We start from the raw sequence: 197,235 nt of genomic DNA on the forward strand, positions 1-197,235 counted from the left end.
TCATCCCCGCTAATATCCCTAGAGAACCAACCGCCAATAGACTATGCTTTAGGAATGACCTGCGACTTAAGGGGGTATCGTCCATGCTGCGTCCGCCTCCTAACTAGGTCTAAAGACTTGTATCACATACAAAATAATACATAATCCCCTCCTCGATTCATGATACAGTTTGTATAATTTTAATGTGAACGGGATTGATTTCGGAGAAAAAACATGCGATAATACATATAACGATACAAAGCGTATCTTACACAGAAAGTTTTGGAGGGGTCGGTTGTGAATATGCTAAAGCAAATGGAAATAGAAGAGTATGACGCAGAGTGGATCAATCTTATTATGAGCGCTCGTAAGATGGGACTTACCATGGAAGATATCCGCGCATTCTTAAGAAGCCCCTTCCAACCCAAGAAACTAACACAAATCACAAATGAAAATGATCCTTGCATGTCCCCATAAGTTTACATAGCAATGCTAGCTATTCATCGTTAGGCCGTTTCATTCTCCATTTATTGAAATCCAAAAACTCCCGAAATTGCTGCTTATCTACACCAGAAGTCATTGCTTCTTTAATAATTTCATACCATTCCTCATCTAACTCTCGCTCACCTACAGCTATCTCTTCTTGATCATCAATAAGTCGGTCGACAGGCACTTTCAGTACAGCTGCAATCTTCTCTAGAAACTGGATAGAAGGATTCTTTTGGATGTCTCGCTCTAGGCTGCTAATATACGATTTGGCCACACCTGCCCGCTCAGCTAATTCTGTGAGGGACAGGCCCTTTTCTTTCCTTAATTGTTGTACGCGTTTACCAATCATATTAGATCTTCCCTTTAAAATGTAATAGTTGCTCCTATTAGTATAACAGAATTCCTATTAAAGAACAAATGTTGTTCCCAATAAAGAACAACACTAGCCCCCTAAGGGGCTAGTGTTTACTTCCCTTCATGAATAAGTTCAAATGATCTCATCAGACACTCGTTATTTTGTCATTATGCCACTTCATAAACTCTATCAATATTTTCAACTCATGGATCCGTTCCTTTTTAATGCCTGATTTTTTCAAGTCTGCAATAAAATCCATCCATTCTTGATCAAGTTGCTGATTGGTTTCCACTTCTACAGCAATTTTCAAAAGTATTTTCAGATCAACCTTGAGAACCAAAGCAATTTTCTCGATAACATGAATGGAAGGATTCTGTTTCAAATTCCTCTCAATGTTGCTTAAATACGACTTGGAAATACCTGTCCGTTCCGAGAGCTCGGACAATGTATACCCCCTTTGCTTACGAATACTCGATATATTGTGACCAATCATCGTTATCATCACTCCACAGTGACACTTTTGGCAAGATTTCTGGGCTTATCAATATCACAGCCCCGATATTTAGCTGCATAATAAGAAATTAATTGTAATGGAATCACCGACACCAAAGGGGTTAGCAACTCATGTACCGCAGGCAGCACAATTTGATCGCCTCTCTCCTCTGATCCTTCCATGGTAATCATACACACATTGGCACCTCGTGCCATGATTTCTTGCACATTGCTCCGAACATTCGCACGAATATGTGACTGTGTAATGAGAGCAATGGCAGGTGTCCCCTCCTCAACTAGGGCAATTGTGCCATGTTTGAGTTCCCCGCCTGCGAACCCTTCAGCTTGGATGTAGGAGATCTCCTTCAGCTTTAAGGCACCTTCTAATGCAATATAATAATCTACACCTCGGCCAATGAAGAAGCAATTTCGTGAGGAAGTGAGATATTGCCAAACGACCTCTTCCATCATCTCTTTCTTATTAATCATAATTTCCATAGCGTTCGCGGCGATACTCAGCTCATGAAAAGGGTTAATACCATACAACTGCTCCATACCTTTCTCTCTTATACTATCGAAGGCAAGCAACGCTAATACAGCAATTTGTGCCGTGTAGGCTTTTGTTGAAGCTACGGCAATTTCAGGTCCTGCATACGTCAATAACGTATAATCCGCTTCACGAGATAGTGTCGATCCTGGTACGTTAGTAATCGTAACGGTAGGATACCCCATCTGTTTAATCGCAACCAATACGCCCCGGCTATCTGCCGTCTCCCCGCTTTGTGAAATAAAGATAAACAGCGGATTCGCGGACAAGATAGACCTGTTATACAGAAACTCGCTAGCGATATGTGCTTCAACTGGGATGTTAGCGATCTTCTCGATCAGTTGCTTACCAACTAAACCAGCGTGATAACTGGTTCCACAAGCAATGATATAGATGCGATCCGCCATAGTCATACGTTCGCGCAACTGCGGGTCAATTAAGATCCCCCCTTGGCCATCCTGATATTTGGAGATTACTTTGCGAATAACCACTGGCTGCTCGTCAATCTCTTTGAGCATATAGTGCGGGTATAAACCTTTCTCTATATCGCTGGCATCCAGTTTTACTTGAAAAGGTCTTCTTTGAATCGTTTCACCATCTAAGTTTTTAATTGTTTTGGCATGCTGGCGAAGAATAACCATCTCTTCATCCAATAATTCGACGAATTGATTCGTAAGCTGCAGCATCGCCATCGCATCGCTCGCAATAACATGGAAATCGGATCCAAGCCCGATGAGTAAAGGACTTTTATTTTTGCCAACATAAATGGTTTCTGTGTCCTGACTATCCAATACAGCAACAGCATATGAACCTTTAATTGCTAGAAGCAATTGCCGAAAAGCCTCCTCGACAGATAATCCACTTTCCACAAGTTGCTCCAACTTTTGTACAATGACTTCCGTGTCCGTATCACTGGAGAATGGAATATGAGCAAGGGAATTCTCCTTCAGCTCTTGATAATTCTCAATCACACCATTATGTACGACCGTGAATCTACCATTGTGACTTTGATGAGGATGTGCATTGCGCTTACTTGGTTTGCCATGCGTTGCCCATCTTGTATGACCAATTCCCATCCGCGCCCCTTGCTCCGAATCAATAACTTCGCGAAGCGCCGCAATTCGACCTTTTTCTTTATACAGATGTAAGCCGCTCTCGTTTAGAATAGCAATACCCGAAGAATCATACCCTCGATATTCAAGCTTTTCTAGTCCCTTGACCAGTATTTCCTTCGCATCCTGACTACCAATATATCCTACAATTCCGCACATTCGCATTACCTCCCTAATCTCAATTCTCAATAAAGAACAATAAGGCAGTATTTAGGAATAACTGAATAGATTTGTCTATTTATTCATACGTTTGTACAGAAGGGAGGAATCATGCCATGACTTCATTTTGGATAAACGTATGGAGAAAGGTGATACGTAGGTACCATAAATTCATGCATGACTACAACTATATCCTCTATCGGGATTGCCTGGACGCACAAATGAAAATAACACTATTTCAGAAAATGATTCATCATCGTATGAAAATAGACGAAAATTCGTAGGCAAACTATTCGTTAAGCACTGATACTCTTGGCTTTAAGGATGGATTTCTGAATACAGGTAATGACCCGATCTTGGTCTTCTTCCGTCATACTAGAGCCCGAAGGCAGGCATAAGCCTGATTGGAATAATCGCTCTGACACATTGTCGCTGTCACTATGTGGATAATAAGCAATCCCTTCAAATAGAGGCTGCATATGCAGCGGCTTCCAAACGAGACGAGCCTCAATATTCTCTACCGCCAGGAGTTCTATTAATGTCTCCACGGATACGCCGGCTTCTTTCGCATCGACTGTCAATGCTGTCAACCAACGATTCGACCTTGTATTCGGTAACTCCGGCATAAATTGAATGCCTGGCAAATGGGCTAATGCGTGATAATAGCGTTCAAATACAACTCGTCTAGCGATCACTCTTTCTTCCAAAACCGCAAGCTGAGCACGGCCAACTCCTGCCAATATATTGCTCATCCGATAGTTGTAACCTATCTGACTATGCTGATAATGCAGGGCATAATCTCGTGCTTGTGTAGCTAGAAATCGTGCTTTATTCAACCCATCCACATCGTTCGACACCAACATGCCGCCGCCTGATGTGGAAATAATCTTATTCCCGTTGAAGGAATAGACGCCAAACTTTCCAAATGAACCGCTTGCTCTTCCCTTATAGGTCGATCCTAAGGATTCTGCCGCGTCTTCAATAATGGGGACATGAAATAATTTACACAAGGCCACGATTTCGTCCATTTTGGCACTTTGACCATATAGATTCACAACAATGATCGCTTTGGGCAATTTCCCATTAAACGCAGCTTCATATAAGGCACGTTCTAATGCTTGGGGAGACATGTTCCAGGTCTCGGGCTCTGAATCAATAAATACAGGTGTTGCTCCCAAGTAAACAATCGGATTCGCACTAGCAACAAACGTTAGACTTGAACAAAAGACGGTATCCCCTTCTGCAACATCCAATAGTCGCAATGCTAAGTGTATGGCCGCTGTACCCGAACTAACTGCTGCCGCATCAACAAGGCCGACATGGCTTGCTATCTCTTTCTCGAAGGCATCGACATGCGGACCTAGCGGAGCGATCCAATTTGTATCAAAAGCCTCCTGGATAAACGCCATTTCATTACCACTCATATGTGGGGGAGAAAGATAGATTCTTTTTTTGTTGGTAAACATAAATTTAACCACACCTTTCATTCACTCTTTTTTTGAATAAGTATTGCTGGGGTCCCAATTGCTGTTCGATATGAGGGAATATCATGGATAACCGTAGCTCCAGCTCCAACTGTGGCCCATTCGCCAATCTGTTTCCCAGGGATAATTGTCGCTCCTGCCCCTACCATGCTTCCTTCTTTGATCACAACAGCTCCTGTCAACGTTGCCTTAGGTGCAAGATGAACATAGTCCGCAATCCGACAGTCATGCTCAACGATGGATCCCGTATTAATAATGGTATGGTGTCCAATATGGGCATCTGCATTAATAACCGCATTAGCCATAATGACAGAGCCATGACCTAGAGAAGCACTTGGACTAATGACGGCTGTCTCATGGATCAGGGTTGCGTAGTCCTCATGAGGTAGACCTAATTTCGTAAAAATGGACTTCCTTCGTTCGTTATTGCCAATAGCAACCACCCATTTCAACTCATAACCAAGTTCAATCAATTGATGGGCTGAGGAGACTGGCCCCTGATACAAGCCATCTATGGATATGAGTTCCGTATACTTATCATCTAGAATTGCTACGATTTGATTTTCTTGCTTTGATCGAATAATTTCCCTAATAACCTTGCTATGACCACCCTCGCCAATCACAACAATATTCACACAAGTCCACATCGCTTCATGACAAATTTGATCCTGAGAATTTCTCCATCGTTACATGATTCCCATGACTGACGCCTTCTGATTTCACGACTTTGCCAACCGTTAACACCAATATTTTGAGATCCAACATAAAGCTTCTATTCTCTACGTACCAAATATCGAGTTTAAATTTCTCTTCCCACGAAATTGCATTTCTTCCGTGCACCTGCGCCCACCCCGTAATCCCAGGTCGGACAAGATGCCGCTTCGCTTGTTCTTCGGAATACAGGGATAAATAATCCATTAATAGTGGTCTTGGCCCAACTAGACTCAAATCACCTTTGATCACATTGACCAATTGTAACAATTCATCCAGGCTGAATTTTCTAAGAAAACTGCCAAAAGCAGTCAATCTCATTGAATCCGGCAATAGATTACCCTCACTATCTCTAGCATCTGTCATGGATCGCAGCTTTAATATGTTGATTGGCTTTTCATGTAAGCCTGGTCTTTGCTGCTTAAAGATGACCGGTGATCCAAGCTTCAGCTTAATTAGAAGGGCAACGATACCAATAATCGGTAGAAATAGCAGTAATAATGAGATAGCTACACAGAGATCAAACACTCTTTTCATAATGGATCTACTCCTATTAAACTTGACTAAAAAGCTTTGATTTCATTCGGTCCAGCTTCCAAAGGATATAATTCATATTTTTAAACGTATGACCATCTACGGCAATTAGCCATTTATTATCCTTTAGTAAAAGTTGGTCGATATGATGCATGCCATCCTTGCGCCAATCTTTCTCTTCCTTGGATCCACTCAAAATAAGGGAAACCTCTTCTTCTACATATTCCTGCTCAGTTAGCTTATTCACTTTAAATACTCGGACTGACTCACCATAATGTGGATAATCTGCTTGCGTATATCTATGCACACATCCATCCGAAATAATGAGTCTTCCTCCCGGTCTACTAATCTTATCGTTATTTGAAATGATTGGACTTTGAGGATGCTCCGTCCAGGGTCCTTCTAAATGATCCGAGTAGAACACATGAAAATTGTCTTCTTCCGTCCCTGTAAACATCCACCACTTGCCATTATATTGCACAAGGGATGGATCCAAGTAATTGCCCTTCAACAGATCGCAATGTACCTCCCATTCAAATGGGAAATTCTTGGCTTTATATAAAATTACCCGATTCGATTCGGCAGTTTCAGGCAGCATAAAGAATTCGTTATTATGTTTAAATACTTGTGGATACGATAAATGGAATTTCTCACGCAGCACGACACGACCATATTTCCATGTCATTCCATCTGTACTTGTAGCAACGCCAATTTCCCCTTGACCAGATGCCTTATTCAAAATTTCAAAGAAAAGAAAGTAGTCAGATTCATGCTGGATGATGAATGGATCAGCAACAAATTCTGCGGGCACATCCGTTACATCAGAAGCTTGTAAACTAGGAATGGTTAATTGTTGATAATGTGGCTCTGTTGAAATAAAATGGTCAGATCGAAATACCTTTATCGACCAAGTAGACACAACCATTCCTTGGCGCAACAGAGCCATCCAACTTTGAAATCTCTTTAGATTCCATGCACTAGCGATTGACAAAACTGTTCCTCCTTAAGATCATCCCCATGTAGCGGATTTGACAGAATTGATGGGTAGTTTGGTTCGTAATCTGCTTATTCATAGATTTGCTGCCACTTCATTCGCCGCTAGATAGCCCTGTGGATTGTAGGTTTGCCAACGCCACGAATCCAGACACATCTCATCAATACCCTTGTATGCAATCCATCCTAACTCTCGTTCCGCTTTGGTTGGGTCTGAATAACATACACCGATGTCGCCAGTCCTGCGTGAAGTTATCTTATAAGGAACGTTCCTTCCAGTTACGCGTTCGAAAGCTTTGACCATTTCCAATACACTATATCCTTGTCCCGTTCCCAGATTGTACGCCTCAACCCCTGTGGTTGCGATGACCTTCTCTAGTGCTTTCAAATGTCCGCGAGCTAGATCTACCACATGGAGATAATCTCTTACACCTGTACCGTCTGATGTTGCGTAATCATTGCCATATACCTGAAGTTCCTTCAGCGCACCTACGGCTACTTGCGTGATATAGGGCATCAGATTATTAGGGATTCCATTGGGATCTTCACCTAAACGTCCGCTGCTGTGTGCGCCAATTGGGTTAAAATATCGCAGAAGTGCGATACTCCAAGTTGGATCTGATACATGAAGATCTCTCATCATCTCTTCGATCATCAGCTTTGTTCGCCCATAGGCATTAGTTGCGCCTAATGGAGAGTCTTCTGTAATTGGAACACTTCCAGACGTCCCATACACAGTAGCCGAAGAACTAAATACGATGTTCTTCACTCCATGCTCCTGCATAAGCTCGTAAAGTACAATTGAACCAGAGATATTATTATGGTAGTAGCGTAATGGCAAAGAAACCGACTCGCCGACTGCCTTCAGTCCAGCTAAATGAATCACAGCTTCTATGGAATGCCGCTTAAACACGCTCTCCAAGTCCTGTCGATGCAACAAATTAATTGGATAGAACTCAAAGTCCTTTCCCGTTAGCTCTTTTACTCGACTTAATGATTCCGAACTGCTATTGCTAAGATTATCAACAACTACGATTTCGTACCCCGCATTCAATAACTCCACACACGTGTGACTCCCAATATAGCCAGCTCCACCTGTTACAAGAATCGACATTCAGATACCCTCCTACTAATAGTTAGAATTTTAGAAAATCGCTTTTGTAAATAATGTCCAAGGTAACAACATTTTCATAATAGAAGTAGACGAAGTAAAAACCGATGACCAAGTAATAGACTAATTTCTGCTGTTTCTTAGCAAATAAACTAATTACCCATGACATTAAGATCACATTGTATAAGCCAAAATAGATCGTAAAACGCGCAAAGATCCAATTTTGTGTCGCGATAGCCATAACAACGAAATTTAATAGCGACATGTTAACAACGTAATCACCATATGGAAATATCTCTCTAAGTTTGTGTCTTCCCAAAAAGGCAAATACCAGAGGCACCGCACTTATGGCTACCCGAATGATGTTGGCGCCGCCTTCTTGAAAATTCTGATACTCACTATAATGGGTATCTGCAATAGCCGAGAAAATAGCATTCGAAATCACACTGTACCCAACTATCAAAATGACTGAACCTGCGAGAAGCACGATGGTTGAGGAGGTCCAAGCTTTTCTTCTGACAATGTAATAAATGGGAATCAGGATGAGGGCACTTCCATGAAAAAAAGAGGCAAACACTACAACTAGGAAATACTTTTTCCAGTTTCCTTCGAATAAATATTTTGTTGCTGCGAATACAATAGCCGAAGCCAAAAATTGCCGAATTCCATTCATCGATACGATATAGAGACCTGATGTTATGTAGATATACACACTTAATTCAAAAAGTTTAGAATACTTGTACAAGACATAGACAATAAGTACGTTAGTTACTAATGCCGTAATAAAAATGAGCGGTTGGGGATTATCCGTTATTGATTTCAAGATCATTTGTAAAATGCCGAAGCCAATATCCTTCTCAGCCATGACTTCTGCCCAAGTAAAATTACTAATCCTATAAGAGTGAATATAAAAAACCGTATCGCCGATGTTATTACGAAGTCCCGCTATCAATGCGAAAGTTACCATCACAATAGCCGTCAGCCATTGATTAGGCTTCATCCATAGCTGACCATACCCAGTAGGAACAGGCTTGGCTATGTGTCTGGAAAAGTAAGATGCGATATAGACAACGACTAAGTTAAGCCAAATAATTGCCATGAGAGGTTCCTTTCGAATCTTATGAGATCCTAGTTTTCCTGCTTACATACCAATAAAGTAGAATACCAAAAGGGATAGCCAGCAATGTGAGGAGTTTAGCGGGTGATTCCATCATGAATCTGCGATTACCTGCCATTATGCTGCTGGATACAAAGTGTATGGATTGTTTAAATTTAAACATTACACTTGCTAGGGGGAGTTTCATAAGCTCTTTACGATAAAAAGCGAAGCCTTTTGGATTTTTCAAATACTGCCTCAACATGTTCATGGAAGAGCCATCAGGTAAATATTCCACACAGCAGAGTACTTCGTTCAAAAGAAGCATTTCATACTGTTGATCCAACTTATAATACTTGTAAGCTAGACCCACATATTTCTCATTTTCGAAAATGGGGTACGGATAAGCTCGTGTTAACTCGCTTCGATACACCAGCTTCTTATCACCTGTCACGCCGTGCTTACTATACAACTCAAAAAGCGTCGATCGCTTGAGTGATACTGGCAGATTAGTGCCAATAATTCGCCCATCCGTAAAGGAATCAAGCCCGATAATACCGCTAACCTGATCGCTGCCATGTTCATTCCAGAAAGTGAGAATGTGTTCTACCGCATTCGGTGGCATATAGTCATCCGAATCAATACATACATTCAGTTCTGTATCAATCAATTGATAGGCTGTATTGTGCGCACCATGCATTCCTTGATTATTCTGCCGGTGGTATCGGATCTGAATTGCATTTTCTGCGATCCAGGCAGCTACTACCTGCTCTGTGTCATCTGTAGAGCCATCGTCAATGATGAGCCATACGAAATCTTTCGAGGTTTGCTTTTTCAAATTCTCATAACAGATCGGAAGACAATACGCACGATTATATGTTGGTGTAAAAACAGTAAGCTTGGTCATCTCATCACCTCGAAATACCTAGATAAAAACCTTCGGTCCAAGCCGCCGTATTGCGGATATCATACCCCTGGTTTGATAAAGATGAAGCAGGTATGCGTCTTGATTTGTTTCTGGCCATCACAACCTTCATTTGATGAACCCAAATCTCTTTATCAGCTAGCGGCAATCGCTCTACCAATCGAATACCCATATCCACTTCCTGCGTAATCTCATCCGAGATCATGCAAGGTAGTCCTGCACCTTGTGCCTCAATGAGTGTCACCGGCAAGCCTTCATGTAAAGAGGGAAATACAAACATATCTAGTCCCTGAAGTAAATGTGCAATATCACTACGCACACCAAGAAATTTGACTTTATGCTGCAAAGCAAGAGACTTCACTTTTCTCTCCATCTCTTCTCGGAGTGGTCCATCCCCTGCTAGTACAAGCATCGTATTGGGTTTCTCTCGATTCAATTGGGCAAATACGTCGATGAGAAAAGCGTGGTTCTTCTGATGGTTGAACCTGCCAACATGTCCGAGCACGAATGCCTCAGGAGGAAGCTGCAGTTCTCGTCTTATTTCCTCTCTTACCAAGGGCGAATAAGCAAATTGCTCACTCTCAATCCCATTCTTCATCAACATCACTTTGCTTCGCTGATTAGCGAATAGCCACTGTGCTGCCATATTCGAGCAAGCCAGGAAATGAGTGGCACAGGAAGCGATGAATGTACCTGCAAACCATTTATAAGCTTTAGCCGCTACGCCGCCTTCACTGCTTGTATTGTGACTATGGGCAATGCGAATGGGAATATCCGCCTTCTTGGCCGAACGTAATACAAAACCACTCATTTTATCCATATGAGCATGAACAATCCTGTAGTTTGCATTAACGAAGAATTGATCTAAGGCTTGGATATATTTCGCGTGTCCACTATCCGACACGTAGGGGATTCTATGAATAATCCCTCCCATCTCGGTAATCTCCGAATCATAGGCTCCTGGTTTGCAAGTTAGAAAGTCGAATTGAATCTTCGTTCGATCTACATTTCGATATAAATTCATTAAAAGGGTCTCTGCTCCACCCCTATTCATATTGACAACGACATGCAGAATTCTTATTGCATCGCCCACATGACCTCCACCTTTTCGTCCATAAATCGAGAATATATTGCGCTTTTCTGATGTAACACTTGCTCAATGGCGTATTTGGTCTCAACCATTTGTCTCCCATTCGAGCCTAACTGGGTTCGCAATTCCCTATCGCCAGCTAAGAGCAGAAGCTTCTCTGCCATTCTTATATGATCATGGGGAGAAATCAGCCAACCATTATTACCGTCATGCACAAGTTCTCTGTGCCCCCTGTTGTCACTTGCAACGATTGGGAGTCCGCAGGCCATCGCTTCCATCATATTCACGGGCAGACCTTCACGCAGACTGGATGCAACAGCAATATCACACATAGGAAGCAAGTAATCTATATCTTTTCGATAACCAAGAAAATCCACTTGTTGAGCAACCTGAAGCTCTTTAGCAAGCTCTTGACATTGCACTTGTAGCGCTCCTTCTCCAGCAAGCAACAGTTTGACATGAGGCGCTTCATTGCGAATATGAGCTAATGCTCGTATGAGCTGCTGCTGATTCTTATTCTGATTAAATTCTGCCGCATAAAATAAAAGAATATCCGCTGGTTGATAACCCATGGATACTTTTCTTTCGGCTCTATGCAGTTCGTCGATCTGTTGAAAGCGTGTTGTATTAACGCCAACGCCATGCACATGTTCGATCTGATTCGCACGGAACCCATGTTTCCTAGCAAGCAAGTAATCTTCCTCATTAATTGTGATCAAACAATCTGTAAAATAAGATAAGAATTTCTCTAAAGGATAATAGGCTAGCCAATGGAACAAAGGCGCACCTTGGCAAAAATGAAAGCCATGCGCGGTATAAATAACCTTCGTCCCCTGCTTACGGGCTGATCGTGCGGCTAGACGAGCCAGCACACCTCCCATTGGGGTATGGCAATGGATGATATCATACTTGTTTGCAGCCAGGATGGACTTCAGTGATGCATAGGCATCTAGATTCGTACGGTGGAGCGGCGACCTCTGAATCGGAATATCAAACTTAGCATCAACATAAGGGAGCTCAATATTCCCACTCGCCGCAACATGAACCTCGAAGCCCTGATCCTTGAACCATTTCAAGTAAGGCAGGTGAAAAGCCCTAAAGTGATAATCAACCGTTGCGCAAAACAATACTTTTCTAGACATCGTGGCATCACCTATTTAATTAATTCTTTCTCCATAAGTTCGGAAAGATATTTCAATAGACCGTATCTTAACTCTTTACGCTGCAACGCATATTCGATCGTTGTTTGAATGAAGCCCATTTTCTCCCCAACATCATAACGGGTACCTTCAAATTCGTACGCATACACCGATTCGATCCGATTGAGTTGTGCGATCGCATCCGTTAACTGGATTTCGCCTCCAGCTCCTGGTTGCTGATTATTGAGAATCTCAAAAATTTTGGGTGTTAGAATATATCGCCCCATAATCGCTAAATTAGAGGGTGCTAATTCTTTGAGCGGTTTCTCAACAAGATGATTGACACTATGTAGTCGGTTCTCTAACTCAAAGCCATCCACAATCCCGTATCTGGACACCTCTTCGTCTGGTACGTGCTTCACGCCTATAATGGATGCGTCGTGGTACTCATATTGTTCCATCAATTGCTGCAAGCATGGCTTATCCGCTCGAACAATGTCATCCCCAAGCAATACCGCGAATGGCTCATTGCCAATAAATTTACGTGCACACCAGATCGCATGCCCTAAGCCCTTAGGCTCCTTCTGGCGAATATAATGAATATCTACATTCGAAGACTTTTTCACTTCCGATAGCAGCTCGAACTTCTGCTTTTCTAATAAATTTTGCTCAAGCTCGAAGGAGTTATCAAAGTGATCTTCGATCGCTCTTTTCCCTTTACCCGTGACAATAATAATATCTTCGATGCCTGATTCGATAGCTTCCTCAACAATATATTGAATGGTCGGTTTATCAACAATGGGCAGCATTTCCTTCGGCATTGCTTTCGTTGCTGGTAGGAATCTTGTCCCCAGACCAGCAGCTGGAATAATGGCTTTTCTAACTTTCATAAATGATTGCTCCTTTTCAGCCTACAGATGATAGTTTCTTGGATAAAAGAAGAACATTGCTGTTTCCAATATTAAGCAAATGCTCTCTTAAGCTATCCTTATCTAATGTGTTGTAAATGGAAATGGTTTCTTTGATTTCCTCCATAAATAGGTCCGCCGTTTTGCCGATATAAATCTTCGGATATACTTGTTGTTCTTCGATTTCATCTGCCTTCAAAAGCTCCTCATAAAGCTTTTCTCCGGGTCTCATTCCAGTAAATTCAATACCGATATCTTCCACCGAATTACCTGAAAGTTTGATTAGATTTTTGGCCAGATCGACTATTTTCACAGGTTCACCCATATCGAGGACAAAAATTTCTCCCCCTTTAGCTAATGCACCAGCTTGCATAACGAGTCGAGATGCTTCCGGAATCGTCATGAAGTAGCGAATCATATCCGGATGAGTGACCGATACGGGACCGCCTTTTTCAATTTGATGCTTGAACCTTGGAATGACACTGCCTCTGCTTCCCAACACATTGCCGAATCGGACGGCCACGAACTTCGTATTGCTGCTTCTATCCATGTCTTGAATAATCATCTCGGCCATTCGCTTCGTGGCTCCCATAACACTCGTTGGATTCACAGCTTTATCCGTGGAGATCATGACGAAGGTATTCACTTCATACTTGCTTGCTGCAATCGCGACGTTCATCGTACCAATCACGTTGTTCTTAACCGCTTCTTCGGGATTGCGTTCCATCAGCGGTACATGCTTATGAGCTGCCGCATGGTACACGACATCAGGGCGATGTCGATTCATAACGGCCATCATTTTGCGTGAGTCCTGAATATCAGCAATTTCGGTAATGAATTCCGTTTGGGCGTATTCACATATGTCCTTCAATTCCATTTCGATGGAATAAATACTGTTCTCTCCGTGCCCTAGTAAGATGAGCTTGCTAGGCTGGAACTTAGAAACCTGACGGCAGATTTCAGAGCCAATGGACCCTCCTGCACCGGTTACCAAGACCACTTTGTGGGTAACAAACTCAGAAATACTTGCGATATCGAGCTCGATGGGCTCCCTACCCAATAGATCCTCAACATGAACGTCCATGAATTGATTGACCGAAAGCTTACCTGTTACAAGATCCTCTAACATTGGCAATGTTTGCGTTTTGGCTGTCGTTTTGGCGCATTCCTGTACGATACTATTAAGATCCCGTTTTCCTAGAGAAGGAATTGCAATGATGATATTCTCAATTTGCATTTCTTTCACGGTTCGTTCAATCTGAGATATCCCGCCTACAACAGGTATGCCTAGAATATCCAGATTGTGAATGCGAGCATTATCATCAATAAAAGCAACCGGCTCTAACTCTGCATCGTTGTTCTTAATGAGTTGCCTGGCAACCATAAGTCCTGCGGAACCAGCCCCTACAACCAAAGTTCGCTTCTTCCCTGTTTTCTTAATATAGGTACTCCGAAATAGCCGCCAGCAGAAACGAGATCCGCCAATGAGCAAAATGTGAATCATCCAAGTTACAGCGAGCAAACGAAAAGAAATATCCTGAGCCATGATTTCCTGAATACACGCAACCACAACAATTGAAAAGCTAACTGCTTTTATGATAAATATTAATTCTGCAATACTCGCATGCTCCCAAGCTTTTTTATAAAGCTTGTATCGAAATGAAAACACATGATGACTTAGCAGCAGTGTAATTGAGCTGACAACCATAGGTAATGTTATGACATGAAGATCTGCGCTCAATAGAAATCGGCTTACAAAAATCGATGTTAAGACAATAAAAGAGTCAACAAAGACTAATAAGGATAATCGTTGGCGATATGACAAATAAATTCACCCTTTCACTAAAGTACTTAAGTATAAGGCCTTTGGAAAAAGACCATATAATTAAATCCTTTAATACGCTATAGGGCATCTAACCCTGCCTCGCACCACACTTTTGACGACTCGCGTCTAAGGTTTTGTCAAACCCACAGCATGATCGAGTGCATCCATTGATAACGGTAAGGAGGCATCACCGGAATGGGCGGAAAGAATGTTCTTTATAAAGAACGTTACTCTATTAATCCGCCTCGTTCCTATTATAGAGAACATTTCACATATAATTATTCTTTATAAAGAACGATTATATGAAAAAAAAGAGCCATAATATAGCTGTGTTGACTTATTTTCATTGTAGTTCTTTATAGAGAACATGTCAATAACAAAATAATGGCGACCTTTCTAGTCTTACACCCCGATCACATTTATCTAGTAAATCATACCTTAATATAAACAAAAAAAATAGAAAGAGGTGAACATGGATGATACGAGCAAACCTTAGTGACTTAGATGATGTTAATTTAACCACCAAGTTGCCTGCCAACAATGATGTATTAACTTATGATGCATCAACCATGCGTTGGATCCCGAAACAACCGGCGGTTTCCCCCATTCCATCTGCTTCAACTACTTCAGCATCTTATGTAATTGATCTAGGCAGATGGTCGATTAAGAATGATGGTACAAACTCGGCGGCTACGACCAAAGGTATTAATGACGCCCTGCTCTGGGCTAAATCGCAAGGGTTTACGCATTGTGTATTGCCTAAAGGGACATATGCCTTGAAAATGGATAGTACGACCTATGCCTGTATTATCATGCAAAGTAGTATGCATTTTGAAATGGTTGATGGCTGTATCTTACAATTGGAAGCGAATTCATCCCCTTGGTATAGCATTTTCTATATGAAGGGTGTTAGTGATGTCATCATTTCAGGCGGCACCGTCATTGGTGATAAGAAAACGCATATTTATCAATTAGGAATTAAATTCGTTAGAGGCGGCGTAAATACGGATGGATCTTTGAATTCGAACCCCAATTTTATTCGCAGCCAGGTTGTTGATCGCTATAGTAATCCAGGCATGCTTCAACTATTTCGATTATGGTCAATTAGCGGTATCAGCAATCCAGGATATAATTTCTACCAGTATAAAGATATAATTTCAAGCAGTACATTAGCTGGATATCGAAACAATGGGCTCTTCGCTCCCGCTGCACCAGCAGGCCGCGGTTGGGTTGCAGATATCGCCAATGCGAATAAAATGATCTTTACGGTTGACATCACTGCGTCACCATTAACTGATGCTCAAATCGCACAAATTAACGCTAAATTAGATGCACAGAACTACACGCACGAATGGGGACACGGCATTGAGCTCTTTGGAGCTAATAACGTTCAAATTGTCAATGTGGACATTAGTAATTGCACTGGAGACGCGATTACAACTACCTGGCTGGAATATAAGCTTAATCCGAGTGAATATACACAGGAGCAAATGGGTTCTTTCATTTCGGTCCATAATTGCAACTTGCACCACTGTAGACGGCAAGGAATTTCACTTATTGGATCAACGGACGTGACCATTAGTAACAACAAAATCCATCATATTGGTAAAGCGGATGATGGCGTAACAGAAGACGGTACATCCCCCATGTTCGGTATTGACATTGAATCCATGTGGTCAGAAACGAATATTCCTACTTTCCGTCCTGAGTTAAATCAACCTGGTTTAGAGCTTAATACACGCATCTATATTAAAGATAACTACATTGCTAACAATAGCCGCGGGCATTTCGTAAATGCCGATGGTTACAATATTGTTTTAGAGGATAACACTTTTGAAGGTTATAATGTCGGTGGCATTAGCTCCTATCCAATAAACATGTATGTGAAATACTTGAATAATACGCTAATTGGATGTGAACTTGTTGTAAAAGGAGACAACTTCCTTCATGGCGCAGTGTGTAATAATGCGAGTATTAAGATCGCGGATATTGCCGGGGCATTTATTACGAATTGTCAAATCAAGAATGGTGAATTCTCAGGCTCTAGCTTAACTGGATATTTTGGCATGCCAACTGTCAATGTTGCTAATTCGACATTCTCCTATAGCTCCCCTCACGGTATGGGCAATGGGGCAAAAGTTGTGTTTGAACAATGGCTTGGTAAAGTCCCTACCGGCATCAGTGTGGAAAAGATTTATTACACGGTTAGTGTGACGGCCAATAGCTTCAAAATATCGGAGTCTGCGAATGGGACGGCCATTACGTTAACAGATGCTGGAATAAGCGGATATAATATTAGTAGATACAATTATGGTCGAATCTATATTTCGGATGTTGTGGTTGAAAGAGATTGGAGAAATGATAACTCGTTATCCAAAAATTTCGCCTTGTTATTAAGCGGCGGTGTGATTCGGAATATCACTGTTAAAAACTACGAGCTTGAAATTATTTCACCTGCGAATTACGTAGGAAGACCAATCCTAGTAGATGGCGTTACTGTCATTGAAGGTGGAGCCAACTTTGAGAGCTGTGAAATCAGCAATTGCGTATTTCAACGTATTAGAACCAGCATCCTTGGTGGGGATATTAATCTGGGATCAACCGACACACAATTTACAAGGAAGATCATTGCAGATCAAATTCTATTTCAAAATGTTGGGGTTAACTACAATGGTAATGTAACCAATAATCGGAGCACTTTCCTTAACTCAAGTATTAACAAATCGGATAACACGAATCAAGCTGTCATTACCAACAGCTATATGGAAAACTCCAATATCAATATGCATTGGCTGACACGACCTAAATCTATGACAGTTGCAAGAAGTATTTTCAGCAACGTAGTCGTCGATGCCAACACAAACACACGGATGATCGAAAACCTTACTATTTAATTGAATAACGCAAAAAGGAAGTCAAGGGTATCCGTCCACGCCCTATGTACTTCCTTTTTTATGTTTACTTTTCCACGTTGTTTCTAGCTATATCATTCGCCCTTAACTTTAATTTTGCTTTGATTAAGCTGTTATTTTCAATAGTGAATGGCTCTGTTCCAACTCCCACATGGTAAGTAGAAATACCAACGGTATCTCTACTCGTTGTAATTGTATTACCGGTAATTACAACTTTCCGTATGTGATTTGTTCCTTCACCATGAGCATCATCGTTTAATAACACGGTTTCAGCAGGATATTCAGAAGAAAGCTGCATGGCGGCAATGTTATTATCCGAAATTTCAACTGCTGCCGCGGCATCAACGACAATGGCAGATTTATTGCCTGCGAGGTCAAATGTGGAATCATGAACGGTCAGATTTAGTCTGTCGTTGCCTGCCCGAAGTCCAATCCCCTTAAAGGAGCACTCGTTAAATTGATATGTGCCTGCAAATCCTATGCTCGGCCCAACCATTCCTTGATCCTGAGGGGCCTCGAAAACACATTGATTATAGGTACCTGGCGGCAATTCCAACCCATACTTTGAGTTATATCCGATAACCTTCAAATTATCAAAGATGTTTCCATCCAAGGCCTCACCTGTTACAGATCGAAGCGCTGGTGCCCCCTGTATAGTTACATTTGTAAGGTGCACAGGGTTTTTCCAGATGCTTAAGCCTGCTTCAGCTGTATTCTTCGTAATTTGAATTTGTATATCTGATGCAGTAACCCCATAGGGTACGGAACTGCTAATCGAGAAAATTGCATCCTTGAATGTCATACCTTTGATATCAATCCGAGGTCCCTCCAAATGTGTCATGGAATCATTCATAACATTCCCGATAAATGACACATCATGACCCGCATAAATGCTTGTTCCGTCAAAGTGATTATCCTTAATCACGGCACTTGTGAATGGATCCGATACAGCTAGGCCGATGGCTCCTTTGGATGCTAAATGATTGTTTTCTAAAGTACCATGATGTCCGTCATAGAAAATGACATCATAACGACTATTATTGTAAAACTCATTGTTTGTAATCGTAATATTCTCATTAATAAAGCCGTTATCTCCAGCTCCACCTTCAACATCAATTCCAGCCATTGGTGCGGTTCCTCCAGTTCCCCCTATATCATGAAAAGAGTTATGCTGGATAAGGATGTCTTTCCCCCCATTGATCGTTAATCCCTGTCTGCGATTGAAGGAAGATTCAGATTTTTGTACAACCACATTCGTGGACTGCACTCTATTCCAAATTTCCGCATACTGACCCGTTTCGGGCTTCCCGCTAAAAGCTAGGCGAATTGAATGTGCTCCGGTAGGGATTTGAACGTATTGACCTTGCTTTTGTTGTTTGATTAGAGAGAGGAAAGTTCCATTTTCTTTATAAAAATAAATATCGTACTCATAGGAGAGATGTTGACCATTATCAACAATGAAAGCATGTGTTAGGTCAAATGAAGCGTGCATTAGCTTATAGCTCATTTTGGTTCTAACCTTGGAGGAATCCGAAACCAGACTCCCATTGTCATCAATTCCTCCAGATTCAAAACCATCCGCATACACATCCTGCATAAATCCGCTGCCGCCACCTACACAAAGGCCATCCCCTGTAAAGTTTAATGCCTTTACCCCATCGATCTTGGAATTAATCGCTCCTTGAAATAGAACCCCATACCCGCTTTCATGGGTGCCACCACTTGAATAATCATGTGTGTCCCGATCACCTCGATAGGTACCACCAGTAATGATGACATTTTTCACCCCTACACCAACCAATAAGGTTGAATAGTCCTGAAAGCTATTCGTTTCCTTTTGAATGACGGCATTTGGATCAAGCATAAATGTCATATCACTGACCATATTTATTCGCCCACGCGGATCATCTGTCCCATTTTTGCCTTTGGCAATAAGATACATCCCTGCTGGTACTTTAAATACAGTGAAGCCCTGATCATGAGCCCATTGAAGAGCTTGATTAAGGCCATCTGTTGTTTCTACTGCATGTGAATTATCATTGTAAATCTGCCACCGAGCTAACTCAAGCTGGTAGACCCCTTCTTGTGGGGAAGTCGTTGTCTGCTCTTGTTGGGAAATGGAACTTTGCTCTTGAGTTGGAATCGTAGAGGTATCTGAGGAATTGGGTGAATGCGGGTTATCTGAAACAGATTGTTGCAGGAATAGGAAAGTTGCATACAACAGCAAAAGCATTCTTAGCATAGGTTCATTTCAAATCCTTCACTTTTATTTAAAGCACTGTAACTATGAGACTCTGATCTCATTATTAATGATAACTTCTACAATAGAAACAAAAGGGAACTCTTCTGTTTGGTTGATAGGTAAATAAATATTCCTTTGATCATGAAGCCCATAAAACCTGTAATTATTTGACTTGACTTATATGTCCATCGCCTCTTCGCTTTGCCATGTTTAATTGACATTTAATCACGCGGCTACCTTCTTTTTCCCCTGAAATCTACCGAAAATCCCTAAGCTAATTCCAAGTAAATATTTAAATTCTGCACTTTTATAGAATAGAGACATATAAATGATATTGGGAACTGTGAACGCAAGTGCCGCTTTTAAGACAAACACGCCAACGCTATGTCCATCAAGGAAACTAGTCATGTAAGAGGTAGCTAAACAAGTCGCTACTCCGATAACAGCATAGTAGCTGTAACTCATAAAGTAGTGATAGATGGATTTTTGAAATATTTTTTTATATACAAAATATGGTGTCGTCCAAAAAGGAACCAACATTGCGCTTATCAGGGTACCCAAAAATACGCCCGCTATCCCAATTTGTTGCACGAGTACAATAGAAAAGGCTAAGTTGACTGCAGCCTGACATAGCGGCACATATCGATCCTCATGAAAAATACCTGCTGTCGTTTTTACCGCACTAATGGAATTCCTCATTCCTCTTTCATAAAAAGTAATGACCAGAACAATCAACACGATTTTATCCATAAGAAACTGTGAACCAATCCATAACGTAATAAAAGGCTCTATCATCACAAACAAAAGAATGCCAAATAGTGAATATAACCAAAAATTGAGCAGCATTGTCACTTTATATACGTTGAATATGGTTTCTTTGCTTTCCTTCGCCACTAAATTACCAATACTATAATAAATATTATTGAAGACCTGATTTATAAACGTTCTACAAATTTCGATTAACATAAAATAGTTCGAATACAAACCCACCGCTGCCACATTGACATAATAGGAGATGATGAGATTATCCGTACTGTAAATCAAATAGGTCCCTATGTTTTGCAACACAATCGCCTTCACATTTTTCAAGATATTCCCTTTTGACTCTGGATCAAGTTTACTTAATACCTTCTTCTTAAGAAACGGGTACATTCTACCAACGACATAAAATAAGATCGCAGAGTTAATAATTGTGATCGTACTATCAATGACGAGATACATAATATAATTTTGCGTTTGATAGAGTATGCCTATTTTCAATGATGTGGATAGGATAGACGATACAGAAAAAATAGCTGTAGCTATGTACCCCTTCTGATAAACATTCAATAAGTTTGTTCTATATGTAAACAAGTAAGGGATGGCTGTATTTAGTAAAAACAATAAATAAATGACATAAAGATTAGTAACACTTGTATCTTTCGTGAAGAGATGAAGGAATGGCAATACCATGAGACCGAGGAGAAGAATAACACCGGCTATGATCCTATATGTTTTTTTATACAGCTTCATAAGCACATTAATTTTGTGCTCATCATTTTCTGCTACAGGTTTATAAAGACTATAGATAATACTCGAACCGATACCCGCTTCCGCTAGTGAAAGCATGGCTAACACATTCGTAAATAGCCCGTTAATCCCCAAATAGTCAAGACCTAGTGTATTGATAAAAACGGTTCTAGAAAAAAAGCTTAGCGCTGTAATTATCAACTGATTTCCTATACCAACCGAAATATTTATTATCGAATTTTTTACTCTCATCATGATCTCCGCATTTCTTTTTCGGATTACTTACACAATCATTCATCGTAACCAAAATCATATTGCAGTTCTTCTTGAATTAATTTAATTTGTTCCTGTGTCTTATTCGGCCAATACGTTTCAAACACAGGTTTAACTGCTAGATTGGCCTTATGCTTCTCGATGTATTCTGATGTTTTACCAATAACACGTGCTGGATTGCCTGCTACGATGCTATTGTCAGGAATAGATTTGGTAACGATCGATCCCGCTGCCACGATGACATCATTGCCGATGGTCACGTTGCATAACACAACACTATTGAAACCTATAAATACGCGGTCACCAATCTTAACTTTACCTATTTTGGATTTTCCAATATAAGCCTTCATACTGGCATCATGAGCTAAAATCGTACTGTTCGTAATTGTGACATCATCACCAATTTCTACCAACCAGCAGTGCCCTTGATCAATCAGACTATTATAAAACTCGAAGTTTTTCCCGTATTTCAGCCCCCTATCTCTTAATTGCTCCAACTCCGATTTCGGGGGGTGCAGCTTATTCTTAATGCGGACAGAAATGGCCCTAATCACTCTAATAATTAGCATATTCACACAACCTTGGAATCAACTTTGACATTCATCAGTCGGATACAAAAGCCTTGCGTGAAAGGCAACACATTAAACAACATCGAATAGACTCCAATATCCTTCGTATCTCCTTGGGAGAAGTCCACAGCCCCGTTCCTTCTTGTTGCTTTCATCAAATAGCGAATAGCTTGATTAGCACTCTGCCTGCAGATGTCCGATATTTCATCGATTTGTGAAGCATTCAACATAAACCAACCTAGTGTTGCTGTTGTTGATGAGTCTGGTATCGTTTCCTCACGGGTTACAGTCCAATTCCAATTGCCTTGCTTTTGTTGAAACACAATTGCGGATTTGGCAAATCGTATGATGCTCTTTTCCAACAAAGGTCTGCTTGCATGATCTTGAGGCAATTCATTCCAGGCATCGATAAGGCCAATTGCATACCAACCCAAGCCTCTTCCCCAGCCGTATAGCCCAAGGGGTAATTTACTATCAATCTGATAAGCATGGCTTGGAATATGATGCCCTTCCAACATTCCGTGCTCCTCGTAATGTTGAATTTGTCTTACGGCGAGTTCAACACATTCCTCTTTCCCATAGCGGATTCCATAGGCGACGAGGAAGGGGCAGATAAACCCTATCGTATCCACGTACCGATATTTGCCCATGAATTTGCGATATGCAACAGAGCCTTCATTTCCAATATGATCTTGAATGAGATGCCAAGTCTCGTCTAATGCATTTCTATATCGTTCTACTTCTAGAAAGTCCAACTTCATGATCGCATACGCGAGAATAGCAGCATCGACGTATTCTGGTTTGCGCGCCCAACTGCCTTGCCCATCCATTTTGGAATGAACATATTCACCGATTTTTTGCCTAATCTCTGCTGGATTGTCATTACTTTTCACATACTCACCTAGGCCAAGCAGCAACGCTGCTTCTTGCCAGTGCTGAATCGCATGCTTCGTATAATTCCCTTGCAGCATATCAATCGCAACTAACCGAGTTTGATCAGTCACTTTAATTTTCGGTGTACGTGACAACCATTTCACACCGATCGTCGTTATCGATTCATTCCATTTCTGCTTATCATCATATCTCCCAATATGAATCCTATTTATCCAGTCCAAACCCATTGGAATCAGATCAATTAGTGCGATCACAATAATAACACTCACAATAATCAGACTAATCCATTGCAACATCATTTCATCTCCCCTTTCCCCAGTCACACGAATAATTGGTATAACTTATAAATTTCCGCTTCTGTACCAAGCATTTCTTGACCTAGATTTACAATTAATTGTTTTCTTAGTGCCTCATTATCGATAATTTCTCTAATTCCCTCACATACAGCTGCAGGCGTCATCGCAACAATGAGTCCATTGATTTTGTTTCTGATTTGATCCTTGGCGGTACTGAAGTTCGTAACAACAATCGGCTTCTGAAGAATCTTCGCTTCATCGATGGCGATGGACTTCCCTTCAAATTTAGAGGGTTGAACGTAAATATCAGCTTCTCTTATGTATGGATACGGATTTTCTTTAATGCCCAGAAGAATAAAGTTATCTTTCAGATCATGCTTTTCGATCAGCCTTTCTAAGGATGCTCTCTCCTCACCTTCCCCAATGATATACCATTTGATTGGGTAGCCAGCTTGAATGAGACCTTTACATGATTCAACAGCAAGCTCGAAGCCCTTTTGATAATTCAATCGGCCTACGGATACAATGGTAATGTCTTTTTCTTTGAGGTTGACGGTTTCCATAGAAAGCTTATGAATTGCAGCTGGAGAAACGATGTTATGCATAACCTCAATATTTTGACTTAGGGTTGGAAATCGTTCTCTTAGAATATGACCACATTCTTCCGATACGGTTACGAGGTGATTAAGCTGATTGAAATAGACCTGGTCGAGATTTGGATCCATTCCCAGCTTGTCATAGTCATTATGAATAAAGCCTATTTTCTTGGAAGCCTTCACCTTATCGATGCAGAAGTAAATAGGATTCTTCTCTAAATATCCAATAGCTATGTCATAGTGGGTTTCGAGATTAGGTAGTGACTTCGCTAAATACTTCCAGACACGCTGTTCACATCTGATTCTGTTCTTCTCACTTACATAAATACTGCCCGCCAGTAGTCGAAGTAATGCAATCTTCAAATTGCCTTTTCTAAGGCATTGAAAGACAGCCTTTCTCATCGACATGTCGAAGTATTTATATTCAGCTGGTTCTTGCAGTAAATTCACTTCTGGGGGGAGTTTCGATAAGAATAACCCCGTATGTCTGAGGAGATAAACATCCACATCATACATCGAGTAATCTATGGTCTCTAATAAAGAAATGAGCGCCTTTTCAGCTCCACCGCAGTTTAAATTGTTCATAATAAACAGTATTTTTTTCTTCATTATTAGACCATCCTACTAGATAATATCGTAAAGTTTATATACTTCTTCCTCTGTACCCATTTGCTCTTCAGCAAGACTTTGTATGAATGATTCCCTTAATTCGAATTGATTGATAAGCACTTCAATGCCCTTGCTAATACCAACGTCTGACATCTCCACAAGCAGGCCATTTACACCGTCCGTAATTTGATCCTTAGCAGATTCATAATTTGTTACTACAATGGGCTTATTCAGAATCTTAGCCTCATCGATAGCAATCGATTTCCCTTCGTATCTAGATGGTTGGACATACATATCTGCATTTTTGATGAAGGGATAAGGATTCTCTTGGATACCTAGCAGAATAAAAGTATCTTGAAGCTGCAGTGCCACAATCTGGTTCTCCAGTGCTTCTCTCTCCGCACCGTCGCCCAAAATGTACCATTTCACCTTGTAGCCTTGATTTACCAGCAAGGAACAGGCATTAATGGCCATATCGATCCCTTTTTCATGACTTAATCTAGCGACAGTAATAATATTCGTGAATTCACCATCGAATTTCTGTAAGACAGATGGCTCACGATTCGATTCGCTTTTGATAATCCGAGGAGAAACAATATTTTGAATCACCGTGATGTTATCAGTTAACTCTGTGAAAGTTTCTTTCAGTGATCTTGCGCATTCTTCCGATACCGTAACTAGCTTGTCTAACTGCTTAAAGTAGGGCTCATCCATACTTGCAATCATCCCCGAGTCTGCATAATTCGTATGAATCCAGCCAATTTTCTTAGCAGCCTTCACACGATCAACGATATAATAAATGGATGACTTCTCTAAGTAACCGATAGCAACGTCATATTCTCGATCCAGCGTACCGAATGATCTTTTCAAATATTCCCAAGAATACTGTTCGGAACTTGCCGTATTTCTCACAAAACGGTTTAGTGCCGCAAACATGAGCCTAGCGTAAGCAAGCTTGAACTGGCGATGCGCTATCAACGTTGTTACTGATTTCGCAAGATGCTCGGCAAAAGCTGGGTGATGATAAGTAAGCGCCACAACCTGCACTTCTTTGGGTATTGCATTCATAAAGGCACCCGTCTTGCTAAATAACAGTAAATCTACCTCAAACCGTTGGTAATCGATTTGAGAGAGCAAATTGATTAGACTTTTCTGCCCGCCTCCAGCCAATAAGCTGGGTATAACAAATAATAACTTTTTCTTCATCGTATCCCTCATATAGGCCAGCATTATTGGAATAATTCATCTAAGTGCTCCACCGCTTTATAAGACATCTGCTTCATATGGGGGATGGCAACTTGCAATTTTCGCTTAATTTCATCTTCTTCAGCAACCATCTCTTTAAATCCGCTAATCAACTTTGTGCTGTTTGACAGTTCCTTAAGATTCAAAACCAGCTTTTCTTCTCCAAAAAGATCTTTGGCAATCCCTTTTGATTTAATACTGTAACCTAGAACAAGTGTAGGTACATAATTGGAGTAGGCCGCAATTGTTGCATGGGTTCTTGCTCCAATGAAGAACCTCATTCTGGCGATATACCCCTTGTATTGTGTAGCGTTGAGATCATTTGGTAAAAGGATGACTCGACCTGTATGTTTAAACTCTTCATAATACTTCTGCAAAATCTCGAAATCATTATTTCCCCCTTCAATAACATGGGGAGTCAACGCAATCGTCATATCTGTAGTCTCTATAATGTGCCGGATTAGGTCTCGTACCGCTTGTTGAGATTGTGGATTCTTGTCTGAAACCAATGGACTAAAATTAAGCCCTACTGTGTTCCCCGCCTGCCAACCGTCTGGTAAGTTTAATTCTTCTTTTTCCATGGTAAAAGCCGGGTCAGCGCACAATTTAACATTATTCAACCCCTTGCTCTTTAACATTTCATACGTTAATGTTTCTCTTGCCAGTATGAGATCAAATAACTTCAAGTCTGCCAATTTTCGCTCCGACATATCTTCTGCACCTATAGAGCATCCCCAAAGCACTAGCTTTTTCCCTTGTGCTTTTACTCTTCGATTAATTTCATACCAGCCTGGCTGTTCGCCATAACAATAGTTATCCCCACCTATGGATAGGCATATATCCATCGAAGGAATATGTTTCACGATATTATTATTCATTTTACCCAGGGCGTAGGACTCATCGTTGAACAACTTGACATGGAGAGAGGAGCGCAGCCATGTGAAGGAATACTTCTTGATTCTTTGGGAAGAACCATCATAAATCCCATCTAATTTCGTAATAAGCTGATCCGTCTCTGGTTTTGCTGAAGCTAGATACACCTGAGCACCGTTGATTTTCTCCTTGATTAAACTCGTCGAGGAACGGACGATAGCCTCGCAACCACGATTCAAGCTGCCATTGTGTGCAAACATCAGTATTCTCATTCTTAATGCTCCTCCATTATGTATTTCTCAACTTGCTATACGTTGTAGCACAATATAAGCCTAGTATGGATTTCCTCCGAATCATCTCCGCAATAAACCGCTCGTAGCGGCTTAATGTTCCGGAAGCCTCATGATAGTAGTAGGGCAAAGCTTCCCTCACATCAGAATTTTTAATCATTCTATTCACATAGCGTAACCTTTCAGCAAGACCTACGTCTTTGGATGCTCTTAAATACATATTTATCGTAGCTATTACATTCGTGATAAGCTTAAATGAGCGTAATTGTTTTAGCTTTAGCGGGTCGATCTCATTCGTGTAAACACCTGTTAAATCTAACCTATATACATCAAGTGCTCTCTGAAAGTAATCTTTCTCCTTCATATTCCGAGTTGCACTTCCGATTACTGCACGATAGTTATAACCGGAATAGTCGAGATAGGTTACCCGTTTTGCATGTTTAAAGAATTGCATATTAAACATGCCATCTTCGCCTAATGCAACATTCCTTGGAAACTCTACTCCGAAATCAATAATGGCACTGCGCTTGTATAGCTTATTCCAAACCGTATTCAGCTGATCTGACTTCAAGAAATAGGTCATAATTTCTCTCTCGATATAATCTCTCATGAGTACAATTCCTAGAGGAAAAGGAAACTTCGTTGTCACTTTACAACCTTCGAGCTCACACTCAAAGTTAGTGATCACCGCATCACAATCACCTTCAACGGCTGCACGATATAACGTGTCATACATGGATGCATCTATCGTATCATCCGCATCAACGAATCCGATGTAGTCACCAGATGCTGCTTGCAGCCCAATATTCCTAGCCATACTTACACCTTGATTAGCTTGATTAATTAGCATTATTCGAGGATTTGATCTCATGTAAGCTTCAATTAACTCTTTACTGCCATCCTTGGAACCATCATTTACACAGATAACCTCAATATCTGAGAAGCTCTGATTCATTACAGACTCTAAGCAAGAAATAATATAATTCTCCGCGTTATACACAGGAATTATGACACTTATCTTATGGTTTGCCATTCTTAAATCACCCCGTATAGCTTCTCCAGCTCATATGAATTACTGAAATTTTTCTCAAGCAAGTGATTCGCGAATCGCTCTCTGAGCTCCGAATTACGATACATCGTCTCAATACCAGCAGCGATTCCTTCTATACTCAGCTCACACATTAATCCCTCCGTACCATCCTCTATTTGACTGCTAGCTGTCGCATAGCTTGTTATCAATATCGGTTTACCGAGAATCTTGGCCTCTGTCACTGTGACCGCTTTTCCTTCATAACGTGACGGTTGCACATACACATCACACGCTTTGATATACGGATAAGGGTTTGTTTGCTTACCTAGTAGAAGAAAGCTTTCTTCCAACCTATTCTCGGATATCAGTTTCCGCAGCTCTGCCTCATATCCACCATATCCAACCACGAACCAGCGAATATTCGTAAGTCCTTTATCATGTAATTGGCGTAAAGCTTGAATCGCCATGTCGAATCCCTTCACATAGGATAGTCTTCCAACAGATACGAGGGTGAACGCCCCTTGGTCAGCTTCAAATGCTGGCAATGAAGCATCAGCCATTTTCTTGATGAAGTCAGGAGTAGTAATATTCTCGATCAAGGTAACCTTGTCATATAATGTAGGATAGGTTTTGAGGAATGCAGCTGTACAGGCATCTGAGATGGAGGCGATCGCATCAAACTTATTCCATACAGCAAGGTCGATGTGATTATCAATTTCAAGCTCGCTATAATCTGTATGGATCCAAGCCAACTTTTTCGCAGCAATGACTTTCGTGGCTACAATATCATGAGGCCAAGCATAGCTGATAGCTAGGTCATAGTGCTTTTGAATGGGGGGTAACACGAAAGTTGTATATTTCAAATCTAGCTGCATTTGGATGTACCCTGGTCCTTCCTTCAGCTTTCTCCTTCTCGCCTTTAGACCAGCCACTGTTTTGCTCAGCGCCCTAATCAGCAATGCGGAGAAATGACCTTCCTTCATGCATTGTTTAACGGATTTCCTAAACACTGTATAGGCCGGCACCTCTGGCAGTACATGAACTTCAGGTGGTATTAGATGTAACAAATCACCGGAATGGTGACAGATGAAGACATCAACCTCATATTTCTCATAATTAAAGCTTTCCAGCATATTGATTAAGCTGCGCTCAACACCACCAATTTCCATATCAAACAATGAAATAAAAATTTTAGTTCGCATAGGGAATGTAGCTCTTTTCTCTTTTATTTAAGAAAACGGTATTCGCGGGGACTCGCCCTTTCACAACGCTTCCTGCTGCAATAACCGCGTTATCACCAATATACGTATCTCTCAAAATCACAACATTCGAACCAATCCAAACGTTTTCTCCAATAATGACCTCCCCTTTCATGAGGTGCTCACCACCGAGATGCCTATAATTGTGATCATGATCATTGATACTTACGTTGGGGGCAATCTTGGATAATCGGCCAATCGTAATCCGGTTCGCACAGTTGATATGGCAGCTATCGTTAATAAACACCTTTTCACCAATGTGAAGCTCTCCATGATGGTCAACTCGTATACTCGTATGCTTTCGAATAAAGACGAATTTGCCGATATGGATCTTAGCATGCTTGCTGTACGCCTCAATTCGACTATTGGATTGCAAGGCGAAGATGGAGGCTTTCATATTATTCCAATACAAGAGTGTGTTCACAAAAGCTCTAAGGATACCCATGAGATGTGAAGCATACATGAGAAACGTATGATACACCCCTCGGCCGCGACACTCTGCTATAAGCGTATTCATTACTTTTTTCAATAGACTCATTTGAGATACCCTCTTATCCTGGCAATATTATGTCCGCCGATAAGTCTAGCCAGCAGCATTTTCAACTGACCTTTTCGTCTTTCCTTAGGAGGAAGCCAGCTTTTGTAGAAGTGATGCATAGCATAGGTATTCGGTGTTTTGAACGTTTGACAGTTAATATAATCGTAGGGGGAGAAGTACGTTTGGGGGTAAAATGTGCCTAAATTCGGTAGCTCCTGAAGCAGTCCATCAGGCTCTAATCCCCTCTCCGTTAATAGTCGCGTAATCACGGCTACGTTGGTCAGAGAATCGAAACTCCCATTCGCACGAATAAATGTTTTCTGTTCATATGATTCTAAGAACAGCTGGATAAGCTTATTTCCCTTCATCGCGCCAATCGTGCTTGTAGCAATAAAGTTCGCCTGTTCAAAACCCCAGAAGGATTCATGATGCAACAAATCATCGAAAGGTCGAAATACTTCCACATCTGTATCCAAATAAATCCCCCCCATATGATACAGAGCGTGCACGCGTGCATAATCACTTACGAACGCGAATTTGCCAGCAGCATACGCCTCTTTGGTATATGGATGCCGGTAAATGTCAAAATTTCGTTCATTCCACTCTATGATCTGATAGTCTGCAAGATGCAATTGCCAACTCGCTAAACATCGCTTTACGATTTCCGGTTTTTCCTTTCCGCCGAACCAACAATAATGAATAATTTTAGGAATGCCCATATCGCAAGCTCCTTAAGAATAATCACAAATTTTCTTTATAAAGAACAATAAAGGCGAAGTAATTCGAAATTATTCGCTCTTAATTCTAATAATAGTTCTTTATAGAGAACATGTCAACATAAGACTTTCTTCCTATTTACGTCGGTGCTGTTTGCTTCTTCGTTCTTCTCCAGGCCCATAGGAAGGGGCGCAAAGGGAAGTACAGGAACTGTGCATACTTAGGCAAAGGTAAGGTTTCTACGTCCTCTGGATAGGGATACATAAAGCTCAGAACGAACAATACTTTATTCCAATTCGACATAAGCGCGAATAAATGGCGTTTATGATACTTGGATACATCCTCAGGTACAGGATCGGTATGGAGATTGATCATCTGGCGGATGTAGAAGATAGCCCCTTGGGCTAAACGCCTTCCGCGATTTCCTTTGGTGAGCAATCCCAGTTCTTCAGTTAGCGGTGTTTGCAACAACTGCGCTGCTAACGTTAGTGCTTGGGTCCCAATTTGAAGGATACCATTGGTCTGGAGTTGCTTGAACAGGATGGCCGTATCTAGATCTTGCCTCAGCATACGATCTATATCAACTAACCATCGAAGTCTTGACCAGCCATGTCGTGCGCCGTGGGTGGCCAGAAACGAAAATAAATCCTCTCTCCCTAAATAATGGACAGGACTGCTCGTGATCGTGCTTATCCTTTTCCTTTCCCATAGTTCATTAAAGCTTGGCTCTTTCGCTGGGCCAGGACCTAGTCGCCAATGTACTTCTACCGTAGTGCGTTTCTCTGCATGGTAAAATGTGATGTGATGATGCCGCCACTTCCAATCATTAAGTACGGTTAGTGGGTATTCAATTTTCACATAATTAAGCTTACAGAGTAGTTCTTCTACTCGCTCTAAATCGTCCATAGGTACCATAATGTCAAGATCGCGCGAGGTTCGAAGGGACAGATCACCATACAGGTCCGCAGCAAGAACAGGCCCCTTCAGCACGAGTGAGCGAATCATTTGAGCTGCAAAAGACTTGCTCAACTGCTCCATCTCTGCACTTAAATGCAGCATTTGAAAGGCATTTATCTGATATTGCTTACGCAAAGCTTCTAAGACAAAGGCCGGAACCCCCATTTCCTTCTTATCCTGGAGTTTCCTGTACAGATCAGGATACACCCGATGATGCAAGGTTAGCTGAAGGAACAAGTCCCAGTCCAGCTCCTCCAACCAATCCTGTGGGATGGCCGTACATTCCTCTCCATTTTGACCACTAGTTATAAGCATGAGAAGTACCTTTAATTCTTTTGGAAACTGTGACACATCTAATCGAAAATCGGTATCCACCATATGACTCACCTTAGCCCCCTATTCCTCTCATACCCGCATGCGATCCCCTCACGCTAACCATGAGGCATAACGACAACTTGTTGTTCTAGCAAATGATTCAGCAAGCTCTTTTTTTCATTGGCCAGTTGATTAAACTTACCTTTCTGAACAACAGTTCCTTGATCCACGACAATGACTTGATCGGCATTACGGATCGTCGACAAGCGATGCGCGATGACTATGATCGTCATTTTACCCTTTAATTGATCTAACGCTGCTAGAATTTTCGCTTCATTCTCCGTATCGAGTGCACTCGAAGCTTCATCCAAAACTAGGATGGACGTTTTACGCAGGATGGCTCTCGCCAGAACAAGACGTTGCCGCTCTCCACCAGAAAGTCTAACACCGCGGTCTCCGATCAGCGTATCCAATCCTTGCGGGAGACGTTTCACAAATTCTGCAGAAATTGAAAATTCTAATGCCTCCCAGATTTCTTCTTCCGTTGCTTGTGGCTTAATCATCAATAAGTTCTCTCTAATACTGCCGTTAAACAGAAATGGATCCTGTGGAACATAACTAATGGCTTGCCGGAAGGAGAGTAAGTTTTCGCTGGTGAGTGGTACCCCGTCGATACAGATTTGACCTTTCTCTGGCTGAAGGAGCCCCATGACGATATCAATCAATGTGCTTTTCCCTGCACCAGAACGTCCCACAATGGCAGTTGTTTGGTTAGCCGGAATATGCACTTGGATATTTTCAAGCTGATAGATAGATTCTTGCTTATTGTAGCGGAAGTAGATTTGCTTACATTCTATGCCCTGATTAACCGACATGGGTACGATGTATTTTGCCGACTTCTCCGCATCTTCAAACTCCTTGGCATTCTTACTATCCTCTTGCAAGCGAAGAATCGATTGGAAAGCTGGGACGCAAGAAGCAATTTGCTCCAAACTAGATTGAATCCCTGTAAATCTCGGCCATAATCTCGAGAAAATCAAAACTATTAATAAGAGTTGACTGGGCTGTGCCTTAAATAATTGGATTGAAACATAAATAAGAGAAGCAATGAGCAAGGTTGATGTAATCTTGTAGAAGGTTTGTGAAGCATTTTTTAATTTGTTCATTTTGAGTTGTTCCGCCACAACGCGTTCGCACCAAGTCCGCAACCAAGCATAGCGGGATGCTTCTAAAGAATTGCTTTTAATATCTTTAATCCCGTTAAATTGGTCGGTAATTCCACCTAGATAACTTTGTGCAATTTCCATGGACTCGTTCCCAACCATTCTTGACTTCTTAATAAAACGCCTTGAGAACAAAGCTATAATAAAGCCAGCAGCTAAGACGAATACCGTAATCTTTGGTGAAAGCCAAAAGGCAATACCCAGTTGAATAGCTGTGAAAATAACAGATGTCAGCAGCTGAAGTAAGAGATTCGTCCCTCTCACAAGATGTGAAATTTCTTCCGTTAAGGAATTTATGAGATCTGATTTTCTCTTACTAACAAAAAAAGCCCAATTCGCCTGCAGTAAAGAGCGATAGGTTTCCATACGAATCTGGTTGGTGAAGCCCATAATAATACGCAAGTTTCGTTGATTTAAATTTTGCTGAATGAGTGTTTGTGAGATAATCATCCCCGCGTAAGCACCTAACAGCAGGAGTAAACTCCATTTCGCAGGCAAATCCTGCAAAAAGCCAAAAATATGCTGTAACGTACTGGAACCTGAACTTATGCTAAGTACACCACTTAGACTGATCAACGGGATTAAGAGTAAGACGCCTGCCCCTTCCAGCAAACTAACCAGAACCATGCCTATCACATTGATATATAAAATCTTTCCTGCAAATACGTGTAGCTTTCTTGAAAAATATAAGAGCTGCTTCACCGCAAATCCCCCTAAATAACCTGATCTTCCCTTGTGAGAATGTGTAGTAAAGCCCTTATACAGAGTATTGTATAAGGGCTCTAAATCCTTTATGTAGTAGTCAGATCCTAGCTAGGCCCCATTAAAATAGGAAGGCCGAAAAAAGATAGATCAACACGCTCGTCCGGCTCTCCAGCCATCGTCATGCTAAGATCAAGAGTTTCCAACTCTGGTTTTTGCCATTGTTTTTGCATAGAATCACCTCCCTTCATGCATCTCTGGTTTAGACCTTTTAGCAAACGTACCAACAACAGTAAACCTCTTCATTTCTTCCGCTCCAGAGACATAATAGGGACCGCTGCGCAGCCAAGCATGGGCAACCATGCTCCCTGTTTCGTCCTTCGCAGTTCCAAGATAAAGTGTACTATCGATCTTACGCCTTTCCAGCATTTTCATCGCCGCAAGTGCTCTCACCAGGCATTTACTATCCCATGGGGTATAGCGGCTCATGGTTTGAATAGCTCCAGCAACGCTTGAAACCTGCCTTCTATTAATATGTAGAGCGTTTGTGCTCGTCTCATCCATCTGAAGGTCAAACATCTTAATTACTTTTGTGAAACGTATTGATTTAAGTACACGGGCCCAGCCCAGATACGTATAAGCTTCCATAAATAAAAGCATTGTTTTCATATCCAAGGAACAAATGAGTTTGAAGATGCGAACGAGACGCATGGGGACTATCTTATTTTTTACGAACATGAATAAGTTCTTCTTTCAATAAATGTTCCAAAAAGCCAATAACGTGTTCTTCACATTGCTCTTTCTCTACCTGATACTCCGAGATTAAAGTAAGAATAATATCTGCAACGACAACTGGTGATGCAATAAGCTCCCAGATTCTGCCGCCTACTTCGCCTAGATTATAATATTTATTGTTCTGCACGTTGAGCATGACTTTATCTTCACCCATATTACTAACGATGTTGCCTTTACCCTGCTCAACAATATCACCGATTGCAATCGTAGCTTGTTCAATCATATGTGTACTCCTCCTAATGGATTGTATCTAAAACTAATGAGACAAGTTGATGAGCGGTAAAACCGTTAGTTGGGCGATTTAACTGATACATATTAATATTTTTCATCATGCGTGCCGATGTAGAGAAGTGCCAGTCCAGCAAGCCAAGCGGTGCTAGAAAGGTTTGCCGATACGTGTGATGGAACAGTCTAGATAAACCTGTCAGTCTCGGAATTTCTTGAATACTTACCTGCTCACCGTCATACTTCACAAGCTCGAATACGGCTGCTAATGGAAGTGTTTCCGCTGTAAAATTAGCAGAAACCGGGATCGTATATTTCGTTTCTCTCTGGTATATAGGATCGTACTTACTTGCTTCCATCCCAAAGTGAGAAAGACTTTCCTGCCAAAGCTTCTGCTGCGGATATGCTGGCTTCACCAACGGCTTATCTGAAGGATCAAACGAGATCGGAATAACATCATCACTTAGTAGGGAGTAACCATGTTTGATAAACGCTGAAGCGAGCGTTGATTTCCCAGCTCCTGAATGCCCAACAATCGCGTAAGCTTTACCCTCAATCGCGATCGCACTGCCATGTAAAGGCAATATGCGCCTCTGCATTAATATCGCACCCATACAAGTCCCAAGAAGATAGAGGCGAATTTTGGATTCCTCCGCATTCTTAACTGGTGAGATGGTAATCCTTTTTCCATCCTGGATTAAGAAAATGGCTGTATCGTAAATCCGAAATATGACTTTATCTTCATAGATGAGGATACTTTGATTAGCAGGTACTAGTTCTGACCATAATTCAGTTAAGTCAGCTATCGTAACTTCTACATCAGCATCTCCTTGTATTTCACTTAGTAGGCTCAGTTCGGGCAGATGAATGTCGCTGCGAATGCTTAAGCCAAATGCTTGAAAAATCACTCTCTCTTGCGTTTTTATCATCTCATTCACTCCAGATACGCTGCAAAATTTTTAGGGCAACCCTTATACGGCCTTGCGTATAAGGGTTATGATAGACGCCTCACAATACTAGGTTAAACACGATTAGCTATGGTGAAGTACACCTGTTTCATCCTCATCTTGATAGTTCTGATCCACAAACTGAAGACCAGGACCAGCCAATGTCATACTGATTTCAAGCGATTCCACCTCTGGTTTTATCCATACTTTTTGCATTTTTATCACCTCCTTCATGAGAGTTTCTTGAGAAACCTATAAACAATAAGACTTCTCATGAGTATCCTAAAATCAGGACTAAACGCAGCATTCGCTTGAGGGGCATTGCGAATATTTGAAATTGCTGACTGTAGCACAGGTACATTCAGCAGCTCAGAAGCCATAGGATCCTTGCTTAATTGCTGAACCTCATCCATAAAAGCGGACCACTTAGGAATCATACGATGAATGGCATCTGTCCCCTGAACCCCACGAACTAGCTGATTCAACCGAATGTCATCTGGCAAAAGATTCTGCATGGATCTTCGAATTAACGCTCGATCCATTCCTTTTTGAATGTACTGATCGACAGGTAGGGAAAGGCAGAATCGGACGACCCGTAAATCATTCGTAGGGTCACGTCCCTGGAGCTTATATCGAAGCGACAACTTCGATGTGCTTGTATTACTGGCGTTCCATAAATTTAACTGTTGAAAATGTAAAATTCTTTCTTCTTCCAATTTTTTTGTAACTTGAACTCCTGCTATTAATCCTCGAGATTCCAATTTTTGAATGATATTCGTCTTTCTGGCTAGCCCAGGATTTAACAACTGGGGAGAAGACTCTTTCTGGGCATCTTTTGAAAACAATTGATGGATGCCAGGAAATGCATTTTGTGCGGCTAACTTCAGAATACGAGCTCTTCCAACGCCCACATTCACACTTAATTTGCACACCTCATCATACAGATGAAACCAATTCAGTTTCTTCATGAGCGTTGCATAATAATGCATGGCTGGCCCCCAGGAAATGGTGAAATTTCCTCTGCCCCCATTTAGGAGAACACCAATATCCTGCTGATGCGCTCTTTCATATATCCCTTTAATCCAAACGGAATTTTCGAAAAACTTATAGGGCATTTCCATAATATCGAGCCATTCATCCACTTCTGACAAAGCACTTTTCCCAGCACAATCCAAATACTGGTCATGAATATTACCTACATAAGCAACTGTCGATTTGATAAGCGGTCTTTCATCTGCCATCTTATATTTTTTGGTCCAGTCCGTGAAATTCTCCTCAGGAATTGAGCTGTACGTGTATAATTGTTTTTTCTGCTTCTGGAGCGCTCTTGCCGCAAAGCTTACTACGGATCCCGAATCCAAACCTCCGCTTAACTGGGAACCGACGTTGCGATGCGTACGCAGCCTAGCTGTCACTGCGCTTTGGAAAACATCTCGAAATGCTTCTTCATAATCTTCATCCGATTTTAACTTCAGTTGTTTTCCAGTAGAGAACGTGCAGTACTTGGTAAGTGTTACTTTACCAGCCTTAACTAAGATACTATGCGAAGGAGGTATTTGCTGGATATGCTTGTACACCGTTGATTCCACATCAACTGTATCAATAACACTGGTAATGGCTAGAAATTCAGCCAACCACTCTTCATTCAGCTTCTTTTCAATATAGGGTAGGGCTAATAACGGCTCAATTGTCGTGCAGAACGTGAAACTTGTTTGGTTGTGGTGGTAATATAGCGTTCTACTTCCAGTGAAGTCTCTAGCACCGAATAGTTGATGCTTCTTCGCATCCCAGATCATAAAGGCGTAATCGCCTAATAAATATTTCGGAGCTTCTTCTCCCCACTTACGGTAAGCGAGTAGAATTAGCGCACTATCTGGAAATCCTTCTCTGCGGTTCGACTCCACCTGTAATTGCTCAAACAGTTCATTACGATTATCAATGATTGCATCTGCTGTAATGGCCAGCTGTCTCTCATCATCATAATAAGGAACCTGTTCGCCAACTGACTCTGGCGTGATCCACTGAGCATGGCAGCCAAGGAATACTCGCTCGTTACCCCAGGTTTGAATATCATCCGCAGGATATTTCTCCAAAGCATTCATTAGGAGTTCTCCATGCGCTAATGAAATGGGCTGTTGTTCATTCGATTGGAATATACCGGTTATCGCGCTCATATTTCCTCCAACACTCGTTCTGGCACAGCTGTCGTTCTTTTAAAGAAACGTTTTAGTTATTTCTGTTGCATTTGTGTTCTCTATAAAGAACATTTTTAGAATATCATCTTATTTTCTACCTGTCAACCATTTCTCTAAACTTTTCTATTTCTTCCAGTTTAGTAGTACTTGAATACTTTGTTTGCCATTGTCATAGTCAAACAACTGGTAATAAACCCAATTGATATACTGACGAATCGTGCGTTGATGAAGGTTCCGTATCGTACTATAATCCCACCAAAGCTTGGTTCGATTTGGCAGAGAGAGCTCCTTAATTTCTTTCAAATGAGGAAACTGATGATAAACAATCGCAAGTGTCCTTGTGATTCTTTTTAATGTTTTATGAACATGCGCATCCTTAAATAAGGTCTCATAACGGCAGCCATCTTGCACAACATGAATCAACTGAATAATATCAATAAAGTATTTCAACGAGCCTAAATTATGCCTCCAGCCATGCAAACAAATCATATAGAACGTATGGTAGTCGGATAATTCCTTTATATACCGATACGTCCCCATAGGTGTAGCCTGCTTCCAAAATTGCTCCATACTTAAATTGGAGGTATTCTCTTTTAACAAATCCCAATGGATCTCTATGGTCAGTGGAATAGGCGATCCTGGTATTACTTTGCTAAAGCTCCAATGAAAATGAGAGGGGATTCGCTCTTGCTCAAAGGAATATCCAAGTGCTTTGACACACGTAATTGCCCGTTGGAGGTCCGATGGCTGAACTAAAAGATCAATATCGGAAGTTGCACGTGCTCCTAAATGCCCAAAGTATTTCTCGGCAAACTTTGTACCTTTAAGCGGAATAGCAGCAATTTCAGCTGCATCGAACTGTTCCAACACAATGTTCATTTGATTACGAATAAACATATTTTGATACAGCGCATCACGATACTTTTCTTCAATTTTACTTCGAAAAAAATCAGGCATTTCCTCTAACTTCCCCGCCTGTTTCAATAACCAATACATTTGTGGTGATATATCAAAAAACTCAATATCGGCAAGAACTTGTTCATAATAGGATCGATCCTGGGGTATCGTCATTCGTCGATCATATAACGCTTGTATCAAAGAGATAATCAACGCGTTCCCCCCTTGTCTGAAATGATTGCCTAGATAAACTGCGATATTTGCCATTTACCTGCACGAGATCATGATGCTGTCCAATCTGGACAATGCTCCCTTTATCTAAAACATAGATGATATCTGCATGTTGAATCGTTGACAGTCTATGCGCTATGACGAGCGTAGTACGTCCTTCCATCAATCTGTGTAAAGCTTCTTGGACTTGTTGCTCCGTTTCATTGTCTAAAGCGGAAGTTGCTTCGTCTAACAATAGGATAGGTGCATTCTTCAGGACCGCTCGGGCAATTGCCAGACGTTGCTTCTGCCCGCCAGATAATCGAACGCCTCTCTCCCCAATTTCAGTATCGTATCCATTTGGAAGCGTCTCAATATAGGAATGAATGTTGGCTATTGTTGCTGCCTGCCTCATTTCCGTTTCCGTAATGCCTTCTCGAGCAAGCAAGAGATTCTCTCGAATTGTTCGATCAAATAAGAAAGTATCTTGGGATACATGAGCAAACAAACTCCGTAGCTCGGCGGGGAGCAGCTGTTTACTAGATCGACCATCAATGAGAATGTCACCTTTTTGGGGTTTATACAAGGCTTGAAGCAAATGAAATAACGTTGTTTTACCTGCTCCACTTAAACCAACTATTGCAACGACCTTGCCGGCCGGAATCTGCAAATTCAAATGTTCAAATATCGGGGTACCCCCATCGAAACTGAACGTAATGTCTTGAAATTGAATGGATGTTTGTAGCTTTTTAGGCAGCACAGCGTTCGGAAGCTCCTTGGCTTCAATAGGGAGTGTTAAGATATTGTGAATTCTTTCTACCGCGGCTGCTGATCGTTGAAAGCCCGCCCACTGACCTGCTAGCTCTGTCAATGGATACACCAAATGATTCACCAAATTCACGAAGGTCAGCAAGGAGCCTACCGTTAATAGGCCAATCGAAACATAATAGGAACCCATACTCAAACTCAATAGAAACGTTATCGTAGAAGCAGCTTGACCACCTAAGTAAAACCATCCGCGTAATTTAGCGTTACGCAGTTCTAACGAGTAGATTTCTTGATTTTTACGAGCATAGCTGCCATGCATGATTGTTTCCATGATAAAAGAACGGATGATAGATAGACCCTGGAATGTTTCGTTCAGGTGTGTGCTCATTTGACCCATTAGTTGATACACCATTCTACCGTTATTGCGAAGTATAACACCGAAAACAATACCAAACCCAAGCGCTAAAGGAGCTAACGCGACACAGAGAAGTGCTAATTTCCAATGAATCTGCAGCAGATAGACAAATACAGCTGTATAGATCAATGGGAGTTTAATGAGATTCATAAAGCTTCTGCCTATCACACCGTCAATACTATGAATATCATTCGTAAAGTACGACATTAATTCACCCGAGTGATGTTTAGAAATATCACTGTGTGGTACTAGCAAAATGTGCTTATAAAGCTGCAAGGAAAAATCCCTCTTCACACCGATCATCGCCTTTGTTTCATAAACCGTATTCAGATACGTCGAAATTAAACTTACAATTAGCAAGATGATGCCAACAGGAATTAATAGCTGCATACGTTTAAATTCACTTTGAATAGCAGCATCCGTTAAACTCCCAAAGAACCAAGAAAAAGCCAAGGTTAGCGAGATATCAGCGAATAATAAAATAATAAGAACAGCATATACCTGCCAGTATTTCAACATGTAGGGAGTTAACAAGGTGAGTGTTCTCCGAATATCTCTAAACGTCAAATACTCTCTAATCGTAGATAAGAAGCTTCTAACTATTTCGGTCATATCATCGACGCTCCATTGCAGAATCTATCCTTGTATACGCTTCCTGCGTGCTAAATAGTGATTTAGAACTAATGATATTGGAGGAACTCCTAACACGATGTATCCCCAGGCTTGAGCTGCCCAACCGTCTACATGAATAATTCGTTCATTCCGCTGTATCCAGTCCATTCTACCTATCAATAACTCCTGACCAATGCCTTCATCACATGCCAAATTCGTATCTCCCTTACAATGCAGGATGATTCCCTGTTCTAGCCATGCCTTCCGTAACAAACGATGAGCAACTAAACTTCCATATCGCGTAAAAAATAGAACGACATCGCCTTTCTTGATATGATCAGCTTGGGCAGGTACAAACCTGCATATATCCCCCATTTGAATAAAAGGATACATACTTGTACCTTGAGCCGGAAGCTCAATCCAACCGTTTTTATCCATAGTTTGTACAATTAGCTGCCTACATTCCTTAGGAAATTGCATGTTGTACCAGGCCTCGTCTAATCATATCCTGCAAAAAGGCTTCAACGTCAGCTTCAACTGGTTCATCCAGCAATTCATACTCCTTTCGCACAGCTTCACTGATCGAACTCACCGTTTGTGCTACCCCTAGCAATGACCAGCAAAATCCGCCCACGCCATTTAGTTTCGTTAAGGTGTATTCATCCGTGTTCAAAATAATCCATTCCATATCCAATTCAATGGACTCATAGTCATTCATCCGGAGGTACTGGGACATTAGGAAATCAGCTCCCAAAATGTATTATTTTTTTGAAACTGTAACTCACTGATCGAAATGGAACGAACCATTTGTCGTAACATTTGGAGGATACGAATTGTTTCATCTGGTCTATGCGTCCAATAAAAAACTTTGTCCATAAGATGTAGAAAAGCATCTGATTGACTAAGCGAAGCAACATGATTCGTACGTGCCTGCTTCAACAAGTAAATACCGGCAAGCGGGCTGATTTCTTTGGATCCAGTTCGGGAAAGTTCACTTCGAAACGGAGAATCAAACACAGTCACATGACTGGAAGTAATTTTGACAATTGTAGCTTCATCGGATAGAAGCTCGCGAGGATATGACAGCTTGGCAGCAGTTGATTTACCAGCGCCAGAGTACCCAGCGAACAAATAAGCTTTATCATGATCGACCACACAGGAAGAATGGATTAATAACCCCCATCCAACATGTACCAAATAAGAGCTATATAAGTTCATCCATGCATGCTTCAACGCCAGTTCGTTATAAACAGCAATTGTAGCACTACGATAGTCATGTTCGGCTTCAATGAAGTAGTCCGCCCTACGATAGCAAATCTTATTTGCTTCTGTTGATATCTTTACCTCATAGTCAACAAATGCTTCCCCATAGCCCTCACTTAATTGAAGCCTGATATGAGGCGTAACCTTTGGTGGTTGGGTGATCAAGAAATTGTTGCACATCCAATTTAGAATCATAGTTGATTGACATTGCACTTCAATCGTATGCTCACCAATTCTCGTATAAATGAGTTCCATGTTCATCACCTCGGACTTCTATATAAAGCAATCGTGGAGGTCAAGTATTCAGAATATTGACCTCCATCAACTTCTAATTAATGCTTCCCATTATGATGAGGTCCACTATATGGTGGGTTAGGATAATGAATGCCACCATTTCCATTCCCATTGTGATTGGTATTGCCCTGGCCTTTATTCCAGCTTTGAGCTGTTTCAAAGCGAACTGGCTGTTGGCTTAAAACGCGGGGACGCGAATATCTTCTTGGTTTCATTGCTGTTTCATTTTCCATCGTTCATCTCTCCTATCGGTTCCATGATTGTATGAGTCTTCTTACCTCACCAAATGGTGTATCAATAATTTCATACATGTTCAACTTTACCGTGGTTTCTTGTCTATCATAATCAAAGTTCAGTGTCTGCGGGCCGCTGACAATCTTATTCTCACCTGTGAATGAAAGCACCTTAGAGGTCATAATCTTATTCGATGAATCCACAAGCTCCAGTCTCAATTTAGACGATCCTTGATCCGCTACAACCTCATCTTGGAGTTTAATGTCAAAATCAACATTTAACTTGTAGGAATACGAGTTTCCTGGACCCATAACATAGTAGGCAGCTAACGACCAACTATTTAATGTCGTCTTAAAAGGATAGAAAGCTTTATCAGAGGAATCATCCGCCACTTTGGTCTGAAAAGCAGCCACAGGGAAATTATAGGGCTCCACTCTTTTCGTATCCAGAATTTCCATTGCTAATCGAGCACCTGTTTCTGTATTCGGAACAATATAGGAGTAGTAGATAACATAGCTGATATTAGGAATCAGAGTTTCGACTTTCGTATCTTGCCTATTACCCAAATACTTATTTCCACTACTGCTTGTCAAACTGGTTTGAAATTTCGGAACTTGAACAGGTCCCTCACTCTTATTAAGCAATTTAAACTTAGCAACAACAGCTTTAAACCCGCCACCCGTACTCTCATTCATTTGCAAGTCAATCATGGATACTTCAACCTCTGGGCGAATGAGACCACTTAATGGATCAAATTTGATAGGCTTGTTCAACTCATACATGGACAGTTGATTCATAAAACGCTGTGTGCTGGTAGCTCCAGAAAGATTGATCATCAATCTCCCGATTTGATAAGAGCTATGTGATTTATCCTCACCTACAAAATCTTCAGGCGTTAATATGACTAAACTCCTTAACTCTGCTTTGTTTTTTACGGGGATCGCATAGTACACATAATTCTTCTCACCTGGATCCAAGGTGATCGTGTCTATGTCTATACGTTTTCCGTTAACGGTCTTATTCAATGTTTTCCCGTTGACTCGAAAATCAGCTATCGTAGTTGCCTTGTCACCCACATTGGTAGCTAGAAAACCAACAACTGTAACGGGGCCATCTGGTGTAATCTGTTCATTCAAGCTCACAGGCTTGTATTCGACACTGCTTGATAACACAGGGATTTTAAACGTATTATCCCATTGCTTTATCAACGCTGGATCAGAGATAGCAGCCTTTTCCCCTTTCCACTCCATGTCAGAAATCGGAACCGAGATGATCCTTGTTTCATGCTTGGGATAGACGAATTCATCAACATCCAACCAAGACAGTTCAGTTAAAGCGAAGTCATCGTATCGATCTACAACATTCATATAGCTTAGTTCAACCGTCTCTTTCGGTTGTACATTTCTAGGATTTGCTTGACTCGGACGCATAATATATTCCAAACCCTCTTGTGTCTTCGCACGAACTTCATATTCTGGAACGCCGATTAAACGATCTCCAGCATTATAAAGGCGAACAACAGCACCTATTCTAGCGCCATTTGGGCTTGGTTCATTCAGAATACTTTTCACTTCCACGTTAATAGCATCTGTAAGTTGATAGGTCAATTCTGTTGAGGTTTGTGTGTATTTCGCATCCGCTGCTACATGAAAGGAGGCGGATGGAATGACTAAGGAGGCCGCTAAGATGAACATAATCGTCGTTTTTTTCCAATTTATTTTCAAGTCGAGTCACTCCATTTTTAATTATTGCTCTTCCACGGCCGTCATTTGAACTTTCGTTTTATCGACTAACGCACCAGGGTTCGTTTTAACAACAAGTTCCCCTTCTTTAAGGCCTGAGGTCACTTCTTGATTGGGTTCATTCAATCTTCCCAATGTAATGCCGCGTTTCTCAACGGAATCACCCACAAGTACAAAGACAAATGCTTTTTCGCCTTCTTTAACGATGCTATACGTCGGCACTGTTACAACAATCTGGTCTGCATCATCTGACATTTGAAGCTTGAGCTTCATCCCTGGCTTCAAGAGTATATCTTTATTCGGTACCTCTAAATTGATTTCATAGGATTTGCTCTCAGGGTCCATGACCTTTGCGAGATAACTGATCGGTCCCTTAAATTTTGTTTTATTTCCAGTCAGTAAATAACCCATTTCAGTCTTACCACTAACTAGTTTCGTTTCATCTTCAGTAAGCTGCGCTTTAATTTTGATAGGATCCAATCTTTGAATAATTCCAACCTGAGATCCTGAAAGCACAGGCATCCCAATTTCTAGTGACATCTCGGTTAGTAATCCGCTAACTGTAGCTTTCACTTCTAAGTTTTGCATAGATTGATTTAGCTGTTGCAAAGCAACTTGGGCTCCTTTGAGCTGTGACTCAAGTGCTGAGGTAGCGTCAATAGGCTCTAATTGGCTTTGCTTTTTCTTCAATTGATCCAAATCCATACGAGCATTCATCATTTGAGTTTCCATCTGATACAACTGTGCTTTGGTTGCTAGTCCTATATCATAGTCATTTTTCATTTTGTTATAGCTCCGTAGGAGTGTAGTCATATTTAACTCCATTTTTTGAATCGCATTGCTCATCTCTAGTCTCTGATTTTCCGTTTCTCGTTGAGCCTTTATTTTCGCTTTCTCAATGGATTCCTGAATAGCCGTTATTGCAGCCGCAGCCGAATCTCTTTGGACAAGAGCCTCACTCGATTTGAGTCGAAAGATAACGTCCCCTTCTTGAACCATATCTCCACGCTTTTTCAAAATTTGCTCAATATCGCCTGATGCCTTGGCGACTACAGTAAATTGAGCGGAGGATTGCACTTCGGCGGCCCGCTCTAACGGATCTCCAATTTTTTGCTTGATTACCTTAAATGCTTTCACAGATGGGATGGCTTGATCTTTATACACAGACTTTGCGTCATTACTAGTGACAGCTGTGTCTGAGCAGCCTGCCAAAATACCAATGCTTAGCGTCAATATGCACACGATTCTTCCGGTTCGTAGATTCGGCTTTCGTCTTTTTTGTCTCATTAGCTATAAACTCGCTCCCCTTACTTTGATTTTTCAACATAACGGATTAGAGGTAAGCATTGGCCTCATGATTTCGTACTTCGTTCAAAACGACCCCGATCAATTTTACATTTGCAAGCAATAGCTCTTCTTTCACTTTCTTAGCTACATCACGTTTGACCTTTCCATATTCAACGATGAGAAGTACTCCGTCACACTTCGTCGCTATAATCTTAGCATCCGTAATCGTTAGAAGAGATGGCGTGTCCACGATGACAATATCGTACATCTCCCTTAGTGTGGCTAAGAGGGCATCCATTTGCTTCGAAGCTAGTAAGCCAGAAGGATTCTGCGAGCTTGGTCCTGAAGTAATAATTGAAAGGTTCTCCACAATTGTCTCCCGAACGAGTTCGCTGACATGTGCCTGACCCTCCAAATAATTGGTAAGTCCCCGTCTATTCTCATCACTAAAAGCTTGATGAATGGATGGATTTCGTAGATCCGCATCCAGCAGCAACACTTTCTTTCCGATTTGCGCGTAGGCCACAGCCAAGTGAACTGCTGTTGTAGTTTTCCCTTCACCTCGGCTTGAGGACGTGATTGTAATCGATTTTGCCTCTCGACCAAAAGTAGAGCACTCGATATTAAACCTCAACGATCTATAAGCTTCTGAAGTTGAGGAGTTGGGATGAATGTGCATCATAACGGGGGAATTAGAATTAGTAGCTAGTTTTGGCATATGAGATGTCCTCTGCTTTTTTGCTAATTTTATTTTTCCGCTTTACGCGTTGCATGCTCTTTTTTACTTTAGGTATGTAAGCCAAGGTCGAGAGTTCAAAAACCTCACGAATGTCCTCTTCTGTTTTCAACGTATCGTCCAAAGCATCCCATAAAAGAATGATACCAACTGTAGCGGCCAAGGAGACAAGAAACCCTAGGATGATATACTGATTCGATTTCTGATTTATAGGCGTTGGATTATCTTGAACCTTAGCTCGATTCAGAATCGTAATATTATCAACCTTCATAATGTTAGGAATTTCTGACTGGAACACATCAGATACCGCGTTCGCAATGCGCACGGCTCGTTCGTGTGAGAGATGTCGTGCAACAATCGACATTACCTGCGTTTCATTGATATTGGTTACATTGATTATCGAGATTAATTGGTCTGTGGAGACGTGTAAATCGGGGTAGCGTTGAACAACTTTATCCATAATTGCTGGTGTTCTAATAATTTCCTTGTAAGTATTAATGAGAGACATATTGACTCCAATGGCTCCATAATCAATTTGTTCTTTGCCCAGTTGATCTTGCTCTGAAGTCTTATTCACAATTAATTTTGTAGAAGCTTGATAGATTGGGACATAGTTTGATGTCGAATACATAGCTGTCAAAATTGTACAAGTACCTACAACTAAAACTATGATCCACCAGCGTTTTAATATAACCATCAAATATTCCTTCAAATTAATTTCCATAATTCCCCTCCATAGAAGTCTATTTCGATTTACTATGATACTATTTGTATCTTAATTGTTACTCTTACTTTAAGATACTTTTCGTATCATGTCAACACAATATTATTGATTTTTAGTTCCAAATCGTATCGAAATTAAGCGAGCTATAGAATGCAAAAAGCAGCACTTTCCCCCTAGAGGATAGGCTGCTTTTACTAGGTAAAACTCCCTTATTTATCTCATTCCCATCGATGCTACGCGGACTGACTCGCCGGCACCTAATCTTGAAACTAGCAGAGCTTGCTGCAACAGTAACGCTAGTAGCTTCCGCATGGAGCCAATGCCGATTTTACCCATAATATTGGCAAGGTGAATTTTCACTGTTTTCTCACTGATACAGCAATTTTCGGCAATTTCTTTGTTGGTATATCCATATGTAGCAAGTAAAGAAAGGATTTCGGTTTCACGTTGAGTTAGACCATAGTTGGAATAAAATTGAAGTAAAACGTCTGACTTTTCTGGATTTATTGGCTTCATATGACAACTTCCTTTATATGAATGTGTCTTTCCCGACTAAGATCAAGAAAGGTATTTTCGATTTTTACGAGTGGATTCGTATCATCCGTTGGATTAATATAGACGACTTCGCCCCAGCGGCCATCCGTGAGAAGCACTTGCCGGCCCACTAGATTGTAGATGATATTCTGTAAAAAAACGGAAACAATATGCGGATCTAATTCGCCGAAGAATCCTTTCCTTAAGCGGCTGACGACCTCGTGAAAAGGCATCATTTCGTGATAGGGCCTCTTCGATGACATCGCATGGAATACATCTGCAACAGCTACGATACGGCTCATTTTATCGAGTTGACTATCTTGCAGCTGCAGGGGATATCCCGTGCCATCTGCTCGCTCATGATGCTGAAGGGCAACCAAAGCTACACGATAGTTAATGCCTACCGTTTCTCGCAGCATATTGTAGCCAAGAATGGTGTGTTTTTTAATTTCTTCATATTCTGCCGTCGTTAATTTGCCCGGCTTCATTAATATTTCTTGAGAAACTTTGATTTTACCCACATCATGCATGGTTGCTGCTAAAGATAAAAGCGCAACTTCTGTCTCTGCGAGCTCCATCCATTTGCCAATAAGTGTCGAAAGAATGCCCACGCCAATATTGTGTTGATGGGTGTATTCATCCTTGGCCTTAACGGCTTGGAATAATTGAAAGAGATCCGGATTGTCGGCTGCTTGCTGGACGATAGGAATTAATTCTGACTTAATCTCAAGCAGTGGTATTTTCTTTTTTGTCTGAATACGTTCGAATAAGTCTTTGGCATATTCCGTCGCTTTTTGAACAAGACGGTTCGCATCATGATCAGGTGCAGATTGCGTCTGGCCATCAGGCATAGTCGTGGTTACGATATCCATCGCGTCAATGCGATGCTGCTTAAATAAGTCCAAATGCTCTTGATTGAGAAAGGTATGGATAGGAACTAAGACTAGCCCATAACTTGTTGTCACATCATATCTTAATCTTTTACCCAGTAGGTCTCTCAAGATATCCCGCTCCATTATTTCAAAATCATACCAATTTCTATTATATACGACATGTCACTTCGCATATATGGGAGAAATAACCTATATTTCGACAAATTAATCTAGGTTAATTTTCCCAGTTCGCGTTATAATAGCATTCCATATAGGACTAGCGATCCTTTACTTTTGTTATTTGCTATCCGTGACATCCGTCTATCCCCCTGCATATAGTAAGTATCGACAATCCGCTTTTACCTAAGGAGGACTTCACGAATGGCATCGAACAAAAAACAAGAACTGCGCGACGTAGAGCTTGAAACGGAGATTTCAAAAAGCGCGGCCACGGAATCAGACTATCCAACTGCGTACTATCCACAAACACAAAATACGCCGTACCCTTACGGCTATCCCGTACCCCAATACTACGGCTGGGTACCAGCCTATGATCCACGCGGCCTAGGTGGCCTCGGCATCCCTGGCTTCCCAGGGACTGGCGGCATGATGCCGGGCTTCCCTGGCGGTCCAGGCGGTTTCCCGGGTGGACCTGGTGGATTCCCTGGTGGTCCAGGCGGTTTCCCGGGTGGACCTGGTGGATTCCCTGGTGGTCCGGGTGGTTTCCCGGGTGGACCTGGTGGATTCCCTGGCGGTCCGGGCGGTTTCCCGGGTGGACCTGGTGGATTCCCTGGCGGTCCGGGCGGTTTCCCTGGCGGACCTGGACCAGGGCAAGGCGGATATCACCCGCCAACCTCTGCGCCACCATCCCATGTACCGCAAAAGCCGCTTAAAGCACCTGGTGTTTACGCCGTAGATCCAGGCGGCATCTCCCGCTGCTTGTTCAGATTCACATATATCTGGCAAAGCAACGGACAACAATACTGGTATTTCCCAGTGTTCGTTGGACGGACATCGATTTCTGGATTCCGTTGGACCGGATTCTCTTGGATGTTCTTTGGGATTGATTTGCGCTTTATTGACTCCTTTACTTGTTAATTCATCACGACAAATTAAACCAGTTAACATCGAGTTTTCCGGATGTTAACTGGTTTTTGCAGGTGCATCCTGTAACTACATTTGTATGAACAGGAAAATATGCAGTTATTTGCGAGGAATTTCTTCGAAAATTCGATTTAACTGTAGAAAATCCATCTATTCGCCTCAAAGATCTAGATTCTTATATCTAAAAAAGCTTCCAACACCACGCCATCGTGGGGGTAGAAGCTTTTTTCCTTGAGCACCCTTCGTTAGCTCTCTTGCCAAGCAAACCGATACCCAATCCCCGGCTCCGTCAAAATGTACTGAGGTCTTGCCGGATCTGTTTCGATCTTCTTCCGCAAATGTCCTACATATACCCGTAAGTACTGGCTGTCAGATTCATACTGCTGACCGCCCCACACTTGCTTGAGCAGTTGCTTATGCGTCATGACACGGCCAGCATTAACGCCAAGCACCTTGAGCAAGTCATACTCGGTTGGCGTTAGCTTCAGCTTCTCCCCATGCAGCTCGACGCTGCGCTTGGCTAAATCAATAACAAGCTGGCCGAGCTTCAGCACAGGCTCATCGGGTGCTTTGGCTATATGCCGAAGAGCCACACGCATGCGGGCCATGAATTCGCCCATGCCGAATGGCTTCGTCACATAATCGTCTGCGCCGCGATCTAAGGCAGCGACCTTGTCATGCTCTTGATCCTGCGCCGTTAAAATAATGATGGGCACATTCGACCACTCTCGAATGCCATCCAGAACCTCCATACCGGTCATATCCGGCAGCCCTAAATCTAACACGATGAGATCCGGCCGGAACATTGCCGCCTGCAGCAAGCCTTCCTGCCCAGTTGCAGCTTCTGCCGTTTCAAATCCGTGGGCGGTTAAGGTGACACGCAATAATTTTCGTATTTGCGCCTCATCATCAATGACTAAAATTTTCGCGCCCATTGTTGTCATGTTTCTCTCCGTCCCTCTTAGCGAATTGCAGACATATAGTCAGAAACTTGCCTGCACTACTGTGATAAAGACAAGCTCAGTTCAATAACTGTACCCTGATGACCATCCTTCCTCGCGCTAGCGCGAATTGAACCGCCATGTGCTTCCACAATACTTCTACAGATCGCAAGCCCAAGGCCCGTGCCAGGAATATGCTTCGTACGATCACCTCGATAGAATTTCTCGAATACCCGTTCCCTATCAGCTGGAAGAATGCCCGCTCCTTCATCTGCAATCGTCAAACTCAGCATGTCGCCGTCCTTCTCCGCTTCAATTCGAATTTCGCTTCCTTCAGGTGAGTACTTAATGGCATTGCTGATCACATTCATGAGCACTTGTTCCATTAGAACTTCATCCAGCGGAACGGAAGGCAGATCCGGATCAATAGCTATGTTCACAACTCTATTGTGCAGAGCATCCTTCAACTGTGTTAAGGCGACACCGACTACATCTTCGATCCCACACCACATTTTATTTAAGCGCAGCATACCGCTTTCAATCCGAACCATGCCGAGCAAATTCCCCACAAGTCTATTCATGCGCGTAGCACCCTCACGCGTCGTCAGCAATAATTCTCGCCGGTCATCGGGGCTAAAGACGTCCTCTCCTTCGAGCAATCCTGTTACGGACCCAATAATTGTTGCCAATGGCGTACGCAATTCATGGGAGAGTGAATCCAACAAAGCTGTGCGTAGCTTCTCCGACTCAGCAGTCAATTGTGCCACTTTGGCCTCATCCGCCAGTTTGACTCTCGAGATCGCAACAGCCATTAGATCCGAGAGCGCCTCGATGATCCGAATAAGCTCTGGCATCTCGGATATTAATCGATCGCGAACTTGTACAGCGAGCACGCCATGTACCTGCTGATCTGTCGCTAAGGGGACATACAGATCCGATGATTCACTCAATGTTCGAGTCCCTCTCCCCGCAATCGTATTATTACGGTTCACCCAGCCAGCGATTGTTAGGTGGGCTTCATCGTTGGCCCAATCTCCACTATCCTTCGAAGAAGCTTCTACCTGTTGTTCGCCATGTTGATTTGGCAGAATGATAGCAGCCTTCGCATCAAGTGTATCGGCAACATGCTGTAGAATCTGCTTTAGCAAAATGTCTAGGTCTGAAATCGCAGTAATCTTGCGGCTTAATGCATACAGCGCAGCGGTATTCGCTTCTTTCTGCTGCGCCTGTTGGAATTGATTTCTAAGCTTTGAAGCAAGGCTTGACGTAAGGCCAGCCACACATAAGAACACAACAAAGGTTAGGATATAACGCAAATCAGCGACTGTAAGACTGAGTAGCGGTGGAACAAAGAAGAAATCAAAGGCTAAAACACCTATTGCCGCAGCAAAAAAAGAAGGTCCCCTCCCCCATCGAACAGCACTAAACAGAACTGGAAATAAGTAGAGAAGCGATATATTGACGAGATCAAAGAAAAAATCAAAACCTTTTAAAAATATCGTCAACAGGACGATAAAAAGTGCAGTTACAGCATACGATTGCCAGTTTGTATGTTCTTTTTTTGGAGTTTCCATAAGGTTTAGTTTACCTTATTTCTCGAAATTTGACACGAATCATAATCGGCAACAATGAGTACATCCATTGTGCTTGCATGTGGCAAAAGCTTTTGGACGATAGCATCTTTCCAAACGATGATTTGTGTAGCTCCAGCGTTACTTGCTTTCGCCGCAAAAACACGGGGAATTTGGTTACGATTCACTACCTCTTGATAGGAGAATTCGCCTCCCAAGCGAATGGTCAGCTTTTCTAACACTTCTTGCTTTGGCTTCCACTCGTCATAGGTAGGCCGATCCGCTATGAAGGTTACATGCCAAGCTGCTTTAAGCCGATGCGCAATGCGAAACCCCCGCCGAATTAAGCGATCCGCCTGAGAAATTTCCGTCACACACACGTAAATAACTTCTTTCCGCCGCCACGGACCACGCAGAGAGCTCTTACGCTCCATGGATTCCAATCGTTCATCAACATCATCCGCAATTTCACGCAGCGCTAATTCACGTAAGGCGATCAGATTTCCCGTCTTAAAAAAGTTATTTAACGCCTGATCTACTTTGACCATCGCATAAATCTTGCCGTCTTTCATCCGCAGCTGCAGTGCTTCTGGGGACACATCAATTAACTGAACTTCATCTGCAGTACGCAGCAGACTATCTGGTACGGTTTCCCGGACGCGAATACCCGTTATATGCTCAACGGCATCATTCAGGCTCTCCAAGTGCTGAACGTTGACAGTCGAGATAACCGAGATGCCAGCTTCCAGAATTTCCAGCACATCTTCATAGCGTTTCTTATTCTTACTTCCTGGTACGTTCGTATGTGCAAGCTCATCCACTAAGACTACTTCAGGTCGCAGACGAATAATGGCTTCTGTATCCATCTCCTCTAGTCTTACGCCTTGATATTGATTTACTGCTCGCGGCACAATGTCAAGATCACCCACTTGCTGGGTCGTCTCTTTTCTTCCATGGGTTTCAAGCAAACCTATCTTCACATCAATCCCCTTCTTAAGCAGATCATTGCCTTCCCGCAGCATCGTATATGTTTTACCGACACCAGGCGCAGCGCCAATGTACACCTTGAATCTGCCTCGTCTGATTTTTTCGATTTTCGCCTCCACTTCTTGTGTGCTCAGACGTCTATATTTGTAAGGCTCCTTGGGCGTGTGGATATGAGCAGGCAGAATACGCTCTCCCTCTTGAGAAGCACGATCGGCTATCAGAAACACATCGATATTTTTGCTTCTTTTTAATACACCATTGATAACGGAGCCTTGTAAAAGAGTTTGCCATCTCGTTTGTTTGGAATGCCCTAATACAATACGTGTAACATGATTGGCATTCGCATAGTCCACTAAAATCCGAGGAATGCAGCGGCGATAAGTAAGCGGCAGCTCTTCAAATTTACCTCCTACTTTTTCTACAAGCTTCATAATGGACCTTCGAAATGTTGCCGCTTCTTTGGTAAGCGTTTTACCTTGTTTACGCAGCGTGACTACATGTAGATCGCCATTCAATCGCTTCGCGATTTGTTGACCTCGGCGTACATAAATGGATCCATTCCAGTGATATTGCGTTGTAACCAGAATACGTTCTGTCGCTCCGGACGGCCCCTGAAACCCCATTTGTTCACGATGTGCTTCCAAAGAATCATTGACATCCTCAGCAACTAGACGGAGGGCTAATTCTCGCAGCACACCTAAGTTCCCCCTTTTGAATAGGGCTGCATCTTTGTTGCCCTTTAAATGCCCCTCTCCTAGCCGAGTTAAAATCGTTTCCGGCGTTGCATCGATGAGTCTCACCTCATCGGCCAGTTCTAATGTATCAGACGGAACGCAGTGACCCACTTCAATACCTGTCAGTTTATGAGCAACCTCCATCGTCCCTTCTAGCTCATAGACATTCACCGTGCTGATCACGCTAATATCATGCGAGAGTAAATATTTAATATCTTCGAGCCTAGTTGGGAATTGAGCACCCTCCCGGTTTTGATGAGCAAGCCCATCAACGAGAACAACTTCAGGGTTTCTTTCGAGTAAGGCATCCAAGTTCAGATCCTTTTGTTCCACGCCGTCTTTCATCCAATGAATGCTTGGTACTCTCTCCAAATCTCCTAATTGTTCCACGGTTTCCGGTCGTTGGAGCGTCGAAACCGCACAGATAACCACATCGATACCTTGTCCCTTGAGATTATGACCTTCACGCAGCATGTGATATGTTTTACCAGATCCGCTAACCGCCCCGATATAAATTTTCAAGCTGCCACGGTGCAGTTTGGAGATGGATAATAGAATCTCTTCTGGTGTTTTTCTTTTGAAACCATCCATCATAGTGACCTCCTTCCCTGTCTCTAAAAGTGCAGAAACCACTCTCATATCGAGAGTGGCACCCTGCTTAGTTTACAATTTCACTTGTTTAAGCAGTTCCCTATTTAGTTCAGTCACATTGACTCTTGGTTCCCCAAAAATACCCAGCTGCCGCTCTTTTGACATGCGGTCAATTAAATCATTAAGCTCGTTCGCGGTGATCCCGGTTTCCTTACTAATTCTTGGAACTTGGGCTTTCGCTCCTTCTGGTGACAAGTCCGGATCGAAGCCTGAGCCAGAAACAGTAACTAAATCTGCCGGAATTTCAGTTAGCGTAGGATTTTCAGTCTTTAACGCGGCAATTTTCTCTGCCATTGCCTCTGCATAATCGCTGGAAGCTACCACTGTATTGGAGCCAGCTGATGCTGTAGGGTCATACTTGGCTGCCGATGCTCTTGGATGAAACAGCTTTGGAGACTCGAAGTTTTGAGCCAGCAATTCCGATCCAATAACCGTACCGCCTGATTCTATGAGACTGCCATTTGCTTGTTTGGGAAATAAAACTTGAGCCACCCCTGTCGTAGCAAGTGGATAAATAAGTCCACAGACGATCATGAACAATAACGATACACGAATAGCTATCATAACCGATTTCATAAAATGATCTCCTCGTTTCTCTATCTCTTTACACGATGCTTAAGCCGTGAAGTACCATATCAATGATTTTAATCCCGATAAATGGTACAACCACACCACCGATACCGTAGAGCAAAATATTACGTGACAACAGCCTATCAGCCGACATCGCCCGGTACTTAACACCCTTCATCGCAATGGGAATCAACAGCGGGATGATGATAGCATTGAAAATTAAAGCAGATAGAATGGCCGATTCTGGTGATGCCAGATTCATAATATTCAAGGCCTGCAGCTGCGGCATAGCTAGAATGAACATCGCAGGAATGATCGCGAAGTATTTAGCAATGTCGTTGGCGATCGAGAACGTCGTCAAAGCCCCGCGAGTGATCAATAATTGTTTACCAATAGAGATCACCGATAGCAGCTTGGTCGGATCGGAATCCAGATCGATCATGTTCGCCGCCTCTTTGGCAGCCATCGTTCCTGAATTCATCGCGAGACCTACATCCGCTTGTGCAAGTGCAGGCGCATCATTCGTGCCGTCGCCTGTCATGGCAACGAGTTTGCCTTCCTGCTGCTCTTTCTTGATTGCGGCAATTTTATCTTCCGGCTTCGCTTCAGCAATAAACTCATCTACACCAGCCTCGAGTGCAATCGTTGCAGCCGTAAGTGGGTTATCCCCTGTACACATCACAGTTTTGATACCCATTGCGCGAAGTTCCGCAAAACGTTCCTTCAAGCCCGGTTTTACCGTATCCTTAAGGTAAATAACACCATAGATTCGCTCGTTAATCGCAACTGCGAGTGGCGTGCCTCCTGCTTTCGCGATTCGGTTCGTTATCGCTTCTAAATCAGCTGGAATTTTGCCACCATGCGCAGTAACATAGTTCTTGATCGCATCAACCGCACCTTTGCGGAATTTCACACCGTCTGCTAGATCAAGTCCCGACATCCTCGTTTCTGCGGTAAACTCCACCACTTCTGCATCCGAGTAATGATCAGCTTGCCAAGACTCCCCAAGCTTGTTCGCAAGCTCGACAATCGAGCGTCCTTCTGGTGTTTCATCCTTCACAGAGGCTTGTAGAGCTGCGAAAGTAATGTCTTTCACCGATCTGCCACCCACGGGCACAAACTCGGAAGCCATCCGATTACCGAACGTAATCGTCCCTGTTTTATCCAGAATCATCGTATCGATATCACCAGCAGCTTCAACAGCCTTACCCGACATCGCTAGCACGTTAAACTGCGTCACACGATCCATTCCAGCGATACCAATCGCTGATAAGAGACCGCCAATTGTCGTTGGAATGAGACATACCAGCAGCGCAATCAACGTGGAAATTTCTAATTTTACGTTTAAATACGAAGCTATCGGAACCATCGTCATCATGACAATTAAGAAGATCAATGTCAGTACAGCAAGCAGCGTTGTTAACGCAATTTCGTTCGGCGTTTTCTGCCGTTTGGCACCTTCGACAAGCGCAATCATACAATCCAAGAATGATTCGCCGGGATCCGTCAACACTTTGACAACGATATAGTCAGAAGCTACCCGTGTACCGCCTGTCACAGATGAGAAATCGCCGCCTGCTTCCTTAATTACCGGAGCAGATTCCCCAGTAATCGCTGATTCATCAATAGAGGCCAAACCCTCAATAATTTCACCATCGGAGGGGATAAGCTCTCCAATTTCAATGCGTACTACATCACCTTTGCGAAGCGAAGTCGAAGACACTTGCTTATAAGTGCCATCCTTTTGAACTAAGCGAGCCATCGTATCGGATTTCGTCTTCCTGAGGGATTCGGCCTGCGCCTTACCGCGACCTTCCGCCAAAGCTTCGGCAAAGTTAGCGAATAGTAAGGTGAATAGCAAAATCAAGAATACCGCGATGTTATAACCCCGCCCTACTTCCGAGCTGCCAAACAACTCAGGTGCAAGAGAAAGCAGAAGCGTAATCACCGTACCGATTTCCACCACGAACATAACCGGATTCTTCATCATGATCCAAGGATTTAATTTTTTGAACGAATCCACGATAGCTTGATTCACAATATCTTTAGTTAATGTTTTTTTACGTTCCACAGTCCCATCAATCCTCCATCTCTATTACGTCTATCCGTTTAACGCGCCGCCAAATGTTCAGCAATCGGCCCCAGTGCCAGCGCCGGGAAGAACGTTAGAGCACCAATAACTAGAATAATCATAATCATAATCCCCATAAATAAGGGCGTATTCGTCCGAAGTGTTCCCGTCGTAACAGGTACGACTCGCTTCGTAGCAAGTGACCCCGCAATGGCCAGCATCGCGATAATCGAAATGTAACGACCAAACAACATCACCATACCAATGCCCAAGTTGTAGAAGTTCGTGTTCGCGGTCAGGCCACCGAAGGCCGATCCATTATTAGCTGCACCCGATGTAAAGGCATACAGCACCTCAGAGAGACCATGTGTGCCCTGATTAGCTATGGAATGAATAGATTCAGGGCGAATCAGGGCCCAAGCTGTCGGTGCGAGAATGATCAGCGGATGGGTAAGAATCGCGATAGCCGCTAGTTTAATCTCTTTCCCTTCAATCTTTTTCCCTAGAAACTCTGGTGTACGCCCCACCATTAACCCGCAGATAAACACGGATAAGATCAAGTAAAGCAAGCCGTTTAACAAGCCTACTCCTTTACCGCCGAACACATTGTTCAACATCATTTCTGCAAAAGGAACAATGCTTCCGAGAGGTGTAAGCGACTCATGCATATTGTTTACACTGCCTGTTGTTGCAGCTGTGGTTACGGCTGTAAATAACGCAGATTCGGAGACTCCGAATCGTACTTCTTTGCCTTCCATATTCCCATGTACGCCTAACGCATCTACTGCAGGCACACCTTTGTATTCAGCATAGAAAACCGTAGCAACCATAACGACGAAAATAATCCCCATCGCTGCAAAGATCGTCCAGCCTTGCTTCTTGTTCTTGATCATGAGTCCAAATGCGTACACCAGTGAGGTAGGTAGAAGCATCATACAAATAATGTGGATCAAGTTGGCAACAGGCGTTGGATTTTCAAAAGGATGCGCGGCATTCGTGCCGAACCAACCACCACCGTTGGTGCCGATGTGTTTAATAGATTCAAAAGAAGCAACTAAACCACGAGTAATGGTTTGCCCAGCACCTTCAATGGTTGTAGCTTGTACGGCACCCAATAGAGTTTGTGGAACACCTTGAAAAACTAGGACCAAAGCAACAATGAAGCTAAGTGGCAGGAATACGCGTATAATCGCCCTAGTTATGTCCACATAAAAATTCCCTAGATTATCTTGACGGCCAACTAAACCGCGCGTGAAAGCAACCGCAATAGCAAATCCAGTTGCTGCCGAAGTAAACATCGGGAACGTAAGCCCCACCATTTGTGACAAATAGGACATGGCATTTTCACCACTGTAAGCTTGCCAGTTCGTATTGGTAATGAAAGAAACAGCTGTATTGAAAGCGAGTGCCGGAGGCATATTAGCTATACCATCAGGGTTAAGCGGTAAGTATTTCTGAAGCCGAAACACAACGTACATAAGAAGCATCATCACAAAGTTAATTAACAGGACAGCGCCTACATACTTTTTCCACCCCATGGCTTCGTCTTCTTTAACACCCATGATGCGATAAAATACACGCTCGAAAGGACCAAAAACACGATCAAGGCCACCCTTTTCATAACTGAATACATTAACCAAGTAACTTCCCACAGGCTTTACCAAAAGCATGATAATACCCAGTGTGATAACTACTTGTAACAATCCCATACCCATAGTAGGTTCTCCCCTTGCTTACGTAATCTCATATTCTATAATTAAAATTTCTCTGGCTTCACTAAAACAAAACCAAGATATACAATGATGGCACATGCAATTAATCCAATAACGATCATAAGGTTGCCTCCTAACGTTTTTCTTGAAAAACGACTTCGTAAGCTTACGCTTATGCTTTCTCACAATATTTCGCAAATCCCCAAAAACCTATAAAAGTTACTGCAAATAATAAGATCATTGTTACATCGTTGTACACGGACACACCTCCTTCAAATCAGACAGATCCTATGTTTTTATTTGTTTTTAGAGATGATAGAAGAAACTTAACTCGCCTGCCTTGGTGGGCGCAGCTATCAGCAAAAAATCACTTTGCATGACGATCACCGCCCCCTTTCCTGAAACATTGTAACGCCGATCCGTATAAAAAGGGGGTAAAGAAACTATGGCATCGGTATAAAAAAAGTATAAAAATATGGATTCTCTTACCCACCTATCCAAGTTAAATCAAAAAAGCACCTCCCCACTCAATGACTAGTGGTTGGAGGTGCTCTTTGAATTGTAGCTCTCTCTCTTAGAAAGAGATATACGCCCCAGAATGCTCAAATAAATAAGTGCGATTGGATAGATAACTTAGTTCTTGTTCACTTGCAGTGAGCTTCGTGGGTTCATGCAACGGGTAAGTGAGGAGCATCGGATAGTCCGATTTCTCCGAACTAATACGAGGATTCCTTCATAAAAACAGTAAATAGTCCGATTCTACCGAACTATTTACCTTTTTCCCTGTGCCAGGGTTATTTAGGGCAAATTAGTTCGGTAATTTCGGACAAATTGGTGCTGGGGGGCCGGCAGTGCCCCCCCACCCGAACTATCGAGCATTCACGCTACTTTTTCAAATGATACGGCACGGTCGTCACAACCAAATTCCGCTTATAAAGCAGGAATGCCCTTATCAGCAAGCTAGATTGATTGTGGAGGATGTTATGCCAATTCTTCTTGGGTATAAACTGCGGGATGATCACGGTTACCCGGAAATTCGATTCCGAGGCTTTATGTTCCACGGTATCGATGAATTTGGTCAACGGGTGGACAATGCTTCGATAATGGGAATGCAGCGTGACTAAGCGCACATCGGGCTGCCACTTCTGCCATTTCTCCTCGAACTTTTTCTCATCGTCCCGTTCAAAAGCCACATACACCGCAATAATTTGATCGGGTGACAGCGACTTGGCATAGTTCAACGAATTCTCCACCACATGTGTGAAGCCGGCTACAGGTACAATCATGACATTCCCTTCAATCGGGAGGGCAGGTTCACAAGAAGAGAGTCGCAATTGTTCAGCGATCGCATCGTAATGCTTTTTGATTTGATGAAAAATGAACACGATGAGCGGCAGGAAAACGAGCACACTCCACACTTGTCCAAACTTGGTGATAAAGAAGATCATCATGACGATGAAGCTCATGAATGCCCCCACTAAATTAACCGTTAATTTGAGCAGCCAACCTCTCGGTTTCTCCCGAAACCATTTCACCAGCATACCTGTCTGTGCGAGCGTAAAGGGGATGAACACCCCGACAGCATAGAGCGGGATTAACTGCTCGGTCTGCCCTTTGAACACGATAATTAATAGCATAGAGGTCACCGCTAGGAAGATAATCCCGTTCGAATAGCCCAATCTGTCACCGCGCATCGTAAACATCCTAGCGATAAATTTATCCTTGGCCAGATTAACCGCGAGCAGCGGAAATGCAGAATAACCCGTATTCGCGGCGAGAACAAGTATCATCGCGGTTGTACCTTGGACGATATAATACATCAGTCCTCGGCCAAATGTCACCGTCGCAATCTGAGAAACGACCGTTTCCTTCTCACGCGGGGCAATGCCGTAGTAGTAGGCCAAATAGATGATGCCAGCGAACAAAATCGCCAATAGCAAGCCCATGGCCATTAATGTTTTGGAAGCATTGTTCGGGGCAGGCGTCTTAAAGTTCGGAATGGCATTGGATATCGCCTCTACCCCTGTTAATGCCGAGCTGCCTGAGGAGAAGGCTCTTAGCAAGATGAATAAGGAAATGCCCGCAACTGGTGTCCCCAAGGGCGTATGCAAATCAGGAGAAATTTCACCTGTAAGGATCTTAAATAAACCAATACCGATCAGGACTAACAGTGCGATCACAAACAAATACACGGGATACGCCAAGATGGAGGCTGATTCCGTGATTCCGCGCAGATTGAGGATCGTGATAAACAATACGAGTGCCAGAGCAATCGGTACGGTATAGCTGTGTAAGCTTGGAAAAGCTGACGTGATCGCATCGGTACCCGCGGATATACTAACCGCAACAGTTAAGATGTAATCGACTAATAAGGATCCGCCCGCAAACAATCCGGCGTTCATCCCGAGGTTCACCTTCGAGACCACATAGGCGCCTCCCCCATGTGGGTAAGCGAAGATGATTTGTCGATAGGACAAAATAAGGGCTACTAAGAGAAACAGAACACCGCAAGCGATAGGGACTGTATACCAGAACGCCGCTGCGCTAATCGTGATTAAGACAATTAGAATCTGCTCTGGACCATAAGCTACCGAGGAGAGTGCATCTGAAGAAAGAATAGCCAACGCTTTCTTTTTATTTAACTTCTGCTCACCTAATTCATGGGACTTCAAGGGCTGGCCTATTAACAAACGCTTCAAATCAGTCAACAATGTGCGTACACCACCTTGATGTGATAAGTTCGTTTCAGTTTGCCCTATTTCTTGAAATCCATTATAAATATTGGAAACCAAAGTTATTACGCAGCTAGCTATTTGAAATGGAAGATGAACTTTCCTCCGGATGCTCACGGTATTCTGTCGGTGTGCTCCCCACCATCTGCTTAAACACCGACATGAAGTATTTCGCATTGGGATAGCCAGACAGGCGAGATATATCTTGGATCTTCAGCTGCGAATGCCTCAGCAGGCTCTTTGCTTTCTCCATCCGGCATTGCGTCACATAGTCGGATAGGTTGATCCCTGTCTCTGTTTTGAATAACACAGAGAGGTAACGATGATTGAGATTCACCTGATCAGCCAAATATTGCAACGAGATATCCTGCTCCAAACGCTGAGCAATCAACTCTTTAATACGTCGGATGATCTGGCGTTCCTCATTCTCCAAAGGTAAGCCGCCTCCTTGCATAGACGGGCTCATCTCCAGTTCTTTCGCGGTGTTCGCGACTCCTTTGAGCTTTTGCGTAAGCTTCTGAATCACAAGCGTTAGCTCTACACGATCCACTGGCTTCAGCAGGTAGGCCGATACTTCATAGCGAATCGCTTCCACGGCGATGGCGAAATCGCTGTAACCACTTATTATGACGACGGGCATAGCGGGATTCTGCTCTTTGATTCGCTTAGTCAGCTCGATACCATTCATAACATTCATCCGAATATCAGTAATAACGACATCAGCCGTATTCGTTCGCAACCATTCCAAAGCTTCAACACCATTGGAGGCTTCGCCCACCACCTTGCAGCCCCCAATCATATCCTCCAACAACTTGCGAAAACGCAATCGCAGATTCGCTTCATCTTCGACCAGTAGAATTTGAAGCATCGTTCAGGACTCCTCTCCGTAAAGCAAAGGGATTCTAACTAGGAATTGCGACCCTTTGGTCGTCGTTTTATTCATAAACAGTCCGTAGCCTTCTCCATAAAGCAAGAATAAACGGCGATGGACATTCCGCAGAGCAAATTCTTTCTTCTTCTCCCCAAAGCGTTGCTTACTCTCCTCAACATGCTCGGCATGCATGTGCTTCTCAACTTGAATTCGGCGTGCAGCGCTCATACCTGCGCCATCATCCTCCACAACAATGAGCAGGTCTTCCCCCTCAATGCGGGTTGATATTTTCACGGTTACTGGCTGATCGGTAAGCGCGTGTTCAATCACATTTTCAACCAATGGCTGTAAAATAAGCTTCGGAATGAGCAGATACTCATGACCGATTTCTACGTGGAACTCCGTAAGCAGCAGAATTCCCAAACGCGAGGATTGGATTTCCAAATATGACTCCACGAATGAAATTTCGTCCTGCAGGATGACGTATTTGGCGTTTTTATCTACCGTATAACGAAGCAATCGCCCGAGGTTAACCACCACATGCGATACCTTATACTGCTGGGCTTGCAGTGCCATCGTGTTGATGGATTCTAACGTATTATAGATAAAGTGCGGATTAATTTGACTCTGCAGCGCATAGAATTCAGCTTCTCGTTCTCGCAGCTTGCTCTCATAGACTTCCCTCACCAACCGCTCGATCTCGGCGACCATGACATTGAAGCCCTCCGTGAGCTGCCCGATTTCATCAAAAGTCGTGACGGTTGCTCGTTCCCCGAAGTCGCCTTTTTGTACCTTTTTCATCTTCATCTGAAGATGTCGTATAGGTCTAACGAGTCTGCCGGAGGCGATACCAGCAATGAAATAGGCGACGAGTACAGCCCCCACCGAGATGAAAATCGTGAAACGAATTAGTTGGCGCGCCCCTGTTTTCATATCTGCCTGTGGGATCAGCCCCGTCACGTACATCCCTGTGTAATCGGATTGCTTCGTAGCTGTGAGATACGTCTCGCCGGCCATGGCTATTTGATTGCTTGTTGTCGCCAAATCCACCTTGCCATGCAACGGATACAGCTGACGATCTTGTCGATCCGAGACATAGATATGGCTGTTCTTGCTGAAACTCGCTGACGCGAGAATCTTCTCGAAACTTTTCTCCGACAGATCGACTTTCACGATGCCCAAATGCTTATTCGTCGTTGCTTCTCGGATGACGCGTGCAATAGAAACAACTTCTTTGGGACCTCCTAAATAGTAGAAAACTTGATGGGGTGGAATGATCACAAGCCCACTATCTGCGGCAACAGCATCCTTCATCCAAGCGTTCGCGGACAACTCCCAATTCTGTGTAAGACTGTCCTGCAGATTACTAAAGATAATGCCATCGTTGGTAAAAATCATAATCCCCTGCAGCTCATTCCGATCAATCGCAAGGGAAGTAATCATGAAATTCATTTTGGCATTCTCATCGTTTTTTACATAATTTGTCGTTGGGATGTGGGATAAATGGGCATTTAGAATATCTATGACATTCTTGTCATAGTAGGGGGCTAGGGTTAGTCTGTCCATCTCCTTTAGGTAACGGTCCAGATTAATTGTGATTTGATCGATAATTTGCCGCGTATAGGCAATCGCTTCTGCTTGTACATTATTGGAATATTGCTTGTAGGTAATCAAACCGCTTAGAAAGAAGGGAATGGTGATCAATAAGAAAAACAGATAGATAAATTTGGCCCGCAGCGATAAAAAGATCATCTTATGCCTCATAGGTTGCCCCTCATTCTGGTTCAAAATAATCAACATCGCGCTTCAATTAGTGCCATCGTATCACGGAATAAGCGGATGTGCATCACACGGATTCATCGTCTACAGCAAAAAGAAGCCCTAAGGCTTCCTTTTATACATCGATCCTCTTATGGCGTCGGCTCAAACTTCACAGCATCAGCTGTGACGTAGCCATTCGCTCCGTCTGTCCGAATCTTGACATAGCCGGTCGTACCCGCCGCAAATTCGTATGAACCCACTAGGTTCCATTGACCGCCATCCGATGTCTGATCGATGGATACTGACGTTGTTCCGCTTGCATGCACAATATCTACTGGAATAATCGTTGCCCGATTCATATGAGCTGGCCACCAAATATAGACGTTATACATGCCTGATCCTGTTAAAGTTGGTGTAAAGGTAACACTTTTGGTCCCCTGACCTGTGTTGCTGTCATGAATATAATTGGTTAGGTATTTATCCGTTGCCGTCGAAGCTGTCGTCCATGAACCTACTTTCGTCATGCCTGTTCCTGCATTATCTACAATAACCGTTGTACCCGGCGTGGTTGGAGGTGGCGTTGTTGTACCTGTAAAATCGAACTTCACTTTAAACGCTTTGCCCTTCGCACCGTTCACATTTACGGTGAACTTAATTGTTGGTGTTAATTGTGTGACTGTGATGCCTGGATCTGCTGAAATCGTGCTCGTTGCTGCTTTATTAATCTCAATCGCGATACTTCCCGTGTTCACTTTGGTTGGATCCGATACTGAAACATCCAAATCTGTTGTCGTTTCCTTCGTCATAACGGATGCTTTCTTATTGGAGGTGATACCGCTCACTGTTTTGACAGCATCGTTCCAGAAGTTCACACCAACGATGCCCAGTGTATTCTCTTTCACCGCCTGCGCATCCCCTGAATTCTCTAGAATCGTTACATTCGGATTACTCGCATAGCTCGTTACTTGAGCGCTCGTTTTATTAGGCAAAATCACATATTGATACGATTGATTCGTTGGATTCGTACCCTGATTTAGCCACATCGTCAGGTAGTTTCTCGTAATCGCTGTTGAAGGGGTGGAAGCTCTCGGATTGATTTGCTTCCAATTTCCTGTGCGTGCTTCCCTCTTCGCTTGAAGTGACGTAGCCGTTGGGAAATAGTAACCAATATCAGAACCCGTCACATTGCCTGCCAAATGAACCGTTTGGACGCTTGCTAAAGCTTGCGACCAGCCCAGTGCTGTGGATTGCGCGGCGCCATTGACCGTCAATGCGTTGCTTCCGCTGCTGTTGATCTTGCGATTTTCGACGATGGATTCGATGGGCTGACCATCCGTACTCGTAATCCCTGCGCCCAGCGCAACAATTTCATCATCGAACATGAACCATGACTTCTTCGCCGTCAACGTATTCGAAGCAACGCCTTGCTCCATCCCTGTGATGCCGTACGTATTGAATAAATCCGTTCCTCCAACCCAAGTTTTCGTACTAAATTGACTTGGCATATACGTTTGGGAAATGACCGTTGTCCCTGGCAATCTGTAATTATCAACCGTCGGCCAGAAATCATCGCTGAATTGGTCTAGATCGTTGTTGTAGAGATAAGTTGTTCCCGCACCTGAGTACCAACCTTTGCTATTTTCACTATTGATGGATTCATAGCTATTGATTCTCGTAGAGAACATACCGATTCCAAATCCGAAACCAGGGCGCAGATGAACTGCGCGATCCATTGCAGAAAACTGTTGGTATTTCACCAACTCACTTGCCGGTGTAATCGCGGAATCGTTCAAGATCCCTTTACCCAAAACAATCATATTCACAGAAGCATCTGTGGCAAATTTGTTTATGGTCGCGCTAGCATTTTCTGCTTGAAGCCAATATTTGATCATTCGCTTATAAGCAAGCGCATCGGTCGCAGGGGCAAATTGCGAAACGCGAATGATGCCTTGCATCACTTCATGTCCTTCATCGCGATCCTGCGCATAGTACCTGGATATTTCTCTGCCACGAGTCATGTCCATAATGGCGCCTTTGTAGAGTAAAGGCTGGTACGCATTATAAATCCATTGATACAAATTCGTCTGGCTTGTTGTCGTGACTGCCCATGTTGAACCATTCAGAAGATACATCAGATTAGCTAAATCGACTAAAATACTGACACCATACCCACCTGTATAAGCAAATATCGTATGCTGAATGAAGGATCCATCCTCATAAAAACCATCGCCTGACGTCACATTAGGGAAGACAGAAGTTAAGCCATCTCTCGCTGCCGCCAATTTCACACTATCCTTGGCAATGACGGCACGCAAGCCGACAGCCGTTGCTTTCCATACACGGTTAGCACCGGTTTTGTCCACTGTCGGTGCGAAGCGATCCACTGCTGCCATGTAATTGCTAATTTGCGTTGGCGTTAACAGATCATACAATAGTACCACGCAGTCGTTCAAAGCCATCGGAACGCCGATTTGCCAATCCCACCAATTCTGATAGGATGTTTTCGTCGCATAGAATTTCCACGTATTCATCCACTCCAGAGCCATGATCGTATCCGCGATCAGCGCTGTGTTGCCATAAAGCGTTGAGCCTACCGTCTGTGTGGCCAAAGCCATTTCCTTAATACGAACATAGGCCGTAGTAAGCTGGCTCGAGTCTGATGAAGATCTTAAATCGATCCAAATATAATTCGCCGCTTCGGTCGGTGTTTTATTGAGACTGTTCCAGTTCGCTTGTGCCTTAGCTGTAATCGCCGTGACTGCCGCTGCAATATCCGTGTCGGAGGTCGAGTACGAGGTTCCGCCTGTGAGCATCGTTTTCCATTTGTCACGCAGCAAATCGTACTCATCAGATGCATGGGCCTTCGGAGGCGCGAAGCTGAACAACAATGATAAGATCATCATGGCGATTACGATGGACTGGAGACCTTGCTTTCTAACTAATTCCATAACATACCCTCTTTCGCTTAATTGTAAGCGCTTAATAGAAAGCGCTTTAATATACCTAATTATATAGAAAAAAGAACATTAGAATAATGCTCTAATGTTCAGAAAAGGTTCGAATTGTATTGATTGGTTAGACGATTTCCACATCAATTAGCTTAAATTGAGTCACATCCACCAACCCGCGATTCGAAATGCGAATTTCGGGAATCACAGGCAGAGCAGTGAGGGAAAACGTCATGAACGGCGCGTTCATAGAACAGCCGATGTGCTGCCATGCTTTGTCCATCTGTGTGACTTCCTTGACAACTTCAGGCAGTGTTTTCTCTGACATCAGGCCTGCAATGGTCATCTGGACCTGAGCCAGCACTTTGCCATTCTCCACAACAATCATCCCGCCGCCAAGCTTCACAAGTTCATTCGCAGCGAACGCCATATCCGCTTCATCCATCCCCATCACAAGCAGATTGTGACTGTCATGGGCCACCGTAGAGGCCACCGCGCCAGATTTCACACCAAAGCCATGGGCAAAAGCAAGTGAGATTTGACCTGTGCCATGATGCCGCTCGATACAGGCCAGGCGAATAATGTCTTGCTCCACATCCGGCAGGATGATACCTTGTTGAATGGCGAGCTCTGCCGTCATCTTCTCGGTTCTGGCACTATTTTCGATCACGCGGATCACATTGACGTTCGTCTTCTCCTGCTCGTTAGCCGCCCTAAGCTTAAAGTCCTTCGCCGTCAGCTCCCGCTTCACGTTCATCGAATTGCGAATATGAGCCGGGTACGTAAACACAGGGAATTCGACAGCCAGCTCGCCTTGCTCCGCAATAATTTGACCATCTGTTATAACCATGGAAGGCTCCATCTTCTGCAGATCATCCATTAGTAAAATGTCTGCACATTTCCCTGGTGTGATTGATCCCACATCATGCTCCAGCTTAAAATAACGTGCCACATTGATCGTAACCATTTGAATCGCGGTGACCGGATGAACACCTTCTTCCATCGCGCGTCGTGCTACATGATTGAGATGCCCTTTCTCCACAAGCGTTTGCGGGTTCACGTCATCTGTAACGAGTGAGATATTGGACGTATTGACGCCATCCTCGGTGACAATCTTGATGACCTCTTTGACATCATGCCACGCAGAGCCTTCCCGAATCATGAGATGCATCCCCATGCGAACTTTATGCAGCCCTTGCTCGCGGGTAACGGTCTCGTGATCCGACGTAACGCCAGATGCAAGATAAGCCTGCAACATACGATCATCGTCACTCGGGAAATGTCCCGTAACGGTCTTCCCACTTTGCAGTGTAGCTTCGATTTCTCCGAACATTTTGGGGTCCCCGAACACAACACCTGGGAAGTTCATCACTTCACCTAGTCCCACCACATTGTCCCATTGAAGTCCCTCTTGAATATCAGCTACCTCTAAGGTAGCGCCGCCATCTTCCAAATCATTTGTTGCTGGCACACAGGAAGGGAAAGTCGTGAATACTTTGAGCGGCAACTGCTGTCCCTCTTCATGCATAAGTCTGACCCCTTCTGAGCCGAAAACATTCGCTATCTCATGCGGGTCCATGAAAATCCCCGTCGTCCCTTTGACAATCGCCGCTTTGGCGAATTCCGTCACGGAAAGCATCGTGCTTTCCACATGCATGTGGCCGTCCAGCAGGCCTGGCACCATGTATTTCCCTTTCGCATCGATCACGACCGTCTTGTCGCCGATCGTATGATCAGCCTTTCCTATGAAAGCAATTCGTCCCGCAGCAATCGCGACATCCATATGGGCAATAAGCTCACCAGAATGCACATTGACCAAAGTACCATTTTGAATGAGTAGATCAGCAGCTTCTTCTCCTATTGCAACTTTAGCAAGAGTGCGGCTAACGTCCGTTAATTTATTTCGATTTGAAGTATACGTCATAGGTTTCGTTCTCCTTTACTCCTACATGAGCATCCATTTCAATACATAAATGTACTCCTTAATGTATGTCTGAGCAACTTGTAACTATTTCTTCTAACGGATACCCAATAAACTCATCGTTTATACTGATTGCTCAAATGCTCCGAAATGGACGTAAAAGAGAATGCCTCCAACATGTTTGCAAGCTTAGCCTTGGTACCTTTAATATTATAGTAATGAATAAAATGCTCCTTGCTGGGAAGCTCCAGCTTATGTTCTCTTGCATCAATTTCGCGCGGATGCAGATAAACAATGGAACTCTTCCCTCGGCGATTAGCAGATTGGATGGCTTTTCTAATAATGAACTCGGGGAAAAACCTAAAGTAAAAACCGCCGGAATAACCCACATTTCTCCCAGCAACTCGCATGACAGACATCGGAACCTCGAAGAGATTAAGTTCTTTACCGTTCACTATTGGCTTATGAATCTCCGTCTTTGCTGTAGGAATCCCGTAAAGAAAAGTTTTCACTGGAAAAATACTAGCGTCATACACGAGGCCAAACTCTTCTAATACTTCAAGGTAGTGGAGGTTGCTTTCAACGATCGACCATGACGGCGCCCGATACCCGAGTACCTTCGTTCCGGTTAGATTCTCAAGAATATCAACTGATTTCTGGACATCCGCACGAAACTCTTCTCTGGTTTGCTTGTAGGCTAATTCGTGGGCATACCCATGAGAGGCGACATCATGACCTTCACGCGCGATAGCCTTCACTATATCCGGGTAATCCTCTCCAATACAGCCAAGTGTGAAAAACGTCGCTTTACATTTCGCATCGCTGCACATCTGAAGCAGGGTATCCATATGGGCTCGGAAACTAGAACCCTTCGTACGATCCGGCGTCACCTGTTCGTAATTCGCATGAAACCATTCTTCAATATCAAATGTGAGTAGATTCGTGATCTGTTTAGAAGAATTAGACATGCTTCTTACTCCCCTTGATAGCGAATGATGTGCATAACCGATCGTGCACGTTCCACTCTGCATTTCCTTTCGAAACGTAAGAGAACGGATGATAGATCTTTAAGAACTCTATATGCTCGAATCCGTGCTCTATGAGCACTTTCTTTAATTCATCCATGGCGTACATGCGATCGAATTTTTTGGTTTTCTCGAACAATCGGAGCACTTTCCTCTGCCAAGACCTGCGGTGCAAAGTTTCAATAAGCAGAGTCCCTCCCGGCTTCGTCACCCTAGCCAATTCCTTAATAACCGCCCGATACTGTTCGATCAGCTGAATAACACCAATACACAGCACGAGGTCGAACTTACCCTCATCAAAATGAAGAGCCGTTAGATCATCCGACGATGTTCGAAGTCCTCTTTCCGCGGCAAAGGCAAGGCTTCTCTCCGAAAAATCCACCCCATACACCGTGTTTGACCCAACGAGAGGTTCACTAAAGGCACCTACACCACAGCCGGCATCCAGAATCTCTTTGTCATGAAGCTCTCCGAGCCAACCTAATGTATGATTTCGCTGCAGAAAGAAACTTTCCTCATTATAGTAGTCAGAGGATTGTACGGAAGCGCCATGAACCTCTGCCCTCTTGTCAAAATACTGCTTCCAGCTAAGATTAGCCATGCTCTATTTCCCCCGATTGTCATGTCACATATTGTTGGTTGGTTACGGCATTAGATACTTTATAAGCTGCTTACCTACTGGTTCTGTCACCATGTTAGGCATTCTCTTCCAGAGTTCAATGAAGAAACGCAGCTTTTCTTTATCTGGAGGACCCTCCTCTTTATTCGTGCTGCCCATCACGACATATGTGAGTTGCTCGGCAGCAGCACCCCATTGTTCTTTGTACTTATACGTGCCTGAACCGGTTTGTGAACGACCGAGATCAAGCTGCTTTAGCCCACTTCTTATCCCGAATTTCACGGCTTCCCAGTACATAAAGTTATTGAGATATTTGTGATTATACGCCGTCAAATTCGCACCATAGGGATAATAAAGAGTGGAGTCCCCCGGACTTATTAATAGCAGCATCCCACCAGCTACCTCACCAGTCTCTGCATCTAGGACGGTTTGCAGCACCGCATGATCAGGGAAATAGTCCAAGAATCTTTGGAAAAAGCGAATATCCTGTGCGGGTGAACCCAACTGCTTCATACGCCGAACATAGACTTTATGAAAGCGTGCCAGATTCCCTTTATCATAAGAAACCTGAAACCAGTTGTTCTTGTAGACCTTCCGGATATGGTTTCGATTATTGCGAGTGGAGAGGGATAGAACCTCATCTTCATTGGCTAATGGCAGCACAAAGGTGTGGTTGATGTCGTTTACTTGCCTATGGGCTGTATCCAATTGCTTAAGCACCGGGGACAACTGCTTGCCTTCGCTCAGCATCATACCATTCTTAAATCTCAACTCGATGTAACGGAGACGGTATTTCTCCTTCAGCTGCACGATGGCATCCATAGCAAATTGCGCGGCTTCCTCATTCAGGGCACACACATCCGTATAATTGACAAAGGGGAGCGAAACGCCTACCCGCTTGAGTCCTAAGTTGCGACCACTCGCTAATGGAATTAACGCGCAGATCTGGCCACTTTGGTCAACCACAGCATGATACAAGCATTGATAGCCAAACGTCTCGAGCAGAATCTGTCTAAATGACAATGTGTGAAAAATAGTCCCCTGAGACCATGCCAATCTGTCCCAGTCTTCCTTCATGTCTTCGGTATAGGGCACACAATGGTACATGCAGACTATCCTCTCAACCATAAAATGACACCAATCATAATAAACACGCATCCCGCCCACTTCATGGCGCTAATTTGTTCATGGAAAATCATAATCGATACGAGAATCATAAAAATATATTGAATACTCGACACGAAGGTCACATAACTGAGGTCAAATTGGGACAAGCAATAAATCCAGATGAAGGCCGCCAGTGCGTAAAAGGCAAAGCCGGTTATAATCAACGGTGTCGTCATGTAACCTATCGCGATAGCCATAATTCCGCCCTCGAAATTAATAGCTCGACCACCTATTTTAAGCAAGGTACTCGCCACAACGGTCATGAGTACACTGGCAACTAGCATGATATATTTGATGATTTTTCCTCCTCATTACTTTTCTTCTCAAGTTCTTCTAGCCTTAGCTTCGTTAATCCCAGTTCTTGGGTAAGCGCTTTATTATGTAGTTTTAAACCTGAGATACTTATACTCGTATTCAGCAGGAGCAGATAGGCAGAGGCGATCAGAATGGCAAAAAATGCAGATGGCGCATAATCGATGCCCAGTAGTTTAGAGAACCACTCCATCAAATTCGTGAACATGGACATGATTAACGTAAAGATACCTATTACAAACCATACAAGTGCATATTTCTCCCGAAGTCTTCTAGCCCTTACCATCATAAATACGGTACTCATGAGTATTAAACTAAAGACGACACCCATTAATTGCACACTATACAGATGATGTTCACTCGTTAGCATCCCTACCACCTCGTCCTTGTCCTTGTAAAAGAGAATAAGATCGACATAATCACTTTGGTCATATAATAGGGACTTTGGATCGGGGTTATGGAGGAGACACCGTGTTCACGCTCTCTCATTTCAACGCCGATTTCCCCGATGCGAAGTCCATGTTTGCTAATCAAAATAATGGCGTCTGGCTCTGGGTAATCGTCTGGATAAAATTGGCTTAACAACTCTATGCTCTTGCGATTATACATCCGAAACCCTGAAGTCCCGTCGGTAATCTTCGTCTGAATTAACAAGCGAAATAAGTAATAGAACACTTTAATACCAAGGCGCCTTGTCCACGTCGTTTGGAACGATTTAATATCTAGAAACCTCGAGCCGATGACCATATCGGACCCCGTTTGCGTCATATACGCAAATAGCTTGTTCACCTCGCTGGGAAGGTGCTGACCATCGCCGTCAATTTGCACCATATACGAATAACCATTCTTCTCGGCATATTTGAAGCCAGTTTGCACCGCGCCGCCAATCCCTAAATTATAGGAGAGGTCCACAACTTTGACGCCATCTCCTGCTTGCTTGGCTATCGCAGACGTGTTGTCCTTCGAGCAATCATTAACAACGAGAATATCGTAACTAGGAAGATTCTCACGAACATCCTTGATTACTTTTAGAATATTGTTCTGCTCATTATAGGCCGGGATCACAATGAGTGCTTGTTTCTGTTCCATTGAAGCAACTTCCCCCCAAATTTGTTAATGAAGAATAGCATTATGCGGATCAATCTCTCGACACCATACCCGCAGACGATACAAATAAAGGGTAAAGCAGGCAGCTTATAGCGATACATACTATCCATGAACAACACCATACAAAATAGGAATATCGACACAATAACTAACCAAACAATCGATGTTTTTCTGAATATGTTGTTCTTTATCGCAGCGTAAGTTCCGAATAGAAATAGAAGAGATGGGACGACATCCTTGCACAATTTAATAACCCCAGCCAGACTCCGTATATCCGTCTTCCATACCCACCAGCCGATAAACGCAAGAGCCCTTCTGCCATATAACAACAGTACATGATCCCAATTATGAATAAGAAAGCTCAGGATCAAACTGCCGAAAATATCAATGCGATAATCGGGACGATAGGCATAGTCATGACCTGAAGGATTATCATAAATCCAGCCTTTGGCATATATATTGTATAAAACCAACTTCGCATTATATTGTAGAGAGGTAAGAAGTGGATTCAATTTGTGAGTAAATACAAGAAAACCAACAGCTGCGAAAACGAATAGTAAAGCGCATACAAACTTATATCTATGCCTCTTGAGGAAAGCGATTAATGGATATCGGTTAATTTGCAAGGCGATGTAAATGAAAATAAAGGCTAGTGTCAGAACTCCCGTTGGGCGGAATACCAGCATGAGGAGCGAAGAAATAAGAAATAACGCACCCATACCTTTATTGTTATTCTCAAGCGTTTTAAGAAGAAGGAAGACATTCAGCAATACGAGATTCATAAATAAACTATCTGAAAGAATGTACATCGACCAAACTGTAATATGCCAAGATGTTGCATAGAAATACGAGGCTACTATTGCGGTAATTCGGTTGAATAATCGACGAGTGATGAGGTAAACCAAGATCACACACGATGCCGTTGTTACAGCCTGTATAAAAACAACGATATATTCTTCCTTAAACACACCTATCAATATGGCGAGAATGAGGTTATAGCCCAAGTAAAGAAGATCATTCATATGTAAGCCAAGCTTGAAATCTGTTAACAGGGAGTGGGCGTAATTCAGATACCACTGCGAATCTTCCGATTTCGGGAGTCCCTTCTCTGAGTGCAGGATAAAGAAAAAGTACTCTAATTTCCTCTTTAGTGAAAGCACGACAAGTGGGAGAATATAGATCCATTCGTAATTCTTGTATCGCTGATAGATTTGATTAATTCGCTCGATAAGATACACTCTGCTAACAACTCCAAATCTGTCATCATAATTGTGATGAAATTGTAAAAAAAGTGTGATGTAAATGTGAAAACAACTAGATTTTCGACATTCTCTGATGAAATCCTGCTTCTTATGGACTATTTCACAATAAATTAATTTGAGCTAATTCATTGATAATGTTCTTGTCCCAATATATTGCTTTTAGCCCTTTTCATAAGGATATCATTTAACCAACCTCCCGATGAATGGAAAAGGCCATCCCTTAGGATTTACCTTATAGGATGGCCTTTTTGTTGTTTTCTGTGAGCAGCAACACATCGTCAATCGAATAAACGCAACTTTAGAACTGTTGTCCAATGGTAACTTTTACCTTAAAATAAATAAGGAAACGAAAGGGAATTTGTTGAAAGTTAGGTAATTTACTTAGGGCGGTGAATTGTATTCATGAGTTATCAATCACATGTGAAAAATAACCAATCGTCAGAACAACACGATAAGCAGAAACCCACTAACAGCTCAGCCAAACAAACTGGAACAGCGGATCGCATGTCCCCTTTTTCCACTTCACATATCGCACAACTACAGAGAACCATCGGGAATCGCGCCGTCGCTCAATTATTTAGATCTCAAGCTCCAACACCAACCCGATCCGAGAAGCCTATTCAGACCAAAAAGAATAACACGGGCATGCCTGATGATTTGAAATCTGGTGTAGAAAACTTATCCGGTATGTCCATGGATTCCGTTAAGGTGCATTACAATTCCGATAAACCTGCTCAGTTGCAAGCCTTAGCTTATGCACAAGGGAATGACATCCATGTAGGACCTGGTCAAGAGCAGCATTTGCCGCATGAGGCTTGGCATGTCGTCCAACAGCGTCAAGGCAGAGTAGCACCCACGCAGCAAGCTGGTGGCGTCGCCATTAATGATGATCACGGATTAGAGTCCGAAGCCGATCGTATGGGAGCGAAAGCATCTGATTTGGGCGGCGAGCGTATGCAAATGAAGAGATCGGACAACGATAGTTTAGTAAGTGGAGAAGCTTCAACCTCTTCGGATACGATTCAAAAGGTGGCTGCCACTCTATACGACGGATTGGATGCCAATGATCCAAGTACATATGATGTCGGAGGTGGACATTCCTATGCCGATCACGGGGCGCATACTACGGAAGAACAGCAACGCGAACGATTGAAAAGCGGTACCGCGCCTTCAGGTCGGGTGAGTAAAGTGCCAACGGGCAAAGCCGCTTCGAAATTCGTCTCGGACGATAAGCATAAGGCGGCCTTCACCAGTGCTTACAGCACTTTGGTGTCCAAAAACGCACCGAAACAAAAACTCGTCGGCATGGGTACCGTGATCAGTGTACCAGGTGCAGGGGTCGGTTATCTCCGCGATGGTACAGAGGTCACTTGTGATCAGGTCCAATTAGATATTCAGCCAGACAATGGCAAATTGAAAATCAATACGATGTTTCCAGTAAGCTAGGAGGTGTAGGGAATGGGTTCATCCGAACGGAATACATTGCGTCAGCTCTTGGATGAGCTGACTATAGCATTAACTGCCGACGGTTCGCAGCAAGTTAATAGGCAAGCTTTGGCGGAGCACATTGCGGAGAACGAGCTTGATGAAGCAGGGGCTGCTCCTTCTTGGCTTATGGATCTCCTCACCGCGGTGAACGATCGCAAGGTCACAGGTCATTGGGTTGATTTCAAGCGGGGGTCAGGCGATGACACGAATGTTTTCGATTTCATCCGACACCTGCATGAGGTGCTCCCTATTAAGTATGAGAACAATGAGGAGAGCTGGTTGTTAACCTTTCCGCGACTACAACTGGAAGCTTGCATTTCGTTAGAAGGTTCTTGCTATAAGGTAAGCGGCATTGGCGATACGTGGGAATTAGAGGATGCGTTGAATGAGTAAAGGCAGTCCCCGAAGTAGAATTCTACTTCGGGGACTGCCTTTATTGGTTAGTGAGAGTCGGATTCGTCCCATTCTATATTGCTATAGTGATTTTTTTCATCACTAACAGCATGGATTATTCACCTGTTTCCTCTCCTAATCCTTATACGGATCGAACTCATCCGCCCCTGCCATACAAACACCGATTGGCTTCAACACGTGCAGAACCTCAATTGTCTCCTCGTGCGCGCCCAGCACATCTTCCAGCTTCCGATAGACAAAAGGACTTTCGTCCGTTCCAGCCCCACGAAGCTCCACACCATAATCCTTGACCGCATTCATCATGCGATCTGGCGAAATTTGACCGCCGCTTCGGGTGCGGTTTCTCCAGTTCATTTTGCCTGCCGCTTGCGTCCGACTCATCACCCTGCCGGCGCCATGCACCGTGCTATAATAAGCATCCCGATTCTCATCGGTATCTTTCCCTCTAACGATCACGGAGATATCGCACATGCTCCCCCCGATGAAGCCAAGTTGCCCCGGCGCAGAAGGCGTAGCCCCTTTACGGACCACTATCGTCTCTTGACCATCATGCTCCTCTTTCCACGCAAAATTATGATGATTATGCACCGCGAAATCTGCTTCTGCTCCTAAAATGGCCAACACTTGCTCCATCACATAGTCTCGCCCCGCATAAGCATACCGCCCTGCCAGCTTCATGGCTTTGTAATACATGTCTCCCAATTCGCTCGACAAATCCAAAAGAATCGGCGGTTGATCCATCTTTTCACCTGGTGCGTTGCCCAGAAAGTCGCGGCCAGCCGTCAGATTAATGAATCCGCTCGCTGTCTTATGACCGAACCCGCGGCTGCCAAAATGATTCGCTACCCACACTCGCCCCGTGCTCATTTCCTCAAACACATCCACAAAATGATTCCCGCTACCTACGGTTCCAAGCTGATCACGAGCAAGTGCCTTTAACTTGTCGTGCTCTTGTTTACCAATTGCTTTATATACATCCCAATCCGGGTCATCGAACAAATCATGATCAACCTTTTCATTATTCACACGCCCGATCCCGAAGGAAATTTTACGTGAGATTTGATCCATCATGCCTGCCATGCGAGACTTGATATCAGCAGCCATTAGATTCGTTCTTACGGCTTTATTCCCGCAAGCGATATCATAACCTACGCCTGATGGCGATAATTGACCATTGTATACAACAACCCCGCCGATCGGCTGGCTATACCCTTTATGATGATCAGCCATAAGAAGCGTCTGAACGACTCTTCCTGTTTCTGAACATGTTTTCGCTTGTGACAAAGCACCTTCATCGGGCTGCCCCCAGACGCGTACGCCGTTAATATTTTGATAAGCCATGTTGTTCAGCTCCTGTACCTTAAAATTGTAAACCTTATCCCCATGCTTCTTTCAATGCCTTACGAAATAACTCATCTAACTGCCAATCCTGACCACCCTCACCAACCTGCATCGTGGATGCGATTTGATCATAGTAGGCGATTCTCGTCTCTAAAAACTCATTGATCGGATTGATTCTTGGCTCATAATCCATCTCGTCGCCTGCTATTTTACGAGCGAACAGCTCTTGAATAGCCGCCTTCAGCTGACTCCCCGCTGGCACTAAGCTATCCACAAGTTCCTGAAACTCAATAGGCGGCATCGTGTTATTTCGTTCAATCCATTCACAGGCCAAGATCGGGCGTAGGACATAGAAATACTTTTTGATTTTGACATGATCACCCTGCAAGTATTCCCGATAATTCCCCTTGGCCATGTGTAGGTAGTGGTGCATACAAGATTTTGGCGAAAACGTGAGTGGCGAAATACGACGGATTTGATCAGCTATCGTGAAATTCTCCATATACAGTATGGGAGACTGTAACCACTCTAGTAAAGGCGGATTCGATTTACGAAACAAATTCAAAGCTTTCTTCAAGTCCCAGCCATTGATATCCAACATATCGCTGATCGGTCGCTCGATGACATCCCGTTTTTCATAAATCGAAAGATACCACTCCACTGGCCTGATATATATAAATCTTACGTCATAATCGCTATCCTTGGAGGGGAAGCCCCATGCTCGACTGCCTGATTCACAGGCATACAAGATGCGGACGCCCTCTTCCTTCTCGATCCGTTTCAATTCTTCTAGGATTTGTTGATGAACATCGGACATATGGTTCTTCCTCCTTTGGTACATGTATGTATTCAACCATTGAATGTTAATTCCTTCCAAATTTTAGAGATATCGTGTCGGCCTTATGTACCTATCTTCGCTCATTTTCATCCCGTCGAACATGGCGAAAGTATTACGATGACAGAGAAAGTTTACCATTTCGCCCAATTACATCCCCTGTTACAATGGAAATAAGATGTAGATTGAACGGAGGAGTATCGTGGCTAAGGAAAGCTTTGATAAAGAAATCCAGTTTCTGCGCATGCTCGTGCTGACGAGTGGTGCCTACAACAGACAGCAGTTCTCAGAGAGGCTGGGCATTTCTATCCATACTTTTGACAAGACGATCCGACGGTTAAAAGAAATCGTGAGCTCCACGTACCAGCACTTACCTCAGGAGGAGCGCAAGGAATTCGCTGAAACGATTCGCTTCAGCTATTACGAGTCCACCGATCCGATGCTGCTCTTCTTATTTCGGGCCAAATCCCTAAAGGAGTCTGAATCTCAGAGAATCACGTTGCTTTTAGCCGCGATGAACGAACAAGCTTTGACAGCCATGGAACTGTTAGACATCTGTTGCACCAGTCAATCTTCCGATCTATCCTTGCCCGATGAGAAGACGATTCGTTCTGATCTTAAGTATCTGGAAGAAGTTGGTGTCATTTCAAGGCAAGCAGGTGCTCGTCCCTATCGCTACCGCATCCAAAACGATTTGATCCACGGATTATCGAACGAGGAGCTTTATGATCTCTATGATTTCGTAGATGTCATGGCGAACACGCAGGTCCCTTCTGTTCAAGGCTATTTGCTGCGCGATGGATTGAAAAAACATATTACTCGCCAACAAGCAGAAAAGCAGGCCATTGAACCTTTTTTGTATAAGTATCACTATTATTCCCGAATCTTAGATGAAGCGCATTTGTTCACCATCCTGAGCGCAATCCGTAGCCGACGTAAGGTTCGTTTCTTATATTTTTCACCAAAGTCCGAAAAAAGCTACGCCTCCAAGAACACCAACCCTCTATTCGAGAGGGATACGAATGGAAAAGTGGAGAAAACGCTCCCCTTGAAGGTCGTCTACGATCATCAATACGGGCGTTGGTATCTACTCTCAAATAGCAGAGAAGGTGTTCGGAAATACCGTTTGGAAGGGATCACGCAAATCGAAGAAGATGAATCCGTTGACGAAGATGTCTTTGAAAACAGGATCAACGAGCTTCATGCGAAAATTCAGTATAGCTGGCTGATAGACACGGGGCAACCCGTGACGGTTCGTGCTCGATTTTACAATCCAGAAGGTTCTGCGCCTAACTTTGTTAGGGAGCGTGTAATGCTGCAAGGTCAATGGGGACAAATCGTGCAGGAGGATGAGCATTCTTTTATCTATGAGATCCTGATTAACGGGACGACAGAAATTAAGCCTTGGCTGCGCAGTTTCGGGTCTAGCTGTGAAATACTTGAGCCGGTTCAGCTCCGCAGGGAAATGATCGCCGAATGGAAGGAGATTCAGGCCTATTATGAATCTGTTTGAGAAGATTTTTAATTACCAAATTATTTCCCGGCTAGAAGACTCAGGTACGTTCATGGTCACTTCGCACGAAAGGGCGTGGCTCAAAACGATGCTCGGGCATCCTGCGGCAGATGAGGCTTTCACTCCTGATACGTTGAGTAAGCTGCGTGCTATCCTGGGGCAAGATCGGGTCATGGACACCTCAGACCATCTCATTGAAAAAGCCCGCAGTAGGGAGAAACAGGTCTACCACCCGCTCCTGCGAACTTTACGTAGGCTTATTACGGAGAGAAGCGGAATACGTATAACCTATGAGATCAAAAGAGGACGCATGCATGCAGACCAATCCGGGGTGCCCTATAAATTAGAATATTCCATGGTCAAAAGGGAATGGTACCTGCTTTGGTATGATTTTCGGCATCACACAATCATGCGTACTAAATTAGATAAGATAATAAGTGTCACTGCTGAGGCATTGAAAACAGAGGATGCAAATAGCATTCTGATGAAGAGTAAAAAAGCTCTAGACGCGCGGAAAGGCGAAGCCGTCCTTGAAGTCGTTCGTGATTACAATAGAGAGCTGTCGCGAATTCTATATGCCCTTTCCAGTTTTGAAAAAGATGTTGCATATGATACAGAGAAAGATATCTATAGAGTCAGGGTAACTATTCTTGGCGACGAAACGGAGTATCTTCTCTCCAAGATCCGTTTTCTCGGAAAGCGTGTTCGTGTTATTGAGGGGGATTTTTTGAAAAGACGTATGTTGGAGTCGGCGACGAAAGCTTTGGCCCGGTATGGCGTAAATTCGCTCGATGATAAAAAGGAGGGAGCTATATAAAACCTACGGATGAATGGGATAACGGTAATACAAACAAAATCGGAAGAAACAAGTCGCATATTTGGATTGCGATTGCGGGAGCCGTGTTTATTGTTTCAGGAGGGCTATTCCTGATGTGGCTCTCTATTGAACATTTTTTAACACAGATTTGTGAGATTACTCATTGTTAGTTCAAGCATTAGGAACATAAGAAAATATATAATTTAAAAACAAACACCAGTAAACACGAACATAAAGTGTTAGACTGGTGTTTGTTTTTTCACTATACACCTCAATTTGAGGATTTGTCCTATATCAAAATATGAAACTGCACATATATTATTGTACTGCAAAGGAGGTGCAAGTCAATGTCAGTAAATAATAAGAATGATATTTTAGTAAGGATTCAAAAACAACTGATTGCTATTAACAATGCTGTTCTTCTCAATAGAAAGAAAATAATTGAATTTAGAAAGACTTGCAAAAAAGATGAAAAAGTTATCTTATTACAGATTAGAAAACAACTGAGGGCCATCAATAGAATAGTTCTCATTAATCAGCACACGATTGGAACTAAACTAGTTCTCTCAGGCAAACAATTTGATAAAGATTCCTTGAAAAGAATACAAAAACAACTTAAAGCAATCAACCGAAATGTTCTTATTAATCAAAAGATGATTGAGCATCTCTTAGCGTGCAAAAAATACAATGATGAGATTAAAAAGAGTTTGAGAAAGATCAATAAACAACTTAAAACAATCAGCAAGAACGTTCTACTTAGTGAACGTATTGTTGATAATTTAATTCAGCCACCAATTACCTCATGCCCTCCGGGTCATACTTGTGTTTCTGTACGATTAATCGATGGGTTAGGTCTAGACTTAGATGTTGATCCCAGTGACCCAAGTATTAAAATCACTGTGAGAGTGTTCGGGGCACCTGTTCTATCTGGAACGATAAGTTTGAGGAATCCAACATTTAGCTTAGGCGGAGAATTTGGTCTTTTCGTTTTAGAATTGACTTTCAGAGGGGAATTTGGAGACCTTGCTCATGGTCATTTTAGACTTATCTTGGGTGGTAGAGCATGCATTGGACCACCAATTGACGTTTTACGTACCTGTACCAATTTCAACCAAATTATTTTTGATAGATAATCCACAATTTTTAGATCGAAACATTGCAAAAGCTTCCAAAGCCACAGTACGTGTGGTTTTGGAAGCTTCTTTTTTAATCTATGAAGTGTAACCAATTTTTGCAAGGGTCAGATCTCATATAATTCCACTAAACATTATTTATGAGCTGCTGGTTGATAATCTCCTGGTACCATGCCTGTTGAAATCGCAATTCGATTCCAACTGTTAATCGCATTAATCGCCATAATTAAGTTAACAAATTGGCCTTCATCGAAATGGTTGCGGACTTGCGCATATAATTCCTGCGGAACGCCAGCCTCCGAAATTTTGGTCACAGCCTCCGTTAATGCGATCGCGGCCCGCTCTGCTTCTGTATAGAAAGGAGCCTCACGCCATGCGTTGAGCATATACACTCGTTGCTCTGTCTCCCCCATCGCACGCGCATCTTTCGTATGCATATCCAGGCAGTAGGCACATCCATTAATTTGCGAAGCGCGGATTTTAATTAGCTCCAACAGTTTGTGGTCAATACCGCTCTTCCTTACATACCCTTCTAATTTTAAAAGTGTTTGAAAAGCTTCAGGTTGTGCTTTCGTATAATCGAATCTAATTTCCATGTGTGAGTACACTCCTTTATTTTTAATTGTTAAAATACAGCTTCGTCATATCGTCGATAATGTTAATCGTCGATTAACTATATCTATAATATAGCCATTTCGTTTATCACTGTCAACGAAAAAACATGGGTCTATTGGCTAAAAACACCAAAACACCCTATTTGACAAGGGGTTTAAATCAACCTAAGATGTTTAATAGCAACCTTTATATAGATCGGAAAGCAGGTGTTGGGATGCAGTATAGTATTGGCGTAGAATATGGACTGCATTGCTTGGTATATTTAATTGATATTCCTCCTGATTCAACTATTGGGATTAAAGAGCTTTCCGCTTTTCAAGGCGTTTCGGAAACCTATCTTTCGAAGATTTTTAGTAAATTAACCAAAGCTGGTATCGTAACCTCTGTCCCTGGTGTCAAAGGAGGCTATAAATTAGCCAAGTCGCCTGCGGATATTTCTTTTTGGGATGTCGTTGAAGCTGTTGAAGGTGCTGCTCCGATTTTTCAATGCAAGAACATCAAAAATAATAGCTATCTTTGTCGTGATGAAGACTATGCCGCATGCGCTAAAGCTTCTCCCTGTTTGATTAACTTAACCATGCGCGAAGCCGAAGATAGTATGCGCAATGTTCTTCGTAACAAGTCGCTTACTTGGTTAAACGAAGAACTTGATCGTATGTTAACTCCTCAATCCCGCAAAGATACACGTGAATATTTTGCGAATAGCAACCATGTTTAGTGGTGAAAATAAAACAGCGTTAGCCTAGGACGAAAATAAAGTCCAGACTACCGCTGTTTTTTCGAGCTATCCGTCGGTTATTTTGTTTCCGGCATCATTTCAAATTTGCACCGTATCATCCTTGGAATCTCTAACAGGGATTCCAAAAAGAGGTGCTCCATCATGAGACCATTTCAATACCTGTGCACGTGCATGACGATTCGGATCATAGAGAGGATCACCGTTAATTTCCTTATAATTACGCGCATGATAAATAAAAATATCTTCCGTTTCATCCTCCGAAACTGTAAAACAGTTATGTCCTGGACCATACTGACCTGTCTCGTCATTGGTTTGGAACACCGCATGCCCAGCTTTGGTCCATGATGCTGGATCCAATAAATCACTATTTTCGTCTGCGCTCAAAAGTCCCATGCAGTAATTATAATCCGTAGCACTAGCGGAATAACTGATAAAAATCCTACCATTTTTCCGAATTACCGCCGGTCCTTCGTTCACGAGGAAACCTATCGTTTCCCAAGCAAATTCAGGCTTCGACAGCATCACTTGCTCCCCTTGCAGGGTCCACGGATTGGCCATCGCAGACATATATAAATTTGAATTACCAGCGATGGCAGGATCCTTCTGCGCCCATACCAAATATCTGATATCTCGGTGTTCAAATGTTGTGGCATCGAGCGAAAAGCTATCCCACTTCGTCACGATTTGCCCTTTCTCTATCCATGTTCCTTCTAAAGGATTGCTAGAGTCATTTTCCAAAACAAACATACGGTGGTCGAACATGCCGTTATCCGTATCGCCCGAGCGTGCCGCCGCAAAATAGATATACCATTTGCCATGAATAAAATGGATCTCCGGCGCCCAAATATGCGAGCTCATCGGACCTTCCTTGTGCTTAGTCCAAGCCACTGCTACATCTGAGGCGTTTAACTCTTGTATGCGCCGAGCGCGTCTAAGTTCAATCCGATCAAATTCTGGCACAGAGGCAGTGAAATAATAATAACCATCTGTATGCTTGTACACCCAAGGATCCGCACGTTGTTCCACAAGCGGATTCATAAATACCTCTGAAATAGTCGATTTCTCCAAGTTATTATTCATATGTGTAAGCCCTTCTCTCCTAATCTCAATCCAGTGCCGAGGCTCCTACTGCCTACCCCTTTACCGCACCAGCTGTTACACCGCCAATAATATATTTCTGAGCAATCAAATAGAAAAGCATAATAGGAACCATCGACATAATAATCGCGGCAAAAGCCATATTGACTTCGGACGAATATTGACCAAAAAAGTTAAATTGAACGAGTGGTAAGGTCGAGACTGCTTTCTTTTGAACAATAACCATCGAAACAACAAAATCATTCCATGCCCCAAGGGCGCTTAATACGATAATGGTCATGTTAATCGGCTTTAATAACGGGAAAATAATACTAAAAAAAGTACGATACCGCGAAGCTCCATCGATCATAGCTGATTCTTCCATCTCACGTGGAACTGATTTGATAAACCCGACATAAAGAAAACAAAAATAACCTACCTGTACACCTACCAATGAGATTGTCAGTCCATGCAGCGTATTCAAAATACCTAAATCTACCCAAGTTTTATATAAAGGAAACATAATCACTTGGAAGGGAAGCATGATGGACGACATAAACAAATAATAGAAAAAATTGTAAAATTTATTATTACTTCTAGAGATGACATAAGCGGCCATGGAACAGACAAATACAGCAAGGAATACAGTTAACGAAGTAACAATTAAACTATTTTTTAACGCTAAGAAGAAATTGGAGGACTGTATCGCATTCGAATAATTTTCCCAGGCAATATGTTTAGGAAGAGCTAGTGGTGACTGTGCCGTCTCTACACGTGTTTTCAGCGAGTACACGATGGCAATATAGAACGGGAACAAAAATATAAGTGTGATGAGGTATAGTGCAATGATCCTGATAATTCTTGGCCATTTACGAAGGCGAGTATGTTCGTTGTTCAATATTCCACCTCCCTCCTTCTTAAAAACTGGGTAACAATAACCGTAATGATGAGGATCATCACAAACAGGACTAAGGCAGCCATTTGACCATAACCCGCTTTAAAATAAGGAAACTCATAATTATATACATACATGGCCATTGTTTCGGACGCTCGACCCGGGCCACCCTTTGTCGCAACTACGGAATAATCGAATTGCCTCAATCCAGTTCCTAGCCATAAGGGGATACAATAAGTGAAAGCAGGCATGAGCAAAGGTATCGTAATTTTGAAAAATTGTTGTGTACTACTGGCGCCATCAATGCGAGCGGATTCATACATATCTTTCGGAATTGTTTGAAGGCCTGCAAAATAAATGACCATGGCCAGCCCTGTTTCCTTCCAAATACAGATGATGGCTAGCCCCCACATGACAGTTGATGGACTACCCAACAGCCCGCCATTGGTATGAAATAAGATAGGGAAAATATCACTGTAAACGTACTGCCAGATGATAGCAGCAAGAACTAAACTAATGACCATCGGCATGAAAATAACCGTTTTCAGCACATTTACGCCTTTGAATTTGACATCCAACAATACGGCAAGCAGTAAGCCGAACACATTGACAAAGAATGTTGTGACAAGCGCGAAAAACAACGTATTCTTCAATGGGGGTAAAACGTCGTTATCCTTAAACAGCTGAACAAGATTGTGAAACCCCACGTATTTATAATGATCTGCAATGCCATCCCAGTTCGTAAAGGCGATATTAAGCCCTCTAAAAAATGGAATGAGAACAACCAGCGAGAAGAAAAGGAGCGCTGGAATCAGAAATGTAAACTTAACGAATTCATCTCTGTATTTTCTCTTCATCCAATCACCCCTCCCAAATTTATAATGGTTCTCCCGGCCCTCTACAAGCAGCCGGGAGTTGTCATACATGTATACGCTTTATTTATTAGCAATAATTTTCGCGAATGTCGTATCTAATTCTTGAACCAAAGCATCTACACTTCTTGTCTTTGGATCGGCATAGATGAATTTCAACATCGTTTTTTGCCATGAATCATCAAATTGTCCATACCAAAGTGGTTTCAGCTGATTGTTAACAACTTTGCCTGTCTTGTAAATGTCTAAGAAATCACTTGCCATGGAATCTTGCGTGCTTGGCTTCACGTTGTTTTTCAAAGCGCTGATCGTTTGTACGCCATCCGCCCAAATTTGCGCGCCTTCATCCGATGCCATGTAAGCAAAGAATTTTTTCGCTGCATCCACATTTTTCGATTTGCTGCCGATCATCCAAGTATTATCCGTGGACAATGTCATATAATTATCAGCTGCATTATCATAGGAAGGGAACATGAACACACCGAAATTACCTGCTGGATTGTAGCTGCGAATCGTTCCAATTGCAAAGCTACCCATAATATCCATTGCCGCTTTTCCTTGTGCAAACAATTGGGAGGCTCTGTCGTATGTAATATCCTTCGCATCAGCATTGGCGTATTGCGATAATTGACCTACGCGTGTAAGGAAACCTTTGTATTCCGGAAGATCAGCGAATTTCTTTTGACCAGACGTAATCGAGCCCGCGTAATCCGGCATCTTCACTAACGGTCCACCCCACATATCCGGCCACATGAAGCTCATATAAGAAGCGCCGTCTTTCCATGATGCTGCAAAAGCAGGAATCCCTTTCGCCTTCAAAGTCTCAGCCGCTTTTAGCAACTCCGAATATGTTTTTGGAATCGAAATGCCTGCATCCTTAAAGATATCCTTATTGTACATGACACCGTTCGTCATCAAGTCAATTGGTAAACCGTATACCTTGTTGTCGTAGGTGACATTCGGCTTAAATTTATCATCAATTTGCTGTGTAAATGGTTCATTCGTAAGATCGAGGAAGTTCCCCGCTTGTGTCATTTCAACCATGCCCGCTGGACGGCCAAAGATGATATCCGGCTGATCATTTGCTGCAATTTTCAATTTGATATTATCATTGAATTTATCTACAGGCATGACTTGAATATCGAATGTAATATTAGGATTCTTCTCTGTAAATTTGTCTGTCACTTTCTTGAATGTATCTACCTTCGGTTTTTCAACCATATAATGCACGACAGTTAATTTCACTTTCTTGCCGTCATCTTTTGGAGCCGGGGTAGCTGGTGCTGCAGTTGCAGCTACTGCTGCTGCCGTAGCAGCAGGACTAGTGGTCGATGAAGTCGTTTCATTTGACGAACAACCAGATAGTGCTGTAACAACAAGGGTAGAAGAGAAGCATAACGCCAGAATCTTTTTCATTTTTGTTAACCTCCACTTTTTTAAGTTTCTCTCAACAATCCAGTCTGCCTTCGATGCAATTTAATCTCCCTAAACGTTTTGTTATCCCATGATGTGAAGTCCAATATCTGATTGAAAGCGCTTCAATAACAGTATTATAATATATAGAAATAATATAATATATACTCAATTGGTTATAAAATATTATAAAACATATTTCTTTATATTTTTTATATCTAATTTTTCGTAAATTCTGCTATAATAGAGTTATACTGTAATCCTATTAAAAATCCAGTTCATTGGAGTGGACCAAATGAGCAAAATACCTCTTTATAAACAGATTCAACAAGACATTAGGGATAAAATTGTTTCTGGCATTCTTCGCCCCAAAGATTTGATTGCATCTGAACAAGAAATTTCAGAAACGTTTAAAGTGAGTAAAATTACGGCTAAAAATGCACTAATCGGCCTTGCGGATGAGGGACTCGTCACTCGTATTCAAGGGAAAGGTACTTTTGTAGCAGCGGGGCCCTTCCATTCTGACACGACCAAACCCGTCGTTACTCCACCTTTGCAATCGAATAATATAATAGGTCTGATTATACCTACCATGAAAACGAGAGTGATTCAAAAGCTCTTAGATTACTTGGAGTACTTTTCAAAAGAGGCCGGGTATCAACTTATTTTACATATCACGCGCGAGTCTTTAACAGAAGAGTCTCGATCTATTAAAGAGTTAATCCAAGCGGGCGTGAAAGGTATCATCGTTTTTCCAACAGAGGATGAAAAATATAACGAATCCTTGCTTCGCTTATCGCTAGACAAGTTCCCGTTCGTCTTCATTGACCGTTATTTAAGAAATATTGATACATATCGGATTACGTCCGATAATTTTAACGGGGCGTTTGAAGCGGCTTCCTACTTATTAAATAAAGGGCATCGGCAAATTGCTTTGATCTCACCAGAAAATGCGAATACAGCGATTGAAGATCGCACTTCTGGTTTTGAAAAAGCCTTTATTGATAATAATGTATTGATTGATAAAAATTTGTGGTGCCATGTTCCATTAGACATTCTGAGGACGGAACAGGTTATACAATATATCACAGATTTCTTGACGGCTCGTCCCCATATTGAAGTGGCGTTTACCTTAACCGCAGAGATGGCGAATCTCACTTTCCGTTCCAATCAAGACTTGGAATTAATCTCTTTTGATGATCCTGAGATTCCGAATGTGCCTTTCATCCAGCAAAATGAAATCCAAATGGCGAAAACCGCTGTTAAATTGTTGAAGTTACAAATAGACGGTGAGTATGCGCCTGAACAAGAAGTTATTCCAGTGAATCTAGTCACTTTCGAATAGGGACTTTAGTCCAACAAATAAAGATCGCCCAGCCTTCTTACGAAGGTAGGGCGATCTCTTTTTATGTTCGATTAGTGCTGAATCCAGGTCGCATCTTTTTTCTCCTGCGTCGTACTGATCGGATCAATTCTAAGAATACTACTTAATGTGCGAATGTAACGTGTTGGGTAATTATAGGATTGGAAGGATACCTTCGTAGCGTCACCCAATCCAGCCACTTTGGTAAATGTCGCATCACTCTTAAATGCTGCAGACCCGTCATTTCGGGCCACTTGAAGGACATAGTTGTAGTGTCTTAAATAATAGCCTGGGAAGTTAAGCGATTCGAATGAAACACCAGACGAATTCGCAAGTCCCGGTACCATCCGGAATTTGGAGTCATCCACATTACTAAGAGGAGTCGGATCTATACGCCCGGCAAAGTTATAATGCCTCATATAAGAACCGGGTACACTAAACGATTCCCATTGGTGCAACAAGGCAGCATCTCCCAAATCTATACTTCCATACGTGACGGAGTTATGGTTCGTGCTGCCAAGAGGACCACCATTAAGAATTAACACATTGTGATTATCCGCAAGAGGAACTAAGGCAGGGCTGTAGCCACCCGCAACAGCAGTACTTACTCTCGTCCAGGTGTTCGATGCGCCATTCTCAGTATTCAAATATAACTCTGAACTTGAATTTGCCCGAACGGCAATTGTCCCATTGGGACCTGTGCCCGAAAGCCATGTCACATACGGTGAACTTGAAGGTTTGACACCATCCTGAGTAATGAGTTGTGTTCCGGGATCCGTAGCTGCCCCAAAATTCTCGGGATTCGTAGAGATTTTGTAATAAACAGCAAACCCAGGACTCGCTCCGCCATATTCATATGTCATGATATAGCTGCCATTGCCCAATTTGGCCACGGTCGTCATGCCTGGTCGTTTGGTCGAATCAGCAAGAGCGATATCTTCGACAGCTGAGCTCCAGTTAATCCCATCTGTTGAAGTGATATGTACCAGCTTTTGATTATGAAGAGGATCTCTTTCATCGGAATAATAGTAAATGAGCTTATTGTTCGCTACAAGAAGGAACGGTTCCCAAACCGGATCATAAGCCCCAGATGGATCTGCTTTCCCACCGGTCGCTTGTGTGCTAACGAACGTCCATGTCACACCATGATCTGTACTTTTATACATATCTAACTTCGTTGTGGCCAAGTTGGATGGAATCGAGTTGCCTGCAATCAGGAGGGTTCCCGCTGGCATATTGCCAATGGCTTGAGGCAGTTCATATAAGAACGGCTGGTACCGTAATCCCCATCCATTTACTTGGTCCGTAACCTCTGACAGGTGTGACCAGGTCACCCCTCCATCTGTGCTTTGATAGATAGGGAATGAGGGCGTACCACTCACATAATGTTCAAAAGTTGCCAGCATCCTTCCATTATAGGAACCGCTGTACTTGAGTGTAAGTGCCCTTGGATATAGGGTTCCCGGGCTAGGATCTGTGCTTGGCGATGTATACAGGGTTGAGGGACCGAACGCACTTGCCGACGACATCATCATGAGAAAAATAACAATAGCAAATACCGTAATACTTGAAATTTTAATCCTTTTACTCATTAAAATAACTCCTCCGCTATTTATTATTGATGAACTCAATGCTTGTTTCATTGACTAGGAAGACGACGATTCGAATCTCCTTTCCTGTTTGTGTAAGCGCTTTACAAAGTAATTGTAAAACATTTCTAGTTACATTTATATATTAAATTGGTTATTAAAATGTATTTAATTATAAAAATAAGTTGAATTTAATACTTTATCACGAAAAATATGATAATCAAAAAAGGAGCTGCTCGAAGCACCCCCTTATTAAAGCACATCTTCTAATCAAGGATATAACGGAGCCAACGACACATCCAATTTATCAGCAATTAGCGTATAGAACTCTGGAAATCTTGGATCTGCCTTACTTGCAATCTCTTCAAATGTTCGTATACATAATCCTGCTGTTCCAATAGCAGTTATGATTTCTCCGACTGTCCAACTTCGAACTAACACTTTACTTAACTCAGAACGTTCTTCCTCGGGGAGCAACTTTGCAAAAGCCACTTGTCCTTCCTTAATGCTATCATCGAAGTAGTTACCAGTTGGCTGCGGCAAGTTGTATGTGTTCAGCCATGCTCGTGCGAATGGATGAAAGTCAGTCAATATAAACCGACCATTGCTCCCAAGTCTACGACGAACAACACTGAAAATAGCATTGAGGTCTGTAAAATAATGCAAAATACCAAACTCCATCAACACGATGTCAAATTGGCCTAATGCTTCCTCGTTTGGGATATCCAAAACATCAGAACAGATATAGTCAATTTTGACACCAGTAGCAGCAGCAACCTGCATCGCGTACAATCGATTTTCTTCCGATATGTCCACCACCGTCACTTCTGCACCTAACAATGCAAGAGAAATTGCCTTACGACCGTGTGAGCCGAGTAAATTAATAATTCGCTTGCCCGCTGGATCACCCATGTACTTTAGCCAGTAGCGCAAATGATGTTTGTATTCTAGTTTCAGTTTCTCTGCAAGTTCTTCTGGTGTTCCATAATTATGAACCCATGCCTGATACGCTTTTGTTTCCCATGCCATTTTGTTCGCAGTTGACAGTTGTTTTTGCAAATACATACCTCCCAAATTCATACAATTGACACTAGCTGGTATATAATACCACCCGCGTGCTAATTGTCAATATGGCAAAGAGAAATAAAAGAGCCGAATGGATCGTTCTCATCCACTCAGCTCTTGGGGTTATTTTACAACAATTTGTATAACATCACTTACCGTTGTGCCACTTCCATTTATAAACTCGCCACGATACTGATAATTGCCAGGAGCTTTCCCCGAAATTTGTGTAATTGCTGATTGCGCACTTGGTGTGTGTGAAGATAAAGCTTGCGTTTCAATAAGTTCGCCATTTTCGTATAATCGATACTCTACTGCGTTCGTCCCCCACCACATATTAGCAGTAATGTAATAGTTCCCATCTTGATCCCAGTTGTCACTGGACAACACAGGTTTGCCGGGATTCGCATCACTCACGATGACGGTATGTGGATCACATGAAGTCGTTCCATACAAATTCGATAACTCACAGGTATACACATAGGTTCCGTTTGGCTTCCCTTGAATTGGAATAATGGAAGTCTGGGCTGCTGGCGATGCATCGGCCAGTGGATTCGTTTGGATCAGCTGGCCATTCTCGTACAACTTATACAGTGAGCCATTATTCCCCCACCACATATTCATCGTAATCTCGTAATTACCGTCCCGCAAGCCTGTTGCAACAACATTGTTATCCGATAGTATCGGTTTATCAGGTACGTTGTTCGCTAACAATGCTGCTCTGAAGGATTGCCGTTCAAACTTGACTGCATCAGCCCTCGTATAAATCATATCAGCAGGAAGGGTCGGGGGATCTACCGTAGTCGGAGTCTCCCTAGTTAAACGAACATACTCGCTACCGTCTCCTGTAAAGTCGAACGTGCCAAGATTAACCCAACCCGACGAGCCTACTGTCGCATCGATATATGTGACCTCGGTAACCGACTGATGCTTCACTTCCACTTTGACATGGTTATCGTTTGCCGTTGTATGGACGAGCTTGTAGATAGAGACTGCGTATCTCCCCTCTGGAAATTGGGCCTTCCATGTCGCCGACGATCCTTGAACAGTCGAGTAACGGGACTTCACTCCAATTTTGTAGCCGGCTAAATTACTTTGGCTCCAAGACCCTTCCGTCGTGTATAACCCAGCCGTATTCGTGCTGTCGACGATAACCGTCAGATCCCTGATGGCTATGGTCAAATGCGGTGTTGATAAGGTCACTCCGTCCATCGTTACCGTGGCCCACACCTCGATATGATCTGTTACTCCATCCAAGCTTTGAAGGGTTAACACACCGTTGCTGTCCACTTCAGCTAGATCGGTTCTATCAACGAAATACTGCACATTAGCCTGGGTCAGATCACCGATCAGTCCGTTATCCAAATAACCGGTTACATTCAGTTGAGCAGCTTGAGTCATCTGCAATTCATCCTGATTCGACTGGATGACCACCGATTCCAATTGGAGCGCCCTATTCGGGTCCACCCACATCATGGCATCGGCAATTACCCGTGACTTGTTGGCTTTATTCGTTAATTCGACATACCCACTATCCCCTGCTGCAAAAGGATAGGCTCCTAGGAATACCCACGTCCCATTGGCTATGGATTCATCAACAGTAACCGTCTCGGAGCCCCCGTTATAATAAACGGTAAAAGTAGCATTTGTTGCCCAATTTTCGCTAGTGGCTGTTATTTGCGGGAGCTTGTAATACACGCTGTAAGTTACACTTTCCGGCAGCTCCGGACGCCAGCTAATCTTGCTTGTCGCTGTGCCGGTAGTCGATTTCGCATACACGTAGTTATCGTAGTAGTAGTCATTTGCCGTGGTATCTCGTATCCAGACACCTTCTGTATCCGCCTCCGTATTATCTACAATGATGGATGAGCCATCCTGCCATTCCGGTTGAACTGGCGTTACCGCTACATGATCAGGCAGATATAGCGTCCGCTTGCGGGTCTGTTTTCCGTCCGATTCCACATAATATGTGAAGGTCTGTGATAAATCATTTACCTTCATCGACCATTCCATCGGATAAATCGTATCTGGAACGGTCGTGTACGTGGCCCCGCCATCCAAGGAGTAATGGATTGTTGCTGGCTTTGTCGTTTTTGCCTGCACGTAAGCATCGTAGGACGTTTCGTCAGGCTTGACGATGAGCATGCCTTTCACAGCATCGATTGGACTGTGGACATCGAAGAAATAACTTGCATCCGATGTATCGGCCGTTCTAACTTGATGCAGAGGCACATCAATGTCGAGCCCCTCCACAATGATTGCTGTTATTCCCTTGCTTGAAACCGTGGCCTGAATGATTCCGCCACTCATAACCGCCTGCTCTGGTGTCCCGTTATCGCGGATGATGGTTACGTTATAATTTTGTGCTGGGTTGAACCCGATCATTTGCGCATTCAATTTGATCGGAGTCTGTACCTCAACCGTCGATTCGTTACTTAAACTGATGTAGAATTTATTTCCGCTCTCTCCCGTTATCCAATTCAATTGCGGATGATTGGTCTCGATAATCCCCTTGGGCATCCAAAGCCACACGTTGGAATTACCGTAAAATTGTCCTGGCTTATTCCCATACAAATGATATTTGAACCATAAAAAATTAGTTTCGAATACGGAAGGGAATGTAATACTCCCATTCGATTTCAGCGATTGTTCGGTGATCAAATAATCCATCGTTTGTCCGAGCTGTGCCGGCATATGGTGATAATAGATGGATGTAGCCCCACTTGGACCTTCCAGAGGAAAATCGGGTTGGAGTTGACTAACGGCGAAACCCTTATAGTAATACCCTGGATAGTTGGAATATCGTCCAATGACCGAATTATGAGCGATATCCTGCAATAATTTATCGCCAGTATACAGCGATAACCTCATCATGAATGGCGCCTCCTGCGCATTCATCCTATAATAACCGGTTGTACTTCCCGCTTCAAACGTCAACCCATTGGGTGAAACGAGCCAACTTTCCGCTTGTACGCCCCCAGCTACATCTTCAGGGAGCTTGTTCCTAGGATATGCGTATTTCCCACTTTCCGGCCAATGGAATGACTCCGCGTAATTATACGTCTCCGGCTGTGGAATCGTAACGGTGCCTTCAGAAACCGGACGAGCAACGAACATCGTGGCGTACTGTTTAGCTTCCTTGTACGCGGCATTCAAGTATTTAGGATCTTTCGTTTCCTCGTACAGCTCCAAGATCTCCATCCACAGCTTGCTATAATAATAAATAAACTCATTTTTACTCACATTCACGGATGCAGGCGTATCGATATTTTGAGCGATATAGCTGTCGGCTGCATCCTTGGCAGCCTGTAAATACTGCGCATCACCTGTCATACGATACATCATAAGGGGCTGAATGACAGGTCCCCGATCTTTCTGATCAGGATCTCGCACCAGATACTCTTCCTGCCCCAGCGCCCCAATGCCTGCCGAAGTGCCCAGCATTTGATTGACAGCGGCGACACTTGAAACGTCGAACGGCAAGGTTGCCATTTTCCATAACGAGGGTACGCTGTATACGGGCTTCTGTGTCGGCGACCAACCGATACCATTTCGCGATACCCCGTACTGAATTAACGGCAACGCCCTCGTATTGTAAAGCTGGTCGTCCCCTGTCAAATAATAAGCCCCCAGAAGAGCCGCATTCGATGTAGTTCGAACGCTATCCTCGTTCTCGATATCAATGAAGCCCTTGGCCCGGTTCCACCACCCGCTTGGTGATGGGACATAATTAACAGAGTCATCCCCCTGCGGTTCGATCTTGAGCAGATCGATCATATTAAACATCGCGTCAGTAAGTGACTGATCCGCGACATTTTCCCGGTATGCCGAATAGTCGTATTCACTGCGGAGAATATCCTCGTAGGCTTTATACAGGCTGCCTTTCTGAGCGATTAACCCTATATGGAACTGATACGTGCTTTCCGCAGTCATTTGCGAATACGTACCTAGTTGAGGCGCATAAAGAATCGGCTGTACACTGCCTTCATTATTGACAAGACTCATCCCAAGCCGCTGCTGGGAAACGCCTCCCGTCGGTTCAAACTCAACCGGAAGCTGCTCTGATGGTACAAATACACCATATGACAACGCATTCCCGGCTCCATCATTCTTCTCAACTAGACTCATCGGAGCGCTTAGCTCTCTCAAGCTAGTTGATTCAACTGATCCTACCATTTTCGCATGCGACCTGAAACCACTTAACACTTCATTGATGCCGGAGACCACTTCTGTTGTAAATGATTGATAGCCAATCACATAATTACCGTTCCTGCGAGGTGTAAAAGCAAAGGAAACATCAGGTTTGTCCCCTGCCAAGGACCAGTTTACTTGTAAATCGTAATCGCTTCCATGCAAAGAATCAGTTAATACGGCCGTATGGCTATCAGGGAAATGGATCCCGTCGAATGTAATCCAGCGTTTGTTCATCGTATCGTAGTAATTGGTTCGACTTCCCGCATTCCCATCCAATAAGACCCATTGTTCTTCAAGTCTTTCCGGCACAGTATTAATTGGCACCCAGTTCCCTGTCCCCGTGTCCTTGTAGAACAGATCACGAACGATGGATTTGCCTCCATCCCAAGCGGCTTCATAGAAAGTCGCCTTATAGTTTGCGTTTTCAATGCTGCCTTTTTCCGTGTAACTGAGATTCGCCAATGTGCGGCTGCGCAGCGGAGGTAACGGTGGTGCTTGCTGCCGGATGTTCCCTTCGAACTTTACCGCATCCGCACGCGTAATGATTGTTCCAGTTGTAGGTTGTGTTCGTGTCAACCTGACAAACTCCGTATCATCACCACTAAAATAATAGTTCCCCAAATCAACCCAACCGACGGATGGACCTGATGATGGCCTTAAATCCATAAACATGACATCCGTAATCCCATTGTGAACAATTTCGATTTTCACATTACTATCCGCTTTATCCGCCCAGTCCAGCTTGTAGAACGATATTTTCGCCGTTCCTGCTTCCAATCGCGGATTCCAGGTGATGGTTCTTCCCACAGCATCTGTAAAGTTGGAACTGGAATTATTGTAACCCTTTACCCCCGTGCTAGTGCTCCAATAAGGAGCTGAATATCCGTTATTCTTGTTATCCACATCAACGGTGACAACACCATCCGTCGTGATGCTTCCATTATCAATAATGATCGTCTTATGGGGCTCTTTTTGCTGAATATTCCCTTCGAACTTAACCGCGTCCGCACGCGTTAGTATCGTGCTGGTGCTGCTGGTAGACCGGGTCAATCTAACGAATTCTTCACCAATCCCCGAAAAATAGTATTCTCCCAAATCAACCCAACCCACAGCCGCCCCGAATGAAGGTCTCAAATCTATAAATTGAACATCCGTCGTGCCATTATGAACGATTTCGATTTTTACATTGCTATCTGCTTTATCCGCCCAATCCAGCTTGTAGAATGATATTCTCGCCGTCCCTGCGTCCAATCGTGGATTCCACGTTATGGTTCTGCCTACTGTACTTGTATATTTGGAACTGGAGTTATCATACCCCTTCACACCTGTACTTGTGGTCCAATTCGGAGCCGAGTATCCGTTATTCATGTTATCGGCATCCGAGGTCACAACACCATCAATCGTGATGCTCCCATCATCGATGATGATCGTCTTATTCGGTAAGGAATCCGCATTAGCGGGGCTTACTCCGAAAAAACTTAATGGCACTATCATCGTCATCATTAAAACGATTAAAAGCAGCTTCCTTTTTATCATATAACTCACATCCTCTCCATTTATTGACAACGCTTTCAACATAAACAATAATACCCCCCTTTGTTAGAATGATCGTTACGAAGCGATTAACCATATCCTTCTGGTAATCTCCTTCGTCTTTTGTAGCATAGCATGTAACCTAACCGTGAAATTTCTTCGATTTCTAGAATTTTTTATAAGATTTTAAGTGAAAAAACCTACATGGTAATAGACTGCTGGGCAGCAGTCAGGTACCATGCAGGTTTTCCAAGAAGCTAAGCCTCTCCATTATACGGGCGGCTGCACCAACAACAACTTCCCAAGCTGGATCACCGTTTGATCATACCAATCCGGATGCTCCTGGACATGCTGCCTGCTTCGCTCGTTACCGGATGCCTCAAACACAGCCGCTTTGTCTGTCTTCTCGTTATCGATTTCGAAGCGAACCGTATGTCTTCCATTCGGAAGCTCTGGCAAGAAAACAAACTGATTTCGATTGTGATCGTTGTAGGATGTGAATCGTTCGACTAGGAAGGGCTCTCCGCCATCCACCGTCACCTTCAATCTGCCGGAATCGGGTCCCCCGATATCGAACAGCCCGATGTGAGTGCCTTCGAACTGCACCGTGATAGCCTCTCCAGGATCGACTGCTCGCCATAAGCCGGGGAACAACCAATCGTATGTGCGAGCCAGTTCAAAATTATCAGGGGTCACGAATGACCATCCTGACGATAAATGAGCATGACCATCCAGCGGCAGCATAACGGCGTACTCCCAAGGATTGGACGGAACCAAAGGCTCCTGAGGCAAATTATGTTCAACACTTCCCGAACCAACTTGAAGTTCACGAATCCGCTCAAATGACCGGGTAATTGTATGCGTGTAAATCTGATGTCCTTCGGGAATTATCGGATGGATCGAATCATGCGTAAAAACAACAGCTCCGGTAACGGACTCCCCTGCCTTTGCAGTGAAAATAAGCTTTCCTTCCGTCACCAACTGACTGACCGCCACACCAAGATGAATCGAAGGAATACCGTAATAGTCGGCCACTTCCTCTTGCATGAGGGCTCCCTTCTGGTATTCCCCAGACTGAAATCCTGCCACATCTCGCTCTTTCAGCGTATAAACGAACAGGATATCGGTAAACCGGCTCCGCTTGCGGATTTGACGGACGATCCCTTCGATCCGCGCCTTGGACTCGGGCACTCCGCCATCATTACCGACAAACTCAACAAACACAAGATCAGGCTGATGACGAAGCACATCCGTCTCCAAACGGGCACAGCCCAAGTCCGATCCAGTTCCGTCAATGCCCGCATTCACGCAGCGGATATTCGCCTCGGGATATTGCTCACGAAGCCATTCCGCCGTCATGACCCGATATCCTGCAGAACGCGTATTACTGCCGCCAAAATAGACGATTGTCACCGTTTCCCCATTTTCCAACTTCTGAATCACATTAGGTAACCCTCTTCGAGGGAAGAATTCCTGCATCGCGATTTCACCTGACCTCACTAATCGTTTTAGGAGCAAACAATTTCACAGCAAACACTTCATGATAAGGCGAACCGTATGTCGCGCAGAAATGAATCCGGATTCGAGTTACACATTTCGCATCCACCTTATGTTTATTCAACGTGAGATAATTTCCACGGATACTGATTTCCCTCTCGGTTCCGTCTTCAAAGGTCAAGGTCACATCATAATCTTGCATGAGGGGCTCGATCGGATCGTCGAAGTGCTCCAAATCCAGCTGTGAATTGAAGACGAGATGAATTTCATCCAGACTTTTAGGGCTTGCAAAACAAAGCTCCAACCACTCCTGTCCTTCCGTACGTTCGGAAATCCATCCGTTCGGCAGACCATAAGGTCTGGAGTAACCGTTGACGACATTCTCAGGATTGTACATATTCTGATGTGGCAGCAGGTCCTTAAAGCAGATGCTCTTACCCAATTTCTTCAGCTTTGACGGCTCCTCCGGCCTATAATGGAAGCTGACCGCTCCTGTCAGTTTCTCTTCATTACCGTACACGGCAAGGTTCTCCGTTCCTTCCAATACGATGTAAATTTTATCGTCAGCCGGCTTCTCTAAGCCCAAGTCCAGCGTAATCCAGTCGTCATAACCAGCTGCAATAGACAAGCTATAATCTTTCAACTGGCTAGTGGGAATATAGTTTTCCTTCCGATCCCCGCCAAATAACTTCACATGCAGCGTTTCCGAATGCTCGGAGCTATTTTTAATTTGGACCCGTACGCTTTCCGCAACGGATGTCTCGATCGGCAAGACCAAGCAAAACCCTTTTTCCAAAGAAATTGCTTCAGTTGGATGAAGATTCTCATAGCTGCGCTGCGACGAGGCATGAATATGTAATCCGTCCGCGAAGTAAGGATCCAATTCCTCTTTCAGCCCTACAATCGTTTGCCCGTCCCGAAGCAGCAGCGACTGCAGCTCTTCCATATGCGCTTCGACGAGGTCTGCAGGGTCTACCTCATATTTCAGACATAGCGAAGCTGCCGTTCCGACCGCCTGCCCCATACAACCGCAGGTTGCCATGACCCTTGTTGATCCAAAAGCAACATGGGTAGCACTTATATTGCGACCAGCGAACATGAGATTGGGTATATTCTGGGAAAATAAACTGCGGAACGGAATATTGTACAAGCCAGGCACGAAATTCCATGCTGTAGCGGGTCCCTCATCGTAGATGCCCTTCGCAGCATGCAAGTCCATATACCATCCCCCGACGGATACAGCATCATCGAAATGCGGCTTTGCGGTAAGATCGTTCTGAGACAACATGTGATTCCCAATAAATCGCCTCGATTCCCGTTTTCCCGGAATGGGGCACACATAATCCAAGATGAGATTGTCCACATCATCGAATTCGCCGCTATTTTTGATATAATCCCAAATCCCGTAAACTAATTTCCGCAGTTCCAATGCGATGTCTTCATTGTTTGCGATAACATCCAAATGTCCGCCGTATTCCAGCCACCACAATCCGCCAAGTCCGTTGATTTTCCTAGGAAAAGCACGATGGTTCAAACCTTTTCTGATACTTTCAAAAAAGGGCAGCTTCGTAATATCATACGCAAAGCCCGGCCTCCTGTACGGAACGGCATATTCTACAGCGCGTGCTTGGAAAAGGATCGTGTCTCCCATGGTGTAATGGTCCGCCACTTCTGGGGCCAAGTCTTCGTTGTATTCATACTTCGCTTCTCTCCCCCATCGGAAGAGCGCTCCAGCCTGAAATCCGACAACCCCGTCTCCAGAGCAATCGATGTAGGTTCTACTTTCAAAACGGAATTTCTTTTCGGAAGCCAATTGAAGGCCCTCTACCCATTTGATTCTGCCGTTCTCCATCCCCGTCTCATGCACACATGTATTCAGAAATAGCGAAATGTTAGGCTCAGCGTAGACCATATCCAATAAGACCGTATCCGAAAGCGAAAGCATAAGCTTTTTGTTATATAACGGATTATAATGGAAAATCTTTAGCTTGAGCTCTTCCACCAACCCGCCCTCACGCGCATAATAGGATGGACTTTTGCCGAGATAGGCCGACCCATTGATATGAACCCTAACCTCGCTGCTGGCATTTCCCCCAAGAACTGGCCGATCATTAATAAGTGACACTTGCAGTCCTTGACGAGCGGCAGCAATGGCAGCACATAGCCCAGCAATCCCCCCGCCTACGACGGTTACATCTGCTTTAATAAGCTCCATATTGATTACCTCCATGATTAGATACATGTATCATGGTAAGCCTTTTGTTCGCCGTTTATTTACATGATTTCAAGAAAAAATCATATTTTATTTAGATTCATAGCGTGTCATTTTTATCCGATATTGCTTTGGTGTGTCACCCGTATATTCTTTGAATAGTTTGCAAAAATACCCTTCATTAACAATGCCTACTTCCTCGCATAATTCCAATAATGAATAATCCTGAACATTTAACAGTTCGAGCGCCAATTGGATTTTTTTACGGTTGATATAGCTAATGACACCTTCATTCATTGTTTTCTTAAATAGGCTGCTAAAATACGATGGCGCTAAGTTCACATCCTCAGCAATAGCCTCCAAGGTTAAACGCTGTTTTAGATTTTTCTCAATAAAGCGCATGGCTCTCATGATTTCTGCCCGATGTATAAGTTGGCCGGCGTGTACATATTCGTATGTGAAGTCGCTAATATAGGCAAGTTGCTCCCGAAATGCCATAAATTCGATGGGAAACTCGGCTATTTCTGACGTCGACGTGTTCCCCGATTTAAATTTCATAATAATGTCTCTGTACAAGTCTCGAAGCATAGGTGCCATGATGGACCTATGAATTTTATGATCAGAAGCATATTGGTTTAACTCAGCAAATTCTTTCTCCAACTCTTCCTTGGAAACTTGTCTTTGCACCCCAACAAGAAAATCAGCCAGTTTATGCTGGAATTCCTCTCTTTTGTCATTCCGGTAATGGAACCGATGCGCGGGTGTTTTGACTACTTTCTCAGCATGATAATAGAAATCCTCACTCACATTTTGAGCTTCCGTATAAGCTTGTTTGATGGACTCCCAGCCTCGATGCGGACCGCCAAAAGCTACGGATACCCTTTGATTCAGATACTGCTGCAAATGAGTGACGATCTGACTTCCTAATTCCTGGCAAGCAAATTCCGTATCCATTTCACTGCGATTATTTTCCCACGAAAGAAAGCCAATAAAACGATTATCGGATAGATCTGTGGCTACACCCCTGCCACTATTCATCACCGTTTCTTCGATAACATTCGTAATCGCATATTTTAAGATGTTTTGATCAACCGCTGAGTATTCATTTCGGAAACTTTCATACAGATTCATTTCAACAATAAAGCAGCAATAATTGGCTTGAAAGAACTGGGAATCCATGCGATTGGCGAAATTCGACGCCCGATGAGGAGGAATCTCACCTCTGATCAGTTCGTTAAAAAATTGCTTGCGAACCCTGTATTTATTTTCAAGAACGGATACGTTTAAAGATTGAAATTCCTCTTCTTTTTTCTTAACCTCATCCAAAATACCGGCTGCCTTACCCAATGCTCGATCCAAATCCGCTTCATTCAAGGGAACCTTAACAATGTACTCCATGACGTTGGCATGGATAGCTCGCTGTGCATATTCAAACGTCGAGTAGGCGGTCAGTAGAATGAATTGGGTATGAGGCAGCTCCAGCTTTAACTGCTCAATCATAGCAATCCCATCCATTCGCGGCATAACGATATCGGAGATGACGATGTCCGGTTTGAGCTTTAAAATCTCCTCGATCCCCTTCAGCCCATTATTGGCTTTCCCGACTAAATGGAATCGCGTTTCCTTATGGGAGAGCTCGCTAAAATATAATTCCAAGCGTTGAATGATTAGATCTTCATCGTCAACAATGAAGCAGGTGTAGTCTCTCACCGTCATACATCTCCTTTAAACGAACCTACAGGGAATACAGCGCGAACACATGTCATCTCCTGAGGCGTGCTTATAATTTGGAGCCCGAACTGCTCCCCATAGTGAAGTCTTATTCGACCATGAATATTGTTTAACCCGATTCTTTTCCTTTTTACTTCCTGAGCACTCGGGTCTGCGATTAAAATATGCTGTATGCGATCCGCTGGAATGCCTTCACCATGATCAATGACTTCGATCATGACGAAGCCGCCCTTCCTGTAGGCATGAATCGTAATCGAGCCTTCGATTCCACCTCCGTTATAGCCATGAAAGATACTATTCTCCACAATGGGCTGCAGCAGCATACGGAAAACCGGAAAATCCATTAACCCCTCTTCGATATGCTCAATCAAGTGGAAGTGCCTATTATAACGGATGTTCTGGATCGCGATATAGTCCGATACATTGCGCAACTCCTGACGTAGTGAAACCTTCTCCGAAGCGTCGGCGATCCCGTATTCCAATATGGCAATGAGAGACCCGATGACCACATCTACTTTCTCTATTTGTCCGAGACGTATGACATTGCTGATTGATCCAAGCGTATTATAGAGAAAATGAGGGTTGATTTGAGATTGCAGCACTTGGATTTCCAGTTTCCGCTCCAGTTCATTATGAAGCTCTGCTCGCCGAATCAGCTCCACAATTTGCTGCAGCATACGGTCGAAGGCTAGGGAAAGGTCACCAAATTCATCGTTTCGCTTAATGGTAACTGCCGTTGTCAAATCACCTTGCTCTACCCGCTTCATTTTTGTTTTGAGTGCATAGAGCGGATTCCTTATATATTTGGCAATAAAAAAGGAAATGAACAAACTTAAGAGCAGGCCAGCAACTAGAAGTCCGAGATAATAGTTTTCCAATCTCGACAACGCAGCTTCCAAGCGAGATTCATCATTCATCGAGATGAGGAACCAATTGAATTTCTCCGTTGGTTTCTTCAGAATGGAAACTGGTAAGCCATCTTTTGTATGGAGTTGTAAGCTTGTTCCCGTCGTATCAAGAATTTGTTCCGCAGACATTTCCCCGATTGAAAACGTATGATCTTGAATACTTAGGGGTCCTCTATTTTCCGAAAATCCAGCAATAATTTTACCCGATGTGGTAATCAGTGCTAGATTCATTTGTTCTTTTTTATTAATCTTAAACAAGGTTTCTTCAATGGCATTTAGATCCAAATCTACTGCAATAGCCATAGGAGTCGGAGCGCCGTTCAGATATCGCACCATCGTAACGGTCCAACCGGAATACTTCGATTTATAAGGATCACTGACAAATGTAGTCCGTTTGTTCTTGTCGGCCGCATCAAATAAAGGTTTTCTGTCCGATAAAGGTTCATCGAAAATTCGCGTAGTCGTACTTCCGCCTAGAATGGATAAATCACTATTGATCAAGTAAATGTTACTCACGTAATTACTGTTGAGTTCATAGAGCTCTCTTAATTGCTTTTTAATCACTTCCGTATTGGCAATGTTTGCTTTCACCGAAGTTTCAACCGAGAACAAAATCGTCTGAAAGGAGGAAAAATTAACCGTTAGATACTGGTCAACTTTGTCCAATATTTGGTTCGTGTAATAAATGTCGTTGGTTCTAATTTCCTTCTGGACATAGCGATAGGACAATTGGCTTATCAAAATGATGCAGCTTAATACAAACGCAAATACAATCATAAATAGTTTTATAGGCAAGCTGATTCTTCTTCGCATCGGTCATCTTCCTTTTAAATCTGGATTAAACTAAGCATAGCATAGGACAACAAAGAGAGGGGCAATTTATCGCCACTCTCTTCGTCTATTACTTGATTAGACCTGCTTCTTTAAATTGCTTAACGGCTGTATCTTTATATTTCTGCATGTCAAACTTGGTATCCAATGTTTTGAGGAAAGTGTCCCAGTTGGTAAGCGGGTCTTTGCCAGACATAAATTTGACTAAGCTTTCATTAATGAAACGTGTGCGGTCGGCTGCCAAGGTATCGCTCGGGTCTGCCGTCAACAAATTCCCAGGCAAAGTAAGACCTACATATTGCTGATTGTTCGAGAAAGCTTCTGCCGTCTTCGGATTCTGGAAGCTGAAGTACTCGGCATCATCACCACGACGCGGCATTCTATAATGATCAACCCATAGGTACTTTTCTTTCACTTCCTTGGATAATTCAGAGTTTTTATTTTTGATCTTGCCGTCCACGACATCCCAATGAATTCCTTTAATTCCGTATGCGAAATTCGGGTAGGCTTCTTTGTCCGTAAACATATATTCCAGCATAGACAGGATTCGAATAATTTTGTCCTTATCCGCTTTCTTGGAAATGGCCCATGAATTGCCTTGGAACGATTTTCTCTCTACGATTTGATCGCCGTATGGCCCTTTCATTGGAGGAATAACGATCCATTCCGGTACTTCTCCGCCGATTTCTTTCATTTTCTGCTGATAATCTGGTTCCAATCTGCGGGCATCTCTGATCATGAAGCCAACTTTACCTTTAAATAACTTTTGGTCCAACAAATCAGGCGTATTCATCGTCACCCAATCTGGATCCACTACTTTCGCTGTCATCATTTTATTGATGTAAGCGAGCGCTTCCTTCATTTTAGGATCAATAAATAAGTACACCGGTTTGTTATCTTTCACATCAATGGCGGAGGGAGGATTGACGCCAAACATCCACATCAAGCTATCGAAGCCGTAGGTTTGCAGATTGCCTTCTTTATTCATACCGCCAATGAATCCGTACGTATCATTCTTGCCGTTTCCATCAGGGTCTTTCTCCGTAAAGGCTTTCATCACTTCGAACAACTCGTCAGGGGTTGTCGGCACTTTCATACCTAGCTTTTTTAACCAATCGTTGCGGATAAAGTAGCTTCGACTGATACCGTTTACATTATCATAACCTGGCACTCCAATCGTTTTGCCCAGATAGGACGTCGCCTCCCAGGAGTCTTTAGCAAAACGCTTCTTCAATTCGGGAAATTGATCCAAGTATGGCGTCAGATCCGCAAGCACACCTTGATCATAATATTGTGCGAGATCGGATCGACTCTTCAAGAAGAGCAAATCGGGAATATCTCCTCCTGCAATCAACGTATTCAGTTTGGTTGTTGCCTGCCCAGCTTGAGGAATCGTCATATCCAAATCGATGTTCATCGCCTTTTCCAACATTTGGCGTTGAATATCTTCTTCACGTGGAGGTATCGGAGCAGCAGCATTGAAAGTCCCTTGGTTAAACATCGAGATTTTCATTTTGGTCGCAAACTTGTTAGCCTCGGTTTGAGGGCTGCTCGAAGCTGCAGGCTTAACTTCTTCTTGATTCCCACATGCTGACAATAGCGTTCCCAGCCCTACGACAGCAGCCAGAACAGTAAATGTAATCTTTTTACGTTCCATATTGACCTCTCCTTTTGCTTGTATATATATTATCACGGTGTCCCCGTAACAACCTAGGTAGGAATTGCCTTTTAACCTTTGATCGATCCCATAAGCACACCTTTTGTAAAATGCTTCTGCATAAATGGATACACGATTAAGATCGGAACCGTCGTCACGACGACAGCAGCCATTTGCACAGCGAATTTGCTAACCGTTCCGGAATTGGCCATCGATTCAGCGCTTTCTGATGCAATGTTAAGCAGAATGTTGCGCAAGACAACTTGCAGCGGCATTAAGTTCGCATCATTTAAGTAAACAATGGCATCGAAATAACTGTTCCAATGCCCCACGGCGTAAAATAAGGAAATCGTAGCAAGCACGGGCATAGAGAGTGGTAAAATGATCCTCCAAAGCGCTTGAAGTTCACTTGCGCCGTCGACCCTCGCCGATTCCTCGATTTCAGCAGGCAATTGCTCGAAAAAGCCTTTAATAATGACCAGATTAAATGCACTAATGAGATGCGGGATAATCAATACCCACGGACTGTTTAGCAATCCTAGAGAGCGGATTAACAAATATGTCGGAATTAAGCCTCCGCTGAACATCATGGTAAACACAATGAATATTAAAAATGTGCTGCGCCCCGGCAAATATTTTTTGGACAACGGATAAGCAGCAAGTACCGTAAAAAGCACATTTAGCGCCGTGCCTACGATCGTTCGAAACAACGTAATTTTATACGCCTGCCCTATACCATGAGAAATGAACACTTCTTTATAGGCTAGGAACGTAAAGGATTCTGGAATAATCACAATTCCTTTTCTTACTACTTCCGATTCTGGCGTCACGGATACAGCAACGACATATAAAAAGGGAAGTAAGCAAAGTAGGGCTAGTATAATAAGAATAAAATATACGACTACTTGCCATATTTTTTCCCCGACTGTCAAATTGATCATTTATAAAACCACCTCACCAAATTTGCCCATCGAATTTTTTGGCAATCTTGTTAGCAGCCAATACTAAAGCAAATCCGATGATAGCTTTAAACAATCCCACAGCAGTAGCCAAGCCAATCTTAAGACGCTCCAACCCTTCACGGTATACCCATGTATCGATAATGTCGATCTTCTCCTGGTTAAAGCTGTTGGCAAACATGAATATTTGGTCAAAGCCCGCGTCCAGAATATGACTTAATTTCAGGATCAGCATCAGAATAATGACGCCTCGAATGCCGGGTAATGTGACATGCCATAGCTGTCTCCACTTGGAAGCCCCATCAATTCGAGCTGCTTCATATAAACTTGGATCAATGCCTGCTAGTGCGGCAAGGTACAAGATCGCTCCCCAGCCAATATCCTTCCATATTTCAGATAGGATGATCAGCAGTCTACCCCAGGCAGGTTCCGTTAGAAAGGAGATAGGCTGAATCCCATTTTGCTTAAAAATCATGTTAAAAAGGCCATCCCCTGGTGCTAATAACGCCACCATCAGTCCATACACAATGACCCATGACAGAAAATGGGGCAAATACGTGATCGTTTGTACGATCTTTTTAAACCATTGGGTATACACTTCATTGAGAAGCAAAGCAAGTACTATGGGAGCAGAGAAACCGAACAATAGCTTATACAGCGATATGATAATCGTATTTCTCATAATGTCCCAGAAATAAACGCCATTGATAAAATCTTTGAAATTTTTCAATCCCACCCACGGGCTATCCCATAGTCCCAAGGCGAGGTTATAGTTTTTAAAAGCAATAATGATTCCTGCCATAGGAATATATTTGAATACGGCAAAGTACACTAATGCCGGAAATAAGAGCGCATACATTACTTTATATCTGCTTATCGTTCTTATCCATGAATCCCGCTTTTTGGGGGTGGGAATGGCGTCCGCTGCCAGTTTTGCTTGCATATCATCACCTCGTCTTTATTTATATTTGTATAATAGCATCCGCCTTTCGGATAAATTTCTGTGATTTCTAGAATTTCTTACAAGATATTAAGTAGTCGCCCTTGAATAATTACAATATAAAAGGCATGAAAAACGGACAGAGTGAGCGCTACCCTTTTCAGGTGCTTTCACTTTGTCCGTACGTTATTTTCGCAACTACTATAACCCATCCCTCACACCAACCAACCTCACCGCTAGCTCATCCAATTGCTCCCTAATCAGGATCGCCTCGGCATACTTTGTCGGAATCTGCTCATAGCCATAATAAATGCCTGCCAACCCACCAGCAATAGCGCCTATGGTATCCGAGTCTCCGCCTAAATTAGCCGCTCTTTGAACAACTTCGCTAAAGTTGGAAGCTTTCAGCAATATATGGAGCACCCAGCGAAACGTATGCACAACGAAGCCGGTAGCTTCGCAATTTGGTTCGGATGTGAGTATACGTTCATACTCTGTTCCGATCAACTCCTGCTGGATCACATCTTTCATCTCTTCTCCCTTCAGCAGACGATAAGCAATACGATTATAGAGGATGCAAGCTTCATTGCATCTTTCGTCATAATGGGTCATTTTCGATTGCATATGGGAAATTTTCTCGATATCTTTCCACTCCGTGTACGCCAAAGCAACTGGCAAACAACGCATCAGTGAACCATTGCCCGCACTTTGGCCCATCTCATTATGAGTGATGTAAGCAGCCTCGAACCAACTTTTCTCCACATTTTCAAATGTATGTCGGATGATATTCCCGATATCTTTCGGCCTCGTTTGATACCATTTCATAAACTCAACACCAATGGCTTCCAGGGGATCCTTTGGATTTTCCAAAATACCCTCTGCCACACACAACGTCATCATCGTATCATCCGTCACTTCACCAGGCTCCAATCGCCAGACGCCCCCGCCAATGATCTCCGTCAAATATCCATATCTTGCGTGGATTTCCCTGACACTCATGAATTCGGTCGTGCCGCCCAACGCATCACCGATCGCTACGCCGTAGATCCCACCTTTGATTTTATCCAACAAGTCGTGTTTGTTCATGCTTATTACTCCCTTCCCCCACTACCTGCTTGCATCATTAAACATTCACTCAAACTATGATATTTATGATATGTCTTCAAAATCTTACTTACTTGTTCCGCTCTCTTCTCAAGAGTTCCTTGTAATAGGAAATACGGGATCTGCCTCATTTTGAGATCAGCAATGATCTGCTTCTGGAACACAAACCGCTGAACCTCCCCCGAACGATCCCACGTATCTGCATAAGGAATATCGGTATCGCACACAAAAACAAGCTCATACCGCGACGCCGCATCCACGGCCAGTTGAGTCAAACGTGGTGTAGCCGTACCGTGATAATAATGAGAAAACATATATGTTGTAATCGCATTGGTATCCACGAAGAGGACATCTCGCGCTTCCCTCATCAGAAGCTCCTCTCTTTCCAAATGCCCTTCCGCGATCTCTTCTAGCTGCTCTAGCGATAATCTACGATCCACTTGATGCTTCTCCCAATATTCCCGTCCGTACTCCATCATCCAACCTGTATGCATCTGTTTCGCCATGTAAGCGGTAAGTGTGGATTTCCCCGTCGAAGGAGCGCCAAGAAATACGACTTTCGTAATCAGATCTTTATAAACAGCCGGACTCAAAAACTTTCTATTGTCAAAAGGATTCCCCCGTACTTGCGTGCCCGAGACCGGAAACGTGTTCCGATCCGGATCAATTTGGCGATTCACTGCACCCAAAGCCGCGCTCATGTGCTCACCATAAAACTCACTGGAATAGAAATGTGTGATCTTCCGCCCCTCCAGCTTCTGCAGAATATAGGCCTCATGCATCCTTTTAATCTCAGGCGTATCACCTATTTCATTAGAACCATCCCATGCTTCAATAACCTGCACCTGCGGATAGAGGGTACGTATCCAATTGGATCGCACACGCAAAGGGATATCCGTCGTTTCGGGACAATCGTAGATGACAACGATCACTTCATCCATCTCCTTAATCGCAGTCTCGATCATGTATTGATGACCCGCATGCAGAGGTGCAAACTTTCCTAGTGTTAAGCCTGTTCTGTGTTGTGACATAGGAACCCCCTCCGATCTTCCATGTGTAATGCTCGTTTCCATCCGACATAGCCTGCAATGGCGATGAACAAGAAAATAAGGTATAAGAAGGCAACAGCATACAAATCTTTGTAGGCATACATCGCTACCGACAGCACATCGACAGCAATCCAGATGAGCCAATTCTCTAGCACTTTGGACGAAAGTAGATACTGTGCTATGAGGCTTAAAGTAGCAATGAAAGCATCCGCATAGGGAATCGAGGCATCTGTGTATGTTTGTAGAACATAGCCCCAGAGCAGGGTCATCACCACCAAGAATATACTTAATAGGAACGTGAGTCGTAATGTTATTTTTCTAGTCGGACGCACCTTGGTACCCTCTCTTTTCGTCAGCCAAATGATCCAACCATACACGCTTAATATGAAAAAGAACACCTGTAGCATCGTATCCGCATATAATTTCGCTTCCCAAAACATCACGAAGAAACAACCCACATTGACCAGTCCAACTGGCCAAGACCATATATGTTCCTTCGCTGTTAACCATACGCACAACAAACCTGTCGTAGTCGCAATGATTTCGATTGCTGTTGATGAGGTGTAGATCGCAATGGCGACCATACAGACGAATAATGCCAAGAATGACCATGCTTTTCTCATACGTAACGCCTCCTTAAGTTTAACTCCAAGCCAACAATACTATCATTATGACATTATCAAAAGGTAAAAGAGAAGCGCCTAGCTATATATGGATAGCTGAGGCGTCAGATCCGTAAAGCGATAGAGCTGTGCGGCTCTTTGCGAGTAGCGATTGGAAAGCTTCGGCTCTCCATTACGATCCACCGCTTCTTCAATAATACCTTTGCGGCTTTGGGTAGATGTGATTTTGCGAATGAAGTTGCTTTCCTCAAAATGCGGCACGACCGTTTGAATCACTTGGTACAGCTCACCGATGGTGAACTCTTCGGGAAGAAATTCCTTGGCAATGGTTGTCGTTAGCATCTTTTTCTGAATCTGATGCAAAGCATCCGTCAATATCTCCCGATGATCAAAAGCCAACTCTAACTTTAGCGCTTCCTCAATCGTAAATAATTGCACATCCGAAGCGTCTGTGTCTGCGCGTCTTTCAGCCAACCATCTTTCATGAACTAAAGCATAGAAAGCGTGAGAGATAATCCATCCTCTCGGATCACGTCCCGGTTCACTATAGACGTTTAAATATTCCATATGAACATCCGCGACACCAGTCTCTTCTTGAAGCTCCCTCCGAGCACATGTATACATACTCTCTGACTCTTGGCAAAACCCACCAGGTAAAGCCCATTGGCCTTCGAATGGCCATTGTTTTCTTTGAATCAGCAAGACCTGTAAGTCCCGAATGGGCAGCGCCTTTTTGGTTGTGCTCTTTTCCCTGGAGGTAATGGTGAAAATGACAATATCACTCGGTGCACCATCTGGTGTTCGATATTTATGGGAGGAGTAGTTCGACTCTTTTTCGTTCGTGTCCATTGTGGCACCTGCTTTCACAACTTTAATGTCAATATGATATTATCATTATGACATATTTAAATGAGTTGTCAAGTGGTGGTTAGCCCATAATCTCACTATATTTCGCCAAAATCACTTTCTTTCGCATGGCACTTCACGTAAAATATAAATAAGCATATCCATCACAAATGTTGGATATAAATTCGATCTTAACGAGGTAGGCCATGAAACCAACCGTTCTTCACTTCATTGCTCCACCGATTCCTTATTTCTTAGATTGCGGAAGCGCTTACTATGAAATTGGGGAGAGTCATATAAGTAGGACAAACATTGGTGCCTTCGACCTCATCGTCGTTAAGAAGGGGACTATCTTCATCGGAGAAGGTACGAATGAATGGACACTTCAGCCTAATGATGCCATCATTCTAAGACCCGATCTCTCGCATTTCGGAACGGCTCCTTGTGAGCAAGAGGCTGAAATCCTTTGGATCCATTTCCATACGTATGGCGCTTGGGATGAGTACATGGATATGGATGCGTGTTTAGCGAATCAGAATGCTCTCATTGAGGATCACAAACAGAAGGCTTTCCTAAATCATGCGGAAGTGAATTCCATTTTTATCCCAAAATATATGAAACTGAATCAAAAAGCCTTAGAAATCCTAGAATATTTCTTCGATTTGGAACAGGAATCGCGCTCCCAACGCAATTGGAGGAAACAGAACACCTTTCAATTGTTTATGCAGCATATTAACCGTGAATTAATTTCAACAACCGACATGACTGCATTTCATTTAGCTGAGAAAGTAGAGCTATTTATTCGCCAAAATTATACGAAAAAAATATCCAATGCCCTCTTGCAAGAGCATCTTAATTATCATCCTAATTACATTGCCAAATGCATGTTGAAGGTGTTCGGGATGACTCCCAATGATTATTTACTTCAATTTCGTATCGAACAATCCAAGAAGTTGCTGATTCAGACGAATTGGACCATGGCAAGAGTTGCGGAAGAGAGTGGCTTTCAGCACGCCTCCTACTTCTCTCACTGCTTCTCTACCAAGGAAGGGATCTCTCCTTTAAATTTCCGTAAAAACTATACAGGCCATTCATGACTGTCATGCCCCGCATGAGACGCGGACACGAGATCTCGCCGGAGGACGTTGTTGGTCGAGTTCATTTGTAGGTTTGGCGTGGTCTAGTAATGCACACATTTGATTAGCTGGAATATATACAGCTATTTTCGAGGAATTTCCTCGAAAATTCACTTACTTGCGCAGTCGTATCACATTCCAAGATAACCTCGGCAACGTTCCGATCAGCATATCGTCATCAATGGCCGCATCGCCATCGCTATGCGGTGACACTCGATTAGAATGGTTCATCCTGTTCACGGCTTTCACATCCTTGTTTTCCAAGACAATATGTTCCACCACTCGGTATCCCTCAAAGCTGCGCAAGTCGCATGAAACAACTATTGAGGAATCAAGACTCTTATTAACTGCAAATATCGTAAGTTCGTCTTTCTCCTCCTGATGGACAGCAACGGTATCCAGATAAGGGACATCCGTATAGTCCTTCGTATCATATTTAGGAGTATCTATAAACGCATGCAGCACGGTTCCTCTCCCATAAACAGAGGCGTGCATATATGGATAAAAAATCGTTTGGCGCCAAGCAGGTCCACCTGTTTGCGTCATAATAGGGGCTATGACATTCACTAACTGTGCTAAGCAGGCAATTTTCACGCGATCCGCATGTTTTAATAGTGTGATCAGCATCGTGCCTACCATCAGTGCGTCCTCCAAGGTATACACATCCTCAAGCTGTGGAGGCGCAAATTGCCACGGTTCCATCTTCTTGTCTGACTCCAAAGTATGAAACCATACATTCCATTCATCGAAAGAAAGCATCATGGTTTTTTTACTTCTCTTTTTGGCTTTTATATAATCACACACCGCAATGATCTCTTGTATAAAGGCTGTCATATCCAGCGATTTGGCCAAGTAGTTCGGGGTGTCATTATCTGCGTTTCCATAGTACGTATGTAAGGATAGGTAGTCCACATTATCATACGTATGCTCCAGTACGGTGGCTTCCCACTCTGCATAGGTTGGCATACTTCGGAAAGAACTTCCACATACCACTAACTCGATCGTCGGATCAACGAATTTCATCGATTTCGCTGTTTCATTCGCCAATCGACCATACTCGTCTGACGTTTTGGCACCAATTTGCCAGGGTCCATCCATCTCATTGCCTAAACACCACGTCTTAATGCCATAAGCCTCTGGATAACCGTGAGCAATTCTTAAATTGCTCCAATACGATCCCCCAGGATGATTGCAATACTCCACCAAGTTTCTGGCATCATCGATCCCTCTAGTCCCTAAGTTAACGGCCATCATTGCTTGTGCTTTAACTTGTTTGGTCCATGCGAGAAATTCATTTGTGCCAAATAAATTTGGTTCTAGTACACGCCATGCCAACTCCAGCTTGGTAGGTCTACCACTAATCGGTCCGACACCATCCTCCCAGTTGTACCCCGAGACGAAGTTGCCCCCTGGATAACGAACGATCGGGACACCAATTTCATTGATCATCGCACGAACATCCTGCCTAAAGCCATGTTCATCTGCTGCCGGATGTCCAGGCTCATAAATGCCGCCATAAACAGCGCGCCCCAGGTGTTCAATGAAAGATCCGTAGATGCGCTCATCGACTTCAGCAATTCGAAAATCTTTATCCAATTTCATGCTCGCTTTTAACACAGTCGTCATATCTCTCTTCCTCCTAATTTTAGTTACCAAATTGCGCTATTTTTATAGGAAAGCTGCCCTTCAGATCTAAGAAGATCCGAGAGGCAGCCTCTACGAAATGGATTATGTTCCGAATACTCTCCACGATTCAATTCCTGTTGATGTGGTTGCTTTGGCTGTTATGTTGACACGGATTTTGGTGGTAGAAACAGGCGTGAATGTCGTCGTGTTATATTGATTGGCGATAACCCCTAGTCCTGATGGGCTTGCTACGTTGACCCACGCTGTTCCATTCCAATATTGGATAGTATAGGAAGCTGGCAGATCGATGCCTTGATCATCATCAAACCAATAAATCGCAGTACTCGATAATATTTTCGCTGATGCGAAGTCGTATTGCACCCATTGTGTCGTTCCTGGATTATTCCAGTTACCGTATACAAGATGTCCTCTATCATTTGAACTTGTCGGTGAATAACCATCGTTCAGCCCTGCAAGGCTTTCCCAAGATGACACGAATGAGGTTGTCGCTGTCCCTTGCGGTGCAACGTCTTGAGGCCCTGACGGTGTGCCTACTTGCAGTTTCACATCGTACGTAGCATTCGTTCCAATGCTAAGATTAACGATGGTTTTAGCACCTGACGTCGCCGTCACCGTGCCTGTTTGCACGTTGTTCACAAGCACATTATAGGTACCTGCTGCAAGACCCGTGAACGTGACTTTCGTAACGTGGGCCGCCGTTGTGGTGGAATTTTTTAAAGTAAAGTTCACATCATTCTTAGCTGTTGCTACAATAGCCGACGTATATTGGTCACGCTCAAGCTCCATGGACAATTTCTCTGTAATGAGATTCAATCGTTTGAACAAGCCATCCTTCGGCGTGATCGTATATTTCCCACTGCTCAGATTAACGTCCGCCCCGTAGCCATATAAGCCAAAAATAGGGTCAACTGCAATATCTGCACTTAGAATTTTCAAAGCACCGAACAGCCCAAGATCGGCTTCGCCACTCATCCCGCGCCAGCCATTAAATAGCGGACCGCCGTCCAGGCCTAGAGCGCCATTATTTCCCTTACTTGCCTGGTAAGTCCAAGAAACAGCACCGATATTCGCTGCATCACTACTGATTTGACCAGAATTGATCGCACCGATATTCGCTATTTTAGCCGCATAGGATAACCGCTGTTCCCTCTCAGGCGTCGTGGAATTCGTACGAATCCAGTCATCCATCGCATAACCTGCAAGTGACGTGCTGTATTGGAAATTCCACCAGTTGTCTCCCGTAATGGTTACAGGATCGGTGTAGTAATACCACACTGGCATATGACCGCGTGCTGCTCTCGTTTTGGCATTAATTTTACCTTTGATGGTATTGTTATTATTCATCTTAGCCAGCATGTAGACAGATTCTTCTCCCGTATTGTCGTAGCTATATTCAGATCCGTATGGATAGGAATTTGCTGAAAAATTGTTGTATTTCGTTGCCATTTTGCTGATGATATCGTTCACTTGTGTCGTATAGCCCTCATCTTGAAGTGCCTTAATAATGTCTGGTGTCGTTAACTCACCCATTAATCCCGTCTCCCAGTTGTAGGCAACAGGTCCGTCGTACAAGGCTTTGAACACATTATATGCGCGAAGCAAATACGTATTTTTGGGATTCTTGTATGTCACAAGATTTGGGTACAGCTTAGCAATTTTATACATACTGAAGTACGTATTATAAATGTGCGGATACGCATAGCCCCGATAGGTTGGCGTTGTGTTTGGTTGCGCCATTAGAAAATCTGGTACAAGATAATCGGTATGATGACCATTCATCAAATTTGTCCATACGGCCGTTTCCAAATAATTATCTACGGCTGTTACTTCAGAAGCGATAGGCGTAAGGGCATTTTTCTCAGCAAGGAATTGACCATGTGTAAGCCCCCAGTCATCTCCCCAACCCCAGTATCCTGCGAAATTGTTTCGCTTGGCTTTGGTCTGCATCATCCAGTCATCGAACACTTTATCCCTAATATCCCCTGGCACATTCCATTGTTGATTGTTCACCATGAACGTTGAATGCCGCTGTAATGCCGCATCGATAGGTTCAATAGCATAGAATTGAAGAACTGTTTTCTCACCTGAGCCGTACGTAACCGTAATATTATTCTGTCCCAAATGGGTCATCGTCATCTGATACAATTTGTGATCCGTTCCCGTTGTACCTAAAGAAGTAATTGTCGTCTCGGATGGGTATTGCGGTGTAACAGCAGTAATCACTTTGGATGTGTGCAAATCGAACTTAGCCGTCTGATTCGTTGGCACAATCATGCCAGGAACTACATTGAAATCGACCATACCTTCGCTATACAGCCTGTCTTGAACAGCATACTCATCGGCAGCTTTAAAGAATTTGAAGGCATACGTTTTACTTGCGCCTGGTGCCAATGTTAGGCTCGTGTTGGGCAAATATCCACGACCATTGCTTTTAATCACATTGGAGTGGATATAGTACACATTCAGCCCCTTCGCATAGCCCCCTTGATCCGCTGCCCACATGCTGCCTGGATGCTCCTCAACGCGCCAATTGTCTTGATACTCAAGTCCCGCTCCCGTCGTCGTGTCAGGTACCATAAGCAGAGAAGGGCCAATACCGCTAGGACGCTGTGCCACGATATACGAACTATTGTTGCCGATATAGGCATGTGTAATGACACGTGTCTCATAGATTTCGTCATTATTGCCAGCAGTGAAGAATTCATTGAAGGGGAGCGGGAGGCCGAAATCTCCGATTTCCAAAGTTTGCGTGCTCGTATTGGTAACGGTAATTTGCCATTTCAAATAGTCACTCACGAGGGAATACGATTCATCCACTTTGAAGTTTTTAATCCCTGCACTGTTGGTTGAATTCTGATACGTAATATTGACGGTATTGCCCGTTTGGGAAGTGGTTCTGCCATCCGCCGATTTACTCGAAAGCGCTTGTGTCCAAGCCCCTGTTCCAAGCTTATACGTAAACATAAGCTCCCCAACCCATTGATGATCAGCTGTATTCTGATTCGGTGCATTCGTTGCATTCATGACATAATTGGTTGGATACGTATCCCCGCCAATCTGTAGAGAAGTAATTTCGCCATTCGTACCCGTCTGAACTGTAAAATTACTGTTCGTAATTGTATTCGCTGAAGCGAGTTGCGGTACCAACAGAATGGCTGCTGCAGTAAACGTAGATGCTGCAAACAGTTGCATACGTTGTGACTTTGACATCTTACTCCAATACTTACTAAGTATTTGCTTCATTAAGTAGCCTCTCTTTCTCATCCTAGATTTCTTCGACATCTAGCGGGGATTTCTCTTACCATTAGGTTTAAATCCTGGCTGTAACGTGCTGTCATCCTTTGCGGCACACCTCCTTATTTGTTAAATTATATAGCGCTTACATTTTCTATCATATCTAAAATTTGTGCGATTTACTTTAAGTTTCACAACCTATTTTTACACTATATGAACTAATGTCGCAGGAATTTTCTTTAAAAATATCAACCTAAAAACCCCCTAAAGGATTATCCTTCAAGGGGGTTCTTTTTGCTCATTCCAGATTAACTTTTCATACCGGTCAACGTGATTCCCTCTACAAAATATTTTTGACCAATCAGGTAGAAAATGACGCCTGGCGCAAAGGACAGGCATGTGGCTGCCATCGTCAACGACCAATCTTGCTTTAATTGACCTTTAAAATTGGTAAGCCCCAACGCTATGGTGAATTTATCGCTCGAATTAATGTAGATCATCTGTTGGAGCAAATCATTCCATAATCCGATGAAAATAAACAAGGCAACGACGATCATAGCGGGCTTGATCGCCGGCATAATAATGCTGAACAAAATCCGGAAGTACCCAGCGCCGTCTATCGTTGCCGCTTGGTCGAGTTCTCTCGGTATAGAGAGAATGAACTGCCTGATCAAAAAGATATTAAAAGCGCCGCCCCCGCAAAAATAGGGCAAAATCAATGGCAGATAGCTGTCATGGAGCCCCAAACCACGTGTCCATCCAATGTAGAGGGGAATGAGCGTAACCATGGCAGGCAAGAGCATTGAACCGACGCAAAGAATCCAGATCAATTGTTTGCCTCTAAACCGCAACCTCGCAAAGGCATATCCGCACAAGGTAGCCGTGAACGTCCCCCCCAAACAGGAAGGAACGATAATGATCATCGTATTCCACAGATACTTCCAAAATTTAAATATATTCAATGTTTTTTCATAATTGGAAAACAACCAATTTTTCGGTATAAGAGACGGCGGATACTTGTAGATCTCGGGATTCGTCATCAGTGACGTACGGAATATCCACCAAATCGGGAAGAGTACGATGAGGGCAAATACAATGACGACTATAAGTGTAAGCACGTTCATCGTTCGTTCACTGCGTTTCTTACTCTTCAATCTGGCGTATGCGACTTCGCTCATTTATCGTCGTCTCCTTCGGAAAAGATCCACCGTTTCGACGTCTTGAACAAAACGGCAGTAAAAGCGGCAAGAATGGCGAAAATAATAAAGGTCGTCGCGCAGGCATAGCCCAGCTTGTAATTGACGAAAGCCTGATCATACATCAGATAAGTCATGAATCGGGAAGAGTTGCCCGGACCACCATTGGTCAGTGCAAGGGCTGGCGTAACGACTTGGAGATTGGCAATCAGGCTTAGCAACAGGTTGTAAAAGATGATCGGCGTCATACAAGGCAAGGTGATATGCCGGAAGCGATTCCACCCGTTGGCGCCATCCATTTCAGCCGCTTCATGATAGACGCTCGGAACGCTCTGAAGCCCTGCCAAAAAAATAACGATTAAGTTACCCGACAGCCAGACCGCAATCAATGAAAGAGATGGGACTACGAAATTGGAATCGGCGATAAAGAGAACTTTGTTCAAACCAATTTCGGAGAGAAGATAGTTGAAGAAACCAAAATTCGCCTCGTAAAGCCAGGACCATCCTACATATATAGCGGCAGCAGGCAAAACGAAAGGCACATAGAATACGGCTCTGAAGAATCCTCTTGCCGGAATTTTACGATTCAACAGCATCGCGATGAAAAGTGAATAAACCATACTTCCGGCTACGGATAAAAATGCGAAGTAGAGCGTTGCTATAATTGAATCTTTAATATAAGGATCGGTGGTAAATAGCGTGATGTAATTGCTGAAGCCGATAAATTCGGGGTTTTTTAGCCCCGTCCAATTCGTCATACTTATTCCCAACACGCCGAGAAGAGGCAGATAGGTCAGGAAGATTAATCCGAGTATTGCTGGAATCAAGCATATGTAAGCAACACTTGCCTCGCTTGAATGAAAGCGGGAACGGCGTTGCTGAGGTTTATTAAAGGTTTCCATATCTTGCCCCCCACCTCATATGTGAAGGATGACCGCCGCTTGCTTGTTCTTAGCGGTCATCCTTCCTATACGTTATTTTTTGCCTTTATTGGCTGCTTTCAAAGCTTCGAGATTTTTGGTAATGGCATCCTTGGCGGTAGCTTTTCCGGTCCAAACATCCCCCAAGGTCGATCCCAGCAAGGTGTTAAAGTCCGTCGTATGATTTGTATAGAACCAGGCAGCGGGTCTGGCGGCTGAGGATTGCGCATAATCGACTACAGCTGACTTGTATTCGTTATACGGAGGGAAGTTCTTATTGTCGACCCATCTATGGGTAAGCGTTTCATCCGTATACCACTTTTTCAGTGTTGGCATCCAAATACCCGATGAGATAAGTCCCCAGTTGTTTTCTTCAGCTGTGTACCATTTGAGCCATTCCATCGCTTCTTTCGGATGCTTGGTTTGGGAGAATACGACATTGGCACCGCCCGTGTTGAGAGTAACCTTTTCCTTAAAGTATGGTAATACGGCAACGCCATATTTCAGTCCTGCATCTTTGGCTGCATTCAAGCTAGTGCCTATGTTCCACTGGCCGTTCGTGGCCATGGCGACCGTTCCTGCGATGATGGTACGCTGAATGCCATCATCGGTCTGTCCAACAGACAACGGGGCAACATGGTCTTTCAAGTACAGGTCCGCGACTTTCTGAATCGCTTCGATGCTGGCGTCTTCCCCGATTCTCACCGATGTACCGTCACCCGAATAGAAACCGCCGCCATTGCTGAGCACCCAGGCCTCCAACTGCCATGCCAGATTTTCGACGGATGCACCATACTGAACGATGCTCTGCGGATTAAAGCCAGCCTCGTCAGCATGTTTGCCATTCTTATCGACCGTCAGCTTTTTGGCCGTTGCTACGAATTCATCCCATGTCCATGCTTTATCCAATGCGGATGGCGGATAAGGTACTTTTGCTTTATCGAACATGTCTTTGTTGTAATAAAGGAGCAGAATTTCATTCGCAGCGGCATAGGCTACGGTTTTGCCTTGATATTTGTAAGCTAGGCTATCCAGCGGCTTGCTGTCACTTCCCGAGTACATGGCGCTTACATCATTCAACATACCATCGGAGGACCACTGGATGACGCCATCCTCCTTCAATATTCCTGTATCTGGTAATTGACCTGCCGTAGCCTGCGTATTCAGTTTGGTCATGTAGTTTTCCCAAGGAATCGCTTGCACTTTGACTTCGATTCTGTTTTGAGAAGCATTAAACTTATCCGCCGCTGCTTGGGTTGCGCTTCCTTCAGCCTCACTTCCCCACATCGAATAGGTAATCTTAACCTTCTCCGTGGAAGGAGCTGCCGTCTTCTCTGGTGCTTTTGTAGCTGCTTCTCCCGTTGGCGATGCGCTTGGTTTATCGTTATTCGTGGAGCATCCAGCCATCATGCTTAAGATCAAGACCATTGATAAGCTAACCACGAATCCCTTTTTCATTGTTTTCATATTAACCCCTCCATCATATATAATTCGCCGTCACTCCTTGATTCCTCCCGCGTAGGCGGGGAATATTTCATCTGTCTATTAAGACTGTTATATTGTGGATTGCTCCCTTCCCTCCTTGACCAGAGTTAACAAGCGTGATCTATCCTTGCACCTCATGAGGGTAAAACCGTATTTTCTCTAATCCACACTCTCATCTCGCCGCTTCCCCGGTTCGCCCAAGCAAAGTAAGGGATAAATCGGGCCGTAGTCGCTTCTAAGTGATCCTCGTCTTTCACGCGGTACAATTGATCCTTCCAGCCCTCGTCTTGGAGCCGATAAGCGGTTAAGTCAATGGTAAGCAGTCCACCTAACAAGCTGCTATCAAAGCTAACTTGATCTTCGAAGCCCGGATGGATAATCAGTTTATGTAGACCTTTGCCATTGTCGGCTTCCTCCAGGCAGTACACCATCGGCCCTCGCTGGATGGCGACCATGCCTACGGTCTCTCGAATTTCCGGATTGCCTTTCATCGGACTAACGTTCATTGCAAGAACCAGATCGACGATATCGCCAGCATTCCATTTCCGTTCGAGATGAAGATAACCGTTAAACAGGCGCATAGCGGATTCCACTACCGGTTGCCCGTTAACCCTGACATCCCAAGACCTACACCAGCTTGGTACCCGTAGAGCCAAGGAGAAGATTTTGGGCTCATCCATCTTCAGCTCGAATTTAATGTTACCGTTCCAAGGGAGCTCGGAATGCTGGATGAGCCCAACGGCGCCGCCATCCACCTCAACCGTGACTTGACTCCCAATATATAAGTGAGCATAAAGGGTATGCCCATGGAACGAGTAGATATAGCTGCCGAGAGAGGCGAGCAGCCTAGCGATATTAGGTGGGCAACAAGCGCAGCCAAACCATCGCTGCCTTTCCATCTTCACGTGATCGAAATTCTGATTCTTACCGCTCGCTTCAGGCCAAGCTTCCAACGGATTCACATAGAAGAAATGCTGTCCGTCGCGAGACATTCCGCCGATAACGGTGTTATAGAGCGCCCTCTCCAAGACGTCCGCGTATTCGCTTCTCTGCTCGATCTGAAGCATCCGCTGGGCGAAGAAGATGAGACCGATCGATGCGCACGTCTCCGCGTAAGCCGTATCGTTCGGCAAATCGTAATCGAGTGTGAATGACTCGCCGTAAGACATTGAGCCGATCGATCCCGTAATGTACATCCGCTTGTTCACGATGTTATGCCAGAGCGCTCGGCATGCCTTTAACAAATCCTCGTCTCCAGTTGCTGCCGCGACATCGGCCATACCCGTGCACATATAGACGACCCGCACCGCGTGACCTTCGGCCGTCTGCTGCATGCGAATCGGGATGTGCGCTTGGCTGTAAGATTTGTCCTTGGCTATCTTCAGCGCTTGGAAGTGAGTCTCGCCATTCCGGCGATCGAACTCTAAGTCGTAGAAGTGGGGACTCTGCCCTCTCTCGTCCAAGAAGAACTTCGCCAGCTTCACATAGCGATCATTGGAGGTGACTCTGTAGAGCTTCATTAGCGCCAGCTCGATCTCTTGGTGCCCGTCATAACCTTTGATCTTCCCATCCTCTGGCCCGAACGTCGCATCGATGCAGTCGGCGAGCTTGCAAGCCACTTCCAGAATCTTCCCCTTCCCCGTTGCCTTCTCATAGGCGACCGCCGCTTCGATCAGATGACCCGCACAGTAGAGCTCGTGGCACTCCGCGAGATTCGTCCATCTGCCTGCCTTTTCTTTGAGTGTAAAATACGTATTTACGTATCCGTCCGCATGCTGCGCCTTAGCGATCAGATCGACGACTTCGTCCGCTACCTTTTCCAAATCGGGATCAGGCATTTGCTCCAAAAGATAACCAACGGCTTCTAGCCACTTGGCCACGTCGCTATCTTGGAACACCATGCCGTAGAAGTCACCATGCTCCAATCCGGCAGCGATTTTGAAATTCTGGATGGCGTGACTTGGCTCGTTGCCTTCGATTCGGTCATTAAGTGCCTCCCACTGGTAAGGAACTACAACATCGCGAATTAATGAAATATAAGGGGACCAGAAGTCATCCTGGATTATCACATTCTTCAATTGAACGGGTGTTGAGATAGATATAATACTCATCAGGTGTGCCCCTTTTTTAAATTTCGCCTTCTTAATGAAAGCGCTACTAATTATAATACATGGGATAGCCTGGTATTAATTAAAGATTTACAACCACTTTTTTAGAAATTACAACCAATAGAAAATATTAAAAATATCCCAAATGAGCTCTCCAATTTTACAGTTCAACTCTCAACCTATCCCTTATTTCATCGATTGCGGCGCGCTTTCTTAGGCGAAGGGAAGAAACATATTATCGGGAATAACATCGGAATAGTGGATTTATTGTTTAGGCATGAACTACAATTTTAATAACTTTTGGATCAAATAATATTCGCACTTGCAATTCCCTTAATTCCGAGTATAATACTAGGTATAAAGCCGAAATGAGGTAACCGCCATGCTAGAAACCGTGAAATTGGAGCAACGCTGGAAAGATGATTATCTGGATTTGTTGAATTATGCGAAGCAAATCGGGGACGCCCAATGGCAAAACGAAATTATACAGACGCTGAGTAAATCAGCCTTATATATGCAACAAACGATACTTGAATATCAAATAAGCCAACTATGGCACCAGTTCGATGCCGTCAATAAGAAGATGCTGGAGCTATACAGACAATTGAGGGAAACAGATAACGTGTATGTCTCTTCTCGGTTGATCGAGGAAGTTTGGGGATTGAAACTACAGCGAGTTGAAATTGGTAAACAGTTGAACGCGACTTATCATAGGTAAAAATGCAAAAAATCCCGTATGCGGATTACCGCTCTACCGGACATCGGTCATGCCTATTCGTCATTTCCATGCATGCAGTCATCTGCTCTGCAGAATTGCATCTTAACGGTACGCATCAATTTGCAGATTGATATGTACTTGCCACAAAAATTCCATCGTATGAATCCAATGATAACCGAGTGTGTTCGATAACTCCTTGTATAAGGACGAATCTTACACAGCGGTTTGTTTCATTTCACGCATCATACCCATCATCATCGTCATCATCTCATCGCAAGACTGCATCTTGGACATCATCATATCCATATCCATCATGTCCGCCATTTCCATACCTTGCATGCAATCCATCATCATCTTCATGTTGTTCATTTTGCACATCATTTCTTCCATGCACATCGACATCATCATTTTCATGCTCATCATTTCCATTTGTTCCACTCCTTTCTCTCTACTTTATTTGTTTTCCAACAATTAGAAGATTAACCCATTTGAATGTTTTTATCAAGTCTTTTTCGAAAAAAATATTGCTTTTAGCTAAATCATTATGTTATATTTTAATATTTACTAAATGCCAATATAACCCCTTGGACTGAGTGTTTTAGTCGGGTTTAGTGCTAATTCATGCTTCGTACATGCTAAAATAGTACCGCCGGAGTGTGTAAGTCGATTTTTTCGACTTACGGGAGCGCTGCTTGGCCTGCCGAGCTCTCTAAGTCGATTTTTTCGACTTACGCGTTCGCATTAGCTCCGCAATTGTTGCGCAACATCTCCACTAGAGGCGCGTAAGTTATAAAGCCAAAAAAGAAGAAGCCCCTAGGCTTCTTCTTTCACTCCCTACTAAGGAGCCGGCTCAAATTTAACCGCATCCACTGTCACGTGTCCATTCGCACCCTCGTTGCGGACCTTCACATTACCTGAAGTACCTGCGTCAAACGTATAGGTACCCAGCAAATTCAACTGTCCGCCATACTGCTGTTCATCAATGTTTACCGTCGAAGTTACACCAGCATGAAGAATGTCTACTAGGCATTCGTTGCCCTATTTGCGTGAGAAGGCCACCACATATACACTCGTGTCGATAAAATTTGACATCGCGCTTTTTTGGTTACAACTAATTTTTCTAAACATCCTTGGAGAACGATTCACATTTGTTTTATATCAATCATATTTATCTTCATCCTCGCGTTCTACCCCGTCTATCATTAATTCTAACTCCGTCTCCAAATTCAGATGCAAGGGAGCAGGCAATAGATCGAAAATATCTTGGATCATATCAATTGCTAGCATCTCATCCAGGGTTTGAGGCATGGGTTCTTGACGGAGTACCCAATCGCTGACGGTATCAATAAATACATAGAACGAAGATTGGAATTGATCGGCCACTGCTTCTTTCTCATCACTTTGATACGACGTCATGGTCTGCCAGTTCTGAAGTGTTATGTCTAAAGCCTGTTTGACTTTGGGATCCATAGGAGCTCCTTATGCCTGACCTTGCGCAATTTCAGCGAGACGTTCTTTAATATTTTCCGTACAAACGCCACCATGATAAGTGATGACAGTTTCAATGTCATAGTCCAGCAGCTTAGCTACGGATTCCAGCGCTAACGGCATATCCGGCGTGAAATGAGGATTTGGAGGCATAAGCACACCGTCTTGCGACGTAAGCGCATCTCCGGAAATTAATGTTTTACTTTTTGGGTGATACAGACTGATATGATCTGGCGTATGACCAGGTGTATAAATGACCTGAATGCCCCCGCCGAAAGGAAGTTCATCCCCATCCTGAAGCGTCACATCCACTTTCGTAGGAGTAGCCAAAATCTTGCGTTTAACCAAGGGCACTTCCCCTTGAATATAAGGCTTGCCAAGTTCATGCGCCAGCACTTCGATCCGTCCCTCAGCAGCGCCCACCAGTTCTGGCAGGCTGCCAATGTGATCCATGTCTTGGTGCGTAATCATGATTTTCGTCAGCTTTTCAAAAGGAAAGGATGCTGCAGCAAGTTGGTCGCGAATAAGTTCTAACTGGCCAGGGATACCCGTATCAACAAGGATGACATCCTTCTCGTCCCAAAGTAATGCTGCATGTACGGTGAATGGATTCCCATTAACGTCCATATCCAAAATAAGTGGTTGAATTCCTGCTTGATCTGCCATTCCTGCACCTCCGAAAATTTGCCTAACTACTTATTTCCATTGTAATGGCTGGTGCATGCAAGATCAATTTTTGTATTCGAGCTACACGCTGTACCCGATTTATTTTTCCATAAAATCCTATATACTAGTAACTAAATGGGAAATGGGGGCAAAGCGATTATGACTGAGTTCATGTCTTTTTCTGCCACTGAGAATTTAACTACGATCCCCGGAAAGCTAATTTCCGGCCATTATCGCCAATCATTTGGCTACAAGGTGAAAAGGTCCAATGGTACGAAAGATTATTATTTGACCTTGACGTTAAAGGGGACAGGTTTATTTAACAACGGTAAAGAAACCTATGAATGCCACCAGGATGAGGTTACCTTAATCACACCAGGCACCCCCCATTTTTACGGAACGCCAGAGAACACGCTATGGGAGTTTTATTGGTGTCATTTTGTCCCGAAGGAAGAATGGTTACCGCTTTTACAGCTGCCAGAGGCGATTAAAGGCATACGATTTGCTCGCTTTCATTCTGAAAACGAGTCGCTTCAGGTAACTAATGCTTTTTACAATTTAATTCAATACAATGATGAAACGGATTTCTACTCAGAAAGATTCGCTATCAACGCACTTGAAAAACTCCTCCTTCTCCTGTCCAAAAGTGCCATGCAAACCGAATATCCGTTGGATTCACGCATAGTACATACGTTAGCGCTGATTACACAGCATTATAGTCAACCTTATACGGTTGCTGAACTGGCTGCTGTCGTTAACTTATCTGCTTCCAGGTTCGCCCATCTCTTTAAAAAACAGACCGGTGAATCCGTGATGGACATGTTAAATAAGATTCGACTTCGCCAAGCTAGAAAACTCATAGAAACGACTTCATTAACGATGGCCGAAATTGCGGAGGAAGTCGGGTTCAATCATCCCTTTTATTTCTCTCGCCAGTTTTCCGCTTTCTATGGGACATCCCCTGCTGTATGTAGAAAACGCATTCAACAACTAAGAATGGAATGAGAAAAAAGCGCCGGAGTGACCCGAACGCTTCTCTTATTCTCAGTTTATGGCGTGGTATAGATATTCGGCTGCGTCGGTGTAGCCATACCTGTCCCGAGATAGTAACTCGTGTGAGGCGGCTGGTTGTAAGCTACATTTTGCCAAGCGATATCCAGACGGTAAAGTGGATCATGCATTAAAGTCCAGAGGCGTGTCGTTGTTTCATAAGGCGTTGCATAGATGCGTAAAGCTGAACTGTCTGATTTCCGCCAAATGACCTCTTCACGCCAATCGCCGAATAAATCGGCTTGCAAGCTAGGATTCCCTTTCGTGGAGTTATTCGAATTGGTTCCTGTTGCGGTTAATAAGGTCGTTGTATTGAGACTTGTGTAATTCCACTTATCAATACGTCCAACCCCATTCGTGCCATCCCAATTATGATCAAGAAGCTCACGGGAAACATCGCCATCCCACCAGATACCAAAGTTAATGGAGGAAGGAGTCGTGGAGCTGATTTTGGTACCATTGATTTGATAAAGCCCAACACCATTGCTTGCCCATACTTCTTCGCCGGCATACCGTGGGTCAATATCAGCTGCCATACCTCTTCCCGTATCAGCACCTGTATTCACTCCCCACTTGATGGCTCCAGTTCCCGCATTCCACACGGCTGCGCCATAGGTAGCGCTAGTACTTTCCATCACTTTGAATACTTCGAGTCCCGCGCTGTTCGGATCCAAATCGCCGACATGAAGGGCATCGCCATGCCCCAACGCTGTGTTATATTTCTTAGCTCCGTTATCATCAATCGTCATCGCGCCATAGACGATTTCATCCTTGCCATCACCATCAACGTCGGCAGCTGTTAAGTTGTGGTTCCCTTGCCCTGCATAAGCCGAGTTGCCTGAGGTATTGCTGTCAAATGTCCACAATTTAGATAGTGTTCCACCACGCCAATTGTAGGCTACCAGAACCGTTCTTGTGTAATAGCCGCGTGCCATGACGATGCTGGGCTTCTGCCCATCCAGATAGGCGACCGTCGCTAAGAAGCGATCTACCCGGTTACCGTATGTATCGCCCCAATCGCCGACTGTGCCGCGCGGTGGATCATAACTCGTTGAGGTCAACGCCTTTCCTGTTGCCCCTTCAAAGATGGTTAAAAATTCCGGACCACTCAGAACTCTCCCCACACTGTTGCGATAATCCACCGTTGAGCTGCCAATGACTACGCCAGTGCCGTCCTTCGTTCCATCGGCTGTTTTCATGGCGATTTCCGCTTTACCATCTCCATCTAAATCGTAAACCATGAATTGCGTATAATGAGCGCCAGCTCGAATATTTTTACCCATACTAATTCGCCATAACCGCGTACCATTCAATTTATAAGCATCGACAAACACTTCTCCCGTATAGCCATCCTGTGAATTATCTTTGGAATTCGTAGGATCCCATTTCAAAATGATTTCATATTGGCCGTCACCGTCCACATCGCCAACACTTGCATCATTGGCGTTATAGGTATAGCTGACACCGTCTGGTGTCGTCCCGCCCGCAGGTTTTTGTAGCGGCACATCCAAATAGTTGTTCGCCCATGGCGTAACCGCAGTTGACGCGGTCTGCTCAACGCCACCAACAACGGCTTTAACCGTGTAACTGGAGCTCGTGGTACCCGAATTATCTTGATAATTCGTGCTTGTCGTGATCGGTGAAGCATTGAGCTTAACGCCATTTCGATAGACGTTGAACGAAGTGCTTGCTGCCTCCGTCCCGAGAAGTCGCCAACTGACGAGGACGCCCGTGCTGACCTTAACTGCCACTAGACCGCGGTCTAATTTCTCCATTTGCCTAGCAACCGCTGCGTGTGCGGAAGGTGTTTGGATACCGAAAGAAGAAATGAGGAGTGAGCTTAATGTAATGAAGCAAGTTGCTTTAATCAGTTGCTTAGCATGTTTAAACATTTCTACAACCTCCAGGTAGTCAATTTAGATCTACATTCAATTTGCCTCGGGACATCTGCGAACCTCCCGTTTCACCTCCTGCGATCGTATGGGATCATCAGTCCATTGATTGCGCTTACATTTCATTTCGTTCCTCATTATAACGTGAAAATACAAGAGATTTAATGCAGACAATAGCTAACTTCCTACACAATCCTGCTATTTTATGGCTTTGTAATAATCAACGGCTCCAGCTTCAAACAAAAAAAACCACTTTCCCAAAATAGGAACTGGTCTATACTTCCATATACATAACAAAAACCCTTGATTAACAAGGGTTTTCATGGGATGCGGTCGGAGGGATTTGAACCCTCACGCCTTGTGAGCGCCACCCCCTCAAAGTGATGTGGCGACTCTTAAGCGCTCTGTTATATTCAGTTAACATCTTGTACTATAAGGCTTTCTTTAGGTGGGATTTTGTTCCATTTAGTTGCATTAAAATGTAATCCGCTACTTGTTGACGAAATTCGTCAACAGTTCGTCAACAAGTAGCAATACAACTCTAAACCTTACCCTCGGTACTTTACTATTGTTCCTTAATAAAAACGATTACGTTGTTCCCTTATACATAATTATCAAAATATTCTTCAACGATTAAACTCGGAGAAATAAGTTCCTCTACAACATGATTTTTATTAAGAAGCTCTGTCCTTAATAGCTTTAACATATCTGCATTTGGACCTTTCCCCCCTTTAATCATATTAACAAAACCGAATGCTGTCTTTGCATAAAGTTTGATGTGGCAAGGCTGCTTTAACCTACTTATAGCGTCAATAATTCCTTCAATGATTGCCCTATTCGGGGTCAGGTTCTGTTTTGAAGGAGATGGATTCACACTAACATATTTATTCGTTTTTTCGTCAATTAGGATATATCTGTAGTATCCTGTTTTGTTTATGGAAAAACAGTTTTGATGACCGCTAATTACAATCAAAACCGTACGCATCTCCACGTGGTCTTCTCTATTTGAATCAAATTTTATTTGCTTTGAATTTCCATGCCATATCTTTTTTTGAGTTTTGTTTTCTGTTCTCTTTTTATTCGGCTCATTTATATAATTTTCAGCAGCCTCCTTTGAGTTAAATCCTTTAAATTGAGGCTTGGAGAATCCCTTTATATATTTTTGCTCGATTTCCTTCCATTTCCCCTCAAAAATCCCCGTTTCTTTTCCTCTTTTTATTGCATAGTACTTCTTAACCATTGGGCCTGTCCTCCAAATTTCAATCCAATTTTTTGTAAACATAAAACATTCGCAGTTAATGTACTGTATATTACAAACCGAAGGATATTAGATCAATCGGCGATATTATTTATAAAATAATCCTTATAAGGACTTATTTAAATATTATTTTATGATATAAGTGTCTTCATAGCTACCTCAAACTTACCTAATCTTGGTATAAGAGGTGATTGTGCAATTATGACGGGTTTACTGAAATTTGAGATAGGAAAGCAGATCAAAGCTTTACGGACTGCAAAAAAATTGACACAAACTCAATTAGGTGAGATGGCTGAACTTCCTTACACATATATAGGAGGCATTGAACGAGGAGAACGCAATTTATCAATAGATACCCTAGAAAAGATCATCCTAGCCCTTGATGTTTCACCAATAGAAGTTTTTCGTTTCATCGAAATTAATGGCCAACAACCTGAAAATAATGATAAGGATGAAGAGCTTTATAATTTTATGGCACTAATGAGCTCTAATAGCTATGAAGACATAAAATTTTTTCATAAATTGGCTGCTGACATACTAAAGCACACTACAAAAAAATAAGACGTTCCGTAATCAAATTACAGTTACATATAAAAGGTACCCGCGATTTTTTTCTCCCCAACACTATGACTTTGTAAAGATGAACTGAAAATAAAAATAGAACAACCGCTCATTTAAAATGATCGGTTGTTTTTTTTATTTAATATATTATCGGACCATGCCACCCATAAATAGTGTCACATCCAAAAATCATCCTTATTAATGGTCTGTTTAGTAAGAAGCATTGCAGCATCGATGAGTAATTTCATAGTACTTCTTGTTGGCCTGTAGCTCTCATCACTGCAAGCTTTAGTAATCGTGTTTGGAGTGAGTTTACTTACTTCTCTCACTTTTTCCTGACCGCCGTACCCTAAATGCTTATCAATGAACTCACCATACTTACTACGTTTCTTAAACCCCATTATTTTTCCCCCATAGCTGTTGGCATTATTACCTATTAAATCACAGCATGGACAAGTCTAGCGAAATATATTCGCATTTTTGCGAAAGTTGGACAAATAGTATGGCATAAGGATAGGTAACATAGACGGAATCTTCCGCACCTCATGTCAATCTATCCTTCCGAACATACTACCAAACATCCCCTCCGTTCGGACTTCCACTATGGCAATGTTCGAGGAATATACCAACCTTCATGTTAACGTGATCATTCACCCAGTTTGGAAGATTCCCCATCACTGGAACTATCCTAAGGATAACAAGCAAAGGAGGTGGCGTGATTGTGGTTTTAGAACTAGCGACAATTTCGGTCATGGCGGGATTTTTTGGATTTACGATTTTTGATAAACACGCAGCATCAGAAGCGAAGAAAATACAGCGAATTGCGGCCAACTGTGGACTGAGTGTGAGGGATGGCGGTAAGCTTGTGACGCTTCATTTACTGCGTAAAACCCACCATAAATGGGGAACTGAATACGTGTACCGATTACCGCTTGGCCTTTCATTTGAGGAAGTCCAAAAGAAGCAACGGACCATCGAGGATGGATTGAATCAAAAACGCGGCTTGCTGGATCTATCATTTGATGACCTAAAGAAAATCCAATGGAAACACGACTTGCTTGAGCAACTCAAAAATATGATGAATGGCGGGATGCGAAGAAAGGAAATCCTAATGAATTACGACGGTGCACTGCAGATCCAAGTGTACAAAGATCCTATGCCTGAGCTGATACCATTCACAGAACACACACTACAATCATGCAAAGGCTGGACAGTCTGCTTGGGCGAATCCCGAGACGCAGTGATATACCATAACTTCGAGTCGATTCCACACATGGTCGTGGCTGGAACTACTCGCTACGGAAAATCGGTGTTCCTAAAGAATACAGTGACCACGCTCTTACACAATCACCCTGAGTACATTAGATTTACTCTCATTGATTTAAAAGGCGGTCTGGCCTTCAATCGGTTCTCTAATGTCAGTCAAGTTCTCACGGTGGCCAAAGACGCTCAAGAAACTTTAATAGCGCTAAGGGGCATTCATGAAGATATAAAAAGGCAACAAGTAGAATTTCTTTCTAAAGGCTTTGAGGATGTTCGTGAGGCTGGATATAAGCATCGTCACTTTATTGTGATCGATGAGGCAGCCGAAATTTCTATCCAAGGAGAGCCACTCAAAGAAATTAAGTTAATCAAGTCCGAGTGTGAGAAAATCATTGCCGAAATCGCGCGGATCGGTGGCGGCCTCGGATATCGCCTTATTTTTTCCACCCAATACCCAACAGCCGACACGCTGCCAAGACAGGTCAAACAAAACTGTGATGCCCGGCTTTGCTTCAAGTTGCAAACAGACACTGCCAGCCAAGTGGTCTTAGATGAGTCCGGTGCCGAGAAACTTCCCTTTGTCAAAGGGCGCGCCATATATCAGACTGATCGCAAGTATATCGTTCAGACCCCATTCATCGAGAATCAGTTCATAGATCGCATCATAAGGCCCTATATCACGATTAAAGCACGAAAGGAGGAGTACTATGAGGCAGGTACAGCAAAACAAACTCCTGAGGGAAGAAGCCATACTCTCATCATTGAAGAAGCTTGATTATTTAAGTCGTGGGCAAATACAGCGGCTTCATGATCTTGGTGGAGATAGAAACGCTCGCCGAGTTTTAAATAATATGAGTGAGTTTATAGCGAGTTTTCGTGGAGATACAGGTGAAAGCAACTTCTACTTAAACAAAACAGGCAGGGAACGTGTCGGATCCGATGTTGTCCGTCAAAAATCAACACAGGTTAACCATTATCTGATGAGGAACGATTACTATATCCGATTCAAACCGGATGATTGGAAAAACGAAATGAAACTGAGCGTAAAAGACGTCGTTACGGTTATACCTGATTCTTACTTTCTACTCCAATTGAGGCGACATTTTTTAGAGGTAGATCACCTGCAGCACATGGTAAAGAATCGGGATAAGATCGAGAAATACAAGAAATTAAAGTCCACCTCTGCCGTTCAAGATAAGCTGAAATACTTCCCTAAACTGGTATGGGTCACAATGACGGAAAACCGAAAGAAACAATTACTCGATTGGTGTGAAGGCCTTGAAACGGTAGTATACACATGGGATGAAATCAAATAGGAGGAATTCAAATGCAAATTACTGTCGGAGCGAAGTGTTGGGATGGCTCGCGGAGCAAATCGTTATCTAACCTTATAAAAGTCGAAGGCCTCACACTACATTTAGTGGAACGCGTAACATTTAAAGACAGATTACGGCGACTCAATGATCCCAAGCTTAAAGCACTTCTTGGTTACGCGGTACCTATAGCATTCTTAATAAACGGTCTACCCCCATTCGGAATTACGCGAGCATTTGCTCAAACCGTCACAACTGCTGCTCCTTTCGTTTCCGAAACAGTTCCAGCTATGGCTGTTATGTCCGATGCGTTTAAGGGGAAAATTCTTCACGCGTTCGATCCACTCATTAACCTCATTCAATCGTTATCTTATCCAATCGCTGGTGTCATGATCGCCGGTGGCTGTTTGTTTATTATGGTCGGGAACCGAGAGAAAGGTATGCAGATGCTACAAAATGCAGCTATTGGGTATATTTTAGTTCAATTATCTCCAATGATTCTGGAATTATTGGTTGGCATTGGCGGACACATTTAATTAATGGCGAATGATATTTAAAACCTTTCCAACTACATGGGTTCATTGGGCGAATTGAGTGTGTGGATTTAGCCATCGATAAAGATAGTTAGCTCAATAGTATATATAATCATAATGAGTTTTAAAGAGCCCCCTACGAAACCCCAAAAAAACCTCGGCTTGCGTTACCGAGGTTTTTACAACTGCGATTATTTAATTTGTTTCGAGATGGAGGCTGACTATTCAGTACCATAATTTGCATCAATGGCGTTTGAAGCAATTTTGGTACCAGATGAACTAGATACAGTCACAACTTTCCCTGCAGCCAAATTGATCGGAGTCGCAAGAATCCCATAAACCGCGAATTCCTTGGAATTGGCCAAGTGATTGTTGGTTATTCCAGTGACAGTAAGTCTTCCATATCCGTATGTCCCGTTTACCGTTTCATTGGGCCTGAAATCGCGTGATAAGATCCCTTTTGTTCTTCTACCTCCCCACACTTAAGTGACACGTCTATGTTTTTATAGGGAGTTTATATGATGCCAGATATGAACTTGTACTTTCCAAACCGGAATCAATTAACTCCTTTTTTTGCTTATCAGTTATATCGAAATTTATCGCAGATATTGTTCCTGAATCAACAAGGACTGTCCGATCAACATCCTCATTTAAATGACTATTGTTTTGTTGCATATCAAATATTGTACCGATTAGGTGTTTAGTAAATTCGTAAATGTTTCTAACAGGGAAGTGCTCTCCACTATGATTTCTTATAATATTAATTCCATTTTTCGAATCAATTCGAATCCCTAATGTTTCAATATTAACAATAAGTGGATCTTCATGACTTTCAAGCTCTCCAAGAGCCCCATTCCCCTTTTTCCATAAAATTTCAGATTTATGTCCATGTTCTTTGTTTGTTAAAAATCTGTATCTGTCGAATAAACGTAAAGGATAGTTAAATAATAATCCTCCATCAACATATACTTGATCTTTATATTTTACGGATTCGAAGAATAGTGGTATGGACATCGAAATCCTGACTGCATCAGCTAACTTCATGTCGGCAGTTGTTTCATGCGAGAAAACTTCGCTGCAGTGAGTCCTAATATTAGTTCCGATAATATAGATCTCTTTAAAATTATTGGTTACTCTTCTATTGAAAACATCTTGAAATGTAGAGTGAGGGCTTCCTGTTTTTTGTTCAACAATTTCCTCAATCCATTTTTTGAACTTGTCCCCTTTGTGCCAACCGTAATTATCGATAAATCGAACGGTATCTAGGATTATTCCTGGATCGTCATCAGTAAAGGTTCTGAGATCTAATTTGTGAAGTTCTTCATGAATTTCTTGTGAACTATAATTTAAACCAACTAATAATGCGACAATAGCCCCCGCTGAAGTCCCTGCAACTCTTATAATATTAGGCAGTATTTTTTGTTGTTGCTCAAGTGCATCCATTACACCGACAAATGCAACGCCCTTCACTCCACCTCCTTCGAAAACCAAATTTTTAAAAGGATATTCCATTTTCATCATCCTCCAAAGTAGCACTCGCCAATTATAGGTGAAATTAAGAGTTCTATAGCAGACTCATACGCTCGAATTTATATTGAATTTTCATTTTCAGTATTGTTCCTGGAAATTTTAAATTTATACAATTATTAGCAATAAATTGACTTGACATAAAATAACAAAGAAGTTCGAATATCGTTTAAAGCTAGGCGACTGCGACTTAAATTCATCAATACCAGCCCATAATGAGCCCTCTGCAGCTGCTACATAATCGGATGGAAACATATATAAAATATCCGTTAGAAAATGAATAGAAAAAAACTCGACGCCAAAATATAAGGTGGAAAACTAAATAAGATTAAAGGTGGCCTTAATTATGGCGGAGCATATTTTTGAATACGCGTGGAGCGTTAAAAAACCAAGTCCAGAGGACCATTCATGGTCGTACCAAAAAGCATGTGAGCATTGTCTAAAAGCAATCGAAGAACAATACGGAGTAGATTGGAGAATAAGTGACATCCGTTTTGAAGATCTCAATAGAGAAACGCACACTAGAGGTGCAACTCCAACGAAGCCAAAACAATGGAAATGCACACATAAGGTCAGAGCATATTTTAAGGCAGAACATCGTGGTCAAACAGATAGTATTGACAATCCCTATATTGATACCGCATTGACAGCAAATGTAGAGTTGGAGTAGAGATGCACTGGCAATGCTTCAAAACTGTCCAGAGAGTGGATTGCCGCGGCACTACTCTCTATTTTTTAAGCTTGGGGTCATAAATAGGTTAAATATTAAGCATGCAATGTTTATTTCTTAATGAGGTGAATTGTCAGGTTATGGACTGGATAGCTATTGCAGCAAAAATTGTAGAGGCATATAACCAGCCGAAGAGCGCACAAAAAGATGAAGCAAATATCTTACAGATTATAAATCATATTACTTCGGAAATTAACAGAGTAATAGATCATTTGAAAAGTTTGAAAATGACTGAGTTTACCGGACGAGTACAGGGCCTTCAAGATAAGTTAAGAGAGTATAAGCCTAAAAACGATGAACAAGGAATAAATAAAACCACCTTGATTTTATTGAAAGATTCATCCGGTGACTTATTAGGAGAAATCATATCTTATGCAGAAACTGGACAGGATACCGAACAAAATAAAGCACTCGCTGCTCTGATATTTACCACCTTATTTGCTAGAGCTTTTATATTAGCAGAATTCAAATATACTTTTGAAACGAATATGGATGATGATATCGTGAAAATGATACAAGATAAAATGTCTATTTTTGACAAGCTGTTTGGGTTTCATTATCTACAGAAAATTGCTCCCATCAAAAAGCAACATGAAGAGAAAAATCTTCCTCGACCTAGCCTGGTAGTTGGCATTGGCCCTTGCGGTACTGCTACTCCGTACGATTTGGGGGGCAATTACCATCGAGAGTGCGATAAAGCCCCTGAGTTATACGATCAGATACAGTCAGATCAAGCTTCGATCAGCCTATACGGAGAATTCAAGAAACAGTGTATAAATGCCATACAACGAATCAATGGCATGAAGATCAACTTGAGCGAAAAAAAACCTGATTTCTTTTGTAACAATCATAAATTCCTCCCAATTAATAACGGGCTTATTCAACCAGATATTAAATGGGTCCTCGGAAATGATAAAAATGGAACCAATAATAGTCCAAGCATCTTCTGGGATTTTGACAACATAGCTGCTGGAATGCAAGTAACATTTCAAGCAGTTACAAAGTCAGAAGGAGTAGTAAACAGATTATCGCAAATTGCCATATGGGAAATTGGCGAAAATGTGAATACTAATGTAAGCAGTGGCAAAGCACCTAGTAATACTGATTGGGCATCACCAATGATAAGCTATAAAAAAGTTGAAGAACTATCAATTATACGTGCAGAGGTATACTGGTATGATCAGGAAGAAATTTTTCAGATTGTTGACAGTAAAGCTTCGTGGGTACAATCCTCATGGACTTAAAGGGCTAGACTAACCTTTAGCTAGTCTAGCCTATTAGGAGCCTCGAACCAGCGTCGATCGATAACCCCCGGATTATTAACCGCCTAGTTAATCGCCATGCATGGAACACCAAAAAAGGACATCGTCTATTCGACGAGTGTCCCTTTGCTTTGCATATAAGTTATCGCGCTGCCTAAGCGACTGCGACGGCGCGCTGTTGCCTTTCCGTCAATAACTTTTTAGCATACATCAACTACGTTTTTGTTCATTCACCCACGCACGATTTTGATCTTGCATCGTTATTGAAGCCATTTTCTTTTGAATACTTGCAGCATTACTTGTAGCAATGGTTCGTCGGAGGGGAAACAGCTAGGGTCAACTTTGGAACCGACTTCCTTAAATAAAGGAAGAGGTATCCTTGATGCTCCTCCTTTATTATAACAAGTACCGTTTGCCTCTTTAATGAATTGAAGGTTTTATGTCCTTTACTGGAAAGTAATTAACAGCTACATTGACCTTATTAATCATTTGCTCTAGAGTTAGATCCCCGCTTGCATAAGACTTTACGTCAATAGTATCAAAAAGAAATTGAGCGGGAGCTTCTCGTGGCTTGTTATAAAAAGTAATCTTTATTACTGCGGCGTCTGTTTTACTTGTGACTTTAAACAATATGTCTAAACTTTGGGTATTGTCTCCGGTTAAAAAGTCAATGTTACTTTGTAATACGAGATAAGGATCAGTGTAAGAAAAATACTGTTTTTCTCCACCAATAATAATTTTGTTATCCATTAACTGTTTTGTTATCGCATTAGTGACACTAGAACTTTTTTCTTTTTCAATATTTGCTTTATCTTCAGCGTTATCAACAGCACCCGAGTTAGCTCCACCTTTAACGCCACTGGTAGATTGGGTAGAACCGCCGTTTTTGCGGCTTACATAATCTTGGTAAGTCCGCTTTTGTATACTAACCAACTGACTATGCTCATATATCTGGATAATGGCGCTTTTATCCGGTGATACGGTCACATTGACGCTAACAGTTTGCTGTTTGGACGTCTGAACCGTTTTATAGTTGATATTTTCGCCGGTTGCATCGCTCACTGTAATTTTAAATGTAGAATCTTTGCCGTCTATGATCGGAACAAGGGTCACCGGAACTGTCATTACCCCAGCGTCGTCGGGCATTCCCTTTGAAACGATTAGCTTAATCTCAGATCCTGGAGATACTTCATTTTCGGCCCCATAAGGAAACTGGGTGATCACCTTATCCTTCTGGAAGTTGTAGCTCGATTCATAGCTGATATTCTCAGGGGCTAGTTTGAGCCTGTTGTCGCTGATCGCTTTTTTAGCATCCGTTAAAGAAAGGCCAATCAAATTCGGCATTTTGAACGTTTCCTTCCCTTTACTCACACTAAGTTGTACCGTCAATGTTGAAGGATATACTTGTTCGTCGACGCGTGGCAACTGTTGAATCACTGTGTCGACAGTCACTTCGTCGGAAAACTGCTGCTCAATTTGAATGTGTTTATCCGGATCGATCCCAAGTACTCTGAGCGTTTCCCTAGCATCTTTGATTTTTAAGCCAATTAGATTGGGCATCTTTTCCTTTGGCACGCTGACGGTAACTTTCATTGGAGAATCCGCAAACATAGCGTCCGGCGAAGAAGATGGTGGGTCTAATGCTTTTAAGGAATCAGCCACCATTGAAGGGCTTTTATTTCCAGTAGTTTGCGCTATATACCCAATAATGCCCAAACCAACCACGCAGGCAACGATCACCAACCAGATTTTTTGAGTTGATAAGGATGTAAATCGTCTCGAAGAGTTGGAGGTTCCAGCTGATGGGGTAAGAGATATAGCAGGTGTCGCCTTTTTGCCGTGGACCTGGTCCGAGACTTGAGCTTCTGGCGCCAGTGGTGCCAACATAACCGGCATCTTTTTGCCAATTGCCAGAATCCAGGATTCCACTGCATTCTCCGCGAAGGTTTTCTCAATTGCTGCATCTGAGACCAATCGGTGAACAAACCGGTTATATTGTGCTAAATCTACAATTTCCTCACTAATGTTCAAAAGGTCCTGCACGACCTTTTCTTCTATGGCGGCCATAAGTACCTTTAGCTCTGTTCTCTTCCCGGGGCACAGATCCATCAGCATGGCATACAGCCGGCGTTTGTCGGAACAAACGGCGATTCCATGTTCATTTAATATCTGCTTTAGGATAACGGTAGTTTCCATTACTATGTTTCTTACCCCCTTGGGACATTTCATGGTCATAATGAGCGTCACTAAAATTATACTGCTAAATCTCTACTAGTTTCGTATAACCTTTTTCCATGGCTTATCAAGTCCGGTTTGGTCTTCCCTCACCTACTAGACATCCACTTTTCTTTCAGGAAGGAATTTATATCAGCAATTGCTTTTCGTTTCCCCCCTAAAAACTACTTTGCACCGTTGTGAGCGGTATGAACTCTACAGAGCGTGGAAAGATTCAAATTTCCAGTTGAATTGGGAGTGGCTCATGCCTCAAGCAGCAATGATAACAAATTTCAATTTTTGAGGTCTGACGGTACAGATCGTGTTGATTTAGCACCTGCCTCAAGTAGTACTTTTATTACTTCCTTATTGTTATAGGATATTGCATTGTCTAGTGGATAATTGCCGTTCGATCTCCTGCTGTTCACATCAGCTCCGGCCTGTAGCAACACCTTCACGGTCCAACCAGTGCTAGCGACATAGATGGATGTTATTTCATCCTTCGTCTTTATGTTGACGTCTGCTCCGTACTTTAGCAGCAACTCCGCCGCCTGAGCTAAGCCCTTTGCTGAAGCATCCAACAAAATTGGCCATCCATACCAAACAACATAGTTGGGATCCGCCCCCCGCTTCAACAAATTCTCCATCTTTTGAATAGTCTCGGAGGAAATAACACAGCAAGGAGAATTCTTGATTAGCAAGTAAAACTCTTCACTAAGGGCTTTACGGTCCTCCGGGTTCACCGTGACTGCAGTCGTTGGGACCGCAGTGGAGCTTTCGGATACTTGTGGTGAAGCCAGTGTAGAATCTGCTGTAGCTGATGAACGATCAGAAACTACTGGTTCTTTAGTGGGGGGGGCAGCTACCGTCGTATTAGAGGGGGCTACCGGTTCTTTTATCAGAGTACTGGCTACCGCCGTAATAGGTGTCGGTGAAACAGGAACTCCCCCGGACGGTGGCTGAGAAGCGGATGGCTCGACCGTCACCTCTGCGTTGGTACGAGCAGTCTCTTGGGAAGATAACAACGAAGCCGTAGGATTTACCGTTACTCCGGAAGTGAGAGCGTGAACCGCCTCAGCAGCAGGCGAAACCGTTGAGTCCGGAGTCGCGCCACTGATCAGTACGGAAGCTTCAGGCGTCTGTGACGGTCCGGCTACTAAAGCATTCTGTTGCAGAATTTGACCTGGGGATTGACCATCAATCGCAAATAAAATGAAGCTCAAAGCTCCAGTGAGCATTACGGTTACAGCCGTAATGGAAGCTACCCTTCGGTGCTTACGTATAAAACACTTGGCGCGATAGGCCTCCGCAGACAGCCATTTCGACAATGAGTGGCCGAACTCGCCCCCCCCTTTCCCTGCTAATGTAGGCGCCGTAGAGGTCGAAGGTCCCACCATCCGGCCTGATACAGCCCCTCCATCCAGCTTCTTCCCGCAAGCTTCGGTAAGCGCCCGAATCGTCCAGTCCGCATAGTCTTGTGCGATTCCCATATCATCTTGCAACCGGCGAGATAGCTTTTTCTGCACAAGTGGCTGGAGAATCTCCCCCTGTTGGCAGTCAATTTCTAGAGCGATGCCCATCTGCACTGCCGTCGCGAGCAGATTGATTTCTCGTGACATGCCGCCAGAGTAATCGATCAGCAGCCCTTTTAGACGACGAGGTTCTTGAAACAGCTGTACTCCGTGCTCCTGGCGCAAGTTGGCCAAAATCTGAATTAGATTGTTGTTTTTCATCGGTTTAGGTCAGAAGCTCTCCTTCGCAATGGCCAAATGTTATTCTGAGTCCGACACTGAGCGGAATCGCCCGTTGAGGTGGGACCTCTTTGACGCCTTCGTTGACCACCGTCGCCTGCCAGGAAGCTGTGGTTAGATTCCGAAGCCCCCATACTGAAGGATTGTTCGGATTTTGCGCTAATTGTCCGGCTGGCTCTTCTGCTGTTCGCAGATCGGCAAAAGGATCGATATGGCGTTTCTTTAAGACCGAGCCCGGAGTCAGCACTATAAAGCTTCTTCCGGAAGCCCCCTTCAGGAGTAAACGGGGCGGTTCCGTTATTTCACGTCCGCAGTACCAGCAGTTCATCGAGCTCAGTCCTTCGTACCAGAAATTCTCCGCACTGTCATGAGGGCACGTCACAATGCAATCCTCCAGCTCCTGGAACACACTTCGCCACTCTCCTTCGGTCACCCTCCGTTTTGGATCTTTAAGACCCACCGAGAAAACATGGATAAACTTTTCCTGAAGCGGCTTCGGCATACAGGCCCATCTTTTTCTAGCGGTGGCATAATCCGGATCGTTCGGCAATCCATTTCGTTTATCATGGGGATCAAAAATAAACACTGGATCCTCCCCGTAAATTTTCCTCTTTGCTGGAAGATCCCAGGACCGGATATCATATTCCATCTGACCGTGCATTGGATGATGCCACACCCACAGCTGGAACAACAGCACTGCCAACGAATGAAGATCCGTATCGGTGGATGGGTTGGCTTTGCCGGTTACCAGCTCGGGAGCCATATATTCCATAGTCCCCCACACTTGGGAATCGGAATGCATATTCACGCCGATGTTATCATTATCACAGATGAGTACCTCACCGGTCTTCGAGTCGAACATAATATTCCCCTTGGAAATATCCCGGTAGCAGAATCCTTCCAAATGCAGCTTCCGGTAGGAGTCAGTTGCATTGTAAGAGATTTGGCACATGATTTTCATGGACGGGGCCGGCTTCAACCTGTTCCATACCTCACCTAGCTCGGCGAATCGCGAAGTATCTATTAGATCCATGATATATCCGAATTGATCGGTGCCATCAGCGACAACAAGATCAAGCGGCCAAACAAATCGGCTTCCGGATTGTCCGCTGGGAGTCCCATGATGGATCAGAGTACGGATGGCACTTTTTTGCACTTCTGTGGACTGCTCCGGATTGTACCATTTCAAGGCCTTCATTCCGCTGGACAGTCCTTCCACCAGAAATACCGCACCTTGTCCACCTTCCCCCAGCTTCTTCTTGACAGTCAGAGTTTCGCCCAGCATCTCAGATTTCAGTTTTTGTCCAATGGCGATCATGCCGGTTCAACCTCCTTATTTTTGGTTCCCTGTGACTTGGACGGTTTGCAATGAAATAAAAGCAGTGCAACTGAGATATCGTCCCCACTCCCCCTGGCGGAGAAATCCTTCAGGATGTCAGGCAGAAAGCCTCCAAAATGGGATAGTCCCTCTTTCCCCAGCTTACCCAGAAGAGTTCGGCCAAATTGATAGAAGGAATGATCTGTTTCGAAGCAATTGGTAAGTCCGTCCGTGCATAACAGAAGCAATGCCGATTCTTTAGGCTGGGGTAACTGGGAAGTCTGCCACAATAATCCGGCTTCTTCGTGTGACATGGAATAGGTTACATTCCCAATCATCTCATCCGAAGCTCTCGGAAACGGTAATTCAACCGAACCGTCTTTATTCACCAAGAAAATATCTCCATCACCTAGTTGGCCCAGTAAAATTTGTGACGGGGTGACCATGCATGCAAGCATAGTTGTTCCGTATCGGGAAAAAAGCTTCCGGAATCCCACGGGATCCTCAGGAACTTCAATCCCTCTCACCCGTGCATCCGCCAACACTGCTTCGTGCCACCTTCTCTGCACCAATCGTGGGAAGTCGGATTTGAAGCTTCGTTGCAGAGCTTGTGGATGGATATGAAACTCTTTGTATAAATCGCGCATGACTTCAAGCGCAACGGTACAAGCCAACTTGGAACCGAATTCACTCAGATCGTGTTTCGCGGAACCGTGACCGTCAGCAATGGTCATCAAAGTGACGCTTTCCTCTGCAACAGAAAACGCCCAGGTGCCAAATGCATCTTGGCACGGCATTCCCTGCCTCAGATGGGAAGCGCCTGTAACCGAACATGCAAAATGCTCTGCCTGAGGGGTATATCCGTAAATGTAGTGAGGTTCAACGGCAGTCCCTTCTTTGCGGTCATCCACTTAAGCAGCCTCCTACATCAAAATACATCAGTACTCGACGATGCCACCTGGACTTGCGGAGGAGAGGCCAGCGCGACATTATGTTGATCATTGGCCGGATCTCCTGCTTTGCTCTTGCCGACAGAGGCGCCGATTGACGCAGTGATGCTTGCCCATTGAATATAGGCAATCAGCTTCTCAGGTGTATCGGCTTTCAGAACGCCGATCTCTTGGTGACTGACGAATTTTAACAGCTGTTCTTCGTCGTATTCCCGGTCCTTGCCGATAGCGATTACCAGTTTGACGGAGCGTTTCCCCCACGGAAGACTATTCAAATTCTGTATCGCCTTTTCATATTCGCTCTCCGGATCCGTACAGAATCCATCGGAAAGTAGGATGCACACAGGAGGGTAGCCGCGCCGGTTCATTTTCTCGATATCCAGCTCGTTCGCAAGCAAGTTTATGGCTTGTGCGGTAGCCGTAACTCCATTTGCCCTTACTTCCGGCCATACGAATTTTTCAAGAGGTATTGGATTTGGACCCACATGCCAGCTGGCATCATTGGAAAATTTAATGGCCCGCATCATAATTTGCACCTCAGGATGTGCGGACACGGCCTTTTGGATTTGTGGAATAACATCTTGGATGGCGCGGTTTAAACTTGCGATCTTCTGGCCTTCCATGGAACCCGAACAATCAACTAACCAGAAAAATTGAAGTGTTCTCTTAACGATTTCACCTTCAAGGACAGGGCCATTAGTCATACATATTTCTCCTTATTGATTAGGATGATACTGCTAATTTTCAGAATCAGTAAATAATATATCACAATCCTTTCGTAAATTTTGTCGTATTATGGCGTTTTTTTCTCAGATACTCTTTACCTCACGACTATAGACCTAGGCGTTTCTTTAACCTATCAATCGGTCAATGGTAAAGTTACTGGATATGCCTCGAAATCGTACATTACGCTTAAGTAAATAAAAAATTTAAAATTTGGACTTTAAAACAACGAAAACCGCGGGATTCATTTCCACGGCTCTTCTCAAGTATCACGCTTATTGATCATCCACTCCCCAAAAAGTATTATTCATATTACAACTAATGTTGATTATGCATTATGTTTTGTGACTATTTTACTTGTATCTTTCAACATATCCATCATTTCATTTTCAGAAATGTTAAATAATTTTTGTTCTGGTATAATTATATACTTTCCTCCAATCAGTAGCGGTTAGCAATCTTCACCTCTCGTTGAAGGTCAAACTACATTTATAATCCAAATTTACCCATAAAAAGAATATCATGATTAGTTATTGAGTGAGGAAAGGCCACCCGGATTACCTCAAGTTTCTATTTAGTTATTGAACGATAGTTTTCTAATTTATTCTCGTTAAACTGCACTCACCGTTAATAAAGACGCTCAGCTTCTGGAAGAAGCACAAGCATCTTTATCTTGCTAAGAAACCCATTACAGTGGCTACAATGTCGTCGTAAGTACGAATGGTAATATTTGAATAATCGTTCTCAATTGCTCTCCATAATTCAGGCGGAAACATGAGCCTACGGCCAACGACAAGAAATCTTCGTGGCAGATATACTTGAATTCCAAATGTATTTTTTACAAACTCTCGATTTCGGGGATCATTAAAATATTCACTATAAACTCGAGTCTGAGCAATATACGAATGAAGTTCTGCAGAAAAAGTTTCGCGGTTATTCCGCCCAACAACCGCTGAGTTACTTTTGAGATCAGGAAGTTTAAATTCAACAATATCAGCGAATCCATTCGATGCGGTAATAAGAAAGTCAGGACGGATTGCACTTCGGTCTGGTTCTCCAACCCATGCACATTCTATTTCATCGCTTACATATTGACCGAAAAAGGCCATATTTAAAATAAAGTGATGTTCTGGTTGCGATAAAAACCGAGTAATATCCGTTTCTGAGACATTCTCTGAATTAAATAGTTCAATAAAACGATTTAGTATTGTGAGCTTGTCAAACTGAAAATCAAATTTTTCAGGAATAGTGTAACGGGAATCTCTAAGGGCTAGCGAAGTAATATTAGACCACAAATGCACTCCAATTTCTTCATGATCCTCGTCAACATCCTTGCGTGAAATAGGGAAAATATCCATCCATTGAATATTACGGACTTTTAATCCGTCGCCACTTTTCGCATAAAAGTAGCTATTACGGATTCGCATCTGTTTTTCTCCAGCCAAGATAAGACCATTCGTGTTTAAACAAAACATCATTTCTTGAGCAAGAAAATTCCAATTGTTATCAACCAAGATAGTTGTGGCCTCATCGGTTGCTACAAATAGATCATCCATTTCATCGATTATTGGGACGGGAATTCCCGTGCCATTAAATTTAAGTCCTACGATTTCTTCGATTAAGTTTTCTGACTCTGAGTAATCATTGATAGTAAAATTTATTTCCCAACCATCAACAATTTCTTTCTTATAGGGTCCTACATATTCAATTGCCAGATGATTTTTACCAAGATAAATGCAGATGTTATCAGGATTGAGAAGGAAAGCAGGAAAGGAACGTTTTAGCTCTTTATTGTGCTCAAGAGCGAACCATATTTGACTCAGATACTTATCTCTTAACGTGGACATTAATTCTGTTATTATTTCATCCAAGTATAGCACCTCCTTTTATATGGAATAGTATACCAATTACAATGCCTCAGAACCATGTATTCTTTTTGACTACTAAAATAGCTCATCTTAGCTATGATTCGACCATTCACCCATAAGTTTGATTATCTATTCGGTGTTTACTTATCACCCATCATTTCCACTGTACAGTCACTCAGCTATTCGGGATTTCCTTGGCGACACCAAATTTATCTACTTTGTATATTGCTGTTCATCATCAAAAATTTGCTCATAAAAACTCACTTTTGGGTCAGTATTATCGAAGAAGTCTTTTACTCTGATAGAAGTTCCTTTCTCAAAATTGAATCACTCTCTTTCACAAATATGGTATCACAACTCAAAAGTATTGACACCAGTCCTTCAACAACATAGAATCAAGGTATCAATCGGTGTCATAACTTAGGTTCATAATCAAAGGGGGAAATTACAGTGAATTACGGGTATGCAAGGGTATCAGGACTAGGTCAGGACCTGGACATTCAGATTGAACAGTTGAAAGCCGCGGGGGCTGACAAAGTTTACAGTGAGAAGATCACAGGGACCCACAAAGATCGTCCAGAGCTGCAACGTCTACTAGCGGATCTAAAGCGTGGCGATACTCTTATGGTAACTAAACTAGACCGCTTTGCACGTACAGCGGTGGATGGTATGACGATGGTCAAGGAACTCCTAGGAAGGGGAGTACGCATTCAGATACTGAATATGGGACTACTAGAGGATACGCCGATAGGACGAGCTATGCTTGCTGTATTCGCGGCTATGGCGGAATTTGAAAGGGATATGATCGTAGAACGTACCCAAGAAGGTAAAGCCGTGGCTAGGCTGAAGGAAGGCTTTACAGAAGGTAGACCCAAGTCGTACACGGCCAAGCAGCTAAATCACGCTATGGAGCTTCTAGGAGATAACTCCTATAACCAGGTAGCCGCTATGACTGGGATCAGCAAATCAACCCTAATACGTGAGATGAACAAACGCAAAGCCTGACGGTGGTTTCGTTGGGCTTCTTCTAACTTAGATTCCCCTACCCCGTGGGGTGAGATGCCCCAAGTCCACCATCAAGTGCCTAGAAAAAATTTATTATGTTTCCTAAATCCTAGCGTCCAAGATCCTCCAATAGAAATGACGTGGCGGCTGCGTCATAGTGCGTGCTTCAATTTGTTTCACCGCTATACTTAATTTTCCAGTCGGTTAGGCTGTTAAGAGTTTTAATTGACCACATTCTTATCGTTTGTAAGATGTAGTTTACGGTTTTGGGATAAAGTGAGATACTGTTAATTACAGGAAAGAAGCCAATACCTCAACCGATGAGGGGGAATTAAGGGGGAAAAAATGAAAAAGAAAATAGTCGTTTTGTCTGTAGCTTTAATGTTAGTTGCAACAGTAGTAAGCGCATCGAGTTTGAATGGTGAGTATAAAGGTAATCCGATTGTTAAAGTGAGAGTGAATGGAAATGTAGTAAATCCCGAAGTACCAGCACAGATTATAGACGGAAGTACATTATTGCCTCTTCGTGTTATTTCTGAATCACTTGGTGCTAATGTAACGTGGAATCAAGATACATATAGTGTCGATATAAAATCATCTGTTTCTCCACTGACTAGTCCTGGAGTTGATGCGGTTGGATTAGCAAAGGAGTTTAAATCAAGTGGTATCGATTATGTGACCGTATCGACTAACGGTGGCGACTTTATCATGCTCTCGTTCATTGCAGGAAAAGCATTGAGCGATATTCTTAATGATGCCAATACATTTGCTAATATATTGCAGCGAACCGCTGGAACTTCAGCTACTTATTTAGAAATTAATGGTACCGACGGACAGAAATTTAATGTCTTAGTGGCTGCTGTGAAGGACTTTTTAGCTGGTAAAATTAATCAAGAAACTCTGAATACGTACTATAGGTTAAATGGTCAAAGCTCTGATAATCAGACATCCAATACACCATCTAATCCAATAAATACCGCTCCAATAAATACAAGTCCAATAACCACTTCTACAGTAATTGAAAGTAAAATAGATGGGAATTTTGAGGGTTGGGAAGGGGATACGATATTTAAACTACAAAACGGACAAATTTGGCAACAAGATTCATATGCCTATAAGTATTCTTACAAGTACAGCCCGAAGGTTCTTATATACAAATCTGGTTCACGTTATAAGATGAAAGTTGACGGTATAGATACGGAAATCTATGTAAAACAACTTAAATAAGCCCTTCGGGGCTTTTTTATTTTGAGGAACATTTCGCATATAAATTCAGTCCCTGTCATTTCATGCTCTTAATCCTACTTGCTGGTAACTCCTACACCGAAGTATCCGCCATTACAGGTATTAGTAAGTCAACTCTAATCCGTGAAATAAGAAAGCGTAACGCTTTATGTGTACCCAACTATTAGGTTGGGTATTTTGCAATTTTAATGCTAATAATCTAAATTCTTATAGGTAGAAGAATGGATCATTACGCTATAAAACATTGCAGACACGAAACATATAGAACATCCGAAAATCACATCAATAAAGAAGGCTACCTGTGGGAAAGTTTCCCGACCAAGTAGCCTTTTTTCATAACTTCCAAATGCTAGAAATAACTATGTTCGAGGAATTTCACTATACTGATTCAAAATGTCATCTGCTGATAATTTGTGAAGAACAATTAACTCCTGGATTTTGGTCTCAGATAAATCATTGAGGTCCATTTGCTTAAATTCATCCTATAAAGAAGTATCCAGTATGACATGACTGGCATTAGTAAATCTACATTGATTCGTGAAGTACGAACGAATCGAACTCATTTATAATTTTCACACATGTTTTCAGGTGAGTTAGTATGATCTTAGCGGAAGCACCGCCATCATAATTTTCTAACAGTTTAAACTGAACTGTTGATTCTCGTTATTATAATTTCCCACGTGTCTTGTATGGAAATATTTTTCTATTCCAAATGGATGCTGTTCTTATTGTATTGCCTAATTCCTCAGAAATCTTTTAAGAATTATGCTTGAGAACCAATTCTCGAATGTAGTTCCACATTACTCCTTATTTCCGTCAATACACTCATTTGACAAATTTTTCAAATGCAGCATTATTTAAGAAGAACGTAAATTTTATTTTTTCCCACTTTCTTACTAACGACAAAGCAAACAACAAATATTAAACTTTATGGTGCTCATTTAATAATGGGTATACATCAACAATAAGGAGGCTGCATTTTATGGCCAGTGTACAAAAGCGAGGCAACAGTTCCTTCCTTCTCGTAGTAGAAACGGGATACGGCCCTACAGGTGAGCGCATCAAACGAACGAAGACAGTAAAGGCAGAGGGCATTAGAGAAGCCCGTAAGCTCCTCGCAGAGTTTCAAACAGAGGTTGAATCAGGGGAATATATCTCACCGCAAAAAATGACCCTAGAGGCCTTTGTGACTGATTGGAGAGCAAAATATGCAAGAAAAGAACTCGCACCACTGACGCTTAAAAATTATGATCTACACCTCAAAAACCACATTCTACCTAAATTTGGACATATGCGTATGGATCAGATAAAACCGCTGCACATTGTTTCGTTTCTGGACGAACTAAGTAAACCAGGAGCTCGAAAAGACGGGCAAGGTGAGCTTCTTTCTAGCGGGACCATAGAATATATATACCGCGTGATCAAGAGCTTATTTAACCGCGCTATGGACTGGCAGATGTTGAAGAAACATCCAATGGAAGGTATTAAGAAACCCAAAGTAGTACAAATGGAAATGCAATATTATGATGAAAACGAAGCACAGCTTGCAATTGTGGCACTATATAAAGAACCACTAATGTGGCGATTGTTTTGCACTGGTGCACTGGTGCCATTCTAGGTGGTTTTAGGAGGGGCGAGCTTATCGGTTTAGAGTGGAGCGATGTTGATTATGAAAAATGTACCTTATCGATAAACAAAAGTATTTCGCTTACTGTAGGTGGCCAAGCACAAGTGAAGGCTCCTAAAAGCAAGGCTTCAAAACGAACAGTCACAATGCCTGAGTGGTTTATGCAAGAAATGAAGGTCTTCCATCATAGTTGGAAGCTAGATAAATTGAAAGCAGGGGAACTTTGGGAAGGAAATGAACAACAATATGTATTTCAAATTGGTTTCGGCAAGCCCTTGTACCATTCGTCCCCAACTCACTGGTGGAAAAAGTTCACAGAACGGCACAACCTAAAATTCATTCGACTACATGATCTACGACATAGCGCGGCGACAATTTTGATTCAAAATGATGTGTCCATGAAAGCCATCCAGGAACGACTAGGTCACTCCAAGCATCAAACTACTGCAGATCTATATGCCCATGTGGCCCAGTCGGTAAGCAGAGTAGCCGCGGATAAATTAGAAAAGTTCAATCCTCGTTTAAATATTTCGTCAACAGTTCGTCAACAAGGGTGATTTATGAAACTGTACTACCGCATTTATTCCATCTGTTATAAAACAGAAAAAACCCTTATATACCAAGGGTTTCAGGCTTGTAAAGCTGGGATGCGGTCGGAGGGATTTGAACCCTCACGCCTTGTGAGCGCCACCCCCTCAAGATGGTGTGTCTGCCGTTCCACCACGACCGCATGAGAGAATAAAACAATGACCCGTAGGGGACTCGAACCCCTGTTACCTCCGTGAAAGGGAGGTGTCTTAACCACTTGACCAACGGGCCATAACATCGTCATTGAACACTTCAGCCCGTTAAGGACGACAAGTTTTATTATAAAGGATTCCTGGCTCTTTGACAAGCCTAATTATTGGAAATAAGACCTGTTCAAGCTGACATGTGAATAGCCCCCATGGCCATGTTACATCAACCATGAGAGCTACCTTTTGCAACCAACTATTTAATTTTGAAATAGGTCACAGATTCGTTCAACGTATCCACGACGGACTTCAGTTGTTCCGACGCAGCAGCTATATTCTGCATCATGGCAAGCTGTTCCTCTGTGGCCGCTGCTACCGTTTGCGATCTCGTCAAAATCTGAGATGAGCTTGACGCTGACTGATCCATCGTAGCCGAAATTTCTTCCGAGCTAGCCGACATTTGCTGCGTTATCGCCGATGTCTCATGAATCTGAGTGACGATGTGTGTCACAGACTGCATGATCGTTTCGAAGCTCTGGTTCACTTCCTGCATCATTTGTGAGCCAGCGCTTGCTTCCTGCTTCGTCGTATTCATCGACTGCGATACACTAGCAATTTCGACTCTCGTCTCGTGAATCAACTGGTTGATGCCGTCGGCGGATTCGATCGATTGTGAGGCCAGTTTGCGGATTTCTTGAGCGACGACATTGAACCCTTTGCCATGCTCACCTGCTCTAGCCGCCTCAATGGACGCATTCAGCGACAAGAGATTGGTCTGGTTGGCGAAACTCGTGATACTCGAGGCAATCTGCCCAATCTCATCCGACTTACGGGTCAGCGACTGTACCGTCACAGACAGCTGTTCAACTGAGCTCAGCATATTCACAATTTGATGTTGCAGTTTCGAGAGCAGCTCATTACCGAGTGTTGCGTGCTGAGAGGTTAAAGAGGAGTGATCCGCCATAACGCTTGAGTTCTCTGCGACACGTTGAATCCCAATCGCCATTTCCTCAATAGCACGGCTCGTTTCTTCACTGCTTCTTGCTTGCACTTCGACTTCCTGCGTCATTTCTTGAATATTCGAAGCGACATGTTCAGCAGCGTGAGCAGACTCTTTGGAGCTGTCCGACAGCTCCACGGAAGCATCGTGCACGAATTGTGTATTGTGAGCAATCGTGCCGATCAAGCCTCTCATTTTGGCAACCATATGATCAACTGATTCTGAAATCTGCCCCAGCTCATCCTTGGAATACGTCAATTGAGCCTCGTGGCGCAAATCTCCTGCAGCAACCCCGCCAGTAATGGTTATAATCTTACGAAGCACTGACATGATTTTCCTGATCACGAATCCGCCAGCTCCAAACAAAATGAAGATGATAACCGCCACACCGATGTAAACGCCTTTGGCTGTTGCGTTATTCTCCTGCTTAATATCGACAATGCTCTGCTTAGCATGCACGTCTAGAATTTCACCAATAGCATTCAGCCCTTCGCGTCCCTTCTCAAAGGTGGCCATCAGCTTAGGTTCATTCAAAACGCCTTTGCCAACACTCCCCGCTTGAATGACGGCATTCGCTTCTTTAACCCACTGATCGAAGGAAGTTTGGAAGCTCGATTCACTTTGCTCTATGGTCACTTCCGTCTCCGCATGTGCCGTTTGCAGTAATTCCTTTGATTTTAAAATAGTAACAGCCTGTCCAACTCTTGTATTCGTTTGTTCAATATTGTCTTTCAGCAACTTCAACTGGTTCGTTTTCTCCTCCGCAGTCAAGGTACCCGACACTAACAACTGATAAGCGTTCATAGCTTGATACATATCCCGGTCCGCATTCAAAATAAGTGACACACTCTTCTCCGTCGTCTCATACAAGGAGGAGGTCAGCGTATCCGTATTGGACTTGTTTACCTGTAGGAGATATACACTCGTGCCTAAATACAACAGAGAAGGAATTAACAACAATAAGATAAGACGCACACGTATCGAGAATAATTTAGTCACTAGTAGTTCCCCCATCGTGAAGCTTTTTTTATTCACTATAGAGGACAAACGTTTAACAGATATTAGAAATTTGTTAGAATAGGTTGAGATTCGGATGAACAAAAATAAGCCCAACGGCATAAATGCCATTGAACTTATTTCGTGACGGAGAGAGAGGGATTCGAACCCTCGCACCGCTTACGCAGTCTAACCCCTTAGCAGAGGGTCCCCTTATAGCCACTTGGGTATCTCTCCATATATGGCTCCCCGAACAGGACTCGAACCTGTGACAACTCGATTAACAGTCGAGTGCTCTACCAACTGAGCTATCAGGGAATGAACAAGTTTTATTTTATTATGAAGGCGCTGTTAAGTCAAGTGTATACGATTTCAATTTTCCCCTGCAATTTCCACAGGCAAATTTACGCACATCCATTTTACGTTTCCGATAATACTCCGTCTTGCAATTCACACACTCTAACCTATATTTATAAGCTTGTTTCGCCCGGGGCCGCGGTAAGGATTGGCAATATCGGGTACCGCCGACCTGGGCTAGCAAGGTTTTGAAATCTTGATCCCGATGCTGATAGCCTCGCTTCAAAATATGTAAATGATAATGGCAGAGTTCGTGCTTAATGATCTTCTCGATTTCATCCCGCCCATAAGTCTCCCACTGGCTCCAACTGATCTCAATATCATGTGATTTCATAAAATAACGTCCACCCGTCGATCGCAATCTTCGGTTAAAACGTGCCTGATGAACGAAGGGTCTACCAAACGATTCCATAGAAATCTGCTCGATCCATTGCTGTAGCTCTTGATCTTCCATCTACGAACACTCCAATAACAAGTTCTTACTTGAATTTGTACCGTATGTACGGCTATACTGTCAAGTAGAAAAGAAGATGGAACGCTCTATACAGAAAGGATTTGAACCGCCTCATGCCACAAATGCGCTATGCGATATTGAAGCTTGACCAACAACTGGAGTTCGTCGAAATGCCTTCCTCCTATTCCTATCAATTAACAGCTTTGAACCAACGCTTGCACAAAGAATTAGAGAAATTAACCGCAGACCATGTGCCACAGCTTCCACGCGTCATTGCCGAGTGTGACGACTTGGAATTGGTCGGTACAACGTATACGCTCATCCAAGGCTTGGATTACATCAATGGTTTGGAGAAAACATTCGCTGGTATCCAAGAGAAATCGTACCCGCTGATCTCGTTGTTAACTGAAATTCGTGCGCTACAAGCTCAGCTTGAGCAGTGGTACGAAGAGGAATTTGAGCTCTAAATAAAGGGACCTGCACCCAATACCTTCATTCTTCATATGCTATAAGTACATGGCGAAGAAGGGGATGGGCATATGCCGCAATGGCTTTGTAATCAATTAATGCGTGCCTTCCAGAACAAAAACCGCAGACAAATTCGATTATTGAACGATAGCTGGTACTTTTACCGCACTCGCCGCTCACAAGAGGAGTGGCCTGACAGCCAATCGACGGACGGACCGAGTAAACGTAAATTTTGATGAGAAAGCTAGTACTTGTGCTACAAGTGCTGGCTTTTTTGCCATTCGGTACATAGAACGCAGATAGAAAGAGTAAATATGCGATAAAAACATACGAACCTGACGACATCAATAGCAAGAAAAAACAGTTGCATATTTGAAATGTGCCCTCTATACTGTAAATAAATGTAACAAATAGTAAAGATAAATTAGAAAATTAAATATAAATACCTGAGTGAAGCACACTCGAGCTTGCAGAATTATCTGCTGTTCGTTTGTGCTTTTTTTGCGTATTTATTTTGAAAAAGGGGGCTTATTTACATGGAGACAACTAGTAGTCAGTGGCTGCGCAGAATGCGCGAGAAGCATCGTAGGTTGTTTTGGAAAAGAGGATTGGAGGATCGGTTTCAGGTGTTGCAGGAAGGAGAACGAGTAGGTCGAGAGCAAATTAGTGGGAAGAGCATAGATCAACTGCAAAATAACGTGAAGAGAAAGAACCAAGTACTACAGTCTGGAAAACAAGTAGATCGAGTGCACCAGACTGGAGACCAAGAAAGTAAAGTGCAAAAAAACGGACATCGAAATAACAACGTTATTCCTTTGGAACAAAGAAGGATCGTTTCTAGCAGCAAACCACATCCCCCCACCATAGCTGAACTTGAGGCGGACGTATGGGAACTTCGAAAGCAGTTTATCCTCCAGATCGCTAATCGGCGTAATGGTAAAGTTCGGCTTCAAGAAGTCGCAGCCGAGTGCAATGTGAACATTCGTATCGCGGCTGAGTGGCTCATCCGTCTTTCGTTGGAAGGAATGCTTTCCCTTGTTGCTGGTCAGCGGTATATGATGACTTATTCGGTGAAGGAGGTGGGAGGTGGGCAGAAGTAAGGGACTGCTTCGAACAGAATAAGTTGACTCGTTTCCCCTTGCTAGACGCACAAAAAGCAGTTGGGAGCGAACTCCCAACTGCCCTAATCAACTGCTATCATCAACCTGCTATTGCGGTTTCTTCATCGTTAAGCCCACGCGGCCTTTTTTCTGGTCCACATTGAGTACCCATACTTGGACGATGTCTCCAACGGAGACCACATCCATCGGATGTTTCACGAAACCGTTCTTGAGCTGGGAGATGTGCACCAGCCCATCGTTCTTAATGCCGATATCGACGAAGGCGCCGAAGTCGATCACGTTACGCACCGTGCCGGTCAATTCCATGCCCGGCACAAGGTCCTCCAGCTGCAGCACGTCTGTGCGGAAGATCGGCGCAGGGACTTCGTCCCGCGGATCCCGCCCAGGCCGCTGCAGGCTGTCTAGGATGTCCCGCATCGTCGGGACACCGACGCCAAGCTTAGGAGCCAGCTCCTCTGGCTCCAGCGTCTGCAGCAGCGCTAGCAGCTGCTGAGAGCCTAGCTGCGCAAGCTCGATGCGCAGCTCCTTGAACAACCGATCCACCACGTCGTAAGACTCCGGATGGATCGGGGTGTTGTCGAGCGGGTTCCTGCCGCCCGCAATCCGCATGAACCCGACACACTGCTCGAAGGATTTCGCACCAAGGCGCGGAACCTTCGACAGCTCCTGTCGGGAGCTGAACTTGCCATTCTCCTCGCGATACTTCACGATGTTCTTCGCAAGTGTCGCATTGACCCCCGACACGTACGACAGCAAGGACGGGGACGCCGTGTTCAAGTCCACCCCGACATGGTTAACGGCCGATTCTACGACGGCCTTCAAGTTCTCGTCCAGACGTTTCTGCGAAACGTCATGCTGGTACTGACCGACGCCAATCGCTTTCGGCTCGATCTTCACAAGCTCTGCGAGCGGGTCCTGCAGCCTCCGCGCGATCGAAATCGCGCTGCGCTCAGCCACGTCGAGCTCAGGGAATTCCGTCTGCGCCAGCTTCGACGCGGAGTACACGCTCGCCCCCGCTTCGCTGACGATCAAGTACTTGAGCTTCCGCTCTTTGATCTCACCGATCAGCTCCGCAACGAACTGCTCCGTTTCACGGGACGCCGTCCCATTCCCGATCACAATCAGCTCCACGCTGTATGTGCTGATCAACTGCTTGAACTTCGCCTTCGCTTCCGCCACCTTATTATTCGGTGGTGTTGGGTAGGTGACGGCGATTTCAAGCATTTTACCGGTGTCGTCGATGACGGCCAGCTTACAGCCTGTCCGGTAGGCCGGATCGACACCGAGCACGACATGGCCCTTAATCGGCGCTTGCAGCAGGAGATTACGCAGATTTTCCGCGAAAATCTTAATCGCCTGCTCCTCGCCCGCTTCCGTCATTTCACCGCGCACTTCGCGCTCAACGGATGGTGCTAGCAGCCTTTTATATGCGTCTTCAACGATGTTGCGCAGCACGTCTTTTACGACTGAATCGCCTCTCACGATTTGACGCAACATGTAGTCGTGAATTTTATCCGGTTGGACATCTAGTCCAACCTTCAGAATCTCTTCCCGCTCCCCGCGATTAATCGCGAGAATACGGTGAGGCGGCAGGCGCTTCACAGGCTCTTGATAGGCATAATACATCTCATAGACAGATTCTGCCTTCGCATCCTTAGCCTCTGTCCGCATAATGCCGTTATCCTGCGTGAATCGACGCACCCAGGCCCGTATTTTCGCATCATCTGCGATATTCTCCGCTAGGATATCCATCGCGCCTTGAATCGCCTCTGCAGCGCTACCAACCTGCTTGTCCGCGTTGATGTAACGCGAAGCTTCTTGCTCCAGCGAGCCTTGACGAGGCTGCTTCCAAATCCACGCAGCAAGCGGCTCCAACCCGCGTTCCTTGGCAACGCTAGCTCTGGTTTTCCGCTTCTGGCGGTAAGGCCTGTAGAGATCCTCGATTTCCTGCAGCTTCACAGCTTTCTCAATCGATGTGCGCAGCTCGTCCGTCAACTTGCCCTGCTCGTCGATCAAACGAACAACCTCGATTTTGCGATCCTCTAGATTACGCAAATATTGCAAGCGCTCCTCGATATCCCGCAACTGATTCTCGTCGAGCTCGCCAGTCATCTCTTTCCGATAACGCGCGATAAACGGAATTGTATTGCCCTCGTCCAGCAGCTCCATCGTTGTCTTCACTTTGCCGCTTGGCAACTGTAGCTCAGCGGAGATTTGCTTCAGGATTCGTTCCTGAATCTCCGCTTTTTTCTCCGCAGGAATCTGTATTTTCGCCTTCGGCTCCTCAAACTCGCTTGCTTTTGGTTTTCCTTCGTTCTCCGTTACTTGGCCATCCGTCTCCACATTTGCCACAGTCATACCTCTCTTCTATTAATCGTATGTATATGTATGTACAAACCAAAAAACGAGGGTACCTATCGCCCTCGTCCGTTCCAGACCTTATTCAAAATTCTATCAGTCCCACACTAATTTGCAAAGCGTCGTCAACCTTTCGCATGGTTTCTTCATCCAAATGCGTAATTTTGTCCGTCAATCTTTGCTTGTCGATTGTTCTGATTTGCTCAAGCAGAATGACCGAATCTCGATCGAAACCGTGCGTCTCCGCGTCGATTTCCACATGCGTGGGAAGCTTTGCCTTTTGGATTTGAGCTGTAATCGCTGCAACAATCACAGTGGGGCTAAAGCGGTTGCCGATATCATTTTGGATCACTAGAACAGGACGGACTCCTCCCTGCTCCGATCCTACGACCGGCGAAAGATCTGCGAAAAATACATCGCCACGTTTCACAATCACGTCTTACACCCCGCTTACTAAGCGATCAAGCGTTCCGTCCGCTTCTTCCTCCGCTTGAAAAGCTTCAGATGCCATGCTGAGATTTATTTTCGCCATTTCCATATACCCACGCTGCATGGATTCGCGTAGACTGCGCTTTTTGCGTTCAATTAAATACAGCTTCATTGCCTGACGAATGAATTCACTCCGATTGGAGTTTTCCTTCTCAACAATTCCGTCCACTTCTTGCAACAGATTGTCAGGCAAGCTAATCATGATCCTTTTCGTATTATGCGCATTGCTCACACTCTCGCACCCCCAGAAACGATACAAAGACAATATTACCAGTATGTCATTCCAAAAACCAAATTATACAATAGAATATATGCCTCCGGTATATCAATTATGTTACACCTAAAGATATAAGATTGTTAATACATAGTATTCTATACCCTATTCTGAAAATCCTCTCCAATACCTGCATAATTTACATGGTAAATTCATGAAGTATTTTTCCCCGTTCTAATAACGGTGCCGCATGAGAGGATTTAAAGCCTCAACCCGCTCCCCATTACGCACATACACGCGCGCAACACGGTGTGAAATCATACATATGATTTCATAATTGATCGTCCCAAGCTGACGGGCCACATCTTCCGCGGTAATTCGTTCTTCGCCTTGCTCACCGATGAGGACAACCTCATCAAGTGCGCATACATCAGGCACATCGGATACATTGATCATACATTGATCCATGCAGATTCTGCCGACGATTGGCACTCTTTTGCCACGAACCAGCACCTCTGCTTTACCTGAAAGCATACGGGAATATCCATCCGCGTAGCCGATCGGCAAGGTCCCGATTTGCTCATCACCCTTAGTGTGATAAATCGTTCCATAGCTAACACCTGAACCCTCAGGCAGCGTTTTGAGATGCACAATCCCAGTTTTGAGACTCAGGACTGGCTTTAGCTCAATTTTCGTTTGATCTACATCCTCAGAAGGATACAGGCCGTACATCGAGATCCCCAGACGTACCATCGAATAAGTCAACCCTGGCAAATCAATGGCTGCCGCGCTATTTCCCGCGTGAATATAAGGGAACGTTTCCCCTTTATCCGTAAAATAGCTCACGATCCGCTCAAACCTGCCGTATTGCTCTAGCGTATAGCTCTTATCGACTTCATCTGCGTTTGCGTAATGTGTAAAAAGACCTTCTACATCCACATTAGGCAGCAGTAATGCTTCCTCTATAAAAGGAATCGCATCCGCTTCGGTATGCAAGCCGAGACGCCCCATGCCGGTATCCAATTTGATATGAATTTTTAGCTTCTTCTGGGATACGTTCTCTTGCTTACGTCCTTGCTCTCGCAGTGCTTCGAGTACATCACGGCTATACACCGCAATCGTTACATCCAGCTCGCGTGCCCGACTGATCCCCTCTGGAGGCGTGTAGCCGAGTACAAGAATAGGTGCAGTAATCCCTGCATTTCGGAGCTCCAGTGCTTCATCAAAGAACGCTACACCCAAATAATCCACACCTGCAGCGAGAACTTCTTTGGATACTTCCACAGCCCCGTGTCCGTAAGCATCCGCTTTTACGACTGCCATCTGCTTCATGCCTGCAGGCAGTACCTTCTGAAATTGTTCAATGTTGCTTCGCAGTGCATCTAACGATATTTCCACCCACGTGGGCCGATAAAAAGCATCCACCAGCGTTCACCTCTTCTATCCTGTTACAAACAACATTTTTTATATTTCTTACCGCTGCCGCATGGGCATGGTTCGTTACGTCCGATTTTAGTTTCCTCAGCAATTATAGGCGTATTATTAAGCACATAGGCTGCCTCGTTTACGAAATAACGGAAGACCCGGTTGCCAGGCTCAAGAACTGTCATGGTGACAGGTTTTCGCTCAAACCCATATTTCATCTCTGAATCTGGCAAGAATTGTGCCTGTATCACACCGAAACGAACCAATATGGTTGCTACCGCATGTAAAAACACATCAGCACTTGTATCCAACAAAATGCCGGATTGGCGATGCTTATCCCATTCTTTTTTCACATTGTGCGGGAGTCCTACTGGCCAGCTGGCTAACACACTTGCGATGGCTCTTCTCCAGGCTTGAATATCTTCTGGTCGACCACCTTCGTTCACTTCCTCTAGAATTCCCCAGTTCACGCGATTCCAGAGTGCATCCAAGAGAACAACGGCTTGTTCCTGCTCTGTAAGCGCCAAGTAAAAGGCTAATTGCTTCATATTTACCGTAAGTTGCGTTTCTTCTTCCGTCAGTCCTAACACTACCGCTGCATAGAAAAAGAATTGGTACACCGGCTCTTGGTCTTGATTCAATGTCGGTTTGCGGAAAAGCAGCAGGTCCAGCTGTTCATCGAACTCGCTCCAGAATTTCCGCGGCAAATGTTTGCGTGCAGCGGACAACTTGACGTTCTTACCAGTCTGTACGGCCTCAAGAAAAGCTCTGAATTCCTGAACGATTTGTGGTACTGGTGTCCGCCCATCCATCCAAAGCTGTAGCAGCTTCTGGTCAACTACAAGTGGCTTCAGCTTGCGCTTGGAAGGAGGCGTATGCTCTTCAATGTATGCTTCTATATCATTCGAGTTCAGCCAACGTTCCAGCGCGTAGTCATTATCTGCTTCCATGTACTGCTCGAAGCGCTCTTCGAAATAAGTTTTATGCTTACATACTTCATTCAGTGAAGTGTATTGTTCTTTTGAAATTCTAGATGTCACCTGTAGGAATTGAATCCACTTTTTGAAAGAAGTCAAATAAGCACCAATATCGGATTCTTTTGTGCTAAGTACATGGCTGATTAAGAAACGGCCTGCAAAATCGACAATCGTTTCACCTTGTACATCTTCATAGCTGATTCCATAACGCACGAAATATTCGGTCATAACAAAGCCCATGCGATCCACATGTTTGTTAGCCGTTTCTTGCTTCAACTTTCCCTCATCATTCAGAAACGTTGCAAATGCCTTCGTCTCGTTTTCCCAGAACAGCTGCATCTCTTCCAAAGTCAAATTATCAATTGTATTCATCTTAAACACTCCAATTATCTATTCGCTCCAAAGTTGCATTATACCAAAAAAACGACCGTTCGTGGGAGTTGGTTAAATCTTCTTGTAAATTTTCTTCCGAATTCTCATGTTATACATGAGAAAAAACCCTGCACCATAGGATGCAGAGCCTTCTCTTTTTAAATAAAATCGAACTTATTTCCCGGACTGTCCATCCGTTGCCATCGCGACTTGAATCATTTCATTCACTGGCATATCGCCCGTAAACATCCGGAATTCAACACCATCGTTCGTCCAAGTCAGTGTTCTAGGCTCATCCTTCGAGCCATTCCCCGTCATCACACCAACCGTGAATCCGAGATCAACGATGTCTCCTGGTGGCAATGAAACCGATTTGGCTTGAGGTCTAACCTCAATCAAATTGAAATTGTATTTCCCTTTATATCTTAAAAGTACAGCGGCATCCTCACCAAGCTTCATATCACTAATATCCTGCTTCACAACATCCTTAGGCAAGTAGTATGGCTCAACAATACCAATACTTTGAGCTTTGGCAGTTGCTGGCGCGGTTTTCGTCGAATCTGGTTTCGTCGTAGTGCCCGTGGCTTTGGATTGATCGGATTGACCACCTGTCGCGGACAGATTTTTGTCCGTTACCGATTTGTCCCCAGTTGCTGCCGGGTGATCCGCATCTGAAACCGCAACGTCAGCTGACGTAGGCATTGTTTGCTGCAAATTCCAACTAGTCATGTTGCGCTCCATTTGGAAATAGTCCTTATCGAACTTCGTATCGAATTCAAAATTCGTGAAATTTACTTGCACCAACACATTTTGATTTGCATCTGACACTTGTACTTGCGCAGGTGCGAGAGTTTTCTTATTCAGCCAGATTTTTTGGCGAGAAAGTTGCTCATTCTGGTAGTTCGCGGCAACATCGAAGACGTAGGCATCCTTGTCCGTCGTAAATTGACGGTCATTATCCGCAATGATGCTTTTTGCTAAAGATTGGAACAGATACACTTGACCTTGATTCTCTGGCCAATCGCTTTGGAAGCGGAAGCTCTTCTTCAAATGCGGCGTCAAAACAAACACGCCTTCTTCATTACGCAAAACGATTTGAGTAACATCCTTCGTGGCATTCGTCAGGGAAATCCGGTAGAAATGCTCAGGCGAGAACGCCACCTCAACCTGATACTCCTGCGGCTGCTGCCCTGTATTTAGAATCATGCTGCCTGAAGCTTGATAGCTGCTCGACTTGCCCATCACATGATCCAAGTCCTTTACGATAGATCCTGCATCCTTTTTACCCATCCCGCATCCTGCGAGAACCAATGCTACGCACATTACCACTGCTACCATCCATGTGACCCGGCGCATTCGATCATCCCCTCACTCATGATTAACATCAACATAGTACATGCATATGAGGGGACTTGTTCGATTATGCAGCCAAGCTACCGGCTTGGACATGAATTTAATAATTAATCTCCGCTTCCTTCAATAATGGGTGCTTCTCATCCTTCGCTGATAAAATCGGGGATGTCGACGGCCAGGCTATTCCAATTGCCGGATCACTCCACAGAATTCCCCGGTCATGCTGCGGCGAATAATAAGCATCCACCTTATAAAGCACCTGTGTCTTCGGCTCTAATGTACAGAAGCCGTGTGCGAAGCCCTGTGGAACAAGCAATTGCCTCTTATTGTCGGCGCTAAGGGTAACACCCACCCACTGACCAAACGTGGGTGAGCTAGGACGAATATCTACAGCCACATCGTAGATCGAGCCCGCGACTACTCGCACTAACTTCGTTTGCGCTTGTGGGTTCAATTGATAATGCAGCCCGCGCAGCACGCCTACTTCTTCCGAAAGTGAATGATTATCTTGTACAAAATCTATCGTAACCCCCTGCACGGCTAGTTTTGCCGCATGATAACTTTCCATAAAAAATCCCCGATGGTCCGCATGGACCTCAGGTTCAATAATCACTAGCCCAGCTAAAACTGTTGGTGTTATCTTCATACGTTCTCTCACCTCTCTAACTAACATATGCAAGAGAATCGTAGAAAGCCTCAGACAACCGTTTATAGACAAGTGACCTCTTCCTAATCGTTTAGGCTCTATGGAAGCGTAAAAAGGCCGCCTAGAGCTTCACAGCCCCAGCAGCCTTTTCCTTGTATGAGATGCATTTACCATATATATACGATACCTGCAATTATACCTGCCCAAATCAGGGAACCGAAGACCACACCGACAATCAATCCCTTGCCGATCGACACATGTTCATCCTGATAAGCGTCTTCATGATCAATCATACCCAAAACCTCCCCGCCTACTCAGTATATGCAATAGTATGGGGAAAATGTTGGCGAATCATGCGGTCGTTTCAATATTTTTTAGTTTAATAGGCATTTTTATTTATAAAGCCATTAACGACGGTTCTCCAAATAATCTTGATATCAAATAAAAAAGTCCAATTTTCGATGTAAAAAATATCATGCTTAATTCGTTCCTCGATTGATGTATCGCCGCGCAAGCCGTTGCTCTGCGCCCAACCTGTAATTCCTGGCCTAATGTGATGCTTCACCATATACTTCGGTACTTCTTCTTTAAATTGTTCCACGAAATAAGGACGCTCCGGCCTTGGACCAACCACACTCATATGCCCAAAGAGCACATTGAAAAACTGTGGAAGCTCATCGAGACTTGTTTTACGCAAAAATGTACCAACCCTCGTTCGCCGCGGGTCATTTTCCACTGTCCACTCTGTATTTGAAACCTTGTCTCCAAGGTTCTTCATACTGCGAAACTTGTACATCATGAAGCGTCTACGGTTCAGGCCAACTCGCTCTTGCTTGAAGATGATCGGGCCTTCGGAGGTGAGTTTAATAGCTATAGCCGCCGCAAGCATAACAGGAGATGTTACTAGGATTGCTGCTGTTGCAAAAATGATATCAAATGCACGTTTGAACAATCTATTGCGGAATTCATCCAAAGGAATATCACGCACATTAATCAACGGCATATCCGCAAAATTATCAAAATATGGCCGCGATGGCAGGAAGTCATAAAAATCAGGGATAATCAGCGTTTTAACACCAATCTTTTCACACACATTAATAATACTGCCGAACTTCTGATGGGCATCCAGAGGAAGAGCAATAATGACCTCATCCACGATACGATCATTCAGAATCGACTCCAACTCATCAATTTTCCCAATGATCGGCTTGTAATTCTGATAGGTCACCTCGTGCTTCTCTTGGTAATCATCGAGGAAGCCTACGACCTCGTAGCCTAGCTCTGGATGCTGTTTCAGCTTCGTATAAAACTTGCGGCCCAGTGAGCCTGCACCGAGGATGAGAATGAATTGTTTGTTATAGCCTTTTTGGCGGGCGCGTTTGAGTGAGATTTTGATCATATAACGATAAAAGCTAATGACAAGGATGTTGTTCACCAGGAATAATAATAGATATGAACGCGAGACATCGACTTCTTTGAGGATAAAAAGCACACTGAGTAGCATTAGTAAGCTGAACGCATGTACTTGAATGATTTTCAAAACCTCAAAAGAAAATCGTTTTCTGCGCTTCGGCGTATAAAAATTCACCAAATAACTGATAAAAATCGCAATAATCGCGTAAGTTATACTCCACATCAAGTAGTGTTTAAAGGGAAGTGGAGAGGCGTAGGGAATCCAACCACTTTTAAATTTCAACCACCATGAAAAGAGAAACACGAGCTGGATACATATGAAATCAGCCAAAGCGTATAGTTGGGTTAAGAAACCTTGACTCTGACGAATCAAACAGGATCACCTCGTTGGTCGTAGTTTATTTTGTGCTAGCGATAGGGCGAACTTCACACCTACACCTATGTATACCATGGCATTCGTAAACCAGGAATACTTCTTGCGATAGTGCTTATTATGAAACAAAATCATCGCTCTATGAAACTCATAAATAATCTTATAAGGCTTTCTTCGACTGCTAGCCCCTTTGTGATGAACAATCTGAGTCTTAGGGTAATAATAATTCACCCAACCAGCTTCTTTAATTCTATAACACCAATCGATATCTTCACCATACATAAAAAATTCCTCATCCAGCATGCCGACATGCTCTATTGTTTCCCGGCGTACAAGCATGAAAGCTCCGACTAGTGAGTCGATGGGATATTGCTGGTCAGCATCTAAATAACCAAGCTGATATTGATTAAATCTGTGGATTTTCGGAAATAGCTTGGCAAATCCAAATGCATAATAGAAAGACGCTGATGGCGTTGGGAAGCCACGCTTGCAGGCTTTATCGAGTGAACCGTCTGGTAGCACGATTTTGCAGCCACTGGCCCCTACAATAGGGTTTTCGTCCATGAAACGTAGCATGATGTCTAATGTGTCCCGTTGAACGATCGTGTCGGAGTTCAGGAGCAGTACGTAGCTGCCTTTGGCTATGCGTATGCCTTGGTTGTTGGCTCTAGAGAAGCCGACGTTTTCTGTATTCGTGATTGTGACCACTTGTGGGAATTGCTCATTCACAGATTGAATAGTGCCATCGTTAGATGCGTTATCAATAAGAATGATTTCATAGTTGTATGATGTAGTTGACGAAAAAACCGATTCAATGCAGGCTAGGGTTAGATCCTTCGTTTTGTAGTTCACGATGATAATGGATAGATCCAAGTGATTACCTCATTTATTAATTGATTATCCTTAGTATAGCACGTGAAGATTAAATTTTGCCTAAAAAATAAGACTAGCGGCTGCTAATCTTAGGGAATCATTTGATAAACCATTTATACACTTCGGACGATGCTTGTTTTTGTTTAGAGCGAATTAAGTTTCTCTTGATTTTCAGCTCTGGGTACTTGCGATAAAAATCTAACCAAGATCCTAATAATTTGGGTTCACGGATGAGTGCGTATACAAAACTAAGGCATTCATAAACCAACAGCGAGAAGAAATGCTTCATTACGGTTTTGATATCATCGTTCTTCATCATCATTTTATAACGGTTAATGTAGGATAATCTTCGTACAAAAAGCGGTTTGCTGCTCCTCCCGCCCTCTTTCCAGCCACGTTCGTGATAGGCGATTGCTGTTGGTTCATAGAGTGCCTTCCAGCCTAACAACTGTGCTCGCCACGCTACATCGACATCTTCTTTATAAGCAAAGAAGTCCTCGTCAAAGAACTCTCCATTCAGACTAATGTCGTTGATCATCTTACGTGAGTACATGGCAGCGGCTCCGGAGACGCCGAAAACTTCTTCGGTTTGTTGATATTGATCGTTGGTCTGATGTGCGCCGCGGTCAAAAGCTCTTCGCGCTTTGTTAATGATGAGTCCGGCACTATCGATGTGATGAGGTGCCGCTTTGAAAAGTAATTTACCTGTTGCACTGCCTGCTTGAGGGTTATTTTGAAGTGCAATGACTGTGTTACGAACATAATCTGGTTCAAGGACGACATCTGGGTTGAGGATTAGACAATAATCCGTCTCTGTCATTCGGATTGCTTGATTGTGAGCGCCGGCGAAGCCGTTGTTTTGCTTATTATAAATGATCGTGCATGTATCATCGCATTTTGCCAGCGAATGATGGGTGTAATCCTTAGACGCGTTATCGATGACTACGATTTGGTCAATGTGATGGGATTGTCCCAGAACTGCTTTCAAGCAATCCTCAATATGTTCAGCACTGTTATAAGTAACAATATGGACACTGATTGTACGTTTACTAGCTTCCAAACTAAATCAGCCTCCTCTCTATACCCATTATAAACGGAATAAAACAACATTTCCCAACAAGATATTCAAAGTAAAAAAGCCATCACTATGCACCGAAGCATAATAACAGCTCTCCATAGAGAAGCTATGTTTTCTCCAGTTCCTTTAAAAAAGGCTTTAGACCTCCCCACGACAGAGCCTGATACCAAATTAGGAATAATATTATCCTTTTAATCTATTTAAAAGTTTCTTTATTATTATCCTCATACTTTGAGGAAACAACTTATAAAATGCCCTTAGGAACGTTTTTAGAGAACCTTCGTTTTCCAATTGATTTAATCTTTTAACTACCAATTGATTATATGCTTCAAGTTCTTCATAGTGGCTTTTTAACTGCTGTGTATATTCTGAATTTTCGCTACGTTGTTTCTCAACCTCTTTTGAGTGGAGTTCCAAGCGATAGTAGTTCTCTACATATTCAAGTAATTTCTGTCGAAATTCTTGCAGTTCCCGTTGCTGATCTTGCATTTCTTGTTGCAGGCCTTTCCGTTCCCCTTGCAAATGTTGAAGTTCCCGTTGCAATTCAAGTTTACCTTGAATTAAACTATCAATGGCTTGCTCATAATCATTATTCAATTGTTCTTCGAAGCTCTGAATTTCAGTTCTCAAGAAAAGCCTTTTATCCAAAAGTTCGTCAGCCAATTGGTTATTTACAACTACTCGGTATACTTCATTAGATTTTTTGTAATTAGCAACACATTCTTTTAGTTTTTTATTATTGTTAAACAATGCAACTAATTCTTGCTCAGAATCCAAAACGAGTCCATTTCCAAAATGCTTTATCTGATCTGCAATATTTCCACTATCTTTGTATGTAACAACAAAACAGTTTGCCTCAAGACTTTCATAATAGGTGTAATTATAATTACCAAACCAATTTGACCATAAAAGTACTACGTCAATTTCATGTTCGAGTAGCCTTGAGGTAGTATCCTGATTAGAACCATTATGAAAACTCGTGTCAACAAAAATAGTCCCCGGCAATGATTGATCAATACAAGTAAAATGATAGAAATCATAGTCAGATCTATTGGGAATTTCATTTATTTTAATCCAAGCATCCCAACCCTTGTTTTTGAGGGGATACCCCAAAAATGCCACCCGTATTCTCTTATTAGATATTGAATATGAGGAAGGAGTTAAACTTTTCAAAGGTATTACATTTTGATGAGGAACCACACGAACACTCTGTTCTAGATGCTGGAAAATCCGCAAAAAAATGCGTTTTCCATTTTCAGATGGTGCCACAATAGTAACATTATGCTTAATAAACAGCTTATTGATTGATTCATAATGTTCTTCGCGATTCTCGCCATGACGACAAGTTTTACACCGCGGAGAGCCGATGGGGGCGGGACCACAGAATTCCTCGTCATTATAAAATAAAAAAATATTGCGACAAATGGAGTAATAGTCGTGAAAAATATGAAGTACTTCAACATTATGTTTTTCATTAATTCTGCTGATAATCTCGTCAATCATCGCAATATTCATTCTAAATAAACTATTAATAATAATGCTTAGGAGATTGATCTTGTTTGCCGTAATGAGTGATCCAAAGTAGTAGCCTACTTGCCATGCAGTTAAAAAACAAACTGTTTCATTATCAATCACAACTTCAATAATAAGATTTTTGGGTTCGATTTTATCAGCATCAAAATTACTTGCAGTGATTAAAGCAACACAAGAAATATTGCGATCATTCATCATTTGTTGCAGATCTATAACGTATTTTTGTGAACCTGAGGTAATCTTTCGGTAATCATCATGACAAAATGAAACTACGCAATCTTTATATTTTAATTGATTTAAAATTTTTTCATTTACCCCACTTTGTATCAATCTTCATACACCCTCTTTTCGATTCATCAATAAATTGCATCAAACTTGAGAACGTATCAAACTTTTGAAATAGTCTCTTCAAATTTGCTTGATCTTCATCCGAAAAAGAAGGGTAAGAGCTTGTTGCAAATGCATGTAATATGCTCTCCAATTGATTGATCTGCTCAACTGTGAAACCATGTCTCTCTAGCCCAATTTTATTTATCTTTTTAATCATTGCTGGATTTCCATCGACCAGAATATAAGGAGGAATATCTCTAACCACTTTTGCCATTGCACCAATCATTGCGTATTTTCCCACTTTAGTAAACTGATGTGTAAATGCTGACATTCCAATATGGGCAAAATCATCGACCTGTGTGTGACCTGAAATTCGCACATGTGCAGATAATGTTGTTGAATTACCAATTATAGCATCATGACCCAAATATGCACCGTGACCTATATGATTGCTATTACCAATACATGTATTGATATTCGATTCTTTTGATCTCGCGATAACAGTATGATCATTAATCATATTATTTGAACCAATAATTAGTCCTGATTCGATTGATTTATCAAAACCTTTGAGATTTGGCAGGGCACCAATAGAACAAAAACTTCCTATATAAGTTCCGCTGCCTATTAAAGTATTTGAATGAATTTTGGTATGACTACATACTATAACCCCATCATCAATACTCACATTATCTCCAATAATGGAATATTCGCCGATGCTTACATTCTTTCCAATCATTACATTACGACCGATAAAAGCACTTTCATGAATCATTCTTTAGCCATCTCCATTTTCAAAAGCTTTGCTGCCTTTTCAATTATTTGAATTCCTCTAATTGCTTGTTCCGGTCCTGACATTGATTTTCTGTGATGATGAATACAGTTTAAGAAATGAGATAAGCTAGTTGTCAATGCACTGGGTCCATCATAAGTTACATAGACTGGGTTGCTCAGAAATCCATTCATATTTTTATCGTGAATAGTGAAAAGCTTTCTCTCATCCAATTCATCAAAATAAATTTCCTTATCAGAACTACTAATTTTTGTGTGTCGTTCTTTGCCAGCCTTATTGTATCCAACCTTGATATTTCCAATAAATGAGTTGCTGCCCAGTGTTACAACAACCTCGTCTGCAAGATACTTTACATGTAGAAGTTCTAGCTCTTGGCCGTTTAACAAACAGTCCAGTACTGCTAAGTCATGAACGGCCAAATCCCAAAGCAACTCAACAGGACCTTTACATTGACCAGTAGTCACTCTTGTTGCTTCAAAAGTTATTATTGGATTAGATTCTGCTAATATCGACTTAATTTTAATTATCGCTGAATGATAAATCATGAGATGATCAATATGAATCGTAAGTCCACGCTGGACTGCGATATTTTGGAGTTTCACAGCATGTTCACTTGTCAAAGTAAATGGTTTTTCAATAAACAAATGTTTGTTCGCAAGTAAAACATTTGTTGCAATCCCAAAGCTGTCTTCCACTCCCACAGAAACTACAATTGCATCAATCTGGTCACATAATAGCTCCTGATAATCTGTCGTAAAAAAAACATCATTACTCTTTGCATAGAGGTCTTCAGCAACTTGTAGTCGGTGGTTATTGACATCACAGATAGCAGCAAGCTGTAAGGAATTATGCACTGATACTTCCTTTGCAATATTGGGTCCCCATTTCCCAAATCCAATTAGCCCGATATTCAATATTTCACCTAGTTTCTTATGACTATCTTTTTTAGAACCTATTAATAGCAGTAATAATCCGCTCAATTTCAACTTGAGTTAATCCTGGATGAACAGGAATTGAAACGACTTCCTTTTTAATGCTATTCGAAATTCCAAGTCTTCTGTTGTAATCTTTCTCTACTAAATCAGTAGCTTTGTAACAATCTTGCTCCGGTATCGTATAGGGGTAATAAATCGAAGTACTAACTCCTTCTTTTTCCATGTGAGCTATAAAAGCATCCCGCATACCATTTAAGATACGTAATGTATATTGATTATAGACATGCCTTGCTCCAAGAACCTCTTGTGGCTTGATGATATAAAAATTATCGATATTCTCATCATAGAGAGCTGCATGATCTCGTCTTACAGAATTGAATCGATCCAGCTTTTTTAGTTGACATAAACCAATTGCCGCTGAAATCTCAGACAACCGATAATTGTACCCAATGAATTCAAATTGATTCCTTTCCTTAATCCCATGCTGAATGAGTTGACTTGCAAATACAGCTGCCTGTTTATCCTTCAGAACCACCATACCGCCTTCTGCGGTTGTCATATTTTTAGTCGGGTAAAAACTGAATGCACTAGCATCCCCGAATGTACCTAACTTTCGTCCTTTCCATTCCGCCCCATGAGCTTGTGCACAATCCTCAATAAGCAGCAACTGGTACCTGTTTGCAATTTGCTGTATTTGATCCATATCGCAACTCTGACCGAACAAATGGACAATTAATATTGCTTTAACGCCTTCGTGCTCCTGAAGAATCTGTTCTATACTTTCAGGAGAGATGTTCATAGTAGTTTCATCAATATCTGCAAAAATCGGAGTCCCCCCAGCGTGTACAATTACATTCGCTGTCGCGATAAATGAGAATGCTGTGGTAATAATCTTATCTCCCTCTTTGATTTCAAGTGCTCTGAGCGCTATTTCTAATGCTGTTGTTCCAGAGGAAGCAGCAACACAGAAACCTTGGGTTAGATACTCTGAAAACGCCTTTTGAAATGAAGCTACTCCCTCTCCACTTGCTAATTGACCACTTCTCAATACTGCGCTAACTGCCTCTATCTCCTCTTGGCCAATCTGTGGTTGTGCAATTTTAATCATTATTTCGTTCCTTTACTCCCAGTATTTTTGCCATATCAACAGAATTAGCTACTTCACAACCTAACATTTGAATCATTCCTGCCGCCCTGTTGACTAGTTCCATATTATTCTTTACAGGTACCCCTTTCAGAAAGTAACGATTATCTTCCATTCCAGTTCGAATCACATCACAACCATTTAAAATGGAAATAAAATTAACCGGTAACTGCATTCCTGCAATACCGGCTGCGGACCATGTAAACCCTTTTGGAACAGAATCTAGAATCCATTGAATATTTTTATAGTCTGGTTTCATCCCTCCAGTCGAACCAATAATAAATTGAATAAGAGCGTTGTTTTCAACAAGACCTAGCTCAGACAAACGCATCAGTTCTTTTAACATTCTCGGATTAAAGATCTCAAACTCAGGCTTAACTCCGTATACATCCATAGCTTGAAGAATATCTCTCACAAACTTTTTTGAGTTTTTAATTCCACCGTCAGGCCGTTTGACAGAGGTTACTTCTATTGATGCTAAATCTGGTTTTAGTTCCATTAATCTGATTCGTTCTTTATCGGATATACCCACAAGATGATTTGATGTAGATATGCACACCAAAACATCACATTTTTCACGAATTCCGGTCAACACTTCCTTGTACAACGAAGCATCTAACGATGGACGTTCATTCTTATCTCGAACATGAATATGAATCATCGCAGCGCCTGCAACTGAACATTCATACGCACAATTAATAATTTCATCCACAGTAACAGGGAGCCCAGGCATTGTTTCTTTTCGAGTCATTGAACCGGTAATCGCAGCACAGATGCCAATTTTTTTCATTACACTCCTTCTGGAGTTCCTCTATGAAACGCCATTCGCTAAATAAAATATTGTCAATCAATATGATTATACTGTCAAAATAATAGTTTGGACATAGTTTGTATTTATAAAAACTCATTTTCTAATATTTTACCGTTAACTATCTATTCTTAAAGCAATGAACCAACGGATTTATACTTTCGTCTAAAATCCTCAAATTATTCATTATATATTCTCTAGTGTTAAAATTACGACTTGGATTTTTACCCTCATACCATCCAAACTGAATATAATGCAATATGGGGTCTAAACCTGCAACCAGAACTTCTTTATATTCATTCAAATAATATTCTACATCTAGTAAATTATTTTGTTTAATATAATCATATTCAAAATCTATTCTTTCTTGGACTATAACTTGTCTTCTTATTGACACCATGAGCCGATCGTACATTCGTTCTGTTTGTTTGAAATTACTGTTAAATTTTTCTATCAGCTTAATAAAAGCTTTGATTGTTTCATCATTTGATATTTTAGTCGTATTATAGAGAGAATCTGTATGAGCAGTTATCTTACCAAAAAGTTCACCTGATTCAATTTGCAAATATTCCTGCGCAAGCAATTTATTTCCTTCTTCAAAATAATCAACAATTTGCTGTTTCTCACCGTCTGAAAAAAAATCACTTAACTTCCCTTTTTCAAACAAATCAGTAGATCCTATTATAAAATTTCGTATTTCTTGATGAACGAATCTTTTTTTATTATTTACATTACTATAGGAAACGAGATACTGAGATAGCTGCTGAAGCAATTGTACTTTTTCTAAAGAGAGCGTTTCGTTTAGGTTTTTTGTAATTTCAAATGTATTATTCATTTCAATTCCAAAAATATTTAGGAAGTCTGAAAATAAATCATTTTTATAAAGTTTCTCTTTTTCAAAAACTCTAACTATCATATTTTCCTTACCAAATGCTTTTGACCATCTATTTATCAATTTATAATAATTTGCAACTTCCAAAAAAACTGAATCGTTGAGACATGTATCGGAAATACAATTGGTTACGCTAATCCGATTGGGGAAGCCGACTTTTGCTCTTTCACTTCGTGTGGAAATATAATATTCGTCTTGCCTTCTTACATATAAAATAATTTTTGTATTATAATTTCTTAAACTGGTTTGCAGTAATTTAATTGAATCATCCTTGTACAGACGAAGAAAAAATTCGCTTGAAATTAATATATTATCTTGTTCTATTTTACCAATATCGTCTAAAAACTCTTCTAATGCTTCACCATTTACATAATTCTCATCATCGCTAAAGAATATTAATTTCTCCTTGGTAAGAGAAGGAACTAATCCTACATGTTGATTCCATTGAATATATTTCTTTTGTGTATCGATCGGGTAAAAAATATTATGGTTCAATAACCTTGAGTGATTTACTGTCAAAAAATTCTGTAATGAAGTTGTGCCCGTTTTACTCAAACCAATATGAATATATATCGTTTTCGTTTTCATACACTATTCTCACTCTCCTTAACACTACTATGAATTCATTTTAAAATGTACTAATGGATTTACCCCCTGATCAATTAACTCCAAATTTTCAATTACATATTCTTTTGTATTGAAACTATTACTTGGATTTCTTCCTTCATACCAGCCCCACTTTATATAGTGCATTAAGGGGTCAATACCAGCTTGTTTAATATCAACATAAGTATCTAGATAAAAATCTCTGTCAAACAAATTATTTTCTTGTATAAGATTATAGTTAAATTGAATTTCTTCAGAGGTTAGCTGTGCAGTCTCCCTTATGGAACTAATTAGTCTTGCATAAATTTCATCCCTCTTTTTTTGCTTATTAAACATTTCCTCAGCTAGATTTACTAATTTCTCTATAAACTCATCTTCTGATAAGTCCTTCTTATATTTAAGTTCTCCTTTTGGTTTATTTGAGACATCATCAAAAAGCACTCCATTTTTTCTTTTCAAAAACTTTTTAGCTGTTTTCATATTATCTTTCGAGAAAATTCTCATGATTTCTAATCTCTCACTAAAAGACAAGAAATTATTTATATCCCCAACACTATTAGAATTATTATTAATAACTAAATTTCTAATTTCATGGTGATTAAATCTTTTCTCGTTAGTTATGTCATCGAGTGCTACTAAATAATTAGATAACTTTTTTAAGAATAAGGCTTTTTCATAAGAAATTGAATCTTGTTGATGTTTTTGAGGTACTTCCACTTGCGTATTATGTAAATTCACTCCAAGTATGTTCATAAAATCTGAAAACAAATCGTTCCTATAAAATTCATTTTCGCTAAAAATTCTTATAATAACATTTTTTTCGCCGAAGACCCTGATCCATGGATGAATTACATGATAGTACTTTGCGTGTTCAAATTTTGCAATTTGCTCTAAACTAATATTGAACTGCCTTCCTTCCCTTACAGCATTTTGGAAATTAGAAATAATGAACTCATCTTGCCTTCTTACATATACAATTATTTTTCCATTGTACTTATTGAAATTTTTTTTCAGAGATATGATATGTTTTTTTTCAAATAATGAAGAAAAAGCATCGCTGGAGATAAGTACATTATTCTCAGTGGCATTTTCTAGATCATGAATAAATTCTTCTAATACACTTTTATTTAAATATTTTGTTCTATCTTTAAACATAGGAATATTCTCTCCAGTAATCGCTGTTACTAAAGGAGTGTGATGATTCCAAATTACATAGCTTTTATTTTTATTGACAGGATAGAAGATATCATTCTTTCTAAGCATTTCTAGATTTTTAGACAAAAAGTCTTGAATCAAAGTCGTATCCGTACCTAGCATACCAATATGCACATACAATGTTTTCATATTCACACCACCATTTTTCAACTAAAATTCTCCTTGATATGTTAACCAGAATGAAAAAGCAAAAAACCTCTAAACGCAACATAAGTTACTTTTTATGCTGCGTTGAGGTTAAAAAAGCACAGATGTTTAGTTATATTCTTTTAATTCCCTTAAAAAAGCCCTAAGACCTTCCCGCCAAAATCTCAAGTCTTCGAAACCATTCAAACGAATCGCTCCGTGCTCCATCGCTGAATTCCGTGGACGCGGAGCAGGGCGCGGAAACTCTTCCGTTTTGCAAGGTTCAACCTTGATTGATATGCGACTTTCTTCATAGATGGCACATGCAAAGTCGTACCAGGAGCAAACACCCGAATTTGAAGCATGATAGATGCCGTAATGATCTGTTTGAAGTAGTTTCTCTAGAAAAAGCACAAGATCGACCGTATAAGTTGGGGAACCTATCTGATCATCGACAACTTTTATTGAATCTCTAGTCTTAGCTAACTGCAGCATCGTTTTCACGAAATTATTGCCGTAAAGGCCATATACCCAAGACGTCCTTACGATAAAGTATTTTGATGATATGGCTTGAACATTAACTTCCCCAGCTCTTTTGGACTTTCCGTATACACTTTGTGGATTCGTAGCATCATTCTCCCGATAGGCTTGTGAAGCCTTTCCGTCAAAAACATAATCCGTGCTGATATATATGAACTTAGCTCCAATTCTCTCAGCAGCAATTGCGAGATTACGCGTCCCATCCGCATTGACTCGGTATGCGTCCAATTCATTGCTTTCTGCAAGATCAACGGCTGTATACGCCGCACTATGGATTATCACCTCTGGCTGTAGACGTTGAATAACTGTAAGACACTGATCCACGTTAGTAATATCAAGTTGATCTCTTCCTAAACCGTGAACCTCATGTTGCCCTCTAAATAGCTTCACTACCTCTTGACCCAATTGTCCATTGGCACCAGTTACAACGATCCTCATGAGTGTTCACCTAATCGAGAGCCATATTGCTCATTAAAATACTTTTGGTACTCACCAGTCTGAATTCGTTTCCACCAATCCTGATTGTTCAAGTACCAATGAATCGTCTCTTGGATACCAGTTTCAAAATTGTGTTTCGGCTTCCAGCCAAGTTCATTCGTTATTTTAGTAGCATCAATCCCATAACGTCGATCATGTCCTGGGCGATCTTTGACGAACTGCATCAAAGACTCCGGTTTTCCAAGTTCACGAAGAATCGTTTGGATAATTTGAATGTTTGTTCGTTCGTTATTCCCACCGATATTATAAACCTCACCACTAACTCCCTTATGTAGAACCAAATCAATCGCGCTACAATGATCCGCAACATATAACCAATCTCTAATATTAAGTCCATCTCCATATACGGGCAGCGCTTTATCACTCAATGCATTGGCAATCATCAACGGAATTAACTTTTCCGGGAATTGGTAAGGACCGTAATTGTTTGAGCAACGCGTGATATTCACATCAAGTCCAAATGTTTCATGATAAGAACGTACCAATAGATCAGAACCTGCTTTACTTGCCGAATAGGGACTATTCGGTGCTATCGGCGTCTCCTCTGTGAAAAGGCCAGTCTCACCAAGCGATCCGTAAACTTCATCGGTCGAGACATGGACGAATTTCTTAACACCATGTTTACGAGCAGCTTCCAGCAAAACCTGAGTACCAAGGACGTTCGTTTTCACAAAAATTTCCGGTTCAAGAATACTTCGATCCACATGCGACTCCGCGGCGAAATGAACAACCGTGTCTATGCCCTTATCGAAAAAACTGTTCACTAGTTCAATATTCGTAATGTCCCCTTTTACAAAGGTATATTGACTATTGTTTTGAATCGAAATCAAGTTCTCTAAGTTTCCTGCGTATGTTAGTGCGTCCAAATTGATGATTTCATAGTTGGGATAGCGATCCAGCATATAGTGCACGAAATTGCTGCCGATGAATCCGGTTCCGCCGGTAACAAGAATTTTCATGTATGTAAAACTCCTATTTTAAAAGTTAATTTCTGCATCTTGAAGCAATGGATGCTTCTTATCTTTTTCTGAAAGAATTGGATTAGAAGTTAGCCAATCAATTGCTAACGCTGGGTCATTCCAAAGAATACCTCGATCATGTTCAGGAGAATAATACTCGTCCACTTTGTAGAGGACCTGTGTGTTAGGTACAATCGTGCAAAAGCCATGGGCACAGCCTTGAGGAACTAGTAGTTGACGTTTATTGGCTTCGCTAAGAATGACACCTACCCATTGTCTGAATGTAGGTGAGTTCTTACGGATATCCACTACTACGTCGTAAATGGCACCTGCAGCTACACGAACGAGCTTTGTTTGTGCTTTTGGATTTAACTGATAGTGAAGTCCACGCAGCACACCAGCTTCAACGGATAGAGAATGATTATCTTGTACAAACAAATGATCCACACCAAGCTCAGCAAACTTCGAGCTGCTATAGCTCTCCATAAAAAAACCCCGATTGTCACCAAAGACATCGGGTTCGATGATATGAAGTCCCTGCAGCTTTGTAGAAATCTTTTTCATCAGCTAGAGCACCTCTTACAATTTTAGTTTTCCAAACTCTTCACCAAACAATAGATCCTTCGCCAATTCGTTCGCTTTGGCTAAAGAAGCATACGTTCCAGCATCTGTCCACCAACCTTGAAGGATATCGTAGGTTAGCTCCGCTCTTGATATATAGGCATTATTAACATCTGTTATTTCTAACTCTCCTCTATCCGAGGGTCTTAATGTCTTAATGATATCAAAAACCGAACTATCATACATATAAATACCTGTTACTGCGTAGCTGCTCTTTGGATGCTTGGGTTTCTCTTCAATTGAAATAATTCGATCTTCATGGATTTCAGGAACACCGTAGCGCTGAGGGTCATCCACTTGTTGAATGAGAATTTTCGCTCCTTGTTGCTGGTCACGAAAGTTATTAACAAATGGTACGATGCTGTCTTCGAACACATTATCCCCCAGAATAACGACCATTTGATCATCTCCAACAAATTGCTCTGCAAGTCCTAACGCCTGAGCAATCCCCCCTGCATCATCTTGAACTTTAAAAGTAAAATTAACTCCCATTTCACGACCGCTACCCAATAAACTAACTACATCGCCCATATGTTCGATTCCCGTTACAAGCAAAATATCGCATATATTGGCTTCTTTAAGCTTATGGACAACATGAAAGATCATAGGGTACTTGCCTACTGGAAGTAAATGCTTATTTGTTACTTTCGTTAAAGGATACAACCGCGTTCCTGTTCCACCTGCTAAAATTACACCTTTCATGGTAGTACCCCTCATAATCAATTATCTGTTAAAATAAGCTTATCATGATAACTCCCTTTTGACAAAATTCGATTTTATTCAGGAAAGGATATAAAGCAATGATAAACTTCTTGGACCCTTTCATACGTTTTCAAGGAATAAATACAAAGCTTCTTGTAAGCTGTCCGAAAGACCCATCATCCCCTGGTGGTTTATTCATCATAGATTTTGAATTAAAAAACATAACAAGAATATTGGAAGCAGATTGTCGTGGAATAACACAATTCTCAGAGGGATATTATTTAGCCACGAATTCACATGGAATTTTAAAGTTAGACAATGAACTTAATATTACAAATACCTATGAAGTACCAGCACGAGACCTTCATGGTCTAAAATTCCACTCTGATGGCTTGCTGTACGTAGTCGAAACCTCACATAATGCCATTGGTATTTATCAAACAGAACCTTTTAAAAGAATCGATGAAATAAAAATTTCGGATAGTAATGAAGATCAAAATCATATTAATGACTTATGTATTAAGGGTAATAGCTTATTCTTATCGATGTTCTCTCTACAAGGTGGTTGGAGAGATCTTTTAGAGTCATTTGATGGAGTAATTGCTGAGTATGATATACAAACAAAAGAATTAATAACAATTTTACAAAAAGATTTACAACTTCCTCACAGTGTGACTTTTATTGATAATCAAATGTATTATTGCGAATCTTTAAATCTCAATCTAAAAAAAGAAAACCAGTGTATTGCTAAATTAGGCGGTTATACTAGGGGCTTGGCTTCAGATGGTTTACATTTTTATGTTGGCCAGAGTGTTATGAGGCATTTAGATAGAATTCTTTCAACAATTCCAAATGTGTCAGTAGATTGTGGTATTCATATTTTTGATGGCAAAAAAAGAGTTAATAAATTCTTTCCAATGCCTGCGAATCAAATCTATGAGATACTGATAATTAGTAATTATCAGGAAGAATTTATTCACCCTACGCAATCAAGTTTAGAGATGGCTAGCCCAGAATCATTGCAATATCTTATCTCATCAAAAGACTGGCATGAACCCGAGGGTTCATATCGTTGGATGGCTTCAAAACGTGCTGGGGTAAAGCTTAGATCAGAAAATCCAATTAAAACGATAACTATCGAATTCACTAATTGTTCTCTGAACAACAATAATGCAAAATTGTTTGTCAACAACATAGAGATTTCGAGTATACTTTTCAATGAGATGGATGAGCAAATTCATACTTTCACATTAGATGAATATTTTACAGGAGATATTTATGTTTCTCTTGAAGTAGATACACTATGGAACCCACAGCAACTTATAGGAAATGATGATGTTAGACAGTTAGGTTTAGCAGTGAAAAGTATTAAAGTATTGGCATAATTTTAGATAAGTAACGCTCCCGGAGTTCCTCGCGAAAGGATCGGGAGCATTCCTTCTTTAATCAAAAACAACCAAACCCCCTGACATTGTACAGAAGGATTTGGCTATTTTCGGTTGTATGTGAACAGTTTCACCGCCAGTTGAATTGGGGAAAATCGCTCTTTCTTCCGCCAGATATTAAAGCGGCAAACACTACATTGTCACTAATTCTTTTTGCTCATTCTTTTCAGAACGATTAATCTCATTTTCAAAGTTAATTCTTTCTTTTTCAACTACCAGCGGTCTCTTCAAAACTTGAGTATGAATAGATCCGATATATTCTCCGATAATTCCAATAAAAAATAATTGAACTGACGAAAAAAAGAATAGACCAATAATGAGCGGAGCAATTCCTACTTCAAAGTAATTCCAAAAAAGCAATTTTGCTAATAGATATAAAATTGCTACACCAAAACTTACTGCAGACATTGCAAAACCCAACATCGCTGCTAATCTTAACGGAATTTTGGAGTGGTTCGTAATGCCTAGCATTGCTATATCATATAAAGTATAAAAATTATTTTTCGTGATCCCTCTCTTACGGGAAGGTTGAATGTAATTAATTTTATAACTTTCAAAACCAATATCTGATATTAACCCTCTAAAATAAGGATAAGGATCATTAACTTCCCTTAAAACTTTTATTACTTGTTGATCGTATAAACCAAATCCGGTATTGTTTTTCGTCAATTCAATTTCAGACACTTTATTAATAAAATTATAATACATTTTTCTAATGGCAAACATTAAACGAGATTCTTCGCTCTCATTTTTGACACCTAACACAACTTTGTAACCTTCTTCCCATTTCTCAAGAAAGTCTCTAATCATGTTGGGAGGATCCTGAAGATCTGCAACCATAAGTATAACTGCATCTCCCTTAGCTTGAAGAAGAGCATGATATGGTGATCTAATATGACCAAAATTCCTAGAATTCACAATCACTTTAACATTAGAATCTTTATAGGCTAATGTTTTTAAAATAGAAACAGTATCATCCTTAGATGCATTATCAATAAAAATATGCTCGTAGGTGTAACCTACTAGGTTACTACAAATTTCCTTGACTTGATTGTATAATTCTTCTACGTTTGCCTCTTCGTTATAACATGGAGTTACTATACTCAATAATTTCATCTTTTCACCTTATGATCTTATTTTGAGGATCTAGTGTATATCTTTTTAAATTCATCTTTTACGCAGTCCATCGAAGTATAAAGAGGCTCATAAGCTAGCTTATCAGTATTTTTTTTATAATTTGAATAATAATTGTTTTTATTACCGGAAGATGAAGTTACTGAGTGCGCACTATCAATTTCAATTTCCAAGCCGTAGACTGTATTAAAATATTCAAGTAATTTAAATTTACTGACCGGACTAAGGCTGTAAACATCAAATACATCATTTACGTGATGTTTAGATATGCATAGCTTAATTAAATTCACAAAGTCTAAGGGATGAATGTAATCTCTTACTATATCTAAATCATTTGTTTTAAACACTCTATTTTCTTGTAGACACTGGATAATGTCAGTAAGAAAGAAGTTTGATTTCAAATCAATAAACCTGCTAAAGAAACTAAATACTCTCAAATCAACTATATAAAAATTGTCGTAAGCTCTGTGCTTTGCTTCAGAATAAAGTTTGGTAATCCCATAATTATGAATGGGCAGTATATTATTAATTTCTATTTCAGTCTTAGTATGCTTGTTTGCTGGCTGTTCAAATTCTGTAATGTATGAAGCACCACTACTTAGGTTAATATACAAGGTTTGGTGATGTTCGTGTAAATAAGCAAGAATAAGATTATCGAATTCTTCTGTTACTGTAAATACCAATTGTTGATCTTTTTTGGACTTTGTAGAGTCAACTATTCCAATACAATTAATAATAACATCGTACGAATGTAGACCGAATTGTTCCATATTGCAAATAGTATAATTACTCTGTATCAAATTATTTTCAAGCAAAAAATCATTGATTTTAGATATATTGCGAGCAAATAAAACAAAATTATAATTTACCTCTTTTGATAAGTAATAAATTAAATTTTTTGCAATATGTCCTGTTGCACCTAAAATTGCTATCGTTTTTGATTCCATCGTGGAAGTATTCATTAATGCCTCCAATTACTATTTAGGTACTTCCATTTCTTCCACTAAATCGATTAGCATGAGCTCCCTCAACTCATTTCTTTCTAAATGTGGAGACATATCTTCGATAGGTCTATTGACCACTAATTTAGGGTTCACAGTTGTATTTTGTTCTAAAGCTACAGTAATAAATGTTGGGCCTTCTATACCAAATGCTTCTTCAATCATAGATTCTGCTTCATCCATTGTCGCAATATGAAATGATGGAATGTTATAAGCCCGTGCAATGGCTAATAAATTTGGTGAAGAATATACAGTGGATTGCTTACGTCCATCAAAATATAAGTCTTGGAACTGCCTAACCATACCCAGACAATTATTATCCATTACAAATATTTTTATTGGCAGATTGTGCTTAGCAATTGTATCAAATTCTTGTATATTGACCTGTATACCTCCATCCCCAGCAATAACAATTACTCTATTCTCATCTACTAATGAAGCACCGATAGCAGCTGGTAATGCAAATCCCATTGCACCCATTCCACCAGAATTCAGTAATCTTTGGTTATTTTTTAATTTAAAAGATTGTGAAGCCCACATTTGATGTTGTCCCACATCTAAACAAATTACATCACCTTCACTACTATTTGATGAAAGTAGCTCCATAAAAAGATTAGGATCGATATTCTCTTGAGGAGACTCATAACAGCGTGTAGGAAATTTTACTTTTAACTTTCTAATAGTTTCATTCCAATTCAGATAGGTGGGCTTTTGATATTCCTTCAGTTTATCATTTAATGAAATCAAAAAACTTTTTACATCTGTTTGAATAGCAAGATCTACTTTAATTTTCGCATTCAATTCATTAAAATCCGCATCTACATGTATTTTTTTTGCAGCTCGCCCGAAAGTATCTGGCCTAGTTCCAGTTTGTCTGGAGTCAAGTCTCGAGCCTAAAATTAAAATGAGATCGCTATTTGCTAGAACTAAATTACTGTACCTATTCCCATAAGAACCAATTAATCCGACAAATTTTTCATTAGTATGCGGAATAACATCTAGACCCATTAATGAAGACACCACCGGTATCCCTGTTAACTTTACCAGGTGTTGTAGTTCTTCTGCTGCATTAGCAATTCTAACGCCACCTCCTGCCAAAATAACAGGTCTTTCAGCGTCAGCGATCAGTTGTAGAATTTCATTTAACTCTTCATCTGTAACACTTTTTTTGAATTCTGAAAGTAACTCTTTATGCTCTGCAGTGTTATAAAAGCTCAAAAGCATTTCTGGATTAATATTCTCCCTTTGAAGATTCATAGGAATGTCAATTAATACAGGGCCTGGACGACCATTTTGTGCAAGAAAAACAGCTTTCTCAAGATGATATTTTATCATTAAAGGATCTGTGACGAGTTCTGCATATTTTGTTAATGACTTAACTACACTTACAATATCAGTTTCTTGAAACCCAATCTGCCTTACTGGTCTATCAAATTTATACTCATACGTATTTACTTGACCCGTAATAAACAAACAAGGAACGCTGTCAAAGTAACAACTTCCAATGCCAGTGACTAAATTCAAAGCACCAGGTCCACTAGTTGCCATAGCCACTCCAAGTTTTCCATTTAGTCTAGCATATGCTTCTGCTGCAAAAGCAGCTGCTTGCTCATGACGTACCGAAATACAATGGATATCATCTCTTAAATACACTGAGTCCAATAAATGAGCAATTGCACCACCAATAAATTCAAAAACGTGAGAAACCCCTTCTTCTGCAACGAAATCGATAACATAATCCGATAGTTTCATATATTTCTCCTCATCTTTATTATGCTCTACAAGATTCATTACAGGTCACTAGAAGTAACATAATCATTAATTTGTTCAAGACACGTAATTCTCATGTCCGCACCTTTATTATACATTTGAGACCAATAGACAATACTCTTCAAGGTTCTTTCCAATTCCCAACGCGGCTGCCAATTCAATAAAGATTTCGCCTTAGAACAATCTAGCTTCAAATAGTGTGCCTCGTGTGGATGTGAACCTCCATCAATCCGATAATGGCTGCTCTCTCCCCAAATATCACATATTTTATCAACTATCCAACTTACCGGTTTTGCATCATTGTCTGATGGACCGAAATTCCAACCTTCGGCATATTGAACTCCATGCATATATAATTTTTCAGCTAGAAGCAAATAACCACTCAATGGTTCTAAAACATGCTGCCATGGCCTAATTGAATTTGGATTTCTGATAACAATCTCCTCTGCAAGCAAAAGTGATCTAACACAATCAGGAATCAAACGGTCGACCGCCCAATCTCCACCACCAATTACATTCCCTGCTCTTGCAGAAGCTATGGCAACACCGTGCTCATTATATTTCTCTGGATTAAAAAAAGAATTTCTATAGGCAGATGTCACTAATTCTGAACATGCCTTACTGTTCGAATAAGGATCATATCCACCTAATCGCTCATTTTCACGGTAGCCCCATTCCCACTCTTTATTTTCATAGCATTTATCCGTTGTCACGTTCACAACAGCTTTCACGCTTTCAGTGGTTCGTATTGCCTCAAATACATTTACCGTTCCCATAACATTAATAGAATACGTTTCCACAGGTATTTTATATGAATCTCTAACCAGTGGTTGTGCAGCCATGTGAATAACAATTTCTGGTTTAAAATCAGACACAGCTTTTTTTATTGATTCTAAGTCTCTTATATCTGCTATCGTAGATTTCTCAAGTAATCCTTCTATATTACAGAGTTCAAATAGACTAGGTGACGTAGGTGGTTGCAAAGCATACCCTGCTACTTTAGCACCCATGTGCGTCAACCATAAACTTAACCATGATCCCTTAAACCCAGTATGACCAGTTATGAAAACTCGTTTATTATTCCAGAATTCAGTCATACATTTTTCACCAAATCTTTACCCCAAGTTTTCCATGGAGCTTTATTCTTAGCCCATAGGTCTTCCAAATGGTTCTTATCACGTAATGTATCCATAGGTTGCCAGAAACCATTGTGTTTATAGGCAGAAAGTTCTCCATGTTTTGCAAGATTTTCTAATGGTTCTTTTTCAAATATAGTTGAATCCTCATTAATATAATCAAATACTTCTGGCTGACAGACAAAGAAGCCTGCATTAATCCAGGAACCATCTCCTCTAGGTTTCTCTTGAAAGCCGCGCACTTCATTTAGATCCGATATGTCCAGTGCACCAAATCGACCATCTGGTTGGATAGAAGTAACAGTAGCCAATCTTCCACTTAATTTATGGAAATCAACCAATTCCTTAATATTTACATCCGATACCCCATCACCATAGGTAAGCATAAAAGGTTCATGGCCGATATAAGGTTGAATCCGCTTAACCCGTCCACCTGTCATCGTGTCAATTCCAGTGTTTACAAGTGTGACTCTCCAGGGTTCAGCTGAATGATTATGAATGATGTTCTCGTTATCATTTCTAAAATCAAAAGTAACATCAGATTCATGTAGGAAGTAGTGTGCAAAATATTCCTTAATATAATAGCCTTTATAACCAAGACAAACTACAAAATCGTTAAAGCCATATGAAGAGTAAATCTTCATAATGTGCCATAGAATCGGTCTTTGTCCAATCTCAATCATTGGTTTAGGTTTTAGGTGAGATTCTTCACTTATTCTTGTACCATATCCACCTGCAAGTATGACTACTTTCATTGAAATCCCCCCTAATATTAATTTTGTTTAGATTTAACGAATTCAGTGATTTTAAATACCATATAATCTATCATTTCATCTGTTAATCCGGGGTAGACTCCAACAAGGAAAGTGTCATTTAGAATTTTATCAGTATTTATTAAGTCACCATGTATCCTGTAGTTAACACCTTGAAAAGCAGGTTGCCTTGTTAAATTACCAGCAAATAACATGCGTGTTTGTATTCTATTGTTTTCTAAATACTTTACTATCTCATTCTTAGTAAAACCTACGTTCTCACGAAGAGTTAAAATAAATCCAAACCAGCTAGGTTCAGAATTATTAGTTGCTCTAGGCAAAATAAAATAATCACTAAGATCCTTCAAACCCTCTGAGAGTCTATTAAAGTTACTTATTCTTGCTTTTACAAATGAGGGTACTTTTTTAAGTTGCTCTACTCCAACTGCAGCTTGCATGTCAGTCACTCTAAGGTTATAACCGATATGTGAGTACGTATATTTGTGATCATATCCATATGGAAGTGTTCCAAGTTCCCATCCGAATCGTTTCTTACATGTATCATCACATCCGGAGGGGCACCAGCAATCTCTTCCCCAATCCCTAAATGACTCAATAATCATTTTAAGCTGAGGGTTATTTGTATAGACTGCTCCCCCTTCTCCCATAGTCATATGGTGTGGTGGATAAAAACTAGATGTTGCAATATCACCAAAGGTACCAGTTAGTTTTCCATTAAATTTAGATCCTAGCGCATCACAGTTATCTTCAATTACCCACAGATTATATTTCTTAGCAAGATCAATTACCTTGTCTAGCTCGAAGGGGTTACCCATAGTATGGGCAATCATTATAGCTTTGGTTTTTGAAGTAATAGCTCCTTCAATTCGGTCTACCATAATGTTATATGTTCCAAGTTCAACATCAACAAACACAGGAATTGCTCCGTTTTGTACGATAGGAGTTACAGTTGTAGGAAAACCAGCTGCCACAGTAATTACTTCATCACCAGGCAGTATGCGACGTTCTCCTAATTTAGGAGATGTTAATGTCGAGAAAGCTAGTAAGTTTGCTGATGATCCTGAATTTGTTAGTAATGCGTATCTAACCCCAATAAACTCTGCGAACTCTTTTTCAAATTGCTTACTAAATCTACCTGCTGTTAGCCAAAAATCTAGAGAAGAATCGACAAGGTTCTTCATTTCTCTTTCATCGTAAACTCGGCCACCATAGGATATAGAAGAAGACTCCGGATTAAATGACTCCTTTTTCTCATGAAATGTTTTGTAAAATACTTCTACTTTAGAAAGTATCTCGAGTCTCATTATTTTCTCAGCTACATCTTTGGACAGACTTTTTAATGAAATTATTTCAGATTCTTCAAAAATATCCTTATTCCTCACATCTATTAACATGTTGCTAGCACCATCTAAACTTACAACAGTTTGAAAATTAGGTTCGGTAAAGTCCTTCGTACTTAGTTTTATAACTTCATATTTATCTATATTTACATTTGTAATAATAGCTAATTCATTAGTTGATTTCTTTTGAACCAAATCATTTATTCTCAACATGTTCTTCACTCCTGTAATGTGTTTTACTTATTTTGAAGCTCCAATATTTATGACCAATAAAACTAATTAAAGTTGTCAAGAATAGTGCAAAAACCTGTGAAAGCAAGGCATTTTGTTCTAAATAGTTAATAAATATATAAAGTACTAGTAGATTAATAAAAAATGAAATAACATATACTCCAGAAAACTTTAACAGGTTCTTATAAGTTTTTCTTCCAGTATTGAATGTCCACCTGCTGTTCCAATAGTAACTGTGTAATACTCCAAGCACATGTGCACATAATAATGAAATCATATAATTTAAATCAATAAATTTTAAACAAAGAAAATAAATTAAATACCCTACAACTGTATTGAGAATTCCAATAATTAGAAACTTAATAGTCTGAGATTGCATCTACTTTTGTTTAGACCTTCCCTACAAGATTAGATTTATTGTATATAGTTTAATTAATTTGTCGCCATTTGTCATTTTTTATCTTTTCCCAGTTCGACAATAATTCTGATATTATCCTCGGTATCAATTTTCCAATTATTCTAGAGTACCCCATTTACATATATATTAATAATATCATCAATATAATAGGCACTATAATTGAGAATAGTAATAAATAACCTCTATAACTAGCAGATATTTTTGTTTTGTGAAAACTTAATATAAAGAAGTCATCTATCCATTATTAGACTATTCAACCTCCCATTTAAAATTATTTACTCTAAACACTAAATATCTAGGATCAGTAGGAGCAACTATTCGTTTAGCATCACTTGTAAATTCTATATTGTAATTTCCTGGAGGTACTGTAATTTTTTTGGAATATAATTTATTCTTCGCATTAATTTGTAACTCATCTGAAAATATCGAACTTTTAATAATTAGATTGGATAATTCATCATATCCAGTTGCTAGTTCCATACTCATATCAATTGTACGAGTAACATTAGAGGTATTTGTGACAGTTAGAGTCCCCGTCTTAGATAACCATCGCCAATTATTTTCTTGTGAACCTTCAACCACTGTATTGTTCCAATCCAATAAGACTGGATGTAATGTTTCTTCTACTTTAGAATTCCATTCTTTTTCTGTATATTTGTTCTTTATAGAGTTTCTCAAATTAGATAGATCATAAAATGCTAATCGATGATTTCCACTTTCTAATGGACTTATGTTTGTTATTTCTTTAATTTTCTTCTCAAGACCATCACCATTGTCTTCATATCCAAATCTATCAATATATAACCCCTCAAATCCAGCAGTAACAATTATCTCCAATAACTTATCTATAGGTTGCGAGGACACTTCTTTAATCCACATACTCCCTTCTCTTCCTTTCATACTACCATAACTCCATCTTAATGATTTTGAATGTATATAACCTTTGAATAGTTCATAATCCCCCATTTTGTACACGGGAGGATACTCAGGGAATGGTACGTAAGGCAACTGAAATACCATAGCGTTATTAGGCAAAACGTCTTCTATCTTTTTAACAAAGATCTCATCATTTTTATACTCTTTTTCAATGCTATTATATTGAGGAATATTGTTTATTGAGGTTTGGTCGATTAATCCTATAATTAGTAAGGAAATAGTTAGAAACCAAAAAATAGACTTCCTTAGAAAACTTTGAGAATACTTTTTTATTACACTATCTATTAAATAAAAAAGCGCAAATAAAGATAAGAAGGCGATAAAAACACTTATTCGGTTATATGCTCTTATTTGTGAAGATATTAGTAAAGCAAATATAGATCCAAATCCTCCAATTGTAGCCAACAGAATAATACCTATATTCATTCTACTTAATTGATCAACTAGATTGCTTCTTATACCATTAGTTCTAACAAACAACATCAAAATTAATATTAAAAAACCGATGCTTCCTACGATTCCTAAATATTCACTACCTTCATTTGGCAGAGGATGCAAGGAGTATGCTTTTATTATTTTGTTTAAGATACTAAAACCATGATCATATACTGGAATAAATAGCTGAGTAATTTTCATTCCATACACTTCAGCTTCAATTGGATTTCTTGATGCAACTAATTTATTAGACCCATTAAAAAAGGTAAACAGTATGTTAGGAGATAAATTTATAATAAGACTAAGTATTACAATGACTAACGACAAAAATGTACGGTAGATTGGAAGATAGCTCTTGGATGAAATAGAAGCACATATACCAGATAACAAAAATATAAAACAAGCAAAAAATGCATAATATACGCCAGTTGATGCAGTCAAAATACATATAATAATTATTGTTACTGTTTTTTTGTCAGAAATAACTGAGATCTTTTTATCCTTGTAATCCAATAGTATATCTTCATTTGACATAAGCCATAGTGATAGCAATATTATTAATGGTATCAAATAATAAGAGGATAAAAACAAGTGCATAATCCCTCTTAAAAAGTGATAAGGGATAAAAGTAAAAAGTATGCTAGCAGTTAGCGCTGATAAGTACCCGATTTTAAAATGTCTTAATACATATAATGAAGTAATTGTTGTTAAAGGAAATGTAAGAATATAATAAGTATTTACTACAAATGAAGGATTAGAATTAAAAAGAGAAATTATTTTCATAATTGCAAAATGAAAGTTATCTGCCATAGGAAAGTCAAATAATTGAGATGTATATGGAGCTCCAACAAAAGAGTTTTGAAGTATCCATCCTTCGTCGATCATAGTCTTTACAAACTCTATTGTTAATACAGCATCTCCAGCATAAACAAATGGTATATTTAAATTTGCAAGCCATAATCTCATAGTAATGGCCACTAACAATAGACTTAGAAAAAAAGCAAATAAATATGAGAGCGTTACTTTAATTTTGTTGATTTTTAACTCCATCCTAACTCTCCACTTCATCAGAATCATTTATTTGAAATAGCATTTCTTTTACACTATTTGATATTACTTTCCACTCGAATTTCTTATCTACATAATCTTTAGAAGATGAGGATAAATTAGCTCTTAGTTCACTATTTACATTTTTTAATAACCTATTTATTCCCTTACAAAATTCATTGCTTTCAAGAATAAGGATATGCTCGCCATTTACAACTTCATATCCCCTAGCACCTATGTCTGTCGATATAACAGGGACTCCATTTGCCATATACTCTGCAATTTTTAAGTTGGTTCCTGAACCAGTCAACATAGGGTTTATAGCAATGTCTGCTACTGAATAGATTAATAGCTTTGTTTGTTCATCAACAATACCCGCAAATACAACATTCTTTGGCGCGGCTCTATCCTTGAAAGCTAAACATTGTCCGCCCATAATAATGAATTTACATTCCGGCAAATTAGGTGCCATCTTTAGAATCACTTCTACTGCTTCTATATTAGGTTTATGCCAGCTACCAATAAATACGATGATATTTTCTTTATCTATTCCGAGTTCTTTTTTATTTTTCTGTCTAGTAAGGAAATCTACATATGGATTCAAGGCCGTGTCTACACCATTTGGAACGAGTATTGTTTTTTCTGGTTCAATTTTATACGTTTCTGCCATGTTTTTCATATCTTCATTGGAGCATGTCAGAATAATATTACTTAATAAACATGCTTTTTTCTCTAATTCATATAACTCTTCTAACAATTTATGGGCTGTTTTATTATTAGGTAGCATTGACTTTTTCAAATCATATTCCACATTCTGTGAATCATAGATAATATATTTATTACCTACGTACTTTTCTATTAAATTATATAAATACGGCTGAGCTGAGACCAGAATATCAGCGTTTTGCATGTATGATTCAGCAATACGAATATATTCAGGGGAGAACTCAATTAGCTTATTCATTACAATATCCGTGATTGGAATACCTACTTCTCTTTCTATTGACCATTCTTTCTCTAAGTGAATGTTACTCATTGGAATTGAAACTTCAGTTAAGTTCCCAATCTTTTTCTCGTAATATTTAGATCCATTGTTCAAACTTACGATTGTAATATCATACTCTTGGTCTAAGTTCTTATATATATTAAATATTCTAAGTTGACCACCATGTTTTCTGGGTAAAACAGGATAAGTAGAAAGAATCGTTATTTTCTTTCTAACTTTGGAGGTAGCTGGAGCATAGTTACTGCTTGAAGTTCCTTGTAATAAAGACGTTATACAATTCTTCCAGTTGATGCCTTTTACAGATTCTCTAGCACTTGCACCTAGAGTCATCGCTAACGACTTATTGTTTGCTAGCAAATTCATTTTTTCTGCGAGGCTTATTGAATCACTATTTGCAATTAAACCAGTGTGCCCGTCAATAACGAACTCAGTGGTTCCCCCAGAATCCTTACATGTGATCACAGGTTTCCCACAATGCATAGCTTCAATAGTAACAAGTCCGTAATCTTCATCATAGGGAACATAAATAACAGCTAATGCATTAGCATATAGTTCTTTTAACTTTTCATTATTTATATAGCCAATAAAACTTATTCTAGCATCACCTGAGGCTATCTGTTTTAACTTACTCTCATCTGGGCCAGATCCTGCGATAAATAACTTGGCATTTTGATTTTCCACATGCTTCATAGCTTTAATTACCAATTCTACTCTCTTGGCACTATCTAATCTTCCAACAACTAAGAAATACTCAAAACTTCCTCCTTGTAAACTTTGTAAAGTTGTCGGAGGGTATATGACATCAACATTAACCTTATTAGGAAAGTAATCTTTTCTTACCTTTACTGTTTTAGAAATTGATGTATATCTTTTCATTCTAGAAGGATCAAGTGCCCATTTATCTAGGAAGTGTATAATTTGTCTAATGAATGGCCCTGGAAAAACAAAAAAATCTTTAGAGTAATTTTCTCTGTTAATATAAAGTATATTGATCATATTAAAAAAACCATTTAAATCTTTATTCATATTCATCGGATCTTTGATGTAATCTAATATTTTATTAATCTCTATGTGTGAAGTATGTTTCAATTCGGTTGGCATATTTAGAAAATGATAAGTATCAAAAAGACCTCTTAAATGATGTGCCATATAAATTGTATGATTTCTATGTTGCACCATCCATGCAGGGTATTTGCAGGTAATAATCATATCAAAATGGTCTAAATTTAAATTATAGAATGTTTCATAACTCTTCAATAGTTCCCAGAATCCATGTTCTTCAGTTGGAACCTTGAAAAGTTCTACTCGATGATTCGTTAGCTCATCTATCTGTTGATATAAACCTAACATCAACTTTTCAATGCCACCAACGGCAAATGGCTTTGGACTAGGTGATACAATTGCGATATCCATATAGTCCCTCCTCTCATGTCAAATGCTCTACTAACTTTGCTATTGCATTACTCCAGGTGTATTTGCGACTTGTTTCGTATGCAGCATTCCCCATCCTAATGGCCAAATCTTTATTCTCACTTATTTTTCGAATTGCATCAGCTATTGCCGCGGAACTAGGATCAACTAAAAATCCATTTATTCCATCTTCTATTAATTCGGCATAGCCACCGCCGTCTTTACATGCTATAACAGGTTTCTTGAATGCCATAGCTTCAATGGCTGTTAGTCCATAATCCTCTTCAAATGCTGGACATATGACACATGAGGCCTTAGAATACTCCTCAAATAATTGCTCTGATGAAACTCTACCAGTAAAGATTACATTAGAAGATGATTTATTTTTTTTTGCAGTTTGAATAAGCTTTTCATACTCAAACGAAAATTTCCCATTAGACATTTGCTTCCAGACTACATCATCGGTTATGTCGATCCCCTCACGTGAAGTATAGGCTAGCAGGTTATCAATTTTTTTCAAATCGTCTGTCCGGCCGCCTGCGCCTACTACTTTGCCGACTAAATGAGGCAGTCGTTTCATGGCTTTTACAAAAAGCTCTGGTCTTTTAGGAAATTCATGCCTGCCCACAACTATAGGATATTCATAAGCAACTCGTCCATTAAAGTGATATATATCAGGATCAATTCCAGCATAAATTACATCTACATTGTTGCTCAGGTTGTTAAATTGTTTAATTCTATTCTTTATTGTCTGACTTCCTGCAAGTATGGTTCTTACTTTAGATAAACTAAGAGTATCAATTTCACGAATCACCTGAACCGATTTATGATGATAGGGTTGTTGCAGCCCCACTTCAAGAACAAGATCAGACATATCATAAAAAATTTTCATATGGTGATAGAATAATGAGATGTGCCTTGGATGTTGAATTGCAAATGAAGGAGGCTGCGTACTAATCACTGCATCAAACTGCGACACATCCATTTTTAAATATTTCCAATACATATTTATATATTTGAAAAATTCAGGATTTTTATAAAACACATCTTGGGATATGTTATAGGGTATATCATTCGTAGTTGAGTCCGTAGCATCTACGTAAACCATTTGAACCTCATGTCCGATTAATTCGAGTTCAAGTTTAAGACGATTTACCACTACTTCAAACCCACCAGTAATCTTGTAATCTGGTTTAATAATACCGATTTTCATAGATTCACAACCCTTATTTTTTAGCAATAATAGCGTAGTCTAGATTCCCAAATAATAACTCATTAACACGATTGATACCTTCATTAAATTCAGCAATATTCTTTATTGCATTAACGTCCTCTGTCTCTAGTTTTGGTACCCACCAGTTCGGCTCCACTCTGCTAGAGTATACCAACTCAGTATCAGCAAAACCTGATGATTCTACAACGTATTGAATAGTAAGCGGATGAACAGGCTTGACATGTGTTGGGTCTACATAAAATGTTCGATAGAATATTGCGAGAGATAATGGATTCGGGGTTTCCATAATCAAATATGCACCTGGCTTTAACTTCTTGTAAGCTAATTCCACAAGTGAAATAATTTGTTCAAATGGCATATGCTCTATTACTTGACCAAGAAATAATCCACCCAATTCATTATTATTAATTAACTTCAAATAATTGATTGCATCATTATATTCAACCGGTAATCCTCTATCTTGGCAATATTCCACCATTTCACGATTTAAATCGATACCGCGTACCGAAATATTATTTTCAATCAATAACTCTATGAATTCCCCTCGCCCACAACCTATATCTAGAATATTTTGTTTATTCAAGAAATATGGAAGGTAAACTTTTTGGCGGTTTTTAATTTCCTCAACACTGCCTCTGAATCGATTCTCAAAATCTAAATAATCAAAACTGTTAGTGTCTGCAAAAGAATTAATATTAGAAATAGAATTACTAGTATCGTCAATATTGTTAGCATTCAAATTTTCAGGTACTATTAACTTATTATTTTCTGCGCTTTTTTTTATTTGCCGTATTCTATATTGTAGAAAGCTAATTTCTGCTTTAAGATCTTTATCTGATTTTTGAAATCTATTCAAAAGCTGCTCACTGAATTGGTTGAATTGCTCGATTATTGCATTTAAAGCACCGCTTTTAGAAAAAGCCTCTTCATCCATCTGGAGCCTAATTTGTTCAATATTTTGAGAGAAACTTGTCTCACTGGCTATTATTTTTTGAGAGAAGCTTGCTTCACTCGTTATTAATTTCTTGTTCAGATCCATAATATTTTTCTCCAAATTATCAATTATGGAACGTTGCTCTTTAATAATCTCCTCATTTTCTTCATCTTTTGCCTTCATTTGTTGAACAATATTAGTAAGCTCATTAATTGATCGCGTAACTGCTCCATTAAAAGATGTTTGTGCTTCAAATGGTTTACTAACATACCATCTAAGAAATTTTCTAACTAACTTCTTTCCGAACACAATAAACTTACCTATTTTTCGTCTATGAGAGGTTATCGGTAGATCCGCACTTACATTCCAGAGTGAATTAATGGAATTTCTTTCAACAAGCAAATTGGATAGATCTGATGCTTGAGTATAAGACAAGTTATTAGATTTTAAATCTATTATATCTACAGAGTCATCTTGAGAATATTGTATAATTTGTTTTTTTAAATGATCCATCAATTCCTCTGCGCTACTAAACTGTTGGTTCATAAATTCTCCTCCTCTAGAAACAGCCACTTGTGTGGAATATACGCAATTCCCACATCATTTTCTCTAGAATGCACGCTAAAATTAAGTGCTTTAGTTATATAATCATAAGGTGTTCCGTCTTCATGATGACATGCAACATTAAAATAATAGTCACCTTGAACCAAATTTAATGACTCTATCTGATAAACAACTTTTCCACTAGTCTTATGTGAAAAATTCACTTTATCGATAAGTGTATTAGTTCCATAGCATCTAGTCCCATCCATCTTAAAGATTCCAACACCAAATACTAACTTATTTGCATTATTATCCTTAACCTGAAAATGTAACTCAACATCGATAGGTTGTCCTTTTTCAAGTACATGCAAATTTTCACTAGTCGGGTTAACCATAAGTACCTTTGAAATTTCAACTGCACCTGTTCCCCATCTCTTTTCTAATTGGTTAGCCTGGTCTTTATCTTTGTCTAAATTAGTATTTTCTTCTTTTTGATTTTCCGCCTCAATTTTCATCCGGTTTTCTTCACTATTAGCTAAAAAGTCAAGATATTCTCGAATGACTTCATCAGGTTTTCCATTTTGTCTAATTTTAGATTCATGTATCCAATATAATTCATCACATAATCGTTCCATTGCTCCATTATCATGTGATACAAACACAATGGTTTTTCCTTTTTGTTTAAACTCTTCAATTTTACTAATACATTTTTTTTGGAATGCATTATCTCCCACTGCAAGAATTTCATCTATTAATAAAACATCTGGCTCAACATGTATAGCAATCGAGAAAGCAAGTCTCATAAACATCCCCGATGAGTAAGTTCTTACTGGATTATCAATATAGGCTTCCAATTCTGAAAATTTCACAATTGTGTCTAATAAAGAATCTATTTCTTTTCTAGTAAGACCAAAAATTGATGCGTTCATGTACACGTTTTCTCTTCCAGTGAAGTCCATATGAAACCCTGCCCCTAATTCAAGAAGACTAGACACTCTACCATGAATGACCACTTCCCCTTTATCAGGCTTTAAAATCCGAGTAAGGATTTTAAGAAGGGTACTTTTTCCAGAACCATTTCGGCCAATAAGACCAATCATTTTCCCCTTTAATACACTTAGATTTACTTCTTGCAGCACCCATTTTTCTTGATAAGTACTCTTACTCGTATATAGAATTCTTTCTTTTAAGCTGACTGGCTTATCCTGATATATTTTATATTTCTTCGATACGTTTCTAACTTCAATTGCAATGTTACTATTCATTACATATCACCCTCTATATTTC

General features: G+C 42.1%; 171 protein-coding genes and 4 tRNA genes (1 of these 175 only partly in view). 28 read left to right on the plus strand and 147 right to left on the minus strand.

All coding sequences use genetic code 11. The annotated features are described in order from the left end of the window. A protein-coding gene (locus L6I86_RS15265; RefSeq protein WP_236288374.1) for a metallophosphoesterase crosses the window boundary here: on the minus strand, window positions 1-85 show its beginning. Its footprint begins 782 nt before the window's first position; 85 of the gene's 867 nt are visible here — the first part of the coding sequence; the start codon lies at window positions 83-85; its stop codon lies off the left edge, out of view. 197 nt (window positions 86-282) lie between these two features. Between L6I86_RS15265 and L6I86_RS15270 the strand changes: the two genes are divergently transcribed. Next, window positions 283-456, plus strand: a complete 174-nt coding sequence (locus L6I86_RS15270; protein ID WP_236288662.1) for an anti-repressor SinI family protein — start codon at window positions 283-285, stop codon at window positions 454-456. Window positions 457-475: 19 nt separating this feature from the next. Here L6I86_RS15270 and L6I86_RS15275 read toward each other — a convergent pair whose 3' ends face one another. The 14 genes from L6I86_RS15275 to L6I86_RS15340 form a co-directional block, all read right to left on the minus strand. Then, the gene (locus L6I86_RS15275; protein WP_056608967.1) at window positions 476-817 is read right to left on the minus strand and encodes a helix-turn-helix domain-containing protein; all 342 of its coding nucleotides are present in this window, start codon (window positions 815-817) and stop codon (window positions 476-478) included. A gap of 151 nt (window positions 818-968) precedes the next feature. Continuing rightward, window positions 969-1,325 carry a helix-turn-helix domain-containing protein gene (locus L6I86_RS15280; protein ID WP_338113416.1) on the minus strand — a complete coding sequence of 119 codons (357 nt, stop codon included), beginning with the start codon at window positions 1,323-1,325 and terminating at the stop codon, window positions 969-971. Next, window positions 1,325-3,133, minus strand: coding sequence for a glutamine--fructose-6-phosphate transaminase (isomerizing) (gene glmS, locus L6I86_RS15285; protein ID WP_236288376.1), 1,809 nt, complete (start codon window positions 3,131-3,133; stop codon window positions 1,325-1,327). Before glmS ends, L6I86_RS15280 begins: the two co-directional genes overlap by 1 nt. A 296-nt stretch (window positions 3,134-3,429) precedes the next feature. Further along, window positions 3,430-4,599 carry a DegT/DnrJ/EryC1/StrS family aminotransferase gene (locus L6I86_RS15290; protein WP_236288378.1) on the minus strand — a complete coding sequence of 390 codons (1,170 nt, stop codon included), beginning with the start codon at window positions 4,597-4,599 and terminating at the stop codon, window positions 3,430-3,432. Between the two features lie 17 nt (window positions 4,600-4,616). Beyond that, window positions 4,617-5,252: an acetyltransferase gene (locus tag L6I86_RS15295; protein ID WP_236288380.1), complete on the minus strand. Its 636-nt coding sequence runs from the start codon at window positions 5,250-5,252 to the stop codon at window positions 4,617-4,619. A gap of 16 nt (window positions 5,253-5,268) precedes the next feature. Then, window positions 5,269-5,865, minus strand: coding sequence for a sugar transferase (locus L6I86_RS15300; protein ID WP_236288382.1), 597 nt, complete (start codon window positions 5,863-5,865; stop codon window positions 5,269-5,271). 16 nt (window positions 5,866-5,881) lie between these two features. Next, window positions 5,882-6,853, minus strand: a complete 972-nt coding sequence (locus tag L6I86_RS15305) for a glucosamine inositolphosphorylceramide transferase family protein (protein WP_236288385.1) — start codon at window positions 6,851-6,853, stop codon at window positions 5,882-5,884. A 78-nt stretch (window positions 6,854-6,931) separates the two neighbouring features. Beyond that, the gene (gene galE, locus L6I86_RS15310; protein ID WP_236288387.1) at window positions 6,932-7,969 is read right to left on the minus strand and encodes a UDP-glucose 4-epimerase GalE; all 1,038 of its coding nucleotides are present in this window, start codon (window positions 7,967-7,969) and stop codon (window positions 6,932-6,934) included. Between the two features lie 22 nt (window positions 7,970-7,991). Next, on the minus strand, window positions 7,992-9,065 hold the full coding sequence (locus tag L6I86_RS15315) for an EpsG family protein (RefSeq protein ID WP_236288389.1): 1,074 nt from the start codon (window positions 9,063-9,065) through the stop codon (window positions 7,992-7,994). A gap of 19 nt (window positions 9,066-9,084) precedes the next feature. Further along, entirely contained in the window at window positions 9,085-9,969 is an 885-nt protein-coding gene (locus L6I86_RS15320; RefSeq protein WP_236288391.1) for a glycosyltransferase family 2 protein, read from the minus strand. 4 nt (window positions 9,970-9,973) lie between these two features. After that, window positions 9,974-11,080 (minus strand): glycosyltransferase family 1 protein, encoded by a 1,107-nt coding sequence (locus tag L6I86_RS15325; protein WP_236288393.1) that lies wholly within the window; start codon window positions 11,078-11,080, stop codon window positions 9,974-9,976. Then, window positions 11,065-12,219 (minus strand): glycosyltransferase family 4 protein, encoded by a 1,155-nt coding sequence (locus L6I86_RS15330; RefSeq protein ID WP_236288395.1) that lies wholly within the window; start codon window positions 12,217-12,219, stop codon window positions 11,065-11,067. The genes L6I86_RS15325 and L6I86_RS15330 overlap by 16 nt, the downstream gene beginning before the upstream one ends. 11 nt (window positions 12,220-12,230) lie before the next feature. After that, window positions 12,231-13,106, minus strand: a complete 876-nt coding sequence (gene galU / locus L6I86_RS15335) for a UTP--glucose-1-phosphate uridylyltransferase GalU (RefSeq protein WP_056608942.1) — start codon at window positions 13,104-13,106, stop codon at window positions 12,231-12,233. Window positions 13,107-13,122: 16 nt separating this feature from the next. Beyond that, window positions 13,123-14,949 (minus strand): polysaccharide biosynthesis protein, encoded by a 1,827-nt coding sequence (locus L6I86_RS15340; RefSeq protein ID WP_236288397.1) that lies wholly within the window; start codon window positions 14,947-14,949, stop codon window positions 13,123-13,125. A gap of 476 nt (window positions 14,950-15,425) precedes the next feature. On the opposite strand from L6I86_RS15340, the gene L6I86_RS15345 reads away from it, so the two are divergent. Further along, entirely contained in the window at window positions 15,426-17,843 is a 2,418-nt protein-coding gene (locus tag L6I86_RS15345) for a right-handed parallel beta-helix repeat-containing protein (RefSeq protein WP_236288398.1), read from the plus strand. A 64-nt stretch (window positions 17,844-17,907) separates the two neighbouring features. On the opposite strand, the gene L6I86_RS15350 is transcribed toward L6I86_RS15345, so the two are convergent. The 31 genes from L6I86_RS15350 to L6I86_RS15500 form a co-directional block, all read right to left on the minus strand. Beyond that, window positions 17,908-20,103, minus strand: a complete 2,196-nt coding sequence (locus L6I86_RS15350; protein WP_236288399.1) for a right-handed parallel beta-helix repeat-containing protein — start codon at window positions 20,101-20,103, stop codon at window positions 17,908-17,910. A 225-nt stretch (window positions 20,104-20,328) separates the two neighbouring features. After that, window positions 20,329-21,864 (minus strand): lipopolysaccharide biosynthesis protein, encoded by a 1,536-nt coding sequence (locus tag L6I86_RS15355; RefSeq protein ID WP_236288400.1) that lies wholly within the window; start codon window positions 21,862-21,864, stop codon window positions 20,329-20,331. A gap of 38 nt (window positions 21,865-21,902) precedes the next feature. Further along, entirely contained in the window at window positions 21,903-22,454 is a 552-nt protein-coding gene (locus tag L6I86_RS15360) for an acyltransferase (protein ID WP_236288402.1), read from the minus strand. 2 nt (window positions 22,455-22,456) lie between these two features. Next, on the minus strand, window positions 22,457-23,647 hold the full coding sequence (locus L6I86_RS15365) for a glycoside hydrolase family 88 protein (protein ID WP_236288403.1): 1,191 nt from the start codon (window positions 23,645-23,647) through the stop codon (window positions 22,457-22,459). A 20-nt stretch (window positions 23,648-23,667) separates the two neighbouring features. After that, entirely contained in the window at window positions 23,668-24,849 is a 1,182-nt protein-coding gene (locus L6I86_RS15370) for a glycosyltransferase (RefSeq protein WP_236288405.1), read from the minus strand. A gap of 15 nt (window positions 24,850-24,864) precedes the next feature. Next, a complete protein-coding gene (locus L6I86_RS15375) occupies window positions 24,865-26,055 on the minus strand; it encodes a glycosyltransferase (protein ID WP_236288407.1) in 1,191 nt (396 codons plus the stop codon). 23 nt (window positions 26,056-26,078) lie between these two features. Continuing rightward, a complete protein-coding gene (locus tag L6I86_RS15380; RefSeq protein ID WP_236288409.1) occupies window positions 26,079-27,239 on the minus strand; it encodes a polysaccharide pyruvyl transferase family protein in 1,161 nt (386 codons plus the stop codon). 16 nt (window positions 27,240-27,255) lie between these two features. Continuing rightward, a complete protein-coding gene (locus tag L6I86_RS15385) occupies window positions 27,256-28,290 on the minus strand; it encodes a glycosyltransferase family 2 protein (protein ID WP_236288411.1) in 1,035 nt (344 codons plus the stop codon). A gap of 2 nt (window positions 28,291-28,292) precedes the next feature. Then, the gene (locus L6I86_RS15390) at window positions 28,293-29,489 is read right to left on the minus strand and encodes a glycosyltransferase (RefSeq protein ID WP_236288413.1); all 1,197 of its coding nucleotides are present in this window, start codon (window positions 29,487-29,489) and stop codon (window positions 28,293-28,295) included. Continuing rightward, window positions 29,479-30,084 (minus strand): acyltransferase, encoded by a 606-nt coding sequence (locus L6I86_RS15395; protein WP_236288415.1) that lies wholly within the window; start codon window positions 30,082-30,084, stop codon window positions 29,479-29,481. The genes L6I86_RS15390 and L6I86_RS15395 overlap by 11 nt, the downstream gene beginning before the upstream one ends. Next, entirely contained in the window at window positions 30,081-30,803 is a 723-nt protein-coding gene (locus tag L6I86_RS15400) for a glycosyltransferase family 32 protein (protein ID WP_236288417.1), read from the minus strand. The genes L6I86_RS15395 and L6I86_RS15400 overlap by 4 nt, the downstream gene beginning before the upstream one ends. Before the next feature lie 136 nt (window positions 30,804-30,939). Then, window positions 30,940-32,133: a nucleotidyltransferase domain-containing protein gene (locus L6I86_RS15405; protein WP_236288664.1), complete on the minus strand. Its 1,194-nt coding sequence runs from the start codon at window positions 32,131-32,133 to the stop codon at window positions 30,940-30,942. 56 nt (window positions 32,134-32,189) lie between these two features. After that, window positions 32,190-33,998, minus strand: a complete 1,809-nt coding sequence (locus tag L6I86_RS15410) for an ABC transporter ATP-binding protein (RefSeq protein WP_236288419.1) — start codon at window positions 33,996-33,998, stop codon at window positions 32,190-32,192. A gap of 107 nt (window positions 33,999-34,105) precedes the next feature. Beyond that, window positions 34,106-34,231 (minus strand): paeninodin family lasso peptide, encoded by a 126-nt coding sequence (locus L6I86_RS15415; protein WP_236288421.1) that lies wholly within the window; start codon window positions 34,229-34,231, stop codon window positions 34,106-34,108. A 4-nt stretch (window positions 34,232-34,235) separates the two neighbouring features. Then, entirely contained in the window at window positions 34,236-34,709 is a 474-nt protein-coding gene (locus tag L6I86_RS15420) for a lasso peptide biosynthesis B2 protein (RefSeq protein WP_236288666.1), read from the minus strand. A 10-nt stretch (window positions 34,710-34,719) separates the two neighbouring features. Next, on the minus strand, window positions 34,720-35,016 hold the full coding sequence (locus L6I86_RS15425) for a lasso peptide biosynthesis PqqD family chaperone (protein WP_236288423.1): 297 nt from the start codon (window positions 35,014-35,016) through the stop codon (window positions 34,720-34,722). Between the two features lie 13 nt (window positions 35,017-35,029). After that, the gene (locus L6I86_RS15430; RefSeq protein WP_236288424.1) at window positions 35,030-35,947 is read right to left on the minus strand and encodes a phosphoenolpyruvate carboxykinase (ATP); all 918 of its coding nucleotides are present in this window, start codon (window positions 35,945-35,947) and stop codon (window positions 35,030-35,032) included. Between the two features lie 102 nt (window positions 35,948-36,049). Next, window positions 36,050-36,181, minus strand: coding sequence for a paeninodin family lasso peptide (locus L6I86_RS15435; protein ID WP_236288426.1), 132 nt, complete (start codon window positions 36,179-36,181; stop codon window positions 36,050-36,052). Window positions 36,182-36,195: 14 nt separating this feature from the next. Next, window positions 36,196-38,139, minus strand: coding sequence for an asparagine synthase-related protein (locus L6I86_RS15440; protein WP_236288429.1), 1,944 nt, complete (start codon window positions 38,137-38,139; stop codon window positions 36,196-36,198). A gap of 144 nt (window positions 38,140-38,283) precedes the next feature. Further along, entirely contained in the window at window positions 38,284-39,270 is a 987-nt protein-coding gene (locus tag L6I86_RS15445) for a nucleotidyltransferase family protein (RefSeq protein WP_236288431.1), read from the minus strand. Then, a complete protein-coding gene (locus tag L6I86_RS15450; RefSeq protein ID WP_236288433.1) occupies window positions 39,239-41,062 on the minus strand; it encodes an ABC transporter ATP-binding protein in 1,824 nt (607 codons plus the stop codon). Before L6I86_RS15450 ends, L6I86_RS15445 begins: the two co-directional genes overlap by 32 nt. Before the next feature lie 24 nt (window positions 41,063-41,086). Next, the gene (locus L6I86_RS15455) at window positions 41,087-41,500 is read right to left on the minus strand and encodes a S24/S26 family peptidase (protein ID WP_236288435.1); all 414 of its coding nucleotides are present in this window, start codon (window positions 41,498-41,500) and stop codon (window positions 41,087-41,089) included. A gap of 28 nt (window positions 41,501-41,528) precedes the next feature. Further along, complete coding sequence (locus L6I86_RS15460; RefSeq protein ID WP_236288437.1) at window positions 41,529-41,798, minus strand: PqqD family protein; 270 nt, start codon at window positions 41,796-41,798, stop codon at window positions 41,529-41,531. Continuing rightward, window positions 41,798-42,586 (minus strand): hypothetical protein, encoded by a 789-nt coding sequence (locus L6I86_RS15465; protein WP_236288439.1) that lies wholly within the window; start codon window positions 42,584-42,586, stop codon window positions 41,798-41,800. The genes L6I86_RS15460 and L6I86_RS15465 overlap by 1 nt, the downstream gene beginning before the upstream one ends. Window positions 42,587-42,657: 71 nt before the next feature. After that, window positions 42,658-42,852, minus strand: coding sequence for a hypothetical protein (locus tag L6I86_RS15470; RefSeq protein WP_056608890.1), 195 nt, complete (start codon window positions 42,850-42,852; stop codon window positions 42,658-42,660). Window positions 42,853-42,864: 12 nt separating this feature from the next. After that, window positions 42,865-44,577: a hypothetical protein gene (locus L6I86_RS15475; protein WP_236288441.1), complete on the minus strand. Its 1,713-nt coding sequence runs from the start codon at window positions 44,575-44,577 to the stop codon at window positions 42,865-42,867. Between the two features lie 21 nt (window positions 44,578-44,598). Next, window positions 44,599-45,882, minus strand: a complete 1,284-nt coding sequence (locus L6I86_RS15480) for an efflux RND transporter periplasmic adaptor subunit (RefSeq protein WP_236288442.1) — start codon at window positions 45,880-45,882, stop codon at window positions 44,599-44,601. A gap of 46 nt (window positions 45,883-45,928) precedes the next feature. Continuing rightward, entirely contained in the window at window positions 45,929-46,600 is a 672-nt protein-coding gene (locus L6I86_RS15485) for a CpsD/CapB family tyrosine-protein kinase (protein ID WP_338113413.1), read from the minus strand. After that, window positions 46,581-47,342 carry a YveK family protein gene (locus tag L6I86_RS15490; RefSeq protein ID WP_236288443.1) on the minus strand — a complete coding sequence of 254 codons (762 nt, stop codon included), beginning with the start codon at window positions 47,340-47,342 and terminating at the stop codon, window positions 46,581-46,583. Before L6I86_RS15490 ends, L6I86_RS15485 begins: the two co-directional genes overlap by 20 nt. Window positions 47,343-47,555: 213 nt before the next feature. Next, on the minus strand, window positions 47,556-47,858 hold the full coding sequence (locus L6I86_RS15495) for a helix-turn-helix domain-containing protein (RefSeq protein WP_056608875.1): 303 nt from the start codon (window positions 47,856-47,858) through the stop codon (window positions 47,556-47,558). Further along, window positions 47,855-48,877, minus strand: coding sequence for an HD-GYP domain-containing protein (locus tag L6I86_RS15500; protein WP_236288445.1), 1,023 nt, complete (start codon window positions 48,875-48,877; stop codon window positions 47,855-47,857). Before L6I86_RS15500 ends, L6I86_RS15495 begins: the two co-directional genes overlap by 4 nt. A gap of 252 nt (window positions 48,878-49,129) precedes the next feature. Between L6I86_RS15500 and L6I86_RS15505 the strand changes: the two genes are divergently transcribed. Beyond that, window positions 49,130-49,846 (plus strand): hypothetical protein, encoded by a 717-nt coding sequence (locus L6I86_RS15505; protein WP_338113414.1) that lies wholly within the window; start codon window positions 49,130-49,132, stop codon window positions 49,844-49,846. 251 nt (window positions 49,847-50,097) lie between these two features. Here L6I86_RS15505 and L6I86_RS15510 read toward each other — a convergent pair whose 3' ends face one another. From L6I86_RS15510 to L6I86_RS15595, 19 genes are all read right to left on the minus strand, one after another. Next, window positions 50,098-50,796 carry a response regulator gene (locus L6I86_RS15510; RefSeq protein WP_236288446.1) on the minus strand — a complete coding sequence of 233 codons (699 nt, stop codon included), beginning with the start codon at window positions 50,794-50,796 and terminating at the stop codon, window positions 50,098-50,100. Between the two features lie 56 nt (window positions 50,797-50,852). Then, complete coding sequence (locus tag L6I86_RS15515; protein WP_236288448.1) at window positions 50,853-52,367, minus strand: DUF4118 domain-containing protein; 1,515 nt, start codon at window positions 52,365-52,367, stop codon at window positions 50,853-50,855. A 5-nt stretch (window positions 52,368-52,372) separates the two neighbouring features. Then, window positions 52,373-54,676: a histidine kinase gene (locus L6I86_RS15520; protein ID WP_236288450.1), complete on the minus strand. Its 2,304-nt coding sequence runs from the start codon at window positions 54,674-54,676 to the stop codon at window positions 52,373-52,375. 72 nt (window positions 54,677-54,748) lie between these two features. Next, window positions 54,749-55,312, minus strand: a complete 564-nt coding sequence (gene kdpC / locus L6I86_RS15525) for a potassium-transporting ATPase subunit KdpC (protein ID WP_236288452.1) — start codon at window positions 55,310-55,312, stop codon at window positions 54,749-54,751. Between the two features lie 28 nt (window positions 55,313-55,340). Next, window positions 55,341-57,377, minus strand: a complete 2,037-nt coding sequence (gene kdpB / locus L6I86_RS15530; RefSeq protein ID WP_236288454.1) for a potassium-transporting ATPase subunit KdpB — start codon at window positions 57,375-57,377, stop codon at window positions 55,341-55,343. A gap of 38 nt (window positions 57,378-57,415) precedes the next feature. Next, entirely contained in the window at window positions 57,416-59,086 is a 1,671-nt protein-coding gene (gene kdpA / locus L6I86_RS15535; protein ID WP_236288670.1) for a potassium-transporting ATPase subunit KdpA, read from the minus strand. A gap of 47 nt (window positions 59,087-59,133) precedes the next feature. Next, complete coding sequence (locus tag L6I86_RS35910) at window positions 59,134-59,211, minus strand: potassium-transporting ATPase subunit F (protein WP_420851896.1); 78 nt, start codon at window positions 59,209-59,211, stop codon at window positions 59,134-59,136. A 762-nt stretch (window positions 59,212-59,973) separates the two neighbouring features. After that, window positions 59,974-61,800 (minus strand): APC family permease, encoded by a 1,827-nt coding sequence (locus L6I86_RS15540; RefSeq protein ID WP_236288457.1) that lies wholly within the window; start codon window positions 61,798-61,800, stop codon window positions 59,974-59,976. A 94-nt stretch (window positions 61,801-61,894) separates the two neighbouring features. Then, window positions 61,895-62,689, minus strand: a complete 795-nt coding sequence (locus L6I86_RS15545; RefSeq protein ID WP_236288459.1) for a response regulator transcription factor — start codon at window positions 62,687-62,689, stop codon at window positions 61,895-61,897. Between the two features lie 3 nt (window positions 62,690-62,692). Next, the gene (locus tag L6I86_RS15550; RefSeq protein WP_236288461.1) at window positions 62,693-64,456 is read right to left on the minus strand and encodes a sensor histidine kinase; all 1,764 of its coding nucleotides are present in this window, start codon (window positions 64,454-64,456) and stop codon (window positions 62,693-62,695) included. 146 nt (window positions 64,457-64,602) lie between these two features. Then, a complete protein-coding gene (locus L6I86_RS15555; protein WP_236288463.1) occupies window positions 64,603-67,401 on the minus strand; it encodes a polysaccharide lyase family 8 super-sandwich domain-containing protein in 2,799 nt (932 codons plus the stop codon). A gap of 127 nt (window positions 67,402-67,528) precedes the next feature. Continuing rightward, entirely contained in the window at window positions 67,529-69,325 is a 1,797-nt protein-coding gene (ade, locus tag L6I86_RS15560; RefSeq protein ID WP_236288465.1) for an adenine deaminase, read from the minus strand. 113 nt (window positions 69,326-69,438) lie between these two features. Continuing rightward, window positions 69,439-70,290 (minus strand): DUF3473 domain-containing protein, encoded by an 852-nt coding sequence (locus L6I86_RS15565; RefSeq protein WP_236288467.1) that lies wholly within the window; start codon window positions 70,288-70,290, stop codon window positions 69,439-69,441. Next, window positions 70,283-70,948 (minus strand): class I SAM-dependent methyltransferase, encoded by a 666-nt coding sequence (locus L6I86_RS15570; RefSeq protein WP_236288469.1) that lies wholly within the window; start codon window positions 70,946-70,948, stop codon window positions 70,283-70,285. Before L6I86_RS15570 ends, L6I86_RS15565 begins: the two co-directional genes overlap by 8 nt. A gap of 42 nt (window positions 70,949-70,990) precedes the next feature. Then, complete coding sequence (locus tag L6I86_RS15575) at window positions 70,991-71,989, minus strand: GNAT family N-acetyltransferase (RefSeq protein WP_236288471.1); 999 nt, start codon at window positions 71,987-71,989, stop codon at window positions 70,991-70,993. Window positions 71,990-72,078: 89 nt separating this feature from the next. Beyond that, window positions 72,079-72,417: an EamA family transporter gene (locus L6I86_RS15580; protein WP_236288473.1), complete on the minus strand. Its 339-nt coding sequence runs from the start codon at window positions 72,415-72,417 to the stop codon at window positions 72,079-72,081. After that, a complete protein-coding gene (locus tag L6I86_RS15585; RefSeq protein WP_056608845.1) occupies window positions 72,411-72,815 on the minus strand; it encodes a DUF2304 domain-containing protein in 405 nt (134 codons plus the stop codon). Before L6I86_RS15585 ends, L6I86_RS15580 begins: the two co-directional genes overlap by 7 nt. A gap of 2 nt (window positions 72,816-72,817) precedes the next feature. Beyond that, window positions 72,818-73,534, minus strand: a complete 717-nt coding sequence (locus tag L6I86_RS15590; RefSeq protein WP_236288475.1) for a glycosyltransferase family 2 protein — start codon at window positions 73,532-73,534, stop codon at window positions 72,818-72,820. Then, the gene (locus L6I86_RS15595; protein WP_236288477.1) at window positions 73,507-74,790 is read right to left on the minus strand and encodes a glycosyltransferase family 39 protein; all 1,284 of its coding nucleotides are present in this window, start codon (window positions 74,788-74,790) and stop codon (window positions 73,507-73,509) included. Before L6I86_RS15595 ends, L6I86_RS15590 begins: the two co-directional genes overlap by 28 nt. Before the next feature lie 426 nt (window positions 74,791-75,216). Between L6I86_RS15595 and L6I86_RS15600 the strand changes: the two genes are divergently transcribed. After that, window positions 75,217-76,260: an eCIS core domain-containing protein gene (locus tag L6I86_RS15600; RefSeq protein WP_236288479.1), complete on the plus strand. Its 1,044-nt coding sequence runs from the start codon at window positions 75,217-75,219 to the stop codon at window positions 76,258-76,260. Between the two features lie 12 nt (window positions 76,261-76,272). Then, window positions 76,273-76,695: a hypothetical protein gene (locus L6I86_RS15605; RefSeq protein WP_236288481.1), complete on the plus strand. Its 423-nt coding sequence runs from the start codon at window positions 76,273-76,275 to the stop codon at window positions 76,693-76,695. A 135-nt stretch (window positions 76,696-76,830) separates the two neighbouring features. Here L6I86_RS15605 and L6I86_RS15610 read toward each other — a convergent pair whose 3' ends face one another. Then, on the minus strand, window positions 76,831-78,057 hold the full coding sequence (locus L6I86_RS15610; RefSeq protein ID WP_236288483.1) for an RtcB family protein: 1,227 nt from the start codon (window positions 78,055-78,057) through the stop codon (window positions 76,831-76,833). Between the two features lie 34 nt (window positions 78,058-78,091). Further along, window positions 78,092-78,874, minus strand: coding sequence for a nucleotidyltransferase domain-containing protein (locus tag L6I86_RS15615; RefSeq protein WP_236288484.1), 783 nt, complete (start codon window positions 78,872-78,874; stop codon window positions 78,092-78,094). 220 nt (window positions 78,875-79,094) lie between these two features. On the opposite strand from L6I86_RS15615, the gene L6I86_RS15620 reads away from it, so the two are divergent. From L6I86_RS15620 to L6I86_RS15630, 3 genes are all read left to right on the plus strand, one after another. Further along, a complete protein-coding gene (locus L6I86_RS15620) occupies window positions 79,095-80,405 on the plus strand; it encodes a helix-turn-helix transcriptional regulator (RefSeq protein WP_236288486.1) in 1,311 nt (436 codons plus the stop codon). Next, a complete protein-coding gene (locus tag L6I86_RS15625) occupies window positions 80,392-81,222 on the plus strand; it encodes a WYL domain-containing protein (RefSeq protein WP_236288488.1) in 831 nt (276 codons plus the stop codon). Before L6I86_RS15620 ends, L6I86_RS15625 begins: the two co-directional genes overlap by 14 nt. 347 nt (window positions 81,223-81,569) lie before the next feature. Continuing rightward, complete coding sequence (locus L6I86_RS15630) at window positions 81,570-82,355, plus strand: hypothetical protein (protein ID WP_236288489.1); 786 nt, start codon at window positions 81,570-81,572, stop codon at window positions 82,353-82,355. A 134-nt stretch (window positions 82,356-82,489) separates the two neighbouring features. Here L6I86_RS15630 and L6I86_RS15635 read toward each other — a convergent pair whose 3' ends face one another. Further along, the gene (locus L6I86_RS15635) at window positions 82,490-82,951 is read right to left on the minus strand and encodes a carboxymuconolactone decarboxylase family protein (protein WP_236288491.1); all 462 of its coding nucleotides are present in this window, start codon (window positions 82,949-82,951) and stop codon (window positions 82,490-82,492) included. A 233-nt stretch (window positions 82,952-83,184) separates the two neighbouring features. Between L6I86_RS15635 and L6I86_RS15640 the strand changes: the two genes are divergently transcribed. Next, window positions 83,185-83,688, plus strand: a complete 504-nt coding sequence (locus L6I86_RS15640) for an Rrf2 family transcriptional regulator (RefSeq protein ID WP_236288672.1) — start codon at window positions 83,185-83,187, stop codon at window positions 83,686-83,688. 99 nt (window positions 83,689-83,787) lie between these two features. Here the strand turns inward: L6I86_RS15640 and L6I86_RS15645 are convergent, their stop codons facing one another. The 4 genes from L6I86_RS15645 to L6I86_RS15660 form a co-directional block, all read right to left on the minus strand. Next, window positions 83,788-84,789, minus strand: coding sequence for a glycoside hydrolase family 43 protein (locus L6I86_RS15645; protein WP_236288493.1), 1,002 nt, complete (start codon window positions 84,787-84,789; stop codon window positions 83,788-83,790). Window positions 84,790-84,841: 52 nt separating this feature from the next. Then, a complete protein-coding gene (locus tag L6I86_RS15650; protein WP_236288495.1) occupies window positions 84,842-85,684 on the minus strand; it encodes a carbohydrate ABC transporter permease in 843 nt (280 codons plus the stop codon). Next, window positions 85,681-86,538: a carbohydrate ABC transporter permease gene (locus tag L6I86_RS15655; RefSeq protein WP_236288497.1), complete on the minus strand. Its 858-nt coding sequence runs from the start codon at window positions 86,536-86,538 to the stop codon at window positions 85,681-85,683. Before L6I86_RS15655 ends, L6I86_RS15650 begins: the two co-directional genes overlap by 4 nt. Window positions 86,539-86,616: 78 nt before the next feature. Next, window positions 86,617-87,969, minus strand: coding sequence for an ABC transporter substrate-binding protein (locus L6I86_RS15660; protein WP_236288499.1), 1,353 nt, complete (start codon window positions 87,967-87,969; stop codon window positions 86,617-86,619). Window positions 87,970-88,261: 292 nt separating this feature from the next. Between L6I86_RS15660 and L6I86_RS15665 the strand changes: the two genes are divergently transcribed. After that, a complete protein-coding gene (locus L6I86_RS15665) occupies window positions 88,262-89,311 on the plus strand; it encodes a GntR family transcriptional regulator (protein WP_236288502.1) in 1,050 nt (349 codons plus the stop codon). A gap of 71 nt (window positions 89,312-89,382) precedes the next feature. On the opposite strand, the gene L6I86_RS15670 is transcribed toward L6I86_RS15665, so the two are convergent. The 14 genes from L6I86_RS15670 to L6I86_RS15735 all read right to left on the minus strand — a co-directional run bounded on the left by L6I86_RS15670 (window position 89,383) and on the right by L6I86_RS15735 (window position 112,067). Continuing rightward, window positions 89,383-90,921, minus strand: a complete 1,539-nt coding sequence (locus L6I86_RS15670) for an AbfB domain-containing protein (protein ID WP_236288504.1) — start codon at window positions 90,919-90,921, stop codon at window positions 89,383-89,385. A gap of 267 nt (window positions 90,922-91,188) precedes the next feature. Further along, window positions 91,189-91,977 carry a class I SAM-dependent methyltransferase gene (locus tag L6I86_RS15675; RefSeq protein WP_236288506.1) on the minus strand — a complete coding sequence of 263 codons (789 nt, stop codon included), beginning with the start codon at window positions 91,975-91,977 and terminating at the stop codon, window positions 91,189-91,191. 129 nt (window positions 91,978-92,106) lie between these two features. Next, window positions 92,107-97,677, minus strand: coding sequence for a golvesin C-terminal-like domain-containing protein (locus tag L6I86_RS15680; RefSeq protein WP_236288680.1), 5,571 nt, complete (start codon window positions 97,675-97,677; stop codon window positions 92,107-92,109). Between the two features lie 300 nt (window positions 97,678-97,977). Further along, a complete protein-coding gene (locus tag L6I86_RS15685; RefSeq protein WP_236288508.1) occupies window positions 97,978-99,150 on the minus strand; it encodes an SGNH/GDSL hydrolase family protein in 1,173 nt (390 codons plus the stop codon). Window positions 99,151-99,193: 43 nt separating this feature from the next. Then, window positions 99,194-101,419 carry an FAD-dependent oxidoreductase gene (locus L6I86_RS15690; RefSeq protein ID WP_236288510.1) on the minus strand — a complete coding sequence of 742 codons (2,226 nt, stop codon included), beginning with the start codon at window positions 101,417-101,419 and terminating at the stop codon, window positions 99,194-99,196. An 87-nt stretch (window positions 101,420-101,506) separates the two neighbouring features. Next, a complete protein-coding gene (locus L6I86_RS15695) occupies window positions 101,507-103,126 on the minus strand; it encodes a response regulator (protein WP_236288512.1) in 1,620 nt (539 codons plus the stop codon). A 2-nt stretch (window positions 103,127-103,128) separates the two neighbouring features. Next, the gene (locus L6I86_RS15700) at window positions 103,129-104,868 is read right to left on the minus strand and encodes a sensor histidine kinase (RefSeq protein ID WP_236288514.1); all 1,740 of its coding nucleotides are present in this window, start codon (window positions 104,866-104,868) and stop codon (window positions 103,129-103,131) included. An 88-nt stretch (window positions 104,869-104,956) separates the two neighbouring features. Continuing rightward, on the minus strand, window positions 104,957-106,543 hold the full coding sequence (locus L6I86_RS15705) for an extracellular solute-binding protein (protein ID WP_236288516.1): 1,587 nt from the start codon (window positions 106,541-106,543) through the stop codon (window positions 104,957-104,959). 71 nt (window positions 106,544-106,614) lie between these two features. After that, window positions 106,615-107,484 (minus strand): carbohydrate ABC transporter permease, encoded by an 870-nt coding sequence (locus L6I86_RS15710; protein ID WP_236288518.1) that lies wholly within the window; start codon window positions 107,482-107,484, stop codon window positions 106,615-106,617. Between the two features lie 13 nt (window positions 107,485-107,497). Further along, window positions 107,498-108,445, minus strand: a complete 948-nt coding sequence (locus tag L6I86_RS15715; protein ID WP_236288520.1) for an ABC transporter permease — start codon at window positions 108,443-108,445, stop codon at window positions 107,498-107,500. Between the two features lie 198 nt (window positions 108,446-108,643). After that, complete coding sequence (locus tag L6I86_RS15720; RefSeq protein ID WP_236288523.1) at window positions 108,644-109,528, minus strand: ADP-ribosylglycohydrolase family protein; 885 nt, start codon at window positions 109,526-109,528, stop codon at window positions 108,644-108,646. Between the two features lie 5 nt (window positions 109,529-109,533). Beyond that, window positions 109,534-110,577: an AAA family ATPase gene (locus tag L6I86_RS15725; RefSeq protein WP_236288525.1), complete on the minus strand. Its 1,044-nt coding sequence runs from the start codon at window positions 110,575-110,577 to the stop codon at window positions 109,534-109,536. Further along, window positions 110,553-111,218: a nicotinamide riboside transporter PnuC gene (pnuC, locus tag L6I86_RS15730; RefSeq protein WP_236288527.1), complete on the minus strand. Its 666-nt coding sequence runs from the start codon at window positions 111,216-111,218 to the stop codon at window positions 110,553-110,555. Before pnuC ends, L6I86_RS15725 begins: the two co-directional genes overlap by 25 nt. A gap of 78 nt (window positions 111,219-111,296) precedes the next feature. Then, on the minus strand, window positions 111,297-112,067 hold the full coding sequence (locus L6I86_RS15735) for an NUDIX domain-containing protein (RefSeq protein WP_236288528.1): 771 nt from the start codon (window positions 112,065-112,067) through the stop codon (window positions 111,297-111,299). Between the two features lie 203 nt (window positions 112,068-112,270). Here L6I86_RS15735 and L6I86_RS15740 point away from each other — a divergent pair, with 203 nt between their 5' ends. Then, window positions 112,271-113,161: an AraC family transcriptional regulator gene (locus L6I86_RS15740; protein WP_236288530.1), complete on the plus strand. Its 891-nt coding sequence runs from the start codon at window positions 112,271-112,273 to the stop codon at window positions 113,159-113,161. Window positions 113,162-113,314: 153 nt separating this feature from the next. On the opposite strand, the gene arfA is transcribed toward L6I86_RS15740, so the two are convergent. The 6 genes from arfA to L6I86_RS15770 form a co-directional block, all read right to left on the minus strand. Next, the gene (gene arfA, locus L6I86_RS15745) at window positions 113,315-114,826 is read right to left on the minus strand and encodes an arabinosylfuranosidase ArfA (protein WP_276574865.1); all 1,512 of its coding nucleotides are present in this window, start codon (window positions 114,824-114,826) and stop codon (window positions 113,315-113,317) included. A gap of 102 nt (window positions 114,827-114,928) precedes the next feature. Further along, window positions 114,929-118,039, minus strand: a complete 3,111-nt coding sequence (locus tag L6I86_RS15750) for a DUF5695 domain-containing protein (RefSeq protein WP_420851897.1) — start codon at window positions 118,037-118,039, stop codon at window positions 114,929-114,931. Between the two features lie 350 nt (window positions 118,040-118,389). Beyond that, on the minus strand, window positions 118,390-119,259 hold the full coding sequence (locus tag L6I86_RS15755) for a carbohydrate ABC transporter permease (protein ID WP_236288534.1): 870 nt from the start codon (window positions 119,257-119,259) through the stop codon (window positions 118,390-118,392). Further along, complete coding sequence (locus tag L6I86_RS15760; RefSeq protein WP_236288536.1) at window positions 119,256-120,179, minus strand: carbohydrate ABC transporter permease; 924 nt, start codon at window positions 120,177-120,179, stop codon at window positions 119,256-119,258. Before L6I86_RS15760 ends, L6I86_RS15755 begins: the two co-directional genes overlap by 4 nt. A gap of 72 nt (window positions 120,180-120,251) precedes the next feature. After that, window positions 120,252-121,664 carry an ABC transporter substrate-binding protein gene (locus L6I86_RS15765; RefSeq protein ID WP_236288537.1) on the minus strand — a complete coding sequence of 471 codons (1,413 nt, stop codon included), beginning with the start codon at window positions 121,662-121,664 and terminating at the stop codon, window positions 120,252-120,254. A 152-nt stretch (window positions 121,665-121,816) separates the two neighbouring features. Then, window positions 121,817-123,793 (minus strand): glycoside hydrolase family 127 protein, encoded by a 1,977-nt coding sequence (locus L6I86_RS15770; protein WP_236288539.1) that lies wholly within the window; start codon window positions 123,791-123,793, stop codon window positions 121,817-121,819. 379 nt (window positions 123,794-124,172) lie between these two features. Here L6I86_RS15770 and L6I86_RS15775 point away from each other — a divergent pair, with 379 nt between their 5' ends. Together L6I86_RS15775 and L6I86_RS35665 are read left to right on the plus strand one after the other, a co-directional pair. Next, complete coding sequence (locus tag L6I86_RS15775; protein ID WP_236288541.1) at window positions 124,173-124,508, plus strand: hypothetical protein; 336 nt, start codon at window positions 124,173-124,175, stop codon at window positions 124,506-124,508. 2 nt (window positions 124,509-124,510) lie between these two features. Next, entirely contained in the window at window positions 124,511-124,639 is a 129-nt protein-coding gene (locus tag L6I86_RS35665; RefSeq protein ID WP_276574866.1) for a hypothetical protein, read from the plus strand. 82 nt (window positions 124,640-124,721) lie between these two features. On the opposite strand, the gene L6I86_RS15780 is transcribed toward L6I86_RS35665, so the two are convergent. From L6I86_RS15780 to L6I86_RS15790, 4 genes are all read right to left on the minus strand, one after another. Continuing rightward, on the minus strand, window positions 124,722-124,937 hold the full coding sequence (locus tag L6I86_RS15780; protein WP_056608664.1) for a hypothetical protein: 216 nt from the start codon (window positions 124,935-124,937) through the stop codon (window positions 124,722-124,724). Between the two features lie 408 nt (window positions 124,938-125,345). After that, window positions 125,346-125,525 (minus strand): golvesin C-terminal-like domain-containing protein, encoded by a 180-nt coding sequence (locus L6I86_RS36030; protein ID WP_476739357.1) that lies wholly within the window; start codon window positions 125,523-125,525, stop codon window positions 125,346-125,348. 141 nt (window positions 125,526-125,666) lie between these two features. Then, window positions 125,667-125,978, minus strand: coding sequence for a hypothetical protein (locus L6I86_RS15785; protein WP_236288543.1), 312 nt, complete (start codon window positions 125,976-125,978; stop codon window positions 125,667-125,669). Window positions 125,979-125,987: 9 nt separating this feature from the next. Continuing rightward, entirely contained in the window at window positions 125,988-126,662 is a 675-nt protein-coding gene (locus L6I86_RS15790) for an MBL fold metallo-hydrolase (RefSeq protein ID WP_236288544.1), read from the minus strand. A 159-nt stretch (window positions 126,663-126,821) separates the two neighbouring features. Here L6I86_RS15790 and L6I86_RS15795 point away from each other — a divergent pair, with 159 nt between their 5' ends. Beyond that, the gene (locus tag L6I86_RS15795; protein WP_236288546.1) at window positions 126,822-127,667 is read left to right on the plus strand and encodes a helix-turn-helix domain-containing protein; all 846 of its coding nucleotides are present in this window, start codon (window positions 126,822-126,824) and stop codon (window positions 127,665-127,667) included. A gap of 44 nt (window positions 127,668-127,711) precedes the next feature. Here L6I86_RS15795 and L6I86_RS15800 read toward each other — a convergent pair whose 3' ends face one another. Continuing rightward, the gene (locus L6I86_RS15800; RefSeq protein ID WP_420851894.1) at window positions 127,712-129,604 is read right to left on the minus strand and encodes a rhamnogalacturonan lyase; all 1,893 of its coding nucleotides are present in this window, start codon (window positions 129,602-129,604) and stop codon (window positions 127,712-127,714) included. Between the two features lie 601 nt (window positions 129,605-130,205). Next, entirely contained in the window at window positions 130,206-130,844 is a 639-nt protein-coding gene (locus L6I86_RS15805; RefSeq protein WP_236288548.1) for an RNase H1/viroplasmin domain-containing protein, read from the minus strand. A 219-nt stretch (window positions 130,845-131,063) separates the two neighbouring features. Between L6I86_RS15805 and L6I86_RS15810 the strand changes: the two genes are divergently transcribed. Then, on the plus strand, window positions 131,064-131,423 hold the full coding sequence (locus L6I86_RS15810) for a helix-turn-helix domain-containing protein (RefSeq protein WP_236288550.1): 360 nt from the start codon (window positions 131,064-131,066) through the stop codon (window positions 131,421-131,423). Between the two features lie 176 nt (window positions 131,424-131,599). Here the strand turns inward: L6I86_RS15810 and L6I86_RS15815 are convergent, their stop codons facing one another. Further along, window positions 131,600-131,824 carry a transcriptional regulator gene (locus tag L6I86_RS15815; protein WP_236288552.1) on the minus strand — a complete coding sequence of 75 codons (225 nt, stop codon included), beginning with the start codon at window positions 131,822-131,824 and terminating at the stop codon, window positions 131,600-131,602. A gap of 320 nt (window positions 131,825-132,144) precedes the next feature. On the opposite strand from L6I86_RS15815, the gene L6I86_RS15820 reads away from it, so the two are divergent. The 3 genes from L6I86_RS15820 to L6I86_RS15830 are packed head-to-tail and all read left to right on the plus strand — an operon-like array spanning window position 132,145 to window position 134,535. Next, window positions 132,145-133,461, plus strand: coding sequence for an FtsK/SpoIIIE domain-containing protein (locus L6I86_RS15820; RefSeq protein WP_236288554.1), 1,317 nt, complete (start codon window positions 132,145-132,147; stop codon window positions 133,459-133,461). Continuing rightward, window positions 133,448-134,002: a replication-relaxation family protein gene (locus tag L6I86_RS15825; RefSeq protein ID WP_236288556.1), complete on the plus strand. Its 555-nt coding sequence runs from the start codon at window positions 133,448-133,450 to the stop codon at window positions 134,000-134,002. Before L6I86_RS15820 ends, L6I86_RS15825 begins: the two co-directional genes overlap by 14 nt. 11 nt (window positions 134,003-134,013) lie before the next feature. Next, a complete protein-coding gene (locus L6I86_RS15830; RefSeq protein WP_236288558.1) occupies window positions 134,014-134,535 on the plus strand; it encodes a hypothetical protein in 522 nt (173 codons plus the stop codon). A 218-nt stretch (window positions 134,536-134,753) separates the two neighbouring features. On the opposite strand, the gene L6I86_RS15835 is transcribed toward L6I86_RS15830, so the two are convergent. Both L6I86_RS15835 and L6I86_RS15840 read right to left on the minus strand, forming a co-directional pair. Beyond that, on the minus strand, window positions 134,754-134,897 hold the full coding sequence (locus tag L6I86_RS15835; RefSeq protein ID WP_236288560.1) for a hypothetical protein: 144 nt from the start codon (window positions 134,895-134,897) through the stop codon (window positions 134,754-134,756). Window positions 134,898-135,027: 130 nt separating this feature from the next. Further along, entirely contained in the window at window positions 135,028-136,044 is a 1,017-nt protein-coding gene (locus L6I86_RS15840; RefSeq protein ID WP_236288562.1) for a patatin-like phospholipase family protein, read from the minus strand. Window positions 136,045-136,405: 361 nt separating this feature from the next. Between L6I86_RS15840 and L6I86_RS15845 the strand changes: the two genes are divergently transcribed. Continuing rightward, window positions 136,406-136,729 carry a hypothetical protein gene (locus tag L6I86_RS15845; RefSeq protein ID WP_236288564.1) on the plus strand — a complete coding sequence of 108 codons (324 nt, stop codon included), beginning with the start codon at window positions 136,406-136,408 and terminating at the stop codon, window positions 136,727-136,729. A gap of 140 nt (window positions 136,730-136,869) precedes the next feature. After that, a complete protein-coding gene (locus L6I86_RS15850) occupies window positions 136,870-138,033 on the plus strand; it encodes a hypothetical protein (protein WP_236288566.1) in 1,164 nt (387 codons plus the stop codon). A 438-nt stretch (window positions 138,034-138,471) separates the two neighbouring features. Here the strand turns inward: L6I86_RS15850 and L6I86_RS15855 are convergent, their stop codons facing one another. From L6I86_RS15855 to L6I86_RS15880, 6 genes are all read right to left on the minus strand, one after another. After that, the gene (locus tag L6I86_RS15855) at window positions 138,472-140,247 is read right to left on the minus strand and encodes a PASTA domain-containing protein (protein WP_236288569.1); all 1,776 of its coding nucleotides are present in this window, start codon (window positions 140,245-140,247) and stop codon (window positions 138,472-138,474) included. 311 nt (window positions 140,248-140,558) lie between these two features. Continuing rightward, on the minus strand, window positions 140,559-141,998 hold the full coding sequence (locus L6I86_RS15860) for an ankyrin repeat domain-containing protein (protein ID WP_236288571.1): 1,440 nt from the start codon (window positions 141,996-141,998) through the stop codon (window positions 140,559-140,561). Window positions 141,999-142,002: 4 nt separating this feature from the next. Further along, window positions 142,003-143,301 (minus strand): protein kinase domain-containing protein, encoded by a 1,299-nt coding sequence (locus L6I86_RS15865; RefSeq protein ID WP_236288573.1) that lies wholly within the window; start codon window positions 143,299-143,301, stop codon window positions 142,003-142,005. Window positions 143,302-143,330: 29 nt separating this feature from the next. Then, window positions 143,331-144,245: a PP2C family serine/threonine-protein phosphatase gene (locus L6I86_RS15870; protein ID WP_236288575.1), complete on the minus strand. Its 915-nt coding sequence runs from the start codon at window positions 144,243-144,245 to the stop codon at window positions 143,331-143,333. Window positions 144,246-144,262: 17 nt separating this feature from the next. Then, a complete protein-coding gene (locus L6I86_RS15875; RefSeq protein WP_236288577.1) occupies window positions 144,263-144,988 on the minus strand; it encodes a vWA domain-containing protein in 726 nt (241 codons plus the stop codon). 687 nt (window positions 144,989-145,675) lie between these two features. Continuing rightward, complete coding sequence (locus tag L6I86_RS15880; protein ID WP_236288579.1) at window positions 145,676-146,878, minus strand: Shedu anti-phage system protein SduA domain-containing protein; 1,203 nt, start codon at window positions 146,876-146,878, stop codon at window positions 145,676-145,678. Window positions 146,879-147,325: 447 nt separating this feature from the next. Between L6I86_RS15880 and L6I86_RS15885 the strand changes: the two genes are divergently transcribed. From L6I86_RS15885 to L6I86_RS15900, 4 genes are all read left to right on the plus strand, one after another. After that, the gene (locus tag L6I86_RS15885) at window positions 147,326-147,880 is read left to right on the plus strand and encodes a recombinase family protein (protein ID WP_236288582.1); all 555 of its coding nucleotides are present in this window, start codon (window positions 147,326-147,328) and stop codon (window positions 147,878-147,880) included. A 345-nt stretch (window positions 147,881-148,225) separates the two neighbouring features. Beyond that, complete coding sequence (locus tag L6I86_RS15890) at window positions 148,226-149,107, plus strand: copper amine oxidase N-terminal domain-containing protein (RefSeq protein ID WP_236288584.1); 882 nt, start codon at window positions 148,226-148,228, stop codon at window positions 149,105-149,107. A 1,000-nt stretch (window positions 149,108-150,107) separates the two neighbouring features. Beyond that, window positions 150,108-150,743, plus strand: a complete 636-nt coding sequence (locus tag L6I86_RS15895) for a site-specific integrase (protein ID WP_236288586.1) — start codon at window positions 150,108-150,110, stop codon at window positions 150,741-150,743. Further along, window positions 150,704-151,309, plus strand: a complete 606-nt coding sequence (locus L6I86_RS15900) for a site-specific integrase (protein ID WP_236288588.1) — start codon at window positions 150,704-150,706, stop codon at window positions 151,307-151,309. The genes L6I86_RS15895 and L6I86_RS15900 overlap by 40 nt, the downstream gene beginning before the upstream one ends. Window positions 151,310-151,400: 91 nt before the next feature. Here the strand turns inward: L6I86_RS15900 and L6I86_RS15905 are convergent. The 6 genes from L6I86_RS15905 to L6I86_RS15930 form a co-directional block, all read right to left on the minus strand. Then, window positions 151,401-151,482 (minus strand) — tRNA-Leu (locus L6I86_RS15905). A gap of 17 nt (window positions 151,483-151,499) precedes the next feature. Further along, a tRNA-Glu gene (locus tag L6I86_RS15910) sits at window positions 151,500-151,571 on the minus strand. A gap of 171 nt (window positions 151,572-151,742) precedes the next feature. Further along, the gene (locus L6I86_RS15915; RefSeq protein ID WP_236288590.1) at window positions 151,743-153,485 is read right to left on the minus strand and encodes a methyl-accepting chemotaxis protein; all 1,743 of its coding nucleotides are present in this window, start codon (window positions 153,483-153,485) and stop codon (window positions 151,743-151,745) included. 145 nt (window positions 153,486-153,630) lie between these two features. Beyond that, window positions 153,631-153,719 (minus strand) — tRNA-Ser (locus L6I86_RS15920). Window positions 153,720-153,724: 5 nt separating this feature from the next. Further along, window positions 153,725-153,800, minus strand: a tRNA-Asn gene (locus L6I86_RS15925). Between the two features lie 19 nt (window positions 153,801-153,819). Continuing rightward, window positions 153,820-154,293 carry a SprT family protein gene (locus tag L6I86_RS15930; RefSeq protein WP_173113424.1) on the minus strand — a complete coding sequence of 158 codons (474 nt, stop codon included), beginning with the start codon at window positions 154,291-154,293 and terminating at the stop codon, window positions 153,820-153,822. 113 nt (window positions 154,294-154,406) lie between these two features. Here L6I86_RS15930 and L6I86_RS15935 point away from each other — a divergent pair, with 113 nt between their 5' ends. The 3 genes from L6I86_RS15935 to L6I86_RS15945 all read left to right on the plus strand — a co-directional run bounded on the left by L6I86_RS15935 (window position 154,407) and on the right by L6I86_RS15945 (window position 155,861). Beyond that, window positions 154,407-154,760: a hydrolase/acyltransferase gene (locus tag L6I86_RS15935; RefSeq protein WP_236288593.1), complete on the plus strand. Its 354-nt coding sequence runs from the start codon at window positions 154,407-154,409 to the stop codon at window positions 154,758-154,760. A 72-nt stretch (window positions 154,761-154,832) separates the two neighbouring features. After that, window positions 154,833-154,997, plus strand: coding sequence for a cortex morphogenetic protein CmpA (gene cmpA / locus L6I86_RS15940; protein ID WP_141692697.1), 165 nt, complete (start codon window positions 154,833-154,835; stop codon window positions 154,995-154,997). Window positions 154,998-155,297: 300 nt separating this feature from the next. Beyond that, window positions 155,298-155,861: a hypothetical protein gene (locus L6I86_RS15945; protein ID WP_236288594.1), complete on the plus strand. Its 564-nt coding sequence runs from the start codon at window positions 155,298-155,300 to the stop codon at window positions 155,859-155,861. A 108-nt stretch (window positions 155,862-155,969) separates the two neighbouring features. Here L6I86_RS15945 and L6I86_RS15950 read toward each other — a convergent pair whose 3' ends face one another. The 22 genes from L6I86_RS15950 to L6I86_RS16050 form a co-directional block, all read right to left on the minus strand. Then, window positions 155,970-158,150 (minus strand): Tex family protein, encoded by a 2,181-nt coding sequence (locus L6I86_RS15950; RefSeq protein ID WP_236288678.1) that lies wholly within the window; start codon window positions 158,148-158,150, stop codon window positions 155,970-155,972. Window positions 158,151-158,325: 175 nt separating this feature from the next. Beyond that, complete coding sequence (locus L6I86_RS15955) at window positions 158,326-158,676, minus strand: type II toxin-antitoxin system PemK/MazF family toxin (RefSeq protein ID WP_028553893.1); 351 nt, start codon at window positions 158,674-158,676, stop codon at window positions 158,326-158,328. A 3-nt stretch (window positions 158,677-158,679) separates the two neighbouring features. After that, window positions 158,680-158,961: a CopG family ribbon-helix-helix protein gene (locus L6I86_RS15960; protein ID WP_028553892.1), complete on the minus strand. Its 282-nt coding sequence runs from the start codon at window positions 158,959-158,961 to the stop codon at window positions 158,680-158,682. Window positions 158,962-159,177: 216 nt separating this feature from the next. Then, window positions 159,178-160,368 (minus strand): alanine racemase, encoded by a 1,191-nt coding sequence (gene alr / locus L6I86_RS15965; protein WP_236288597.1) that lies wholly within the window; start codon window positions 160,366-160,368, stop codon window positions 159,178-159,180. A 23-nt stretch (window positions 160,369-160,391) separates the two neighbouring features. Beyond that, window positions 160,392-161,717, minus strand: a complete 1,326-nt coding sequence (locus L6I86_RS15970; RefSeq protein ID WP_236288599.1) for a YecA family protein — start codon at window positions 161,715-161,717, stop codon at window positions 160,392-160,394. A gap of 174 nt (window positions 161,718-161,891) precedes the next feature. Then, window positions 161,892-163,055 carry a LolA family protein gene (locus L6I86_RS15975; protein ID WP_338113415.1) on the minus strand — a complete coding sequence of 388 codons (1,164 nt, stop codon included), beginning with the start codon at window positions 163,053-163,055 and terminating at the stop codon, window positions 161,892-161,894. Between the two features lie 115 nt (window positions 163,056-163,170). Beyond that, entirely contained in the window at window positions 163,171-163,716 is a 546-nt protein-coding gene (gene rfbC / locus L6I86_RS15980) for a dTDP-4-dehydrorhamnose 3,5-epimerase (RefSeq protein WP_236288604.1), read from the minus strand. Window positions 163,717-163,883: 167 nt separating this feature from the next. Then, window positions 163,884-164,009: a hypothetical protein gene (locus tag L6I86_RS35670; RefSeq protein WP_268796177.1), complete on the minus strand. Its 126-nt coding sequence runs from the start codon at window positions 164,007-164,009 to the stop codon at window positions 163,884-163,886. 86 nt (window positions 164,010-164,095) lie between these two features. After that, window positions 164,096-165,502: an undecaprenyl-phosphate glucose phosphotransferase gene (locus L6I86_RS15985; protein WP_236288606.1), complete on the minus strand. Its 1,407-nt coding sequence runs from the start codon at window positions 165,500-165,502 to the stop codon at window positions 164,096-164,098. A 6-nt stretch (window positions 165,503-165,508) separates the two neighbouring features. Next, window positions 165,509-166,375: a glycosyltransferase family 2 protein gene (locus L6I86_RS15990; RefSeq protein ID WP_236288608.1), complete on the minus strand. Its 867-nt coding sequence runs from the start codon at window positions 166,373-166,375 to the stop codon at window positions 165,509-165,511. A gap of 97 nt (window positions 166,376-166,472) precedes the next feature. Then, window positions 166,473-167,435, minus strand: a complete 963-nt coding sequence (locus tag L6I86_RS15995) for a glycosyltransferase family 2 protein (protein ID WP_236288610.1) — start codon at window positions 167,433-167,435, stop codon at window positions 166,473-166,475. A gap of 201 nt (window positions 167,436-167,636) precedes the next feature. After that, entirely contained in the window at window positions 167,637-169,316 is a 1,680-nt protein-coding gene (locus L6I86_RS16000) for a hypothetical protein (RefSeq protein ID WP_236288612.1), read from the minus strand. Beyond that, window positions 169,294-170,091 carry an LbetaH domain-containing protein gene (locus L6I86_RS16005; RefSeq protein WP_236288614.1) on the minus strand — a complete coding sequence of 266 codons (798 nt, stop codon included), beginning with the start codon at window positions 170,089-170,091 and terminating at the stop codon, window positions 169,294-169,296. Before L6I86_RS16005 ends, L6I86_RS16000 begins: the two co-directional genes overlap by 23 nt. Beyond that, on the minus strand, window positions 170,088-171,095 hold the full coding sequence (locus L6I86_RS16010) for a Gfo/Idh/MocA family protein (RefSeq protein WP_236288616.1): 1,008 nt from the start codon (window positions 171,093-171,095) through the stop codon (window positions 170,088-170,090). Before L6I86_RS16010 ends, L6I86_RS16005 begins: the two co-directional genes overlap by 4 nt. Continuing rightward, the gene (locus tag L6I86_RS16015; protein WP_236288618.1) at window positions 171,055-172,152 is read right to left on the minus strand and encodes a DegT/DnrJ/EryC1/StrS family aminotransferase; all 1,098 of its coding nucleotides are present in this window, start codon (window positions 172,150-172,152) and stop codon (window positions 171,055-171,057) included. Before L6I86_RS16015 ends, L6I86_RS16010 begins: the two co-directional genes overlap by 41 nt. After that, window positions 172,145-172,978, minus strand: a complete 834-nt coding sequence (locus L6I86_RS16020; protein ID WP_236288620.1) for a beta-keto acid cleavage family enzyme — start codon at window positions 172,976-172,978, stop codon at window positions 172,145-172,147. The genes L6I86_RS16015 and L6I86_RS16020 overlap by 8 nt, the downstream gene beginning before the upstream one ends. Window positions 172,979-173,117: 139 nt before the next feature. After that, window positions 173,118-174,476, minus strand: a complete 1,359-nt coding sequence (locus tag L6I86_RS16025; protein WP_236288622.1) for a hypothetical protein — start codon at window positions 174,474-174,476, stop codon at window positions 173,118-173,120. Window positions 174,477-174,503: 27 nt separating this feature from the next. Beyond that, window positions 174,504-175,859 carry a hypothetical protein gene (locus L6I86_RS16030; RefSeq protein ID WP_236288624.1) on the minus strand — a complete coding sequence of 452 codons (1,356 nt, stop codon included), beginning with the start codon at window positions 175,857-175,859 and terminating at the stop codon, window positions 174,504-174,506. 105 nt (window positions 175,860-175,964) lie between these two features. Then, window positions 175,965-176,813 (minus strand): dTDP-4-dehydrorhamnose reductase, encoded by an 849-nt coding sequence (gene rfbD, locus L6I86_RS16035; RefSeq protein ID WP_236288626.1) that lies wholly within the window; start codon window positions 176,811-176,813, stop codon window positions 175,965-175,967. Next, window positions 176,810-177,832: a dTDP-glucose 4,6-dehydratase gene (gene rfbB / locus L6I86_RS16040; protein ID WP_236288627.1), complete on the minus strand. Its 1,023-nt coding sequence runs from the start codon at window positions 177,830-177,832 to the stop codon at window positions 176,810-176,812. The genes rfbD and rfbB overlap by 4 nt, the downstream gene beginning before the upstream one ends. 18 nt (window positions 177,833-177,850) lie before the next feature. After that, window positions 177,851-178,396, minus strand: a complete 546-nt coding sequence (rfbC, locus tag L6I86_RS16045) for a dTDP-4-dehydrorhamnose 3,5-epimerase (RefSeq protein WP_236288629.1) — start codon at window positions 178,394-178,396, stop codon at window positions 177,851-177,853. A gap of 15 nt (window positions 178,397-178,411) precedes the next feature. Next, entirely contained in the window at window positions 178,412-179,155 is a 744-nt protein-coding gene (locus L6I86_RS16050; protein WP_236288631.1) for a sugar phosphate nucleotidyltransferase, read from the minus strand. A 110-nt stretch (window positions 179,156-179,265) separates the two neighbouring features. Here L6I86_RS16050 and L6I86_RS16055 point away from each other — a divergent pair, with 110 nt between their 5' ends. Then, entirely contained in the window at window positions 179,266-180,540 is a 1,275-nt protein-coding gene (locus L6I86_RS16055) for a DUF4915 domain-containing protein (RefSeq protein ID WP_236288633.1), read from the plus strand. A 192-nt stretch (window positions 180,541-180,732) separates the two neighbouring features. Here L6I86_RS16055 and L6I86_RS16060 read toward each other — a convergent pair whose 3' ends face one another. The 12 genes from L6I86_RS16060 to L6I86_RS16110 all read right to left on the minus strand — a co-directional run bounded on the left by L6I86_RS16060 (window position 180,733) and on the right by L6I86_RS16110 (window position 197,213). Next, window positions 180,733-181,716: a glycosyltransferase family 2 protein gene (locus tag L6I86_RS16060; protein ID WP_236288635.1), complete on the minus strand. Its 984-nt coding sequence runs from the start codon at window positions 181,714-181,716 to the stop codon at window positions 180,733-180,735. Window positions 181,717-181,733: 17 nt separating this feature from the next. Further along, a complete protein-coding gene (locus L6I86_RS16065) occupies window positions 181,734-182,696 on the minus strand; it encodes an NAD-dependent epimerase/dehydratase family protein (RefSeq protein ID WP_236288636.1) in 963 nt (320 codons plus the stop codon). Window positions 182,697-182,711: 15 nt separating this feature from the next. Next, window positions 182,712-184,526, minus strand: a complete 1,815-nt coding sequence (locus tag L6I86_RS16070) for a thiamine pyrophosphate-binding protein (protein ID WP_236288638.1) — start codon at window positions 184,524-184,526, stop codon at window positions 182,712-182,714. Continuing rightward, window positions 184,526-185,602, minus strand: coding sequence for a CDP-glucose 4,6-dehydratase (gene rfbG, locus L6I86_RS16075; protein ID WP_236288640.1), 1,077 nt, complete (start codon window positions 185,600-185,602; stop codon window positions 184,526-184,528). Before rfbG ends, L6I86_RS16070 begins: the two co-directional genes overlap by 1 nt. Continuing rightward, window positions 185,599-186,396, minus strand: a complete 798-nt coding sequence (gene rfbF, locus L6I86_RS16080; RefSeq protein WP_236288642.1) for a glucose-1-phosphate cytidylyltransferase — start codon at window positions 186,394-186,396, stop codon at window positions 185,599-185,601. The genes rfbG and rfbF overlap by 4 nt, the downstream gene beginning before the upstream one ends. 17 nt (window positions 186,397-186,413) lie before the next feature. Further along, window positions 186,414-187,967, minus strand: a complete 1,554-nt coding sequence (gene rfbH / locus L6I86_RS16085) for a lipopolysaccharide biosynthesis protein RfbH (protein WP_236288645.1) — start codon at window positions 187,965-187,967, stop codon at window positions 186,414-186,416. Further along, window positions 187,951-188,364: a GtrA family protein gene (locus L6I86_RS35915; protein WP_420851895.1), complete on the minus strand. Its 414-nt coding sequence runs from the start codon at window positions 188,362-188,364 to the stop codon at window positions 187,951-187,953. The genes rfbH and L6I86_RS35915 overlap by 17 nt, the downstream gene beginning before the upstream one ends. 288 nt (window positions 188,365-188,652) lie before the next feature. After that, the gene (locus L6I86_RS16090; RefSeq protein ID WP_236288647.1) at window positions 188,653-190,824 is read right to left on the minus strand and encodes a DUF6311 domain-containing protein; all 2,172 of its coding nucleotides are present in this window, start codon (window positions 190,822-190,824) and stop codon (window positions 188,653-188,655) included. 1 nt (window position 190,825) lies between these two features. After that, entirely contained in the window at window positions 190,826-193,240 is a 2,415-nt protein-coding gene (locus L6I86_RS16095; protein WP_236288649.1) for a glycosyltransferase family 4 protein, read from the minus strand. A gap of 13 nt (window positions 193,241-193,253) precedes the next feature. After that, complete coding sequence (locus L6I86_RS16100) at window positions 193,254-194,450, minus strand: glycosyltransferase family 4 protein (RefSeq protein ID WP_236288651.1); 1,197 nt, start codon at window positions 194,448-194,450, stop codon at window positions 193,254-193,256. Between the two features lie 13 nt (window positions 194,451-194,463). Then, window positions 194,464-195,951 (minus strand): class I SAM-dependent methyltransferase, encoded by a 1,488-nt coding sequence (locus L6I86_RS16105; RefSeq protein WP_236288653.1) that lies wholly within the window; start codon window positions 195,949-195,951, stop codon window positions 194,464-194,466. Beyond that, window positions 195,948-197,213, minus strand: coding sequence for an ABC transporter ATP-binding protein (locus L6I86_RS16110; RefSeq protein WP_236288655.1), 1,266 nt, complete (start codon window positions 197,211-197,213; stop codon window positions 195,948-195,950). Before L6I86_RS16110 ends, L6I86_RS16105 begins: the two co-directional genes overlap by 4 nt. Between the last annotated feature and the right edge of the window lie 22 nt (window positions 197,214-197,235).

Origin of the sequence: Paenibacillus allorhizoplanae, from assembly GCF_927798215.1 — a bacterium.
Lineage (GTDB): Bacteria > Bacillota > Bacilli > Paenibacillales > NBRC-103111 > Paenibacillus_E > Paenibacillus_E allorhizoplanae.

Excerpts from the sequence above, each read along its gene's own strand:
- L6I86_RS16110 (WP_236288655.1), bottom strand. The coding sequence starts at position 197,213 with ATGAATAGTAACATTGCAATTGAAGTTAGAAACGTATCGAAGAAATAT.
- rfbD (WP_236288626.1), bottom strand. The coding sequence starts at position 176,813 with ATGAGGATCGTTGTAACTGGTGCCAATGGACAATTGGGTCAAGAGGTA.
- L6I86_RS15455 (WP_236288435.1), bottom strand. The coding sequence starts at position 41,500 with ATGGATAAAAACGGTTGGATTGAGCTTCCGGCTCAAGGTACAAGTATG.
- L6I86_RS15430 (WP_236288424.1), bottom strand. The coding sequence starts at position 35,947 with ATGATAAAAACGCAAGAGAGAGTGATTTTTCAAGCATTTGGCTTAAGC.
- L6I86_RS15850 (WP_236288566.1), top strand. The coding sequence starts at position 136,870 with ATGGACTGGATAGCTATTGCAGCAAAAATTGTAGAGGCATATAACCAG.
- L6I86_RS15290 (WP_236288378.1), bottom strand. The coding sequence starts at position 4,599 with ATGTTTACCAACAAAAAAAGAATCTATCTTTCTCCCCCACATATGAGT.
- L6I86_RS15840 (WP_236288562.1), bottom strand. The coding sequence starts at position 136,044 with ATGGAATATCCTTTTAAAAATTTGGTTTTCGAAGGAGGTGGAGTGAAG.
- L6I86_RS15875 (WP_236288577.1), bottom strand. The coding sequence starts at position 144,988 with ATGACTAATGGCCCTGTCCTTGAAGGTGAAATCGTTAAGAGAACACTT.
- L6I86_RS15555 (WP_236288463.1), bottom strand. The coding sequence starts at position 67,401 with ATGGAATTAGTTAGAAAGCAAGGTCTCCAGTCCATCGTAATCGCCATG.
- L6I86_RS15470 (WP_056608890.1), bottom strand. The coding sequence starts at position 42,852 with ATGGAAAATGAAACAGCAATGAAACCAAGAAGATATTCGCGTCCCCGC.
- L6I86_RS15615 (WP_236288484.1), bottom strand. The coding sequence starts at position 78,874 with ATGTCCGATGTTCATCAACAAATCCTAGAAGAATTGAAACGGATCGAG.
- L6I86_RS15930 (WP_173113424.1), bottom strand. The coding sequence starts at position 154,293 with ATGGAAGATCAAGAGCTACAGCAATGGATCGAGCAGATTTCTATGGAA.
- L6I86_RS15710 (WP_236288518.1), bottom strand. The coding sequence starts at position 107,484 with ATGATCAATTTGACAGTCGGGGAAAAAATATGGCAAGTAGTCGTATAT.
- L6I86_RS15570 (WP_236288469.1), bottom strand. The coding sequence starts at position 70,948 with ATGGCTAATCTTAGCTGGAAGCAGTATTTTGACAAGAGGGCAGAGGTT.
- rfbC (WP_236288604.1), bottom strand. The coding sequence starts at position 163,716 with ATGAAGATAACACCAACAGTTTTAGCTGGGCTAGTGATTATTGAACCT.
- L6I86_RS15795 (WP_236288546.1), top strand. The coding sequence starts at position 126,822 with ATGACTGAGTTCATGTCTTTTTCTGCCACTGAGAATTTAACTACGATC.
- L6I86_RS15785 (WP_236288543.1), bottom strand. The coding sequence starts at position 125,978 with ATGGATCCCAAAGTCAAACAGGCTTTAGACATAACACTTCAGAACTGG.
- rfbC (WP_236288629.1), bottom strand. The coding sequence starts at position 178,396 with ATGAAAAAGATTTCTACAAAGCTGCAGGGACTTCATATCATCGAACCC.
- L6I86_RS15600 (WP_236288479.1), top strand. The coding sequence starts at position 75,217 with ATGAGTTATCAATCACATGTGAAAAATAACCAATCGTCAGAACAACAC.
- L6I86_RS16025 (WP_236288622.1), bottom strand. The coding sequence starts at position 174,476 with ATGAAAACGAAAACGATATATATTCATATTGGTTTGAGTAAAACGGGC.
- L6I86_RS15505 (WP_338113414.1), top strand. The coding sequence starts at position 49,130 with ATGGCATCGAACAAAAAACAAGAACTGCGCGACGTAGAGCTTGAAACG.
- L6I86_RS15935 (WP_236288593.1), top strand. The coding sequence starts at position 154,407 with ATGCCACAAATGCGCTATGCGATATTGAAGCTTGACCAACAACTGGAG.
- L6I86_RS16105 (WP_236288653.1), bottom strand. The coding sequence starts at position 195,951 with ATGAACCAACAGTTTAGTAGCGCAGAGGAATTGATGGATCATTTAAAA.
- glmS (WP_236288376.1), bottom strand. The coding sequence starts at position 3,133 with ATGTGCGGAATTGTAGGATATATTGGTAGTCAGGATGCGAAGGAAATA.
- L6I86_RS15805 (WP_236288548.1), bottom strand. The coding sequence starts at position 130,844 with ATGGTTAAGAAGTACTATGCAATAAAAAGAGGAAAAGAAACGGGGATT.
- L6I86_RS16060 (WP_236288635.1), bottom strand. The coding sequence starts at position 181,716 with ATGAAATTATTGAGTATAGTAACTCCATGTTATAACGAAGAGGCAAAC.
- L6I86_RS15690 (WP_236288510.1), bottom strand. The coding sequence starts at position 101,419 with ATGGAGCTTATTAAAGCAGATGTAACCGTCGTAGGCGGGGGGATTGCT.
- cmpA (WP_141692697.1), top strand. The coding sequence starts at position 154,833 with ATGCCGCAATGGCTTTGTAATCAATTAATGCGTGCCTTCCAGAACAAA.
- rfbB (WP_236288627.1), bottom strand. The coding sequence starts at position 177,832 with ATGAAAATTCTTGTTACCGGCGGAACCGGATTCATCGGCAGCAATTTC.
- L6I86_RS15490 (WP_236288443.1), bottom strand. The coding sequence starts at position 47,342 with ATGGAAATTAATTTGAAGGAATATTTGATGGTTATATTAAAACGCTGG.
- L6I86_RS15275 (WP_056608967.1), bottom strand. The coding sequence starts at position 817 with ATGATTGGTAAACGCGTACAACAATTAAGGAAAGAAAAGGGCCTGTCC.
- L6I86_RS15375 (WP_236288407.1), bottom strand. The coding sequence starts at position 26,055 with ATGAAGAAAAAGTTATTATTTGTTATACCCAGCTTATTGGCTGGAGGC.
- L6I86_RS15480 (WP_236288442.1), bottom strand. The coding sequence starts at position 45,882 with ATGAGACAAAAAAGACGAAAGCCGAATCTACGAACCGGAAGAATCGTG.
- L6I86_RS35670 (WP_268796177.1), bottom strand. The coding sequence starts at position 164,009 with ATGATTGATCATGAAGACGCTTATCAGGATGAACATGTGTCGATCGGC.
- L6I86_RS15390 (WP_236288413.1), bottom strand. The coding sequence starts at position 29,489 with ATGCGAACTAAAATTTTTATTTCATTGTTTGATATGGAAATTGGTGGT.
- L6I86_RS15280 (WP_338113416.1), bottom strand. The coding sequence starts at position 1,325 with ATGATAACGATGATTGGTCACAATATATCGAGTATTCGTAAGCAAAGG.
- L6I86_RS15970 (WP_236288599.1), bottom strand. The coding sequence starts at position 161,717 with ATGAATACAATTGATAATTTGACTTTGGAAGAGATGCAGCTGTTCTGG.
- L6I86_RS15715 (WP_236288520.1), bottom strand. The coding sequence starts at position 108,445 with ATGCAAGCAAAACTGGCAGCGGACGCCATTCCCACCCCCAAAAAGCGG.
- L6I86_RS15605 (WP_236288481.1), top strand. The coding sequence starts at position 76,273 with ATGGGTTCATCCGAACGGAATACATTGCGTCAGCTCTTGGATGAGCTG.
- L6I86_RS15855 (WP_236288569.1), bottom strand. The coding sequence starts at position 140,247 with ATGGAAACTACCGTTATCCTAAAGCAGATATTAAATGAACATGGAATC.
- L6I86_RS15460 (WP_236288437.1), bottom strand. The coding sequence starts at position 41,798 with ATGTCCCAGTACCTCCGGATGAATGACTATGAGTCCATTGAATTGGAT.
- ade (WP_236288465.1), bottom strand. The coding sequence starts at position 69,325 with ATGACGTATACTTCAAATCGAAATAAATTAACGGACGTTAGCCGCACT.
- L6I86_RS16005 (WP_236288614.1), bottom strand. The coding sequence starts at position 170,091 with ATGATTCATGAAAGTGCTTTTATCGGTCGTAATGTAATGATTGGAAAG.
- L6I86_RS15945 (WP_236288594.1), top strand. The coding sequence starts at position 155,298 with ATGGAGACAACTAGTAGTCAGTGGCTGCGCAGAATGCGCGAGAAGCAT.
- L6I86_RS15670 (WP_236288504.1), bottom strand. The coding sequence starts at position 90,921 with ATGAGTAAAAGGATTAAAATTTCAAGTATTACGGTATTTGCTATTGTT.
- L6I86_RS15400 (WP_236288417.1), bottom strand. The coding sequence starts at position 30,803 with ATGGGCATTCCTAAAATTATTCATTATTGTTGGTTCGGCGGAAAGGAA.
- L6I86_RS15590 (WP_236288475.1), bottom strand. The coding sequence starts at position 73,534 with ATGGAACAGAAACAAGCACTCATTGTGATCCCGGCCTATAATGAGCAG.
- L6I86_RS16090 (WP_236288647.1), bottom strand. The coding sequence starts at position 190,824 with ATGGAGTTAAAAATCAACAAAATTAAAGTAACGCTCTCATATTTATTT.
- L6I86_RS15740 (WP_236288530.1), top strand. The coding sequence starts at position 112,271 with ATGAAACCAACCGTTCTTCACTTCATTGCTCCACCGATTCCTTATTTC.
- L6I86_RS15655 (WP_236288497.1), bottom strand. The coding sequence starts at position 86,538 with ATGAAGAGAAAATACAGAGATGAATTCGTTAAGTTTACATTTCTGATT.
- galE (WP_236288387.1), bottom strand. The coding sequence starts at position 7,969 with ATGTCGATTCTTGTAACAGGTGGAGCTGGCTATATTGGGAGTCACACG.
- L6I86_RS16095 (WP_236288649.1), bottom strand. The coding sequence starts at position 193,240 with ATGGATATCGCAATTGTATCACCTAGTCCAAAGCCATTTGCCGTTGGT.
- arfA (WP_276574865.1), bottom strand. The coding sequence starts at position 114,826 with ATGACGACTGTGTTAAAAGCGAGCATGAAATTGGATAAAGATTTTCGA.
- L6I86_RS15510 (WP_236288446.1), bottom strand. The coding sequence starts at position 50,796 with ATGACAACAATGGGCGCGAAAATTTTAGTCATTGATGATGAGGCGCAA.
- L6I86_RS15435 (WP_236288426.1), bottom strand. The coding sequence starts at position 36,181 with ATGCAAAAAGTATGGATAAAACCAGAGGTGGAATCGCTTGAAATCAGT.
- L6I86_RS15800 (WP_420851894.1), bottom strand. The coding sequence starts at position 129,604 with ATGTTTAAACATGCTAAGCAACTGATTAAAGCAACTTGCTTCATTACA.
- rfbF (WP_236288642.1), bottom strand. The coding sequence starts at position 186,396 with ATGAAAGTAGTCATACTTGCAGGTGGATATGGTACAAGAATAAGTGAA.
- L6I86_RS15725 (WP_236288525.1), bottom strand. The coding sequence starts at position 110,577 with ATGTCACAACACAGAACAGGCTTAACACTAGGAAAGTTTGCACCTCTG.
- L6I86_RS16020 (WP_236288620.1), bottom strand. The coding sequence starts at position 172,978 with ATGAAAAAAATTGGCATCTGTGCTGCGATTACCGGTTCAATGACTCGA.
- L6I86_RS15630 (WP_236288489.1), top strand. The coding sequence starts at position 81,570 with ATGTCAGTAAATAATAAGAATGATATTTTAGTAAGGATTCAAAAACAA.
- L6I86_RS15660 (WP_236288499.1), bottom strand. The coding sequence starts at position 87,969 with ATGAAAAAGATTCTGGCGTTATGCTTCTCTTCTACCCTTGTTGTTACA.
- L6I86_RS15420 (WP_236288666.1), bottom strand. The coding sequence starts at position 34,709 with ATGCGTCTCGTTCGCATCTTCAAACTCATTTGTTCCTTGGATATGAAA.
- L6I86_RS16015 (WP_236288618.1), bottom strand. The coding sequence starts at position 172,152 with ATGATTAAAATTGCACAACCACAGATTGGCCAAGAGGAGATAGAGGCA.
- L6I86_RS15320 (WP_236288391.1), bottom strand. The coding sequence starts at position 9,969 with ATGACCAAGCTTACTGTTTTTACACCAACATATAATCGTGCGTATTGT.
- L6I86_RS15520 (WP_236288450.1), bottom strand. The coding sequence starts at position 54,676 with ATGGATGGTTTCAAAAGAAAAACACCAGAAGAGATTCTATTATCCATC.
- L6I86_RS15270 (WP_236288662.1), top strand. The coding sequence starts at position 283 with ATGCTAAAGCAAATGGAAATAGAAGAGTATGACGCAGAGTGGATCAAT.
- rfbH (WP_236288645.1), bottom strand. The coding sequence starts at position 187,967 with ATGTTGAGAATAAATGATTTGGTTCAAAAGAAATCAACTAATGAATTA.
- L6I86_RS15705 (WP_236288516.1), bottom strand. The coding sequence starts at position 106,543 with ATGGAACGTAAAAAGATTACATTTACTGTTCTGGCTGCTGTCGTAGGG.
- L6I86_RS16100 (WP_236288651.1), bottom strand. The coding sequence starts at position 194,450 with ATGAAAATCGGTATTATTAAACCAGATTACAAGATTACTGGTGGGTTT.
- L6I86_RS15465 (WP_236288439.1), bottom strand. The coding sequence starts at position 42,586 with ATGAACATGGAACTCATTTATACGAGAATTGGTGAGCATACGATTGAA.
- L6I86_RS16050 (WP_236288631.1), bottom strand. The coding sequence starts at position 179,155 with ATGAAAGGTGTAATTTTAGCAGGTGGAACAGGAACGCGGTTGTATCCT.
- L6I86_RS16065 (WP_236288636.1), bottom strand. The coding sequence starts at position 182,696 with ATGAATACTTCCACGATGGAATCAAAAACGATAGCAATTTTAGGTGCA.
- L6I86_RS15750 (WP_420851897.1), bottom strand. The coding sequence starts at position 118,039 with ATGCAACTGTTTGCAGCATCTACGTTTACTGCAGCAGCCATTCTGTTG.
- L6I86_RS35665 (WP_276574866.1), top strand. The coding sequence starts at position 124,511 with ATGCAAAAAATCCCGTATGCGGATTACCGCTCTACCGGACATCGGTCA.
- L6I86_RS15580 (WP_236288473.1), bottom strand. The coding sequence starts at position 72,417 with ATGCTAGTTGCCAGTGTACTCATGACCGTTGTGGCGAGTACCTTGCTT.
- L6I86_RS15385 (WP_236288411.1), bottom strand. The coding sequence starts at position 28,290 with ATGGCAAACCATAAGATAAGTGTCATAATTCCTGTGTATAACGCGGAG.
- L6I86_RS15860 (WP_236288571.1), bottom strand. The coding sequence starts at position 141,998 with ATGAAAAACAACAATCTAATTCAGATTTTGGCCAACTTGCGCCAGGAG.
- L6I86_RS15515 (WP_236288448.1), bottom strand. The coding sequence starts at position 52,367 with ATGGAAACTCCAAAAAAAGAACATACAAACTGGCAATCGTATGCTGTA.
- L6I86_RS15380 (WP_236288409.1), bottom strand. The coding sequence starts at position 27,239 with ATGAGAATACTGATGTTTGCACACAATGGCAGCTTGAATCGTGGTTGC.
- L6I86_RS15300 (WP_236288382.1), bottom strand. The coding sequence starts at position 5,865 with ATGAAAAGAGTGTTTGATCTCTGTGTAGCTATCTCATTATTACTGCTA.
- L6I86_RS15550 (WP_236288461.1), bottom strand. The coding sequence starts at position 64,456 with ATGAGGCATAAGATGATCTTTTTATCGCTGCGGGCCAAATTTATCTAT.
- pnuC (WP_236288527.1), bottom strand. The coding sequence starts at position 111,218 with ATGAGAAAAGCATGGTCATTCTTGGCATTATTCGTCTGTATGGTCGCC.
- L6I86_RS15585 (WP_056608845.1), bottom strand. The coding sequence starts at position 72,815 with ATGCTAACGAGTGAACATCATCTGTATAGTGTGCAATTAATGGGTGTC.
- L6I86_RS15315 (WP_236288389.1), bottom strand. The coding sequence starts at position 9,065 with ATGGCAATTATTTGGCTTAACTTAGTCGTTGTCTATATCGCATCTTAC.
- L6I86_RS15355 (WP_236288400.1), bottom strand. The coding sequence starts at position 21,864 with ATGAGAGTAAAAAATTCGATAATAAATATTTCGGTTGGTATAGGAAAT.
- L6I86_RS15415 (WP_236288421.1), bottom strand. The coding sequence starts at position 34,231 with ATGCAAAAACAATGGCAAAAACCAGAGTTGGAAACTCTTGATCTTAGC.
- L6I86_RS35915 (WP_420851895.1), bottom strand. The coding sequence starts at position 188,364 with ATGCAATCTCAGACTATTAAGTTTCTAATTATTGGAATTCTCAATACA.
- L6I86_RS15780 (WP_056608664.1), bottom strand. The coding sequence starts at position 124,937 with ATGGAAATGATGAGCATGAAAATGATGATGTCGATGTGCATGGAAGAA.
- L6I86_RS15810 (WP_236288550.1), top strand. The coding sequence starts at position 131,064 with ATGACGGGTTTACTGAAATTTGAGATAGGAAAGCAGATCAAAGCTTTA.
- L6I86_RS15790 (WP_236288544.1), bottom strand. The coding sequence starts at position 126,662 with ATGGCAGATCAAGCAGGAATTCAACCACTTATTTTGGATATGGACGTT.
- L6I86_RS15425 (WP_236288423.1), bottom strand. The coding sequence starts at position 35,016 with ATGATTGAACAAGCTACGATTGCAATCGGTGATATTGTTGAGCAGGGT.
- L6I86_RS15625 (WP_236288488.1), top strand. The coding sequence starts at position 80,392 with ATGAATCTGTTTGAGAAGATTTTTAATTACCAAATTATTTCCCGGCTA.
- L6I86_RS15760 (WP_236288536.1), bottom strand. The coding sequence starts at position 120,179 with ATGGAAACCTTTAATAAACCTCAGCAACGCCGTTCCCGCTTTCATTCA.
- L6I86_RS35910 (WP_420851896.1), bottom strand. The coding sequence starts at position 59,211 with ATGATCGTTATTGGATTAATTGCATGTGCCATCATTGTATATCTTGGT.
- L6I86_RS15765 (WP_236288537.1), bottom strand. The coding sequence starts at position 121,664 with ATGAAAACAATGAAAAAGGGATTCGTGGTTAGCTTATCAATGGTCTTG.
- L6I86_RS15645 (WP_236288493.1), bottom strand. The coding sequence starts at position 84,789 with ATGAATAATAACTTGGAGAAATCGACTATTTCAGAGGTATTTATGAAT.
- L6I86_RS15815 (WP_236288552.1), bottom strand. The coding sequence starts at position 131,824 with ATGGGGTTTAAGAAACGTAGTAAGTATGGTGAGTTCATTGATAAGCAT.
- L6I86_RS15895 (WP_236288586.1), top strand. The coding sequence starts at position 150,108 with ATGGCCAGTGTACAAAAGCGAGGCAACAGTTCCTTCCTTCTCGTAGTA.
- L6I86_RS15395 (WP_236288415.1), bottom strand. The coding sequence starts at position 30,084 with ATGAGTCTATTGAAAAAAGTAATGAATACGCTTATAGCAGAGTGTCGC.
- L6I86_RS15545 (WP_236288459.1), bottom strand. The coding sequence starts at position 62,689 with ATGCTTCAAATTCTACTGGTCGAAGATGAAGCGAATCTGCGATTGCGT.
- galU (WP_056608942.1), bottom strand. The coding sequence starts at position 13,106 with ATGAAAGTTAGAAAAGCCATTATTCCAGCTGCTGGTCTGGGGACAAGA.
- L6I86_RS15680 (WP_236288680.1), bottom strand. The coding sequence starts at position 97,677 with ATGATGACGATGATAGTGCCATTAAGTTTTTTCGGAGTAAGCCCCGCT.
- L6I86_RS15365 (WP_236288403.1), bottom strand. The coding sequence starts at position 23,647 with ATGATGTTGCAATGGATTAGTCTGATTATTGTGAGTGTTATTATTGTG.
- L6I86_RS15370 (WP_236288405.1), bottom strand. The coding sequence starts at position 24,849 with ATGAAGAAAAAAATACTGTTTATTATGAACAATTTAAACTGCGGTGGA.
- L6I86_RS15700 (WP_236288514.1), bottom strand. The coding sequence starts at position 104,868 with ATGCGAAGAAGAATCAGCTTGCCTATAAAACTATTTATGATTGTATTT.
- L6I86_RS15495 (WP_056608875.1), bottom strand. The coding sequence starts at position 47,858 with ATGAAGCCAATAAATCCAGAAAAGTCAGACGTTTTACTTCAATTTTAT.
- L6I86_RS15665 (WP_236288502.1), top strand. The coding sequence starts at position 88,262 with ATGAGCAAAATACCTCTTTATAAACAGATTCAACAAGACATTAGGGAT.
- L6I86_RS15845 (WP_236288564.1), top strand. The coding sequence starts at position 136,406 with ATGGCGGAGCATATTTTTGAATACGCGTGGAGCGTTAAAAAACCAAGT.
- L6I86_RS15330 (WP_236288395.1), bottom strand. The coding sequence starts at position 12,219 with ATGTCTAGAAAAGTATTGTTTTGCGCAACGGTTGATTATCACTTTAGG.
- kdpC (WP_236288452.1), bottom strand. The coding sequence starts at position 55,312 with ATGAAATCGGTTATGATAGCTATTCGTGTATCGTTATTGTTCATGATC.
- kdpA (WP_236288670.1), bottom strand. The coding sequence starts at position 59,086 with ATGGGATTGTTACAAGTAGTTATCACACTGGGTATTATCATGCTTTTG.
- L6I86_RS15975 (WP_338113415.1), bottom strand. The coding sequence starts at position 163,055 with ATGGTAGCAGTGGTAATGTGCGTAGCATTGGTTCTCGCAGGATGCGGG.
- L6I86_RS15360 (WP_236288402.1), bottom strand. The coding sequence starts at position 22,454 with ATGCTAATTATTAGAGTGATTAGGGCCATTTCTGTCCGCATTAAGAAT.
- L6I86_RS15755 (WP_236288534.1), bottom strand. The coding sequence starts at position 119,259 with ATGAGCGAAGTCGCATACGCCAGATTGAAGAGTAAGAAACGCAGTGAA.
- L6I86_RS15450 (WP_236288433.1), bottom strand. The coding sequence starts at position 41,062 with ATGACCGAAATAGTTAGAAGCTTCTTATCTACGATTAGAGAGTATTTG.
- L6I86_RS15485 (WP_338113413.1), bottom strand. The coding sequence starts at position 46,600 with ATGCCAAAACTAGCTACTAATTCTAATTCCCCCGTTATGATGCACATT.
- L6I86_RS15770 (WP_236288539.1), bottom strand. The coding sequence starts at position 123,793 with ATGAGTATTATATCTATCTCAACACCCGTTCAATTGAAGAATGTGATA.
- L6I86_RS15830 (WP_236288558.1), top strand. The coding sequence starts at position 134,014 with ATGCAAATTACTGTCGGAGCGAAGTGTTGGGATGGCTCGCGGAGCAAA.
- L6I86_RS15775 (WP_236288541.1), top strand. The coding sequence starts at position 124,173 with ATGCTAGAAACCGTGAAATTGGAGCAACGCTGGAAAGATGATTATCTG.
- rfbG (WP_236288640.1), bottom strand. The coding sequence starts at position 185,602 with ATGACTGAATTCTGGAATAATAAACGAGTTTTCATAACTGGTCATACT.
- L6I86_RS15640 (WP_236288672.1), top strand. The coding sequence starts at position 83,185 with ATGCAGTATAGTATTGGCGTAGAATATGGACTGCATTGCTTGGTATAT.
- L6I86_RS15735 (WP_236288528.1), bottom strand. The coding sequence starts at position 112,067 with ATGGACACGAACGAAAAAGAGTCGAACTACTCCTCCCATAAATATCGA.
- L6I86_RS15440 (WP_236288429.1), bottom strand. The coding sequence starts at position 38,139 with ATGAGCGCGATAACCGGTATATTCCAATCGAATGAACAACAGCCCATT.
- L6I86_RS15345 (WP_236288398.1), top strand. The coding sequence starts at position 15,426 with ATGATACGAGCAAACCTTAGTGACTTAGATGATGTTAATTTAACCACC.
- L6I86_RS15350 (WP_236288399.1), bottom strand. The coding sequence starts at position 20,103 with ATGCTAAGAATGCTTTTGCTGTTGTATGCAACTTTCCTATTCCTGCAA.
- L6I86_RS15865 (WP_236288573.1), bottom strand. The coding sequence starts at position 143,301 with ATGCTGGGCGAAACTCTGACTGTCAAGAAGAAGCTGGGGGAAGGTGGA.
- L6I86_RS15610 (WP_236288483.1), bottom strand. The coding sequence starts at position 78,057 with ATGGCTTATCAAAATATTAACGGCGTACGCGTCTGGGGGCAGCCCGAT.
- L6I86_RS15635 (WP_236288491.1), bottom strand. The coding sequence starts at position 82,951 with ATGGAAATTAGATTCGATTATACGAAAGCACAACCTGAAGCTTTTCAA.
- L6I86_RS16070 (WP_236288638.1), bottom strand. The coding sequence starts at position 184,526 with ATGAATCTTGTAGAGCATAATAAAGATGAGGAGAAATATATGAAACTA.
- L6I86_RS15565 (WP_236288467.1), bottom strand. The coding sequence starts at position 70,290 with ATGTCTAATTCTTCTAAACAGATCACGAATCTACTCACATTTGATATT.
- L6I86_RS15890 (WP_236288584.1), top strand. The coding sequence starts at position 148,226 with ATGAAAAAGAAAATAGTCGTTTTGTCTGTAGCTTTAATGTTAGTTGCA.
- L6I86_RS15720 (WP_236288523.1), bottom strand. The coding sequence starts at position 109,528 with ATGAACAAACACGACTTGTTGGATAAAATCAAAGGTGGGATCTACGGC.